The 202,879-nt window shown below is 59.3% G+C and carries 199 protein-coding genes, 3 tRNA genes and 1 pseudogene (1 of these 203 running past the window's edge); 95 read left to right on the forward strand and 108 right to left on the reverse strand.

Features of this window, described 5'->3' with window-relative positions; genetic code table 11:
* From KW403_RS17030 to KW403_RS17080, 11 genes are all read left to right on the forward strand, one after another.
* A protein-coding gene (locus KW403_RS17030; protein ID WP_246637980.1) for an isoprenyl transferase crosses the window boundary here: on the forward strand, nt 1-224 show its 3' portion. Its footprint begins 466 nt before the window's first position; 224 of the gene's 690 nt are visible here — the last part of the coding sequence; the start codon falls outside the window, past its left edge; it ends in the stop codon at nt 222-224.
* Nucleotides 221-1,084, forward strand: a complete 864-nt coding sequence (locus KW403_RS17035) for a phosphatidate cytidylyltransferase (protein ID WP_223020602.1) — start codon at nt 221-223, stop codon at nt 1,082-1,084. The genes KW403_RS17030 and KW403_RS17035 overlap by 4 nt, the downstream gene beginning before the upstream one ends.
* Nucleotides 1,085-1,276: 192 nt before the next feature.
* On the forward strand, nt 1,277-2,416 hold the full coding sequence (gene rseP, locus KW403_RS17040) for an RIP metalloprotease RseP (protein ID WP_223020603.1): 1,140 nt from the start codon (nt 1,277-1,279) through the stop codon (nt 2,414-2,416).
* A gap of 215 nt (nt 2,417-2,631) precedes the next feature.
* Nucleotides 2,632-4,986, forward strand: a complete 2,355-nt coding sequence (gene bamA / locus KW403_RS17045; protein WP_223020604.1) for an outer membrane protein assembly factor BamA — start codon at nt 2,632-2,634, stop codon at nt 4,984-4,986.
* A 65-nt stretch (nt 4,987-5,051) separates the two neighbouring features.
* The gene (gene lpxD, locus KW403_RS17050) at nt 5,052-6,113 is read left to right on the forward strand and encodes a UDP-3-O-(3-hydroxymyristoyl)glucosamine N-acyltransferase (protein WP_223020605.1); all 1,062 of its coding nucleotides are present in this window, start codon (nt 5,052-5,054) and stop codon (nt 6,111-6,113) included.
* Nucleotides 6,106-6,576, forward strand: a complete 471-nt coding sequence (gene fabZ / locus KW403_RS17055) for a 3-hydroxyacyl-ACP dehydratase FabZ (RefSeq protein ID WP_223020606.1) — start codon at nt 6,106-6,108, stop codon at nt 6,574-6,576. The genes lpxD and fabZ overlap by 8 nt, the downstream gene beginning before the upstream one ends.
* A 10-nt stretch (nt 6,577-6,586) precedes the next feature.
* Complete coding sequence (gene lpxA / locus KW403_RS17060; protein WP_223020607.1) at nt 6,587-7,417, forward strand: acyl-ACP--UDP-N-acetylglucosamine O-acyltransferase; 831 nt, start codon at nt 6,587-6,589, stop codon at nt 7,415-7,417.
* The gene (locus KW403_RS17065; protein WP_223020608.1) at nt 7,401-8,300 is read left to right on the forward strand and encodes an LpxI family protein; all 900 of its coding nucleotides are present in this window, start codon (nt 7,401-7,403) and stop codon (nt 8,298-8,300) included. Before lpxA ends, KW403_RS17065 begins: the two co-directional genes overlap by 17 nt.
* Nucleotides 8,290-9,465 (forward strand): lipid-A-disaccharide synthase, encoded by a 1,176-nt coding sequence (lpxB, locus tag KW403_RS17070; RefSeq protein ID WP_223020609.1) that lies wholly within the window; start codon nt 8,290-8,292, stop codon nt 9,463-9,465. Before KW403_RS17065 ends, lpxB begins: the two co-directional genes overlap by 11 nt.
* Before the next feature lie 231 nt (nt 9,466-9,696).
* Nucleotides 9,697-11,088 carry an MATE family efflux transporter gene (locus KW403_RS17075; RefSeq protein ID WP_223020610.1) on the forward strand — a complete coding sequence of 464 codons (1,392 nt, stop codon included), beginning with the start codon at nt 9,697-9,699 and terminating at the stop codon, nt 11,086-11,088.
* Nucleotides 11,085-11,525, forward strand: a complete 441-nt coding sequence (locus KW403_RS17080; RefSeq protein WP_223020611.1) for a glyoxalase superfamily protein — start codon at nt 11,085-11,087, stop codon at nt 11,523-11,525. Before KW403_RS17075 ends, KW403_RS17080 begins: the two co-directional genes overlap by 4 nt.
* Nucleotides 11,526-11,576: 51 nt before the next feature.
* Here the strand turns inward: KW403_RS17080 and gltA are convergent, their stop codons facing one another.
* The gene (gene gltA / locus KW403_RS17085; protein ID WP_223020612.1) at nt 11,577-12,872 is read right to left on the reverse strand and encodes a citrate synthase; all 1,296 of its coding nucleotides are present in this window, start codon (nt 12,870-12,872) and stop codon (nt 11,577-11,579) included.
* Nucleotides 12,873-13,068: 196 nt separating this feature from the next.
* Nucleotides 13,069-14,490 carry a glutamate--tRNA ligase gene (gene gltX / locus KW403_RS17090; protein ID WP_223020613.1) on the reverse strand — a complete coding sequence of 474 codons (1,422 nt, stop codon included), beginning with the start codon at nt 14,488-14,490 and terminating at the stop codon, nt 13,069-13,071.
* A gap of 130 nt (nt 14,491-14,620) precedes the next feature.
* Between gltX and KW403_RS17095 the strand changes: the two genes are divergently transcribed.
* Entirely contained in the window at nt 14,621-17,026 is a 2,406-nt protein-coding gene (locus tag KW403_RS17095; RefSeq protein ID WP_223020614.1) for a ComEC/Rec2 family competence protein, read from the forward strand.
* 113 nt (nt 17,027-17,139) lie between these two features.
* On the opposite strand, the gene KW403_RS17100 is transcribed toward KW403_RS17095, so the two are convergent.
* On the reverse strand, nt 17,140-17,940 hold the full coding sequence (locus tag KW403_RS17100) for a DUF72 domain-containing protein (protein WP_223020615.1): 801 nt from the start codon (nt 17,938-17,940) through the stop codon (nt 17,140-17,142).
* 4 nt (nt 17,941-17,944) lie between these two features.
* Nucleotides 17,945-20,869: an excinuclease ABC subunit UvrA gene (gene uvrA / locus KW403_RS17105; RefSeq protein WP_223020616.1), complete on the reverse strand. Its 2,925-nt coding sequence runs from the start codon at nt 20,867-20,869 to the stop codon at nt 17,945-17,947.
* 951 nt (nt 20,870-21,820) lie between these two features.
* On the opposite strand from uvrA, the gene KW403_RS17110 reads away from it, so the two are divergent.
* Both KW403_RS17110 and KW403_RS17115 read left to right on the forward strand, forming a co-directional pair.
* Nucleotides 21,821-22,315 carry a single-stranded DNA-binding protein gene (locus KW403_RS17110; RefSeq protein WP_223020617.1) on the forward strand — a complete coding sequence of 165 codons (495 nt, stop codon included), beginning with the start codon at nt 21,821-21,823 and terminating at the stop codon, nt 22,313-22,315.
* A gap of 28 nt (nt 22,316-22,343) precedes the next feature.
* The gene (locus KW403_RS17115; protein WP_223020618.1) at nt 22,344-22,757 is read left to right on the forward strand and encodes a hypothetical protein; all 414 of its coding nucleotides are present in this window, start codon (nt 22,344-22,346) and stop codon (nt 22,755-22,757) included.
* Between the two features lie 128 nt (nt 22,758-22,885).
* Here the strand turns inward: KW403_RS17115 and KW403_RS17120 are convergent, their stop codons facing one another.
* From KW403_RS17120 to KW403_RS17140, 5 genes are read right to left on the reverse strand one after another with little or no spacing between them, the layout of a single operon-like run.
* On the reverse strand, nt 22,886-24,094 hold the full coding sequence (locus KW403_RS17120) for a molybdopterin molybdotransferase MoeA (protein ID WP_223020619.1): 1,209 nt from the start codon (nt 24,092-24,094) through the stop codon (nt 22,886-22,888).
* A complete protein-coding gene (gene moaC, locus KW403_RS17125; RefSeq protein ID WP_223020620.1) occupies nt 24,091-24,591 on the reverse strand; it encodes a cyclic pyranopterin monophosphate synthase MoaC in 501 nt (166 codons plus the stop codon). The genes KW403_RS17120 and moaC overlap by 4 nt, the downstream gene beginning before the upstream one ends.
* A gap of 3 nt (nt 24,592-24,594) precedes the next feature.
* A complete protein-coding gene (trpC, locus tag KW403_RS17130; RefSeq protein ID WP_223020621.1) occupies nt 24,595-25,410 on the reverse strand; it encodes an indole-3-glycerol phosphate synthase TrpC in 816 nt (271 codons plus the stop codon).
* Entirely contained in the window at nt 25,407-26,444 is a 1,038-nt protein-coding gene (gene trpD / locus KW403_RS17135; RefSeq protein ID WP_223020622.1) for an anthranilate phosphoribosyltransferase, read from the reverse strand. Before trpD ends, trpC begins: the two co-directional genes overlap by 4 nt.
* Nucleotides 26,445-26,452: 8 nt before the next feature.
* Nucleotides 26,453-28,339 (reverse strand): peptidylprolyl isomerase, encoded by a 1,887-nt coding sequence (locus KW403_RS17140; protein ID WP_223020623.1) that lies wholly within the window; start codon nt 28,337-28,339, stop codon nt 26,453-26,455.
* Nucleotides 28,340-28,512: 173 nt separating this feature from the next.
* Between KW403_RS17140 and tpiA the strand changes: the two genes are divergently transcribed.
* The 16 genes from tpiA to KW403_RS17220 all read left to right on the forward strand — a co-directional run bounded on the left by tpiA (nt 28,513) and on the right by KW403_RS17220 (nt 43,908).
* Complete coding sequence (gene tpiA / locus KW403_RS17145; protein WP_223020624.1) at nt 28,513-29,259, forward strand: triose-phosphate isomerase; 747 nt, start codon at nt 28,513-28,515, stop codon at nt 29,257-29,259.
* A 256-nt stretch (nt 29,260-29,515) separates the two neighbouring features.
* Nucleotides 29,516-29,902, forward strand: coding sequence for a preprotein translocase subunit SecG (gene secG / locus KW403_RS17150; RefSeq protein WP_223020625.1), 387 nt, complete (start codon nt 29,516-29,518; stop codon nt 29,900-29,902).
* Nucleotides 29,903-30,038: 136 nt separating this feature from the next.
* Entirely contained in the window at nt 30,039-31,676 is a 1,638-nt protein-coding gene (pyrG, locus tag KW403_RS17155) for a CTP synthase (RefSeq protein WP_281425611.1), read from the forward strand.
* Between the two features lie 93 nt (nt 31,677-31,769).
* The gene (locus tag KW403_RS17160) at nt 31,770-32,675 is read left to right on the forward strand and encodes a VOC family protein (RefSeq protein ID WP_223020627.1); all 906 of its coding nucleotides are present in this window, start codon (nt 31,770-31,772) and stop codon (nt 32,673-32,675) included.
* Entirely contained in the window at nt 32,672-33,502 is an 831-nt protein-coding gene (gene kdsA, locus KW403_RS17165; RefSeq protein ID WP_223020628.1) for a 3-deoxy-8-phosphooctulonate synthase, read from the forward strand. Before KW403_RS17160 ends, kdsA begins: the two co-directional genes overlap by 4 nt.
* A gap of 140 nt (nt 33,503-33,642) precedes the next feature.
* Nucleotides 33,643-34,917 (forward strand): phosphopyruvate hydratase, encoded by a 1,275-nt coding sequence (gene eno / locus KW403_RS17170; RefSeq protein WP_223020629.1) that lies wholly within the window; start codon nt 33,643-33,645, stop codon nt 34,915-34,917.
* Nucleotides 34,918-34,995: 78 nt separating this feature from the next.
* Nucleotides 34,996-35,313 carry an FtsB family cell division protein gene (locus tag KW403_RS17175; RefSeq protein WP_223020630.1) on the forward strand — a complete coding sequence of 106 codons (318 nt, stop codon included), beginning with the start codon at nt 34,996-34,998 and terminating at the stop codon, nt 35,311-35,313.
* 214 nt (nt 35,314-35,527) lie between these two features.
* Complete coding sequence (pdhA, locus tag KW403_RS17180) at nt 35,528-36,589, forward strand: pyruvate dehydrogenase (acetyl-transferring) E1 component subunit alpha (protein WP_223020631.1); 1,062 nt, start codon at nt 35,528-35,530, stop codon at nt 36,587-36,589.
* Nucleotides 36,590-36,602: 13 nt separating this feature from the next.
* A complete protein-coding gene (locus KW403_RS17185) occupies nt 36,603-38,000 on the forward strand; it encodes a pyruvate dehydrogenase complex E1 component subunit beta (protein WP_223020632.1) in 1,398 nt (465 codons plus the stop codon).
* A 12-nt stretch (nt 38,001-38,012) separates the two neighbouring features.
* Nucleotides 38,013-39,356 (forward strand): pyruvate dehydrogenase complex dihydrolipoamide acetyltransferase, encoded by a 1,344-nt coding sequence (locus KW403_RS17190; RefSeq protein ID WP_223020633.1) that lies wholly within the window; start codon nt 38,013-38,015, stop codon nt 39,354-39,356.
* 33 nt (nt 39,357-39,389) lie between these two features.
* Complete coding sequence (locus KW403_RS17195; RefSeq protein ID WP_223020634.1) at nt 39,390-40,028, forward strand: SGNH/GDSL hydrolase family protein; 639 nt, start codon at nt 39,390-39,392, stop codon at nt 40,026-40,028.
* A gap of 17 nt (nt 40,029-40,045) precedes the next feature.
* Entirely contained in the window at nt 40,046-40,597 is a 552-nt protein-coding gene (locus tag KW403_RS17200; RefSeq protein WP_223020635.1) for an HdeD family acid-resistance protein, read from the forward strand.
* Between the two features lie 65 nt (nt 40,598-40,662).
* Entirely contained in the window at nt 40,663-42,108 is a 1,446-nt protein-coding gene (gene lpdA / locus KW403_RS17205; RefSeq protein WP_223020636.1) for a dihydrolipoyl dehydrogenase, read from the forward strand.
* 75 nt (nt 42,109-42,183) lie between these two features.
* Nucleotides 42,184-42,468, forward strand: a complete 285-nt coding sequence (locus tag KW403_RS17210; protein WP_007007442.1) for a GlsB/YeaQ/YmgE family stress response membrane protein — start codon at nt 42,184-42,186, stop codon at nt 42,466-42,468.
* 7 nt (nt 42,469-42,475) lie between these two features.
* Nucleotides 42,476-43,453 (forward strand): lipoyl synthase, encoded by a 978-nt coding sequence (gene lipA / locus KW403_RS17215; RefSeq protein ID WP_223020637.1) that lies wholly within the window; start codon nt 42,476-42,478, stop codon nt 43,451-43,453.
* Nucleotides 43,453-43,908: a type II toxin-antitoxin system RatA family toxin gene (locus KW403_RS17220; protein ID WP_223020638.1), complete on the forward strand. Its 456-nt coding sequence runs from the start codon at nt 43,453-43,455 to the stop codon at nt 43,906-43,908. Before lipA ends, KW403_RS17220 begins: the two co-directional genes overlap by 1 nt.
* Here KW403_RS17220 and KW403_RS17225 read toward each other — a convergent pair.
* Both KW403_RS17225 and KW403_RS17230 read right to left on the reverse strand, forming a co-directional pair.
* Nucleotides 43,905-44,396 (reverse strand): CinA family protein, encoded by a 492-nt coding sequence (locus tag KW403_RS17225; RefSeq protein ID WP_223020639.1) that lies wholly within the window; start codon nt 44,394-44,396, stop codon nt 43,905-43,907. The two genes, KW403_RS17220 and KW403_RS17225, sit on opposite strands and share 4 nt — an antisense overlap.
* Nucleotides 44,393-45,640 carry a bifunctional 2-C-methyl-D-erythritol 4-phosphate cytidylyltransferase/2-C-methyl-D-erythritol 2,4-cyclodiphosphate synthase gene (locus tag KW403_RS17230; protein WP_223020640.1) on the reverse strand — a complete coding sequence of 416 codons (1,248 nt, stop codon included), beginning with the start codon at nt 45,638-45,640 and terminating at the stop codon, nt 44,393-44,395. Before KW403_RS17230 ends, KW403_RS17225 begins: the two co-directional genes overlap by 4 nt.
* Before the next feature lie 184 nt (nt 45,641-45,824).
* On the opposite strand from KW403_RS17230, the gene dusB reads away from it, so the two are divergent.
* The 9 genes from dusB to hflX all read left to right on the forward strand — a co-directional run bounded on the left by dusB (nt 45,825) and on the right by hflX (nt 57,388).
* Complete coding sequence (gene dusB / locus KW403_RS17235; RefSeq protein ID WP_223020641.1) at nt 45,825-46,784, forward strand: tRNA dihydrouridine synthase DusB; 960 nt, start codon at nt 45,825-45,827, stop codon at nt 46,782-46,784.
* A complete protein-coding gene (locus KW403_RS17240; RefSeq protein ID WP_223020642.1) occupies nt 46,781-47,929 on the forward strand; it encodes a two-component system sensor histidine kinase NtrB in 1,149 nt (382 codons plus the stop codon). Before dusB ends, KW403_RS17240 begins: the two co-directional genes overlap by 4 nt.
* Nucleotides 47,926-49,368 (forward strand): nitrogen regulation protein NR(I), encoded by a 1,443-nt coding sequence (gene ntrC, locus KW403_RS17245; protein WP_223020643.1) that lies wholly within the window; start codon nt 47,926-47,928, stop codon nt 49,366-49,368. Before KW403_RS17240 ends, ntrC begins: the two co-directional genes overlap by 4 nt.
* Before the next feature lie 160 nt (nt 49,369-49,528).
* The gene (locus KW403_RS17250) at nt 49,529-51,781 is read left to right on the forward strand and encodes a sensor histidine kinase NtrY-like (protein ID WP_223020644.1); all 2,253 of its coding nucleotides are present in this window, start codon (nt 49,529-49,531) and stop codon (nt 51,779-51,781) included.
* A 3-nt stretch (nt 51,782-51,784) separates the two neighbouring features.
* Nucleotides 51,785-53,146: a nitrogen assimilation response regulator NtrX gene (gene ntrX / locus KW403_RS17255; protein ID WP_223020645.1), complete on the forward strand. Its 1,362-nt coding sequence runs from the start codon at nt 51,785-51,787 to the stop codon at nt 53,144-53,146.
* Between the two features lie 131 nt (nt 53,147-53,277).
* Nucleotides 53,278-54,654, forward strand: coding sequence for a Trk system potassium transporter TrkA (gene trkA, locus KW403_RS17260; protein ID WP_223020646.1), 1,377 nt, complete (start codon nt 53,278-53,280; stop codon nt 54,652-54,654).
* 96 nt (nt 54,655-54,750) lie between these two features.
* Nucleotides 54,751-55,617 (forward strand): D-amino-acid transaminase, encoded by an 867-nt coding sequence (locus KW403_RS17265; protein ID WP_223020647.1) that lies wholly within the window; start codon nt 54,751-54,753, stop codon nt 55,615-55,617.
* 148 nt (nt 55,618-55,765) lie between these two features.
* The gene (gene hfq / locus KW403_RS17270) at nt 55,766-56,014 is read left to right on the forward strand and encodes an RNA chaperone Hfq (RefSeq protein ID WP_223020648.1); all 249 of its coding nucleotides are present in this window, start codon (nt 55,766-55,768) and stop codon (nt 56,012-56,014) included.
* On the forward strand, nt 56,015-57,388 hold the full coding sequence (gene hflX, locus KW403_RS17275) for a GTPase HflX (protein ID WP_223020649.1): 1,374 nt from the start codon (nt 56,015-56,017) through the stop codon (nt 57,386-57,388).
* Nucleotides 57,389-57,438: 50 nt separating this feature from the next.
* On the opposite strand, the gene mazG is transcribed toward hflX, so the two are convergent.
* Nucleotides 57,439-58,260: a nucleoside triphosphate pyrophosphohydrolase gene (gene mazG, locus KW403_RS17280; protein WP_223020650.1), complete on the reverse strand. Its 822-nt coding sequence runs from the start codon at nt 58,258-58,260 to the stop codon at nt 57,439-57,441.
* Between the two features lie 122 nt (nt 58,261-58,382).
* Nucleotides 58,383-59,429, reverse strand: a complete 1,047-nt coding sequence (locus KW403_RS17285; protein ID WP_223020651.1) for a dipeptidase — start codon at nt 59,427-59,429, stop codon at nt 58,383-58,385.
* 196 nt (nt 59,430-59,625) lie between these two features.
* Here KW403_RS17285 and KW403_RS17290 point away from each other — a divergent pair.
* A tRNA-Ser gene (locus KW403_RS17290) sits at nt 59,626-59,715 on the forward strand.
* A gap of 236 nt (nt 59,716-59,951) precedes the next feature.
* Here KW403_RS17290 and KW403_RS17295 read toward each other — a convergent pair.
* On the reverse strand, nt 59,952-60,878 hold the full coding sequence (locus KW403_RS17295; protein WP_343224039.1) for a LysR family transcriptional regulator: 927 nt from the start codon (nt 60,876-60,878) through the stop codon (nt 59,952-59,954).
* 98 nt (nt 60,879-60,976) lie between these two features.
* Between KW403_RS17295 and KW403_RS17300 the strand changes: the two genes are divergently transcribed.
* Together KW403_RS17300 and KW403_RS17305 are read left to right on the forward strand one after the other, a co-directional pair.
* Complete coding sequence (locus KW403_RS17300; protein WP_223020653.1) at nt 60,977-61,576, forward strand: short chain dehydrogenase; 600 nt, start codon at nt 60,977-60,979, stop codon at nt 61,574-61,576.
* Between the two features lie 73 nt (nt 61,577-61,649).
* Complete coding sequence (locus KW403_RS17305; protein ID WP_223020654.1) at nt 61,650-62,186, forward strand: peroxiredoxin-like family protein; 537 nt, start codon at nt 61,650-61,652, stop codon at nt 62,184-62,186.
* A gap of 77 nt (nt 62,187-62,263) precedes the next feature.
* On the opposite strand, the pseudogene KW403_RS17310 reads toward KW403_RS17305, so the two are convergent.
* Nucleotides 62,264-63,200, reverse strand: a pseudogene (locus tag KW403_RS17310) (IS3 family transposase); the annotation flags it as partial.
* A gap of 246 nt (nt 63,201-63,446) precedes the next feature.
* Between KW403_RS17310 and KW403_RS17315 the strand changes: the two are divergent.
* Complete coding sequence (locus tag KW403_RS17315) at nt 63,447-64,475, forward strand: YHYH protein (RefSeq protein WP_223020655.1); 1,029 nt, start codon at nt 63,447-63,449, stop codon at nt 64,473-64,475.
* A gap of 12 nt (nt 64,476-64,487) precedes the next feature.
* Entirely contained in the window at nt 64,488-65,015 is a 528-nt protein-coding gene (locus KW403_RS17320; RefSeq protein WP_223020656.1) for a hypothetical protein, read from the forward strand.
* A 333-nt stretch (nt 65,016-65,348) separates the two neighbouring features.
* Here KW403_RS17320 and KW403_RS17325 read toward each other — a convergent pair whose 3' ends face one another.
* On the reverse strand, nt 65,349-66,263 hold the full coding sequence (locus KW403_RS17325; RefSeq protein ID WP_223020657.1) for a LysR family transcriptional regulator: 915 nt from the start codon (nt 66,261-66,263) through the stop codon (nt 65,349-65,351).
* Between the two features lie 107 nt (nt 66,264-66,370).
* Between KW403_RS17325 and KW403_RS17330 the strand changes: the two genes are divergently transcribed.
* From KW403_RS17330 to KW403_RS17350, 5 genes are all read left to right on the forward strand, one after another.
* Nucleotides 66,371-67,078, forward strand: coding sequence for an NAD(P)H-dependent oxidoreductase (locus KW403_RS17330; protein ID WP_223020658.1), 708 nt, complete (start codon nt 66,371-66,373; stop codon nt 67,076-67,078).
* A 39-nt stretch (nt 67,079-67,117) separates the two neighbouring features.
* A complete protein-coding gene (locus KW403_RS17335) occupies nt 67,118-67,420 on the forward strand; it encodes a DUF1330 domain-containing protein (protein WP_223020659.1) in 303 nt (100 codons plus the stop codon).
* Nucleotides 67,421-67,565: 145 nt separating this feature from the next.
* Nucleotides 67,566-67,880: a hypothetical protein gene (locus tag KW403_RS17340; protein WP_223020660.1), complete on the forward strand. Its 315-nt coding sequence runs from the start codon at nt 67,566-67,568 to the stop codon at nt 67,878-67,880.
* 18 nt (nt 67,881-67,898) lie between these two features.
* Nucleotides 67,899-68,882: an LLM class oxidoreductase gene (locus tag KW403_RS17345; protein WP_223020661.1), complete on the forward strand. Its 984-nt coding sequence runs from the start codon at nt 67,899-67,901 to the stop codon at nt 68,880-68,882.
* Complete coding sequence (locus tag KW403_RS17350; RefSeq protein ID WP_223020662.1) at nt 68,879-69,661, forward strand: SDR family NAD(P)-dependent oxidoreductase; 783 nt, start codon at nt 68,879-68,881, stop codon at nt 69,659-69,661. The genes KW403_RS17345 and KW403_RS17350 overlap by 4 nt, the downstream gene beginning before the upstream one ends.
* A gap of 5 nt (nt 69,662-69,666) precedes the next feature.
* On the opposite strand, the gene KW403_RS17355 is transcribed toward KW403_RS17350, so the two are convergent.
* Nucleotides 69,667-70,560 carry a LysR family transcriptional regulator gene (locus KW403_RS17355; protein WP_223020663.1) on the reverse strand — a complete coding sequence of 298 codons (894 nt, stop codon included), beginning with the start codon at nt 70,558-70,560 and terminating at the stop codon, nt 69,667-69,669.
* Between the two features lie 94 nt (nt 70,561-70,654).
* Between KW403_RS17355 and KW403_RS17360 the strand changes: the two genes are divergently transcribed.
* The 4 genes from KW403_RS17360 (at nt 70,655) to KW403_RS17375 (ending at nt 73,218) form a co-directional block, all read left to right on the forward strand.
* Entirely contained in the window at nt 70,655-70,963 is a 309-nt protein-coding gene (locus KW403_RS17360) for a DUF2218 domain-containing protein (RefSeq protein WP_223020664.1), read from the forward strand.
* Between the two features lie 31 nt (nt 70,964-70,994).
* Nucleotides 70,995-71,471 (forward strand): ester cyclase, encoded by a 477-nt coding sequence (locus KW403_RS17365; protein WP_246637827.1) that lies wholly within the window; start codon nt 70,995-70,997, stop codon nt 71,469-71,471.
* Nucleotides 71,472-71,540: 69 nt separating this feature from the next.
* The gene (locus KW403_RS17370) at nt 71,541-72,386 is read left to right on the forward strand and encodes an NAD(P)H-binding protein (protein ID WP_223020665.1); all 846 of its coding nucleotides are present in this window, start codon (nt 71,541-71,543) and stop codon (nt 72,384-72,386) included.
* A gap of 217 nt (nt 72,387-72,603) precedes the next feature.
* A complete protein-coding gene (locus tag KW403_RS17375; RefSeq protein WP_223020666.1) occupies nt 72,604-73,218 on the forward strand; it encodes a protein-methionine-sulfoxide reductase heme-binding subunit MsrQ in 615 nt (204 codons plus the stop codon).
* Between the two features lie 420 nt (nt 73,219-73,638).
* Here the strand turns inward: KW403_RS17375 and KW403_RS17380 are convergent, their stop codons facing one another.
* Entirely contained in the window at nt 73,639-74,508 is an 870-nt protein-coding gene (locus tag KW403_RS17380; protein WP_223020667.1) for a DMT family transporter, read from the reverse strand.
* A 157-nt stretch (nt 74,509-74,665) separates the two neighbouring features.
* On the opposite strand from KW403_RS17380, the gene KW403_RS17385 reads away from it, so the two are divergent.
* The 25 genes from KW403_RS17385 (at nt 74,666) to KW403_RS17505 (ending at nt 100,005) form a co-directional block, all read left to right on the forward strand.
* A complete protein-coding gene (locus KW403_RS17385) occupies nt 74,666-76,039 on the forward strand; it encodes an aminotransferase-like domain-containing protein (RefSeq protein WP_223022628.1) in 1,374 nt (457 codons plus the stop codon).
* A gap of 99 nt (nt 76,040-76,138) precedes the next feature.
* A complete protein-coding gene (locus KW403_RS17390; protein ID WP_223020668.1) occupies nt 76,139-77,161 on the forward strand; it encodes a Bug family tripartite tricarboxylate transporter substrate binding protein in 1,023 nt (340 codons plus the stop codon).
* Nucleotides 77,162-77,286: 125 nt separating this feature from the next.
* The gene (locus KW403_RS17395) at nt 77,287-78,801 is read left to right on the forward strand and encodes a tripartite tricarboxylate transporter permease (protein WP_223020669.1); all 1,515 of its coding nucleotides are present in this window, start codon (nt 77,287-77,289) and stop codon (nt 78,799-78,801) included.
* Nucleotides 78,798-79,835: a Gfo/Idh/MocA family protein gene (locus tag KW403_RS17400; RefSeq protein WP_223020670.1), complete on the forward strand. Its 1,038-nt coding sequence runs from the start codon at nt 78,798-78,800 to the stop codon at nt 79,833-79,835. Before KW403_RS17395 ends, KW403_RS17400 begins: the two co-directional genes overlap by 4 nt.
* The gene (locus KW403_RS17405) at nt 79,835-80,344 is read left to right on the forward strand and encodes a tripartite tricarboxylate transporter TctB family protein (RefSeq protein ID WP_223020671.1); all 510 of its coding nucleotides are present in this window, start codon (nt 79,835-79,837) and stop codon (nt 80,342-80,344) included. Before KW403_RS17400 ends, KW403_RS17405 begins: the two co-directional genes overlap by 1 nt.
* A 4-nt stretch (nt 80,345-80,348) precedes the next feature.
* Nucleotides 80,349-81,188, forward strand: coding sequence for a sugar phosphate isomerase/epimerase family protein (locus KW403_RS17410; RefSeq protein ID WP_223020672.1), 840 nt, complete (start codon nt 80,349-80,351; stop codon nt 81,186-81,188).
* Nucleotides 81,185-82,663 (forward strand): enolase-like domain-containing protein, encoded by a 1,479-nt coding sequence (locus KW403_RS17415; protein WP_223020673.1) that lies wholly within the window; start codon nt 81,185-81,187, stop codon nt 82,661-82,663. The genes KW403_RS17410 and KW403_RS17415 overlap by 4 nt, the downstream gene beginning before the upstream one ends.
* Nucleotides 82,664-82,667: 4 nt before the next feature.
* On the forward strand, nt 82,668-83,696 hold the full coding sequence (locus tag KW403_RS17420) for an NAD-dependent epimerase/dehydratase family protein (protein ID WP_223020674.1): 1,029 nt from the start codon (nt 82,668-82,670) through the stop codon (nt 83,694-83,696).
* Nucleotides 83,683-84,405 carry a TetR/AcrR family transcriptional regulator gene (locus KW403_RS17425; RefSeq protein ID WP_223020675.1) on the forward strand — a complete coding sequence of 241 codons (723 nt, stop codon included), beginning with the start codon at nt 83,683-83,685 and terminating at the stop codon, nt 84,403-84,405. Before KW403_RS17420 ends, KW403_RS17425 begins: the two co-directional genes overlap by 14 nt.
* Before the next feature lie 16 nt (nt 84,406-84,421).
* Nucleotides 84,422-85,474, forward strand: a complete 1,053-nt coding sequence (locus tag KW403_RS17430) for a dihydrodipicolinate synthase family protein (protein WP_223020676.1) — start codon at nt 84,422-84,424, stop codon at nt 85,472-85,474.
* 385 nt (nt 85,475-85,859) lie between these two features.
* Nucleotides 85,860-86,603, forward strand: a complete 744-nt coding sequence (locus KW403_RS17435) for a FadR/GntR family transcriptional regulator (protein ID WP_223020677.1) — start codon at nt 85,860-85,862, stop codon at nt 86,601-86,603.
* 26 nt (nt 86,604-86,629) lie between these two features.
* Complete coding sequence (locus KW403_RS17440) at nt 86,630-87,592, forward strand: Bug family tripartite tricarboxylate transporter substrate binding protein (protein ID WP_223020678.1); 963 nt, start codon at nt 86,630-86,632, stop codon at nt 87,590-87,592.
* Between the two features lie 23 nt (nt 87,593-87,615).
* Nucleotides 87,616-88,083 carry a tripartite tricarboxylate transporter TctB family protein gene (locus KW403_RS17445; protein ID WP_223020679.1) on the forward strand — a complete coding sequence of 156 codons (468 nt, stop codon included), beginning with the start codon at nt 87,616-87,618 and terminating at the stop codon, nt 88,081-88,083.
* Entirely contained in the window at nt 88,083-89,591 is a 1,509-nt protein-coding gene (locus tag KW403_RS17450) for a tripartite tricarboxylate transporter permease (RefSeq protein ID WP_223020680.1), read from the forward strand. The genes KW403_RS17445 and KW403_RS17450 overlap by 1 nt, the downstream gene beginning before the upstream one ends.
* 4 nt (nt 89,592-89,595) lie before the next feature.
* Nucleotides 89,596-90,300, forward strand: a complete 705-nt coding sequence (locus KW403_RS17455) for an SDR family NAD(P)-dependent oxidoreductase (RefSeq protein ID WP_223020681.1) — start codon at nt 89,596-89,598, stop codon at nt 90,298-90,300.
* Nucleotides 90,301-90,314: 14 nt separating this feature from the next.
* A complete protein-coding gene (locus KW403_RS17460; protein ID WP_223020682.1) occupies nt 90,315-91,010 on the forward strand; it encodes an RraA family protein in 696 nt (231 codons plus the stop codon).
* Between the two features lie 17 nt (nt 91,011-91,027).
* On the forward strand, nt 91,028-91,549 hold the full coding sequence (locus KW403_RS17465; protein WP_223020683.1) for a 2,4'-dihydroxyacetophenone dioxygenase family protein: 522 nt from the start codon (nt 91,028-91,030) through the stop codon (nt 91,547-91,549).
* A 394-nt stretch (nt 91,550-91,943) separates the two neighbouring features.
* Nucleotides 91,944-93,188, forward strand: a complete 1,245-nt coding sequence (locus KW403_RS17470) for a septal ring lytic transglycosylase RlpA family protein (protein ID WP_223020684.1) — start codon at nt 91,944-91,946, stop codon at nt 93,186-93,188.
* Between the two features lie 87 nt (nt 93,189-93,275).
* Entirely contained in the window at nt 93,276-94,448 is a 1,173-nt protein-coding gene (locus KW403_RS17475; protein ID WP_378596798.1) for a D-alanyl-D-alanine carboxypeptidase family protein, read from the forward strand.
* A 123-nt stretch (nt 94,449-94,571) separates the two neighbouring features.
* Nucleotides 94,572-95,237 (forward strand): dTMP kinase, encoded by a 666-nt coding sequence (gene tmk / locus KW403_RS17480; protein ID WP_223020685.1) that lies wholly within the window; start codon nt 94,572-94,574, stop codon nt 95,235-95,237.
* Complete coding sequence (locus tag KW403_RS17485) at nt 95,237-96,280, forward strand: DNA polymerase III subunit delta' (protein WP_223020686.1); 1,044 nt, start codon at nt 95,237-95,239, stop codon at nt 96,278-96,280. The genes tmk and KW403_RS17485 overlap by 1 nt, the downstream gene beginning before the upstream one ends.
* An 83-nt stretch (nt 96,281-96,363) precedes the next feature.
* Nucleotides 96,364-97,923, forward strand: a complete 1,560-nt coding sequence (gene metG / locus KW403_RS17490) for a methionine--tRNA ligase (protein WP_223020687.1) — start codon at nt 96,364-96,366, stop codon at nt 97,921-97,923.
* Nucleotides 97,924-97,928: 5 nt separating this feature from the next.
* Nucleotides 97,929-98,717, forward strand: coding sequence for a TatD family hydrolase (locus KW403_RS17495; protein WP_223020688.1), 789 nt, complete (start codon nt 97,929-97,931; stop codon nt 98,715-98,717).
* On the forward strand, nt 98,714-99,538 hold the full coding sequence (locus KW403_RS17500; protein WP_223020689.1) for an MBL fold metallo-hydrolase: 825 nt from the start codon (nt 98,714-98,716) through the stop codon (nt 99,536-99,538). Before KW403_RS17495 ends, KW403_RS17500 begins: the two co-directional genes overlap by 4 nt.
* On the forward strand, nt 99,535-100,005 hold the full coding sequence (locus KW403_RS17505; RefSeq protein ID WP_223020690.1) for a YbaK/EbsC family protein: 471 nt from the start codon (nt 99,535-99,537) through the stop codon (nt 100,003-100,005). The genes KW403_RS17500 and KW403_RS17505 overlap by 4 nt, the downstream gene beginning before the upstream one ends.
* Before the next feature lie 213 nt (nt 100,006-100,218).
* Here the strand turns inward: KW403_RS17505 and KW403_RS17510 are convergent, their stop codons facing one another.
* The 6 genes from KW403_RS17510 to KW403_RS17535 form a co-directional block, all read right to left on the reverse strand.
* Nucleotides 100,219-101,097 (reverse strand): aldose 1-epimerase, encoded by an 879-nt coding sequence (locus tag KW403_RS17510; RefSeq protein ID WP_223020691.1) that lies wholly within the window; start codon nt 101,095-101,097, stop codon nt 100,219-100,221.
* Between the two features lie 102 nt (nt 101,098-101,199).
* Nucleotides 101,200-102,519 (reverse strand): HlyD family type I secretion periplasmic adaptor subunit, encoded by a 1,320-nt coding sequence (locus KW403_RS17515; protein ID WP_223020692.1) that lies wholly within the window; start codon nt 102,517-102,519, stop codon nt 101,200-101,202.
* Nucleotides 102,506-104,227 carry a peptidase domain-containing ABC transporter gene (locus tag KW403_RS17520; protein WP_246637828.1) on the reverse strand — a complete coding sequence of 574 codons (1,722 nt, stop codon included), beginning with the start codon at nt 104,225-104,227 and terminating at the stop codon, nt 102,506-102,508. Before KW403_RS17520 ends, KW403_RS17515 begins: the two co-directional genes overlap by 14 nt.
* Before the next feature lie 72 nt (nt 104,228-104,299).
* A complete protein-coding gene (locus KW403_RS17525; RefSeq protein WP_223020693.1) occupies nt 104,300-104,533 on the reverse strand; it encodes a glycine zipper domain-containing protein in 234 nt (77 codons plus the stop codon).
* A gap of 121 nt (nt 104,534-104,654) precedes the next feature.
* Entirely contained in the window at nt 104,655-105,116 is a 462-nt protein-coding gene (locus KW403_RS17530; protein ID WP_223020694.1) for a toxin-activating lysine-acyltransferase, read from the reverse strand.
* On the reverse strand, nt 105,113-106,078 hold the full coding sequence (locus KW403_RS17535; RefSeq protein ID WP_223020695.1) for a hypothetical protein: 966 nt from the start codon (nt 106,076-106,078) through the stop codon (nt 105,113-105,115). The genes KW403_RS17530 and KW403_RS17535 overlap by 4 nt, the downstream gene beginning before the upstream one ends.
* Nucleotides 106,079-106,549: 471 nt before the next feature.
* On the opposite strand from KW403_RS17535, the gene speD reads away from it, so the two are divergent.
* Nucleotides 106,550-107,029: an adenosylmethionine decarboxylase gene (gene speD / locus KW403_RS17540; protein WP_223020696.1), complete on the forward strand. Its 480-nt coding sequence runs from the start codon at nt 106,550-106,552 to the stop codon at nt 107,027-107,029.
* Nucleotides 107,026-107,889, forward strand: coding sequence for a polyamine aminopropyltransferase (gene speE, locus KW403_RS17545; protein ID WP_223020697.1), 864 nt, complete (start codon nt 107,026-107,028; stop codon nt 107,887-107,889). The genes speD and speE overlap by 4 nt, the downstream gene beginning before the upstream one ends.
* 30 nt (nt 107,890-107,919) lie before the next feature.
* Here speE and KW403_RS17550 read toward each other — a convergent pair whose 3' ends face one another.
* From KW403_RS17550 to KW403_RS17585, 8 genes are all read right to left on the reverse strand, one after another.
* Entirely contained in the window at nt 107,920-108,555 is a 636-nt protein-coding gene (locus tag KW403_RS17550; RefSeq protein ID WP_223020698.1) for a glutathione S-transferase family protein, read from the reverse strand.
* A gap of 143 nt (nt 108,556-108,698) precedes the next feature.
* Nucleotides 108,699-109,775 carry a BMP family ABC transporter substrate-binding protein gene (locus KW403_RS17555; protein ID WP_223020699.1) on the reverse strand — a complete coding sequence of 359 codons (1,077 nt, stop codon included), beginning with the start codon at nt 109,773-109,775 and terminating at the stop codon, nt 108,699-108,701.
* A gap of 34 nt (nt 109,776-109,809) precedes the next feature.
* Entirely contained in the window at nt 109,810-110,724 is a 915-nt protein-coding gene (locus KW403_RS17560; protein ID WP_223020700.1) for an ABC transporter permease, read from the reverse strand.
* On the reverse strand, nt 110,717-111,814 hold the full coding sequence (locus tag KW403_RS17565) for an ABC transporter permease (protein WP_223022631.1): 1,098 nt from the start codon (nt 111,812-111,814) through the stop codon (nt 110,717-110,719). Before KW403_RS17565 ends, KW403_RS17560 begins: the two co-directional genes overlap by 8 nt.
* Entirely contained in the window at nt 111,814-113,400 is a 1,587-nt protein-coding gene (locus KW403_RS17570; RefSeq protein WP_378596834.1) for an ABC transporter ATP-binding protein, read from the reverse strand. Before KW403_RS17570 ends, KW403_RS17565 begins: the two co-directional genes overlap by 1 nt.
* Nucleotides 113,401-113,501: 101 nt before the next feature.
* Nucleotides 113,502-114,227: a phosphatidylcholine synthase gene (pcsA, locus tag KW403_RS17575; protein WP_223020702.1), complete on the reverse strand. Its 726-nt coding sequence runs from the start codon at nt 114,225-114,227 to the stop codon at nt 113,502-113,504.
* 9 nt (nt 114,228-114,236) lie between these two features.
* Nucleotides 114,237-114,851 (reverse strand): DUF1326 domain-containing protein, encoded by a 615-nt coding sequence (locus KW403_RS17580; RefSeq protein WP_223020703.1) that lies wholly within the window; start codon nt 114,849-114,851, stop codon nt 114,237-114,239.
* 16 nt (nt 114,852-114,867) lie between these two features.
* A complete protein-coding gene (locus KW403_RS17585; RefSeq protein WP_246637829.1) occupies nt 114,868-115,758 on the reverse strand; it encodes a DUF2182 domain-containing protein in 891 nt (296 codons plus the stop codon).
* Between the two features lie 123 nt (nt 115,759-115,881).
* On the opposite strand from KW403_RS17585, the gene KW403_RS17590 reads away from it, so the two are divergent.
* Complete coding sequence (locus KW403_RS17590) at nt 115,882-117,102, forward strand: UbiH/UbiF family hydroxylase (RefSeq protein WP_223020704.1); 1,221 nt, start codon at nt 115,882-115,884, stop codon at nt 117,100-117,102.
* Here the strand turns inward: KW403_RS17590 and KW403_RS17595 are convergent.
* Nucleotides 117,065-118,027, reverse strand: coding sequence for an AEC family transporter (locus KW403_RS17595; protein WP_223020705.1), 963 nt, complete (start codon nt 118,025-118,027; stop codon nt 117,065-117,067). The genes KW403_RS17590 and KW403_RS17595 overlap by 38 nt on opposite strands.
* A 163-nt stretch (nt 118,028-118,190) precedes the next feature.
* On the opposite strand from KW403_RS17595, the gene hspQ reads away from it, so the two are divergent.
* Nucleotides 118,191-118,523 carry a heat shock protein HspQ gene (gene hspQ / locus KW403_RS17600; RefSeq protein ID WP_007009885.1) on the forward strand — a complete coding sequence of 111 codons (333 nt, stop codon included), beginning with the start codon at nt 118,191-118,193 and terminating at the stop codon, nt 118,521-118,523.
* A gap of 71 nt (nt 118,524-118,594) precedes the next feature.
* Here hspQ and KW403_RS17605 read toward each other — a convergent pair whose 3' ends face one another.
* Nucleotides 118,595-119,221 (reverse strand): invasion associated locus B family protein, encoded by a 627-nt coding sequence (locus KW403_RS17605; protein WP_223020706.1) that lies wholly within the window; start codon nt 119,219-119,221, stop codon nt 118,595-118,597.
* A 273-nt stretch (nt 119,222-119,494) separates the two neighbouring features.
* Between KW403_RS17605 and KW403_RS17610 the strand changes: the two genes are divergently transcribed.
* On the forward strand, nt 119,495-121,327 hold the full coding sequence (locus KW403_RS17610; protein WP_223020707.1) for an extracellular solute-binding protein: 1,833 nt from the start codon (nt 119,495-119,497) through the stop codon (nt 121,325-121,327).
* A 10-nt stretch (nt 121,328-121,337) separates the two neighbouring features.
* On the forward strand, nt 121,338-122,015 hold the full coding sequence (locus tag KW403_RS17615; protein ID WP_223020708.1) for a DsbA family oxidoreductase: 678 nt from the start codon (nt 121,338-121,340) through the stop codon (nt 122,013-122,015).
* 15 nt (nt 122,016-122,030) lie between these two features.
* On the opposite strand, the gene mfd is transcribed toward KW403_RS17615, so the two are convergent.
* Nucleotides 122,031-125,534 (reverse strand): transcription-repair coupling factor, encoded by a 3,504-nt coding sequence (mfd, locus tag KW403_RS17620; protein WP_223020709.1) that lies wholly within the window; start codon nt 125,532-125,534, stop codon nt 122,031-122,033.
* 12 nt (nt 125,535-125,546) lie between these two features.
* Complete coding sequence (locus tag KW403_RS17625) at nt 125,547-125,825, reverse strand: succinate dehydrogenase assembly factor 2 (protein ID WP_223020710.1); 279 nt, start codon at nt 125,823-125,825, stop codon at nt 125,547-125,549.
* Nucleotides 125,826-125,932: 107 nt separating this feature from the next.
* Here KW403_RS17625 and recG point away from each other — a divergent pair, with 107 nt between their 5' ends.
* Nucleotides 125,933-128,041, forward strand: a complete 2,109-nt coding sequence (recG, locus tag KW403_RS17630; RefSeq protein ID WP_223020711.1) for an ATP-dependent DNA helicase RecG — start codon at nt 125,933-125,935, stop codon at nt 128,039-128,041.
* Here recG and KW403_RS17635 read toward each other — a convergent pair.
* From KW403_RS17635 to KW403_RS17700, 14 genes are all read right to left on the reverse strand, one after another.
* Entirely contained in the window at nt 127,993-128,697 is a 705-nt protein-coding gene (locus tag KW403_RS17635; RefSeq protein ID WP_223022633.1) for a DUF502 domain-containing protein, read from the reverse strand. The genes recG and KW403_RS17635 overlap by 49 nt on opposite strands.
* A gap of 122 nt (nt 128,698-128,819) precedes the next feature.
* On the reverse strand, nt 128,820-130,643 hold the full coding sequence (gene glmS / locus KW403_RS17640; protein WP_223020712.1) for a glutamine--fructose-6-phosphate transaminase (isomerizing): 1,824 nt from the start codon (nt 130,641-130,643) through the stop codon (nt 128,820-128,822).
* 140 nt (nt 130,644-130,783) lie between these two features.
* Nucleotides 130,784-132,139, reverse strand: a complete 1,356-nt coding sequence (glmU, locus tag KW403_RS17645; RefSeq protein ID WP_223020713.1) for a bifunctional UDP-N-acetylglucosamine diphosphorylase/glucosamine-1-phosphate N-acetyltransferase GlmU — start codon at nt 132,137-132,139, stop codon at nt 130,784-130,786.
* Nucleotides 132,140-132,209: 70 nt separating this feature from the next.
* Nucleotides 132,210-132,968, reverse strand: coding sequence for a cytochrome c biogenesis CcdA family protein (locus KW403_RS17650; protein ID WP_223020714.1), 759 nt, complete (start codon nt 132,966-132,968; stop codon nt 132,210-132,212).
* 170 nt (nt 132,969-133,138) lie between these two features.
* A tRNA-Lys gene (locus KW403_RS17655) sits at nt 133,139-133,214 on the reverse strand.
* Nucleotides 133,215-133,345: 131 nt separating this feature from the next.
* Complete coding sequence (gene glpK, locus KW403_RS17660; RefSeq protein ID WP_223020715.1) at nt 133,346-134,839, reverse strand: glycerol kinase GlpK; 1,494 nt, start codon at nt 134,837-134,839, stop codon at nt 133,346-133,348.
* Between the two features lie 99 nt (nt 134,840-134,938).
* Nucleotides 134,939-136,669 carry an ABC transporter substrate-binding protein gene (locus KW403_RS17665; RefSeq protein WP_223020716.1) on the reverse strand — a complete coding sequence of 577 codons (1,731 nt, stop codon included), beginning with the start codon at nt 136,667-136,669 and terminating at the stop codon, nt 134,939-134,941.
* Between the two features lie 127 nt (nt 136,670-136,796).
* A complete protein-coding gene (locus KW403_RS17670; RefSeq protein WP_007009573.1) occupies nt 136,797-137,090 on the reverse strand; it encodes a DUF2160 domain-containing protein in 294 nt (97 codons plus the stop codon).
* A gap of 10 nt (nt 137,091-137,100) precedes the next feature.
* Nucleotides 137,101-137,901, reverse strand: coding sequence for a carbohydrate ABC transporter permease (locus tag KW403_RS17675; protein WP_223020717.1), 801 nt, complete (start codon nt 137,899-137,901; stop codon nt 137,101-137,103).
* Nucleotides 137,898-138,761 carry a carbohydrate ABC transporter permease gene (locus KW403_RS17680; protein ID WP_223020718.1) on the reverse strand — a complete coding sequence of 288 codons (864 nt, stop codon included), beginning with the start codon at nt 138,759-138,761 and terminating at the stop codon, nt 137,898-137,900. The genes KW403_RS17675 and KW403_RS17680 overlap by 4 nt, the downstream gene beginning before the upstream one ends.
* Nucleotides 138,758-139,849, reverse strand: coding sequence for an ABC transporter ATP-binding protein (locus KW403_RS17685; protein ID WP_223020719.1), 1,092 nt, complete (start codon nt 139,847-139,849; stop codon nt 138,758-138,760). The genes KW403_RS17680 and KW403_RS17685 overlap by 4 nt, the downstream gene beginning before the upstream one ends.
* 9 nt (nt 139,850-139,858) lie before the next feature.
* Nucleotides 139,859-140,941 carry an ABC transporter ATP-binding protein gene (locus tag KW403_RS17690; RefSeq protein ID WP_223020720.1) on the reverse strand — a complete coding sequence of 361 codons (1,083 nt, stop codon included), beginning with the start codon at nt 140,939-140,941 and terminating at the stop codon, nt 139,859-139,861.
* Entirely contained in the window at nt 140,934-142,493 is a 1,560-nt protein-coding gene (glpD, locus tag KW403_RS17695; RefSeq protein WP_223020721.1) for a glycerol-3-phosphate dehydrogenase, read from the reverse strand. The genes KW403_RS17690 and glpD overlap by 8 nt, the downstream gene beginning before the upstream one ends.
* Before the next feature lie 100 nt (nt 142,494-142,593).
* Nucleotides 142,594-143,367, reverse strand: a complete 774-nt coding sequence (locus KW403_RS17700; protein WP_223020722.1) for a DeoR/GlpR family DNA-binding transcription regulator — start codon at nt 143,365-143,367, stop codon at nt 142,594-142,596.
* Nucleotides 143,368-143,583: 216 nt separating this feature from the next.
* On the opposite strand from KW403_RS17700, the gene KW403_RS17705 reads away from it, so the two are divergent.
* Nucleotides 143,584-144,000: a DUF4864 domain-containing protein gene (locus KW403_RS17705; protein WP_223020723.1), complete on the forward strand. Its 417-nt coding sequence runs from the start codon at nt 143,584-143,586 to the stop codon at nt 143,998-144,000.
* Nucleotides 144,001-144,035: 35 nt separating this feature from the next.
* Here KW403_RS17705 and KW403_RS17710 read toward each other — a convergent pair whose 3' ends face one another.
* The 9 genes from KW403_RS17710 to coaD form a co-directional block, all read right to left on the reverse strand.
* On the reverse strand, nt 144,036-144,764 hold the full coding sequence (locus KW403_RS17710; RefSeq protein ID WP_223020724.1) for a proteasome-type protease: 729 nt from the start codon (nt 144,762-144,764) through the stop codon (nt 144,036-144,038).
* Between the two features lie 35 nt (nt 144,765-144,799).
* Nucleotides 144,800-145,594, reverse strand: a complete 795-nt coding sequence (locus KW403_RS17715) for a transglutaminase family protein (RefSeq protein WP_223020725.1) — start codon at nt 145,592-145,594, stop codon at nt 144,800-144,802.
* 10 nt (nt 145,595-145,604) lie between these two features.
* Nucleotides 145,605-146,546, reverse strand: coding sequence for an alpha-E domain-containing protein (locus KW403_RS17720; protein WP_223020726.1), 942 nt, complete (start codon nt 146,544-146,546; stop codon nt 145,605-145,607).
* A gap of 11 nt (nt 146,547-146,557) precedes the next feature.
* Complete coding sequence (locus KW403_RS17725) at nt 146,558-147,967, reverse strand: circularly permuted type 2 ATP-grasp protein (RefSeq protein WP_223020727.1); 1,410 nt, start codon at nt 147,965-147,967, stop codon at nt 146,558-146,560.
* Nucleotides 147,968-148,118: 151 nt separating this feature from the next.
* On the reverse strand, nt 148,119-149,249 hold the full coding sequence (tgt, locus tag KW403_RS17730; RefSeq protein WP_223020728.1) for a tRNA guanosine(34) transglycosylase Tgt: 1,131 nt from the start codon (nt 149,247-149,249) through the stop codon (nt 148,119-148,121).
* The gene (gene queA, locus KW403_RS17735; RefSeq protein ID WP_223020729.1) at nt 149,246-150,322 is read right to left on the reverse strand and encodes a tRNA preQ1(34) S-adenosylmethionine ribosyltransferase-isomerase QueA; all 1,077 of its coding nucleotides are present in this window, start codon (nt 150,320-150,322) and stop codon (nt 149,246-149,248) included. The genes tgt and queA overlap by 4 nt, the downstream gene beginning before the upstream one ends.
* Nucleotides 150,323-150,379: 57 nt before the next feature.
* The gene (locus tag KW403_RS17740; RefSeq protein ID WP_223020730.1) at nt 150,380-150,856 is read right to left on the reverse strand and encodes a peptidylprolyl isomerase; all 477 of its coding nucleotides are present in this window, start codon (nt 150,854-150,856) and stop codon (nt 150,380-150,382) included.
* 26 nt (nt 150,857-150,882) lie between these two features.
* On the reverse strand, nt 150,883-151,473 hold the full coding sequence (locus KW403_RS17745; protein WP_223020731.1) for a peptidylprolyl isomerase: 591 nt from the start codon (nt 151,471-151,473) through the stop codon (nt 150,883-150,885).
* Between the two features lie 18 nt (nt 151,474-151,491).
* Complete coding sequence (gene coaD / locus KW403_RS17750; protein WP_223020732.1) at nt 151,492-151,992, reverse strand: pantetheine-phosphate adenylyltransferase; 501 nt, start codon at nt 151,990-151,992, stop codon at nt 151,492-151,494.
* Nucleotides 151,993-152,221: 229 nt separating this feature from the next.
* Between coaD and KW403_RS19465 the strand changes: the two genes are divergently transcribed.
* A complete protein-coding gene (locus tag KW403_RS19465; RefSeq protein ID WP_281425614.1) occupies nt 152,222-152,356 on the forward strand; it encodes a hypothetical protein in 135 nt (44 codons plus the stop codon).
* A 44-nt stretch (nt 152,357-152,400) separates the two neighbouring features.
* Here KW403_RS19465 and gyrA read toward each other — a convergent pair whose 3' ends face one another.
* Nucleotides 152,401-155,190 carry a DNA gyrase subunit A gene (gyrA, locus tag KW403_RS17755; RefSeq protein ID WP_223020733.1) on the reverse strand — a complete coding sequence of 930 codons (2,790 nt, stop codon included), beginning with the start codon at nt 155,188-155,190 and terminating at the stop codon, nt 152,401-152,403.
* A gap of 231 nt (nt 155,191-155,421) precedes the next feature.
* Here gyrA and KW403_RS17760 point away from each other — a divergent pair, with 231 nt between their 5' ends.
* On the forward strand, nt 155,422-156,054 hold the full coding sequence (locus tag KW403_RS17760) for a MarC family protein (protein WP_223020734.1): 633 nt from the start codon (nt 155,422-155,424) through the stop codon (nt 156,052-156,054).
* A gap of 98 nt (nt 156,055-156,152) precedes the next feature.
* A complete protein-coding gene (gene lexA / locus KW403_RS17765) occupies nt 156,153-156,872 on the forward strand; it encodes a transcriptional repressor LexA (protein WP_223020735.1) in 720 nt (239 codons plus the stop codon).
* A gap of 75 nt (nt 156,873-156,947) precedes the next feature.
* Here the strand turns inward: lexA and KW403_RS17770 are convergent, their stop codons facing one another.
* Nucleotides 156,948-158,474: an NAD(P)H-hydrate dehydratase gene (locus KW403_RS17770; protein WP_223020736.1), complete on the reverse strand. Its 1,527-nt coding sequence runs from the start codon at nt 158,472-158,474 to the stop codon at nt 156,948-156,950.
* Nucleotides 158,475-158,755: 281 nt separating this feature from the next.
* Between KW403_RS17770 and KW403_RS17775 the strand changes: the two genes are divergently transcribed.
* Together KW403_RS17775 and glnA are read left to right on the forward strand one after the other, a co-directional pair.
* Nucleotides 158,756-159,094 (forward strand): P-II family nitrogen regulator, encoded by a 339-nt coding sequence (locus KW403_RS17775; RefSeq protein WP_007009552.1) that lies wholly within the window; start codon nt 158,756-158,758, stop codon nt 159,092-159,094.
* A gap of 72 nt (nt 159,095-159,166) precedes the next feature.
* Entirely contained in the window at nt 159,167-160,576 is a 1,410-nt protein-coding gene (glnA, locus tag KW403_RS17780) for a type I glutamate--ammonia ligase (RefSeq protein WP_223020737.1), read from the forward strand.
* A gap of 56 nt (nt 160,577-160,632) precedes the next feature.
* Here glnA and KW403_RS17785 read toward each other — a convergent pair whose 3' ends face one another.
* Complete coding sequence (locus KW403_RS17785; RefSeq protein WP_246637830.1) at nt 160,633-161,271, reverse strand: hypothetical protein; 639 nt, start codon at nt 161,269-161,271, stop codon at nt 160,633-160,635.
* Between the two features lie 180 nt (nt 161,272-161,451).
* Here KW403_RS17785 and KW403_RS17790 point away from each other — a divergent pair, with 180 nt between their 5' ends.
* The 3 genes from KW403_RS17790 to KW403_RS17800 all read left to right on the forward strand — a co-directional run bounded on the left by KW403_RS17790 (nt 161,452) and on the right by KW403_RS17800 (nt 163,975).
* Nucleotides 161,452-161,721 carry a DUF4212 domain-containing protein gene (locus KW403_RS17790; protein WP_223020739.1) on the forward strand — a complete coding sequence of 90 codons (270 nt, stop codon included), beginning with the start codon at nt 161,452-161,454 and terminating at the stop codon, nt 161,719-161,721.
* A gap of 12 nt (nt 161,722-161,733) precedes the next feature.
* On the forward strand, nt 161,734-163,545 hold the full coding sequence (locus KW403_RS17795) for a sodium:solute symporter family protein (RefSeq protein WP_223020740.1): 1,812 nt from the start codon (nt 161,734-161,736) through the stop codon (nt 163,543-163,545).
* 67 nt (nt 163,546-163,612) lie between these two features.
* The gene (locus KW403_RS17800) at nt 163,613-163,975 is read left to right on the forward strand and encodes a YggT family protein (RefSeq protein ID WP_223020741.1); all 363 of its coding nucleotides are present in this window, start codon (nt 163,613-163,615) and stop codon (nt 163,973-163,975) included.
* A gap of 30 nt (nt 163,976-164,005) precedes the next feature.
* Here the strand turns inward: KW403_RS17800 and KW403_RS17805 are convergent, their stop codons facing one another.
* The 36 genes from KW403_RS17805 to rpsL all read right to left on the reverse strand — a co-directional run bounded on the left by KW403_RS17805 (nt 164,006) and on the right by rpsL (nt 187,911).
* Nucleotides 164,006-164,797 carry an ATP12 family chaperone protein gene (locus KW403_RS17805; protein ID WP_223020742.1) on the reverse strand — a complete coding sequence of 264 codons (792 nt, stop codon included), beginning with the start codon at nt 164,795-164,797 and terminating at the stop codon, nt 164,006-164,008.
* A gap of 59 nt (nt 164,798-164,856) precedes the next feature.
* The gene (locus KW403_RS17810; protein WP_223020743.1) at nt 164,857-165,846 is read right to left on the reverse strand and encodes an RluA family pseudouridine synthase; all 990 of its coding nucleotides are present in this window, start codon (nt 165,844-165,846) and stop codon (nt 164,857-164,859) included.
* A gap of 26 nt (nt 165,847-165,872) precedes the next feature.
* A complete protein-coding gene (gene crcB, locus KW403_RS17815) occupies nt 165,873-166,250 on the reverse strand; it encodes a fluoride efflux transporter CrcB (RefSeq protein ID WP_223020744.1) in 378 nt (125 codons plus the stop codon).
* 46 nt (nt 166,251-166,296) lie between these two features.
* Nucleotides 166,297-167,610: a replication-associated recombination protein A gene (locus KW403_RS17820; RefSeq protein ID WP_223020745.1), complete on the reverse strand. Its 1,314-nt coding sequence runs from the start codon at nt 167,608-167,610 to the stop codon at nt 166,297-166,299.
* A 23-nt stretch (nt 167,611-167,633) separates the two neighbouring features.
* Nucleotides 167,634-169,127 (reverse strand): DegQ family serine endoprotease, encoded by a 1,494-nt coding sequence (locus tag KW403_RS17825; protein ID WP_223020746.1) that lies wholly within the window; start codon nt 169,125-169,127, stop codon nt 167,634-167,636.
* Between the two features lie 180 nt (nt 169,128-169,307).
* On the reverse strand, nt 169,308-169,739 hold the full coding sequence (gene rplQ / locus KW403_RS17830; protein WP_007009539.1) for a 50S ribosomal protein L17: 432 nt from the start codon (nt 169,737-169,739) through the stop codon (nt 169,308-169,310).
* A 49-nt stretch (nt 169,740-169,788) separates the two neighbouring features.
* On the reverse strand, nt 169,789-170,799 hold the full coding sequence (locus tag KW403_RS17835; RefSeq protein ID WP_223020747.1) for a DNA-directed RNA polymerase subunit alpha: 1,011 nt from the start codon (nt 170,797-170,799) through the stop codon (nt 169,789-169,791).
* 95 nt (nt 170,800-170,894) lie between these two features.
* On the reverse strand, nt 170,895-171,284 hold the full coding sequence (gene rpsK, locus KW403_RS17840) for a 30S ribosomal protein S11 (protein WP_007009537.1): 390 nt from the start codon (nt 171,282-171,284) through the stop codon (nt 170,895-170,897).
* 91 nt (nt 171,285-171,375) lie between these two features.
* The gene (rpsM, locus tag KW403_RS17845; protein ID WP_223020748.1) at nt 171,376-171,744 is read right to left on the reverse strand and encodes a 30S ribosomal protein S13; all 369 of its coding nucleotides are present in this window, start codon (nt 171,742-171,744) and stop codon (nt 171,376-171,378) included.
* A 200-nt stretch (nt 171,745-171,944) separates the two neighbouring features.
* Nucleotides 171,945-172,529 (reverse strand): adenylate kinase, encoded by a 585-nt coding sequence (locus KW403_RS17850; RefSeq protein ID WP_223020749.1) that lies wholly within the window; start codon nt 172,527-172,529, stop codon nt 171,945-171,947.
* A complete protein-coding gene (secY, locus tag KW403_RS17855; RefSeq protein WP_223020750.1) occupies nt 172,526-173,866 on the reverse strand; it encodes a preprotein translocase subunit SecY in 1,341 nt (446 codons plus the stop codon). The genes KW403_RS17850 and secY overlap by 4 nt, the downstream gene beginning before the upstream one ends.
* Nucleotides 173,867-173,998: 132 nt before the next feature.
* Nucleotides 173,999-174,475, reverse strand: coding sequence for a 50S ribosomal protein L15 (gene rplO, locus KW403_RS17860; protein WP_223020751.1), 477 nt, complete (start codon nt 174,473-174,475; stop codon nt 173,999-174,001).
* A 19-nt stretch (nt 174,476-174,494) separates the two neighbouring features.
* A complete protein-coding gene (rpmD, locus tag KW403_RS17865) occupies nt 174,495-174,695 on the reverse strand; it encodes a 50S ribosomal protein L30 (protein ID WP_007009532.1) in 201 nt (66 codons plus the stop codon).
* A 66-nt stretch (nt 174,696-174,761) separates the two neighbouring features.
* A complete protein-coding gene (gene rpsE, locus KW403_RS17870; protein WP_007009531.1) occupies nt 174,762-175,319 on the reverse strand; it encodes a 30S ribosomal protein S5 in 558 nt (185 codons plus the stop codon).
* An 81-nt stretch (nt 175,320-175,400) separates the two neighbouring features.
* Complete coding sequence (gene rplR, locus KW403_RS17875) at nt 175,401-175,760, reverse strand: 50S ribosomal protein L18 (RefSeq protein WP_223020752.1); 360 nt, start codon at nt 175,758-175,760, stop codon at nt 175,401-175,403.
* Between the two features lie 11 nt (nt 175,761-175,771).
* Nucleotides 175,772-176,305: a 50S ribosomal protein L6 gene (rplF, locus tag KW403_RS17880; RefSeq protein ID WP_223020753.1), complete on the reverse strand. Its 534-nt coding sequence runs from the start codon at nt 176,303-176,305 to the stop codon at nt 175,772-175,774.
* A 38-nt stretch (nt 176,306-176,343) separates the two neighbouring features.
* Nucleotides 176,344-176,742, reverse strand: coding sequence for a 30S ribosomal protein S8 (gene rpsH, locus KW403_RS17885; RefSeq protein WP_025030949.1), 399 nt, complete (start codon nt 176,740-176,742; stop codon nt 176,344-176,346).
* A 12-nt stretch (nt 176,743-176,754) separates the two neighbouring features.
* Nucleotides 176,755-177,060, reverse strand: coding sequence for a 30S ribosomal protein S14 (gene rpsN / locus KW403_RS17890; protein ID WP_007009526.1), 306 nt, complete (start codon nt 177,058-177,060; stop codon nt 176,755-176,757).
* 27 nt (nt 177,061-177,087) lie between these two features.
* Complete coding sequence (rplE, locus tag KW403_RS17895) at nt 177,088-177,645, reverse strand: 50S ribosomal protein L5 (RefSeq protein ID WP_065815256.1); 558 nt, start codon at nt 177,643-177,645, stop codon at nt 177,088-177,090.
* The gene (gene rplX / locus KW403_RS17900) at nt 177,638-177,952 is read right to left on the reverse strand and encodes a 50S ribosomal protein L24 (RefSeq protein ID WP_223020754.1); all 315 of its coding nucleotides are present in this window, start codon (nt 177,950-177,952) and stop codon (nt 177,638-177,640) included. Before rplX ends, rplE begins: the two co-directional genes overlap by 8 nt.
* 12 nt (nt 177,953-177,964) lie before the next feature.
* Entirely contained in the window at nt 177,965-178,333 is a 369-nt protein-coding gene (rplN, locus tag KW403_RS17905; RefSeq protein WP_007009523.1) for a 50S ribosomal protein L14, read from the reverse strand.
* A gap of 64 nt (nt 178,334-178,397) precedes the next feature.
* Nucleotides 178,398-178,640: a 30S ribosomal protein S17 gene (gene rpsQ / locus KW403_RS17910; RefSeq protein ID WP_223020755.1), complete on the reverse strand. Its 243-nt coding sequence runs from the start codon at nt 178,638-178,640 to the stop codon at nt 178,398-178,400.
* Between the two features lie 11 nt (nt 178,641-178,651).
* Nucleotides 178,652-178,852 carry a 50S ribosomal protein L29 gene (gene rpmC, locus KW403_RS17915; protein WP_223020756.1) on the reverse strand — a complete coding sequence of 67 codons (201 nt, stop codon included), beginning with the start codon at nt 178,850-178,852 and terminating at the stop codon, nt 178,652-178,654.
* A gap of 14 nt (nt 178,853-178,866) precedes the next feature.
* Nucleotides 178,867-179,280, reverse strand: a complete 414-nt coding sequence (rplP, locus tag KW403_RS17920) for a 50S ribosomal protein L16 (protein ID WP_007009520.1) — start codon at nt 179,278-179,280, stop codon at nt 178,867-178,869.
* Between the two features lie 20 nt (nt 179,281-179,300).
* Nucleotides 179,301-180,008, reverse strand: a complete 708-nt coding sequence (rpsC, locus tag KW403_RS17925; protein WP_223020757.1) for a 30S ribosomal protein S3 — start codon at nt 180,006-180,008, stop codon at nt 179,301-179,303.
* Complete coding sequence (gene rplV / locus KW403_RS17930) at nt 180,008-180,397, reverse strand: 50S ribosomal protein L22 (protein ID WP_223020758.1); 390 nt, start codon at nt 180,395-180,397, stop codon at nt 180,008-180,010. Before rplV ends, rpsC begins: the two co-directional genes overlap by 1 nt.
* Nucleotides 180,398-180,399: 2 nt before the next feature.
* Nucleotides 180,400-180,678 carry a 30S ribosomal protein S19 gene (gene rpsS, locus KW403_RS17935; RefSeq protein ID WP_223020759.1) on the reverse strand — a complete coding sequence of 93 codons (279 nt, stop codon included), beginning with the start codon at nt 180,676-180,678 and terminating at the stop codon, nt 180,400-180,402.
* 16 nt (nt 180,679-180,694) lie between these two features.
* On the reverse strand, nt 180,695-181,531 hold the full coding sequence (rplB, locus tag KW403_RS17940) for a 50S ribosomal protein L2 (RefSeq protein ID WP_223020760.1): 837 nt from the start codon (nt 181,529-181,531) through the stop codon (nt 180,695-180,697).
* A gap of 21 nt (nt 181,532-181,552) precedes the next feature.
* Nucleotides 181,553-181,846 carry a 50S ribosomal protein L23 gene (locus tag KW403_RS17945; protein ID WP_007009515.1) on the reverse strand — a complete coding sequence of 98 codons (294 nt, stop codon included), beginning with the start codon at nt 181,844-181,846 and terminating at the stop codon, nt 181,553-181,555.
* Nucleotides 181,843-182,463, reverse strand: coding sequence for a 50S ribosomal protein L4 (gene rplD, locus KW403_RS17950; protein WP_223020761.1), 621 nt, complete (start codon nt 182,461-182,463; stop codon nt 181,843-181,845). Before rplD ends, KW403_RS17945 begins: the two co-directional genes overlap by 4 nt.
* A complete protein-coding gene (rplC, locus tag KW403_RS17955; protein WP_007009512.1) occupies nt 182,463-183,185 on the reverse strand; it encodes a 50S ribosomal protein L3 in 723 nt (240 codons plus the stop codon). Before rplC ends, rplD begins: the two co-directional genes overlap by 1 nt.
* Before the next feature lie 84 nt (nt 183,186-183,269).
* Nucleotides 183,270-183,578 (reverse strand): 30S ribosomal protein S10, encoded by a 309-nt coding sequence (gene rpsJ / locus KW403_RS17960; protein WP_007009511.1) that lies wholly within the window; start codon nt 183,576-183,578, stop codon nt 183,270-183,272.
* A 61-nt stretch (nt 183,579-183,639) separates the two neighbouring features.
* Nucleotides 183,640-184,815, reverse strand: a complete 1,176-nt coding sequence (gene tuf, locus KW403_RS17965) for an elongation factor Tu (protein ID WP_223020762.1) — start codon at nt 184,813-184,815, stop codon at nt 183,640-183,642.
* A 75-nt stretch (nt 184,816-184,890) separates the two neighbouring features.
* A complete protein-coding gene (gene fusA, locus KW403_RS17970; RefSeq protein ID WP_223020763.1) occupies nt 184,891-186,981 on the reverse strand; it encodes an elongation factor G in 2,091 nt (696 codons plus the stop codon).
* A 27-nt stretch (nt 186,982-187,008) separates the two neighbouring features.
* Nucleotides 187,009-187,479, reverse strand: a complete 471-nt coding sequence (gene rpsG, locus KW403_RS17975) for a 30S ribosomal protein S7 (RefSeq protein ID WP_007010617.1) — start codon at nt 187,477-187,479, stop codon at nt 187,009-187,011.
* 60 nt (nt 187,480-187,539) lie between these two features.
* Nucleotides 187,540-187,911, reverse strand: coding sequence for a 30S ribosomal protein S12 (rpsL, locus tag KW403_RS17980; protein WP_009452848.1), 372 nt, complete (start codon nt 187,909-187,911; stop codon nt 187,540-187,542).
* A gap of 465 nt (nt 187,912-188,376) precedes the next feature.
* Here rpsL and KW403_RS17985 point away from each other — a divergent pair, with 465 nt between their 5' ends.
* Nucleotides 188,377-188,658 (forward strand): transcriptional regulator, encoded by a 282-nt coding sequence (locus tag KW403_RS17985; RefSeq protein WP_223020764.1) that lies wholly within the window; start codon nt 188,377-188,379, stop codon nt 188,656-188,658.
* Between the two features lie 115 nt (nt 188,659-188,773).
* On the opposite strand, the gene rpoC is transcribed toward KW403_RS17985, so the two are convergent.
* The 10 genes from rpoC to tuf (KW403_RS18035) all read right to left on the reverse strand — a co-directional run bounded on the left by rpoC (nt 188,774) and on the right by tuf (KW403_RS18035) (nt 202,879).
* Nucleotides 188,774-192,973, reverse strand: coding sequence for a DNA-directed RNA polymerase subunit beta' (rpoC, locus tag KW403_RS17990; protein ID WP_223020765.1), 4,200 nt, complete (start codon nt 192,971-192,973; stop codon nt 188,774-188,776).
* A 148-nt stretch (nt 192,974-193,121) separates the two neighbouring features.
* Nucleotides 193,122-197,261 (reverse strand): DNA-directed RNA polymerase subunit beta, encoded by a 4,140-nt coding sequence (gene rpoB / locus KW403_RS17995; RefSeq protein ID WP_223020766.1) that lies wholly within the window; start codon nt 197,259-197,261, stop codon nt 193,122-193,124.
* 181 nt (nt 197,262-197,442) lie between these two features.
* Nucleotides 197,443-197,820 carry a 50S ribosomal protein L7/L12 gene (gene rplL / locus KW403_RS18000; protein WP_223020767.1) on the reverse strand — a complete coding sequence of 126 codons (378 nt, stop codon included), beginning with the start codon at nt 197,818-197,820 and terminating at the stop codon, nt 197,443-197,445.
* Between the two features lie 51 nt (nt 197,821-197,871).
* A complete protein-coding gene (gene rplJ / locus KW403_RS18005; RefSeq protein ID WP_223020768.1) occupies nt 197,872-198,390 on the reverse strand; it encodes a 50S ribosomal protein L10 in 519 nt (172 codons plus the stop codon).
* Nucleotides 198,391-198,733: 343 nt separating this feature from the next.
* Entirely contained in the window at nt 198,734-199,438 is a 705-nt protein-coding gene (gene rplA / locus KW403_RS18010; protein WP_223020769.1) for a 50S ribosomal protein L1, read from the reverse strand.
* Nucleotides 199,439-199,442: 4 nt separating this feature from the next.
* Nucleotides 199,443-199,871, reverse strand: a complete 429-nt coding sequence (gene rplK / locus KW403_RS18015; RefSeq protein WP_007010608.1) for a 50S ribosomal protein L11 — start codon at nt 199,869-199,871, stop codon at nt 199,443-199,445.
* 136 nt (nt 199,872-200,007) lie between these two features.
* Nucleotides 200,008-200,535 carry a transcription termination/antitermination protein NusG gene (nusG, locus tag KW403_RS18020; RefSeq protein ID WP_223020770.1) on the reverse strand — a complete coding sequence of 176 codons (528 nt, stop codon included), beginning with the start codon at nt 200,533-200,535 and terminating at the stop codon, nt 200,008-200,010.
* Between the two features lie 29 nt (nt 200,536-200,564).
* Nucleotides 200,565-200,768: a preprotein translocase subunit SecE gene (gene secE / locus KW403_RS18025; protein WP_007010606.1), complete on the reverse strand. Its 204-nt coding sequence runs from the start codon at nt 200,766-200,768 to the stop codon at nt 200,565-200,567.
* Nucleotides 200,769-201,065: 297 nt separating this feature from the next.
* A tRNA-Trp gene (locus KW403_RS18030) sits at nt 201,066-201,141 on the reverse strand.
* 562 nt (nt 201,142-201,703) lie between these two features.
* Nucleotides 201,704-202,879 (reverse strand): elongation factor Tu, encoded by a 1,176-nt coding sequence (tuf, locus tag KW403_RS18035; RefSeq protein WP_223020762.1) that lies wholly within the window; start codon nt 202,877-202,879, stop codon nt 201,704-201,706.

A 202,879-nucleotide genomic window follows, 5' to 3' on the forward strand; every position in this document is an offset into this window, starting at 1 on the left:
ATCTCGATACTGCCGGCATTCCCGATCCGGACCTGATTATTAGAACGAGCGGCGAGCAGCGTCTGTCTAACTTCCTGCTCTGGCAGGCCGCTTATGCGGAATTTGTCTTCCTGCCCTGTCATTGGCCGGATTTCGGTCGCGCCGATCTTGAAACCGCGATCGCTACCTTCAATGCCCGCGAACGACGCTTTGGCGGCGTCGGAGCTCGCGAAGCCGTCCTATGAACGGTCTTGGGGAGGAGGGAAAGCCGGCGTCCGGCCGCCCGCGTAGCAATCTGCAATTGCGCATTGTTTCGGCGATCATTCTGGGCCTCGCCGTTCTCCTGATTACATATTTTGGCGGCTTACCTTTTCGGATCATGTCCGCAGCCATGGCCGGTGCGATTTTTTATGAATGGTGCGCCATGCGCTCGGAGCGAGGTGGAGGCATGCACATCGCGCTCGGTGCTGCATTGCTTGCTGCGATCATGGCTTTGATGATTCTCGGCCAGCCGGCATCGGTTCTGTTTCTTGGCCTGGTGGGAGCTCTTCTCATTCTGGCATTGCACGGCTGGGCAACCGGATCCGGCTTTGGAATTGTTGCAGGGCTTGCATACGCGGCCACGCCCACGCTGGCGCTGGTTCATCTGCGTGTGGATGATACCTCCGGGCTTTTGGCAATCCTGTTTCTGTTCGCAGTTGTATGGACGACGGACATCATGGCCTATTTCACCGGGCGGACGTTTGGCGGAGCAAAGCTCGCGCCCTCCATTTCACCGGGAAAGACGTGGAGTGGCGCGGTCGGCGGAACGGTTTTCGCCGTGCTTGCGGGTGGTGCTTTCACACTGCATGAGAACGCGGTTCACAGCGTGGAGACGATTGCCTTGATCGCGTTCATACTGGCTGTTGTCTCTCAGGTCGGTGATCTATTCGAATCGGCTCTCAAGCGGAAAAACGGCGTTAAGGATTCAAGCAACCTCATCCCCGGTCATGGCGGGGTGATGGACCGGGTTGATGGGCTGCTGGCGGCGGCGCTTGCTCTCTACGTGCTGGCGGCATTTCTGGGTGGAACAGACCACCCGGCTCAAGCTCTTTTCAAGTTCTAGCGGAGCCGGAACCATTTGCCTTGGAACTGCCGGAATGGCATGGAGTGTGGTGAAGTCGGGATTCGGGAGGCTCTTTCAGGGCTGATCGTATTAACCGGCGGCTTATTGGAACAATGCGACAGACCTTCTGAAAGTCTTGACGAGTTTTCCCGATTCAAGCGCTGACGCAAACCGCGATCGAGTGAGACAGACGTGATCGATTTTTTGACTTCGATTTTCAGCACGAATGGCCTTCTGGTCGGAACGATCGTTCCGTTCCTGTTCGTTCTGACCGTGGTCGTTTTCGTTCATGAAATGGGACACTATCTTGTCGGGCGTTGGTGCGGCATCGGGGTGAAGGCATTCTCGATCGGTTTTGGACCTGAGCTGTTCGGGTTTAATGACCGGCACGGCACACGCTGGAAATTGTCGGCGATCCCCCTTGGCGGATATGTGAAATTCACCGGCGACATGTCGGTGACCAGCACGCCTGACCCCGAATCAACCGAACATCTGTCGCCCGAGGAGTTGCGTGTCGCCTTCCATACTCAACCCGTATGGAAACGCGCGGCGACGGTCTTCGCCGGCCCGCTCTTCAACTTTCTTCTGACCATCGCTGTCTTTGCCGTCATGTTTTCTGGCTTCGGACGGTATGTGATGGAACCGATGGTGGCTGACGTGCGGTCGGATTCGCCCGCCGCCATCGCCGGATTTCAGCCTGGCGACAGGTTTGTCTCCATCGATGGTACGCAAGTGCGCACCTTTGGTGATGTTCAACGTATCGTTTCCGGCCGGGCAGGCGATGAGTTGTCGTTCGTCGTCCGCAGGGATGAAGAGGAAGTGACCCTCACGGCGACGCCAGAGCTTCTCGAACAGAAGGATGCTCTGGGCAACACGGTGCGGATCGGCGCAATCGGCGTGATCAACGATCAGGAGATGGGGCAACCCCGCCTGATCGAGTTCGGTCCACTCGAGGCGCTCGGCGAGGCGGTGGGGGAAACCGGTTACGTGATTTACCGCACCGGCCAGTTCCTGAAGCGCTTCGTGGCCGGCCGGGAAGATCGTTGCCAGCTTGGCGGGCCGGTCAAGATCGCGGATATGGCCGGAAAGGCCGCTCAACTCGGGTTCGAGTGGCTGGTTCAACTTGTTGCATTATTGTCAGTCGGGATAGGCGTTCTTAATCTTTTACCCATTCCCCCCCTTGATGGCGGGCATCTGGTGTTCTACGCCATAGAAGCCGTGATGCGCCGTCCTGTGTCCGAGAGGGTCATGGACGCGGTTTACCGCGTTGGTCTGTTCGCCGTTCTCGCATTCATGGGGTTTGTTTTTTGGAACGACCTGTTTGGGTGCTAGGGAGGCTCGGGAAGGCAAAATGTGTAAAAATTGAGACGATATTTACCATGGCTTTGATTTTGGCGTGATGCGAATGCCACTAAGCGGTGGTTCGTAAACGCAAATTAACTAGAAGGCTTGCGTGTAGGGAAAATCTGGCTATTAGGTTAGCTGCTTTGCAAGATTGTTCCTATTTCTCGCTGCGGGGACAAAGAGAATAGAGGTTTTCAGGCCCAATGAAGGCATCTTCGAGCTTTAAGAACGCCGTTTCGGCAGTAGCCCTTTCGGCGGGGTTGGCGATGACGGGGACGGTCGCCGTTGAGCTGGCCACGATGGAGGCGGCGCATGCTGCCACGGTCAGCCGAATCGAGGTGCGTGGAAACCGTCGCGTCGACGCGGAAACCATTCGCAACTATATCAGCATTCGCCCGGGGCGTTCGTTCTCGCAGGATGATGTGAACGATGCCGTCAAGCGGCTCTTCGCAACCGGCCTTTTCGCCGATGTTTCGATCAGCCAGTCCGGCGGGGCGCTGGTCGTCACTGTTGATGAGTACTCGATCGTCAATCAGGTGATTTTCCAGGGCAACAAGAAGATCAAGGACGCGAATCTGGCGCGCGCAGTGCAGTTGCAGCCACGCAAGTCCTTCTCCAATCAGTCGCTTCAGGCCGACGAGGAGACGATCCGTGAAGCCTACCGGCGCATTGGCCGTGACGACGCAACCGTCAGCGGTCGCACGCAGGAGCTGGAAGACGGCCGCGTCAACGTCATCTTCGAGGTTCAGGAAGGCGGCCGCACCAAGATCGCCGCGATCAATTTCGTCGGCAACAATGCATTTCGCAACGGCCGTCTGAAGGATGTGATTTCGACGAAGCAGTCGAATTTCCTTTCCTTCCTGATGCGCAACGACATTTATGACGACAATCGTCTGCGCGCTGACGAGGAAACGCTGCGTCGTTTCTATTACAACCGTGGCTATGCCGATTTCCGTGTCATTTCCTCGTCTGCCGATCTCGACGAGACCGAGAACGCATACACCCTGACCTTCACAGTGGAGGAGGGCGAGCGCTATCGCTTTGGCAATATCGGCATCGAGAGCACGATTTCCGGGATCGATCCGGAGACCCTGCGCTCGCAGATCGAAACCAACCAGGGTAGCGTCTACAGCGCCAAGAACGTCGAAGATTCCATCATCGCCCTGACGGAGCATGTCGCCGGCATGGGCTATGCCTTTGCCCAGGTCACGCCGCGCGGCAACCGTAATTTTGAAACCCGTGAGATCGATGTTGTCTATTCGATCGATGAGGGACCGCGCGCCTATATCCAGCGTATCGAGATCCGCGGCAACCAGCGCACCCGCGATTATGTGATACGCCGCGAGTTCGATCTGAGTGAAGGCGATGCCTTCAACCAGGTGCTGGTACAGCGCGCCAAGCGCCGTCTTGAAGCACTGAACTTCTTCCAGACGGTCAATATCTCCACCGTGCCGGGCTCGCAGCCCGACCAGGTGGTCCTCGTCGTCGATGTGGTCGAGAAATCAACGGGTGAATTCTCCATCGGCGCCGGTTATTCGACCAGCGGCGGTGTCGACAGCAGCGGCGGTTTCTCCGTGGAAGGCTCGGTTACCGAGCGTAACTTCCTGGGTCGCGGCCAGTATGTCCGTATTGCTGCCGGCGGCGGCAAGAACTCGCGCGATTACTCGTTCTCGTTCACCGAGCCGTATTTCCTCGGACGCCGCATCTCGGCTGGTTTCGACGTTTACCGCCGCACGCGCAAGTTCGATGACAAGTATGAGCGCGACACGACAGGTGCGACGGTCCGCTTCGGTTTGCCGATTACCGAGGCGCTGTCCACGCAGCTGGCCTACAACCTCTCTCAGGAGGAATATACGGGCATTGGTGATTGCGAAGATCCGTATTCTGGGGGGTGCGATCTTGCCACCGCTCTTGTTCAGGCCATCGATCAGGAGAAGTGGATCAAGTCGTCCGTCAGCGGTTCGCTGATCTACAACACGATCGATGACATGAAGAACCCGCATTCGGGTCTTTATGCGAACCTGACGCTTGAGGTCGCCGGTCTCGGCGGCGATGCCAAGTTCGTGAAGGCAACCGCGCGCGGCACCTATTACCACACGCTGTCGGAGGAGCTTGACCTGGTCGGCCTCTTCACGGTCGGTGGTGGCCACATTCAGGCGCTTGATGGCGACCTGCGCGTGTTCGACCATTTCTCGAGCAGCGATCGCATCATTCGCGGCTTTGACTACAACGGCATTGGTCCGTATGACACTGCCACCGGCGATCATCTGGGCGGCACGACCTATTTCAATGCCTCCGCGGAAGCGCAGTTCCCGTTCCCGATCCTGCCCGAAAGCTTCGGTCTTCGTGGCGCGGTCTTTGCCGATGCCGCCACGCTTTACGGCAGCGATGTTGCCGGGGCGATCGGAACCGATATGCAGTGGCGCGCCTCGGTCGGCGCCGGCCTGATCTGGGCATCGCCCTTCGGACCGCTGCGCGTTGATTATGCCTACCCGGTCCTGAAAGAAGAATCGGACGAGGTGGAGCATTTCAACTTCGGTATTTCGACACGCTTCTAACGGTTGCGTGTTGCTGAAGCAGTTCCGTTTAGCCCGGGCCCTATGGGTCCGGGCGAAAGGTTTCCATGAAGGACCCTGATTTTTTTCCTCCCGCACGCCGCATTACGGCAGGCGAGATTGCCTCGCTGACGGGAGCCGAACTTGTTCGTCCCGAATTTGCGGGGATCGTGATCGATAGCGTTGCCGCCGCCTCTGACGGCGGCGCTGGCACGCTGGTTTTTATCGAAGGCAAGCGCAATGCCGAGCTCGTGCGAAACACGACGGCCGCCGCCGTTTTGTGCAAGCGCGAGGCGGCAGGCCATTGTCCCGAAACCGTGGCCCTTCTCGTGATCGATAGGCCACAGGCGGCCTTCGCCCAGATAACGCGACTTCTCTTCCCGCAGGCCATGACCCCCGGCACGATGACCGGCGAAACCGGAGTTTCGGAGCGGGCGAGCGTGGCCGCAGACGCCGTTCTCGAAGATGGGGTAATCGTGGAACCGGGCGCCGTTATCGGCACTGGCGTCATGATCGGCCGCGGAACGATTATTGCTCCCAACGCCGTGATCGGCGCCTCCTGCCGGATTGGCCGGGACAGCTATGTGGGCCCCGGCGCTTCCGTGCAATGCGCCATGATCGGGGACCGCGTCATTCTTCACGCGGGCGTGCGAATCGGCCAGGACGGGTTCGGTTATCTGCCGGGAACCAAAGGGCTTGAAAAACTGCCGCAGATCGGTCGTGTGGTCATTCAGGACGATGTGGAGATAGGCGCCAACACCACTGTGGACCGTGGCGCGCTCGTGGACACGATCATCGGACAGGGGACGAAGATCGATAACCTCGTCCAGGTGGCACACAATGTCCGCATTGGCAGAAGTTGCATCATCGCCGGAAATTGCGGCCTTTCAGGATCGGTGACGCTCGGCGATTTCGTCATGTTGGGCGGCCGGGTCGGGATAGCCGACCACATCAACATCGGCACCGGTGCCCAGCTTGCAGCATCCAGCGGCGTCATGAATGACGTGCCGGCGGGCGAGCGTTGGGCCGGGTCTCCCGCCCAGCCGATCCGCGAGGCATTCCGTGAGTTGGCTGCCTTGCGCGGGCTGGTGGACGGAAAGAAAAAGAGAACGAGGGACGGGGATGAGTGACACCGCTTCGACCACGCTTGAAAGCCTGGATATCATGGACCTGATGCGCTTGCTGCCGCATCGTTATCCTTTCCTTCTCGTAGACAAGATCATCGAGATTGACGGTGATCGTTCTGCCATAGGCATCAAGAATGTTACCATTAACGAACCTCATTTTACGGGGCATTTTCCGACACAACCGGTGATGCCGGGCGTTCTGATCGTCGAGGCGATGGCGCAGACCGCTGGTGCGATCTGCATCAACAATGCCGGCGACGAAAGTCCCTCGCTGGTCTATTTCATGACCATCGACAACGCGAAGTTCCGCAAACCGGTCATTCCAGGCGACCGTCTGGAGATCCACGTGACCAAGGTGAAGCAGCGCGGAAGTATCTGGAAGTTCGATTGCGTCGCAAAGGTGGGCGAGGCCAAGGTTGCCGAGGCCGTCATTTCGGCGATGATGTCTGTGGAACAGGCGAGCTGACGGAAAACTCATGGCGCGCGACACTGTTATTCACCCGTCGGCTATCGTCGAATCCGGCGCAGAGCTTGGCCAGGGCGTTCGGGTTGGGCCATTCTGCCATGTGTCGTCGGGCGCCAAGCTACACGATGACGTGGAACTGATCGGCCACGTGACCATCATGGGCGACACGACACTTGGCGAGGCATGCCAGGTCTATCCACAAGCCGTTCTCGGCGCACCTCCGCAAAACTTCAAGCACAAGGGCGGCAAAAGCACGCTTGAGGTCGGATCTCACAACGTTATCCGTGAAGGCGTGACCTTTCATGCCGGGACAGACACCAGCCGTGGCAAGACGACGGTGGGGTCGCATGGCCTCTTCATGGCCTATTCGCACGTCGCGCATGATAGTGATGTGGGCAATCACGTCACCATGGCGAATTACGCCGGTCTTGGCGGGCATGCCGAAATCGGCGATCACGTGATCATTTCGGGTTATGCGGCGGTCCATCAATTTGTGCGGATAGGGCATCACGCGTTTCTGGGCGGATTTGCCGCCGTGGTTGGCGATGTCATTCCCTATGGGATGGCTGTGGGTGACCGGGCGCGCCTGCGCGGCCTCAATCTCGTTGGCCTTAAGCGTTCAGGCATGCCGCGCGACGATATCGCCGCCCTGCGCAAGGCCTACAGAATGCTCTTCGCCGAAGATGGTTCGCTGGACGAGAACGCTCGCGCTGTTGAGCGCGCCTATCCCTCTTCGGAGCTGATTGGTGACATCGTCGCCTTTGTGGGGGGCAGGGACAAGCGTCACTTCACCCTTCCGGCGCGCGGCAGGGGCGCCTCCGAGGATGATGACTCAGGCTGAAAAATATCCGGCTCTGCCGGAGTCTGCTCGCGTCGCCGTTGTCGCCGGCAGCGGAGCCCTGCCGCGGGATGTGGTTCGAACGCTCGTGAAGGGTGGGCACAGGCCGATTGTCATTGCCATTGAAGGTGAAGCGGACTGGCTGGATGGCGCGAATGTCGCCGAATTTGAGCTCTGGCCCGCGCCCGCTGAACGTCTGGCTCTGTTTCTGCCGAAGCTGCAAAGAGCGGGTGTGACGCATCTCGTGCTCGCCGGGGGTGTGAGCCGCCGCCCGCCGATCCTCAAAGTCAGGCTGGGGTGGGACGTGTTTCGCGCTCTTCCCAAGCTCGTGGCGGCTTATGCCAAGGGCGATGACGGGCTCCTGCGTGCGGTGATCGCGCATATCGAGTCCAAAGGCATCCGGGTTCTGGGTGCGCACGAGATTGCCCCGGAGCTTCTCGCACCCGAAGGGATAATGACGCGCACCAAACCAAAAGCGTCCGACAAAAAGGATTTGGAGGCTGCCTACGCGGCAGCGCGAATGATCGGCGCGCTCGACATTGGCCAGGCGGCCATAGCGGTGGGCGGACGCGCGGTGGCGCTTGAGGGGATTGAAGGAACTGCAGGCTTGCTCGACCGGATGCGCGGCCTGCGCGATCACGGCCGCCTTGCTGGCAAATCCCGCGGCGCAATAGTCAAATGCGTCAAACCGGAGCAAGAGGAACGCGCCGACATGCCGACCATCGGCCCTGACACGATAAGGGCGGCACATGCTGCCGGGCTAGCCGGCGTCGGGGTGGAGGCGGGGCGCTCACTGATACTCGATTATGCAACCACGGTTGAGCTGGCAGACAAGCATGGTCTGTTCGTCATCGGGCTTGATCCGGAGGCGAACCATGAACGCTGAGCGCCGCCCTTTGAAAATTGCCGTGATCGCCGGTGAGGAATCCGGAGATTTGCTTGGTGCGGACCTCGTGGAGGCGCTGCGCAAGATGAACGGGTCGGATGTCGAGCTTCTTGGTGTCGGCGGGCGAGGGCTTATCGGGCACGGACTGGAATCGATCTTTGATGCCGAAGACATCGCGCTGATGGGGGTCAGCGCCATTGTGCGCGACCTGCCCAGGCTGATCCGCCGTATTGGCCAGACCGCAACGGCGATTGCGGATGCGAATCCCGACTGCCTGATCACGATCGACAGCCCGGAGTTCAGCCTCCGGGTCGCAAAGAAGGTGCGCGCGCTCGCACCCTCCATCCCGATCATCCATTATGTATGTCCAAGCGTGTGGGCGTGGCGGCCCGGAAGGGCGCCGGCCATGCGTCCGCATGTCGATGAGGTGCTTTGTCTTCTGCCATTCGAACCCGCCGAACTGGAACGGCTCAGCGGCCCGCCCGGCACATTTGTCGGCCATCGTCTGGCAAGTGACGCAGGCATCCTGGCGGCGGCTCAGGCGCATGTATCACGGCCGGCAAAAACATCCGACGAGCAGCGATCCCTGCTTCTTCTGCCTGGATCGCGCCGCGGGGAAGTGTCGAGGCTTCTCCAGCCGTTTGAGGAGACCGTGCGGCATCTTCATGAGGCAGGGCACGACTTCCGCATTCTCATGCCCACGGTTCCGCATGTCTCATCCATGATCGAAGCCGCGGCAAAGCACTGGCCGAAAAGACCCGAAATCATCCTCGATCAAGAGCGTAAATGGCAGGCCTTTGCCGAGGCCGATGCGGCACTGGCGTGTTCTGGAACCGTTTCTCTGGAACTTGCTCTGGCCCGCATACCGACCATTCTTTGCTACAAGACCGATTTTGCAGCCCGCGCCCTCATACCTTTGATCACCGTGTGGTCTGCGGCACTGCCAAACCTGATCGCCGGTTGGCCAGTCGTGCCTGAACATTTCAATCAGTACGTCCGGCCATCTTATCTCGCCCGCCAGATCACAACCTTGTGGGACGACAAGCCGGCGCGTGCCGCGCAGATGGCAGGCTTTCAGGAGATCGCCCACGCACTGGCGACAGAAAGACCATCAGGCGAGATTGCGGCGCAGGTGGTTCTCCGGCATGTTTCAGGCGCGGCTTGAGGTTTTGCAGGCTTTTTCCGGCCACAGGCTTGCACAGCACGCAGATCATTGACGTAGGGGCGGCTTCCGGCTAGAGAGCGGATCGGCTGCAGGCGCCTGCCGTCCGCCGACATCATGTCACGGTGAAGTTCTGCCCCAGACCTTTTCGATCCTCCTCCACGCATGTTCGCGCGGATGGCAATGCGGACCCCGTCCTTTTCAGCGCGGCTCTTGCGACAGGAGAACGGGGATTTGTCTGAAAAACCCATCAACGCTTTCACCGAAGGTCCTCTCGGACCCATCTATGCGCGTACCGCACTTCCGATCATTTTCGTGATGGGCATGAACGGACTGCTTGCTGTCTGCGACGCGCTCTTCCTTGGGCAATTCGTGGGGCCGGATGCTCTGGCCGCCGTCACGCTCATGTTCCCGCTATATATGTTCATCGTCGCACTGGCGACGCTTGTTTCGAGTGGCATGTCGAGCCTTCTGGCACGTCTTCTGGGCGCTGCCGAAACGCAGGCGGCAGGAAAAGTGTTTTCCGGCGCGCACGGCCTAGCGCTTCTTGTCAGCCTTCTTCTGATGCTGCTTTTCCTGCCGTTCGGACCGGCGATCTCCCTGCTTGTTGCTGGCGGCTCGCAGAAACTCGCGGAGATGGGCCTTGTTTATCTGCGGATCACGGTCTTCTCTTCACCCCTTCTGTTCCTGCTTTCCGTCAACTCCGACGCATTGCGCAATGAGGGCCGCATCAACCTCATGGCCGCGATGACCTTTCTGATCTCGATCGCCAATATCGGCTTCAACTACATGCTGGTTGCCGGTCTTGGCATGGGCGTTTCCGGCTCCGCCTATGGAACCGCACTCGCCCAGGTGCTCGCATTCGCAGGCATTCTCGCCTTTCGTCTGTGGGGCCGGACGCAATTGCCTCTTTCAGTCCTTGCGCGCTACGGTCTGCATGGAAGCTGGGGACACATCCTGGCGCTCGGCGCGCCGCAGAGCCTGAATTTTATCGGCATCGCGCTGGGGTCGGCGACGATCCTTACAGCACTTCAGTGGGTGGCGGCGCCGGGCTATGGGACCACCGTTTCGGCATACGGGATCACAACGAGGGTCATGACCTTCGCTTTCCTGCCGCTTCTTGGGTTGAGCCATGCCATGCAGACGATCACGGGCAACAATTTCGGCGCAGACAGGCTGCTGCGCGTGAACAGGAGCCTGCAATTTGCTGTTGTCGCCGCCTTCGCCTACTGCCTTGCGCTTCAGGTTCTGATGGCCTGCTTCGCCTCTGCGATAGGGCGGGTCTTCGTCGGGGATCCAGCGGTCGTGGCCGAAGTGGCGCGCATCCTTCCCGTGATAACAGGCCTGTTCTTCGCCACTGGCCCGCTGATGATGATCGCGATGCATTTTCAGGCAATCGGTGATGCGGGCCGGGCGGCGCTGCTCGGTCTTTCGAAGCCATACCTCTTTGCAATGCCGCTCGCCTTCTCGTTCGCCGCTATTTTCGGCGAGGCCGGTATCTGGGTTGCCGGGCCGTCCGCAGAAGCAATGCTTTTCGTCCTCACCGTCTTCGTGCTTTACCGCACGGCCCGGACAAAAAGGCTGGGTTGGGGGCTTTTCCCGGCGGTGAGTGGAGTGCAGGCATGAAGCCCGCACTGCCCACCATGGCGGAGGCGAAGGCGCTCGCAAAGCGCCTACGCCTGCATCTGAAGGACCGAGGCCGCGTCGTATCGCATGCGCAGGCGCTCGAAACAATCGCGCACCAGCATGGATACCGTGACTGGAACACGCTTTGTGCTGCAATCGGGCAGAATAAACCCGATGCATGGGCTCCCGGCCAGCGCGTGCAGGGGATCTATCTCTCGCGGCCGTTTGAAGGAACCCTGATCGCTTCGCAAAGGCTGCGCCCCGGCTGGTTTCGCGTCGTGATCGACCTCGACGAACCTGTGGACGTTGTCACGTTTGACAGCTTCTCCAGCCACCGCAAACGCATTCGTGGAACCGTCGGTCCGGACGGGCATTCCCGAGAGCGCACATCCAACGGGCTGCCGCATCTGACGCTGGAAGCCAGAGCAGTTCCATAAAGAAAAAGCCCCGCCGAAAAACAGCGGGGCTTTTCTCTGGTCGATAAGACCTCAGCGCTTGGCGATCGGAACGTAATCGCGCTGCGACGCACCTGTGTAGAGCTGGCGGGGGCGACCGATCTTCTGCTTCGGATCCTCGATCATCTCTTTCCACTGGGCGATCCAGCCGACGGTGCGCGCGAGCGCGAAGAGCACCGTGAACATGGTGGTGGGGAAGCCCAGCGCCTTCAGCGTGATACCGGAATAGAAATCGATGTTCGGATAGAGCTTCTTTTCGATAAAGTACTCATCCGTCAGCGCAATGCGCTCGAGCTCCATGGCGATGTCGAGCTGCGGGTCGTCTTTGATGCCCAGTTCGCTTAACACCTCGTGGCAGGTCTTCTGCATGATTTTCGCGCGCGGGTCATAGTTTTTGTAGACCCTGTGGCCGAAGCCCATAAGGCGGAACGGATCGTTCTTGTCCTTCGCACGGTCGATGAATTCGGGAATTCGATCGACCGAACCGATCTCGTCGAGCATGTTGAGCGCCGCCTCGTTTGCGCCACCATGGGCAGGCCCCCAAAGGCAGGCGATGCCGGCAGCGATACAAGCAAATGGATTGGCGCCCGAAGAGCCGGCCAGACGGACAGTCGAAGTGGAAGCATTCTGCTCGTGGTCGGCATGCAGAATGAAGATCCGCTCCATCGCGCGCGCAAGAACCGGGTTTACATTATAGTCCTCGCACGGCACCGAAAAGCACATGTGCAGGAAGTTCGCTGCATAGCCAAGGTCATTCTTCGGATAAACGAAGGGCTGACCCACATGATACTTGTAGGCCATGGCCGCGATGGTCGGCATCTTGGCGATCATGCGAAGGCTGGCCACCATGCGCTGATGCGGATCGGAAATGTCTGTGGAGTCGTGATAGAAGGCCGACATCGCCCCCACCACGCCACACATGACCGCCATTGGATGCGCATCACGGCGGAAACCGGTGAAGAAGCGGTTCATCTGCTCGTGCACCATGGTGTGGTGCGTCACGCGATAGTCGAAATCTTCCTTCTGCGCCTTGGTCGGCAATTCGCCATAAAGCAGCAGATAACAGGTCTCCAGAAAATCGCCATGCTCAGCCAGCTGTTCGATCGGATAGCCGCGGTGGAGGAGGATGCCTTCGTCACCGTCAATATAGGTAATCTTCGATTCGCAGCTCGCCGTGGAGGTGAAACCCGGGTCGTAGGTGAACATCCCGGTGTCTTTGTAAAGCGAGGTGATGTTGACGACATCCGGGCCCACGCTGCCCTTCAAAATCTCGAATTCGTGCCCGTCTTCCTGGCCGCCAATTTCCAGCTTCGCAGTTGGTTTGGTCATCGCAATCACCTCTCACTTCAAGGAACTTGGCGCCAGAAAACTGTCGCCCAAAACAATATGGTCGGCGGTCGAGCGCGCGAAATAGCTAACGCATTTCCCCCGTGGTGCCAAGCGCGTGCAGCATCTGAATATTGCACTGCAGCACGCTCTTGGTCATGAAACCCTGTCCGCAAGCCTAATCCTTTGCGGGACGAAGCTAGGCAGCCTGATCGCGGATACGCGCCAAACTCTCCTCTTGCCCAAGAACGGAAAGAACATCGAAGATGCCTGGCGACGTGGTGCGCCCGACGAGCGCTGCCCTCAAGGGTTGGGCGACTTTGCCAAGCTTGCGTTCGGTCTGTTCCGCAAAAGCGCGGACAGCTGCTTCGATATTCGCAAGGGTCCAATCCTCTACATTTTGCAATACGGGAAGAATTTCCGCAAGCAGTTGACGCGCATTCTCATCCAGAAGCTGATTGGCTTTTTCGTCGACATGAAGCGGTCTTTCCACGAATAGAAATCCGGCACTATCAACGAGTTCCACGAGAGTCTTGGCGCGTTCTTTCAAGCCCGGAAGCGCCTGCAGCAACTGATTTTTCCGCGTCTCGTCCAGGGCGTCGAGGAGTGCCTTGCCTCCAGCCAGATATGGCAGTGTATCGGTCAGGATATCAAGCAGCGTCGCATCTTCCATCTGCCGCATATGCACGCCATTGAGCGCCTCCAGCTTCTGGAAATCGAAACGCGCGGCGCCCTTGTTCACATCGGCAATGTCGAACCAGCGAATCATGTCTTCGTCAGACATGATCTCGTCGTCGCCATGGCTCCAGCCCAACCGTGCCAGATAGTTGCGCAAGGCCGAGGGAAGGTAACCCATCTCCCTGTACGCCTCGACGCCCAGCGCGCCATGCCGTTTGGAGAGTTTCGCGCCGTCTGGCCCATGAATAAGCGGGATATGGGCCATCACCGGCACCTCCCAGCCCATTGCCCTGTAGATCACCGTCTGGCGTGCGGCATTGGTCAGGTGGTCGTCGCCGCGGATGATGTGTGTGACGCCCATATCGTGGTCGTCCACCACCACGGCATGCATGTAGGTGGGGGATCCATCGGAACGTAGGATAATGAAATCATCGAGATCCTTGTTGGGGAAGCGCACCGTGCCCTGCACCTGATCCTCGACAATGGTTTCCCCGTCTTGCGGCGTTTTGATACGGATAACGGGTTTGATTCCCTCGGGAGCCTCCGAAGGATCGCGATCACGCCATGTGCCGTCATAGCGGGGTGGGCGCCCTTGGGATCGCGCTTTCTCGCGCATGGCCTCCAGCTCCTCCTGTGAGCTGTAGCAATAGTAAGCTTCTCCCCTGGCCACCAGCTCCTCCGCAACCGCGCGGTGTCGCTCTGCGCGCGCAAATTGTGAAACAGGCTCGCCATCGCAGTCGAGACCGAGCCAAGCAAGTCCGCTGAGGATGGCTGCGGTCGCTTCGTCCGTTGAGCGCTGTCGGTCAGTGTCTTCGATGCGCAACAACATCTTCCCGCCGGTATGGCGCGCATAGAGCCAGTTGAAGAGCGCCGTGCGCGCGCCGCCGATATGCAAAAAGCCGGTGGGTGAGGGCGCAAAGCGCGTGACGACGGTGCTGCTCATGAATCTATCCCGGGATTTGACGCGATCTCACAGCCTTTTCAAAGGTAAGCGATACCGCAGGTGGTCTTTGGCTGGCTGTCATGTAGCATAGAACGGTTCGGGCGCAAGCATGGTACGGGGAGGCCAGGCGATGGGGGACGAACTGGCAGTGCCTGAGACCGATGAGCGGGCGCAGTTTGCCGTCGGTATGCAAGCGCCGGAAGCGCAAGTCGAAGCAAAAGTTATCGAAATGGGGCAGGCGCGCGCCTCGCATACCCTCATTGCAGCAAGAAAACTCGGTTTGCCCACCCCGCTCTGGCATGCGTGGAACACGAGAACGCGTGCCGCACTTTCGCAGGAAGCAGCCAGAGGCACCCTGTTTCTTTGGCTTCCGGTTCTGCTGGGTGCCGGGGCGCTTGGTTACTTCGCCTTGCCAGTCGAGCCGCCTGCCTATGCTGTTGTCAGCGGCTTGTTCGCCCTCAGTTTTATGGCCTTCCTGGCTTCGGGAAAACCCTTCCTTCGCGTCGCAATTCTTGCCACTCTCATCGTTCTCTTGGGGCTTACATGTGCCAAGATCGAAAGCTGGCGGGCAGCAACACCCATGCTTGGGGCGGAGGTGACAACGCGGCTTACCGGCCGTGTCGCGAGCATTGAGGCGCGAGCGGACGGGCGTTTGCGTTTGACCGTAGACCTGATTTCAACCGAACGCCCACAGTTGCGCTATGCACCGGCGCGCGCGCGCCTATCGGCACGCTCAATTCCAGAGGGTTTGAGACCGGGGGATGGAATTCAGGGGCTGGTGCGCCTTATGCCCCCGTCAGGACCCATCCGGCCCCGCGCTTATGATTTTTCATTCGAGAGCTATTTCGACGGTCTCGGCGCCGTGGGCTTTTTCATGAAGGGTCCGGAGCGGGTGGAAATCGATCAATCATATGGAACATGGCGATCGTCTTTATCCGCACTCCAGAGATTGCGGGAACACCTTGCCGAGAGACTCCGCAGCCGCGTGGGCGGGGCCGAGGGCGAGGTGGCCGCAGCGCTCATCACCGGGATGAGGGGAGGCATCCCAGAAGAGTACAACGAACATCTGCGCCGGGCCGGACTGGCGCATGTTCTCGCCATTTCGGGGCTGCATATGGCGCTTGCTGCTTTTACGATAATCGGTGCCGCGAGGCTCGGATTTGCATTCTTTCCCGGTTTTTCTTCGCGTCATCCGGTTCGCAAATATGCTGCCGCTGTCGCCCTGCTTGTCTGCTTTTTCTATTTGCTGGTCTCAGGGGGCGGTGTGGCGGCTCAGCGCAGCTTTCTCATGCTTGCGATCATGCTCCTTGCCCTGTTGTTTGATCGCGCTGCTTTGACCATGCGTAATCTGGCTTTTGCAGCCTTGATCGTGATTGTGACGGCGCCGCACGAGGTCGTTGGGCCCGGCTTCCAGATGTCGTTTTCAGCAACTGCGGCGCTCATTGCTGGCTATGCGGTTTGGAACGCGCACCGCATCAAACGGCTTTCCCGAAAACCCTATGCGGAGCGGAAAGGTGCTGCAAAGTTCGCCCACCTGATCATCGTGTCCATCTGCGGTATCGCGCTTACATCCCTTATCGCCGGCACTGCGACAACGCTCTATGGTGTGTGGCACTTTCAGCGGGCATCCCCGCTGGCGCTCGGAGCCAATCTGGCGGCCATGCCCGTGGCCTCAGTCGTGGTGATGCCTTCGGCAGTCGCGGCGATCGCCACGATGCCGCTGAACCTCGATGGTTGGCCGTTGGCCCTGATGGGCGGGGGGATATCCGCAGTCATGGGCATCGCTCGGTGGTTTTCCGAGCACAGCCCAATCGATGCCACCGGCGCAATCCCTCTCTCCGCCACCCTCTGTCTGACCGCGGCGCTAGCCATCCTCACCACCACAACCACCAGTTTGCGATTGGCCTCTCTGCCACTTCTCGCGATGGGGCTGCTCCTCATTTCGGCGCGCAATTTGCCTGACATCTTCATTTCCGAGGACGCACGGCTGGTGGCGGTGCGTACATCGGACGGGGCTCTCGCTGTCAACCGCAATCGACCAAATGCATTTGCTCTGGAAAACTGGTTACGAGCCGCCGGAACAGAAACTGTTCTTAAACCAGAAGGGCTGAGCGGCGCGGCAACTGCGGAGGTCTTTGCCCGCGCCACAACGCCTCGGTTTCGATGCAACGAGGCCTTCTGTGTGCTGCGCCATCAGCATGGTGCAATCATTGTGCATGTGATGAAAAGCGAAGCTCCGCCTTCCCGTCGACTTCTTGATGAACTGTGTGGGGCTGCCGATCTCATCATCATCAACGATGCGCGCATCGACGGGCCTTGTGGGCTGGGCCGCGCAAGAACAATCACGGCTCAAGATCTGGCGCGAGGAGGCAGTGCGGAGATAAGCATAGCCAGCACTGCTCAGGAACGGCCCCCGTTTCACATCGCTTTTGCGGTCAGTGAACCTTTTCGGCCATGGCACCAGCAGCGTCAGTATTCACGCGCGGCTCGTGGCCTGGGACCATACAAACGCAGCCCGAAGACTTCAAAAGACTGATAAAACTCCGTAGAAACAGGGGTTTAAATCAAACTTCAAAGACTTTAGATGTCCGGCCCAGTCCGAGCTCACTCTGACCCAAAGGCGTGAAGCACGGCATCACGGAAGATGAGCTAGCCCACGCGCTGCATAAAAGCTCTGGCGGCATGTGGCGCGCGAATCTTTCCTTCATGAATGAAGTAGACGAAGACCTCGCGCGGCTTCATCGCGGGCGTGAAATCCGGGTCCATGAGCGGAAGGTCATCGGGTTGTCCGCCCTGAGCCCACAATTTCGCCCGTTGCGTCCATCCGTCGAGCTCTGCCGGCGGATAGGCTGTCGGAACATCATCCTCGCCGCGCTGCAGACGGGCATAGATGAAATCACCCGTCACGTCGGCGATTTCCGGATAAGTGTTGTGATGCGCGTAGCAGATGGCGGCACCATACTTGCGCACGAGGCGGGGAAACTCCGGCGTGCAGAAGCTTTCGTTACGCACCTCCAGAACATGCCTGAGGGGAACGCCATCGCGCTCGGAGGGCAGCAACTGCAAAAACCCTTCAAAATCTTCCGGATCAAACTTCTTCGTTGGAGCGAACTGCCAGACGAGAGGCCCAAGTTTCTCTCCGATTTCGGAAATACCGGAACCAAGAAATTTCTCAAGAGATTCAGTAGCTTCCGACAGAACCTTGCGGTTTGTCACGAAGCGATTTCCTTTGAGCGCGAAGACAAATCCATCCGGCGCCTCGCTTGCCCATTTGGCATAGGTTGCGGGCTTCTGGCTCCCATAATAGGTGCCGTTCACCTCAATGGTCGGCACCTGCCGCGAGGCGTATTCGAGTTGTCGCTTCTTCGGCAGGTCATCGGGATAGAAGGTGCCTTCCCATGGCTGGAACGTCCAGCCGCCCATGCCAGCGCGAATGGTGCCAGTGGTCATCGGTCTACTCCGCTGCCTGGGCTTTGCCGGCGGGCCGGCGTTCGAGAAGCTCTTTGAGGAATTTGCCGGTGTAGCTGCGCGGCTCGGCCATGATGTCGTCGATGGAGCCTGAGGCGACAAGCTCGCCTCCGCCATCGCCGCCCTCGGGACCCAGATCAAGAATCCAGTCGGCAGTCTTGATGACTTCGAGATTGTGCTCGATCACCACCACCGTGTTTCCCTGATCGACCAGTTCGTGCAGCACTTCGAGAAGTTTGGACACGTCATGGAAGTGAAGCCCCGTGGTCGGCTCATCCAGAATGTAGAGCGTGCGCCCGGTTGCCCGTTTCGAGAGTTCCTTGGCAAGCTTGATGCGCTGCGCCTCGCCACCTGACAGAGTTGTCGCCTGCTGGCCGATATGAATGTAGCCAAGACCGACACGCGCGAGCGTGACCAGCTTGTCGCGTACGGCGGGTACGGCTGAAAAGAACTCAACCCCTTCATCCACGGTCATTTCCAAAACATCGGCGATGGACTTACCCTTGAAGGTCACGTCGAGCGTTTCGCGGTTGTAGCGCTTGCCGTGGCAGACGTCGCAGGTCACATATACATCCGGCAGAAAGTGCATCTCGATCTTGATGACGCCATCACCCTGGCAGGCCTCGCATCGGCCGCCCTTGACGTTGAACGAGAAGCGGCCGGGCTGGTAACCGCGTGCCTTGGCTTCGGGCAGGCCCGCAAACCAGTCACGGATCGGGGTGAAGGCTCCGGTATAGGTGGCAGGGTTTGACCTTGGCGTACGGCCGATGGGGGACTGATCAATGTCGATCACCTTGTCCAGATGTTCGAGCCCCTCGATCCTGTCATGTTCGGCAGGTTGTTCGCGCGATCCCATGATGCGGCGCGAAGCGGCCTTGAACAATGTCTCGATCAGAAGCGTGGACTTGCCGCCGCCGGACACACCGGTGACGCAGGCAAAGGTGCCGAGCGGCACTTCCGCCGTCACGTCCTTCAGGTTGTTGCCGCATGCACCCACAACGCGAATGCGCCGCTTCTTCGGGATTTCACGACGCTGTTCGGGCATCGGGATTGCCATTGCGCCGGTCAGATATTTACCGGTGACGGAGGCCGGGTTGGCCATGATGTCGCGCGGCGAACCTTCGGCGATGATCTGTCCGCCATGAATGCCGGCGGCAGGCCCGATGTCGACCACGTGGTCCGCCGTCAAGATGGCGTCTTCGTCATGCTCGACCACGATCACCGTGTTGCCAAGATCGCGCAAATGCCTGAGCGTTGCCAGAAGCCGGTCATTATCGCGCTGATGCAGGCCGATGGACGGCTCGTCAAGCACATAAAGAACCCCCGTCAGACCCGAGCCAATTTGCGACGCGAGACGGATGCGTTGGCTCTCACCGCCCGACAGGGTGCCCGAATTGCGTGAAAGCGTCAGATAGTCGAGGCCCACATCGTTGAGAAAGCGCAGGCGCTCGCGGATTTCCTTCAGGATTCGGACGGCGATCTCGTTCTGCTTGTCATTAAGGTGGCTCGGCAGCTCTTCGAACCAGGCACCAGCCTTGCGGATCGACATTTCCGTCACCTGGCCGATATGCAGGCCGTCGATCTTCACCGCCAGGGCTTCCGGTTTGAGACGGTGCCCGCCACAGGCCGGGCAGGGATGGGCCGACATGTAGCGCTCGATCTCTTCGCGCATCCAGGCCGATTCAGTCTCTTTCCAGCGGCGCTGGAGATTGACCACCACGCCCTCGAAGGGCTTCGTGGTGCGGTAACTGCGCAGACCATCATCATAGTCGAAGACGATCTTCTTCGAGCCCGTGCCGTTCAGGATGGCATCCTGACCCTCCGCCGGAAGGTCACGCCAGCGGTCGCCGACCTTGAACCCATATTCACGTCCGAGCGCCTCTAGCGTCTGCAGATAATAGGGCGACGTGGATTTCGCCCAGGGCGCAATCGCCCCTTCGCGCAGGATCGCACCGTCGTCAGGCACCACCAGGTTCGGATCGATAGCGCGCTGGCTGCCAAGCCCGTCGCAAGTGGGGCAGGCGCCGGCCGGATTGTTGAACGAAAACAGACGCGGCTCGATCTCCGGGATCGTGAAGCCTGAAACCGGGCAGGCGAATTTTTCTGAAAAGACGATCCGCTCATGCGTCTCGTTCTTGGATTTGTTGGCGCTTCCACCTTTTGCCGTTGCCTCATCGGAGAGAGGTTTATCGGCAAATTCCGCGACCGCCAGTCCCTCGGCAAGCCTTAGACAGGTCTCAAGCGAATCCGCCAACCGTGTGGCGAGATCGTCGCGCACCACGACCCGGTCCACCACGACGTCGATGTCGTGCTTGTATTTCTTGTCGAGTGCGGGAACGTCGGCAATCTCGTAGAACTCGCCATCCACCTTGACGCGTTGAAAGCCCTTTTTCTGGAGCTCGGCCATTTCCTTGCGGTATTCGCCTTTGCGGCCGCGCACGATGGGCGCCAGGATGTAAAGCCGCGTGCCTTCCTCCAGAACCATAACCCGGTCGACCATCTGACTGACCGTTTGGCTTTCGATCGGCAATCCCGTGGCCGGCGAATAGGGAACGCCCACCCGCGCAAAAAGCAAGCGCATATAGTCGTAGATCTCCGTCACCGTTCCGACGGTCGAGCGAGGGTTTTTAGACGTCGTCTTCTGCTCGATGGAAATGGCTGGCGAAAGCCCGTCGATCTGGTCGACATCGGGTTTCTGCATCATTTCCAGAAACTGGCGCGCATAGGCCGAAAGGCTCTCCACATAGCGCCGCTGGCCTTCGGCATAAATAGTGTCGAAGGCGAGCGACGACTTGCCGGAACCCGACAGACCGGTCATGACGATGAGCTTCTCGCGCGGCAGGTCGAGATCGACATTCTTGAGATTGTGCTCGCGCGCGCCGCGAATGGTGATGGACTTGTGTTCTGGCATGCCCCGTCGCTGCCTGTTTTGAGAAACCGGATGGGCCGGCAGCACGCCGGTCTGTGCATCATGTAGGAAGCGGGATGCAAATGTCGACCGCCGGGTCGGAATGACACCGTGCCGACAGCGCTTCGCCGCGAGCGCCCCCGTCTCATCAGTTTGAGACGAAAACGCATATCTCCCTTTAACACGTGCTCCCCGGCGTTCCGCAAGGAAAAAGAACAAAAAACGAACGCTCTCCTGACAATTTTGCCAGACCCGACCATGCGATCGAGAAAATGCGCCAGGTTACAGCTGATCACATTTGCCGGCTTGGCAAGGCATTTTCTTGACCGCTACGCCCCGAAGGCGCAGTATATCTCGGTCAGCGCTCGTGGTTTGAGTGCGCCGTGGAAATGCCTGTGGGCATATCTGCAAGCACGGTCTGCCTGAGCAGGCAAACACCGAGCAATGGCCGAAACGCGAAGAAGGAGCAGGGTATGACTCCACCTGACCGATCCCTAGGGCTTCGCCTGGATTGCGAAGCCACAGCCGGCTGATCGGTTCAAGACACATTCGACGCTTGTCGCGGAAAATGTGTTTCGATACCGATCCATGGTGATTGACGTTTCTGGAGAACGCGATCGCCGGCAGGCATGACAACGCTGGCGGCTGGCTGCCCCCTAAAATCAAAACTCTTTGAAGACAGGGTTGTAAAAAGCCCTGCCTGATGACACCGGTAAACCATTCCCGGTATGGAGGGTCGGAAGACCCGGAGCCCCGTGCGACCAAAAGGCGGCGGGGCTTTTCTCTCACGTTGCGTGCGCGGGAGCGGGTGCATTGACGCTGATCATTGAATGTGAACATAATAAGAACAAATGAGCTGTGGACGAGAGCCGGAGCACCGCAGGCGGAGCGCGCGCGGGAGCGCGGCTTTCGATAAAGTGCGCAGCAGATTTCGGACAAGCGTGGAGAAGCGTTATGGCGGGCAGCGTCAACAAGGTCATTTTGGTGGGAAATCTGGGTGCAGATCCCGAAATTCGCCGGCTAAATTCCGGCGATCCGGTGGTTAATATGCGCATCGCCACCTCTGAAACCTGGCGCGATCGCCAGTCGGGTGAGCGCCGTGAGCGGACCGAGTGGCACAATGTCGTGATTTTCAACGATAATCTTGCCAAGGTGGCCGAGCAATATTTGAAGAAGGGCGCCAAGGTTTATATCGAGGGCCAGCTTCAGACACGCAAATGGACCGACCAGAACGGTCAGGAACGCTACACGACTGAAGTTGTATTGCAAAAATTCCGTGGCGAACTGCAGATGCTCGACACGCGCGGGCAGGGCGGCGACAATCAGGTCGGTTATAGCGGCGGTGGCAATCGCGGTTCCGATTTCGGCCAGTCAGGCCCTGCCGATACCAGCGGTGGCAGTGGCGGAGGCGGCTACTCGCAGAACCTCGACGACGAAATCCCGTTCTGATCGGCATCTGAATCTATGGAGACCCGGCATGATCACTCCGCCCCATGACGGTAGACATGGTTTTCGGGCGGGCGTTGCCGGGTCCGTTATGCTTGCACTCATAATCGCACCATCAGCGCTTGCTGGTGAAGCGGACATTGTGGACGTCAACGTCATTGCCGAATCAGCAGGGACGTACAGTTTTGAGGTCACGGTCGAGCATGCCGATGAAGGTTGGGAGCATTATGCGGACCGGTGGGACGTGCTCGACAATGCCGGCAATGTCCTTGGTTCGCGCAAGCTACTGCACCCGCATGTCAGCGAACAGCCATTTACCCGCAGCCTGTCCGGCGTCACGCTGCCGGATGGTCTTACACATGTCACCATTCGTGCACACGACAGTGTTCACGGCTATGGCGGCAAGGAGATGAAGGTTTCCATCCCCGCACAGACGGGGCAATAGAAGCACGCATCTGCCACTTCGCTCTGAGCCCTTCTTTCCCGTCCGCGAAGGCGGCCGGTCACCGGAGATGGAACAATCCGCGCGCCTTTCTCCCTGGACGCTAGAGGATGGTTGCTCAGAGGTGGGGATCAGCCAAGCATCAGAACGCGGCAGCGGGAACCCGGTTCGGCAGCTGGTGCTCCTGGCTCACGCACAATCAGCGCATTGGCGGCCGCCAGGGTCGTGAGCATGGAGGAATCTTGCAGGGGAAAGGGTGTCGCAATCAGTCCTTCGGGGCCTGCAGCAACCGAAGCCCGAATATAATCGCGGCGCTCGTCATTTTCACGCAGGGGCGTGGCCAGAACCGCTGCCCGCAGATCGGGCGTGTGGTTGCGCTGCCCCAACCGGGCAACAAGCGGTCTCAGAAACAGCTGCGCGCACACCAGACTTGAAACAGGATTGCCGGGCAGGCCGAGAACGCGCATCTCTCCCAGCCTGCCGAACATCAGTGGCTTGCCCGGTCGCATCGCGATCTTCCAGAAGTCGAGTGACATGCCCGCTTCGAGAAGGGCCTGCCGCACGAGATCACGGGCGCCGACGGAAGCTCCGCCAAGGGTGACCAGAACATGCGCCCCTGCATCTGCAGCTTTCCGAACCGCGGCTGAAATTGCAGCGCTATTGTCATTCACGATACCCAAATCGAGAACGCGGGCACCGTCGTTCTTCGCCAGTGCTCCAATCGCAAAACCATTCGATGCAACGATCTGATCGGGACCACATGTTTCTCCTGGCCGCACCAACTCGTCGCCGGTTGCAATGATCGCGACCAGCGGACGTTCGGTTACAGAAAGATGCGCATGGCCCGCAGCAGCGGCCAGACCGATACCGGCTGGTCCAAGCAGACGCCCTTGCTCAAGGACCACATCGCCGTCGTGAAAGTCCAGCCCGGCTTTACGGATGTGACGACCGATCGCCACAGAACTCGTTGCTTCGATAAAGCCATCGTCCAGAGAGGTGGCGTTTTCCTGTATGAGAATGGTGTCGGCGCCTTCCGGCACTGGCGCGCCTGTAAAAATCCGCACAGCCTCGCCGATGCCGACAACGCCATGAAACCGGTTTCCTGCTGCTGATTCTCCAATCACACGCAACCGGAGGCCTCGCGGGGTTTGTACATCCTCCGCCCGCACAGCGTAGCCATCCATCGCGGAGGCATGAAAGGGAGGCTGAGTGCGCATTGCTGAAAGCGGATTGGCCAGAACGCGACCGCCGGCGTCCTCGATGCGCACGCTTTCGCCAGGCAGCGCCTTTACACCGTCGAGAATGCGCTCCAGCGCCTGGTCTACCGGCAGAAGCGTCATAAAGAAGGCTCCCCCGCCCGCCAGTCGCCCGACTTCCCGCCCGTTTTTTCCAGCAAGCGAATATTGCTGATGGTCATGCCCTTATCGAGAGCCTTCGCCATGTCGTAAATTGTCAGACAAGATATGGAGACGGCGGTCAGCGCTTCCATCTCCACGCCTGTCTGGCCGGTGACCCTGACACGCGCACGCACTTTCAAGCCGGGTAGGGCTGTGTCGGGTTCGATTTCGACCACCACTTTCGAAAGGGCGAGGGGGTGGCATAGAGGGATCAGATCCGATGTTTTCTTTGCGCCCATGATGCCGGCGATGCGCGCTGTGGCAAGTACATCGCCTTTCTTCGCGTTGCCTGAAAGAATGGCCTCGAGTGTCTGTCTTTCCATGAGCACGGAGCCTTCGGCAACGGCCTCTCGGCGGCTTTCCTGCTTGTCGCTCACATCTACCATGTGCGCTTCTCCGGAAGCGCCGATATGCGTCAGCTTTCCGGTTGCGCCGCTCATCGGTCAATCAGCCTGATTGGCCGCACCGAGGCCCAACAGAGCCCGCGTTGCCGCTGCTACATCGTCTTGCCGCATCAGGCTTTCGCCAACGAGAAAAGTGTTCATCCCGGCACGCGCGAGACGACGGCAATCTTCATTGGTGAAGATGCCGCTTTCCCCGACCACCAGCCGGCCTTCGGGAACCAGCGGAGCGAGTCGCTCGCTGGTCTCGAGGGTGGTTTCGAAAGTGCGCAGATTCCGGTTGTTTATGCCGATAAGCCGCGAGGACAATTCGAGGGAACGTTCCAGTTCCTGTTCGTCATGCACCTCGATCAGGCAATCCATGCCGAGTTCGAGCGCGGTGTCTTCAAGAGCCTGCGCTTCATCGTCGGATACGCTGGCCATGATGATCAGAATCGCATCGGCCCCCCAGCTGCGCGCCTCGTAAACCTGGTAGGGCTCAAACAGAAAGTCCTTGCGCAACGCCGGCAAGCCACATGCGGAGCGCGCGGCTTCCAGAAAAGCCGGAGCTCCCTGAAAGGATGGGCCGTCGGTCAGCACCGAGAGACAGGCAGCACCGCCTTCCTCATAAGCAGCAGCAAGCCGGGGAGGATCAAAATCGGCTCGGATGAGCCCACGTGAGGGACTTGCCTTCTTGATTTCTGCAATCAAGCCGAATCGTCCTGCCGACTGCTTCTCAAACAGCGTTTCAGCGAAACCGCGTGGCGCTTCCACATCCCGTGTTTTGGCAACAAGCTCGAGTAAGGGCACAACGGTCTTGGCCGCTGCGATTTCCTCGCGCTTGTACGTTTCGATCTTGCGCAGGATATCGGTCGTCATTGCTCGTGGTCCTCCTGAGAGACTCCCCTGTTCGACACATCGATCAGTTGCTTCAAGGTGGCGAGCGCGTGCCCATGATCGAGCGATTCAGCGGCCAGCCGGATCCCGTCCTTCAGTGTCTTGGCGCGTCCGGCGACCACAAGCGCAGCCCCCGAATTCAACAAGCAGATGTCCCGATAGGCGTTTTTCTCGCCTTTCAGAACGGCCCGAAGCGCCTTTGCGTTGTGAGCGGCTTCACCACCCTTGAGGTCGGCCATGGCGACCCGGTTGAGGCCGACATCCTCCGGAGTGATCTCGAAATGACGGATCTCGCCATCCTCAAGAGCAGCAACCTGGGTCGTACCTGCGGTGGTCATTTCGTCGAGGCCCGCGCCATGAACCACCCAGGCGCATTCCGTTCCCAATTGCTTCAGCACATTGGCTATCGGCTCGACCCATTCCGGTGCGAATACGCCCACAAGCTGGCGGCGCACACCGGCAGGGTTGGAAAGCGGTCCGAGCAGGTTGAAGATCGTGCGGGTGCCGAGCTCGACACGCGAGGGCCCCACATGGCGCATGGCCGAATGATGCGCGGGAGCAAACATGAACCCGAGACCGGCCTCATCGATACAATCTGCGATCTCCTGCGGGCTCAGCTCAATATTGATGCCCAGCGCTGCCAGAGTGTCAGCCGCACCCGAGCGGGACGACAGCGCCCTGTTTCCATGTTTGGCCACGGGTACTCCGGCACCGGCAACAATGAAAGCCGAGCAGGTGGACACATTGTAGGACCCGGAAGCATCCCCCCCGGTCCCGACAATGTCCACGGCGTCGTCAGGCGCAGAAACCGGCAGCATCTTGTCGCGCATGGTTGCCACCGCGCCGGAGATCTCCTCCACGGTTTCTCCACGCACCCGCAGAGCCATCAGAAAGCCGCCGATCTGGCTTGGCGTTGCATCGCCCGACATCATGATGTCGAAAGCCTCGCGCGCCTCGTCAAAGCTCAACTGCGCACCGGAGGCGACCTTGGCGATGTAGGACTTGAAAGCGTTCATCGCTTGCCTCAGAAGCTCAGTGCTTCCTGCATGGCAGCCCGGTTTACCGATACCGGATACTTGCCTTGCAAGCGCGCAACCATCTGGTCGAGAAGATCGTCGGCAAGCGCAGATCGCATGGTAGCGCGCTGATTTTCGGGAATGCTTTCCGCTGTCGCACTGGCAGGCTCGAACACCTCCGTGACCTTAAACAGGAACTGACCGTCCCCTGCAGGGTTTGCAAAAACGCCTGTGCCATTGCGCGGAACCGAGAACACTGCAGCCACGCCGGCCTGACCCAGATCGGCGTCATTGGCGTTCCGTTTGAGACCGCGTTTGATCTGCTTTTCCTGACCGATTTCCTCCGCTAGTTCGTCCAGCGAGGCACCTTCATCGAGCCGCTTGGCGAAAGCGGAAGCACTCTCGGCCAGAAGCCGGTCCGTTTCTGCTTTTCGCCAGTCTTCCAGCACCTTTGCGCGTACTTCATCCAGCGAACGGTCGCGTTCCGGAGTGATGCCCTCGACCTCATAGAACACAAATCCGTTACCGCCCATCGAGAGAGGGGCGTTTTCAATACCGGAATCGCTTTCGAAGACTTCACGCAGAAGCTCGGCCGAAACGGGGAGATCGCCCACGATGGACCCGTCTGGACGGCGCGCGCTCGCGTCGATAGCTTCGATCGTCCGCGTCGAGAGATTCAGTCGTTCCGCAGCTTCCGCCATCGAAGCCCCCCCGGCGCGGGCGTCTTCATAAGCATCGTGCACGTCGAGCAAGACACGGGCAGCCTCTTCCAGGGCTAAATCCTGTCGGAGCTCGCTTTCAACTTCGCTGAGTGGCTGCACGACCTCTGGCTGGATTTCCGAGACAAACACGATCACAGGCCCAAAGGCGCCGTCGATGACATCGCTGAACTGGTTCGCCTCCAGAGAGAACGCTGCTTCAGCCACCGCATCATCTGCCACTTCGCTGCGTGCGAGGGTACCGAGGGCGGTGTCGCTGCTGTTCTTGCCGGCGGACGTTGCCACATCCGCGAAACTTTGGCCGTCGAGCAGGTCTTTCAACGCTGCGTCTGCGGCAGCGCGTTCGGCAAACACAATCTGGTCGATCGTGCGTTTTTCAGGCGTCGTATACCGATCACGCAGGTCGTCGTAGGCCTTCTGCACCTGCGCGTCCGAAATGGCTTCGGGGTCGGCGATGTCGGTGGGCTCCAGTTTGACATAACTGAATTTGCGATATTCGGGAGCGGCGTAATCGTCCTTGCGCTCGTCGAACCATGCCTGCAGGGCAGCCTGGTCAGGATCCGCAACAGGCTCGACAAGCGCGCGCGGCACGGCAAGATATTCCACCGTGCGATCCTCTCCCCGATAAAGAGCGAGATTCTTGAACAACTCGTCCGGAACGCTCATGCCGTCCGTGGCAGCTTCAACGATCTGCTGGCGAATGGCAACCTGTTCACGGTTTTTGAGGTAATCCTGCGGGCGCATGCCGATCTGACGCAGCACGAAGTCAAATTGCTGCCGGTCGAAACGGCCATCCGGTCCGCGAAACGCCGGATCGTCCGCCGTCAACTGGGCCAACTTGTCGCCAGAGAGACCGAGGCCGAGCCGGCTTGCCTCTTCGTCCAGAAGCGCGCCGGCGGCAAGCTGCTGCAGCACCTGGTCATCAAGTCCGAAAGCGACAGCCTGCTCGCGTGTCACACGCGTGCCGAGTTGCTGCGACAGCGCGTTGATCTGCCGATCATAGGCGAGGCGGAAATCCAGCATTGAAACGGAGGAAGCTCCGGCTGAAAGAACGTTCCGGGACTGGTCATTCAAAACCTGGCCGGAAATACCCCAGACGGCGAAGCTCACAACAAGAAGGCCCAGGAGCAGCTTGGCGATCCAGGTGGAGGCGGCGTTTCTCAGACTGTCGAGCATGGCTTTTCCGAAGTTCCTTGGTGTGTTCTGGGCGTGTCCCCAACGAAGCGCAATAGCGTCCCAGACGCAAAGTGTCGATAGCGGAGTGGGATTTGGCGCTCCAATTGCTTTTGCATCAGCCCGTGTTTTTGCTAGGGAAGCTCCCGAGTTTGTTTTGTTGAGGACTTTGAACCATGACCCCCGGAATTCGCCCTCTGATCGCTGGCAATTGGAAAATGAACGGCTTGAGCGCCGATATCGGCGAATTGGAGGCGATGGCTGAGGCGGCGTTCGGCGGTGCTGATGCTCTGATCTGTGTTCCGGCTACCTTGATGACACGGGCGCACGTGGCGCTTGAAGGCAAGCTGCAACTGGGCGGGCAGGACTGCCACACGGCCGCGGCCGGCGCGCATACGGGTGATGTTTCGGCCGAAATGCTGGCGGATGCCGGCGCGACCCATGTGCTGGTGGGCCATTCGGAGCGCCGGACCGATCACGGAGAGACCGATGGTATCGTCGCCGACAAGGCCGAGGCTGCCTGGCGCGCCGGTCTAACGGCGGTGATTTGCATTGGCGAGACCAAGGCTGAGCGCGAGGGCGGCAAAACGCTCTCGGTTCTCTCCCGCCAGATTCCCGGTTCCGTTCCCAAAGAAGCTAAAGCCAAAAACACCGTGATCGCCTATGAGCCGGTCTGGGCCATCGGTACCGGCCTGACCCCAACGGTTGAAGATGTCGCAGAAGCGCATGCGCATATTCGAAAGGAGCTCGAAACGCTTCTTGGGGAAGAGGCAGGCAAGATGCGGATACTCTACGGCGGTTCGGTCAAACCCGGCAATGCCACGGAGTTGCTTTCGATCGAGCATGTCGACGGTGCGCTCGTCGGTGGAGCGAGCCTGAAGGCTGTGGATTTTCTTGCGATTGCCGCCGCGTGTCCGGTTTGAGAAAACAGAAAACGCTTGCGTTGTCACCGCAAGCGCCTATGTGAGGGTGGCTTTGACGGAAATCGGGAATTCCGGCTGGTTTGACCGAAAACCGCGTCAAATGCCCTGAAACGGGTGCATTCCGCCCCGTTTGCTGGAAAAAGATGCAGGTGCCAGGATACGGATTTCTGCCGGTCTTGGAAAATCGGCAAAAGCCGTGTAATGAGCCGCGTCCGCATTGAAGCGGACGCTTCGAGCCGGAGAGCCGGAAGGAAACATGCAGACCGTTATCATCGTCATTCATCTGATCGTCGTGGTCGCGCTGGTTGGCGTCGTCCTCATGCAACGCTCCGAGGGTGGCGGGCTTGGCATCGGCGGCGGTTCCGGTTTCATGTCCGCGCGCGGAGCAGCCAATGCGTTGACGCGAACGACGGCCATTTTGGCAGCGGCGTTCTTTGCGACGTCTCTCGCCCTGTCGCTGATCGCACGGTACGGCGCGAGCCCGACCGACATTCTGGATCGGATCCCGGCCGGCAGCGAACAGACCGAAGGTTCTGGCGGTGTTCTTGACCAGCTCGGCGGTTCCGGGGCTTCGGTTCCAACCGAGGACGACGTTCCGGCTGCTGATGTAGATCCTGAGAACCAGATTCCCACGGGGCAGTAAGCTCCGGGCGCGCGGTTGACCGGTCGCGATATGAGCGGCCATTCCTGACAATCGCCCACCTTATTCACCGCGAGGCGCAAAAAGATTTGCGTCTCGTTATTTTTTGCTGGCGGAATCGCCTGTGTCCGGTTAAGCGATGAGTCCCATGGCGCGATATGTTTTCATAACCGGCGGCGTGGTCTCCTCCCTCGGAAAAGGTATTGCAGCAGCGGCCCTTGGCGCGCTGTTACAGGCCCGTGGGTACCGCGTTCGCATCCGTAAACTCGATCCCTACCTGAATGTTGATCCGGGCACGATGTCGCCCTATCAGCATGGTGAGGTTTTCGTCACCGACGACGGTGCCGAGACAGACCTGGACCTTGGCCACTATGAGCGCTTTACCGGGCGTTCGGCCAACAAGCAGGACAACATCACCACAGGTCGGATCTACCAGAACATTCTGGAAAAAGAGCGTCGTGGCGACTATCTGGGCGCCACGGTGCAGGTGATCCCGCACGTTACCGACGAGATCAAACAATTCGTTCTTGAAGGCAATGACGACTACGATTTCGTTCTGTGCGAAATCGGCGGAACCGTCGGCGACATCGAGGCAATGCCGTTCCTCGAAGCGATTCGCCAGCTCGGCAACGAACTGCCGCGCGGCAATGCCGTCTATGTGCATCTGACCTTGATGCCGTGGATACCGGCGGCGGGCGAACTCAAGACCAAGCCGACGCAGCATTCCGTGAAGGAACTGCGCTCCATCGGCATTGCTCCCGACATCCTTCTGGTGCGCGCGGACCGGGAAATCCCGGCGGAAGAACGGCGCAAGCTGTCGCTGTTCTGCAATGTGCGCGAATCGGCCGTCATCCAGGCGCTGGACGTGGCGCATATCTACGACGTGCCGCTTGCCTACCATCGCGAAGGGCTTGATTCGGAAGTGCTGGCCGCTTTCGGTATCGATCCGGCCCCCAAGCCTCGCATGGAACGCTGGGACGAGGTTGCAGACCGGATCCACAATCCCGAAGGTCAGGTCACGATTGCCGTTGTCGGCAAATATACCGGCCTGAAGGACGCCTACAAATCGTTGATCGAGGCGCTGTCGCATGGCGGGATGGCGAACCGGGTGCGGGTGAAGCTCGAATGGATCGAGGCGGAAATCTTCGAGAAGGAAGATCCGGCCCCGTGGCTTGAGAAGGTGCATGGCATTTTGGTGCCCGGCGGCTTCGGAGAGCGTGGTGCGGAAGGCAAGATCCTGGCCGCGAAGTTCGCACGTGAGCGCAAGGTGCCGTATTTCGGAATCTGTTTCGGCATGCAGATGGCCTGCATCGAGGCTGCTCGTTCGCTGGCCGGCATCGAGAATGCATCGTCAACCGAGTTCGGTCCGACAAGCGAGCCGGTCGTTGGTCTGATGACCGAGTGGCTCAAGGGCAACATGCTCGAAAAGCGCACGGCCTCCGGCGATCTTGGCGGGACCATGCGCCTCGGCGCATACGAATCGAAGCTGATCGAAGGCTCCAAGATTGCGGCGATCTATGGTTCGGAAGATATTTCCGAGCGTCACCGCCATCGCTATGAGGTAAACATCGGCTATCGGCAGAAACTCGAAGAGTGTGGTCTCGTGTTCGCGGGGCTTTCGCCCGACGGTGTGCTTCCCGAAACGGTCGAGTATCCCGATCATCCGTGGTTCATCGGCGTTCAGTATCACCCCGAACTCAAGAGCAAACCCTTTGAGCCGCATCCACTGTTCGCTTCCTTCATTGAAGCCGCAGTCGAGCAGTCGCGTCTCGTCTAAGCTCTTCATTTTCGCCCCGTCGCCAAGTCGGGGCGAACCTCCCTTGCCGGCGGAGCACTTGCAAAGCGCCGGGGCTTGAGGCACATGCGGTGCATGGTTTCTGAAGACGACGTGCATTTTCCACGCAAGCTGGACCATTGTGTTTTGCCAACCGCCGATCTGGCGGTTGCGCGCGACCGTCTGGAAGCGCTCGGCTTCACAGTGGCCGCAGATGCCGCACACCCTTTCGGCACCGCAAATTGCTGTGTTTTCTTCGCAGACGGATCGTATCTCGAACCGTTGAGCCGGGTTGCGCCACAGGTGGCGCGCGAGGCGGAAGACGCAGGCAATGTTTTCGTGCAGCGTGACAGCGGGTTTCGCGAAAAATCTGGCGATGAAGGGTTTTCCGCGGTGGCTCTTGGAACCGGCGATGCCGATGAGGATCACAGGCGCTTCGTGAAGGCGGGGATATCGGCCGGCACTCCGCTTTCCTTTTCACGTCCATTTCGCGATTCTTCGGGACAGGAGGCGACCGCATCCTTCCGGCTCGCCTTTGCCGCGCCCGAAGATGCGGACGGCCATTTCTTTTTCACCTGCCAGCGTGTGAACCTGCCGTCGGCGGGACGCGGCGCGCTGGAGACGCATCAAAACGGCGTAACGGGGACGGCGCGGATCATCCTGCTTGCCACCGCACCTGCAGATCAAGCGGGATTCCTGGAAGCGTTCTCGGCCAAGACCCCTGAGACTGTTCGAGAGGACCAACTCGATCTGTCGCTTGGCAATGCCGTTTTGACGGTCATGACACCGGACCGCTACAGGGTTGATCTTGGTCTGGAGCGAGCGGCTTCGCATGGCCGGCTCGATCTCGCTGCGATCGTCTTCCAGTGTCCGGATATTGCCAGATTGCGCGCGCAGCTTTCCATGCAGGAAGTCCTGTTCGCAGAGCAGTTCGGATCCATCATCGTGCCGCCGGCAGCCGGGCAGGGCGCTGTTTTTGTCTTTGAGGAGTCTACCCCATGAAACCCAATCCGCGTGTCACGATTGGCAAGGTCGTGTTCGGCAATGACGCGCCGCTGGCATTGATCGCCGGCCCCTGCCAGATGGAGACGCGCGAGCACGCTTTCGATATGGCGGGCGCGCTGAAGGAAATGACGGACGAACTGGGCATCGGGCTCGTCTACAAGAGCAGTTTCGACAAGGCCAACCGCACGTCGCTTTCCGGCAAACGCGGTGCTGGGCTGGATGCGGCCATGCCGATCTTCGCCGACATCCGCAACGAATTCGACGTCCCGGTGATCACGGACGTTCATACCGAGGAGCAGTGCCGGATCGTGGCTGAAGTGGTCGATGTGCTGCAAATCCCGGCATTCCTGTGCCGCCAAACCGATCTTCTGATCGCCGCAGCAAAAACCGGCAAGGCGGTGAATGTAAAAAAGGGGCAGTTTCTCGCCCCCTGGGACATGGAAAACGTGATCGCCAAGGTGACGGAATCGGGCAATCCCAACGTGATGGCCACGGAGCGGGGAACCTCGTTCGGCTACAACACGCTTGTTTCGGACATGCGCGGTCTGCCGCAGATGGCGGCCATGGGCGCACCGGTCATCTTTGATGCAACCCATTCGGTCGCCCAGCCCGGCGGGCGTGGCGGCTCATCCGGCGGGCAGCGCGAGTTCGTCGAAACGCTGGCGCGCGCTGCCGTAGCGGTAGGCGTGGCCGGCGTCTTCATGGAAACGCATCAGGATCCCGACAACGCACCCTCGGACGGGCCCAATATGGTGCCGCTCGACCAGATGAAGGAGCTTCTCGAGCGGCTGATGGCTTTCGACCGGATCGCAAAGGCTGCCTGAGCTTCAGGCGCGACATTGAGTTTTCACGTGTCTGCGCTAAGAAAAGCGCGGACACTTCCTCTTGGGTTTTTTTGCTTCCCGGAGTTTCCACCTTCCGGGGTTCTTGCCCGAGATCAACCTCCAGATCAGAGAGAGTTAAAATGACTGCCATTCTCGACATTGTCGGACGCGAAATACTGGACAGCCGGGGCAACCCGACCGTCGAAGTCGATGTGGTTCTGGAAGACGGGTCCATGGGGCGCGCGGCCGTTCCCTCGGGCGCATCCACCGGCGCACATGAGGCAGTGGAACTGCGCGACGGCGGCAAGCGCTATCTCGGAAAGGGTGTCGAGCAGGCCGTGGATGCGGTCAATGGCGAAATCTTCGAGACGCTGAGCGGGCTTGAAGCGGAAAACCAGATGCAGATCGACCAGGCGATGATCGACCTCGACGGCACGCCGAACAAGGGCCGCCTTGGTGCGAACGCTATCCTCGGTGTTTCGCTCGCGGTTGCAAAGGCTGCGGCCGAAGCCACGAATCTTCCGCTCTACCGCTATGTGGGCGGCGCGTCCGCACATGTCCTGCCCGTGCCGATGATGAACATCATCAATGGCGGCGCACACGCCGACAACCCGATCGATTTCCAGGAATTCATGGTCATGCCGGTGGGGGCGTCGTCGATCCGCGAGGCCGTGCGCTGGGGTTCTGAAATCTTCCATACGTTGAAGGCGGGACTGAAAGATGCCGGTCACAACACCAATGTGGGTGACGAAGGTGGCTTTGCGCCGAATCTGAAAAGCGCGGAAGCCGCACTCGACTTCGTTCTCGCCTCCATCGAAAAGGCCGGCTACAAGCCGGGCGAGGACGTGGCCATTGCGCTCGATTGTGCCGCCACCGAGTTCTTCAAGGACGGCAAATATGTCTATGAGGGCGAGGGCCAGACCCGCGATGGCAAGGCGCAGGCCGAATATCTCGCCAAGCTTGTCGGAAATTATCCGATCATTTCCATCGAAGACGGTATGTCCGAAGACGATTTCGAAGGCTGGAAGATCCTGACGGATCTGGCCGGCGACAAGGCGCAGCTCGTTGGTGACGATCTGTTCGTGACCAATTCGGCGCGCCTGCGCGACGGCATCAAGATGGGCATCGGCAATTCGATCCTCGTGAAGGTGAACCAGATCGGCACGCTGACGGAAACCCTTGACGCGGTGGAGACGGCGCACAAGGCCGGCTACACGGCAGTGATGTCTCACCGTTCAGGCGAGACCGAGGATTCGACGATCTCCGATCTGGCCGTCGCCACCAATTGCGGGCAGATCAAGACCGGCTCGCTGGCACGTTCGGATCGCACTGCGAAATACAACCAGCTTATCCGGATCGAGGAAGAGCTCGGTCCGCAGGCGCGCTACGCAGGAAAATCGATCCTGCGCGGATAAAGTCTTTAGGTGACCGTGCGGAAATAACGGTCCTTTAAGCAACATATGGTCACATGCGGGAGAAGGGTATTTTTCCGCATGTGGACACGTCATCACAAACGCCGCAACACTGGCCGTCTGATCGTTCCGGCGATCACGGGGCTGTTTCTCGCTTATTTCGGGTTTCACGCCTATCACGGCGATTATGGCATCTATTCAAAATACAGGCTTGAGACGCGGATCGCCGAAGCGCAGGCGCGTCTGGATGTGCTTGTCGCCAAGCGTAAGGAACTCGAGCACAGAGTTGCTTTAGTAAATGACGGCAGTCTTGAGAAGGACATGCTCGACGAGAGGGCGCGCCTTGCGCTCAATCTGGCGCGGAAGAACGAGGTCATCATTCTCATCGGCGCCGATTAGAGAATTAACCGGAATTCACTTAATCAACAATAATGTTTGAAAATCCAAGCCCTTAGCTGCATGGCAGCTATGCGGATTTTGAATGGCCGAATTCTGTTCCACGTGCTAGCTTCATCTACCATAAGCGGGAGATGACGGGAGGCTCATGGCGCAACCAATCGCCAGGTTCCACCGTTGCACAAATTCCCCGGAATGTCAGCTAGGGAGTAGAGGCATGGCGCGAGCCGCAAGCAAGACAAGTGCCGCAAGGTCACGCTCGACCAAGAAAGGGGCGTCTGGGAATGCTGTTCAGGCACCCAAGCCACCCAAGCCGGAAGATTTCGACAAGGAGCAGGAGCTCCATGCCTATCGCGAAATGCTTCTGATCCGCCGTTTCGAGGAAAAGGCCGGACAGCTTTACGGCATGGGTCTTATCGGCGGTTTTTGTCACCTGTACATCGGCCAGGAGGCCGTGGTTGTCGGCATGCAGATGAGCATGAAGGACGGCGACCAGGTGATCACCGGTTATCGCGATCATGGTCACATGCTGGCCACCGGCATGGAAGCGCGCGGCGTGATGGCCGAGCTCACGGGACGCCGCAACGGCTACTCCAAGGGCAAGGGCGGCTCCATGCACATGTTCTCCAAGGAGAAGAAGTTCTATGGCGGCCACGGCATCGTGGGCGCGCAGGTGCCGCTCGGCACCGGCTTGGCTTTTGCCAATCGCTACCGTGAGGATGACAGCGTTTCCATCACCTATTTCGGGGATGGCGCGGCCAATCAGGGCCAGGTCTATGAGAGTTTCAACATGGCCTCGCTGTGGAAGCTCCCGGTGGTCTACATCATCGAGAACAACCGTTATGCCATGGGCACGGCGGTGGCGCGCTCCTCGGCAGAAACCGATTTTTCCCATCGCGGTCTTTCGTTCAAGATCCCCGGTATCCAGGTGGATGGCATGGATGTGCGCGCGGTGAAGGCCGCCGGCGATCTGGCCGTTGAATGGTGCCGCTCCGGCAAGGGGCCGATCATTCTGGAAATGCAGACCTACCGCTATCGCGGCCACTCCATGTCCGATCCTGCCAAATACCGCTCTAAGGACGAAGTGCAGAAAATGCGCTCCGAGCATGATCCCATCGAGCAGGTTAAGCAGCGTCTGGTGGCAAACAAGTGGGCCGATGAAGACGAACTGAAGGCCATCGACAAGGAGGTGCGCGAGATCGTCGGCGATTCGGCCGAATTCGCGCAGACGGATCCGGAACCGGATGTGTCTGAACTCTACACCGACATTCTGCTTTGAGGGGAGGGCCGACATGCCAACCGAAATTCTCATGCCCGCGCTCTCTCCGACCATGGAAGAGGGCAATCTTTCCAAATGGATCAAGAAGGAAGGCGATGCCGTCGCACCCGGTGACGTGATCGCCGAGATCGAAACCGACAAGGCCACGATGGAAGTGGAAGCCGTGGACGAGGGTACGCTCGGCAAGATCCTCGTTTCCGAAGGCACTGAAGGCGTGAAGGTCAACACGGCCATTGCGCTGCTTCTGGCTGAAGGCGAAAGCGAGGCCGATCTCGAGAAGGCGGCATCGAAGCCCAAGGCGGAAGCCTCCGATGAGGCGGTTGATGCTGGCGAACAGGATGAACCGGAAGAAAAGTCCGGTGGTCCCGTTCCGGCGGCGCCCGAGGTGAAGGTGGCGGCCGATCCGGACATTCCCGAGGGCACGGAAATGGTTTCGACCACCGTGCGCGAGGCGCTGCGCGACGCCATGGCCGAGGAAATGCGCCGCGATGGCGACGTTTTCGTCATGGGCGAGGAAGTGGCCGAGTATCAAGGCGCCTATAAGGTGACGCAGGGGCTCTTGCAGGAGTTCGGCGACAAGCGCGTGGTCGACACGCCGATCACCGAGCACGGTTTTGCCGGCGTCGGCGTCGGTGCGGCCTTTGCCGGGCTGAAGCCGATCGTCGAGTTCATGACGTTCAACTTCGCCATGCAGGCGATCGACCAGATCGTCAATTCTGCCGCTAAGACGCTCTATATGGCCGGCGGTCAGATGGGCGCGCCCATCGTGTTCCGCGGACCCAATGGCGCGGCTGCCCGCGTGGCGGCACAGCATTCCCAGTGCTACGCGGCATGGTATGGCCATATCCCAGGCCTGAAAGTGGTGATGCCCTATACGGCAGCGGACGCGAAAGGACTTTTGAAGGCCGCGATCCGCGATCCGAACCCGGTGATCTTCCTCGAAAACGAAATTCTCTACGGCCAGAGCTTTGACGTTCCGAAGATGGATGATTTCGTGCTGCCCATCGGCAAGGCGCGCATTCACAAGGAAGGCAAGGACGCCACCATCGTCTCCTTCGGCATCGGCATGACCTATGCCGTGAAGGCGGCGGAAGAACTGGCGGGCGAGGGCATCGACGTGGAGGTCATCGACCTGCGCACGATCCGCCCGATGGACCTCGATACGGTGATCGCTTCGGTGAAAAAGACCAACCGGCTGGTGACGGTGGAGGAAGGGTATCCGCAGTCTTCCGTGGGTGCGCATATCGCCAGCCAGGTGATGCAGCGGGCGTTCGACTATCTCGATGCGCCGGTGATCACCGTTGCGGGCAAGGATGTGCCCATGCCTTATGCGGCCAACCTTGAAAAGCTCGCGCTGCCAAACGTCGCTGAAGTGGTCGAGGCGGTGAAAGCCGTTTCCTATCGCGGCTAGGGGGAGGAAACCATGCCGATCAAAGTCACCATGCCTGCCCTTTCACCAACGATGGAAGAGGGCAATCTCGCCAAATGGATGGTCAAGGAGGGCGACAGTGTTGCTCCGGGCGACGTGATCGCCGAGATCGAGACCGACAAGGCGACCATGGAAGTGGAGGCGGTCGACGAGGGCACCGTTGCGAAACTGGTCGTGCCGGAAGGCACCGAAGGCGTGAAGGTCAACGCACTGATCGCAGTTCTGGCCGAAGAAGGCGAGGATGCAGGCGAGGCGGCGAAAGCTGCCGAAAGCGGATCCGCCCCCAAGCCAGAGCCCAAGGCCGAGAAGGCTGAGAAGCCGGAAAAGCCTGCGAAGGAAGAAGCGCCGGCTGCCAAATCCAAGGCAAAGCCTGTGGAAGCGAAAGCGGCACCGGCAGGCGATGGCGAGCGCGTGTTCGCCTCCCCGCTTGCCCGCCGTCTGGCGAAGGAAGCCGGGCTCGATCTTTCGGCCATTTCGGGCTCCGGTCCGAAGGGGCGGATCGTCAAGGCGGATGTGGAAGCGGCTGGACAGGATGGTGGCGCGAAAGCCGCCGATGCAGCACCTGCTGCAGCGCCCGCCGCCCCGGCCATGTCCGACGATCAGGTCATGAAACTGTTCGAGGAAGGCTCCTACGAGCTGATCCCGCATGACAGCATGCGCAAGACCATCGCGCGCCGTCTGGTCGAGGCGAAATCCACCGTCCCGCATTTCTACCTGACGCTCGACTGCGAGATCGACGCGCTTCTGGCGTTGCGCAAGCAGTTGAACGAAGCCGCGCCGATGGTGAAGGGTGAGGATGGCGAGAAGCCGGCTTACAAGCTTTCGGTCAACGACATGGTCATCAAGGCCCACGCCAAAGCGCTTGCCATGGTGCCGGAGGCGAATGTCTCCTGGACCGAGAGCGCCATGGTGAAGCACAAAAACGCCGATGTGGGCGTTGCCGTGTCGATCCCCGGCGGCCTGATCACGCCGATCATCCGCCGCGCCGACGAGAAGACGCTGTCTGCCATCTCCAACGAGATGAAGGATCTTGCCGCACGGGCGCGTTCGCGCAAGCTGAAGGCGGAAGAGTATCAGGGCGGCAACACGGCCGTCTCCAATCTCGGCATGTTCGGCATCAAGGACTTTGCCGCCGTCATCAACCCGCCGCATGCGACGATCCTTGCGGTGGGCGCTGGCGAGCAGCGGGCCGTGGTGAAGGATGGCGAGGTGAAGGTGGCAACGGTGATGTCGGTGACGCTGTCGACCGATCACCGCGCGGTGGATGGTGCGCTCGGCGCCGAACTCCTCGCTGCCTTCAAGAAGGTCATCGAGAACCCGCTGACGATGCTGATTTAGAGGCCTTATGGACTGCTATCTCGGGGGCAAACGATGAAGACCATCCTGTGCTTTGGCGATTCGCTGACATGGGGGTATGACCCTGATGGCCCCGGGCGGCATGCGGATAAGGTTCGCTGGCCGAGCGTTCTTGAAGCGGAACTTGGCGGCACGGCACGCGTGATCGCCGAAGGGCTGAATGGCCGCACCACGGTTTTCGACGACTTCGCCTCGGGCGCGGACCGAAATGGCGCACGGGTTCTGCCAACGCTTCTGACCAGCCACGCACCGCTCGATCTGGTCGTCATCATGCTTGGCACCAACGACATGAAGCCCTTCATCTGTGGCCACGCATTCGGAGCGAAACAGGGCATGAGGCGACTGATCGACCTTGTGCGCGGGCATGATTATCCGTTGGGTCAAACTGCGCCAAGGGTGCTGATAATGTCACCGCCTCCAGCCTGTGAAACGCCGGATCCCGACTTTGCGGCCCTGTTTGAAAGCGCGCGTATCGAATCCGCCAAGCTGGCCGGCCTTTACGAATCGCTGGCCAAGGAGACCGGTGCGGGTTTTTTCGATTCCGGTTCTGTGGCAAGCACAAGTCCGCTTGACGGCGTTCATCTGGATGCTGAAAACACGAGCTCCATTGGCCGGGGGCTCGCCCCGGTCGTGAGAGACATGCTTGAGCATTGAAGAAGGAGGGGTGAAGCATGGCAAACGCGATGGAAAATGAAAGTGTACATGCATCTTGGGGCTGGCTGGCTCTGCTAGGAGCGATTTCGCTGATCGGCGGCATTCTGGCCCTGGCAAATCCGTTTGCCGCCACCATGACGGCGGCGATCCTAGCGGCCTGGACATTCGTGCTGTTCGGGGCCGTGCAGATCGTACAGGCTTTTCGGGTTCGCGGCTGGGGCGGATTTCTGTGGGCATTGCTGCTGGGTGTTTTGACCCTCGCGGTCGGTGTGTCGATCATCGCACGGCCGGGGGCCGGAATCATTTCGCTCACGATTCTCGTGGCGGTCATGTTTCTGGTGCTGGGGGCGGTGAAGGTCATGTATTCCTTTTCCTTCCGACCGCTTTCCGGTTGGGGATGGGTGCTGTTTTCCGGTGTCGTCTCGCTCATTCTGGGCGTAATGATCCTTGCCGACATGCCATGGTCGGCAGCAACGATATTGGGAATACTGCTGGCGATTGAGCTGCTTTCGAACGGCGTGTTCCTGTTGTTCATCGCTTTCGGCCTGCGTGGGGCTATGCGGGCCTGAAAATCTCGGGGCGCGGTGTAAAGACCGCGCCCGGACAATGATTCGACTACAAGGAGAAACCAGCTGTGGCTGAAAATTACGACGTTATCATCATAGGATCGGGCCCCGGTGGTTATGTCACCGCCGTCCGGGCTGCACAGCTTGGTTTGAAAACGGCGATCGTGGAGCGCGAGCATCTGGGCGGCATTTGTCTCAACTGGGGCTGTATCCCGACCAAGGCACTGCTGCGCTCGGCAGAAATCAAGCATTATGCCGAAAACGGCAAGGATTACGGCCTGACCATCGACGGCAAGATTTCTGCCGATGTGGATGCCGTCGTCGACCGCTCGCGCAAGGTCTCCCAGCGGCTGAATGGCGGCGTCGGCTTCCTGATGAAAAAGAACAAGATCGACGTGATCTGGGGCGAGGCCAAGCTTTCCAAACCGGGCGAAGTCGTTGTCTCCGAGCCTTCCAAGAAGGCAATGCAGCCGCAGCCACCCATGCCGAAAAACACCAAGGGTGCTGGCACGTACAAGGCAAAGCATATCATCGTAGCAACCGGTGCGCGCCCGCGCGTTCTTCCGGGCATCGAGCCTGATGGTGAGAAAATCTGGACCTATTTCGAGGCGATGGTTCCCAAAACCATGCCGAAATCACTGGTCGTGATGGGTTCCGGCGCCATCGGCATGGAGTTCGCTTCGTTCTACCGCACCATGGGCGCGGATGTAACGGTGGTGGAACTGATGCCACAGATCCTGCCGGTCGAGGATGCGGAAGTCTCCAAATTCGCAAAACGCCAGTTCGAGAAGCAGGGCATACAGTTCAAGCTTGAGGCGAAGGTTGCCAAGGTCGAGAAGACCAAGGACGGGATCACCGCCCATGTGGAGACCAAGGACGGCAAGGTGGAGAAGATTTCAGCAGAAAAGCTGATCTCCGCCGTTGGCGTGCAGGGCAATATCGAAAATCTCGGCCTTGAATCGCTTGGCGTGAAGACGGATCGCGGCTGTGTGGTTGTCGATAGTTATGGGCGCACGAATGTTGAAGGCATCTATGCGATTGGCGATGTGGCCGGGCCGCCCATGCTGGCACACAAGGCCGAGCATGAGGGCGTGATCTGCATCGAAAAGATCGCCGGTGTGCCGGGTGTCCACGCGCTCGACACAGGCCTGATCCCCGGTTGCACCTATTGCCATCCGCAGGTTGCCTCGGTGGGGCTGACGGAAGCCAAAGCCAAGGATGCCGGTCGTGACATCCGGGTCGGACGCTATCAGTTTGCCGCCAATGGCAAGGCGATTGCGCTCGGCGAAGACCAGGGTTTCGTCAAGACGATCTTCGACAAGAAGACGGGCGAGCTTCTCGGCGCGCACATGATCGGCGCGGAGGTTACCGAGCTCATTCAGGGCTTCGTCGTTGCGATGAACCTTGAGACCACGGAAGAAGAGCTGATGCACACGGTCTTCCCGCATCCGACCCTGTCGGAGATGATGAAGGAGAGCGTGCTCGATGCCTATGGGCGTACGCTCAACGCGTAAAATGGGCTGAAGGGCCCTGTTTCCCCCGCACCAACTGGACTATATGCGGGGGAACATCGAACGAGGAACAGGATGATGGAAGAGAGCTACGGTCTTCTGGGAATGCCCGGCGTCGGCTTTTTCGGCCTGCTCGTCATCGGCTTTCTGGCCGGTTACGTGGCCGAGAAAACGATGAACCGCGATCATGGTTTTCTGACCAACATCCTTGTTGGCATCGCCGGTTCCTTCGTCGGCGGAACGCTTGCCGGTCTGGTCGGCATCTCGTTCTACGGTTTTCTGGGCAATCTGGTGATCGCCATTGTTGGCGCGATCCTGATCCTCTGGGTATTCGGACGCTCGTCTTCCAGCCGGGCGCGATAGGACAAACATGGTCACGATTCTCGATACTGTCACCGCCAAGCCGCGCCCGCGGCACCCTGAAAAGGCGCACCGGCCCGATCAGGAGGTGCTGCGCAAGCCCAAATGGATCCGGGTCAAGGCACCGACCTCGCAAGGCTATCTGGAAACCCGCGAGATCGTGAAATCCAACAAGCTCGTGACCGTGTGCGAGGAGGCGGGCTGCCCGAATATCGGCGAGTGCTGGGACAAGAAGCACGCGACCTTCATGATCCTCGGCGAGATCTGCACCCGCGCCTGTGCCTTCTGTAACGTCGCCACGGGCATTCCCGGTCCGGTGGATATCAACGAGCCGGAAAACGTCGCCAAGGCCGTGCGCGAAATGGCGCTGAAGCATGTGGTCATCACTTCGGTCGACCGCGACGACCTGGCCGATGGGGGCGCGCAGCATTTTGCCGATGTGATCGGCGCGATCCGTGCCGCGTCGCCTGAAACGACCATCGAGATCCTGACGCCCGACTTCCTGCGCAAGGATGGCGCACTGGAAATCGTGGTTGCAGCAAAGCCCGATGTCTTCAATCACAACCTGGAGACGGTACCGGGGAATTATCTTAAAGTTCGCCCCGGTGCGCGCTATTTCCATTCGCTGAGGCTGCTCCAGCAGGTGAAGGAGCTGGATCCGACCATGTTCACGAAATCCGGCATCATGGTGGGGCTTGGCGAAGAGCGCAACGAAGTGTTGCAGCTCATGGATGATCTGCGCTCGGCCAATGTTGATTTCATGACCATCGGCCAGTATCTGCAGCCGACGCGCAAGCACCATCCGGTGAAGAAATTCGTGACGCCCGAAGAGTTCAAGTCTTACGAAACCGTGGCTTACACGAAGGGCTTCCTCATGGTGTCGTCGAGCCCGCTCACGCGCTCCTCGCACCATGCGGGCGAGGATTTCGCCAAGCTGAAGGCCGCACGTGATGCGCGCCTGAGCGCTGCGGATTCTGCTGCGAACTGATGCCGAAATTCGAGACCGTGCGCCGGGTGGCGCACACGCCTGAAGACATGTTCGCGCTGGTCGCGGATGTGGAGAAATATCCCGAATTCGTGCCCATGTGCGAAGCGCTTTCCGTGCGCACCCGCAAGGAACGCGACGGGATCACGCTCCTCGTCGCCGACATGACGGTGGGCTACAAGGCGCTGCGGGAAACGTTCACAAGCCAGGTCACGCTAAAGCCGGAAGATGCGGCCATCGATGTGCGTTATGTGGATGGTCCGTTTCGCTTCCTGAAAAACGAGTGGCGTTTCGAGCCCGCCGGCGATCAGCAGTGCGACATCCACTTTTTCATCGAGTATGAATTCAAGAGCAGGATGCTGGGCGCGTTGATGGGGGCAATGTTCGACCGGGCGTTCCGCATGTTTTCCGAAGCCTTCGAGCGCCGCGCGGATGCGGTCTACGGGACAGGCGTTTAAGCGGTTTTCAGGGTCGAAAGCACCATATCCAGTGCCGTTTCGACTGTGGAAGCCCGGACGCCTGCTCGATCCTTGCCCGAGAAGATGTGCGATTGCGCGACGGGTTCGTGTCCTTCAAGCGCCAGACCGAACCAGACGAGGCCGACAGGCTTTTCCGCTGAGCCGCCATCGGGCCCGGCAATGCCGGTGACGGCAACGGCCACGCCAGCGCGTGAACGGGCCAGTGCGCCGGACGCCATTTCGAGCGCCGTCTCCCGCGAAACCGCGCCATGGGCTGCGAGTGTTTCGGCTGACACCCCGAGCATCTCCATCTTGGCTTCGTTGGAATAGGTGACGAAACCACGATCGACGACGGAGGACGAACCGGCGATGTCCGTCAGGGCCGCGGCGATCATGCCGCCGGTGCATGATTCGGCGGTGGCCAGCATGATGCCGCGCGCTTCACAGGCCTTCAGCACTTTGCGGGCGGGCGTCTCGAAACCGCTCATGCAGGAACCTCGCCGGGATAGATTACACTGGCGGTGGCAATGGCCGCGATGCCTTCCTCGCGGCCAATGAACCCCATTTTCTCGTTGGTCGTGGCCTTGATCGAGATGCGGTGTGGCGCGATGCCGAGCATGGCGGAAAGGGCTTTGGTCATTGCTTCCCGGTGGGGACCGACCTTGGGCGCTTCACAGATGATGGTAACGTCCGCATTGGCGATGCGGCCGCCGGCATCACGCACGATGCGGGCGGCGTGTTCGAGGAAAATGTGCGAGGCAGCACCCTTCCACTGAGGATCGGACGGCGGGAAATGCGTGCCGATGTCTCCGGCGCCACAAGTGGCAAGCAGCGCGTCAGTGAGCGCATGCAGGCCGACATCGGCATCCGAATGGCCGGAAAGACGCTTCGTGTGGGGAATGCTGACCCCGCACAGGATGACGGCGTCGCCATTGGTAAAGGTGTGAACATCGTAGCCATTGCCGGTTCGCACATCCGGAAAGGTGGTCGGGCGGTTGAGGCGTTCGTCGGCAAGCGCGATGTCGCGCGCCCAGGTGAGCTTGATGTTGTCCACGGCGCCAGCGACGAGACGGACAGGTATTCTTGCCCATTCGGCAATCGAGGCGTCGTCGGTGAAATCCTCACGGCCAAGCTTGTGCGCGCGCTCATGGGCAGCCGCGATCAGCGCGAAAGGAAAGCCCTGCGGGGTCTGGGCGGCGTGGAGGTCGTGGCGTGGAACGGTCTCGGCGATAAATCCTGCGGGGCCGGCCCGTTTGACCGTGTCTGCGACGGGCAGCGCGGGCAGGGCGCCCTGTCCGTCTTCAACGGTGTTGATGATCCGGTCGATCAGCTCCCGGTCGATGAAGGGGCGCACGCCGTCGTGAATCAGGACGGTCTGAGGTGCGGGATCGTAGAGTGCGAGCAGGGCGAGACGCGTGGAAGCCTGCCTTGAGTGACCGCCATGGATCGCCTGGACACGCGGATCGGAAAGCCCGGCTGTTGTCTCGGCAAAGAGCGCCTCGTCATCAGGATGGATTGCGACCACGATGCGTCCGATGCGGGGATCGGCAAGGAACGTCTCGAGCGTGTGACGCAAAACCGGCTTGCCGCCGATCAGGCGGTATTGCTTCGGCCCCTCGGTGGATTGGCCTGCGCGCTCGCCGCGGCCGGCGGCGACGATGACGGCAGCGACTTCTCCCGCGGAACGAGTTGCCAGGCGATCCGCCGCGGCGAGGGTTTCGGAGTGGTGCATCTGCTTGTCCATAGGGCAGACGCATAATAAGACACGCCGCGAAAGGCCAGCCGAATTTACATGGCACCCATTCCACGCGAATTGTGTGTTGCAGGCGAGGTCTGAAGTGGCTAAATAATAAGCACGAACAAAAGGTGCTTTAAATTTGTGCATCTCACCCGATGAATCTCTTTCGACACCGCTCATGGTTGGGGCTGTCACGATCCGCAACAGAGCGTTTTTGGCACCGATGTCAGGCGTGACCGATCTTGCCTTTCGCGCCCGTGCTCATGCGCACGGGGCGGGGCTTGTGGTTTCGGAGATGGTGGCGAGCGGTGAACTCGCACGTGGCAAGGCGGAATCGGCGCGTCGCATGCGCCGCCCCGAGGTGGACGTGCACATGGTGCAACTCGCCGGCAGGGAAGCGCACTGGATGGCCGAGGGCGCCCGGATTGCCGAGGCGGAAGGCGCCGACATCATTGACATAAACATGGGGTGTCCGGCCAAGAAGGTGACGGGCGGCTATTCCGGCTCGGCCTTGATGCGTGAACCCGACCATGCGCTGAGCCTGATCGAAGCGGTTGTCGCGGCGGTACGGGTGCCCGTTACGGTCAAGATGCGGCTTGGCTGGGACGAAAATGCGCTCAACGCGCCGGAAATCGCCAGCCGCGCAGAGAATGCCGGCGTGGCGATGGTAACGGTGCACGGGCGCACACGTTGCCAGTTCTACAAAGGCAAGGCGGACTGGCAGGCCATTTCGGCGGTAAAGGATGCCGTCGGCATTCCCGTTATTGCCAATGGCGATGTGAACACGGCGGAGGACGCCGCTGGCATTCTTGCGGCGTCCGGCGCGGATGCCGTGATGATCGGACGCGCGCATTACGGTGCGCCATGGACGGCCGGAGCCGTTGCTGCCAATGCTGACTGCCGGCCTGAAAACCTCGCTGACTATGTGATCGATCATTACGAGGCAATGCTCACCCTTTACGGTACGGAGCACGGCACACGTCACGCCCGCAAGCATCTTGGTTGGTACATGGACCGGCATCTTGGCGAGGTCGATCCGGAATGCCGCAAGGCGATCATGACGGGGAGCGATCACCGTGACGTCTCGCGCCTTCTGCGGGGGCTTTTCCGCAGACACCAGGAGCGTCTGGCCGCATGAACACACCGGAGGAGCGCAAACGCATGGAGAATGGCCCGGCCACTCTTCTCCTGAACACGCTCAGGCACCCGATGGTGATGATCGACCGCGATGGTTTCATGGTCGAGGTCAATGCGGAAGCGGAGGATTTCTTTCGCTCCGGCGCCTCCATCCTCGCCCGCAGCCGGCTCGAGGATTTCGTACCCTTTGGCAGCCCCTTGATCGCACTCGTGGAGCAGGTGCGCGAGCAGCGTGTGGCCATCAATGAATATCGTGTGGACATTTCCTCGCCGAGGCTGGGGGCGGAACGCATGGTGGATATTCATGCCGCACCTGTTTCGGAAGTGCCGGGCGCGGTGGCGCTTCTCCTGCAGGAACGTTCCATGGCCGACAAGATCGACCGGCAGATGGTGCATCGAGGGGCGGCGCGTTCGGTGACCGGCCTGGCGGCCATGCTGGCGCATGAGATCAAGAACCCGCTTTCGGGCATTCGCGGCGCCGCACAATTGCTCGAACACGCGGTGACGGACGAGGATCGCGCCCTGACACGTCTCATCACGGAGGAAACGGACCGGATCGTCGCGCTGGTGGATCGTATGGAAGTGTTTTCCGACGAACGTCCTGTGGAGCGCGACCCGATCAACATCCATCTCGTGCTCGACCACGTCAAGGCGGTCGCCAAAAGCGGTTTTGCCCGAAAGGTGAGCATTGTCGAAGACTACGATCCCTCCCTGCCGCCTGTTTGGGCCAACCGTGATCAGTTGATTCAGGTGTTCCTGAACCTGGTGAAGAACGCTGCTGAAGCCATTGGCGACAGAGACGATGGCGAGATCAGGCTGACGACGGCATTCCGGCCGGGCATTCGCTTGTCGGTACCGGGCTCGCCTGATCGGGTGGCACTGCCGCTGGAGTTCTGCGTTCATGACAATGGACCGGGGATTCCGGAGGATCTTCGGCAGATCATCTTCGATCCCTTTGTGACCTCCAAACAGAATGGCTCCGGTCTGGGGCTCGCACTGGTTGCCAAGATTGTCGGTGCGCATGGCGGCGTCATCGAGTGCGAATCCTCCGGTCAGCGCGGCACGGTTTTCCGCATCCTGATGCCTGCCTGGCGCGAAGCGCGCCGGAAGGATGTCCTACTCAACGAAGAGGATACGCCCGCATGACCAGCATTCTCGTCGCCGATGACGACGCAGCCATCCGCACAGTGCTCAATCAGGCACTCTCACGCGCGGGTCACGATGTGCGGGTCACATCGAACGTCGAGACGCTCTGGCGCTGGGTTTCTGCAGGCGAGGGGGATCTGGTGATCACCGATGTGGTGATGCCCGACGGCAATGCATTCGACCTGTTGCCACGAATCCGCAAGGTACGCCCCGACCTGCCGGTCGTGGCCATGAGCGCCCAGAATACGTTCATGACCGCGATCCGGGCCTCTGAAGTTGGTGCCTATGAGTATCTGCCAAAACCTTTCGATCTGACAGAACTCGTCAACATCGTCGGACGCGCGCTTTCGGAGCCGAAATCGAACCAGAAGGAAAGTGCGAGCGCCGATGCGCCGGACGCCCTGCCTCTCATTGGTCGTTCGGCTGCAATGCAGGAAATCTATCGTCTGCTGGCGCGCATGATGCAGACCGATCTTACGGTGATGATCAGCGGCGAATCCGGGACGGGCAAGGAACTCGTGGCGCGAGCGCTCCACGAGTATGGTCGCAGGCGCAAGGGCCCGTTCGTGGCAATCAACATGGCCGCCATCCCGCGCGACCTGATCGAATCCGAGCTCTTCGGACATGAGAAAGGGGCATTTACCGGTGCTCAGGCACGCTCCTTCGGCCGCTTCGAACAGGCTGAGGGCGGAACGCTCTTTCTCGACGAGATCGGCGACATGCCGATGGAGGCGCAGACCCGGCTTCTGCGCGTTCTGCAGCAGGGAGAGTATACGACGGTCGGCGGGCGCACGCCGATCCGCACCGATGTGCGCATCGTGGCTGCCACCAACAAGGATCCCAGAACGCTGATCGACCAGGGCCTTTTCCGTGAAGATCTGTTCTACCGGCTGAACGTGGTCCCGCTGCGCCTGCCCCCCTTGCGGGAGCGGGCCGAGGATATTCCCGATCTGGTACGGCATTTTTTTGCAAGGGCCGAACAGGAAGGTCTTCAGGCCAAACGCATTGGCTCGGATGGGCTCGACCGGCTTAAGAGCTATCGTTGGCCGGGCAATGTGCGCGAGTTGGAAAACCTCGTGCGACGCCTGGCAGCACTCTATCCGCAGGATGAGATTTCCGCCGAGATCATCGAACAGGAGTTGCGTGCCGCCGGAGCTTTGCGTGCAAGTCAGCAGGATGCGCTGCCAGAGGAGACGACACTCACACAGGCGGTCGAACAGCATCTGCAACGCTATTTCGGCCAGTTCGGGGACCAACTTCCGCCAGCCGGCCTTTATCAACGAGTCCTCGCGGATGTCGAACAGCCTCTGCTGATCGCTGCGCTGACGGCAACGGGCGGAAACCAGCTAAAGGCGGCCGATCTCCTCGGGCTCAATCGCAACACGCTGCGCAAGAAGATCCGCGACTACGGAATCAACATCTATCGGGGCGCTGGCTGACCGGGGTCCAAAACCGGCCTGCATGTCCATCTTGGACCTTGCAGATCCCCAATTTGCCCCAGCAATGCCGCAATGTTGAGAAATGCAACTGTTGCCAGCGGGTGACAGTCGTTGCATATGTGCAACATTGGGGCGGTGTTGGAGAGCAGAAGCGGGAGTTATGGTAAGCTTGTCAGAGAGTTCGCCGACGCAGTCTTTTGTCGCGGCTTCGCCTGTGCGGCGTGGTCGTTCAGCCACATTTTATATCGGCGTTTCTGCGGCCCTCGGTGCCCTTCTGACAGCCGCAGTGTCTTTCGCTGTTCTTCTGGGGCTCACGCCTTTTACACCGGATGCGCAGACCACGCTTCTATTGATCGCGGTGAATTTCGCTTTCATCATGCTTTTGTTCGGGCTGATCGTGCTCGAGGGGCTTCGCATCTACAAATCGCGGAAGGGCCAGAGAGCAGCGTCTCGCCTGCACGTGCGCATTATCGCGATGTTCTCGCTGGTGGCGGCGATACCGGCGATCCTTGTCGCCGTGATTGCCTCGGTTACGCTTGAGCTGGGTCTCGACCGGTGGTTCGAATTGAGAACGAAGGTGATTGTCTATTCCTCGCTCTCTATTGCCGATGCCTATGTGCAGCAAAACGCGCGAAGTCTGCAGGGCACGACAGAAAGCATGGGTGTTCGGCTTGATCAGGCCCGCACACTGTACAATCTCGACCGGTATGGGTTTCGCGATTTCATGACGCGTCAAGCCATGCTGCGCGGCCTCGCGGATGCTGAACTTGTCCGGGAAGACGGTTCTGTCATCATGAGCGCGCAGATGACAGAAGATATCCCGCTTCCCCGGCCCGGAAGCAATGCGATGGAGATCGCCAACAGCTCCCAGATCGCCTTCAACGAAATCGGAGGCACCAATCTGGTGACGGCTGTCTACAAACTTCAGGATATCCCCGACGCCTATCTTTATACCGGAGCTCTGCTGGATCCCGAGGTCTTGAAAGCACGGCAAATCGTGCGCACCAACACCGACGAGTACCGGTCACTCGAAGGAAATCGCGGCAACACGCAAATCGCTTTTGCGTTGTTGTATCTCGTCGTGACGCTCGCGATCGTTCTTGCGGCGATCTGGACGGGCATCGCTGTCGCGGACAGGTTGGTGCGTCCGATACGCCAATTGATAGGTGCGGCTGGCGCGGTGTCCACCGGCGATCTCGATGTGACCGTCCCAGTCCGTTCCTCCGACGGCGATGTTGGCCTCCTCGGCGACACGTTCAACAAGATGACACAACAGCTCAAATCACAGCGCGATCAGCTCATCGCGGCCAAGGACGTGATTGACGAGCGGCGGCGCTTTACAGAGGCCGTGCTGTCGGGTGTGAGCGCCGGGGTTATCGGTGTCGAGGCAGACGGTTCGGTTGCCATGGTCAACCGCTCCGCCGAGGCGATGCTCGACATTTCCGCGCATGAAGCGGTGAACCGGAATCTCTCGGCTGTTCTGCCGCATCTCGGGCGCGTGTTCGAGACAGGGCGCAGATCAGGCCGCCCCGTCTACCGCGAACAGGCTACTTTCTTTCGAAGCGGATCGGAACGTACGTTCAATATCCAGATTACAACGGAAGAAGGCGTCAACGAGGACGATGAGCATTCCTACGTGGTAACGGTCGACGACATCACCGATCTGATGCAGGCACAACGGTCGATGGCCTGGGCGGACGTTGCACGGCGCATTGCGCATGAAATCAAAAATCCGCTGACACCGATCCAGTTGTCCGCCGAGCGTATCCGCCGCAGGTTCGGCAAGGTTATCGAACACGACAGGGAGATCTTCGATCAGTGTACCGATACGATCATCCGGCAAGTCGGTGATATCGGGCGAATGGTCGACGAATTCTCGGCCTTTGCGCGGATGCCGAAGCCGGACATTCAGTATCTCGATCTGAGGGAACCGCTGCGCGAGGCTTCATTCCTGGTCGAGGTTGCCCGCAATGAGATCAGCTTTGAGAGGCATATCTCGGATGACCCGTTGATGGGCCGTTTCGACGCGCGCTTGATGGGCCAGGCCTTCGGCAATGTAATCAAAAACGCCGCAGAGGCGATAGACGCTGCAGAGCGGAGCAATGGCCAGCCGGGCGCGATCCGCATCAATGCGGGTATCAGTGGCCGATTTATCCAGATCGAAGTGATCGACAATGGCAAGGGATTGCCGCGGGAAAACCGCCAGCGTCTGCTCGAACCTTACATGACAACGCGAGACAAGGGGACGGGCCTCGGCCTGGCCATCGTTAAGAAGATCATCGAGGACCATGGAGGGCGCCTGGAACTGCACGATGCTCCTGCTGATTTCCATGGCGGCATCGGCGCGATGATCCGCATCATACTTCCCGCTGCCGGAGAAACCGGTGGCACCGCTGAGACGACAAGAAGGTAGAAAATGGCTTCCGACATTCTGATCGTAGACGACGAGGAAGACATCCGTGAACTGGTTGCCGGCATTCTGAGCGACGAAGGTCATGAAACGCGAACCGCCCACGACAGCGATAGTGCGCTCGCCTCGATCTCGGAACGGGTTCCGCGCCTGATCCTGCTCGATATCTGGCTACAGGGATCCAAACTTGACGGGCTGGCACTGCTCGACAAGATCAAGGAAGTGCACCCTCATGTTCCTGTCGTCATGATTTCCGGTCATGGCACCATCGAAACGGCGGTTTCGGCGATCAAGCGCGGTGCCTACGATTTCATCGAAAAGCCGTTCAAGACGGATCGGATGATCCTGATCTGCGAGCGGGCGCTGGAGATCTCCAAGCTCAAGCGCGAGATGAACGATCTGAAGAAGCGGAGCGGCGCTTCCTATGACCTCGTTGGCGAGTCTGCCGCACTCAACCATCTGCGCCAGACGATCGAGCGTGTAGCACCGTCCAACAGCCGGATCATGCTGACCGGTCCGTCGGGGTCGGGCAAGGAACTGGTCGCCCGGGCAATTCATGCTGCATCGCCCCGCAGCAATGGTCCATTCGTGACCCTGAACGCCGCAGCCATCACGCCTGAACGGATGGAAATCGAGTTGTTCGGCACCGAATCCGACGGAGGTGAGAGAAAAGTGGGAGCCCTCGAGGAGGCTCACGGTGGTGTTCTCTATCTCGATGAAGCGGCCGACATGCCGCTCGGCACGCAGAGCAAGATCCTGCGTGTTCTCGTGGATCAGCAATTCGAACGTGTCGGCGGCACACGGCGCGTGAAGGTGGATGTGCGCATCATCTCATCCACGGCACAAAACATCGAATCCCTCATCGCCGACGGCCGCTTCCGCGAAGACTTGTTTCACAGGCTGGCTGTGGTGCCGGTCGTGGTGCCGCCACTGGCGGACCGACGCGAGGATATCCCCTTGCTTGTGGATCATTTCATGCAGCAGATCGGTGAACAGGCCGGCATCAAGCCGCGTCCGCTGGGCAATGACGCGATGGCCGTTCTTCAGGCGCACAATTGGCCAGGCAACGTGCGTCAGCTGCGCAACAATATCGAACGGTTGATGATCCTGACGCGGGGTGACGGGCCAGACACACCGATCACCGCAGACCTTTTGCCGGCGGAAATCGGTGATGTCATGCCGCGCCTGCCGACGCAGTCGGACCAGCACATCATGGCGCTGCCATTGCGCGAGGCGCGCGAGCTTTTCGAAAAGGAATATCTACTTGCCCAGATAAACCGTTTCGGCGGAAACATCTCGCGCACGGCAGAATTCGTCGGCATGGAACGCTCGGCGCTTCATCGAAAGCTCAAATCACTGGGCGTCTAGCTGGTGACATGGTCCGTGCAGGCATGAGAAGCCGGACATCCGGCTTTCCGGTTTTCATGGCGCTGGAAAAGCGCTAGAGCAGGGGCCTTGCAGACCCGATATCCGGTCTTTGATGAGGCAGGGAACAGGCGATGAAAGTCATTATTTGCGGTGCGGGCCAGGTTGGTTTCGGTATCGCGGAACGCTTGGCGGCGGAGCAGAACGACGTGTCCGTGATCGATACGTCGCCAGAACTGATTCGTGCCGTTCGCGATACGCTCGACGTGCGCGGCTTTGTCGGTCATGGCGCACATCCTGATGTGCTCGCCTCAGCCGGCGCGAGCGAAGCCGACATGATCATCGCCGTGACCCTGTTCGACGAGGTGAACATGGTCGCCTGCCAGGTCGCGCATTCCTTGTTCAATGTACCGACCAAGATCGCGCGCATTCGTTCGCAGTCTTATCTGCAATCGCACTATATGGACCTGTTCTCGCGCGATCATCTTCCCATCGACGTGATCATTTCGCCGGAAGTGGAAGTTGGCGAGATGGTGATGCGCCGCATCGCTTTGCCGGGGGCGACGGATGTGGTGAGCTTCGCCGACGACAAGGTGTCGATGGTGGCCATCGAATGTCTCGAAGAATGCCCGGTCATCAACACGCCACTGGCACAGCTGACGGAACTCTTCCCCGATTTGCCATCGACCGTGGTGGGCGTCTCACGTGAGGGGAAGCTGTTCATCCCGCATTCGGGCGACCAGCTCATTGCCGGTGATCTTGCCTATGTGGTGACGACCAAGGATCAGGTGCGGCGCACGCTCGGCCTCTTCGGACACGAGGAGCGCGAGGCCACCCGCATCGTCATCGCCGGGGGCGGCAATATCGGTCTCTATGTGTCCCGCGCGATGGAAAAGAAGCAAAGCCGCACCAAGGTCAAGGTCATCGAGAACACGCGCGAACGCGCGGTGGCTCTCGCAGACAAGCTGCGCCGGACCGTCGTCCTGCATGGCAGCGCGCTCGACCAGAAGCTGCTTCTGGAAGCCGACATCCAGCATGCCGACCTGATGGTGGCACTGACCAATGACGATCAGGTCAACATATTGTCGAGCGTGATCGCCAAGCGTCTCGGCTGCCGGTCCAATCTGGTTCTGATCAACAATCCGACCTATCACGATTTTGCCAAAACGCTGGGGATCGACGCGCATGTGAACCCGCGCTCCGTGACGATATCCAAGGTTCTCCAGCATGTCAGGCGCGGCCGCATTCGTGCCGTCCACAACATTCAGCGTGGGGCGGCCGAGGTTATCGAGGCCGAAGCCCTGGAAACATCGCCGCTTGTGGGCCCACCGCTCAGCGAGGTGGAGTTTCCCGACGGAATGCGTATCGGCGCGGTTTATCGTGACGGTGCGGTCATCAAGCCGAGCGGGTCGCTGAAGATCAAGCCGAAGGACCGGGTGGTGATTTTTGCGCTTGAGAGCGCTGTCCGTCAGGTCGAGCAGATGTTCCGCGTCAGCCTGGAGTTCTTCTGAGCCGCTTGAAAAAGCTCCTGCAGGGCGGCAATACAAACCTTTCTTCCGTGCGGCAACGATTCCAGCCGGCGGAATTCATCAGACGGAGAGTGAGACATGCCACGCATTGCATATGTGAACGGGCGTTATGCGAATCACGGTGACGCGATGGTTCACGTGGAAGATCGTGGTTATCAGCTCGCTGACGGTGTCTACGAGGTGTGCGAGATTTCCCGTGGTTTCATCATCGACATGAAGGGGCATCTCGATCGGCTCGACCGTTCGCTGAGCGAACTGCGCATGGACTGGCCCGTTGAGCGCAAGGCGCTGGAATTCATCATGCGCGAGGTTATCCGCCGCAACCATGTGCGCAATGGCATGGTGTATCTGCAGGTGACGCGCGGCGTGGCCCCGCGTGACCACGCTTTCCCCACCACGCCGGTTCGCTCCGCCCTGGTGGTGACGGCAAAGCGCATGGATCCGAACGCCTCGGCAAGGAAGGCCGAGAAGGGCATGACGGTTATCACTGTGCCGGAAAACCGCTGGGAGCGTGTGGATATCAAGACCATCGGCCTTCTGCCAAATGTTCTGGCACGTCAGGCCGCGGTCGATGCCGGCGCGCAGGAAGCATGGTTTGTCGACCCGGATGGAACGGTCAAGGAAGGCGCATCCACCAATGCCTGGATCGTGACGAAAGACGGCCATCTGGTGACCCGTGCGGCCGATTTCGGCATTCTGCGTGGGATAACCAGAGCAACGGTAATGAAGGTTGCCGCCGATCTCGGGCTGAAGGTCGAGGAGCGCGCTTTTTCTGTTGAGGAGGCGCAAAACGCCCGCGAAGCCTTTGTGACCAGCGCCACGAGCGTTGTCATGCCGGTGGTCACTATCGACGGCAAACCGGTGGCCAATGGACATCCCGGCAACGTAGCCCGGTCCTTGCGGGACGCGTTTTTTGCGATTGCGGAAAAAAGTCCTAGCTGTTAACCAACGCGCATGACGATGCGTCTCGGTGCAACCGATGAACTCTGGCATCACTTGATCATGCAGTCCCTGTCACAGACTTTCTTGACAGGAGCGTGTCATATTTGCGCTACTGGCTGCCCTGAGGCAGCGAATGGGTGAAAGACCAAAAATGGCGGAACGAACTCAAAACCTGCAGGACCTGTTCCTGAATACCGTTCGCAAGAGCAAGAACCCTCTGACGATCTTTCTCATCAACGGTGTCAAGCTGACAGGCATTGTTACTTCATTCGATAATTTCTGCGTGCTTTTGCGCCGCGACGGACATTCGCAGCTCGTCTACAAGCATGCGATCTCGACGATCATGCCGAGCCAGCCTGTTCAGCTTTACGACGCCGAGGAAAGCAATCGGGACGCGTGATTGACTGAAAAACCCAAGTCAGACGAAGCAGCGCGCGGCGGCGATTGGTCGAATACCAGACCCGACACCACGCGAGCCGCGGTCGTCACGCCTGTCCTTCCATCCGAACGCCGCGCCACCGAGAGTGGTGCGGTGTCTTCGCGTGCGTCCGAAGCACGTCATGAGGAGGCGATCGGTCTCACGGAAGCGATTGATCTCGATGTGGTTTTCGCCGAGATCGTGAGTGTACACACACCGCGGCCGGCGACATTGCTCGGCACGGGCAAGCTGGAGGAGATCGCCGCCCGGGTTGAGGAACAGGACGTGGAAGTGGTGATCATCGATCATCCACTGACGCCGGTTCAGCAGCGCAACCTCGAAAAGGCGCTGAAGGCCAAGGTTCTCGACAGAACGGGGCTGATCCTCGAGATTTTCGGACGCCGCGCACGCACCAAGGAAGGACGGCTCCAGGTCGACCTGGCGCATCTGGAATATCAGCGCGGCCGCCTAGTGCGCAGCTGGACCCATCTGGAAAGACAGCGCGGCGGTGGCGGTTTCATGGGCGGCCCGGGTGAGACCCAGATCGAAGCGGACAGGCGCCAGCTTCAGGAGCGCATCATGCGCCTGAAGAAGGATCTGGAACAGGTCCGGCGCACGCGCGATCTGCATCGCGCCAAGCGGCGCAAGGTTCCATTCCCGATCGTGGCGATCGTTGGCTACACCAACGCCGGCAAGTCAACTCTGTTCAATCGACTCACCGGGGCGAGCGTGATGGCGGAGGATATGCTCTTTGCCACGCTGGATCCCACGCTTCGCCGGGTGCAGCTGCCGCATGGCACGACCATTATCCTTTCCGATACGGTCGGCTTCATCTCCGACCTGCCGACCCACCTTGTCGCCGCCTTCCGCGCGACGTTGGAAGAGGTGGTCGAAGCGGATCTGATCGTGCATTTGCGCGACATCGCAGACCCCGATACGGCAGCTCAGGCCGTGGATGTCGAGGCAATTCTCGGCGATCTCGGCGTGGATGCCGCGGACCGGAGACGCGTTTTGGAGGTCTGGAACAAGATTGACAGTCTTGATCCGGAACGACGGCGCACACTTCTGGAGGGAATGCGTACCGACGACGCGCCGCTGGCAATATCCGCGATCACGGGAGAGGGGATCACCGCTCTTCTGGCGTTGATCGAGGAGCATATTTCCGGACAGATTGTCCTTACCTCAATCGAACTTTCCCCGGATAGAATGCCACTCCTCGACTGGATTTATCGCAACGGTGACGTCGTCGAACGCACAAACAACGACGATGGAAGCATCTCATTAAAGGTACGGATGACGGAATCGGCAAAACAGGATTTGCAGGAGCTCCTCGCAGGAAACAAGCCCGCCCGGTGATGGAATCTTGTCCTCTTGGCCCCCTCGTGCCTGCCGGGGTGGGGGACGGTTCACTGCGGTGCAGTCTTCGCGCGTTGCCACAGTGTTTCCATTTCCTGCAGGTCTGCCTCCTCCAGTGAACGGCCCGCCTTCTTGAGTTCTCGTTCCACGAAATCGAACCGCTTGCGGAACTTGTCATTGGTCCGGGCGAGTGCGGCTTCGGCATCATGTCCCAGATGGCGTCCCAGATTGACCACGGCAAACAGAAGATCCCCATATTCCTCAGCGGCGTGAGCGTCGTCCTGCTCTTCCAAAGCTTCCCGCAGTTCTCCGATCTCCTCTTCGATCTTGTCGAGCACGGGACCGCTTTCGCCCCAATCGAAACCGACGCGGGCGGCTCGTTGTTGAAGCTTGTGAGCACGCATGAGAGCGGGCAGGGCGCGAGGAACATCATCCAGATAGGCGGTGGATTCCCCGGGGCTGCCGTTCTGCAAACGTCGGGCAAGGCGCTCGGCCTTCTCCTGTGCCTTGATCTCGTTCCACATGCCTTTCGCCATTCCTCGGCTTCGTGCCTCGGCGTCTCCGAACACGTGCGGATGGCGACGGATCATCTTGCGGGTGATCGCCTCGACCACGTCGCCAAAATCAAAATGACCTTCTTCCTCTGCCATGCGTGCGTGGAACACAACCTGCAACAGGAGGTCACCCAGCTCGTCACGCAAGTCGTCGAGATCTTGGCGTTCGATCGCGTCTGCAACCTCATACGCCTCCTCGATCGTGTAAGGCGCGATGGATGTAAAATCCTGCTCCACGTCCCATGGGCAACCCGTCTGCGGGGTGCGAAGGGCTTTCATGATCTCGAGGAGTCTGGCGATATCCTTTGAGGGCTGCATCATCGCGTTCCTGTGTCTGAAGCGTACACGCTTTTTATTGACGGGCAAAAGCGTTCCCAGCAATTGATTGAATGCGGATCCGGATGAAACCCGGTTCCGGTCCGTTCGGAAAATGCTCCAGCTCAGCCGATCGTGCGCTCGAGCACGCGCAGCCAGTTGCGCCAGGCGATTTTCTCGATCAGCTCTTCTCCATAGCCATGCTCGCGCATGGCCATTATGAGATTCGGCAAGCCGGAAACATCTCCGATGGCACGTGGCACCAGTGCGCCGTCGAAATCGGACCCGAGCGCCACTCCGTCTTCGCCAAGGGCTTCCAACATGGCATCCAGATGCCTCAACAGAATGTCGAGATCCGTGTTGGCATTGGTGGCTCCATCCGGGCGCAAAAAACTGACCGAAAAATTGAGCCCTGCCAGTCCGCCTGTTTCTCGGATCGCATGCATCTGCCATTCAATCAGATTGCGTGATTGGGGGCAGATGGCATGAACGTTTGAATGGCTGGCAACGAGCGGCGCATCGCTGATCGCCTGAACGTCTCGAAAACCCTTCTCGTTGAGGTGAGAGAGATCGACCAGGATGCCCAGGCGATTGCACTTGCGGACGAGCGCCTTGCCTGCCTCGCTCAAACCCTCACCGATGTCGGGTGTCGACGGGAAGCGGAACGGAACGCCATGGCCGAAAATGTTGGAACGGCTCCAGACCGGTCCGAGCGAACGCAATCCGGCAGCATAAAGAATGTCTATCAGGTCCAGATCGGGACCGACGGCTTCCGTGCCCTCGATATGAAACACGGCGGCCAGTGCGTCCGAGGCCATCGCCGTGCGAATCGCCGCCGCACTGCGACAGACGGCAAAACGCCCGTCCGATGCGCGTTCCAGCCGCTGCAGTACTGCTGCCATCGCGATGGTGGAAGCCAGCGCATCAGCTTGTCCAAGCGGTGGGAAAGTCACGTCTTGCGGGCGTTTTCCGTCCACTTTCATGTTTGACAGTGGCGGTGGAAAAATCGCGAAGAGCCCCCCCGCCAGTCCACCTTCGCGGGCCCGAGCTAGGTCGATATGCCCTCGATCCGTACCCTGAAGAAAGAGTTGCTCGGCGTCCGGCCTTCCGCTCTGGTACAGCCTCAGAAGCGCGTCATTGTGACCGTCGAAAACGGGAGTTGTGTCTGCCATGAAGAAGCTGCCTTTCGGCACGAATGCGCCGGGTGAGTCTGGGCATCTTTTTTAAGCAAGGCTGGCACGGGAAGCAAATGGCTCAGCTCTGATCCTTCTGCCTCTTTGGGCAATGTCATGGCACAATTCGCAGAGTCTTGAATGGAACGAGTTGACGCCACGCATGACGCGGCTGTAAAAGCCCTCGACAACGACCGGAGGGATGGCCGAGCGGTTGAAGGCACCGGTCTTGAAAACCGGCAGGCGGGTGACCGTCTCGTGGGTTCGAATCCCACTCCCTCCGCCACAAACCATTCGCGAACCCGAGATGAGGTCCCTAACGGGGCTTTTTTCTTTTTGTTTCAAAGGGGTTTAGCGGGGCCATCCGACTTGCGGAGACTGGCCGGTGGCCCGGAATCGGTCTCTGAACGTCCCGCATCTCGCGGCTGACTGACCATGCAAGAAAACGTCTCCTCAGTACACTTCAATTAGGCGCAGAGTTGGTCGCGAGATTCCCTCGTGTCGCGCATTTTGGTGCATGTTTCAGGTCATCTTTGAATTTGCACGCAGGTCCTTGGCGACAAAGTCAATGAATGCGCGCAGCGTCGGCCGGTTCTGACGACCGGACTGGTAAACGATATTGATCGGAGTTGGCGCGGCAGCATTTTGCGGCAGGACCTCGACGAGCGCACCTGTTTCCAGCTCGTTAGAAACGTAGTAGCGCGGCAGGCGAATGATACCAAGCCCGGCAAGGGAAAGCGTCTTGAGGCAAAGGGATTCATTGGCGCGCATGTCGCCCGTCACTTTCACAAAAACCTCCTTGCCACTCACCAGGAATGGCCAGCGTGCCGCTTGTGAGGATACATCTGCGCTCAGACAATTGTGATTTGTCAGATCTTTGGGCTCCTTGGGAGCCCCATACGTTTGCAGATACTTGGGGCTGGCAACAGTGGATATCTGCACCAGACCAACCTTGCGGCCGATCAGGCTTGAATCCGACAGATTCCCTGCTCGCACGGCCACGTCGAACCCTTCTTCGACGATATCAACCATGCGGTTGATCACGCTGACAGAGACGCCCACCCGTGGGTTGGCCTGTTTGAAACGCGCCAAAGTTTCGGGAAGGATGAATTGCCCCAGCATGATTGGCGTGGTCAGGTTGATGTGACCTGTCAGGCTGCGTTCGGTATCTCCGAGCGATTTCAGGTCCTGCACTTCGGCCGTAATATGGCTGAGTTTTTCGAGATAGATCTGCCCCTCGGGCGTCAGGTGCAAAGACCGCGTCGTTCGGTTGACCAGACGCAGATCAGCCCAATCTTCCAACTCGCTGACCTGTCGACTGACCGCAGAGGGGACGATGCCCAAGGCATCCGCTGCGCGGCTGAAGCTGCCAAGCTCGGCGACTTTCTGGAAAACGATGAAGGAACGAAGAAGATCCATGAACTGCCTCACCTGGTGTAGACAATTCATCAGAATAAATGAAAAGTCATTTCAGATCGAGGTTATTTTTCTTCACAAGTGAGCATCTTAAGTCTTGGGCATCGAAACGCACTCTAAGGAACGAAGCCATGAAAATCCTTCTTATCGGCGCCACTGGCACAATCGGCAAAGCCATCGCAACCGAACTCAAAGATCACGACGTTCTGGCCGTCGGCAACAGCAGCGGCGACTATCAGGTTGACCTGAACGACAACGTTTCGATCGAAGCGCTGTTTGACAAGACCGGCAAGGTTGACGCCGTCATCTCGACCGCGGGTTCCATCGTCTTCGCCCCGGTCAAGGACCTGACCGAAGCACAATACAACGAGGCGGTCGCGGGTAAGCTGACCAACCATCTGAACCTGTTTCGCATTGCCCAGAACTACATCACCGAGGGCGGCAGCTTCACCCTGACATCGGGCGATCTGGCCCAGAACCCGATGCCCGGCGGGGCGGCTGTAAGCATGGTCAACGGCGCGCTGGATTCGTTTGCCAAAGCAGCGGCTCTGGAAACCGGAAAAGCCCTGCGCGTCAACACGGTAAGCCCGCATTTCGTCAAGGAAACCATGGAAATGATGGGCATGGACAGCACTTCTGGCATCTCAGCTGCTGACACTGCCAAGGCCTACCGCCACGCGGTGGAAAGCACCGAAAGCGGCCAGATATTCGACGTTCCGAACTACGTCTAAGCCGATCCCAGGACACGAAACGGACCGGTGCAGGACTTCCGCGCCGGTCTCTATGACCCAAAAGGACGTTCCCATGTCAACGACGACCAAACTTGCTGCTGGCGGGACATTTCCCGACATCACCCTGCCCAAACTGCGCGGTGGCACCCTGCGGCTGACGCAACCTGAGAACGGCCATGACTGGCGCATGGTTGTCGTCTATCGGGGCAAACACTGCCCGATCTGCACACGCTACCTCCGCGAGTTAAACACGCATCTGCCTGCGCTCAATGCCATCGGCATCGACCTTGTCGCCATCTCGGGCGATCCCGAGGAGAAAGCCCTTGATCAGATGGATCTGGCCCATCCGGACTATGACATTGGCTATGGGCTGACCCTCGATCAGATGCGCGCACTGGGGTTGTATATCTCGCACCCGCGCAGCCCGCAGGAGACCGACCGTCCCTTTGCCGAACCTGCCGTTTTCGTGATCAACGCGGATGGCAACTTGCAGGTCACAGAGATTGCCAACGGGCCGTTTGTCCGTCCTGATCTGGAGCTTTTGGTCGGCGGGCTGAAATTCATTCGCAACCCGGACAACGACTACCCGGTGCGCGGCACCCACGTGTAACGCCGCAACCGCCCTGCCGCCCAAGGAAAGACGACAGCCATGACGCAGCATCCGATCATTGATTAGCCCTAAGTTTTCTAGACACCCTCGGTCTTCATTTTCTGCTGCCGTTCGAACCCTACGGGTGACAGGTTCCCGTTCCTGACATGCTTGCGCTTCGGGTTGTAGGACATCTCGACGTAATCGAACGCATCCTGCCGGGCCTCGACGCGGGTCTTTTAGGTTCGACGCAGTATCCGCTCCCGCTTGAGCAGGCTGAAGAAACTCTCGGCGACGGCGTTATCAGGGCAGTTTCCGCGCCGGCTCACAGAGTGTTCCAGCTTGTGAGCCCGGAGGAATGACGCCCAGTCCATGCTGGTGAACTGGGAACCCTGATCCGAGTGGATCAGCACCTTGTGCTTTGGCTTCCTCCTCCACACCGCCATCAACAATGCCTGCAGGACCAGCTCCGTCGTCTGGCGGCTCTGCATCGACCATCCGACGACGCGGCGGGAATAGAGGTCGATCACGACAGTCAGATAGGCAAAGCCTTCCAGTGTCCTGGTATAGGTGATGTCAGTGACCCAGATCCGGCCCGGCGCATCCACATCGAACTGTCGGTCCAGTGAGTTGTCGACGACCAATGCGGCTTCCCACCATAGCTTCCCACCATAACTTCCCGGCCGGCACTTGTAGCCGATCTGAGCCTTGATACCTGCCAAACTGGCGAGACGTGCAACGCGGTTCGGTCTGGCGGACGTCTTCCTTCGCCCGCGTGCGCCGCTCGGATGGATGCGCAGGCACCGGCACATAGTCCGCACCGAAAACAGCGGACGAAGCTCGGCGACGAACGCGTATCTCACCTTGCATCCTTGGCGAAATACGCGGTCGCATTTTCAGGATGTCGCGCTCCTCGATGACCCTCGCCAGTTCGAGCTTCAACCGTCTGATCTCGGCGTCCCTGTCATCGCCGCCAGGTGGCTGAGAGAACTTCCTCTTCCACGCGTAGAGCGAGTGCGGACTGACGCCCAGCCGCCTCGGCTACCGATCGTCGCCGGCTGGCCAGACCGATGAGCCGCATGTCTGGGCTGTCGTTTGTCATTTCGGACGCGGGATCCGCGGCGCTCTGGCTGCTGCGGGACCGCTGTTGGCAGGCGGGAGAGCCTTTTACAGGAGGCGCATGACCGCGGGAAATCACATCATCGCTCTTGGAATGCCGAGAAAACGACCTACCATAAAAGGCGTCGGACGGCCTTAAGTGAAAAGCAGGAGTTATCCCGGATGCCCAACAAAGCCCTTTACGCCACCGCAGCCGCGTCAGTGGTGGCGGCCTTTTCCGTGGTGCAATATGCTGGCACGGACGTGCATGCACAAGGGCCGGTCAATACCTCCGACGCCGTGGAAGCCGCAAACTGGGCAGACAACGTGACCATCACGATCAGCGAAGCACGCGACAGTTTCCGCTTTGAATCCGACGGCATTCCCAGTCACGGTTTTGCCGAGCAATATCTGATACCTTCCAATCCGATGGACCAGCCCTTTTCCAACAAACCGGCCGAGTTCTTCAAAGTGGTCAATTCCGACGAATACTTTCAGGCCACGCCTGTCGACACCACGATCACGACGTTGCCGACCTATGTTCAGGACGTCACCGATACGACCCTTGGCCGCATCGGCGTGGCCATCACCGGGGCACAGATCTTCAACGACTACGAAGACCCGAACCGTAGTGTCGTGGCGAAGGACGATCAGGCCATCCACGACCATGTGGCATTTCTGGATGAATGCAACGGCCATACACTGGTGGATGGCACCAGCTATCACTATCACGGCATACCAGTCTGCATCACTGCCGAGATGGACCAAGAAGGCGCGCATTCGCAGATGATCGGCGTCTTGGCCGATGGCTTTCCGGTCTATGGCAACAATGGCGAAGGCGGCGCTGTCGTCACGAATGCCGATCTCGACGAATGCTCCGGCCACACCGGCGCGACGCCCGAGTTTCCCGACGGCATCTATCACTACCACCTGACCGCCGACGAAGCGCCCTATATGATCAATTGCTATCACGGCGAAGTCCCCGAGGACGTGGTTGCAGCCGGCGGAGGGCAGCCTGATCTCGGTGCGGTGGCAACCCAGTTGGGTGTGACGGAAGAGGCTCTGAGGGACGCACTTGGCACCGCGGTTCCCCCGGATTTCGCCGCTGCTGCCGACGCGCTCGGCGTCAGCGAAGAGGACCTGCGAGGCGCGCTGCCCGGTGGTCCTGGTGGCCCCGATGGCCCCGGCGGGGCGGGCCGGCAAGGCGGCTGAGGCAAGGCACCAATGGAAAAACTGGCATATGCCGTGATCGGGGCGTCGTTTGGCGTCGCCCTGATGGCTATTCTGCCCTTGGTCCAAGGGGGCGACACGCCTCCACTCCAATCCGTCAACGCGATGGAGATGACCTCAGACACAAACAGCCCCGCAACGGCGCGCATGCAAATGAACGCCATGGCGGAGCATAGCCACCCCCCGCGTGAAGTTGCCCCGGACGGGCCGGTGCCCAGTGTCACCCACCTGATGTTTCCTGACGTGATGGATGGCTACAATGTGCAAATCCTGCCGGTCAACTTCGCCTTCACCCCGGCGGACATTAACCGCGAGGTGCAGGACAACGAAGGCCACGCCCACATCTACGTCAATGGCATGAAGATCAGCCGGGTCTATGGGCAATGGTTTCACCTGCCCGCCAAGTTGTTGAAGCCCGGCCTGAACGAGGTAACCGTCACCCTTAACGCCAACGACCACAGCGAATGGGCGCTCGATGGCGTGCCAATATCCTCCACGTTCCAGGTGAAGGTCGCAAACTGAAGGGTTGGTGGTCGAACCGTTGCATCCACGATAGCGTCTGTCGGAAGCCACCCAACGCGGCCCGCTGGCGAGATGCGCGGTTTGGTCCTTCCCGCTCCAGCCGCATTTCGGCGCGAACCGCATCGCCACCTGGGTGCGAGGTTCCCATCCGCGAACACGACGAATGCCTTGACCCTCAAGCATCTCGCCGACCCCAACAGCAGCGACACCGACATTCCGACCGAAGCCTGCTTCTGAGCCCCCGGAACTCCATGAACAATGGCGCTACCGCGGCGGCGGTCGCGAATGATTGTTCAGGGAGGATGTGGAGACGCATCGCTCCAGCGCGAGAAACTAAGGCTTTGTCTGATCGAGCGCGAACCCCCGCCCCAAACGCATGATCAGGAAGTCGATGAAGAGCCGGGTTTTGGGAGTGAGCACGTTCGAGCGCGGATAGACCAACCAAAGCACAGACCGGTCGTTCAGCCGCCACTCGGGGAGGACGTGAACCAATCGGCCGGAGCGGATCTCATGCGCGGCACTCCAAAGCGAGTTTATCGACAAGCCCGCACCCGCGATGGTCGCCTCGCGTTGCGCGTCACCGTCATCCACAATGGTTCGGCAAACCATCTGCGCGGGGTTCAGCTCCGCCAGCGCGCCGTCGCCGTCGATCAGTTCCCTTACGTTCAGATTGCTCCAAGCGATGAACCGGTGCCCCGCCAGCTCAGAAATGGTCCTGGGTGTGCCATTTGTCGCAAGATAGGCCGGCGAGGCGCAAAGTACGCGCGTGTCATCCGCCAGCTTTCGCCCCTTGAGGCTGCTGTCGGCCAAAGGGGCGCTGCGCAGCGCGAGATCGAAGCTGCCTTCAATGGCATCGACCTGCTTGTCGGACAGGCGAAGATCCAGAATGAGGTCGGGATAGAGAGCCTGAAACTCAGGCAAAAGGGGCATGATGTGCAATTGCGCGAAACTGCTGGGCGCGGCAAAGCGCAGGGTACCCTTCGCCGCCGTTTCCGATCCGCCGAGGGCTGCGCGCGCCGCGTCCGCCTGTGCGAGAATTTCGCGCGCATAAGGCAGGAAATCCGTTCCCTCAAGCGACAGGGATACCCTTCGGGTGGTGCGGCGCAACAACTCGACGCCCAGCTCGTTCTCCAGCTTTGCAAGGCGGGCGCTCGCAACCGCCGGTGCAAGACCCAGATCGCGCCCGGCGGCGCTGATGTTGAGCCGTTCGGCGGCCATCACAAACAGGCGCAGACTGGCAGTGTCCATCTAATTATATCCAAAAACCAAAAACTGAACTCCTATTTGAGGCGATTTCATCTGTCATGGCAAGGAATATATGGAGGGTAACAAACACGAAATCCTTGGACCAAGCCATGAACGCAATCACCAAAATCACCCCCGACATCCAGACGCAGATCATCGAAGCCTTCAATTTCCGTCATGCCACCAAGGTTTTCGACGCCGAACGCAAGATCGACGCAGCCGCGTTCCAGACGATCCTGGAAGCCGCGCGCCTGTCACCCACGTCGTTCGGTCACGAGCCCTTCAAGGTTCTGGTCATCCAGACGCCGGAGAAACGTGAGTTGTTCCGCGAATATTCCTGGGGAGCGAATGGCATGATGAGCGGCTCCACCGGCCAATTGGGAACGGCGAGCCATTTCGGCATCATCCTCGCCAGCACCGCCCAGACGATGACGGCCGGGTCGGACTATCTGCAAGATCACTACCGCAACGTCAAAAACCTGCCGGATGAAGTGATCGAGATCTTCAATGGCGCCTATGGCAAGTTCCAGGCGACCGACCACGACATCACCACCGACCGCCAGATCTCCGACTGGGCGGGCAAGCAGGCTTATATCGTTCTCGCCAACATGATGACAGCCGGGGCTCTCATGGGCATAGACAGCTGCCCGATCGAGGGCTTCGACATGGCTCGGACCACGGAGACGTTGAGAGACCATTTCGGCGTCGATACCGCCAGCTGGAAGCCGGCGGTGATGTTCGCCTTCGGCTACCGGGCCAAGGATCCGGAATTCCCGAAGACCCGCCGCACCATGGCGCAAACCGTCAGCTGGTTCTGACGCGCATACTCACTTCCATCCAGAAAACTAGTCTTTCATATGAGCTACTATTCCGTTCTTGACGTCACCCCGACCGCTGACGACTGGATCCCCGGCTACCTGCCCACCGCCAACGCGCGTGTCGCGACACATGGCGGCAGGTATCTGGCACGCACGGCGTCCCACGAACAGGTGGAAGGCGACGAACAGCCGGCCGCACTCCGCATCATCATCGAATGGCCATCGAAGGCAAATGCCGAGGCCTTCATGGCCGACGAGGCCTATGCCCCACACCTGGCGGCACGGACCGACGGCTCGGTCAGCCACCACTACCTGATCGAAGGCAAGGACGACCTTGCCTAAATGAACGGGCCCGCCCGGAGACAATCCGGCCGGGCCCGGGTTCACCAAAAAAAACGCGATGTCGTCCACCGGGACGGGCAGTTGTTAGGTCCGCGAACCGGGGCGGCGAGCGTTCGAGATCGACGCCGGCCGGATCTCCGGCACCGTGCCTTCCGGAACCGATCGCCACGAGGTCATGTTGACGGCTCTCAGGGCGAAAAACACCTCGGGCGGCTTCGAAACCGACACATTCGCCTTTGCCGAGGCACCCTCGAAGGTCACCAGTTTCGGTGCTCGCGGCGATCAGCACGGATTCGATGACGGCGAGTTGACGGGGCCTTGGCGTCAGGCCCTCGGTGCGCAAGAGGTGGTCTTTTCAACATCCACGACAATCTTGGGCGTTCGTCGGTCGCGCATGGTGCCATCCAGCGCGACGATGATCAGCAAGAGCATCGAAAGCCGGGCGCTGGCACAGTTTTGAGGTAGACGGAGAGAAACCATGCTGAACAATTCCGGGACCCGGAGCTTCGAGAGCATGAACCGGGCCTATAACGCGGTGTTCCGCCCCGGGGGGCTGAGCATCGGGCTGGTGGTGCCGCTGGACACGCATGGCCAGGACCCGGTTCCCGACCTGACCCGCCATATCGAGCGGGCCCGATTGGCTGATGCTTTGGGCTTTGCAGCGCTGTGGCTGCGCGATGTGCCATTCAACGTGCCGTCCTTCGGCGATGCGGGGCAGGTCTTTGATCCCTTCGTCTATCTGGCTGCGCTGGCGATGGCTACGCAGGACATTGCACTCGGGGTGGCCAGCGTGGTGCTGCCGCTGCGGCATCCCGCGCATGTGGCCAAGGCCGCCGCCTCGGCCGATGTGCTGTCAGGCGGGCGGTTGCTCCTGGGCGTTGCTTCCGGAGATCGGCCCGAGGAATATCCGGCGCTGAACATGTCCTTTCCAGACCGCGGTGCCCGGTTTCGCGACAGCATGGACTATATTCGCGCAATGGCCGAAGATTATCCGCGCATCGCCACGGCGCAGGGCATTCTGTCGGGAGACATCGACATGCTGCCGAAACCGGTCGCCGGGCGCTTGCCGCTGCTGGTTACCGGCGGCAGCCGCCAATCGCCGGAGTGGGTAGCGCAAAACGGCGACGGCTGGATGACCTATCCGCGCGATGCCGCCGAGCAGGGCAGGGTGGTCGCCAACTATCGTTTGCGCCTCGCCGAGGCCGGGCTGCGGGACAAGCCGGTGATGCAGTCGCTCTATGTGGATCTTGTCGTTCCGCCCAATACCCCGCCACGCCCGATCCACCTGGGTTTCAGATCTGGAACGGATTTCCTGCGGCGCTATCTGAGTGAGCTGCGCGACCTCGGCATCAACCATGTCGCCTTGAATCTGCGCTTCAACGGCGCCGATATAGAAGACACGATGCATCGCCTGGCCGGAGCGCTGCTGCCAGACTTCTCCAATGCAGAGGACGTATCATGACCAAAACCATTCTTTTAACCGGTGCAACCGATGGCATCGGGCTTCTGACGGCCCGGACGCTGGCGGCCGAGGGGCACAAGATCCTTCTGCACGGGCGAAGCGCCGACAAGCTGGCGGTCGCCGCGCGTGAAGTCGGCGGCAGCCCCGAAACATATCTTGCAGATCTGTCAAGGCTGGACGAGGTGCGCGCGCTGGCCGCGGCGATCCGCAAGCGTCACGACAGGCTGGATGTCCTGATCAACAATGCGGGCGTCTTCAAGACATCGCAGACACGAACGGAGCAGGGGCTAGACCTTCGCTTCGTGGTGAACACCCTCGCTCCCTTGTTGCTGACGCAGGCTCTGCTGCCGATCATCCCCGTCGATGGCCGCGTCGTGAACCTGTCTTCAGCAGCCCAGGCGCCGGTTGATCTTCGCGCCCTGCGCGGCGCAGTTGCGCTGGACCACATGGGGGCCTATGCGCAAAGCAAGCTGGCCCTCACCATCTGGACGCAGGACATGGCCCGGCAACACCCGGACGGGCCGGTCTTTGTCGCCGTGAATCCCGGCTCGATGCTGGCCTCGAAGATGGTGAAGGAAGGCTTCGGTGTGGCGGGCAACGACCTGCGGATCGGCGCCGACATCCTGCGCCGGGCCGCCCTGTCGGAGGAGTTTGCCGATGCTTCGGGGCAGTATTTCGACAATGACAGCGGGCGGTTCGCCGTGTCTCACCAGGCGACGGCAGACAAAGGTGCGGTCGCCGAGCTCATGGCCGCACTCGAGGAACTTCTCGCCGCCTGAGCCGATCACGCCATCAACGCGCTGCGGTCAGCGAGGAAATGATCGATCAAACGACGGGTCAGCGCCTTTTGCGGGCCACTGTCCGGCCAGACGGCGTGGATGCCCAGGACCGGAAGAGACCAATCCGGAAGAACCCGGACCAGTTCTCCCGATGCGATCTCGTCCGCGACCTCGCTGAGCGGCAGGGCTCGCAGGCCAAGACCCGCGACGACGGCGGATTTAGCCGAAGCGATCGTGTCCACCTCGAGCCGGACCTTCTCTGGCTCGAAAGTGACGGATTCGTCCTTGCCGATGAGGGTGATGCGGTCGCCGATCGTGGTGACGCCGATAAAATCGAGAGCTGCGAGTTCCGCGACGGCTCCGGGCCATTGCCGCCCGGCCATGTAGTCGCGCGAAGCGACGAGAACCCGACCGAAATCGCCGATGCGCCGGCTCTTCAGGCTGCTGTCCGCCAGCGTCCCCAGCCGGATTGCCAGATCGAACCCATCCCCGATCAGATCGGCCGGCGCGTCGCTGCTGTGCAGGGTGATTGCGACCATCGGGTGCTGCTTGACGAAGCTCCAGAGCGCCTGCCGGAGGCGGGTTCGTTCGCCGAAGGCCGGCAACGCGATCCGAAGGGATCCAACCGGCTCGCCGCTGGTCGCACTGAGCGCATCGAGCGCCTCTTCCCCGGCGGCAACCATGCGGCGGGCGGCGTCGAGCGCCATACGGCCTTCCGGCGTCAGCGACATCGACCGGGTCGAACGGAAGAAGAGAGCGACGCCAAGCCTCGCCTCGAGCCGGGAGAGATGATGACTGACCACAGATGTCGATAGTTTCAGCCGCCGACCTGCGGCACTCAGGCTTCCCGTGTCGGCGATCGCGACGAAGAGAGCCAGGTTGCGGTAGTCGTCGATCATCTTTCCATCTTGTAGAAGAGTAATTCTCGAAAACTCCACCTAATCGAAAGAAGGCGACTGGTCTATCTGTTTTTCAGACCACCGGAGAAAGCCAATGCCCACAACCATCGCGACGATCACCACCGCCCGCGCAAGCATCTACTTGCAGCAACTTTGCAAGCATTTCGGCCACAAGGTGCCCGTGACGTTCACGACCACCGACGGAAGCATCACGTTGCCGTTCGGGACCTGTGACCTGACCGCGAACGGCGATACGCTGACCCTCAGCGTGACCGGCGAAGTCGACGCCCTCGACCGTTTGCAGCACGTGATCGCCGATCACCTCCTCCGATTTGCGTTCCGGGAAAATCCGGAAATCCGGTGGCGTTCAGCGTCCGGAGAAAATCACGCCGCTACCGTCTGAGCCTGACAGAAGCCCTCGTCACGAAAAGGAAATGACCGTGACCCTCAAGACCCTCATCGCGTCCGCCGCGCTGGCCATGGCTGCTACCGGTGCCTTTGCCGACGATACCGCCAGCGTGACTGCGTTTTACGACCTGTTGAGCAATCCGGGCAGCGCGGAGGAGATTGCCGCCTTTCAGGCCGCGACCGCCGACACCTGGGAAAGTGTCGGCGACTATTCCGGCGCAACCAAATCGCGCGATGCCTTCCTGGGCCAGATGGGCGGCTTCGGCCAACTCATTCCCGACCTGAACTGGCAGATCGAGGCGATGCACCAGGATGGCAATTTCGTCACGGTGCGCAGCCGCGCCACCGGCACACCGGTTGCCCAGTTCTTTGGTGTCGACGGGCAAGGCCGCAGCTTTGACATCATGACGATCGACATCCACGAGATGCAGGACGGTGTCATTGCCCGGTCCTGGCACGTCGAGGATTGGGCGGGCGCGCTGCGCCAACTCTCGAGCCGATAAGGCGATCAATCGAAAAGACGCCGGCGCCTTCGGATGCCGGCGCACGATTTCAAGGGAAGGATCAATAAAATGACCATCGCCGTCACTGCCGTTTCCGGACAACTCGGGCGCGAGATCGCCAGGAACCTGATCGCAATGCCCGAGGCCGGGCCGGTTATAGGGCTCGCACGAACGCCCGAACGCTCGCAGGACCTGGGCATCGAGGTCCGCGCCGGGGACTATGACAAGCCCGATGAACTTGCGGCAGCGCTCGCCGGAGTCGACACGGTTCTATTGGTCTCGGGCATGGCCGCGCCGGACGCGCGTATAGGCCAGCACCGCAACGTGATCACCGCCGCGAAAGCCGCAGGAGTGAAAAAGATCGTCTATACCAGCATCCAAGGGATGGAGCAGGGAACCGCCTTTTCGCCCGTCGTGCAAAGCAACCGCCAGACCGAGGCCGACATTCGCGCCAGCGGACTGATCTGGGCCATCGGGCGGAACGGCATCTATATCGAGCCGGATGTCGACTATATCGACATCTACCGCGCAAAGGGCGAGATTGCCAACAGCGCGGGCGATGGCAAATGTGGGTATACGACACGGCCCGAACTCGGCTTTGCCTATGCAAGGCTGCTGACACGTCCGGAATTTGACGGAAAGGTCGTCGACCTGCACGGCACGTCGATCACGCAGATCGAACTGGCCGAGCATCTGAACGCCACTTTCGGCACAAGTCTGACCTATCGCCGCATGACATCCGAAGAATATGTCGCTGACCGGACCGCCGAACTTGGTCCGTTCTTCGGGCCGATCATCGGCGGGATCTACGACGGAATACGTCTCGGCGCCTTTCACAAGCCCGGCGATTTCGAGGCGGTCGCGGGCCGCCCGCATGTGACCTGGAACGACTACTTCTGGTCGCTGAAGGCGTGATCCGCAGCCTGCCCGCCATGAGAAGACCGGAGATCTCCATGACATCTGCCCAACCGTCGTCCAAGTCCCGCTCCAGCGGGCTTGAGCGGGTGTTCCTGGCACTGCTGTTCGTGCCGCGCTTTCGCGACACCTTCTTTCGCTTCAAGAACGCTCGTGACCCCGGCGGAAACGCCGCGTTGCGGTGTAGAGAGCGGACAACCTGAACCGGAGACCTCCCATGAAAGCGCTAACAACGTTTCTGAACCATCCCTACGCATTCTGGGTGTTGCTCAGCCTGCCCGTTATCCCGATGCTGCTCGGCCTGGGTTCGGGCGATCTCGAGGCGGTCAGGAACGTCCTGCACCCGTCTGGAGAATTCGCGGCACGGTTCATGATCATTTCGATGATGATCACGCCACTCATGATGCTGTTCAAGGATTGGCGCTGGCCGCGCTGGCTGATGAAGCGCCGCCGCTATCTGGGGGTTGCCGCCTTCGGCTACGCGGCGCTGCACACCGTTCTCTATCTGGTCGACGAGGGCGTGGTCGCCTTTACTGGCAGCGAATTGTCGAAGCTCTATATCTGGACCGGCTGGCTGGCCTTCCTCATCCTGGTGCCGCTTGCCGTCACGTCGACGGATGGCTGGGTCCGCAAGCTGGGATCGACCTGGAAGTCACTGCAACGGCTTGTCTATGCCGCCGCCGTCCTGACACTGCTCCACTGGGCGGCGCTGCATGACTGGGGCGGCATCGGGCCGGCGCTGGTTCACTTTGGCCCGCTTGCCCTGCTTGAGGCCTATCGTGTCTGGTGGAAGATGAACCGTCGCAGGATGCGCGCCGGGCAGTCTGCCTGAACCAGCGCCGACCTCAGACGCCGTCCAGGCGGCCGTGCCGGATGGGAGACCAAGTCGGACAGGTCAGGTCGGATCCGCGGGCGGTTGGGCCGCAGCGCCCCGGTGACCGGGCCGGTGCGGGCACGTCCGGGTAGCGTCCGGGCAACGTCCGGGCAAGGGCGGACAGCCGACCTACGTTGCGGCCGCTTCCGTTTGCTCGGCGAGCGCATTCTTGTACCACGCCCGCTTCGTGAAACAGACAGCTGTCCGCCGCTTGCGCCAGGTCGTGCTGACGGCGATGCTTCCATGCAAGTTGTGTTCGGCCTGTTTTGGAGACACGCGCTCGCACCCGCTGATGCGCTATCCAACAAGGCGCCTGCATTCAGCTTGACGTCTCAGGGGAGCTCTCTGAAGGGAAAGGGCCCGGGGCTTCCCACCACGTCAGGCAAACCTCTTCGCAAACGCCACGAAAATGACGATCAGCCCGGTGGCGGCGATCATGGTCACTTCGATGGGCTCGTCCAACAGAATGCCCGCGAGACAGAGACCGAAGAACGGTTGGAGCAGTTGCAACTGTCCGACGCCCGCTATGCCGCCCAAGGCAAGCCCGCGATACCAGAACACAAAGCCCACCAGCATGGAAAAGATGGACACGTAGGCGAGGCTCAGCCAAGCAGGTGCCGTAATGCTCTCCCATGAGGAGGGAAGGGTTAAAAGCGACAGCACCAGCATCATGGGAGCCGAGAGAACAAGCGCCCACGAAATAACCTGCCATCCGCCCAGACGACGTGACAGTCTTGCGCCTTCCGCATAGCCAAGACCGCACAGAATGATCGCTGCAATCATCAGAAAATCACCGGTGAGCGATCTTGCCCCGCCATTGGAAAGCGCGAAGACGGCCACTGTTACGCTTCCCATGCAGGAAAACAGCCAGAACATCGGTTTCGGCCGCTCTCCACCACGCAGAACGCCGAATATGGCTGTCGCGAGCGGCAACAATCCGATGAAGACCATCGAGTGCGCAGACGTAACATGCTGAAGCGCGAGCGCTGTCAACAACGGAAACCCGATCACAACCCCAGCCGAAACGACCACAAGAGACAAGACATCTGAAGGCTGCGGCCGCGCCTGCCGCAAACTTGCGAGCAGGGCAGCGCCGAGCAGCGCCGCAATGACTGCTCGCGCTGATGTCAGAAACAGCGGCGAAAAGTCCGCCACCGCGACCCGCGTTGCAGGCAGCGAACCGCTGAAGATGACAATGCCGAAGAAGCCGCTGCCCCAGCCTGCAACCGATGTTTCTGCTTTTTCCATCTTACCTCGCTTTCCGTCACAGCCATAGGCAATTCTCTGTGGTGCCGGCAGCTACAAACCATTACAATTTCTTGAAATCGTATTGATCAAAAGGGCCACACAGTTGAGCGGTAGGCAGCAGAATTTCAGTGCAAAGGGCGCGCGTACTTTGGATGTGATGAAGGCGATCCGGGGAAAAATCGCGAACCGCGCACTCGGCCCAGGGGACAGGCTGCCGTCAATCCGGGCTTTTGCGAAAACCATGCAGGTTTCCCCCTCCACGGTCGTCGAAGCCTATGACCGGCTCGCGGCGGACGGGGATATTCGCGCCAAGCGGGGTTCGGGGTTCTACGTATCCACCACCGCCCTGCCACCACTGACACTGGCGGAGGATCTGCCTCGAACGGAGCGTGCCGTCGATCCTTTCTGGGTGTCTCGCCAGTCGCTTGATGCTGACCCTACGACTGTCAAACCCGGCTGCGGCTGGCTTCCGGCGGATTGGATGCCCCATGAGGACTTGCGTCGCGCATTGAGGAACGTCGCCAGGGGAGAGGGGCCGGTTTTATCGGATTATGGTAGCACCCGCGGCTCGATTGCGCTGCGTCGTCTCCTGATGGGGCGCTTTGCCGACGAAGGTATCGAAGTATTTTCCGAGCAGCTCATGCTGGCAGGATCTGGCACGCAAGCGGTGGATCTCGTGTGTCGCTTCTTTCTTCGGCCCGGCGATACCGTTCTGGTCGATGATCCCTGCTACTTCAACTTTCGAGCCCTGTTGCGCGCGCACCAAGTGAAGGTTGTCAGCGTTCCCTATACCCGCTCGGGACCGGATATTCCTTCCTTTGAGGCAACGCTCGCTGCGGAACGTCCGCGCCTCTATCTCACCAACTCGGCACTTCACAATCCCACGGGGGCGACGCTCTCCGCGAATACGGCACATCGTTTGCTCAATGAAGCTGCTGCCCATGATCTGATTATTGTCGAAGACGACATCTTCGCAGATTTCGAGCCCGAACCTTCAGTGAGATTGGCGGCATTGGACGGGCTCAACCGCGTGATCCGTATAGGCAGTTTTTCCAAGACGCTCTCGGCATCGGCACGCTGCGGCTATATCGCCGCCCGGCCAGACTGGATCGCTGACCTTGTGGACCTGCAGGTAGCGACCAGTTTTGGAGGTCCGAGCCCGGTGGCGGCGCAGTTGATCAGCGGTGTTTTGGCGAGTGGAAGCTATCGCAAGCACATGGAAGGGTTGCGCCGACGCCTTGCGGGCGCAAGGCAGAAAACCGTCGACACGCTGCGCCCCCTCGGCATCGAACCCTGGCTGATGCCACGCGGGGGCTTCTACCTCTGGTGCCGGTTGCCAGACGGTTACGATTCCGCCGACGTGGCGCGCACGAGCCTGGCCAAAGGTGTTGTTCTTGCGCCGGGGAACGTGTTCAGCGCTTCGCAGACTGCGACCAGTTTCATGCGCTTCAACGTTGCCCACTGTGATGACCCGATCGTCGCGGAAATTCTCCAACAATCCCTTCAAAGGTGCGCTCCCAGCAGCCTTTGAAGCACGGGCAGAAGCGTGCCCGACGGCCACAAAAGCCCTTGACAGAAAGTTAAAACACGTCACTAATTATCTAACTGTTTGTTTAATTAGGGGAACAAAATGAAGAGCAAAAAACTTGCCAAAAGCTGGATTTCTGCGGCTTTCGCAGCGTCTGCATTTCTTGCCGTGCCAGCCATTGCCGAGGAGTGGAAGCCGACCGAGCCCGTGACGATCATCGTTCCGTGGTCCGCCGGGGGGTCCACGGACACGGTCACTCGCGTTGTTGCCGGCGAACTCAGCAAGGCCTTCGGCCAGAACTTCGTGATCATCAATCAGCCGGGTGCATCGGGCTCCGTCGGCACCCGTGCGGTCTGGGAGGCCCCGCACGACGGCATGACCATGGCCGCGGGCGCAGCCGCCGATCTCGGCGCCTATCCGGTTTTCGGAACCCTGGATGCGACGCTTGATCAATGGCGGCTTTATCTCCATGTGGCCAATCCGGGCCTCGTGTCGGTGCGCGCCGACAGCGAATGGGAGAACTTTGGCGATCTTCTGGAAGCCATGAAGTCGGCGAGCGAGCCGATCACGGTTTCCTCGGGCGGACTTTCCTCCGCCACCGCCATCTCCATGCAGGCGCTCGAAAAGGCCGCATCAGGCATCAAGTTTCGCCAGATCGTCTATGAGGGCGGCAATCCTGCCGTGATCTCGACGGTGTCGGGTGAAACGCAGTTTACGGCCCAGACGGCAACGGAGCAGGTGGACATGATCCGCGCCGGGCGGCTCAAGCCTCTCGCGGTGATTGCCGATCAGCCGCTCGAGCTTCAGGGCTATGGCACGGTTCCGCCGGTGACCGACTGGTTGCCAGAGGTGGCCAGCGCACCCAACTTCTTCGGTATTTTTATCCCCGCCGATGCACCCAAAGAGGTGCTCGACGCGATGGACAAGGTGTGGAGTGAGGAGATCGCCAACTCCGAGGTGATGAAGAAGCATGCCGCCGAGCGCGGCGCGCTCTTCAAGGCGACCCATGGTGAAGAGGCGGCGAAGACAGCGCTTCCTTTCCTCTCGATCAATGCCTGGCAACAGTTCGACAGCGGCGCTGCGCCGAACGATCCGAGCAAGTTCGGCATTCCGCGCCCCGAATAGGCAGGAATTGTGGCTCCCCTTGCTGAGAGGCGGGGGAGCTCTTAACGCTTCGCCTAAAACCAATCGGAAGGTTTGCGCTGCCAGTTTCCTGGCCGCGCTGACCCCTTCTGTCGACAAGCATGGCCATGGACGGACTAAATCATTTCCTGGGCGCGATCGCCGAGATCGGGTTTTCCGCGCAGATCATCGTTGTTTTCTGGGCCACGCTCCTCGGCATCACCGTGGGCATGATCCCGGGCCTGACGGCGACGTTGGGCGTCGCGCTGGTGACGACGCTGACCTTCACAATGGAGCAAAACACGGCGATTCTCGTCCTGATCTGCGTTTATATCGGCGCGATCTATGGCGGCGGGCGCACGGCCATTTTGCTCAACATCCCCGGGACGCCGGCCAATGCCGCTTCCGCTCTTGAAGGTTTTCCACTGGCCCGGAAAGGGCGGGCAGGCGAGGCGATGGCGGTGGCCACTACGGGTTCGTTTCTGGGCTCGGTCGTCGGCATGGTGGGGCTGGCGCTGGTCGCGCCCTGGCTTGCTGAGTTCGCGCTTGATTTCACCTCCTTCGAATTCTTCTGGCTTGCCGTCTTCGGCATTGTCCTTTGTGGCCAGCTCACGGCCATGGACGACGCGCTGAAAGGCTGGATCGCCGGCTTTTTCGGTCTGCTTGTCGCCATGGTCGGACAGGAGAGCATTCACGCCTATGCCCGCTTTTCCTACGGCATTCGGGACCTTGAAGGCGGGTTTGGCCTTTTGCCGGTGCTTGTCGGCGCATTTGGTTGCACGGAAGTCTTCATCGTCATGCGGCAGGAAGCCACCCGCGCCGTTGCCGGCAAGGTGACGGGAGTTTTCCATTCCGCGCTGTCTTCCTTCGGCCACGCGCGCACCTGGTTGCGGTCCGGCTTTATCGGCACGTTCATGGGCGTGGTTCCAGGTGTCGGCGAGGATATGGGCGCTTGGGTTTCCTACGCTGCCGCAAAACGTGCGTCCAAACGCAAGGAAGAATATGGGCAGGGATCGACCGAGGGGCTGCTCGCCGCAGAGACCGGAAACAACGCCGCCGTGCCCGGCGCGCTGATCCCGGTTCTGACGCTTGCCATCCCCGGGTCCGCGCCGGCGGCAGTTCTTCTGGCAGCCATGATCATCCATGGTCTCCGGCCCGGTCCCCTGATCATGATCACGCAGGCCGACTTCTTCTATTCGGTCGTGGCCATGGTGTTCTGGGCAAGCTGCGCCATGCTGATATTGGGACTGCTTCTCACGCGGCCGCTGTTGCTTATCCTGAAGGTGCGGCGCGAATGGCTGATGGGCATCATCTTCGTCTTGTGCACCGTTGGCGCTTTCGCCATCGCCGGCCGCATTTTTGATGTCTGGGTCATGATCGGCTTCGGTCTGATCGGATTCCTGATGCGTGAGGCGGGCTTCCCGGTCGCTCCCATGATCCTTGGTGTCGTGCTCGGTCCGATCCTCGACAACAATCTGCGCCGCAGCCTCGCATTGACGCAAGGCGATCCGATTCCCTTTGTGACGCGCCCGATAAGCGCGGTGATCGCGACACTGGTTTTCCTCATCATCATTTTCAGCCTGCCGCCGGTACGTCGCCGCGTCGCCAGCTTGCGCACCCGCTTTATGGGAGGTGAGCGATGAGCGTGAAAAATGTACTCCTTTGCGGTTTCGGTGCATTCGGCGCGCAGCATGCAGCTGCCTGGCGGCAGAGCACGACTGCTCCGTGCCTTTATGTCAGCGATCCCGACCCTGCCGCCCGTGACAGGGCGCTTGCTGTCGGCCTCGAGCATGTGGCGGAGGATCCCTCCGTCTATCTGGACCGTGTCGATCTCGTTGACATTGTCACGCCGCCACGCCTGCACCTGCCCGTCGCGCTGACAGCTCTTGGGCGCGGCAAACACGTTTTCATCGAGAAGCCGGCCGTGACATCGCTGGATGAGGGGCGGCGGCTGATGGCTGCGGTGGAGACTTCGGGCTGCGCTGTCCAGATCGGTTTCGTTCTGCGCTGTCATCCGCTCGTCGAAAAGGCGAGGGGGATTCTTGCATCCGGAGACATCGGTCGCCTGCTTGCGGTAGAAGGCCATTTTTCCGGCTGGAAGCGGATGCGTGATGATTCCACCATCCTTGAGAACGACGGTGTGCACTTCCTCGATCTCATGCGCCATCTGGCCGGTGTTCCCGTGCGGTCGGTCGCGGCCCGTGGATCAAGCCTTCTCGGCGCTCCGAAAAACGATGACATCCGCATCGACCTGACTTTCGGAGAAGGCATAAGCGGCAATCTGCGGCTCGGCATTCTTGCCTGCGGTGAGGTGGAAGACGGTTTCATGCCGGGAGCGGTGACCACAAAGCGGCTGCGGCTGATTGGCGATGCCGGCAACATCGTCATCGATTTCAATCGCAACACGCTGATGCAGGCGCAGGTCTCCTATATGCCCAAATCGGGCGGCTGGAATGTGGTTCCCGGCGCGATGACGACCGAACAGGTGATCGGGGTCACTCCCCTATCTCTTCTGGCGAAGAGCTTCGATCAGTTCGTATCCGCGATCGAAAGCGGCGGGCCGACCCTGTGCAGCGCCGATGAGGGGGCTTTGGAGATGGCATCGCTTCTCGAAGCCATCGACCAGGCGCTTCTGCAAAAGCCGCTTCCGCAGATCGCACTAGAGAAGGGAACGTGATGATGCGTACCATGAACAGGACCGATTTCCTTTCCGGCCTCGTTGTGGCGGCGTTGGGCGCGGCGGGACTGGTCGAAGCTCTGCGGATGCCGCGTTTCGAGGCGCGTGGTGCGGATCCCTTCACCGTGCCAGGTCTCACGCCGGGTCTTCTGAGCGCGATTTTATGCGTGCTGGGTGTCGTGCTTGTGCTGCGCGGCATGTCGGGCAGGGTTTTGTCCGAAAGTGCGCGACCCAGCATCACGCAATGGACCCGCGCCAGTGCAATCCGGACGCTCTTCACCATCGTGATGGTGCTTTTGTATGGCACGCTTCTGTTCGGCCGCATGCCCTTCTTCCACGCCACCGCGCTTTTCGTTTTTGTGTTTACTGTCGGGGCAGAGCTGATCGATACCGAACGACGCCTGCCAGCCTGGAAACTTTTGATAGGCGGGCTTTTGCTTGCCTGCAGCGCGGCTTACGCGATCGATTTCGTGTTCACCGATCTCTTTCTCGTTCGGTTGCCGGGGTGACGCAATGAAGCTTTCTCTCTGCAACGAAGTATTGCGTGATCTTTCCTTCGAGGTTCAGTGCCGGCTGGCTGCCGCTCTGCGGTATGACGGGCTCGAGATCGCGCCCTTCACCCTGTCGGACGAGCCTGCCTCCATTTCCGCTGCCGAGCGCCGGCGTCTGCGCACAATAGCCGTCGATCACGGGCTTGAGGTCACGGGTCTGCATTGGCTTTTGACAGCGCCGAAAGGGCTCTCCTTGACAAGCGACGACCCCGCTGTGGCGGCCCGCACGCGCGATCACATGCTGGCCATGATCGAACTGTGCTCCGATCTTGGTGGACGTGTCCTCATCCATGGTTCGCCCGGGCAGCGCCAACTCCAGGACGCTGCTTCGCCGGAGCGAGCGCGCGAGATCGCCACGGCGCATCTCGCTGCCGCAGGAGAGGCGGCGGCACAAGCCGGCGTTCTGTATTGCATCGAACCATTGGCACCCTCCATGGACGATTTCGTCAATACGGTTGCCGACGCGGTGAAGCTGGTCGAAACCATTGGATCGCCCGGCTTTGCGACCATGCTCGACACCTATGCGGCGGTGGGCGGCGAAGCCGAGCCAGCAGAAGCGGTTCTGGACCGATTTCTGCCCGGCGGCCATGTACGCCACATTCATTTCAACGACCGCTCGAAGCGTGGGCCGGGGCTCGGTGATGACCGGTTTGCACCAATCATCGATTGCCTCGTCCGGCATGACTATGACGGCGTGATCGCCGTGGAGCCATTTGACTACCACCCCGATGGGCCAACGGCGGCTGCCTTTGCCGCGGGGTATGTCCGGGGACTTTTTGAAATGCGGAAGGAACGCTCATGAGCACGGCCAGACTCAAGATCATCGGTGGCCGCATCGGCATTGCCAATGCATTTGCGCGCATGCCGTTCCGCTTCGGTGTCGTAACGATGGAAGCTGCAGCCAGCGCCACATTGGAGCTTGAGGTTTTCGTCAATGGTCAGCCTGTTCTCGGCTACGCCTCTGATCTTCTCGCCTACAAATGGTTCGACAAGCGGCCGGAAAAGACACCGGCCGACAATGTCGCAGACCTGCTCTGGGTGATCGAGGAGGCGCTGACCGTTGCGAGTGCCCTGTCGGAGGGTTCTGTCTTCTCGTTGTGGCGGCAGCTCGACGAAGAGGTTGATCGGCGGGCGGTTGCCGCCGGTTTCAACCGGCTCGGCGCGTCCTTCGGTGTTTCCATGGTGGAGCGCGCCGTGATCGATGCGCTGGGACGGGCGACCGGTCAGAGCTTTTTCGACATGGTGCGCAACAATGCTTTTGGTATTGAGGGCGGCGCGGTCTTCCCCGAGCTTGCGGGTCTGCTGCCAGCGTCAATCCTTTCCGAAAAGCCGCTGGAGCGCATCGCGTTACGCCACACGGTTGGTCTGGTCGACCCGATCGAGGCGCAAGATATCGCTTCGGCGGATCGGCTTGATGATGGACTGCCTGAAACGCTCGCCGATTACATCGAACAGGATGATCTCAGCTATCTCAAGATCAAGATTGCGGGCGACCCGGCCTCGGATATGGCGCGGCTTGAGCGCATTGCATCGGTGATGGAACGAACCGGCAGGACATTCGCATTGACGCTCGACGGCAATGAACAATATAGCCGGCTTGAGGATTTCGCGGCGCTGATGGACGCCATCCGCCGCAATCCGGCGCTTGGGCATTTCTATCAATCGATTCTTTTTGTCGAGCAGCCTTTGGAACGCTCGGTCGCGCTTTCGGCCCCTCTCGATCCTCACGCCCTCAAGACAATCGGAAAACCGCTCCTGATCGATGAAGCCGATGGCTGGACGCGCGCCTTTCATGAGGCGATCGCGCTTGGCTATCACGGCGTGAGCCACAAGAATTGCAAGGGCGTAATACGGTCCTTGTTAAACGCGATGATCGCGGCCGAGCGCAATCGCGTGGCAGGGCAGGGCACCTACTTCCAGTCGGCAGAAGATCTGACCTGCCTGCCGGTGGTTTCCCTGCAGGCCGATCTTGCTGTCGTGGCTGCGCTTGGGATCACTCATGTGGAGCGCAATGGCCACCATTATTTCCGAGGCCTGGAGCATCTGCCCGCCAGCGAGGCGGAAGCAGCGCTGGCTGCCCATCCCGACCTCTATCGACGCGAGGGGGCTTCCATTGTCACCGCCATCAATGGCGGCACCCTCGACATCGCCTCATTGCAGGTCCCCGGCATGGGATTTGCCTGCCTTCCGAATCTCAGCCAGCGCACCCGCGCTGCCGACTGGACTTTCGATAGCCTCAACAAAAGCGATGCCGGACATGCCGGCACAGGAGAATGAGACCATGACCCGATCACTGCCAGACGCCATACTGGATGAAGCCCAGCTCGAAGACATGCTGTCGCGGCCTAGCGAGCGTCTTGTATCCGTTCTCTCCCAGCTCGATGGTGACATCACGATCCTGGGCGTAGGTGGCAAGATGGGCCCGACGCTGGCGCGTATGGCCAAGCGTGCCGCGCCTCACAAGAGGGTTATCGGCGTCGCAAGATTCTCGGAACCGGGGCTCAAGGAAAAGCTGGAAGGCTGGGGCATCGAAACCGTTTCCTGCGATCTTCTCGATCGCGAAGCGGTGGAGGGCCTGGAGAAAACCGAAAACGTGATTTTCATGGCGGGTCGCAAATTCGGGTCCAGCGGCAATCAGGGGCTGACCTGGGCCATGAATGTTCATGTGCCCGCAATTGTCGCCGAGGCGTTCAAGGCGTCGCGCATCGTCGCCTTCTCGACGGCCTGCGTTTATCCGTTCGTCAACATCACCGAGCAGGGGGCACGTGAGGATGTGGTGCTCGATCCTCCAGGCGAATATGCCAATTCCTGCGTGGGACGCGAGCGCATGTTCGAGCATTTCGCAAGCGTGCATGGCACGCGCGTGGCGCTCATCCGTCTCTCCTACGCAATCGATCTGCGCTATGGCGTCTTGCATGACGTTGCAAGCGCGGTCCAGCAGGGCGAGCCCGTGCAGATCGACAGCGGCCATTGCAATGTCATCTGGCAGGGGGATGCGAATGACATTGCGTTGCAGTCTCTGGCGCATGCGGATAACCCGCCTTTCGTGCTCAATCTTTCCGGCCCTGAACTGGTGAATGTGCGCAACCTTGCGCGGAAGTTCGGCGAATTCCTCGATAAGGAGCCAGTTCTCGAAGGCTCCGAACAGGAGCGGGCATGGATCGTGGACACCAGTCTGCAGCAAAAACTCTTCGGTTATCCCTCAGTGCCGCTGCCGCGGCTGGTAGAGTGGACGGCAAAATGGATGAAAGAGGGCGGTCGCTCACTTGGCAAACCGACCCATTTCGAGGTTCGCGATGGAAAATACTGATCGGCCATCGGCCGGCGTTGAGGCAGGCAGGAAAGACGCTTCAAAGAAGGGGCAGAAGGCGACGCGCGATGCAGCGGCAACACGCGCCCGGATTCTGAACGCGGCCTCAAAAGAGTTTGCGAAGAAGGGTCTCAAGGGAACGCGCATCGACGCGATCGCCAAACGCGCCCGCTGCAACAAGGCTTTGATCTACCACTATTTCGGGAACAAGGAGGCCCTGTTCAGCACGGTTCTGGAGAGGAACTACGAGGCCATTCGTACGGCTGAGCGGCAACTGGATCTGGCCCACCGCGAACCTGTGGCGGCCATGCGGGAACTCATCGGATTCTCTTTCGACTATGTGAGCGCGCATCCGGAATTCATATCGCTCATCAACGACGAGAACATGCACGGAGGCGTGCATGTGGCGCACTCGGCCAAGGCGCGTGACCTGAACAGCCCGCTCGTCGCGATGATCGATACGATCCTGGAACGAGGACAGGAGGAAGAAAAGTTCCGCTCCGGGGTCGATCCCGTACAGCTCTACATATCAATCGCAAGCATCTGCTACTTCTTCATTGCCAACCGGTCCACATTGTCAGCGATCTTCGGGCTGCCAAAGACACCCGAGGTGCTTGCGCAGCGCCGCGAGCACGTGATCGAGGTCATTCTGGGCTATCTCCGCCCGGACGCCGACGGACAGGACCTGCCTTCCACCCCGAAGGCCTGACGACGAAAGCTTCACCATGAAAATAAGTGATCTTCCCGCAACGCCCCTTGCCGCCCTGCGCAAGGGAGGCGTGATCCCGGCCCACCCTTTGGCGCTCGATGCCAACCGCAGGCTCGATGAACGCCGCCAGCGCGCCCTGTCGCGTTACTATCTCGATGCGGGCTGCATCGGTCTCGCCGTTGCCGTTCACACCACGCAGTTCGAGATCCGCGATCATGGCCTTCTGGAGCCAGTGCTTTCGCTTGCCGTCGAAGAGGCGAGCGCGCATGCGAGCTCGCCTTTCATGGTGGCTGGCGCAGTCGGTCGGACAGATCAGGCCGTGCGCGAGGCCGAGCTTGCGCGATCCATGGGTTACCACGCCGTGCTTCTCAGCCTGGCGGCAATGAAAGAGGCGAGCGTCGACGACCTGATCGACCATTGCCGCGCCGTCGCCGATGTTATTCCGGTGGTGGGTTTCTATCTGCAAACCGCTGTTGGCGGACAGGCTCTGCCCTATGCATTCTGGCGACGCTTTGCCGAGATTGAAAATGTGGTGGCGATCAAGATGGCGCCGTTCAACCGCTACCGAACTCTTGACGTGGTGCGCGCGGTGATCGACGCCCGGGCGGAAGATCGTATTACGCTCTACACCGGTAATGACGATCACATCGTCTCCGACCTGATGACGAAGTTCACATTCAAGCGCGACGGTGCACCGGTTAGCGTGCGGATCAAGGGTGGGCTTCTGGGGCACTGGTCGGTCTGGACACGCAGGGCCGTGGAGCTGATCGAGGAGATCCATGAGCGTCCCGAAAGCAGGAACGCCAGCGAGTGGCTGGAACTCGATGCCCGCACCACCGACGCCAACGGCGTTCTGTTCGATGTGGCAAATGATTTTGCAGGTTGCATCGCCTGTCTGCACGAAGTTCTGCGTCGGCAGGGGCTGCTCGAAGGAACCTGGTGCCTCAATCCGAACGAAACCATGGGGCCTGGGCAAATGGAGGAACTCGACCGCATCTGCCGCGATTACCCCGAACTCAACGATGATGCTTTCGTGGCTGCGAATTTGAAACGTTGGCTGAACGGCTGATTGCGGACCTCTTTTGAGCATCCTGGCCTTTTATGGCCTGCAATCAGCACTCCTGCAGGGTGGCTTAGCTAAGTCTCCATTGCATGAAGGATGTATCGTGCAGAAAATGGGTGGTGGCTTCTCACCGCCCGTTTTTTTAGTCTGTGCGCGCCCTATTTGCAGGCTGCCAAAATCGCGCCAAAGCTGCCCATTGGGCCCCAATTCTGGTCAGGGGCGCACGGTCATCCCCGCGAAACTCCCAAACTTTCCACCCGCTCTAACACTGCTTGTCGTCAGCATTCTGCCGAAAGAAATCCGTCAGCATGCCCGGCTGGCCAGGACAGGGTCTTGACAGAATTTGAAATTCAGGGCTCATTGATCCTACCAATGACGACAGGGAGGAGTCATGACGTCGCGCGTTGGGTCGCAATGGAGGTCGGGAGCCTTCATCACGGCAGAAGCCATCGGCCAGGCAATTGTGGAGGGAGAGTTTTCCGAGGGCGAACGTCTGCCTCTGGAAGCTGAACTCGCATCGCGCTTTGCAGTCTCTCGAAATACGCTTCGAGAGGCGATGAAGCTGCTTGCGGCCAAATCGATGGTGGTCATCGCGCCGCGCCGAGGCACCGTGGTTCTGCCGCGGGCGGAATGGAATGTGCTTGATCCCGATGTGATCGACTGGTTCGGCGCCTTGTTTCGCGCCGATTCCGCATTCATGGAGGAACTGGTCCAGACGCGCCAGACGATCGAACCGGCCGCAGCGTTCGAGGCCGCCCGTTCAGCCGCTCCACACCAGGTCGAGGCCATCGCTGCAGCCTATCGAGAAATGGAGGAGCAGCGCGGCAGCGGCAGCACCGCGGAACAGGTCAGGGTCGACGTCGCCTTCCACCTCTCTGTGGCGGATGCAGCGAACAACCGATTTATCCAGTCCATCATCCGCTCGATCATCCACGCGGTGCGCGCCAATTTCGAGGCGCTTATCGAACACCCGGGCAATTTCGAGGGCAATCTGAAAAACCATCGGCAGGTCTACGAGGCCATTGCAGCACACGATCCAGATCAGGCCCGTGGCGCGATGGAGCGGCTTCTCGAGCAGAGCTTGTCCGACACGAAGGAGCTTTTCGGTTCAACGCGAACCAGCAATCGGCATTGAGGAATGCCATTAACGGAGGAGAAGCAATGAAATACGTAACTTTGACGACGCTGCTTGCAGCGACCGTGGCCTTCGCCGGCCCCGCATTTGCAGAATATCCAGAGCGTCCCATCACGCTGATCGTGCCTTGGTCGGCCGGCGGCGGCACCGATGCTGTAGGGCGAATGCTCGCCAAAGGCTTGCAGGATGAACTCGGTACACCGGTCAATGTGGTCAATCGAACAGGGGCGGGCGGTATCGTCGGACACACGGCGATGATCGATGCCGACCCGGACGGCTACACGCTTGGGCTCGCGACTGCGGAGCTGACCACCTATGCCGCGATCGGCACGTCCGAAGCATCCCCTGCCGATGTGACACCGATTGCATTGGTGAATTTCGACGCGTCAGCATTCAACGTGCGCACCGACAGCGAGTGGGAAGACGCAGGCCAGGCGCTCGAGGCCATAAAAGCCAATCCTGGTAAGTTCAAAGCTTCCGGTTTTCCGGTTGGCGCTGCATACCATCTGGCATTCGCCGCTTTCCTGAATGACAATGGCGTCGACCCCACCGCATTGACCGTTGTGCCCAGTCAGGGCGCCGCTCCCGGCTTTCAGGAACTGGTTTCGGGAGGCGTGGCTGTCGTTCCTTCCTCCCTGCCGGAAGCCGCATCCATGCGCGATGCCGGTCTGGTGAAGACGCTTGCCGTCCTGGCGGAAGAGCGCCTTGCATCCTATCCCGATGTACCGACCGCCAAGGAGGCCGTGGGCACCGCCTCGGTCGGTGGCACCTGGCGCGGCGTTGTCGGGCCAAAGGGTCTGGACGCAGCGGTCGCCGACAAAGTCGAAGCTGCGCTCGACAAGGTGTATCAGAGCGCAGAGTTTCAGGAGTTCATGAGCAGCCGCGGTTTCGGCGTGCGTTGGCTCCCTGCAGGTGAGTTTGGCACGTTCATGGAAAATGCGTCCAAGAGCAATGCCGAAGTCATCGAGAAGCTTGGCTTGAAACAGTAGTTTTGCGTGGGGAGGCCTAGATCATGCGTATGAACGACGCCGTCACGGGATGCGTCTTCGTCCTCCTGTCGGCACTCATCCTGTTTGCCGCTCGCGGTTTCCCCACTCTGCCGGACCAGCCCTATGGGCCCGGCACGTTTCCCACCATCATTGCGGCTGTGATGCTGGTGGGAGGCCTCTCACTGATCTGGAGTGGCGCGCGCAGCCGTGCGCCACTCCTTGTCGTTGCGGACTGGATGCGGGGTTCGGCCACGCTTCATCGGATGGTCTGGGTGCCGGGCTTCGTGATCGCCTATATCTATCTCAGCAAGCCGATCGGGTTCCCGATTCTGGTGCCGGTGTTGCTCGGAGCATTCCTGACCGTGACCACGGGCAGGCCGGTGCGTGCGGCCACCATCGCAGTGCTGGGCACCGCCGCTCTGTGGCTACTGTTTGCCTATATCCTGCGCGTGCCGCTGCCGCTCGGTCTTCTGACAGAGGTGATCTACTGATGGATGCGGTTCTGACAGCCTTTGGTGAGGTCCTGCAGCCGCAGGTCTTCCTTATTATTGTGGCCGCCTCCGCCTACGGGCTGATGATCGGCTCTATCCCCGGGCTCACCGCCACCATGGGCACCGCGCTGCTGGTCCCGATCACCTTTTTTCTGGATCCTATCCCTGCCATCGGCGCTATTGTCGCGTCCACCACCATGGCGATCTTCGCTGGCGATATTCCCGGCGCGCTTCTGCGCATACCCGGTACACCTGCGTCGGCCGCCTATACGGACGAATCCTATCGCATGCGCGAGAAAGGGCAGGTGGAGTTGGCGCTGGGCGTCAACATGCTGTGCTCTACCATTGGCGGCCTTGTCGGTGTTGCAGTCCTTATTCTCGCCGCTCCTCAAATTGCAGCGGTCTCTCTGGGGTTTTCGAGTTACGAGTATTTCTGGTTGGCGCTGCTTGGACTGTCCTGCGCGATCTTCGTTTCCAGCAGTTCACCGGTCAAAGGTGTTCTCTCGTTGTGCCTCGGCCTGATGCTGTCCACGATCGGCATCGATGTGGTGATGGGGGTGAAGCGCTTCACGTTCGGCGATACCGAACTGATCGGGGGCGTGTCCATAATCCCGGTTTTGATCGGCATGTTCGCCATTACCGAGATCCTGCGCAAGGTCGCACGCCCCTCGCGGTTGCCTGCGCCGCCACCGGTGCGGCTCGGCGCCATGATATCGGGTGTCGGAAGCACAATCTGGCGTTTCAAGGGCGGGGTTGCGCGTTCCTCTCTGCTCGGCAGCGTCATCGGCGCCCTGCCGGGGGCGGGCGCCGACATCGCCGCGTGGATTGCCTACGCGCTCTCCAAAAAGTTCTCCCGGACGCCTGAAAAGTTCGGCACCGGCTACCCCGAGGGCATCGTCAGTGCATCCAGCGCCAACAATGCGGCACTGTCTGGAGCTTATGTGCCGAGCCTTGTCTTCGGCATTCCCGGTGACACGATCACGGCAATTCTGATCGGCGTTCTCCTGATGAAGGGTATCACGCCCGGACCGATGGTTTTCGTAATGGACACCGGGCTGGTCAATGCCATTTTCGCGGTTTTCATTATAGCGAACCTTTTGATGCTGCCCTTGGGGCTGGCGGCTGTTTACGGCTCGCGCCGCCTCCTCAGCATCCCGCAGGACATTCTCTTTCCGATCATCCTTCTGTTTTGCGTTATCGGAGCCTTTGCCGCCAACAACACGCTGTTCGATGTCTGGGTCATGCTGGTTGTCGGTCTCATCGCCTTTATCCTTGAAGAGAATGATTTTCCGTTGGCGCCCATGATCCTGGCTCTGATCCTCGGACAACTGGTCGAAGAAAATTTCATGAAATCGATCATCAAGGCGGACGGGCAACTGACCGAGTTTTTCGCGCGTCCCATCGGCGGAACGCTCGGCGTGCTGACACTGGTGATCTGGGTGCTGCTGATCGGGATATCGCTCTACAGGGCAACCAGGTCGCGCCGTGCAGAAACAATTGGAGAGTGAATACATGACGAGAACGATTGTCGTGGTCGGTGGATCGAGCGGCATTGGCCGCGCCATCGCCACGGGATTTGCGGGCGAGGACGGCACACGCGTTGTGGCAACCGGGCACGAAGAAGGCTTCATCGCCGACCTGCCGGAGAACGTGGAGAGCGCGGTGCTAGATGTGCAGGATGCCGATGCCGTGGCCACGTTCTTCGCCGGTTTCAATCGTATCGACGTGCTTGTCAATTGCGCAGGGGTGATCCGGCGCAACGGAGCGGAGTTTCGCCATCAGGATTTCGCAGAGGTGCTGGATATCAACCTCAACGGAACGCAGCGCTGCTGCGAGGCTGCCCATATTGCGCTCCAGGCCGCCGGTGGCTGCATCATCAACACCGCATCCATGCTCACCTACTTCGGCAGCGCCACCTCACCGGCCTATGCCGCTTCCAAAGGGGGTGTGGCACAGCTCACCAAGTCGCTGGCCATTGCCTGGGCTGCCGATGGCATCCGTGTCAACGCGATCGCCCCGGGCTGGATCGTCACCGACCTGACACGGGCGCTGACTGAAGACACTGCGCGCAGCGAACACATCTTGTCGCGCACACCCATGAAACGTTGGGGCAGGCCGGCAGATCTTGCTGGCCCCGCTCGTTTTCTCGCATCTCCCGAAGCTGCCTTCGTCACCGGCGTCATCCTGCCCGTCGATGGCGGTTATTCAGCCTCTTGAAGAAGGATCTCCTGATGAACAAACCTTATGCCACCGACACGGAAATGTTCGCGCTGATGCGTGAGCGGCTGTTCACCGCCGTGCTCGGCGACATTCTTGACGAGATGGGCCTGCAGAATCAGTTTCTGCCGGCCGGCATCGCACCATTGAAACAGAAGATGGTGCTGGTTGGCCGCGCCATGCCGGTTCTCGAAGCCGATGTGTTCGGCAAAGGGGGAGACGAGGCGCGCGGTCCGCTCGCGCACAAGCCCTTCGGGCTCATGCTCGAGGCACTGGACGATCTCAAACCAGGAGAGGTGTACGTCGCCACCGGCGCGTCGCTGCGCTATGCGCTGTGGGGCGAGCTCATGGCGACACGGGCAGGCTTCCTGAAAGCGGCCGGCGCCGTGCTCGATGGTTATGTGCGGGATGCCGATGGCATCGAAACACTCGGCTTCCCGACCTTCTGTCGTGGTGTCTATGCGCAGGATCAGGGACCGCGCGGCAAGGTCATCGATTTCCGTTCTCCGGTTCAGATAGAAGGCATCAAGGTCGAGCCCGGCGCACTCGTCTTCGGTGACCGCGAGGGCGTGCTCATCATCCCGCCCGACGCCGAAGAGGAAGTGGTGCGCCGTTCGCTGGAGAAGGCGGAAACGGAAAACCGGGTCGGCGACGCGATCCGCGCAGGCATGCCCGCCGTCGAGGCGTTCGAAACCTTTGGCGTGATGTAAGCGAGGAAGAAACAGAGATGGCCCAGAGCGAAGACGAAAAGAGAATGCCTTACCAACTGCCAATGCCGCCAGAGGCGAGCAGTGACATCGTTGTTTCCAGCGTTATCCCTGAGGATGACCGGGTGTGGGTTCCGCAGGCCGAGCAGGTCTGGTTTCGACCGCTCTGCCTTAATGCCTCGCAGGGTTACTGGGTGAACCTTCTGAAGGTGCGAAAGGCGGGAGTTCTGGCCCGCCATCGCCACCCGAATCCCGTTCATGGCTATGTGATCAAGGGGCGATGGCATTATCTCGAGCATGACTGGGTGGCCGAAGAGGGGGGCTATGTCTATGAGCCGCCGGGTGAAACCCACACCCTTGTGGTGCCCGAGGACGTCGAGGAAATGATCACGCTGTTTCAGGTGAATGGGGTGATGTATTACGTCGATCCATGGGGCAAACATGAAGGCTTCGAGGACGTCTTCACCAAGATCGAGATGTGCCGCAACCACTATGAAAAGGTAGGATTGGGCCGCGACTTCGTCGATCAATTTATTCGTTAGAAACCACCAAAAAGCTATTGTTATCGCTTGATAACTTGATCCTTGATGCCGCGCGAGGAGCTGACCTGACGAGCTTCTCGCAGGGCGAGGTGGCCTCATGCGGGAGTGATTTGCGAAACACCGGGCGTGCGAGATCTACATTCCCCGCGAATTGCATATCGGGCGCTGCCAAAGTAATCCTTGCCCCTGAAATACCGATCCAGACCACAATTTTGGCGAGTTGCCCCTTTGCTGCCACAAATGATTAACAGCTTGCTAAGATATTTCGGGTCAGGGTGCGGAGGGCATCCTGTACTGTTGAAGACTGGAACGCCTTGATTCCGGTGGTATTTGATGAGTGGGGATATCTCGCGATCATGAACGCGATTTCGATGCCTGGGGGAGATGCGGGCGCATGAGTTTTCCGACTGCCGCTCGCCGTTTATCAGGCCGACGCTTATCTTGCGGAATTGCCATTGCTGCCTGCGCAGCATTGTTGACCGCATGCAACTCGACGACGCCGAAGGTTGCGGTCAGCAAAAGCAAATCCAAGGAATATTTCGCCGAATCCGAATACGGCGTGAAAGCAAGCCCGCGTATTTCCACAAAATCCTCCAACCTCCGCCGGGGCGGGGGACGGTATCAGGTCGGAAAACCCTATCAAATCAAGGGAAGGTGGTATCATCCCAAGGAAGATCCCGACTACGAGAAGGTCGGTGCAGCTTCCTGGTATGGCGACGCGTTTCATGGCCGACTCACAGCCAATGGCGAAATCTACGACATGACGCATCTGACGGCCGCGCATCCGACGATGCCGTTGCCGAGTTATGCGCGTGTGACCAACATGAACAATGGCAGCTCGGTCCTCGTGCGTGTGAACGACCGTGGACCTTTCGCACACAACCGGATCATCGATCTGTCGAAACGTGCCGCGCAACTTCTCGACTACCAGAGCGCCGGCGTGGCTCAGGTGAAGGTCGAATATGTGGGGCCCGCCCCGCTGGAAGGCCGTGATGACGAATATCTGCTGGCCTCTTACAGACCAAGCGGTGTAGCGCCTGATCCTTCCGACGGGCAGGCCACCGGTGTGATGGTGGCCATGAATGGCCCGACACCGACAGCCATGCTCCCTGGCGTAAAGGCGGCCGATGCCTTCGCCAGCCAGCCCGGCCTGACACCACCCACGCCGATTGCGGCATCGTCAGCGTTTGAATTGCCGAGTTCGGGACCGATCGTGCCTGATCGTCCGCGTACGGCACCGCTCGACGCTGTTCCGCAGAATATGGCGGCACTTTCCTATGCAGACCAGCGCATCAATGCTGCGGCGGGCGCCTTTGACAGCGTACTGAGCGCCAACAATGCGCTGCGATCACAAGATGTTTCACGCTGGTGGCAGCAGAAAAACGACACGTTTCGGCCTGATACCCCAAGGGATACCGGCACATTTGTGAGCGTGGGTGTTTGGACGGAGCGTTCGCAAGCAGAGGTGCGGGCGCGGGAACTGGCAACCTATGGCGAGCCGCAGATTGAAACCGTATACGATGAATCGGGCGCCGTTCATTACGCTTTGAAGGTGACGCCCAGCACGCAGTCGCTTGTGGACACGCTTCTGCAGGCAGCCTGGGCAAGTGGGGCGGACGACGCATTCATCGTGCGATAGCCACGATCCGCCACTTCGCCAGCAGTTGATTTTGAGGCCTTCATACCGCTAGTTTCAGGGTCTATTCCTGCGCTAGGGGGCGTTGTCTTGTTTTCCGCGTACAAAAGAACACTGTTTTTTGCCTGCTGCCTTCTGCTGTTTGGAAGCCAGACAGTCTCGGCACAGCTTTTTGAAACCCGTGCTGAACAGGCATTTCTGGTTGAAGCCGAGACCGGCACGGTGCTTTTTTCGAAAAACCCCGACGAGCGTATACCGCCTGCCTCATTGGCCAAACTGATGACGATGGAAGTCGTTTTCAACGCGATAAAAAGCGGGCGGCTCTCGCTGAGCGACGAGTTTTATGTCAGTGAGCATGCCTGGCGGACCGGCGGGGCGGTATCCGGCACCTCGACGATGTTTGCCGAGATCAAGTCTTCCGTTCCGCTAGAAGCCTTGATCCAGGGTGTGATCGTCCAGTCCGCCAACGATGGTTGCATTATCATCGCCGAGGGAATGGCCGGGTCGGAAGAAAACTTTGCCCAGTTGATGACCGAACGGGCGAAAAAGATCGGCCTCAGAGATTCCGTTTTCGTGAACGCGACGGGCCTGCCCGCCGAGGGGCAGCATGTGACAATGCGTGATCTGGTTACGCTGGCGATGCATCTGCAGCGGGAATATCCGCAGTTCTACAAATACTATTCTCAAGATGCCTTCACCTGGAACAAGATCCTCCAGCGAAACCGCAATCCGCTCCTGCGCATGGATATCGGGGCCGAGGGGCTCAAGACCGGTTTCACGGAAGCCTCCGGCTATGCCATCGTTGGCGCGGTGAACCGCAATGGCCGCCGCTTGTTTGCTGCCATGAGCGGGCTGTCGAGCGAAGCCGAACGGGCGGAGGAAGCGCGCAAGCTGCTTGATTGGGGTATTCGCGCCTTCGAGAAGATCGACCTTTTCAACACCGGGGAAACGGTCGGTCAAGTTTCGGTTTTCGGGGGAGAAAAGGCCGAACTGGCGGTCCGTGCCAAGGGGCCGATCGCCATCTTTCGCCCCATCACCAATGCAGACCGTTTGCGCGCGCGCATCGTCTATCAGGGGCCGATCCCGGCTCCCGTGGAAGAGGGCGATGAGGTCGGCACGCTGAAGGTCTGGATCGGCGATACGCTGAGCCAGGAGACGCCTCTTTATGCGGCAGAAAGCGTTGAAAAGGGAGGGCTTCCTGACCGCGCGCTTGATGCTGTGGGTGAGTTGCTGATCGGTTGGCTGCGCAAGTACCGCTCCTGATCGGCACCGGATTCAAACAGCCGTTTACAACACACAACAGCATGGACCTTGGACAAACGAAGGCCTAAGTAGGTTTCTGCCGGCAATGACGCCGCAGGGAATTTGGAAGAGGAACAGGAACTCTTGTCTCGCGGATTCTTCATTACATTCGAGGGAGGCGAGGGGGCCGGAAAATCGACTCAGATCATGCAGCTTGCTGCCAGTCTGCGAGAGCAGGGGCACGATGTGATCATCACGCGTGAGCCCGGCGGTTCTTCGGGGGCGGAAGCGGTTCGGCATGTGCTCCTGTCGGGTGCGGCGGAGCCTTTTGGACCCGCGATGGAGGCCATACTTTTTGCGGCAGCACGCTCCGACCACGTGGAGCAGGTAATCCGCCCGGCGATCAAGCGCGGAGCCATTGTTCTGTGCGACAGGTTCATGGATTCCTCGCGTGTCTACCAGGGTGTGACCGGCAATCTCGATCGCGATTTCATGGAAAGTCTTGAGCGTGTCACCGTCAACGGCATGGTGCCGGACCTGACGCTCATCCTCGATATCGACCCTGAAGAGGGATTGCGCAGGGCCAACGCCAGACGCGGGGCTGAAGCGCCGGACCGCTTCGAAAAGGAAGCGCTTGCAACGCACCGCCGCCGAAGAAAAGCGTTTCTGGAAATCGCCAAGGCCGAGCCTGCACGCTGTGTGGTAATCGATGCATCGATGCCAGCCGACAGGGTCACGACGGCCATCCGGCGCGCTGTTCAGCATACCATGGCACAATTTGAGGCAAGACATGAAAGGAGCGAGGCCTAATGTTCGAACGCACCGCGCCGGAACGCTTTGATACCTTGCCGGAAATCCCCGAGCCTTCGGAGAATCCGCTTTTGGTCGGGCATGAAAGGGTGGCGGACATGCTGGCCGGTGCCTACCGGGCGGGTAAACTGCATCACGGGCTTCTTTTTGCCGGACCTCCCGGCATCGGCAAGGCCACGCTCGCTTTTCACCTTGCCAATCATCTTTTCACCCATCCGCGGGCGGAGGATGCACCAGAGAAACTGTCGGTGCCGGATCCAAAATCACAGGCTTTCCGACTGATCGCTCAGGATGCGCACCCCTCGCTGCTGCACCTGTCGCGGCCCTTTGTGGAGCGGGACAAGAAGTTCAAAACAGTCATCACTGTGGATGAAATCCGCCGCATTCAACGATTTTTGTCGCTGACAACCCATGATGGCGGATACCGGGTCGTGATTGTCGATCCGGCAGACGATCTCAATGTCAGCGCCGCAAACGCACTTTTGAAGAGTCTCGAAGAACCGCCGCCGCGAACGGTCTTCATTCTGATCGCCCACTCGCTCGGGCGGCTTCTTCCCACGATCCGCTCACGCTGCCAGATCGTGCGCTTTCAACCGCTTTCAACGCCGGATCTCGCGGGTTTGTTGCGCGCACTCGATGCGGCAGATGGTGGCAACGATGAAGAGATCGCCGCACGAGCCCAGGGGAGTGTGCGCAACGCGATCCTTCTCTCGCAGTTCGGTGGAGCCGAGATTGCTGATGTTTTGCAGAAACTCGTGACGGCGCGCAGCTTTGATGCCGCCGAATCCTTGCGGCTTGGCGAAGCGGTCAGCGGACGCGAGCGAGACGTCCAGTTTGCGATCTTCAATCGCACGGTGCTGGACCTGATCAATCAGTTCGCCACGACGCGCGCTGAAGCCGGTGACACAAGAGGGGCTGCAGCAGCGGCGGACCTGTGGGACGAGATAAACACAGCCATCCGGGATGCGGAAACGTTCAATCTCGACCGCAAGCAGCATGCCTCCGGCATTGCCGCGAAGCTTAATGCCGCATTCAACGCCTGAAGATGCGGGTTGGGCTGGCATGCGCATGCGCGATGCGCTATCTGGGCGTCACCTAGCAATGTGTTTTCTGGACGTTTTTCCCAATGGCCCGCGATAAGTTTTACATCACCACTCCGATTTTTTATCCCAACGGCAAACCGCATATCGGCCATGCCTATACGGTGATCGCGACAGATGCGATGGCACGCTTCCAGCGGCTTGATGGAAAAGATGTTTTCTTCCTGTCTGGCACGGACGAGCACGGGCTGAAAATGCAGCAGACCGCAGACAAGGAGGGCATCAGCGCACAAGAGCTGGCGGACCGGAACACAGCCGTTTTCCGCGACATGATTGCTGCGCTGGGTGGCTCGAACGACCAGTTCATCCGCACAACGGAGGAACGGCATCATCGTGCCTGCCAGGCGATCTGGCAGAAGATGGCCGACAATGGCGACATCTATCTGGACAGCTATTCGGGCTGGTATTCGGTGCGGCAGGAAGCCTATTTCGATGAGAGCGAAACAACGGTCGGCGAGGATGGCGTGCGCCGCGAACCGTTAGGGTCACCTGTGGAATGGAACGAGGAAGAAACCTATTTCTTCCGTCTTTCCGCCTATCAGGACAAGCTGCTTGCTCACTACGAGGCCAATCCGGACTTCATCGGCCCCGCAGAACGCCGCAACGAGGTTATGAGCTTCGTGCGCTCGGGCCTGAAGGATTTGTCCATTTCGCGCTCGACATTCAACTGGGGCGTTCCGGTGCCGGGTGATGAGAAGCATGTGATGTATGTGTGGGTGGATGCGCTGACCAATTACATCACCGCTGCCGGCTATCCTGATACGAATGCCGAGCGCTGGTCTTACTGGCCAGCGAACGTGCATGTGATCGGCAAGGATATCGTGCGCTTTCACGCCGTCTATTGGCCGGCATTTCTGATGTCGGCCGGCATAGAATTGCCCAAGCGCGTCTATGCGCATGGCTTCTTGTTCAACCGCGGTGAGAAGATGTCGAAATCGGTCGGCAATGTGGTCGACCCGTTCACGCTCATCGAGCACTACGGTCTGGATGCGGTGCGCTATTTCTTCCTCCGCGAAGTGCCGTTCGGACAGGATGGCAGCTACAGCCATGACGCCATCGTCAACCGCACCAACGCGGATCTGGCGAATGATCTGGGCAATCTCGCCCAACGCTCGCTCTCGATGATTGCCAAGAATTGCGATGGTGTCGTTCCCGAGAAGGGCACGCTTGGCGAGGAGGACTTTGCCATTCTGAAGCGCGCTGGCGAGGCGCTGGAGACGGCCCGGACCGCTATGGGCACGCAGGCGCTGCATCAGGCGCTCGGTGCGATCTTTAATGTGGTCGCCGAAGCAAACCGCTATTTTGCGGGGCAGGAGCCCTGGGCGCTGAAGAAAACGGATCCGACGCGTATGCAGTCTGTACTCTACACGACCGCCGAACTGGTGCGTCGTGTGGCCATTCTTTGCCAGCCCTTCATACCGGGGTCGGCCGAGAAGCTGCTCGATCTTCTGGCGGTCGACAAGGGCGCGCGGTCGTTTGCTCATCTGGGAGAGGAAAACGCCCTGGTGTCCGGCTCCGCTCTGCCGGCTCCGCAGCCTGTCTTTCCACGCTATGTCGAACCCAAGACGGACGGTGAGGGAGCCTGACATCGATGCTGGTCGACAGTCATTGCCATCTGGATTTCCCCGATTTCGAGGAGGACCGGGCAGGTTTCATTGAGCGCGCTGGTGAAGCCGGTGTCGGACTTATGGTGACGATATCGACCCGCGTGCGCCAGTTCGACCGCATTCGGGCGATAGCCGAGGCGCATCAGAACGTCTTTTGTTCCGTTGGCACTCATCCGCACAATGCGGATGAGGAGCTGTACGTGACAGCCGACGAACTTGTTCACCTTGCCGGCCATCCCAAGGTGGTCGCCATAGGTGAAGCCGGACTCGACTATTTCTATGACAAAGCTCCGCGCGACGCCCAGGCTCAGGGCTTTCACACGCATATCGAGGCGGCTCGCCAGACAGGTTTGCCGCTCGTCATTCATGCGCGCAATGCCGATGATGACATGATTGCCATTCTAGAAGAAGAAACAGGGAAGGGGGCCTTCCCCTTCATTCTGCACTGTTTTTCTTCCGGCGCTGCCCTTGCCAAAGCAGGCGTCGAGCTGGGTGGATATATCTCATTCTCGGGCATTCTGACGTTCCGCAATTCGCAGGAACTGCGCGACATAGCCAAAACTGTGCCGCATGACCGGCTGCTGGTCGAGACCGATGCGCCATACCTTGCACCTGTACCGAAGCGAGGCAAGCGAAATGAACCGGCTTTTGTTGCGCACACGGCGCATGTCCTGGCCGAAACAATCGGTCTTTCCGACGAAGAAACGGCTCGCCTGACGACGGAAAATTTTTTCCGCCTGTTCACGAAAGTGCCACGGGACGCTGCGCGGTGAGCGATGTTCTGCGCCTGACCATTCTGGGGTGCGGGTCTTCGCCGGGGACGCCACGGATTACCGGAGACTGGGGTGCCTGCGACCCTGAAAACCCTAAAAACCGGCGCCGCCGCTGTGCTGCAATGGTCGAACGCATCTCCAAGAACGGCGGCATCACACGTGTCGTCATCGATACGGGTCCGGATTTTCGGGAACAGATGATTTCTGCCGGCGTCGACCGGTTGGATGCAGCCGTCTACACCCATCCTCACGCTGATCACATACACGGTATCGACGATCTTCGCGGATATGTCCTCAACCAACGTCATCTGATGGATGTCTATGCGGACAAGCCGACGCTGGAACGACTGAACGAAGCGTTTGGCTATTGCTTCGAAACGCCGCCGGGCAGCAATTATCCGCCGATCCTGAACGCCTGTGCGATTAGCCATGAGACGGAATTCTCCATCCAGGGAGCCGGCGGGGAAATCACATTTATTCCGCTTCCTCAGATACATGGCGACATTCTCTCACTTGGATACCGCATTGGCGGATTCGCCTATTGCCCGGATGTCAGCGCCTTTCCGGACGACACACCGGAGCTGATTTCAGGCGCCGACACGCTGATCATCGATGCACTGCAGTATCGTCCACATCCAAGCCATTTTTCACTTGATGAAGCGCTGGGCTGGATTGAGCGTCTCGCACCGAGACGTGCAGTGCTGACTCACATGCACATACCGCTCGACTATGAGACCGTGTTGCGGGAGACGCCGGACCATGTGGAACCGGCCTTTGACGGCATGGTGCTGGAATTGCCCATTGAGGAGAACATGGAATGAGCAAGAGCATCAAACGCGTACAGCAAGCGGCCGACGCGGCCGGCCTGGCAATCGAAATCAAACGCATGGGCGAATCCACGCGGACCGCAGAAGAAGCGGCAAGCCAATGTGGCTGCACCGTTGCGCAGATCGTGAAATCCTTGATCTTTCAAGGCGAACAGAGCCAAAAGCTCTATTTGTTCCTGGTGTCGGGAAGCCGCCAGTTGGACACCACCAAAGCCGCGGCGCTCGTCGGTGAACCTTTGAAGCGCGCAGATCCCCGTCACATCCGAGATGTCACGGGTTTCGCTATTGGTGGCGTGTCACCACTTGGGCAACCCGACGAAGTCGCGCGTTTTGGGGATGAGAGCCTTTTGGGTTTCGATGTGGTGTGGGCGGCGGCAGGAGCGCATGATGCGGTATTCTCCGCTGAGCCAACCGCGCTATTCGAAGCCGCAGGCGTTCAGAAAGCCGATATTGCTTCATGATCAGGCAGCCGGCGCCTGAAATCCTAAATCGCATAGTTCCATAATCTATCTTATGCGATCTTTTGATAGCTCACCGCAAGCTCTTTTTCGATGCGCGAATTCCAACCATGCCAACGGGTTGGAATTCGCAATGAATGCGTAATCAGCGTATCTCCTCACCGCTGCGCAACGCTGCGTGCCAAATATCCATTTGGCAGAGACGGTCCAACTCTCTTACGGAATTTCGTCCACCCTGAGGCGCATTCTGGCTGCCATCGTCTCGCCTTGAGCAAGACGACGAAGGCCGCCGAAATCTGCGTGGTGAAAACCGTTTGCCGTATGACTCATCGGCTCAAAGCAGACGAACTCGAAATCTGGTGGCGGTGAAAAGAGCATGTAGCGCGAAAAGACCGGGTCGGCATCGATGGTGACCCGGAGACCAAGCTCGGGCCAGACCAGCCTGGCACGGCAATCCCATCCTTCAAAACAATGATTGAGCCCGTGATCTGGCAGTAGCCGCGGGGTTGAAAAATCAACAGTTTCAGGCAGCGGCTCGTTCCGGTCGGGGACGTGATACTCGTCTTCGGTCCACCAGGATTGTGCAAACGCCTGCAGGGTCATGCCGGGCGTTCTGGGAAAATATGGGTGTAAGCCGAGACCGAACGGCATAGCGTCCCCGCCCCTGTTCTCGACCTCGATGGATATTGTCAGACAGTTTTGATCGAGCGTAAACCGCTGCGCGGCCCTGTACGTGTATGGTGAGCCTGTATCCCCCACATGCTGCATTTCGAGCGCAGCGGAAATATCAGTCTGCTCCTTGACGGTCCAGTCGCTCTTCCAGCCTTCGCCATGTATGTAGAACGGTGGTGTATCATTGGGTTCGAAAGAGTAGGTTCGACCTTCATAATCGAATGTGTTCCCGCCTACCCGGTTGGAAAAAGGCACCATCGGAAAACACGCCGTATCCGTCGGTCCGAACGCTTCGTTTTCGGCCGCAAACGGCCGCATAAATGGCTGACGATTGCGATGATATCCGTCCAGAACGACACCGAAGCGTGGTGACACCCGAACACGCAAATCGGTGCTTTCCAAAAAAATTATATCGTCAGACATCGTTCCTCCAACCATCGCTGATCCCGCGTGAAGCATTACAACAAGCCCGCCTGAGAAACCATCCGCAGAAGAGTATTGAGGGACTCTGTTTCGCCCAACGTGTCAGCGCTCTCCCAGACTTTGGCTGAACTGGGCGGTGATCGGCGCCAGAAAATAGCTTATGAGTCGACGATCCCCTGTGATGGCATCGACACTACCAGTCATTCCCGGCCGCAGGGCAAGACGGCCTGCAGACGATTGCAGCGCATCATCCTCTGGCCTCAGACGCACAACAAACCCCCAACGGCCGCTGCCGCCCACTTCGATCGAGTCGCTCGCTATGTCGGTGACCGTGGCCATCATCGTACCAAACCGTTCGGCCGGATATGCATCAAGACGGATGCGTGCTTTTTGTCCAGTTCGCAGGAAGCCACTGTCTTCATTTGAAAACAGAGCTTCGAATTCGAGCTGGCTGTCATTTGGCACCACCCGCATCAGATCCTGACCGGCCTGGACAACACCGCCGACGGTGGTGACGGCCAGCTGTTCGACGGTTCCCGACATCGGCGACCGCAACTGTGTTGCCGCGACCCGTTCCTCCAGAGCTCTGCGGTCCTGCCGCAACGCCGCCAAACGTGCATCAATTTTGTCCCGCTTCTGCATTGCCCGGTTGTAATTGGCGCTAAAGAGCCCTGCTCGCTGGGCGTTCAGGACGGATGCTTCGGCCCTTGTCTTTGCAATTTCGCGCGCGACAACCTCTCTTTCGCTTTGAAGATCATCATAGGCAGCACGAACTTTTAGATAGGCTTCACGGGAAGAAATCCCTCGATCCATGAGTTTTTCTGCAGCCTCAAGCCGCTCCTGCTGGACGATGAGGGCGGTATCCGCACGGGCAACCCTGCCCTGCAGAACGTCCAGAGCCTTTCGATTAACATCCAGACGCGCATCGGCCCCGGCCAACCCATCTGCAAAATCCTTGAGTTCGGCTTCGAGAAGGCGCGCCTGCATGGCTTCGTCACCGACTTCTCCCGTCACGATTGGAAGACTTTCCTCTGCGCCGTTGCGAGCGCCTCCCCCATCGCGCAGCTCAACAAGCGCGGACAGGAAAGCCGCGATACGGACGTTGTCGCGCTTCAACCGAGCTTCTTCTTCGACCACCGCAAGAAGTTTGGTTTCGGCGGAGGTGGTGTCGAGGGTCAGCAGCAATTCTCCCTTTCTGACACCGACCCCGTCGCGTACGAGGATACTGGTAATGGAACCGGGATACTCGGCTTGCACCACCTGAACCCTGTCCAGCGGCACGATCCGAACGGAGCCGCGGGCGGTCACCTCGACACGCAGGACGCAGGCCGCAACGAGACTGGTCATGAAGATGGCCGTACTCACCAGAACGGTCAGATGCAATGTCGGGGAAGCTGCACCCGAGGTGTCAAACAGGCGCATGATTGGTTCCTGCAGAAAAATCTATGATCTGATCATGGTGTGCAAAAACATCCGGACGGTGCGTGATCACAACAATCGTCATCTTGTCCCTGAGCCGCATTAACTCCTTCACCATTCGGCGTTGTGACATTTCATCAAGCGCACTGGTCGGCTCGTCGAGTATGAGGATCGACGGTTGCTGAAGCACCGCCCTGGCGATCGCGATGCGTTGCCTCTGTCCGCCGGACAAGGCATTCCCCTGTTCTCCCACCGGCGTGTCGAGCCCAAGAGGCAATCGATCGATGAGGTCATCGGCCGATGCGACCCTCAGCGCATTTCGCAGCATGGCGTCGGGCGCGTTGGCGCATCGCAGCTGCAGATTCTCGCGGAGAGTCCCTGAAAATAGATAGGGATCCTGAGGAACATAAACGATCCGCGAGCGGACACTCTCCGGTTCGAACTCGCTGAGATCCTCGCCACCAATGCAGATGGCGCCTTCCATCGGCTTGTCCAGACCGGCAGCCAGCCGCCCAAATGTCGACTTCCCTGCCCCCGACGGCCCGACCACAAGGGTGCAGGAATGCGGCTCGATTACAAGGTTGTAACTGTTCAGGACGAGTGGCTGATCGAGGCCGTATGAGAAGGAAACCGAACGAAATTCCAGCCGGGGTTCGAGCCTATTCGGGAGCCGTTTTTTCTCGCCGAACGGTTCACGCTCGCTGCTCAAAATGTCTCCCAGACGCTGACGCGAGACACGAAGATTCTGCCAATCCTGCCACAGTTTGGAAAACCCGGCGATCGGCGCGGCAACCTTCTCGGCTATCAGTTGAAACGCTATGAGTTGCCCCAATGTCAGATCGCCGGCAAACACCTGTTGCGCTCCTACATAGATAACGCCAATGAAAACCCCCTTCTCGCAAATCATCGCCAATTGACCGCTCACAGCGTTCATCGTGTAGACGCTGCGAGAAGCCTGAAGGGTCTGGGAAAGCGTCTGACGCAAACGCGACAACATCGCGGTTTCCGCTGTCAGTGCTTTTACGGCTGTCATGCCAGTAAGATTTTCGACCAGCCGCGCCTGATGGCGAGCGCCCGTGTCGAACTGGACACGCAGGCGCTTTCGCAGCACAGGGCCAAAACACAGATACAATGCCGCCTGAAGAGGGAGAGCCACGGCCACGACGAGGGTCAGTTTTCCGGAGATCGAGAGCAGGACCGCGACGTAGAGAAAGGTGAAAAACAGATCCAGTGAAGCGCCAGTTGTCAAACCAACCAAAAAAGCCCGGATGGTGTCCGTCTCTCCAATCCGGGAGAGAGTTTCGCCCACGGGCCATTTCCGAAAATGGCGCAATGGCAATCGGAAGAGATGATCAAACAGTCGTGTTCCCAGTTCCAAGGTCAGACGGTTTGCGACTGAAACGCCCAGAAATGCCGCAAGCAGGTTGAAGCAGAGCTGGAAAACGTTAGCACCGATCATAACGATGACGATGACGATCAGCGATGCTTCGCGCTGAAACGGCAATATCCGATCGATCACCACCTGAAACACGAAAGGTTCCAGAAGCCCTATCAGCCGCACACAGACAGCTAAAAACGTAAGCTCGGCATATAATGGAATATGCTTGCGCAGCGTCGTGAGGAACCACGACAGGGGGACACCCTGTTCTTTTGGTGCGAACGGTATCGTCATAGAGGGACCTGTCGAGCGGGCATCCGCGACCGGGGCCATGTTATTACATGCCCCCGGCCTACTCAGTGCGGATTATTCAGCACCGGTTTCTGTTTGTGGCCTAGCCTGGTTTCAGGCCACAGCGCTCTCGATGGCGTCGCCGATAAGACCACCGACGGTATTTCCAACCGTGCCGCCGAGCTCGGCGCCCGGCACACTTCCGAAGTAACCACCAATGGCACCGCCGACGAGAGAACCGACAGCTGCGCCGACAGTGTGGCCCAGACTCTCGCCTTCCGCGCCGCCGCCGCCAAAGCTCACCGGTGCATCAATTCCAAGGTTATCAATCTGAAAATCATCAAACATTTCCAATATCCCTATTCCAAATTGCTTTTGAGTATGAAGCCGGAAACCGGCTGTTGGACCGGCGAATAATGTTCGCCGGTATGCACGCGACGCACGAGGCATCGGGTGCATTCGTTCAAGCCTAGGGCTGATCAACAGCCTCCTGACTTGGATATTCGACCTGGGCCCTGCTCTTCCAGTGTTTGACACTGCGAAGTGCTCCACTTGCGTGTCTGCGGACGCTGGTCGCGCGACGGCCAGGAAAAATGTTCTTTCGGAGATCGAAAATGATTTCGCGCGCGGTACCATAGGGCGCAAGAAAATCGTTGAAGAACAGTCGGTCGCCGCATCGCCACTCATGGACTCCCAGTGCGCGTCCTGTTTCAAGGACCGTTCGCTCGGTATCCTCGTCCAGAAACGCCCAACTGGCGAAACCCGTGGGTATCCCATCAGGAGTGAGATAGAACCGCGCCTGACCGAGACGCAAGGGCGGCAAAATCTCGACCTCCAAATAGCGCTTTAGCGAAAAATTCCGATGGTTTTCAGAGCGCGCCAGAAGTTCCAGCGCATATCCGACGCCGGAATACAGATCGATCGGCATCATGGCAGAGCCTCTACAGCGATACGCCCGGGCTCGGCACGCCGGAAATCGGCCGCCACCTGTGGGCAGTGGTTTTCAAACGAGGTGAGAAGGTCAGGAAGTCTTTGGATACAGGCGACCCGGTGCTCGAAATGCACAGGTTCGCCTTCCTGGCCCCGCTGCCACAGGACATATCCGAGCGGGGTCTGATGACGATCCAATGCCAAAAAGACACAGCGCCCCCGCATACACTCAAAAAGACAATCATATCGCGAGCCGATGGCTTCATCCGATACCCTCGCCACCGTGTCCTGAAGATCCAGCATCACCAGGCCGCCGATCTGCCGGTAGAGATTGGCGACCGTTCCGCCCGTGTCGTCGAGCGCCGGCAGTACGTATCGCTGTGGCAGGATGCTCGGGCGATCAAGGAAATCCGCCAAGAGCGAGGGCGCCTTTGCACCGCTCTTGAAGAGCGAAGCGATTTTTTTGTCTGTCCATTCCTGGAGAATCGCTTGCGCCAACAGCCGTGCTATCGGGTAGTTCCACCCGTAGTCATAGACCTCGCTACCGCACTCCTGAGCACTCACGAGCGACCGGAGGTCGTTCCCGAAATAGTTGGAATTGTGGGACACCCAAGCGGATTCAATGAGTGGTAATAACGAGGGTTGGTTCTCGCGAAGCCACGACAGGAAAAGCCGCTCCCCTAAAAAAGCGCACAATTCGCGCGCCACAGGTGGCATCGTGCTGCGACCGGAGGCCACAATCTGGAGGGCGTGAGAAAACTCATGCACGACGGTCAGAAGATCCGATGCGGTTTCACGATAGGGACAATTCACGAAGGGTAAGCCCTTACGCCCCCTGTCATACGTAAAGGCGCGACCTTCCCCACCGGTCTGAACCTCGAAATTCTTCGGCACCCGCAGTCGCACGGTTCGAATCGCGCTGGATAACTCGGGAAGCACTGCAGCAAGGGCCTGGGCCGCCATCTCCCAGGCAGCCTCTCCGGTCACTCCGACACATCTATCGCCATTCCTTGCTCCCACACCGATCAAAAAAATCGGAAGCCTGCGGTCGATCAAGTTTCGGCGAAGTGAGGTTGAATCCAGATTGTTTTCACTTAACCATTTAGAATATATATCAGTCATATAAATATATTGTATATATTACATTTTCATATGGGTTATGACGTCAATATACATGATGAATTCTTGTTAGCATCATGAGTTTTGTGAAATAAAGCTTCTAAAGATATTTATAATACCCCGACTGATTGACGATAATCAGCCTATTTCGATGGGGACGATCAGTGACTTGGGAAGGTCCGCATGCCAGGCCCTGAATGAACAGCCCTTGTGAGGAACCTGTAGGATTGTGCTTGCGTCCCTCGTTTCGTTGCATATATACGGGCCGCATTCCTGAATGATCAGGTTGAGCATCTGCTGGTTGGAGAGGACGCCATGTCTCAAGACGCCCTTTTCCAATTGGGGATGGATTCAGTTGTACTGAACACCGCCCAAAAGGAAGAAAGCACCACAGCGCAGCCCGCATCTGCGGTTTGCGACGATAAGGATCACTTTATCGAAAAGGACGGCGTTCTTTGCGCCGGCTCACATCTCATCGTGGATCTGTTTGAGGCCGAACGGCTGGACGATCTGCCCTATATCAAGAAGACGCTGATCGACTGCGTGAACGCAGCCGGTGCTACTCTCTTGCATATCCACTTGCACCCGTTCGAGCCGAATGGCGGGATTAGCGGCGTTGCCGTGCTGGCCGAGAGCCACATCTCGATCCATTCCTGGCCGGAGCGGCAATATGCGGCGCTGGACATTTTCATGTGCGGTGACGCAAAGCCCGAGCGGTGCATCGATGTGTTGAGGGACGCATTCGCTCCCGGCCGCATGGATGTGAACGAGCTGTTGCGGGGACGAAACGCGTGAGCGATCGAAAAACCATATCGGAAACCCTGCATGATGGCATCGGTATGGTTTTCGATGTCGATGAGGTGCTTTACGAGGAAGGAACCGGACACCATCAGCTTTCGCTGATCCGTAACCCAATCTTCGGAAAAGTTCTCGTGCTCGATGGCGCGGTACAGGTGACCAGCCGGGACGAGTTCATCTATCACGAGATGCTGGCGCATGTGCCGCTGGCAGCCCACGGAAACCCCGCCGATGTGCTGATCATCGGCGGCGGTGACTGCGGTGTGGCGGAAGAGGTTCTGAAGCACAAGCGCGTGAGCACCCTCACCCAGGTGGAAATCGATGCCTCGGTGCTCGATTTCTCGCGCGAACATTTCGCCGACTTCAACGCGCCGGTTTTCGAAGATCCCCGTTTCAAGGTGGAGATTGCGGACGGAGCGGTTTTTGCGGCGGAAACGGATAGGCGTTTCGACGTGATTCTCGTCGATTCCACTGATCCCACCGGCCCCGGCGCGGTTTTGTTCACCGTCGACTTTTACAGAAACCTGAAGCGCATTCTGCGTCCGGGTGGCATTGTTGTGTCCCAGAACGGTGTTCCCTTTCTTCAGCCTGACGAGTTTTCAAAGGCGATGAAGGGTCTTTCATCAGTGTTCGAGACAACAAGCTGCTATCTTGTTTCAGTACCCACCTATTTCGGTGGACACATGACGCTGGGCTGGTCGAGCGACGATCCGAAATCATTGTCGGTCAGCGAGGCCGCGCTCACGGAGCGGATGGCAGGAATCGACACCCGCTACTACACGCCGGCCCATCATCGGGCGTCCTTTGCCCTTCCGCGTTTCATCGAAACGCTCCTTGAGAACGCCCTGAAATCGTGAGGAATGGGCCTGTGGGCCCATACTTCTCTCTCAGCTCCCCTGTCCCGAAAAGAACGGCACGCTGGCAGCCAGCTCCATATCCAATTGTTGTGCTTTGCGATAGGCAGGGCGAGACTCCAAGCGTGCGAGATAGTCCTTGAAAACCTGTTTTTCAGGCAGGGCACGCAGGATGTTCATAGTGTAGTTGATCCCGGATCCGAGCTGAGTGTCGGCGGCGGTAAAGCGCTCTCCTGCGGCAAAGGGATGGTTCTCGAGCCGACGTTCGATATAGGCGAGCATATCGGCAAAAGTGCCGAACGGGTATTCGTTGCTCGTGTAATCCAGCCTCTGCACTTGCGCGCAGATCGCCGGGTCAAATACCGCATCACAATAAACGAGTGCTGTTAGATAGGTCGCACGGTCCGGGTCGTTTATCGCGGGCGCCAATCCGGTCTGCGAAAACCGGTCGGCCAGGTAGATGGTTATGGCCGCGCGTTCGGTCACGACCTGCCCGTCATGGACAATGGCGGGAACCTTCTTGCTGGGCTGAATGGTGCGATAGCTCTCGGGCACCCCCGTGCGCGCGCGGATGTCGATCATCTCCAGTTCATAAGGGATCTTCAGCTCCTCAAGGAGCCAGAGAATGCTGGAGGAGCGCGACCAGGGTGCATGATAGAAAGTCAACATCGAGTATCCCTCTTTTTTGTATCGCCCGACCTTATCACCCCCATCCTGACAGCAGACTGTCAGCAGATTGCCTCGTTCAATCGTCCTGATACAAAAAAAAGGCGGCCGAGGCCGCCTTTTCGCTCAAACAGTGGTGGGTTGCCTTAGTTCGGCAGCTTATCGTCGATGCCTTTGACGTAGAAGTTCATGCTCAGGGCTTCGCCATCGGGCGCAACCTTTCCTTCTTCAAGCCACAGCGTTCCGTCCTGCTTGTAAACGGGACCGGTAAAGGGGTTGAAACCCTCATCCTTGATCTTTGCCTCGATCTCCTCTGCAGCCGCCTTAACATCGTCGGGCATGTTGGTGTACGGGGCCATGACGACATGGCCGTCTTTCATGCCGCCCCAGACGTCGATCTGCTCCCACGTGCCGTCCATCACCGCCAGGACACGTTCGATGTAGTATGGGCCCCAGTCATCCACGATGGAGGTGAGCTGGGTTTCCGGAGCGAATTTGATCATGTCGGAAGCCTGACCGAACCCTTTGATGCCGCGCTCTGCTGCCACCTGCAGGGGTGCGGTGGAATCGGTGTGCTGGGTAATGATGTCGACGCCCTGATCGAGCAGCGCCTTGGCGGCATCAGCTTCCTTGCCGGCATCGAACCATGTGTTGGCCCAGACGATCTTGACCTGAAAATCCGGGTTAACCGATTGTGCACCGAGCAGGAAGGCGTTGATGCCCATGACCACCTCGGGAATCGGGAAAGAGGCGATATAGCCGGCCACGCCCTTTTCCGACATCTTTGCAGCGATCACGCCCTGCACATAGCGCCCCTCATGAAAGCGCGAATTGTAGGTTGCCACATTGGGGTGGTCGCGTTTGAAACCGGTCGCATGCTCGAACTTGATGTCCGGGAACTTCGCGGCAACCTTCTGCACCGGGTCCATGAAGCCGAAGGAGGTGGCAAAGATGATGTCGCATCCCGAGCGGGCAAAACGCTCCAGAGCGCGCTCGGCATCCGCCCCTTCCGGAACGCTTTCGAGATAGGCTGTCTCGACCTTGTCACCGAAATGCTCCTCCACATCGAGCAAGCCCTGATGGTGTTGGTAGGAATAGCCGAAATCGCCGATCGGGCCGACATAGATCCAGCAGGCCTTTGTTTTGTCCTGCGCGGCAGCGGGCGCGGCACTGAAGGCGATGGCCGCTGTGCTTGCGGCAAGTGCCAGAACGAGTTTTTTCATTGTTGACGTCCTCTCTGTTGACTGAGTGCAGGGCTTATCTGGCTGGCACAAAGGGCCGGCCGAGGCATGCGGGCGTGTTGACCATCGTCAGGCGCCGGTTACGCGAGATTAGTACAAGAACGGCGACGGTCGCCAGATAGGGTAACGCAGACAGGAACTGTGAGGGCACAGACACTCCGATCACCTGCGCATGCAATTGGCCGATTGAGACGGCGCCGAAGAGATAGGCTCCCGCCAGTACACGCCATGGACGCCAGGAAGCAAACACCACCAGCGCCAGCGCAATCCAGCCGCGCCCGGCCGTCATGTTCTCGATCCATTGCGGCGTGTAGACCAGCGAAAGATATGCGCCGGCAAGCCCGGCACAGGCTCCACCGAAGACGACCGCCGCGTAGCGCACGGCAATCACCTTGATGCCAAGTGCATGCGCGGAATCATGATTGTCCCCCACCGAGCGCAGCGTCAGGCCGGCGCGAGTGTTGAACAGGAAATAGCTGACACCAACCACGAGCAAGATCGAGATGTAGAAGAGTGGTGCCTGCGCGAAGAGAAAGCGTCCGACCACGGGCAAATCGGACAGGACAGGAATGACCAGTGGCGCCATCTTAACGCCCGGAAGCCCAATGAACGCCTCGCCGATCATGCCCGACACTCCGAGCCCTAGCAGCGTCAGCGCCAAGCCTGTCGCCACTTGATTGGTGACAAGCGAAAGCGTCAGGAAACCGAAAAGCAATGCGAAAGCCGCGCCAACCAGAATGGCAGCGAACACACCGAGCCAGGGAGAACCAGTGGTGATTGCCACGCCGAAGCCCGTGACGGCGCCCATCACCATCATGCCTTCCACGCCGAGGTTGAGAACACCTGAGCGCTCCACAACCAGTTCGCCGATGGCGGCGATCAAAAGCGGCGTTGCCGCGGTGGCGATGGTGATCAGAACGGATTCAAGCATTTTTCGTGGCCTCCCCGCCCCGTACCGAGCGCCCGGCCAGCCGAATCTTGTAATGAATCAGCGTGTCGCAGCCGAGCACGAAGAAAAGCAGCATGCCTTGGAATGCGCGGGCGGCCTTGTCTGACAAACCTAGCGAAATCTGCGCGGCCTCACCTCCAAGATAGGAAAGGGCCAGAACAAAGCCTGCCGCAACGATGCCGAGCGGGTTTAGTCGGCCAAGGAATGCGACGATGATGGCGGTAAAGCCATAGCCGGGGGAAATGGAAGGCTGGAGCTGGCCGATGGCACCCGCGACCTCCGAAATGCCAGCGAGGCCGGCAAGCCCGCCGGAGATCAGAAATGCCACCATCACCATCCGCGATGAGCTGAAGCCAGCGAAGCGCCCTGCCCTTGGGCTTTGACCCAAAACCCGAATTTCGAAGCCCTTACGCGTCTTGCGCAGGATGAACCAGAGCACGAGAGCGGCCAGAATGGCAAAAACGATACCCCAATTTGCCCTCCCGGCCGACGGCATAAGCTCCGGCAGGATGGCAAAGGCATGAAAATCGCGCGTTTCGGGAAAGTTCATCCCGCCCGGATCGCGCCATGGCCCGCGCACGATCCAGTCCAGAAAGAGCTGCGCCACATAGACCAGCATGAGACTGGTCAGGATTTCATTGGTGTTGAAGCGCGCTTTCAGGAAGGCAGGCACGGCTGCGTAGGCCGCACCGCCCGCCACCCCCATGACAAGCATCAGCGGAAGAACGAGCCACGTCTGAAAGTCGGGAAACACAACAGGCAGCATACTGCCGGCAACTGCGCCTGCGATGAACTGCCCTTCGGCACCGATGTTCCAATTGTTTGACAGGAAGCAGACCGACAGGCCGACAGCGATCAGGATCAGCGGTGCCGCCTTGATCGTGAGCTCATGGAGGGACCATGTCTCGCGCAGCGGATCGATAAAATAATAATACAGCGCATCGAGCGGATTTTTGCCCAGTATGGAAAACATGATCGCACCGGCAACCATGGTGAGAGCCAGTGCAATCAAGGGAGAGATAGCGCTGAACAAAACGGAGTGCTGCGGGCGCTTGACGAGTTCCAGGCGCATCATGCGGTCTCCGTGTTTTCGGAAAGGCCAGAGCGTTCAGGCTCGGCACCGCCCATCAGCAGGCCGATCTTTTCAAAACTTGCCTCGGCAATCGGCATCGGAGCCGACAGACGCCCATCATGCATGACGGCAATGCTATCGCAGATCTCGAACAGTTCATCGAGGTCCTGAGAAATGACCAGCACCGCCGAGCCCGAACGCGCCAGATCGATCAAGGCCTGCCTGATGCGAGCGGCCGCTCCGGCATCCACGCCCCATGTAGGCTGGTTCACGACGATGACGGCAGGCTGACGATCAAGTTCGCGGCCAATGATGAATTTCTGCAGATTGCCGCCGGACAGCGCCGAAGCCTCGGGATCCTCCCCGCTTTTCCGGACATCCATAGCCTTGACGATACGGGCGGCAGCCTTTGCCAACGCGCTCGACCGTACGGTGCCGAACATGCCGACGAGCGCGCGTTTATCGGTGACGTGGCGCGACAGAAACAGGTTTTCAGAAAGTCGCATCTGCGGTGCAGCGCCATGGCCAAGCCGTTCCTCCGGTACAAAGGCCGCGCCAAGCAAGCGGCGACCGGAAATGCCAAGTCGACCGGCGTCCCTGCCGCGAATGCGAATGGCACCAGCCTTGTCTTGCAAGACCTCGCCGGATAGAGCCTCGAACAATTCCCCCTGCCCGTTGCCAGCGACGCCCGCAATGCCCATAACCGCGCCGGAACGGACTTCGAGACCGACGCCTCGCAGCGGCATCGCGAACGGGTTCGCGGCTGGCCGATTGAGCGCCTGGACTTCCAGAAGCGTCTCACCCTGGTTATCGGCGTGCCCTGTTCGCCGAACTGTATCGACATCGTCCCCGACCATCATTTTGGCGAGTGAGGCGGCGGTTTCCTGTCTGGGGTCGCAATGCGACACCACCTTGCCATGACGCAGTACGGTCGCGCGGTCGCAAAGCCGCTTCACCTCTTCAAGCCGGTGAGAGATGTACAGGATCGACTTGCCCTCATCCCGCAGGGTCTCCAGCGTCTCAAAGAGCCTGTCCGCCTCCTGCGGGGTAAGAACCGAGGTGGGCTCATCGAGAATGATCAGATCGGGTTTTTGCAGCAGGCAGCGGATGATCTCGATACGCTGGCGCTCTCCGACCGAAAGATCGCCCACATGCGCAAAGGGATCGAGCGGCAGGCCATATGCCTTGGAGAGCTCGCGCGCACGCTCCGCCACTTGCAGAATGGGCGTTCTGTCGTCCAGTGACAGCATGATGTTTTCAGCTGCCGTCAGCGCCTCGAACAGCGAGAAATGCTGGAACACCATGCCAATGCCGAGACGTCGCGCCTCACCTGGCGACTGGATGGATACCGGCTTTCCCTTCCAGCGGATTTCACCGGCGGCTGGTTCCAGTGCACCGAACAGCATTTTGACCAGTGTGGATTTGCCGGCACCGTTCTCGCCGAGAAGCGCATGAATTTCGCCTTTGCCGATCGAAAGATCGATCGCATCGCAGGCTCTCAACGCACCGAATATTTTTGTCAGCCCGCGAACTTCGAGAAGCTCGCCGCCCTTGCCTTCGTGTGTTTGATCCACGCCGGCTCCCATTTCGGACATTATTGTTTTGTTCCCAACTCGATCATAGGCAGACGGCTTTGCAGCTTATTAGAGCCGCATTGCTTGAAACAGATTCAAATGCGACTGCCCTATTACCCTTTACGCCCTTTGCCCAGATTCGGCCAAGTCTGCATGATTCCGCCAATGACAAAAAGGTAGACCCCGGTTGCTGCAATACCAATTCGGACGAGCGGATCGGCATCGAGGTTCTGAACCAGTCCGATAATCCCCAAACCGCACCAGGCGAAAAAAACCGAAAGATTGAGTGCGCGCAGGCGCTGCACACGGACAGGATGGAGAAAGAACACCGGCAGGAAGGTCGTGACGGCCGAAATCAGCACCACAGCGAACGCGACATATTCCCCGGGCTCCACCACGAACAGGGTGAAAACCACCATGTTCCAAACAACGGGAAATCCCTTGAAGAAATTTTCCCGCGTCTTCATGCCCGTGTCGGCATAATAGATCGCGCTTGTGACAACGATGATCGCCGCCGACAGGAAGGATAGCCCCTCGCCCATGAAGCCGCTCTGGTACAGCGCGAAGGCTGGAATAAGCACGTAAGTAACGTAATCGATGATGTTGTCGAGCATATCGCCCGACCAGGTGGGCAGAACCTGCTTCACATCGAGCTTGCGCGCGATCGGCCCATCGATCCCGTCGACAAAAAGAGCGAAACCAAGCCACCAGAACATGGCAACCCATCGCTCCTCGCTGGCCGCGACCAGTGAGAGAAACGCTAGAAAAGACCCGGACGCCGTCAAGAGATGAACGGAAAACGCCTTGGCCTGCGGGGCGGTTACTTTTCTGGTTTTCATGCTCTGAGCCTAGGGTCCGCGCCAATCGAGCGGACAGATTTCTGCCGAACGCCCGGCAAAATTCCAGTTGCGACCGAAGGCGCGCATGCGGCTTTTTTCAGAACGCGCAACCGTGATTTCCGGCGCGATCCAATATTGCGAATTGGTTATGACCGTGTCGCTGTCGGCATCCTTGCCGGCGATGGGCGTGATGGCCCCGTCGATGATTTTCGGGATCTGAAAGATGCGGGTCTTTCCATCGGTTTCATAGTGAACCGGCGCACGCTGGATACCCAGAAACTGGCCGACGAGAATGGAAAGGAGGCCGGTTGTTCCGCCTGCCTTGCCGGAAAATATCTTGCCGATCGCCTTTTCCGCATAGATCGAGGCTCGTTCATCCAGGAAAATGCCGGCAGTCCAGTTGCCGCGACTCATATAGCCGGGAATTTCCATCACCAGACCGATATTGATGCCGGAAAGGTCCGTTTCGCCGTAATGCCCCTGATCGATCCGGAAACCGGCCCAGGTCTGGCAATACCCCTCCGTAGGAGGATGATTGCCCAGCGAAAGCACGCAGGGGCAAAACACGGTGCAATTGCAAGACAGCACCAGTTCGCCCTTCAGCGCCCAGTCTTTCTTTCCCATGGCGTCTGCCCCTCTTCTAGAAAGAGATTACAAGAAGCGCGAATGCCCACACAAGCAGAAGCGCGCCCGAAATGCGTGTGAAAACGCGACTATGACCAGTTTTTTCCACCATGGTGAAGACGCCCAGAAGCGCCATCCAGAACACATTCATGATGCCGACGGCGAACATCACGAACATCAACGCCCAGCAACAGCCAAGGCACCACGCCCCCTGTTCAATCCCCAGGCGATAGACTGATATAGGCCGTGTGCTCCAGCGTCCGAACAGTGTGGCAAAGGGATTGCGGCATTTGACGAGGCAGGCCTCTTTCAGGCCGGAGAACTGGTAGAGACCGGCAATGGCCAGCACTGCCGCCCCGGCCGGTCCGGTCCAGGGAGAGAAAAGCATATCGCCAGGCAACATCCGCGAAAATACAAGAGACGCGCCTGCAAAACCGAGTGAGGCGGAAAACCACGCAGAGAGGTACCCTGCCACGAGCACAGCTGGGTGCACCACACGTTCGCCCTTGCGCACCGCCGTATCGGCAATCTCGCAATATGTCCGCAGCAGCGGGCCGGACGACGGCAGCATCATGGCCAGTGCCATCAAAAACCACATAAACGCCAGAAGGATGAAGGCCGACAAATTGCTGCCGGCACCGACCGGAGCAAGGCACAGGGCAAGAAGCGCCTCGAAGGATGCCGGAAGCGCCGTGTCGGGAAATTGTTGAAGCCAGACCGAACCCGGTCCGGCGGCACGTGGATCGACCACGGCGGTCCTCACCCCCATTACCACGAGACAGAGCCATGACATGGCAATCGCCAGAACAAGCGCACCGAGAGAGAGCGGATAGGCCAGGCGCACGGTCTGATACACGGCGCGTCGGGAACCGGTCAGTGCGGTCAGGTCTTGATGTTCGCTGCTCACATCGCCCTCTTGAAACTGACTGGGGTCTTTCGCCGCGTTGAAGCTTGCGCCGACCCACCCCATCATGACAAAGACAGGGACGGTCCTGTCGATCAAGACAGAAACAGAAATGGATGAAAAGCCGTGAACGATCGTGACCGCAAAATTGTCGTTGCTGGAACAGGCCCGGCCGGCCTGATCGCGGCGCTTTTGCTCGCTCATCACGGCCACGCAGTAACGCTGGTCGGCCCGGTTCCGGAGGGACGGGACCGGAGAACCGTCGCACTCATGCGCCCATCGCTCGAGGCGATCAATCCGCTCGGTGTGCTACCAACGCTTCTGCCCGAAACCGCACCGCTGAAAACGATGCGCCTTGTGGATGCAACAGGACGTCTGGTGCGCAGCCCGACGGTGACGTTTCACGCCGGAGAGATCGGTGAAGACTATTTCGGCCTGAACATCCCCAATGCAAGACTGACGGAAGAGCTTGCAAGAGCGGCGAAAGCCGCGCCACTGATCGAATGGCACGAAGGCCTTGTCGAAACTTGGGCCTGCGAAAGCGACCGCATGACCGCCACGCTCGCCAATGGCGTGCGGATCAAAGCAAAAATTGTGGTTGCGGCTGACGGTCGTAATTCGCCGGCGCGCGCGGCTGCCGGTATCTCTGCAAAAACACGCACCCTGCCGCAGGCAGCGCTCGTTTTGAATTTCAAACATGCCCGTGAACACGGCTTCGTTTCAACGGAGCTGCACACCAAGAGCGGCCCGTGCACGCAGGTCCCCCTCCCCGGCATGCGATCCAGTCTTGTCTGGGTGCTTCACCCCGAAGAGGCCGAGCGGATGAACAGCCTCGGCGACGAAGAACTTTCGATGCGGGTCGAGGAGCGGTTCTCATCCATGCTGGGCCGGGTCACGGTGGAACCCGGGCGTCAGATCTATCCGCTCAGCACACTCATGCCGTCGCGTTTCGCGCAGAACCGGGTCGCGCTGGTTGGCGAAGCCGCGCATGTGTTTCCACCCATTTCAGCACAGGGTCTCAATCTGGGCATTCGTGACGTCGAAGACCTCGTTGCCGTTGCCAACGCGTTTGCGGAAGATCCGGGAAGCACGAACGCCGTGAGCCGCTATCACGCTACGCGGCGTCCGGATGTGCTGGCTCGCAGCAACTCAGTCAACCTTCTGAACGCCTCGCTACTTTCGGGCTTTTTTCCCGCACAGATCGCGCGCAGCGCAGGGCTTTCCGTCATAGGTAGCATTCCGCCGCTGCGCGCCCTATTCATGCGCGAAGGCATGCGGCCAGGCAGCGGCTTTTCTGAGCTCTTACCGCTCAGGGGAAAAGGTCCGGCGGCAGAATCCCGTTCGTGATGGCGTAAAGCAACGCGGTGACAGTCCCCACTGACACGAGTGTGGTGATCAAAACGCTCGCTGATGCGCGCTCCATCCAGACTCCGTATTGTTGGCTGATGACGAATACGTTGGTGGCTGTGGGGAGCGAAGCCAACAACACAGCTGAAAACACCCAGCTTTCAGAGAAATTGCCGATCCAGCTCAGCATCACGTAACAGATCGCCGGGTGGAGAATGAGCTTGAGGCCAACGATGGCGCCCACTTCGCGAGGCACGCGTCTCAATGGCCGGAGCGCAAGGCTCACCCCCATGGCAAACAGCGCGCAGGGAGCCGCTGCAGAAGCGAGATAAGCGAGCAGGCGCTCGATGGGCAACGGCGGTACGAACTGGAAAGCTGCCGCAGCGACCCCTGCCGCAGTCGCTACGATGAACGGGTGCAACACGATCTTGCGCACCACTTCCACGGCTAGCCGCCCGGGATTCTCTCCGTTTCCACCCGAGATCGCCATCATCATTGGAGCCACAGCGAAGTGGATCATGTTTTCGAAACAGAAGATGAGCGCGACAGGGACGGCCGCCTCTTCGCCGAAAGCGAGAAGCGCCAAGCCCGGCCCCATATAACCGATATTGCCGTAGCTGGCGGCCAGCCCCTTGATTGTGCTTTCGGCGATCGAGCTGCGGCTGATCAGGAATGAGCCGGCAAACATGATGCCAAAGACAATATAGGTTGAGGCGGCCGCGCCAAAAATATAGCCCCACTCGGTCAAACGCTCGATGGGGGTTTTGGCTAAAAGCTGGAAAAAGAGAGCGGGAAGCGCCACATAGATGACGAAAGTGTTCATCCAGCCGAGCGCATCGGCCGGATGCGGTTTCAGCCGCGCGACGGCGAAACCGATGAAAATCAGTCCGAAAAACGGCAGAACAAGTCCTGCGACACTGGTCATGGCCCATCCCTGTTTGGGCCACCGCCCGGTTCACCGATCCGCGAAAACGGCGGGAAAACGCATCGCCCATGCGTGCCGGCTAGCCCGCAAGCGCCCTGTCCGTCAAGACTGCGGGATTGAATTGTCACCGCTGCTGCGCCACATAGGAAGCCAGAGGTATATTATGCAAACTATTGGAACTGCAAAATTTCGAATTGGCCAGGTCGTCCGCCACCGGGTGTTCGACTTCCGTGGCGTGATTTTCGATGTCGATCCGGAATTCAACAACACCGAAGCCTGGTATCAGGCGATCCCGGAGGAAGTGCGCCCACGCAAGGACCAGCCATTTTACCATCTTCTCGCTGAAAACGAGGAGACGGAGTATGTGGCCTATGTCTCGGAGCAGAACCTGATGCCCGACGAATCCGGTGTGCCGGTGCGGCATCCTCAATTGGCGGAGTTCTTCGTGGAAACCGGTGATGGCCACTACGAGCCACGCGAGCGAATGCACCACTAACCCAGACGTTTCCGCCTCAAACGAAAACAGGGCCTCACGGGCCCTGTTTTTTGTTCAAAGGTGGCGTGAGGCTACTCGGCCTTCTTCGCCTTCTCCTGCGCTTCGCGAAGCTTCTCGGTGAATTCTTCGTTGTTCTTGTTCACGAAGTCCTGAAGCTTCTTCTGCCGATCCTCGATGTCGGACTGCGGCAGCGGGTCACCATCAAAGGCATTGGTGAAGCCGGAGAGCGTCATCTTGATCGGGTTTGGCTGATTCTGGAAATTGACAGACGTAAGCGTCAGTTCCGAGCCCCGCTTGAAGGAAGCTACCAGCTGATCGGTCAACGGTGCTTCTGCAATGCAGCGATCCGGCAGGCAGATTGCATAGTCGATCTTCTGCGTCTGGCCACCGTCAATCTGCAGCCCGATGCCGGGAGGCACCATGCGGCCGGTCGGCACGGTGATCTGGAAAACCTTGCGGTTTACCTTGCCTTTGACCTCGATGAGGCTGACGCCGGTGATCATCTGGCCGGTTTCTGCAACGAGGACGTTCTGCACGTTGCAGATATCCACGTCTTCCTGTTTGGTGCAGGCCTTGAACCAACCCTGCGGCGGCTGCTGCTGTTGCGCGGCGGCGACACCAGCTCCGCTTGCGGCCACGCAGGCGGCGCCGGCAAGGGCGAACAGGGTGCGGATTGCTTTCGCGTTCAGGCTTTTCATATGGCTCAGTTCCTCTAAATGCACAGCGCCAGAATATCGATCCATGCGTCACCTGTTGTGAAAATGCGGCGACAGCATGACCCTTGGCCGCGTGTTACACCGCCATGCGGTACGAATCCAGCCCGTCAAAGCATTTCGCTGGACTTTGTGACAAGGTGCGGCAAACATCACACGATTTGCCGGATGCCCCAGAAAACCTGCACGGTGTGTTACGCTCTCCGACGAATCATGGATCCGAAGGGATCCGCATGAGTTCCCGCCAAAGGTGCGCCGATGTCTGCAGCCCTCAAATCCCTTTGTTTTACGCTTCTTGCCAGCTTTGTCGCTTCCGGTGTGGTTGCAGCGCAGGCAGAACCGGTGCACGGCGTGGCCATGCATGGAACACCGGAGTTGCCGGCGGATTTCCAACACTTCACCTACGTGAATCCTGATGCGCCCAAAGGCGGAGGCGTCACCTATTGCGTTGTCGGATCGTTCGACAACCTGAACCCATTCATCCTCAAGAGTATGCGCACCACGGCACGGGGCGTGATCGACACGATTTTCGGAAACCTGGTGTTTGAGCCGCTGATGATGCGCTCGGCCGACGAGCCGTTCTCGCTCTACGGGCTTCTGGCCGAAAACGTGGAGATGGACGAAGCACGCACTTACGCTGAGTTCAACTTAAATCCTGAAGCCACCTGGTCCGATGGTGAGCCCGTCACGCCCGAGGACGTGCTCTTTACCTACAAGGCTTATACGGAAAAAGGACGGCCGCCCTATTCCAGCCGCATGGCCAAGATCGAGAAGATTGAGAAAACCGGCGATCACAGCGTGCGCTTCACCTTCAATGACAAAGCCGATCGCGAGTTTCCGTTGATCGTTGCGATGACGCCGATCATACCGAAACACGCCTTCGATATCGATACTTTCGATCAGACGACGCTGAAACCGGTTGTCGGCAGCGGCGCCTATCGCATTTCAGAGGTCGAACCCGGCCGGCGGATCGTTTTCTCCCGGAACGCGGATTACTGGGGAGAAGACATCCCTTCTAAGCGTGGCTTCGATAATTTCGATAAGGTCACGATCGAATATTTCCTGAACGCCAACTCGATGATCGAGGCGTTCAAGAAGGGCATCTGCTCGGTTTATGCCGAATCCGATCCCGTGCGCCGGCAGCATGGCATTGATTTTCCGGCGGCCCGCGAAGGCAAGGTCGTCAGCGAAACCTTCTCCAACGGCGTGCCACCAGCCGTCACGGGCTTTTTCTTCAACACACGGCGCGAAAAATTCTCCGATCCCAAAGTGCGACGCGCGCTCGCCAAGCTCTATGACTTTGGCTGGGTTAACACCAACGTGCTGCGCGGCGAATATGAACGCACGCTCAGCTATTGGCAGGGCTCTCACCTTTCGGCGCTTGGAAAATCTGCGGATGATCGCGAGCGCGCCCTTCTTGAACCCTATGCCGACCGCGTGACACCGGATGTCATGGATGGCTCCTACGGGAAAGCCGAAATGGCGGGCTCTCCAATCGGACGCAATGAAATGCGTGAAGCGCTGAAGATGCTTCAGGAGGCGGGGTATAGTCTCGAAGGCAACGCGCTGGTGAATGCCGAGGGCGAGGCCCTCACCTTCGAAATTCTCGTCACATCCGAGGAAGGTGAGAAGCTGGCCGCCGTTTTCCAGCGCGCTTTGAGGAAGATCGGCATCGGTGTTTCGATCCGCTTGCTGGACGATTCACAGGCACAGCAGCGCAAGCAGCGTTATGATTTCGACGTCATCATCGCGTCGGTGGGCTTTTCCGGCTCTCTCTCGCCAGGCATTGAACAAATCAACCGCTGGGGATCTGCGGCAGCGGAAGCAGAAGGCAGCTTCAACCTCTCGGGTGCTTCCGACCCAGCGATCGATTCCATGATCGACGCGATGCTGAATGCCCGAAACATGGATGATTACGCTGCAGCCGTACGCGCGCTTGACCGACTGTTGATGTCGGGCGCCTATGTCGTGCCGATGCAGCACGACAGCGACGAGTGGGTGGCCTACTGGAACGATCTGGCACACCCCGATAAAACACCGCTCTACGGATATCAACTGCAGACCTGGTGGCACAAACCAGACGCTGATTAAGGCCAAGAACATGTCCCTTCCAGTGACCATTGACGTCATATCCGACGTTGTTTGCCCGTGGTGTTATGTGGGGCGTGCGCGCCTGCAGAAAGCGCTGGAGGTCGCGCCGGAACTGGCGGTCGATATCCGCTGGCGGCCCTTTCAACTCGACCCGACGATACCGCCCGAAGGCAAGAGCCGTCAGGCATATCTGGCGGGAAAATTCGGGGACGAAGAACGCATCCGGCAAATGCATGAGCAACTCAGCACAGCCGGGGAGGCAGACGGGATAGACTTCAATTTCGAAGCCATCGAGATCTCGCCGAACACGCTCAACGCACACCGCGTCATCCGATGGGCTGCGACCGCCGAACCAGGTGTTCAGGATCTCCTGGTCGGCCGTCTGTTCGCGCTCTATTTCGAAGAAGGTGCGAATATCGGTGACCCGACCGTGCTCATCCAGGCTGCGAGGGATGCCGGTATGGATGCTGCCGTAGTCGAAACACTACTGGCGACCGATGCCGACAGGGCTGAGGTGGAGCAGGAGATCGCCACGGCACAGCAGATGGGGGTGACCGGAGTACCCTGCTTCCTGCTGGAAGGCCGCTATGCGGTGGTCGGAGCCCAAGAACCGGCCTCGCTTGCCGACGCGATCCGCCAGGTCGCCCAAGCCAAGGCGGACGGCAAGCTCGAGCAAGGCCAGAACTGAGGCGGCCCCCGCCTTTTAGGCTGCCTTTTTCTCCACCAGCCGCACGAGCTGCGTCATGATGACGGCAGAGCCGGCAAGACGTTTTTCCGGCGTCGGCCAGTCACGAATGAAAACGATGCTGTGATCGGGCCGGATTTTTGCCAGCGAACCCTGCTCGCCGATGAAGCGCACGAGCCCGACGGGTTCGGGAAATTCCTGATTGCGGAAATGAACCACCACGCCCTTGGGGCCAGCGTCGAGCTTTTCCACATTGGCCTTGCGGCACAGCGCCTTGATGAAAACGATCTTCAAGAGGTGTTCAACTTCCTGCGGAAGCGGCCCGAAACGGTCTATGAGTTCCGCGCCAAAGGCGTCGATCTCTTCGGGTGTCTCCAGCTCTGCTATGCGGCGGTAGAGGCTGAGCCGCAACTGGAGATCCGAAACATAGGATTCCGGGATCATGACGGCGGTACCGACCGTGATCTGCGGCGACCAGCCCGTATCGACCGCCTCATCCGATCCCTTCAGTTCGGCAACCGCCTCTTCCAGCATCTGCTGGTAGAGCTCGTAGCCCACCTCTTTCACGTGACCGGACTGTTCTTCGCCCAGGATGTTGCCGGCACCGCGAATGTCGAGATCATGACTTGCAAGCTGGAAGCCCGCGCCCAGCGTGTCGAGCGACTGGAGCACCTTGAGCCGCCGTTCGGCGGTGAATGTGAGCGTCCGGTTGGGCGGCAGCGTGAAGAGCGCATAGGCCCGCACCTTTGACCGCCCCACGCGCCCGCGCAGCTGATAGAGCTGCGAGAGACCGAAGATATCAGCGCGGTGCACGATCAGCGTGTTGGCTGTGGGGATATCGAGTCCCGATTCCACGATTGTCGTGGACAGGAGAACATCATACTGCCCGTCGTAGAAGGCGTTCATGATGTCGTCGAGTTCACCGGGCGGCAACTGCCCGTGGGCGGTGGCTACTTTCAGTTCCGGCACATGCTCTTCGAGAAATGCGCGCACCTCCGCCAGGTCAGAAATGCGCGGCACGACATAAAAGCTCTGGCCGCCGCGATAACGCTCGCGCAGAAGGGTCTCGCGAATGAGGAGTGGATCGACGGGAGATATGAAGCTGCGCACTGCCATGCGGTCCACGGGCGCCGTAGTGATGAGCGAGAGTTCACGCACCCCAGTCAACGCCAATTGCAACGTGCGCGGGATCGGTGTGGCCGACAAGGTCAAGACATGGATGTCGGACTTCAGATCCTTCAGCCGTTCCTTGTGCTTGACGCCGAAATGCTGCTCCTCGTCGATAATGAGGAGGCCAAGGTTTTTGAACGAAATCGCGCTGCCCAGAAGAGCGTGGGTGCCCACAACAATGTCGACCGTACCGTCGGCGATGCCTTTCTTGGTTTCGGAAAGCTCTTTCGAACCGACGAGGCGCGAAGCCTGGCGCACGCGCAGAGGCAGTCCGGCAAAACGGTCCCGGAACGTCTTGAAATGCTGGCGGGCAAGCAGTGTCGTTGGCACGACGACGGCCACCTGCAGGCCCTCCATGGCGGCGACGAATGCCGCGCGCAGCGCGACTTCCGTTTTACCAAAGCCCACATCGCCGCAGATAAGGCGATCCATGGGGCGGCCCGAACCCAGATCGTCGATGACGGCGTCGATGGCCGCCTGCTGATCATCCGTCTCCTCATAGGGAAAACGCGCGGCGAACTCGCCGTAAAGGCCTTCTGGCGGAGCAAGCCTTACGCCAGGGCGCATCTCGCGCTCGGCGGCGATGCGGATCAGATGCCCCGCCATCTCCAAAAGCTTCTTCTTGAGCTTCGCCTTCCGCGACTGCCAGGCCACGCCGCCCAGCTTGTCGAGCATGGTGTCGGGGCCATCAGAACCGTAACGCGAAAGAAGTTCGATGTTTTCGACAGGCAGGAACAGCCGGTCATCGCCGGCATAGCGCAGCTCCAGACAATCATGCGGCGCGCCCATCGCTTCAATGGTCTTGAGACCGACGAAACGGCCAATACCGTGGTCGGCATGAACCACGATGTCGCCTGCTGAAAGCGTCGCCACCTCCGAGATGAAATCAGAAGCCTTCTTGCGTTTCTTGGCGCGGCGCACCAGCCGGTCGCCCAGAATGTCTTGTTCGCCGATGACGGCGAGCTCCGCGGTTTCGAAACCAGCCTCGAGCGGCAGGACGCCGATAGCTGCCTTTTCGGACGGAAGTTTCTCCAATTCCGCCAAAGTATCGACGCAGACGACATTGCCGAGTTTGTGTTCGGAAAGAATTTGGGAAAGCCGTTCGGCAGAACCGTCACTCCATCCCGCAATCAGCACGCGTTTGCCATTGGCACGCAGCGTTCCGATGTGCTTGACCGCGTGATCGAACACATTGGCATTTGGGTCGGCACGCTCCTCTGCAAAATTGCGCCCGGCCACGGCACCAGCATGATATATGCGCGCCTTGCTGGTCTCGGGCGTTGCAAAAGGCGTAAAGTGGATTACGCGCCTATCTGCGCCGGCCGCCTTGATTTCCTTCGGGTCGAGATAGAGGGTATCGGGCGGGACCGGCTTGTATGGCACGGCGCCTCCGAGTTCCGTGCCTTCCATCTGCGTGCGGCGCGCCTCGTAGTGATCCACAATCAGCGCATGCCGTTCGCCGAGCGCTTCTTCGGCAAGATGGTCGAAAACCATGGGTGCTTCGGGCAGATAGTCGAGCACGCTGTCAAGGCGCTCGTGAAACAGCGGAAGCCAGTGTTCCATTCCAGCAAAACGCCGCCCCTCGCTGACCGCGCTGTAAAGCGCATCGTCCCGCGAGGGGGCTCCGAAGGTTTCGATGTAGTTGCGCCGAAACCGGCTGATGACCTCGGGCGAAAGCGTGATCTCGCTCATGGCCTGGAGCGAGACTTCCTTGCGCTGACCGGTGGTGCGCTGAGTGGCGATGTCGAAGGCGCGAATTGATTCGAGCGTATCGCCAAAGAAATCGAGACGCAGGGCCTCGTCCCAGCCGGGCGCGAAAAGGTCGAAAATGCCGCCACGAACTGCATATTCACCCACGTCGCGCACCGTGGACACACGTTCGAATCCGCTGGTTTCAAGCCGGGTCGTCAACGCTGTCATATCGACCTGGTTGCCGGGGCGGGCGAAAAAGCCCTGCGTTCCGATCTGTTCTGCCGGTGGCATGCGCTGCAGCAGCGCATTGGCGCTGACGATGACCACGGCACGATGAGGTTTCGTACGGAGTTCCGCCATCGCGCTGAGGGCGGCAAGCCTGCGCGCTGAGGCGTCGGCACCGGGCGAAACACGGTCATAGGGCAGACAGTCCCATGCCGGCAGATCAAGCACGGGAAGTCCCGGATCAACGAAGCGGAGCGTATCGATGAGCGCGGGCAAACGCTGTCCGTCACGAAGGACAAAGATGATCGGACCGTTCGGAGTCACCTCTCGCGCGGCTGCAGCCAGGGCGAAGGCTTCAAACCCGTCGGCAACGCCATCCACTGTGACGGCACCAGCACCTGCATCCGGCAGTTTCAAAGCATTGGTGAGTTTCATCGACGTCCCACCTCAGCGTCCCTGCGATGCGATGATGCGGCCCCACAAGGGTGTGTCATAATCAGGCGGCACAGGAAGTTCGCCCGTGACCCATTTGAAAAGGTTGGTATCCGGCACGTTCAAAATGGCTTCGAACTGATCCAATTCATCGTCGCTGAGCCGATCGATCTCGGCATCGGCAAAGCCACCCAGCACAAGGTCCATCTCGCGCATGCCCCGGCGCCAGGAGCGCACGAGCGCACGTCGGCGGCGCGGGTCGAGGTCGTGGCTGGAACGGGTGGTGCCTGTCATGGTTTCGCTTTCATGCTCTGCGGCGGTCGGTCGCCCGGGCGGATATAGCGTGTGCATGAGCGTCTGTCAGCCTTGCGTCGGCGAATTTGGGCTTTAATCATGACAGGATGCGCCCTTCACTGCTCGATCCCCTTTTTGCTCCCGTAACCGCGCTTGACGGCGTGGGAGCGAAACTTGCCGATCTCCTGGCAAACATCGTTCCCAGTGACGTGGCCGGACGAGACCTTCGCGTTGGCGATCTTCTATTCGTGCTGCCGCATTCGCTCATCGATCGACGCAACCGCCCCGGCATTGCCAACGCACCGGAAGGATCAATCGTCACACTCGATTTGACGGTGGGGCGCCACCACCCCTCTCCGCCCGGCCGCAAAAATGTTCCCTACCGGGTCTTCGCATTCGACGAGACTGGCGAAATCGCCCTCACCTTCTTCCATGCCCGCGCTCCATGGATCGAGAAGATTCTCCCCGAAGGCGAAAAGGTTCTGGTGAGCGGCCGAATGGAATGGTTCAATGGCCGCGCTTCCATGGTGCATCCCGATTTCGTCGTGCCGGAAACAGAAGCCCACACGCTGCCAATGCTGGAGCCGGTCTATCCGCTCACTGCCGGGCTTTCGGCGAAAGTGCTGCGTCGGGCGATCACACAAGCGCTGGAGCGCCTGCCCGCTCTACCGGAATGGCAGGATGCGAGCTTCCTCACACGAAACCGGATGCCGGCATTCGCAGACGCGTTGAAATCGCTTCACGACCCGCAGGCCCCAAAAGACCTGGAGCCTGAAAGCCCCGCATGGCGGCGTGTCGCCTATGACGAATTTCTCGCTGGTCAGCTTTCGCTCGCGTTGGTGCGGGCAAAGGTTAAGCGCCTCTCCGGCCGGCCGCTCAAGGGCGATGGGCGGTTTGAAACGAAGATCCGTCAGGCTCTGCCCTATTCCCTGACGGGAGCGCAGGAAGACGCCGTGCGCGATATCCTTCAGGATCTTGCCAGCGACGACCGCATGGTGCGTCTATTGCAGGGGGATGTGGGTGCCGGCAAGACCGTTGTGGCGCTGCTTGCCATGGCGCGAGCGGCCGAGGCGGGTGGCCAGTCGGCGCTTATGGCCCCCACCGAAATTCTCGCCCGCCAACATGCCGCGACCATCACTCCGCTGGCGGAAGCGGCTGGTCTGAGCGTTGCGGTTTTGACAGGGCGTGAAAAGGGGCGGGAGCGCCAGCGCATTCTCGAAGAAATCGCCTCCGGCGCCGTCAGCTTCGTGATCGGCACCCATGCGCTCTTTCAGGAGACGGTTGAGTTCCGCGATCTGGCACTCGCGGTCGTCGACGAGCAACACCGTTTCGGTGTGCATCAGCGTCTCGCCATGACGGCCAAGGGCAATGCGCCCGACATGCTTGTCATGACGGCAACGCCGATCCCGCGCACGCTCGTGCTTTCCGCTTTCGGTGACATGGACGTTTCGCGCCTGACGGAAAAACCCGCCGACCGCCAACCGATCCGTACTGTCACACTGCCGGTTGAGCGCCTGCCGCAACTGGTAGACCGGATCACAAAAGCACTGTCGGAAGGTCAGAAGGTCTATTGGATATGTCCGCTCGTGGAAGAATCGGAAGAACTCGAGCTAATGTCGGCAGAAGACCGTCACGCGTCGCTGCAAAAGGTCTTTGGAGACCAGGTCGGTCTTATTCATGGACGCATGAAGGGCGCGGACAAGGACGAGGCGATGCGTGCGTTCAAGGAAGGGCGAACGCGCATTCTTGTCGGCACCACGGTTGTTGAGGTGGGCGTGGATGTACCCGATGCGACAATCATCGTCATCGAACACGCAGAACGCTTTGGTCTGGCACAATTGCATCAATTGCGCGGACGTGTTGGGCGCGGTGCGCTCGCCTCCTCCTGCGTACTCGTCTACAAAGGACCGCTCGGCGAGACCGCGACCCGAAGGCTGGAAGTCATGCGCGACACGGAAGACGGTTTCGTGATCGCTGAGGAAGACCTCAAACTGCGCGGTGAAGGCGACCTTCTGGGAACCAAACAGTCCGGGACACCGGGCTTCCGCGTCGCCCGGATCGAGTCCCATGTCGATCTTTTGCAGGCGGCGCGCGACGATGCACGACTGATCCTGTCACGCGATCCAGAGTTGCAATCCCCGCGTGGCGAAGCGCTGAGGCTTCTTCTCTATTTGTTCGGGCGCGATGAGGCTATCCGCTTGCTGCGGGCAGGCTGACCGGTCTTCGCCTTGGCTTCGGTGGCGAGCGCCTCTGTCTTTGCCTGAAATTCCGGCGCCACAAGGCCTGCCGAAATGACAAGCTTGGCTCCCTCCTCCACCGTCATCTTCAGCTCAATGACATCCTTTTTTGGCACGAACAAAAGGTAACCGGAGGTCGGATTGGGGGTCGTCGGCAGGAAGACAGCGATTGTCTGACCCATGTCGTCATCGATCTTTGCCTGGACCTCCCCGCGCGTTTCGGTGGCAATGAAGACCAGCGCCCACAGCCCCTCCCGCGGATATTCGATCAAACCCACTTTCTTGAAGGTGTCGGAGCGCTCTGACAGCACGGTTTCGAGTATCTGCTTCAGGCCGCGATAGACGCTGCGCACGAGCGGCATGCGCCCGAGAATGTTCTCGCCCGTGGCGATGATGGTCCGTCCGATGAAATTGGCGGTCAGAAAGCCGATCAGGGTGATCAGCACCAGCGCGACGATCAATCCGAACCCAGGAAGAGCAAAGGGAAGGTAATTGTCAGGATTGTAGCGGAAGGGAATGTAGGGTTTGACCCAGGAATCCACCCAACCGATCATCGACCAGGCAAGGTAGGCGGTGATGGCTAGCGGTGCCGTGACAATGAAACCCGTGAGAAAATAGTTGCGCAGGCGAGTCATCATGATGCGGGAACGGGCCTTGAAATTGAGTGAATTCACCAAGAGGAGCCCGGCGGAAACCAAGCCACCAGGCCAATATATAGAACAGAAATTCGGGCTGCTCTATGACAGCCCTCCTGTCGTTATTCGACTGTAACGGATTTCGCCAGATTGCGCGGCTGATCTGCATCCGTTCCCATCAAGACGGCAGTATGATAGGCGAGCATCTGGATCGGTAAGGCATAGACGATAGGCGCGACGAATTCGGGAACATCGGGCAGCACGATCGTTTCCAGAGTGTCGAGTGTCGCGTTTTTCGCGCCCTTCTCATCCGTGATAAGCACAATGCGGCCGCCGCGCGCGGCAACCTCCTGCATGTTGGAAACGGTCTTTTCAAAGATACGGTCATGTGGAGCGATGACGATCACCGGCATCTGCTCGTCTATGAGCGCAATGGGACCGTGCTTCAACTCACCGGCAGCGTATCCTTCGGCATGGATATAGGACAACTCCTTGAGCTTCAGCGCACCTTCCAGCGCCAGCGGGTAGTTGGTATCGCGCCCGAGATAGAGCACGTGCCTGACATGGGAGAGCTCGCGGGCAACCTTTTCGATGCCGTCGCTCAGTTTCAAGGCCTGCGAGACATATCGCGGCGCTTCGGCGAGTTGGCGCACAAACGCCTTCTCCTCATCCGGTGTAATCGTGCCGCGTGCCCTGGCCGCCTTCAGTGTGAGTGCAGCAAGGACGCTCAACTGGCAGGTGAACGCCTTGGTGGAGGCCACCCCGATCTCGGGTCCGGCCAGGGTGGGAAAAATGCCGTCGCTCTCGCGCGCCATGGTGGATTCGCGGACATTGACAATGGCGGCAATCGGAATGCCCTCGCCGCGGCAGTAGCGCAAGGAAGCGAGCGTATCGGCGGTCTCACCCGACTGTGAGATGAAAAGCGCCGCGCTGTTTTCCGGCAATGGCATCTCACGATATCGAAATTCCGACGCGATATCGATATCGACGGGAAGCCGCGCGTAGCGCTCAAGCCAGTATTTGCCGATCAAACCGGCGAGATAGGCCGTACCGCAAGCTGAAATCGCCAGACGCTCGATCTTCGCGAAATCGAAAGGCAGATCGAAATTCGCCACGGTGCCTTGCGCAAAATCCAGATAGCGGGCCAGCGTGTGGGAAATCACCTCCGGTTGTTCATGGATCTCCTTCTCCATGAAATGACGGTAATTGCCCTTGTCGACCATCTGGCTCGCGCCGGACGATTGCTGACGAACCCGTTCCACCGGTTGGCCCGACATGTCGAAGATCTCCATGCCGGAGCGGCGCAGCACAACCCAGTCACCGTCTTCGAGATAGGTGATGGAATCGGTAAAGGGCGCAAGAGCAATTGCATCAGAGCCCAGATACATCTCGCCATCACCATGGCCGACAGCCAGGGGAGGTCCGTTGCGGGCGCCGATGATCAGATTTTCGTCACCGCGGAACATGATGGCCAACGCAAATGCCCCGCGAAGCTGCTTCAGGGTCGCAAATGACGCTTCCTGCGGCGAGGCGCCGTTTTTCAATGCGCGCGCAATCAGATGTGCAACGACTTCGGTGTCGGTCTGGGATGCGAAATCGGCACCTTCGACACGCAACTGATCGCGAAGTTCTGCGAAATTTTCGATAATGCCGTTGTGGACGACAGCCACATCGCCGGCAAAATGCGGATGCGCATTGGCCTCATTGGGAACACCATGCGTCGCCCAGCGCGTGTGGCCGATGCCGATCAAACCGCCAAGCGGCTCTTCGCCGAGCCGTTTCTCCAGATTGACCAGCTTGCCTTCTGCACGACGGCGATCAAGCGTTCCGTTATCAAGCGTCGCCACCCCGGCGGAATCATATCCGCGATATTCAAGCCGCTTCAAAGCGTCGACGATAAGCGGCGCCACCGGCGCCTGCCCGACAATGCCTACAATTCCGCACATATGGCTGTCTCAGCCTCCCACCAATCCGCTGCCCCGATTCATGCGATTGTTCTATGCCGGGGGACAAGCGTGTGTAAATCAACAAGTCTTTCAGTTCGTATCAGGCGAAGAATTCGGTATCGCGACGGAAGAAGCGGGGGTCAGCCTCTTTTCGCCTTAAGCGCTGCAAGGCGATCGCGCAGCCGCTTGCCCAGACCTTCCCTGTTGGACTGGCGCGCACGGCCGAAGGCAAGCGCATCGGCCGGCACGGATTCCGTCACCACGCTGCCAGAAGCCACATAGGCCCCTGCCCCGATCCTGATGGGAGCGACGAGAGACGTGTTCGACCCAACAAATGCGCCGGGTTCGACATCCGTGAAATGTTTTGAGAACCCGTCATAATTGCAGGTGATGGTACCGGCACCCAGATTGGCATTGGCCCCGATGCGGGCGTCGCCCACATAGGAGAGATGCGGGATCTTGGCACCGGGCTCCACACGCGCCTTCTTGATCTCAACAAAGTTTCCGACCTTGGCGCCATCCATGATCTCGGCTCCAGGGCGCAGCCGGGCAAAGGGGCCGACGGATGCACCCGCATCGACACGCGCTTCCTCCAGATGAGAATTCGCCCTGATGGTGACGTTCTCTCCCACCGTCACGCCGGGGCCGAAGAAGACGTTTGGCTCGATCACAGTGTCGCGGCCAATGACGGTGTCATGAGAGAAATACACGGTTTCCGGCGCGACCAGGGTCACGCCATCGAGCATCACCGCGTTGCGGCGACGCTGTTGCCAGATGCTTTCCGCGGCGGCGAGCTCGGCGCGATTGTTGATGCCGAGCGCGCTTTCATAGTCGGCCTCGATCGCGCGGACCTTCAGCCCTTTTGCGGTAGCGATCTCGACGATGTCGGTGAGATAATACTCGCCCTTGGCGTTGTCATTGCCGATTGAATCGAGCAGTTCCAGCACCCGGCTGCCACCGATGGCCATTGCACCGCCATTACAGAAGGTGATGCGACGCTCCTCATCGGTACAGTCTTTTTCTTCGCGGATTGCGATCAGGGCTTTGCCATTTTCGATCAGCCGCCCATAGCCGGTGGGCCGCTCGGTGCGAAATCCCATGACGACAACGTCTGCGCCTTCGGAAAGCCCCGCCCGGAGCCCCTGAAGAGCCTCGAGCGAGATAAGCGGTGTGTCGCCAAAGGTGACAAGAATATCGTCATAGCCACGGGCGATTGCAGCGCGTGCTGCCGACACCGCGTGTCCCGTACCCAGCCGCTCCGACTGAATGAATGTCTCTGCGCCGGGCGCGAAGGCTTCGGCTGCACGCGACACGGCCTCGGCTCCATGCCCCACAACCAGCGCCTTATCGCCGGCACCTGCGGCATCAAGCGCCCGGGTGACGTGGCCCAGCATCTCCAGCCCGGCAATCTTGTGCAGCACTTTCGGCGTGGCGCTCTTCATGCGCGTGCCCTCCCCGGCTGCGAGAATAACCGAAAGGCAGGTGCGTTCGCTCATGGATGATGCCCGTAATGCTCTTTGACGATTCGTCTTTCTAGCATCCTGCCCTAACGGCACCAATCGTCTCTCAACCGAGTTTGCCGAGGGCCGGAAAGGTCTCAAGAAGCCAGAAGGCCATGGATTGCATGCCGCCGGTTAAGAAAAGGACACCGGCCAGAACGAGCAGCGCGCCCATCACCTTTTCCACGCGCCCCAGATGCATGCGGAATCGCGAAAGAAAGCGCATGAAGCTACCGGAGAAAAGCGCTGCGAGAAGAAAAGGTACACCAAGGCCCAGCGAATAGACAGCCAGAAGCAACGCGCCATCGAGAACGGTCTCGCGTCCGCCGGCCAATGTCAGAATTGGGCCCAGCACCGGCCCGATACAGGGGGTCCATCCGAAAGCAAAGGCCAATCCCATTACATAGGCGCCAATCCTTGTGGCCGGCTTTCCGCCCGCCTGAATGCGCGCCTCACGCGACAGAAAGGGAATGCGCACCACACCGAGAAAATTAAGCCCCATGACGATGATGACAATGCCGGCAGCGATGGCGAGTTCCTGTTGCCATGTCCGCAGGACCGCACCGATGGTCGAGGCCCCGGCCCCCAAAAGCACGAAGACGGTGGTGAAGCCGAGAACAAACGCAAGGGAGGCGGAGAAGAGCGCGAAGCGCGTGGCAGTCGTAGCCGGGGAAACGGCCTCACCTGCCTTCTCCCCCTGAAACTGTTCCACCGAAACGCCGGCCATGTAGCACAGATAAGGCGGGACTAGCGGCAACACGCAGGGTGAGAGAAATGACAGCGCTCCGGCACCCGCCGCGCTCAAATATCCAACGTCAATCGCCATGCTTCATCTCAAAACAGGAATAAAGAAAATGCCAGCCACAGCGGGCGTGACATCGTATATTCAGACGGAGCGCCACAAGCCAATCACCTTTGCGTGGCATACCGTCGCGACGAAGGCCATAGCCGGAACGCGATCAACCAAATGCACATTCGCGATTGTGAGAAAATCGGTGGTGAGCGCGCAGGGGCTCGAACCCTGGACCTACTGATTAAAAGTCAGTTGCTCTACCAACTGAGCTACGCGCTCCCTTCGGGTTCGGAAGAACCCTGGAAATTGCGGCGGAACATAGAGAGGGGCTTATCTGCGGTCAACCGGAAAAAAGCGTCTTTCGCCCGACTTTTTTGTTCGCTTGCCGAAGTGCCTTTCGTACACGGCTTTCACGTCGCACTGAGGGTGCGGCGAACGGCGTCGCGCCAGCCTTCAAGCTTCCTGTCGCGAACGTCTGCATCAATCGCAGGACAGAACTGACTGTCCAGTTTCCAGCCGGCAGCGAATTCCTCGGTATCAGGCCAGACGCCGGCGCGCGATCCCGCGAGCCATGCAGCACCAAGAGCCGTTGTTTCGAGCTGAGTCGGCCTGTCGACGGGCGCGTCCAGCATGTCTGCCAGGAATTGCAACATCCAGTCGCTGGCAACCATGCCGCCATCGACGCGGAGTACGGTTTCGGTTTCCCCATCCTGCCAATCCTTGCGCATGGCATCGAGAAGGTCACGTGTCTGATAAGCGACCGATTCGAGCGTGGCGCGGGCGAACTCGGCCGGGCCCGAATTTCGTGTTAGGCCGTAGATTGCTCCACGCGCATCCGCATCCCAGTGCGGGGCCCCGAGACCGACAAATGCGGGAACGAGATAAAGCTGCTGCGTGGGATCGGCTTTTGCAGCCAGAGCGCCCGAATCGGCAGCCTTGCCGATGATCTTCAACCCGTCGCGCAGCCATTGAACTGCAGCGCCAGCAACGAAAATCGACCCTTCGAGCGCGTAGGTTGTCACACCATCCAGCCGGTAGGCGATCGTGGTGAGAAGACGATTTTTTGAAGAAACCATCGCCTGGCCGGTGTTGAGCATGGCAAAACATCCCGTGCCATAGGTGGCCTTGAGCATTCCCGGTTGGAAACAAGCCTGGCCGATGACGGCTGCCTGCTGGTCGCCGGCAACACCGAGTATAGGGATTGCCGCTCCGAAAAGTTTTTTATTGGTGACGCCGAAATCGGCGGCGCTGTCCTTCACCTCGGGGAGCAACGCTTTGGGAACCCTGAGAGTCTTCAGGAGTTCGTCATCCCATTCATTCGTCTTGATGTTGTAAAGAAGCGTGCGTGAGGCATTCGTGGCGTCCGTGACATGCGCCTTGCCGCCGGTCAGCCGCCAGATCAGAAACGTGTCGATGGTGCCGGCAAGGAGCTCCCCCTTCTCCGCCCGCTCGCGTGCACCCTTCACCTCATCGAGAATCCAGGCGAGTTTCGTTCCAGAAAAATACGGATCGAGAAGAAGGCCGGTTTTTGCGGTAAAAGTTTCTTCCAATCCCTCCGTCTTCAGCTTTTCGCACATGGGGGCGGTGCGGCGGTCTTGCCAGACTATGGCATTGTGGATGGGCTTGCCGCTATCGCGCTCCCAAACAACGATCGTCTCGCGCTGATTGGTGATGCCGATGGCTGCTACATCAGCCGCTTCCAGCTTCGCTTTGCGCAGAGCGCTGCGCGCGGTCGACACAACACCCTTCCAGATCTCTTCGGGATCGTGTTCCACCCAGCCCGACTTCGGATAATGCTGTTGGAATTCCTTCTGTCCGGTCGCTACCGGCTGCATTGAAGCGTCGAACACGATGGCCCTGCTGGATGTCGTGCCCTGGTCTATCGCCAATACATAACCGCTCATTGGTCCTCCGGATCGGTCTGAAGCTTTTTGCCAAATGGGGAGCCGGACTTGCCGGCTCCCCATCCATTTTGATGCCATTCAGGCATGTTGCAACCGGCCTCACTGCCAGCGCTTGACGATTTCCTCGTAAACGATGGTCTCACCCTGAGGCTTTTCGTTTTCGAGTTTGGCTTTTGCGCCCCCTTTGCCGATCCATTCGGATGGATCCTTTTCCTCGTTCAAGCGCGGACCGCAACCGCCATAGACATTGGCGCTTTCATCCGCGGCCTGCATGCGGGCCATGGTGATATCCATTTCACCGGCCAGACGATCCATCGCCTCCTGCGGGGTAAACGCGCCGGAGTTCACGTCGCCGATCTGTTGCCACCAGATCTGTGCCAGCTTGGGATAATCCGGCACATTGACGCCCGTGTCTGTCCACAGAACCCGGTCCGGCGAGCGATAGAATTCGACGAGGCCGCCGAGCTTCGGAGAACGTTCAGTGAAGGATTCATGATTCACGGTGGAATCGCGAATGATCGTGAGACCGACATGGCTCTTCTTCACGTCGACCGTTTTCGAGGTGACGAACTGGGCGTAGAGCCAGGCCGCCTTGCGGCGATCCACAGGTGTGGATTTGAACAGCGTCCAGGAGCCCACATCCTGATAGCCGAGCTTCATGCCCTCTTCCCAGTAGGGGCCGTGTGGTGAAGGCGCCATCTTCCAGAGCAGATTGCCTTCGTCATCGACGGTGTTGTTGCCCTCGCTCTTCGGCTTGACCATGTCGGCGGTGAAGGCGGTGTACCAGAATATCTGCTGGGCGACATTGCCCTGGCTGAGCGCCGGCAGCGACTGATAGAAGTCGAGATCGGCGGCACCTGGAGGCGCATACTGGCGCAGCCACTCATCCCATTTGCGGATGGCGTAGACGGCGGCAGGTCCATTGGCAGCACCACCCCGAGTGACGGAAGCGCCGGCAGGGTTGCACGACCCCTCCTCCATGCGGATGCCCCATTCATCGATCGGGCGGCCATTGGGCAGCCCCTTGGAGCCTGCACCGGCCATGGAGAGCCAGGCGTCCGTCATGCGCCAGCCGAGATCCGGTGCGCGCTTGCCGTAGTCCATATGACCATAGACGCGAACACCATCGATCTCCTTCACATCATTGGTGAAGAAGTCAGCGATATCCTCATAGGCCGACCAGTTGACTGGAACGCCAAGCTCGTAACCGTATTTCTCCTTGAATTTCTCTTTGATTTCAGGGCGATCAAACCAGTCCTTTCGGAACCAGTAGAGGTTGGCAAACTGCTGGTCCGGCAATTGCCAGAGCTTGCCGTCCGGTCCGGTAGCAGAGGCGACGCCGATGAAATCCTCAAGATCGAGGGTCGGAGACGTGACGTCTGCACCTTCGCCTTCCATCCAGTCGGTAAGGTTGACTGCACTTTGCAGGCGCGAATGCGTACCCACCAGATCGGCATCGTTGACGTAGGCATCATAGAGATTGCGGTTGGTCTGCATCTGGGTCTGTACCGCCTGCACCACCTCGCCTTCGCCCAGAAGCTGGTGGTTGACCTTGATGCCGGTGATCTCTTCGAACGCCTTGGTCAGAGTTTCAGACTCGTAGGAATGTGTCGGAATGGTTTCGGAAAGGACGTTGATCTCCATTCCCTGAAATGGTTCCGCTGCCTTGATAAACCATTCCATTTCGGCCAGCTGATCCTCACGGCTGAGAGAGGAAGGCTGGAATTCACTGTCGATCCACTTTTCCGCAGCAGCCATATCTGCCATGGCCTGACCGGGCAGCCAGAGCAAGGCAAGCGCTGCGACAGAAGTCTTAAAATGCGCTTTCATTTCAAACTCCTCCTCCTGTTTCCACATTCATTCGATGAATGTGGTTTGACGCTCAATGAGCCCATTTGGGAGCTCTTGACCGCCGGTTTGCGGGACGCTTTGCATCCCGCTTTGCTTTGTCCGGAACCTACACCCAGCGGAACACCGCATAGGCATAGATCAAAGACAAAATCGTGCCGCCCCAAAGCGGCATATCAGTCAGGCCCAGCCACCCCAGATGGATAAAGGCGCTGCCGAGCAACGAGATGAAAAGACGGTCTCCCCGCGTGGTATCGAGACCGAGAATCCCGTGCCGCGGCCCTCCACCGGGGCTCGCCCATTCCCAGACGGTCATGGCGCACAGAAGCGCGAAGATGACGAGGAAGAATGTGGCCGTCTGCCACGTCCAGGCCATCCATGTGAGATCGAGCCAGTGCGGCATGATTTCCTCCTTACACGCGCCCTAGGGCAAAGCCCTTGGCGATGTAATTGCGTACAAACCAGATCACGATTGCACCCGGGATGATTGTCAGAACACCGGCGGCCGCCAGAAGACCAAGCTCGTAACCGGAGGTGCTCGCCGTGCGAGTCATGACGGCGGCAATGGGTTTGGCAGCCACGGAGGTCAGCGTCTTGGCCAGAAGCAGTTCCACCCACGAAAACATGAAGCAGAAAAAGGCCGTGACACCGATCCCCGACGCTATAAGCGGCATGAAGATCTTCACGAAGAAGCGTGGAAACGAATAGCCGTCAATATAAGCCGTTTCATCGATCTCCTTCGGCACACCCGACATGAAGCCTTCGAGAATCCAGACCGCGAGCGGAATGTTGAACAGGCAGTGGGCCAGTGCCACAGCCCACGGTGTGTCGAACAGGCCAACGGCGGAGTAGAGCTGGTAGAAGGGCAAGGCGAAAACCGCCGGCGGCGCCATGCGGTTGGTGAGCAGCCAGAAGAACAGGTGCTTGTCTCCAAGGAAACGATAGCGCGAGAACGCATAGGCGGCAGGCAACGCAAAGGCGACCGAAATTACAGTATTTATAAGGACATAATTGATGGAGCTGATGTAACCGTTATACCAGACCGGATTGGTCAAAATCTCCACATAGCTGTCGATGGTAAAGTTTTTGGGCCACGGGCTGAAGCCGCCGAGGATCTCGTTGGTCGTCTTGAAGGACATGTTCACGAGCCAGTAGATCGGCAGGAGCAGGAAGATGATGTAGAGCGTGGGAACGAGCCAGCGGGTCACTCTCATTGGTCCTCTCCCCGTGTCATCAGCGTGTAGAAGATCCAGCTCACCAGCAGTGTCATCAGAAAGTAGACGATGCTCATAGCGGCAGCGATACCGAGATTGAATTCCCCCAGAGCCGCCTTCACCAGATCGATGGACAGGAAGGTCGTGGCATTGCCCGGACCGCCGCCGGTGAGCACAAAGGGCTCGGTGTAAATCATGAAAGAATCCATGAACCGCAGGAGAATTGCGATGGTGAGAACGCGGTTCATCTTGGGCAATTGGATGTAGCGGAAGACCGACCAGCGCGATGCGCCGTCGATCTTGGCGGCCTGGTAATAGGCCTCGGGGATCGAACGCAAGCCGGCATATGCAAGCAGCACCACGAGAGATGTCCAGTGCCAGACATCCATCAACACCACGGTGAACCAGGCGGAGACAGGTTGGCGGGTGAAATTGTAAGGTATGCCGAGTGCATTCAATCCGTAGCCCAGAAGGCCGATATCAGGCAGGGCCATGATGTTCCACATCGCACCTACCACGTTCCACGGTATCAGCAGCGGCAGCGCCATCAGAACGAGGCAGACCGACACAAATGGGCCCGAGCGGGGCATGGTCAGGGCAATGGCGACACCCAACGGCACTTCGATCAACAGGATGATGCCGGTGAAGAGGAACTGCCGGAGCAGCGAGGCATGGAAGCGCTCCGAAGTGAGCACGTCCTCATACCATTTGACGCCTTCGAAGAAGAACAGATTGTTGCCGAAGGTCTCCTGAACCGAATAGTTCACCACCGTCATGAGCGGAATGATGGCGTTGAAGGCCACCAGCAGCAGGACCGGCAGGACGAGAAACCAGGCGCGGTTGTTCCATGTCTTGATCATGCCACCCCTCCCCGACGCGCGGAGACGGGCTCAACGCGCCATGAATCCGCATAGAGATTGATGCCTGCCGGATCGAAACTGATGTGGGGATCGCTTGGCAGGGCAGCACCTTCGGCGACAATTACCGCCACGGGCTGTCCCTCGATTGTCGCATGAACGATCTTTCGGCGACCGGTGTCTTCCACACGCACGATCTGCGCAGGGATGCCTTCTTCGCCGATGCGCACATATTCGGGCCGCACACCCAGCTCCATCTTCGCATCCCGCGTTTGCGGGATCTGCCCTTCGAGAGCGATAGCGTGGGGGCCGATATGGGCACCCTGCCCGTCGATCCGGACGGGAAGGACATTCATCCCCGGAGAACCAATGAAATAGCCGACAAAGGTGTGGTTGGGACGCTCGAAAAGCGCCTCGGGCGTGCCGATCTGAACGATCTCACCCTCGTTCATCACCACGACCTGATCGGCGAAGGTGAGCGCTTCGGTCTGATCATGGGTGACATAGACCATGGTGAAGGCAAAACGCCGGTGGAGCTCCTTCAACTGCGAGCGCAGCACCCATTTCATGTGCGGGTCGATCACAGTCAGCGGCTCATCAAAGAGAATGGCACTCACATCGGAGCGCACCAACCCGCGGCCGAGCGCGATCTTCTGCTTGTCATCGGCGGTGAGGCCCTTGGCCTTCTGGTCGGCACGGTCCGCCAGACCGATCATGGTGAGCGTTTCACGCACGCGCCGCTCGATCTCCTCGACGGCAACGCCGCGATTGCGCAGCGGAAAGGCGAGGTTTTGGTAGACCGTCATCGTGTCGTAGACGACCGGAAACTGAAACACCTGAGCGATGTTGCGATCTTCAGTGGAGAGGTCCGTCACAGTTCGACCATCGAACAGGATTTCACCCTCCGTGGGACGCAGAAGACCTGAAATGATGTTCAGAAGAGTGGTCTTGCCGCATCCCGATGGACCAAGCAGCGCATAGGCACCGCCGTCGTCGAAGGTGTGCTGAACCTTCTTCAGGGCATAATCATCATCACTTGCTGGATCTGGCAGGTAGGCGTGGCGGATGTTGTTGAGATCAATTCGCGCCATCGCCGCCTCCTATGCCGCCTGGCTCTCTTGTGATTCCACACAACCGCCTGCCGGATCGAATATCAGCATGTGGCGGGTGTCGATGAACACGTCGACGATCTGGTCAACCTCCAGACGGTGGATACCTTCCTCGAGCATCACCCAGCGATGACCAGCGAATTCCAAATGAACAAAACTCTCAGAACCGGTTATCTCAGTGACCGAGACCGAGGCCTTGACGGAAACCGCGCCGGGTTCCCTCGGCGTCAGAGAAAGGTGGTGGGGCTGGAAACCAAGCGTATAATTCCCATCGGGGGCCCGCATCCGGGATTCGGGAACCGGCACCTGGACATTCGCATCGAGGACGAACACCTCTCCGGCTTTGACTGCAGCCACGGTGTTCAGTGGCGGATCGGAGAAGGTCTGAGCTGTCACAAGGTCGACCGGTCGTCGAAAGACGTCGATCGTCGGACCGAACTGCGTCAGCCGCCCTTTGCTCAAGGTGGCCGTGTTGCCGCCAAGCAGCAAGGCTTCGCTCGGCTCCGTGGTCGCGTAGACAAAGATCGCACCGGAGGCGGCAAAGATCCTGGGCAGTTCCGCGCGCAATTCTTCGCGGAGCTTGTAATCAAGATTGGCAAGCGGCTCATCGAGCAAAACAAGCCTCGCTTCCTTGACCATGGCACGGGCGAGCGCAGTGCGCTGTTGTTGCCCACCGGAAAGCTCCAAAGGTGTGCGCTTGAGGTGGGGAGTCAGATACAGCAGTTCGGCTGCCCCGTGCACTTTCTCGTCGATCGTGTTTTTGTCGAAGCCCGCAACACGCAGCGGCGAGGCAATGTTTTCAAAGACAGTCATCGCCGGATAATTGATAAACTGCTGGTAGACCATGGCGACGCTTCGCTTCTGGACGGGGACGCCGGTCACATCCGCACCGTCCATCCAGACGCTGCCGCCGGTCGATCGGTCGAGCCCCGCCATGAGGCGCATCAAGGTGGTCTTGCCGGCGAGCGTGGGACCAAGCAACACGTTCAGCGTGCCGGGCTCAAGCTTCAGCGACACATCGTCGATATGCGTCAGGCCTGAATCGACCTTCGATACATTGCGCAGTTCAAGCATGTCCTCCCCCAGCGTTGGCCGCCTGGTCTTGCATTCCCGAAATGTTACGCATGTAATTGTCGACTTCTGCCGCCTCCTGCGACGTCAGCCACAATCCGCGCTTGGTCCTGCGCCAAAGCACGTCCTCACCGCTGACCGCCCATTCACGAGCTGCCAGATACCGAAGTTCGACCTCATAGAGATCAAGGCCGAAATGCCGCCCGAGATCATCGATCGACCGGGCCCCTCCCAAAAGATCGCGTGCACCCAGACCATACAATCTGATCAGTCGTGCCGCGCAGCTTCGCTCAAGGAAGGCATAGTCGCGCAAAAGCGCGTCAACCTGTTGTTCATAGCCATTGGCGGGAAAATCACCACCGGGCAGCACACCCGTCTCCGTCCACGGTTCTCCTTTTTTTCCGATCGCTTCGCCAATCTTCTCCAGCGCCGATTCTGCCAGTTTCCGGTAGGTGGTAATCTTGCCGCCGAACACATGCAGCATGGGCGCGCCCTCGCGCGCCGTCTCGGATTTCAGTACGTAGTCCCGCGTCGCCTCCTGAGCCTTCGAGGCACCGTCGTCAAACAGCGGACGAACACCGGAATACGTCCAAACGATATCGTCGCGCGTCACGGGCTCGGCAAAATACTCGCTTGCGGCAGCGCATAGATAATCGGTCTCGCGGTCACTGATGGCGACTTCCCTGGGATCACCATCATAGTCCTCATCCGTGGTGCCGATCAGCGTGAAATCTTCTTCATAGGGAATGGCGAAGATGATCCGGCCATCGGCATTCTGGAAAAAATAGGCGCGTGGATCGGAAAATTTTTGCCTGACAACGATGTGACTGCCCTTGACCAGCCGAACATTGTGAACGTCGTTCTGGCCCAGCACGCCTGAAATGACGTGATCGACCCAGGGACCGGCAGCATTGACGAGGTATCGCGCCCGCACCGTTTCCATTTCGCCCGTCAGAAGGTTCTGAATACGGATGTTCCAGATCCCGTTCTCGTCTTCAGCCGAAACGACCCGGGTGCGTATCCGAACGTCCGCTCCCCTATCAGCAGCATCGCGTGCATTGAGAACAACGAAGCGCGCATCATTGACCCAGCAATCGGAATACTCGAATGCCCGGCGGTAGGAAGCTTTCAGCGGCTTGCCGGCCGGATCGGTGCGCATGTCGAGCGTGCGAGTCTTCGGAAGCAGTTTCCGCCCGCCGATATGATCGTAGATGAAGAGCCCGAGACGCACGAGCCAAGCCGGGCGCAACCCCTTGTGCAAAGGCAATACAAAACGCATGGGCCAGATGATATGCGGCGCATTGCGCCACAGGATCTCGCGTTCCATGAGCGCCTCACGAACGAGACGAAACTCGTAATATTCCAGGTAGCGCAGCCCACCGTGAATGAGCTTGGTGGAGCCTGACGAGGTACCGCTCGCCAGGTCGTTCATTTCCGCCAGAAAGACGGAATAGCCGCGCCCCACCGCGTCTCGCGCGATCCCGCACCCATTGATTCCGCCGCCAATGACGAACACGTCAAAAATGTCAGAACGGACGGACTTGGAACCGGGCACACGTTTCTCCCTGCCTCGTGTTTGACAGGGATAGCCCTGCCCTGGAGACAAAAGAATTATTTCGAAAGAAAAGTGAATGTCAAACGAAAACCAATCTGCGTTAACATTCGGTCTCAATCAGCCGCACACCCGCATCCTCGCACAAGCCACGCATCGCAGGCAGTGGGCAACGATCTGTGATGAAGGTGTCGACCTGGGACAAGTGCCCGATACGGACCGGCGCGCCGCGTTCGAACTTGGTGGAGTCCGACACCAGAATCACATGCCGCGCATTTGCGATGATGGCCTGCGCCACCTTCACCTCGCGAAAGTCGAAGTCATAGAGCGCGCCATCCGGGTCAATCGACGAAACGCCGATGACCGCATAATCGACCTTGAACTGGCGGATAAAATCCACCGCCGCCTCCCCGACGACCCCGCCGTCAGACCCGCGCACCACGCCACCGGCGATGATGACCTCAAATGAGGGAAACACCCTCATCCTATTGGCAACGTTGATGTTATTTGTGATGACCATGAGCCCCTCATGATCTAGTAAAGCATCACTTACGGCCTCAGTCGTTGTGCCGATATTCACAAAAAGGGACGCTCTGTCAGGAATGATGCGCGCTGCGGCCTGACCGATTGCGCGTTTTTCTTCCGAGGCGATTTTGCGCCGCGCTTCATACTCCATGTTTTCTATACCGGAAGGCAGCAGGGCTCCCCCGTGGATCCGGGTCAGGAGGCGTCGATCACAAAGTTCATTGAGATCACGCCGTATCGTCTGCGGGGTAACACCGAAATGCTCGGCCAGATCGTCGACCAAAACCCGACCATGCTCCTTGGCCTGCTCGAGGATTTCAGACAACCGGGGCGTCAGGAAGGAAAGGTTCATCGCATTCTCAATTTTCGTTTTGAGGCATTTAAATCCAAAAACGAAAATCGAACAAGCTTTCCGCGACCGCAAACGCTCGGGAAACTCACTGTCGGCATCGGAGGTGCCATCACGCGTGAAACCATTTCCGCATGCATATCGTAACTTCAAGCTGAACTGAAAGGCGGGACTATCTCAGAAAAAAGCCGGACATACGCAGAAAAGGGAGACGGAGAAATGAAGAATTTCTTGCCAACACTCACGCTGACACTGCTTTCGCCTGCGTTCGTTTTCGCGGGCGAAGCAGAAATCCGCGCGACGCAATCCTCCATCAGAAGCCAGATCGAGGCGCTTCAGGCCGGTGAATATGGGCTGGCCTACAGCTATGCCGCGCCAAACATCAGGGAGCTGTTTCCCACGGTCGAACAGTTCACCGACACGGTCACTCGTGGCTATCAACCGGTCTATCGTCCCCGCAGCTTCGCTTTTGGGAGGGCGATCGAACCGGATGCGACAACCGTTGTTCAGCGCGTGCTAGCGACGGGTCCGAACGGCAATAGTTATGAGGCAGTGTACACATTGCAACGACAGCCCGACGGCATCTATCGGATCTCAGCTGTCAGGTTGAGAGAGGCAAGAGACCTGGCGATCTGACGCGCGCAACAATATGAGCCGTATCGGCAGCGACCTTAGCGCTTGAAATCAGGGAGGCTTTTGAAAGCCCTTTTCAATGCGTCGGACCAGCCTTCCGAGATTTCCCGCAGATACGGATTGTCGGCTTCAATGCGCTTTTCGTAGCCGATTCGGAACGTATCGTTCTCGTAGTACAGAAGATCGATAGGCAGGCCGACGGACAGATTGGACTTCAGCGTGGAATCGAAGGAGACAAGCAGGAGCTTCACCGTTTCCTCCAGGCTCATGGTCGGGTCGAATGCGCGCACCAGAATGGGTTTGCCATACTTCGTCTCACCGATCTGGAAGAACGGCGTGTCGGCGCCTACCTCGATGAAGTTCCCCTCCGGATAGATGAGGAAGAGACGCGGTTCCATGCCACGGATCTGACCACCCAGAATGAAGGAAGCGCCGAACGCATCGGCACTCTGACCGGCCGGAGCCGACTGCCGAATGACCTCTTTGACGGTATCCCCTACCAGACGAGCTGCCTGATACATGGACGGGGTTTCGATCATGGAGGGCGTTCGCTCGTCGGGTGCCTTGGTGCGCTCATCTAGCAGGCTGATCACGGCTTGCGTGGTTGCCAGATTGCCTGCCGAAAGCAACACCAGGACGCGATCATCCGGCTTTTGCCAGCAATGCATCTTGCGGAAGATGGAGATGTTGTCGACGCCGGCATTCGTCCGCGTGTCGGACATGAACACCAGGCCGTGATGCGTTTTCAGCCCGACGCAATAGGTCATCTGGACCGTGCCTCATTCAGATTCGTTCAGTAAGACTACTGCTCCACCGTGATCTGAACCGCAAGCTCTTCCTGAGCCTGACCGACCCTGATCCCCATCACCGGCATCGCATCGCGGTAATCACGCCCCGTTGCCACACGCACATAGCGGTGGTCTGCCGAAATACCGTTGGAGCAGTCAAAGGCGACCCATCCCAGACCGTCAAGATAGGCTTCGGCCCAGGCATGGCTCGCTGCCTGTTCGTCGCTGTCATCCATACGCAGATATCCGCTTATGTACCGCGCGGGAAAACCCATCAATCGGGCGGTCGTCAGAAAAATATGCGTGTGATCCTGACAGACCCCCTCGCCGTTTGCGAGGGCCTCCTCCGCCGTCGTGGCCGCATCCGTGGCGCCGATCCGATAGGCAACGCGCTCGCGCACTTCGTTCATCAGTGCATGCAACCTTTCCACATCGGTGCCGCCGGCAATGTCGCGCACCAGCGCTGATATTCCGCGCCCGACCGTGCATAGCGGGGTTTGCTGACCAAAGAGCCATAATGGAGCGAGCCCCTGATGCTTGCCCGTGACCCCCGCAGTATCACGGGTTTCCACAACACCCGACGCTTCAAGAACGATCGTGTGCTGCCCGCCTTCTATGCTTACGAGCCGGGTATCATTCCCGAACCCGTCGATGAATTGCGCTTCCTGTGTGGCGCCCTCGATATTGAGCGACCACTCGAGAACATCCTGGGTCGGACCACTTTGAGGACACAGCCGAAGGCGCTGCAACGCGTAGGAGAGAGGCGCGTCATAGCGGTATTCCGTGCGGTGCGTAATTTTAAGACGCATCGGACTACCCTTAATAGAAGCGAAAATCTGCCGCGATCTGATTGCCCAAAGCGGCATTGTCGCGGATGAAATCGCTCAAAAACTCATGCAAGCCCTCATCGAATATATCCGAAACTGCGGCCATTTTCAGTTTCTCGAATTTGGCGTCGGCCATCTCATTACACCGTTGCCGCACACCATATTCATCCGCCATATAGTCCAGAGAATCGCAGATCTGCCGGTAACAGAATGCCAGGGAACGCGGCATACGCCGGTTCAATATGAGATAATCGGCGATGTTCGCAGGGTTGAAATCCCCTTCATGGGTCCAGCGGTATGACCGCAAGGCGGAGACCGAACGCAAGATCGTTTGCCACTGGATATTGTCGAGCGAGGAACCGACCCAAGTGGCCGATGGCAAAAGCACATAATATTTGACATCGAGTATGCGGGAGGTGTTGTCGGCGCGCTCAATCATCGTACCCATTTGCGCAAAATCGAAGATCTCGTTGCGCAACATGGTGCCCTGAAACGCACCGCGAATGAGTGCGGTTTCGCGTTTGACCGCATCAAGAACGGCAGGCAGATCCTGCTCGTCCACGCGTCGCTTGAGCATACGATGCATGGCCATCCACGCTTCATTCACACTCTCCCAAGTCTCCCGCGTGAGCGCTGTTCTCACCATCCGCGCATTCATCCGCGCCGTATCGATGGACGAGAGAACACTCGACGGATTGCCGGTGTCCCGGAGCAGGAAGTTTGTGACCGTGGCCGTATCGAACGTATCGTTGTCCTGTTCAAACACATCACGCACACCGGCGCTCGTGAGAACCGAGGCCCATTCGTCGGATGAGGCGCTTGTCTCTGTCAACGCCAGCCTCAGCCCGGTGTCGACCAGACGCGCCATATTCTCCGCCCGCTCGATGTAACGGGCCATCCAGTAAAGACCGTTGGCTGAACGTCCAAGAAGCATGTCAACGCGCCCTAATCATCGAGAACCCAGGTATCCTTTGTCCCTCCTCCTTGTGAGGAGTTGACCACGAGGGATCCCTTCTTCAACGCCACCCTTGTAAGCCCACCCGGCACGATCCGAATGCGATCCGACACGAGAACGAAAGGACGCAGATCCACATGGCGTGGAGCCAGGCCCTTGCTGGTAAGGATCGGACAGGTGGAAAGCGATAGCGTCGGCTGGGCGATATAGTTTTTCGGGCGGGCCTTCAGTTTCTTTGCAAAGGCCGCCCTCTCCTTCTTCGAAGCGGCAGGCCCCACAAGCATCCCATATCCGCCTGATCCATGGACTTCCTTGACGACCAGTTCGTCCAGATGCTCCAGAACATAGGCGAGGCTGTCCGGCTCCGAGCAGCGCCAGGTGGGGACATTGGGCAAAATTGCCTTGCGACCCGTATAGAACTCCACAATCTCCGGCATATAGGAATAGATCGCCTTGTCGTCGCAAATCCCGGTCCCTGGAGCGTTCGCGATTGTGATCTTGCCGGCCCGATAGACATCCATGATGCCCGGCACTCCGAGGACAGAGTCCGGCCGGAAGGTCAACGGATCGAGATAGTCGTCGTCAATCCTGCGATAGAGAACATCAATACGCCGGTAGCCCTGTGTGGTTCGCATGGCCACATGGCCATCCACCACACGGAGATCCGATCCCTCCACGAGCTCCACACCCATCTGGTCCGCCAGGAACGCGTGCTCGAAATAGGCTGAATTGAAGCTTCCGGGTGTCAGGACGGCGATGGTCGGTTTTCCCTCGCAAAGCTCCGGCTTCACGCGAGCCAGAGAATCGCGAAGGAGCTGCGGGTAGTTCTCGACGGGCCGCACCTTCACCTGTTGAAACAGCTCCGGAAAGAGCTGCATCATCGTTTCCCGGTTTTCCAACATATAGGAGACCCCGGAGGGGGTGCGGGCATTGTCTTCCAGAACGAAGAAGTCATCTTCCCCGGTCCGAACAATGTCGACGCCGGTGATGTGGGTATACACCCCTCCAGGTGGTTTCACGCCGATCATTTCCGGCAAGAACGCCTCATTTCCAGAGATGATCTCGCGGGGTATGCGCCCTGCGCGCAGAATTTCCTGTCGATGATAGATGTCTTCCAAAAACGCATTGAGCGCCTGAACACGCTGCTCTATCCCCTGGACGAGTCGGCGCCATTCCTTGCCCGAAATGATGCGTGGAACGATGTCGAATGGGATCAGTCGCTCCGCCGCCTCCTGATCGCCATAAACCGCAAAGGTGATCCCCGTTCTTCGGAAAACCCGTTCCGCGTCGCCCGCCTTCTGCTTAAGGCGTTTGGCGTCCTGCCGGTCAAACCAGCTCTGGTAATCTTCGTAGGGATTTCGGGCCTGGCCCCCCAGGCGCATCTCGTCAAATGCCGTCAAGAAATGCTCCTTTCTGAGGCATTTCAACGGGGAAGCCGGAAAAAAGCAAGGTGTTTCTAAATGTTACGGCGGTTCGAGCAGAGAAAGGAGGGCGATGCCCAATTCCTACGCTCCAGATCGGCGGCCTTGCACACTCTTTGAGCAAAATTACTCAATGTGGCGGGATATCGCCCTCTTCCCAAGCAGCCCGGATCTCCGCTGAGCGTTTGGCAAAGCGTCCGGCTTCGATGGCATTCCGGATGTCTTGCATCAACGACTGGTAATAAGCGAGATTGTTCCAGGTCAGCAACATGCCGGCGAGTGACTCTCCCGCTTTGACCAGATGATGAAGATAGGCACGCGAATAATCCCGCGCAGCCGGGCAATCGCTTTCTTCATCCAACGGACGCATATCCTCGGCGTGGCGGGCATTCTTGAGGTTGATCTTGCCGCGCCGCGTGTAGGCGAGCCCGTGCCGGCCGGCTCGGGTGGGCATCACGCAATCGAACATGTCGATCCCGCGCGCGACTGATTGCAGGATATCGTCCGGAGTGCCGACGCCCATCAGATAGCGGGGCTTTCCGACCGGCAGCACCGGACAGGTGGCCTCGAGCATCTCGAGCATGACTGCTTGCGGCTCACCGACAGCGAGGCCGCCGACGGCATAGCCTTTCAGATCCATAGCAGCGAGAGCCTGCGCGGAACGCTCTCGCAAATGCGGTTTGTCTCCGCCCTGGACGATGCCAAACATCGCTTTTCCCGGTTGATCGCCAAACGCCGACTTGCAACGTTCCGCCCAGCGCAGGGACAACTCCATCGCACGTTCGATTTCGGCATCTTCCGCCGGCAATGCAATGCACTCATCAAGCTGCATCTGGATGTCCGAGCCCAGTAGCCCCTGTATCTCGATCGACCGCTCGGGCGACATCTCGAACACCTGGCCATCCACATGGGAGCGAAAAGTGACGCCTTTTTCGGTGATCTTGCGCAGGTCCGCCAGCGACATGACCTGAAATCCGCCGGAGTCTGTCAGGATCGGGTATGGCCAGCGCGCGAATGCGTGCAATCCGCCAAGCCGCGCCATCCGTTCGGCCCCCGGGCGCAGCATGAGGTGATAGGTGTTGCCGAGAATAATGTCCGCCCCCAGGTCGCGGACCTGATCCATGTACATCGCCTTGACGGTGGCTGCCGTCCCCACCGGCATGAAGGCCGGCGTGCGTATTGTGCCACGTGGCATGGAGATTTCACCACGCCGGGCATCACCGTCGGTCGCCAGAAGGCGGAAGATGAACTGGTCACTCACGACTGGTCGTCCCTGAAGAGCACGCTGGCATCACCATAGGAATAAAAACGGTATTCATTCCTGATTGCATGATCGTAGGCACGCTTCATGGTCTGCGTTCCACAGAAGGCTGAAACGAGCATGAAAAGCGTCGAGCGCGGAAGGTGAAAATTCGTCATCAACACATCGACGGTGCGAAAACGGTATCCAGGCGTTATGAAGATGTCGGTCGCGCCAGCCCATGCCTCCAGCTTGCCGGTGCGCTGTGATGCGCTTTCGAGAAGCCGCAAGGAAGTGGTGCCGACAGAAACGATGCGCCCGCCCCGCTCCCGAACCGCATTCAAGGCTTTCGCCGTGTCGGCCTCCACCTCACCCCATTCGGAGTGCATCTTGTGGTCATCGGTATCGTCAACCTTGACCGGGAGAAAGGTGCCTGCCCCCACATGAAGTGTTACAAAATACCGCTCGATGCCGGCCGCATCCAGCGCCTGCATCAGTTCAGGCGTGAAATGAAGGCCCGCCGTGGGCGCCGCAACCGCCCCCTCCTCTCGGGCATAAATCGTCTGGTAATCGACTTCGTCACGCTCATCTTCAGCACGTTTGCCGGCGATATAGGGCGGCAGCGGCATATGGCCGGCAGATGCGATAGCCTCGTCCAGAACCGGGCCCGAGAAATCAAACACCAGAAGTGCCTCGCCGCCCTCACCCTTTTCCGCCACCGTCGCCTCGAGCGTACCGAGGAAACAGCTTTCACCATCATGACCGAACTGAATCCGCTCGCCCACATTCACGCGCTTCGCCGGCTTCAGGAAAGCCCGCCAGCGGTCCGGACCTTCCCGCATGTGCAGCGTTGCCTCGATGCGGGCCTGAGCTTCGCCGCGCCGGCGCATGCCGCCAAGTCGGGCGGGAATGACTTTGGTGTCGTTGAAGACCAGGGCGTCCCCCGGCCGAAGTATTTCGGGAAGCTCACGGACCAAGTGATCGCCCAGGACACGGCCCTCAACCTTCAGAAGACGCGCAGCATCACGCGGATTGGCCGGTCTTAGCGCAATCCGTTCCTCCGGCAGATTAAAATCAAAGATGTCTACACGCATTACAAACCGGCCGGCCAACAGGATCGGGCGACGCTCCCGCCGCCCGGTCTCAACATTTTAGGCAACGTCTGCCGCGACACGCATGGAGAGGATGGAGTCGGGCTCCGAGACCGGCTCGCCACGCTTGATCTTGTCGATGCTGTCCATGCCTTCGGTCACCTGGCCCCATACAGAATATTGCCGATCCAGCCAAGGAGCCTTGTCGAAACAAATGAAGAACTGGGAGTTGGCCGAGTTTGGGTTCTGTGAACGAGCCATCGAACAGGTGCCGCGTTCATGGGCCATGTTCGAGAATTCGGCTTTAAGATCGGGCTTGTCGGACCCGCCCATGCCCGTTCCGGTTGGGTCTCCGGTCTGCGCCATGAAGCCATCGATAACGCGATGGAACACGATCCCGTCATAAAACTTGTCGCGGGTGAGTTCCTTGACGCGCTTCACATGTTCGGGGGCGACGTCCGGGAAGAGCTGGATCACGACCTTTCCTTTGGTCGTCTCCATAACGATGGTGTTTTCCGGATCCTTGATTTCAGCCATTCTTGTACCTTTCTTTGTCGACGCGGTTAATTCGAGCCGTCACTTGCCATGCGTGCGCTCAGGATCTTGTCTGGGTTCTGCACCATACCGTTCTGTGCCGCATCACCCTTCTTGATCGCATCGACCAGGTCCATGCCCGATTCGACCTCGCCGATCACCGTGTATTGTCCGTTGAGGTGCTCAGCTGGAGCAAACATTATGAAGAACTGCGAATTCGCAGAATTTGGATCCTGAGAGCGGGCCATTCCGACGGCACCACGTGCGAATGCAGCATTCGAGAATTCCGCCGGCAGGTTGGGTTTGTCTGAACCGCCGGTTCCGACCAGACGCGCATCGAAGCCATCCTCGACATCGCCATATTGTACATCGCCGGTCTGGGCCATGAACCCGTCAATGACGCGATGAAAAGCCACGTTGTCGTAAGCACCTTCCTCGACAAGCGCCTTGACCTGCTCCACATGCTTCGGCGCGAGATCAGGCCGCAACCCGATGGTCACCTCACCGCTTTTGAGCTTTAGAATCATCGTGTTTTCCGGCTCTGCGGCCGTAGCAGTTCCGAGCCCGGCAATAAGGCTACAAACCACGAGCGCAGACGAAGCAAGCTTGCGAAGCTGCATAAAACTCTCCTTTTGGTTTCAGGCGGGGAACTTGGCCTTAAGCGCAGCCAGTACAACGGACGGCACGAATGGCGCGATATCTCCGCCCATGGAAGCGATTTGACGGACAAGTGTGGCAGTAATGGTGCGCACGGACGGGCTGGCCGGCAAAAAAACCGTCTGCAGGTCCGGCGCCATGGTCTCGTTCATGCCGGCCATCTGCATCTCATAATCCAGGTCGGTACCGTCGCGCAGACCGCGGATCATGATCGAGGCACCGTGTTTGCGCGCAGCGTCGATCACCAGCTTGTCAAACGCCACGACTTCAATTCGTCCCGCGTCTTCGCCCAATTCGACCACCGCGGAACGCTCGATCAAGGAAACGCGCTCCTCATAGGTGAAAAGCGGCTTTTTCCCCGGATGAACGCCGATCCCGACGACCACTTTGTCGGCCACGGTCAACGCACCCTTGAGCACGTCGAGATGGCCGTTTGTCAGAGGATCAAAGGATCCTGCATAGAAAGCTTTTCGCTCGGTCATGCCGTGCTTTTATCCGTCTTGTCAGGCAATGGCAATTCGCCAATCGCCCCTTATGAGCACGGGACGGAACCGTTCCCGCAGAGAAAAATGAACCCCAACTGAACGCGTTGTTCAACAGCGGTTTGAACCAGATCGGCTAACCAAGACACCAATGGCTACGGGAGCGCCGAGCCGGAGAATGAAACCAAATGGCGGCTCTCTACGTTACTAAGCCAAAAGGAGACAAGCCATGCTGATCTTTACGCTCGCTGCCGCCATGACCGTCGCGATGCTCATTGCAACAATCGTTGGCCTTCATGAAGAGGCCAGCCGCATCAAGCTGGAAAACCGCGTTCGCAGTTCCGCCAACCGCCGCTTCCACTAAACCGGAACCGGAGCGGCAACAGAGTCGACGACACCGCGAGGGGGTCACTCTGCAGCGCCATCTCCCTGTTCCGCACCCGCTTCACCGACCACATCGTCATCGGTTAGAGGACCTTCTTCCTCGTCAGTCTGTGTTTCCGATATGCGCTCCACAGAAACCACCTTCTCGCCCTTCGCGGTATTGAAGATGGTTACCCCCTTGGTCGCACGACTGGCGATACGAATTCCATCGACTGGCACGCGAATGACCTGCCCGGCATTGGATACGAGCATGATCTGATCGTCCTGCTCGACCGGAAACGCGGCAATCAGAGGCCCGATTTCATCAGTCTTTGCGACATCGGTGGCCCGAATGCCCTTGCCGCCACGTCCCGTCACACGGAAATCATAGCTGGATGAACGCTTGCCATAGCCCAGTTCGCTAACGGTGAGGACCATCTGCTCACGCGCCTTGAGCTCTTCGAACCGCTCGGTAGACAGGCTTTCCTCTTCACCGACGTCTTCGTTGGTGAGAGCCACCTCTTCGTCTTCGTCGGACACCTGACGCCGCTCTGCAGCGGCCTGTTTCAGATAGGCTGCCCGCTCGGCAGGGCTTGCATCCACGTGAGCGAGGATGGCCATGGATATGACCCGGTCGCCTTCAGAAAGATTGATGCCACGCACGCCGATGGAGTTTCGACCGGCAAAGACACGGACATCGGTTACGCAGAAGCGAATGCACTGCCCCGATGCTGCCGTTAGAAGCACGTCGTCATCTTCCGTACATGTGAAAACGCCAAGAATTTCGTCGTTGGGATCGTCCAGCTTCATGGCAATCTTGCCATTGCGGTTGACCTGCACGAAATCCGAAAGCTTGTTGCGGCGCACCGTTCCACGGGTCGTCGCGAACATCACGTCCAGCGCACCCCAGCTGTCCTCGTCCTCGGGAAGCGGCATGATCGTGGTGATGCTTTCGCCCTCTTCGAGCGGCAGCATGTTGCGCAGGAACTTGCCCACCGACTGCGGTGTTCCAATTGGCAGGCGCCAGACCTTTTCCTTGTAGACGATGCCGCGCGAGGAGAAGAACAGGATGGGCGTGTGCGTGTTGGCCACGAACAGACGCGTGACAAAATCCTCGTCCTTGGTGGACATGCCCGAGCGGCCCTTGCCGCCGCGCGCCTGTGCCCGATAGATCGAAAGGGGCACACGCTTGATATACCCCTTGCGCGTGACCGTGACGACCATTTCCTCGCGCTGGATCAGGTCCTCATCGTCAAGGTCAGCGCCACCTTCCGTGATCTCTGTCCGGCGAGGTGTGCCAAATTCGTCACGGACGGCAATGAGCTCATCCTTGACGATTTGCTGGATCCGAGCGCGCGATGCCAGGATTTCCAGGTAATCGCTGATTTCCGCGCCAATCTGATTCAACTCGTCGGCGATTTCATCGCGACCGAGTGCCGTCAGGCGCTGCAGACGCAGTTCGAGAATTGCGCGAGCCTGCTCTTCGGAAAGATTGTAGGTGCCGTCATCGTTGATCCGATGCCGCGGATCGTCGATCAGAAGGATCAGCGCTTCCACGTCAGCCGCTGGCCAGCGACGCTCCATCAATTGCTCACGCGCTGTCTGCGGATCCGGCGCATGGCGGATAAGCTTGATCACTTCATCGATATTCGCAACGGCAATGGCCAGGCCAACCAACACATGGGCGCGGTCTCGCGCCTTGCGCAGAAGATATTTCGTACGCCGACTGACGACATCCTCGCGGAAATATACAAAGGCCTTGAGCAGATCGAGCAGGTTCATCTGCTCCGGTTTGCCGCCATTGAGCGCGACCATGTTGGCACCGAACGAGGTCTGCAGGGGCGTAAACCGGTAAAGTTGGTTCAAGACCACGTCGGCAACCGCATCGCGCTTCAGTTCCACCACAACACGGTAGCCCTGGCGGTCACTTTCGTCTCGAATGTCAGAGATGCCCTCAATGCGTTTGTCGCGCACCAGTTCGGCCATCTTTTCGATCATCGAGGCCTTGTTCACCTGATAGGGAATCTCGGTGATCACGATGGCTTCGCGATCGTTGCGCGCCGGCTCGATCGCGACCTTGCCGCGCATCATGATGGAACCGCGACCGGTCTCATAGGCGCTGCGGATGCCGGATCGTCCGAGGATCAGGCCTCCGGTGGGGAAATCGGGGCCCGGAATCAGCTCCTGCAGCTCAGGCAGGCTGATGGCCGGATTGTCGATCATGGCCACGCAGCCATTGATGACTTCCGACAGGTTGTGTGGAGGAATGTTGGTCGCCATGCCGACGGCAATGCCGCCCGAGCCATTGACCAGGAGATTGGGATAGCGCGCCGGTAGAACCTTGGGTTCGCTGCCGGAGCCATCATACGTGTCCTGGAAATCGACCGTTTCCTTGTCGATATCCTCGAGAAGCTCGTGAGCCCCCTTCGTCAATCGCGACTCGGTATAGCGCATCGCAGCAGGCGGATCGCCATCGATGGAACCGAAATTGCCCTGTCCGTCGATCAGCGGCAGGCGCATGGACCAATGCTGAGCCATGCGCACGAGCGCATCGTAGATCGCCGCATCGCCATGGGGGTGATACTTACCCATCACATCGGCGACAGGACGTGCCGATTTCACATATTTGCGGTTCCAGTGATAACCGCTTTCGTGAGAGGCGTAGAGAATGCGCCGATGCACCGGCTTCAAACCGTCGCGCGCATCCGGGAGAGCGCGGCTCACGATAACGCTCATCGCGTAATCGAGATAGGAGCGCTGCATCTCCTCGATGATGGAAATCGGCTCGATATCGTCGGGCTCGCCCGGTCCGGTCGGCGTTGTCTGGTCAGTCAAATCGGATCACACACAAAATAAGGAATCACTGACTTCTTATATATGAAGCGCCATTGATTCTCCAATCGGAGCAGAGATTGGCGCCGAGGAAATCCAACGCAATTTCAGACGCATATGGGTGGTCTGTGAATGGCGTCGATGACAAATTGCCGCAGCATCCACACACACGCTGATAATCAGAGCTTTTCTGAAGCCTCCCAACTGGGTTAGACAGTCTCAAGGGAGGCCCCGATGGCAGGTTACGAGACCTTATTCAACGCGTTCGTCACACTGCTGGTCACCGTGGACCCACCGGGCCTGGCACCGCTCTTTCTCGCGCTGACGGTCGGGATGAATCGATCTGAGCGCAATCAGGTCGCCGTCCGGGCCGCAACTATCGGCTTTGCGGTCCTAGCCCTCTTTGGCGTGGCCGGCAGCGCCATACTTTCCGTGTTTGGTATCACGCTCCCGGCGTTCCGCGTCGCCGGCGGACTGCTCCTCTTCTTCATCGCTTTCGAAATGATCTTCGAACGTCGCCAGGAGCGGCATGAAAAGAGTGCTGAACGCGCAATCACCCGAGACATGATCCGAAACATCGCCGCATTTCCGCTGGCAATTCCCCTGATTGCCGGTCCAGGCGCGATCTCTGCCACCGTGCTTCTTTCCGGATCCTTCAGCGGCCTCGTCGGCACCGCAGCATTGCTGGGAATTCTTCTGACGACCATCGCCATTACCTATGCGGTGTTCACACTTGCAGACCGCGTCGACCATTTCCTCGGCGAGACAGGACGATCGATACTGACGAGACTTCTCGGTGTGATCCTTGCAGCTCTTGCCGTGCAGTTCGTAGCCGATGGCGCAAAGGCTCTGTTCAGCGCGCCGTGACGGCAGACGTCGAACGACAACACCGGGAGTTGCGGAACACAACTGGAACATATAGAGTATGTTCTGGTTTTGTTTTTAACTGATTCTCGGTGGCGCCCATGCTGACCCGCAAGCAGCACGAACTTCTCCTGTTCATCCAGGAGCGGCTGAAGGAGACTGGAATCCCGCCTTCATTCGATGAAATGAAGGAGGCGCTGGACCTTGCGTCGAAGTCGGGTATTCACCGGTTGATCACCGCTCTTGAGGAGCGCGGCTTTATCCGCCGGCTCCCCAACCGGGCTCGTGCCCTGGAGGTGTTGCGCCTGCCCGATTCGATTGCACCGGGCCTGAATGCCGGCGCACGCAAGTTTTCGCCCAGCGTCATTGAGGGCAGTCTCGGCAAAGCGCCTCCTGCCCCGCCCAAGCCGGCAGCAAGCAACGATGACGCCATTGCCGGTGTCGTGTCTGTGCCGGTCATGGGGCGCATTGCTGCGGGCGTTCCTATTGATGCCATTCAGCACCAGACCCATTCCATCGCCGTGCCTCCGGACATGCTGAGTGGGGGCGATCACTATGCGTTGGAGGTCAAGGGCGACTCGATGATCGAGGCCGGCATCTTCGATGGCGACACGGTGATTATCCGCGAAACCCAGACCGCCAATCCCGGCGAGATCGTCGTCGCCCTGGTCGATCAGGAAGAAGCGACCCTGAAACGTTTCCGTCGCAAGGGAGCGTCCATCGCCCTCGAAGCCGCCAATCCGGCTTATGAGACACGGATATTCGGTCCCGATAGGGTAAAGGTTCAGGGACGGCTGGTTGGCTTGATGCGGCGTTATTGAACCTGCTGGCGGAGGGGCGTCTGTTTTGCCTACCCCGCCTGGTTCCCTGTTTCATGAATGCGGCCAGGAGTTCGCTCAGGATCTCGCTTGGGCTGACGGGGTCACCTTCTTATAAAACAATCTTTGCAACACCTCTGGCAGCAGATCCGGCAGGTCTTCGGCGACCAATCCATACCCGAATGTTCGACCGCTTTCTGCATGAACCCACACCCCCGCACACGCCGCTTCAAAAGCCGGCATCCCTTGAGCCATCAGGCTTGCGATAATTCCCGACAGCACATCGCCAGATCCAGCGGTCGCCAAATGCGGGGTGGCATTCACATTGATTGCGGCCCGCCCGTCGGGTGCCGCCACGATCGTATCAAATCCCTTGAGCACAAGGGTTGCGCCCGATCGCTCGGCCGCTTCCTGGGCGCGCTGCACTTTGGAAACGCCTGTTCCGTCTTGAAGTTCGGGAAAAAGTCGGGCGAACTCGCCTTCATGCGGCGTGAGAACCACCTTGCCGGCGGAAGCCCTGATCATTCCAAAAAACACATCCGCCCGGTCACGAAAAGCAGTGATCGCGTCTGCATCGAAGACCAGCCCGCTCGCTTCAGTCGCCTGATCGAGAAGCGCGCGTGCGAAACTGCGCGTTCGCCCACCTGTGCCGGCACCTGGTCCCAGGAGGGCCCCGGAGGGTTTGCGGTCAACAAGAAATGCCTGCAACTCGCTCACCGTATCTGCTTTGCGCAACATGATCGACGTCAGATGCATAGCGTTGATCGAAAGCGCGTTGGCGGGCGAAAGCACTGTCACGGCACCTGCCCCCGCACGCGCCGCTGCGAGCGCTGAAAGTCTCGCTGCCCCGGTCGTGATGGCCCCACCGGATACCACCGCCACATGACCACGCGAATATTTGTGGGTGCCTGCGGTGATTTTCGGCCAGATTGGCCGCCACAACGGAGGCTGGTTTTCCCAAACCTTGCAGCCGACAGCATGAAGCGCACTGTCGGCAATGCCGATATCCGCTACGACAAGATCACCGCAAATTTGCCTCCCCGGCACGAGGAGATGTCCGCGCTTTTTACGAAAGAACGTGACAGTCAGGTCCGCTGAAAAGGCTGACCCGAGCGGCTTTCCGGTCAACCCGCATAAGCCGGTTGGCAGATCGATGGCAACCACAGCAAGCCCGCTATTGCTCACCTCTGCAATGATGGCGGCTTCCCCTCCTTCCACGGGGCGCTTCAGACCCGCACCGAACAATGCGTCAACCACGAGCCAAGCCCGTCTGGGTTGGAAGGCCGACAATGGCTCCGGCTTTACCGGGCAGTCGCCAAGCGCGAGCGCGGCATCGCTGCCCGTGGCCGGTCCGGCATCGGCGAAAACGCGAACCTCCAGACCTCGTTCAGCCAGGAGGCGCGCAACGACATAGCCGTCACCGCCATTGTTGCCGGGGCCGCACAAGACGAAGAAGCCTTCTGCCTCTGCATAGCGAGCGAGGATTTCGCCTGCCACCGCCGCGCCCGCATTCCTCATCAGACCATACCCGGCGTGCGGTCCGGGGGCGATGGCGGCACGGTCCACTCTGCCCATCTCTTCAGGCGTGACTACCTCCAAATGCATCACATTCTGCCGCTTTCTTCAGCGCATTGCATATTTTTTAAGCAGACTACACACTGTGTTGAGCACCGTGTCTGTTCATTGATGCTTCCCGGAGCGCCGCGCGCAACAAGTCACAGCCTGAAAACCCGTGTGATTATGCCTTTCGGGTGGCACAATGCAGCGATTGGCATGCTTCATGCAAGGCTCTAATCAGAGTTGGCATGTTTCGTGCTTTATTCGAACCGGAACAACAAGGGGGCGCGGGCTCACCGTTCCTGAACTCATTTGGAGGCCACCGAGGCATGAAAAAGGTCGAAGCGATCATCAAACCCTTCAAGCTCGACGAAGTGAAGGAAGCCCTTCAGGAAATCGGCCTTCAGGGCATCACCGTGATCGAGGCGAAGGGATTTGGGCGCCAGAAGGGGCACACCGAGCTCTATCGCGGGGCAGAATATGTCGTCGACTTTCTTCCGAAAGTGAAGATCGAAGTCGTTCTGCCCGACGAAACCGTGGATGCGGCGATCGAGGCGATCCGCAAGGCCGCCCAAACAGGCCGCATCGGCGACGGCAAGATTTTCGTGACGAATGTCGAGGAAGTCATCCGCATCCGCACCGGCGAAACCGGTGCCGACGCCGTTTGATCGGCATCCATTCTCTTTCCCGGAAAACCTTCGGGATCATCAGGCAAGACCATCGCAAATAGGAAGGCGAATATGACCACTGCACAAGACATCATGAAGCAGATCAAAGAAAACGACGTGAAGTTTGTCGATCTGCGCTTCACGGATCCCAAAGGCAAGCTGCAGCACGTCACCATGGATGTCTCCGCCGTGGACGAGGACATGTTCGCGGACGGCGTAATGTTCGACGGCTCGTCGATCGCCGGCTGGAAAGCCATCAACGAATCCGACATGGTTCTGATGCCGGAGACCGATACGGCTCACATGGATCCGTTCTTCGCCCAGTCGACCATGGCGATCTTCTGCGACATTCTCGATCCGATCTCTGGCGAGGCTTACAATCGCGACCCGCGCGGCACGGCAAAGAAGGCGGAAGCCTTTCTGAAGGCCGAAGGCATTGGCGACACCGTCTATGTCGGCCCGGAGCCGGAGTTCTTCATCTTCGACGACGTGAAGTATAAGGCCGACCCCTACAACACGGGTTTCAAACTCGATTCCAGCGAATTGCCGTCCAATGACGATGCGGAATATGAAACCGGAAACCTCGGTCACCGCCCGCGCGTAAAGGGTGGTTATTTCCCGGTTCCGCCGATCGATTCGGCACAGGACATGCGCTCGGAAATGCTGACGGTTCTCACCGAGATGGGCGTCATCGTCGAGAAGCATCACCACGAGGTTGGGGCGGCGCAGCACGAGCTGGGTATCAAGTTCGAAACGTTGCTGAAGAGCGCCGACAGCGTTCAGAAGTTCAAATACGGCGTCCATCAGGTTGCCAATGCCTATGGCAAGACAGCCACCTTCATGCCGAAGCCGATCTATGGCGACAACGGCTCTGGCATGCATGTGCACCAGTCGATCTGGAAGGACGGCAAGCCGACCTTCGCGGGCAATGAATATGCAGGCCTTTCGGAAAACTGCCTGTTCTATATCGGCGGTATCATCAAGCACGCCAAGGCGATCAACGCATTCACCAACCCGATCACCAACTCCTACAAGCGTCTGGTGCCGGGCTTCGAGGCTCCGGTGCTGCTTGCCTACTCGGCACGCAACCGCTCCGCGTCCTGCCGTATTCCTTTCGGTTCCTCGCCGAAAGCCAAGCGCGTCGAGGTCCGCTTTCCCGATCCGGGCGCAAACCCGTACCTCGCCTTTGCCGCTATGCTGATGGCAGGCCTTGACGGCATCAAGAACAAGATCCACCCGGGCCAGGCAATGGACAAGGACCTCTATGACCTGCCGCCGAAGGAGCTCAAGAAAGTGCCGACCGTCTGTGGCTCGCTCCGTGAAGCGTTGATGAGCCTCGACAAGGACCGCGGCTTCCTGAAAGCGGGCGGCGTGTTCGACGATGACCAGATCGACGCCTATATCGAGCTGAAGATGGCGGAAGTGCTGCGCTACGAAATGACGCCGCATCCCGTCGAGTTCGAGATGTACTACTCAGTCTAAATCGCTCCTCCCAAGGCGATTGCGGGGCCCCGTCCACGGACGGGGCCCTTTCTTGTTCAGCTTCCGGTGGGCTGATTTCGCCAAGCCTTCGCCAGTGCTGTCAGATCCGCGCGTTCACGAAACGCCCGCGTGACCTCTGAGAAAGCGAACCGGATCGAATTTTCGACAATCTCCCTGTCGTGACGCTTCAACTGGTCGGCGATGGGCGCCCATTTGAAGAGCGCTTTTGGGCTTTGGGAAAACGTGTCCCCGTCGACCGCGGCATTGTTCCAATGAACCTCGGCGATGCGCGCTTCGAAGGCGTCGCGCCATTGGTTCACGGTCTCAGGTTCAGGCAAAGCCTGATGGTGATGATCAAGCCCAAATTCGTGGCAATGGCGTGCAAGCGCCCTCGCCTCGTCCGTTTCGAAACCAGCTGCCGCTGCCACTTTCGACACCGTATGGATGACGAGGTCGGAAAGACATGCGGCAAAGACATGGACTTTCGCCACGTTGATGGACTGGATGAAGACTTCATCCTCGAACATGGAGGGGTAACGCGTGCCCATGCGTGCCTTCAGGTATCCGTAAAGCTTTTTCTGAGCGACGAACGAGGAGCGCGTGGCGTTGAAAGTGCAAAGCGCCTCCACCGTATTGATTGGCGCGTTGTCACGCCTGAAGGTGAGCCTAGCCGCGGCTTCTCGCAGATAGGCCATCCCCCTGGTCCAGGCAATTCCCATAAGACACATCCTCCTGTCATACGACCAATGTCTCGATTTTCATTGCTCAGAAGATGCCCAATGCTTGAGACATGCCATTGTGATTCCTAATCCACAGAACCGCAATGGCGGCAGTTAACGACTTTCGTCGCTGACGTTTTTAGGGAGGAGGACACCATGTCCGCTAATGACGCAGGTGATGTGAGGGATCGTTACTGGGCCAAAACCAGGAACCTGACAATCGTGGTTCTGGCCCTGTGGGCTTTCTTCTCACTTGTCGTTCCAGCAATGGTTTCGACACTCAATCAATTCACGTTTCTTGGCTTCCCCTTCGGCTTTTACATGATCGCCCAAGGTTCGCTGATCGCTTTTGTTGTCATCATCTGGGTGCAGAACTGGCGCCAAGATGCCATCGACGACGAGTTCGGCTTTGGCGAAGAAGAATAGGGAGGAACCGGTATGGCTTTGATTCAAGGACGGTTCATCGACAATATCGGCCGGGTATACGCGATATACACCGGTGGGTTCCTTGCCTTCATCCTGCTGATGGCGGTTCTGGAGCAATTAGGTGTGGGGGCCGACACGATCGGAATCCTGTTCGTCGCCTTCACCATCGCGATCTACGCCCTTATCGGCTGGCTTTCGCGCACCATGGAAGTGGACGCCTATTATGTAGCCGGGCGGCAGGTTCCTGCCGTTTACAACGGCATGGCGACCGCAGCCGACTGGATGTCCGGCGCATCGTTTGTCGCGCTTGCCGGTGGCGTCTATTTCGGCGGTTATGGCTATATGGCCTTCATCGTCGGCTGGACCGGCGGCTATGTGCTCGTCAACTCTCTGATGGCGCCATATCTGCGCAAGTTCGGCTGTTACACTGTGCCCGACTTCATCGGCACCCGGTACGGCGGCAATCTCGCCCGCCTCTGCGCCGTGATCGTCCTGGTCGTGGCGTCGTTCACCTATGTGACAGCGCAGATCAACGCCACAGGCACCATCGCAGCACGCGCGCTTCACATCCCGTTCTCCTATGGTGTCTGGTTCGGCCTTCTGGGCATCCTGCTATGTTCCATGCTGGGTGGCATGCGGGCCGTCACATGGACACAGGTGGCACAATACATCGTGCTGATCATCGCCTATCTCGTTCCCGTGATATGGATGTCGAATGCTCAGGGCTTTGGGATAATCCCGCACTTCACCTATGGCGAAGCGGCTGCAAACATGGCGAATTTCGAGGCTCAGTACGGTCTGAACCCGCCAGCCGAAGCCATTCCAGGTTTATCGGTGCTGACCACACCGCATACGGGTCCGGTGGGTGATTATGCGGAATGGAAATTCATCACGCTTGCCCTTTGCATGATGTGCGGCACGGCTTCCCTGCCCCACATTCTCATGCGTTACTTCACCACACCGACCGTTCGGTCGGCGCGCAAATCCGTGGCCTGGTCGCTGCTGTTCATCTTCCTTCTGTATTTTACGGCACCGGCTCTGGCGACACTCACAAAGCTGCAGCTTCTTGATCCGAATCTGCCCACCGCCATTATCGGCAAGCCTTTCGAGGAAGTGGCGTCGCTGGCATGGATCCAGAACTGGTCAAGCGTCGGCTTTCTTGCGATTGCCGACCAGAACGCCGATGGCATATTGCAACTGAACGAGTTCTTCATGCGGCCTGACATCGTCGTTCTGGCAACCCCGGAGATCGCTGGACTTCCCTATGTGATTTCCGGACTGGTTGCCGCCGGCGGAATGGCCGCGGCCATGTCGACTGCGGACGGTCTGCTCCTGGCAATAGCCAACGCACTCAGCCACGATCTATACTACAAGATCATCGATCCGAAGGCTGATACGGCGGTTCGACTCATCGTGGCCCGCATTCTGCTTCTGGGCATCGGCGCTCTCGGGGCGTTGATTGCTTCCCTGCAGCTTACGGGCATTTTGGGCGCGGTTGCCTGGGCCTTCTGCTTCGCCTGTTCGGGTCTTTTCTTCCCGCTCGCCCTCGGCGTGTGGTGGAAACGGGCAAACAGGCCGGGGGCAATCGCCGGCATGGCGGCAGGCTTCACGGCCGGCAGCCTCTATCTCTACTACGTCTACACTGGTGGCACGCCATGGTTCGGCCTTGACCATCTGCGCTTCGGCATTGTGGGAATGGCTGTCAGCCTGGTCTCGATGGTGGTCGTCACACTGCTGACGCCAGCTCCGGACGAGGAGATCCAGCGCATGGTAGAGGAGACTCGTGTGCCAACCGGTCCCGCCATTCTTTCAGACAAGCACTGATCACGCTAAGATCTGAGAAATGGGGGCGGGGCAACCCGCCCCCTCATCATGTCGGGAGAAAAACTACATGCAGGGAACGATGGCTGCATTTCCAATCTGGGTTCTGGCGCTCGACTACATTCTCGGCGTTATCATGTGGACGCTGATCGGACGCGCGGCCATGAGCATATTCCTGCCGGAGGATTCCAGTTTCTTCTTCATGCGCTTTTTCGTACGCGTCACGAACCCGATCCTGAAACTCTTCCGCCCCGTCACGCCAGGCTTTCTGCTTGAGCCGCTGGTGCCGGTCTATGTCGCCTGGTTCTTCTTCATGATCCGCTTCTACCTGATGCCCTGGCTGCTCGGTTATTCGGTCATGGGCATGCTGTCGTTTCCGCTGGAAAGCGAGATCGCCGGCGTCCTCTATCAGATGCTGGGTGGCCGCAATTGAGACCACAGCAGGGAGCGGCCTTGCCGCAATTCAATCAAGTGCTGCCAGCAGAGCGGCAGCCGCCATCATGTCACGTTCGCGGAACGCGCGCCGCGTTGCAGCCTCGCTGTCCTCGCCCCAGAGTGATATATTCCAGTCCTCATCCACATGCGCTGCCTTCCATGCCGCCGCAGGGACAAGTGCCTTCGCCTCGACGGCCAATGCCAGCAGGGTCGACCCCATCAATGTTGTCATGACATGCAAGGCAGCCAGGCGGTAGGGCTCGTTCTTCTGGCGTAGATACATGTTCACCGCGGCAATGGCTTCACGCGGCTGCTCCACATGAATCACGCCCTCGGCAAGAACAAAATGCGCGCCGATGTGCTGTTGCGCCCAATCCAGAACCGGGTCCCAAGCTTCGGCCTGCAACGCCACGAGGCGTTCGGGAGACGGCGCGCGGTAACAGACCAAGTCGCCTGTCGCATAGCGCAGCACATCTTCCAGCACCGCCTGGGAATGAACGGCAACACCGTCAACCGCCGTATTGACGAGCCGCGTCACCGGCATGGTTGCCGGGTCGATATACTCGCCCTGCGCATCATACTCACCGGCAACAAGAAGAGCCGCTGCCTCATTGGGAAGAACAACGGGACTTGCTCCCGGCGTGCGAACAGGCTTTCCGTCCAGATGAACGCTAAAACCGCCCTCCTCGCCTGAGGCTACAGTCACGTCGTTGTAAAAACGCTTCGGCAAGGGCTTTTTGATGGCGCTTTGCGCGCGTCGAACGGGATCAAGCTCCGCCGGGGTCTTTCCGTTTTCCAGATCGTTCAAAAGGTCACGCATGGGACTACATATGGTTCAAGATTTCGATTTTGCGATACTGCGCCGCCGGCACGGCTCCATTATCCCGAGATGGGCTCTGCTGAGGCCTCGTCGAACCCGAGCAGGTTCCAGCTTTGCCGCATATGGGGTGGCAATGGCGCGGTTACATCGATCTTTCCGCCATTGGGATGCGGGATCACGATGCGGCGCGCATGCAGATGCAGGCGTTTTTGAATCCCGCCTGGAAACTCCCAGTTCTGATCAGCTTCGAAATATTTCGGGTCGCCGATAATCGGACAACCGATATAGGCGGCGTGCACACGAAGCTGGTGGGTGCGCCCGGTATAGGGTTCCATTTCGAGCCAGGACAGCGCGGAACCGGCCCGTTCCACAATCCGGTAGTTCGAGACGGCATGATCGGAATCCGGCTCGCCATGTTTGACCACCCGCATGCGGTCTCCATCAGGTGTCTGTTCCTTGGCCAACCAGGTGGAGATGCGCGCCTCGTCCCTGTTGGGCACACCCTTCACGAGTGCCCAATAGGTCTTTTTCGTGTCGCGGGCGCGAAAGGCTTCGGCGAGCCGCATAGCCGCCTGGCGGGTGCGTGCCACCACGAGGACGCCCGATGTGTCGCGGTCGAGTCGATGGACCAGGCGCGGCTTTTCGCCCTTCTTGTTGCGCAGCGCTTCCAGCATGCCGTCCACGTGACGATTCACGCCCGACCCACCCTGCACGGCAAGGCCGGCCGGCTTGTTGAAGACGAAAACTTTCGGGTCTTCGTAAAGCAGCATCTGCGACAGCGCCTCACCATCGCCCGTGTTGCGCAGGCTGTGTGCCGTGGCCTGACCGTCGCCCTTGCGATCAACGTCAAGCGGTGGCACGCGCACCACCTGCCCAGGCTCAAGGCGCGTATCGGCCTTGGCTCGACTGCCGCTCACGCGGATCTGACCGGAGCGTAGAAGCTTTTGCAGATGACCAAAGCCCAAGCCCGGAAAATGTGCCTTGAACCAACGGTCGAGCCGCATTCCGCTCTCGTCCTTGTCCACTTCGATCTGCTGTACGCCAGCCATTTCAACTATCCATTAATTTCATCGGCTCAGGCGAAATGCCGAACCAGGTAGAGGCCGGCGAAAAGCGCGGCAATGGCGCCGCAGACGCTGACAAACACATAAGACGCGGCCAGAAAGCCTTCACCCCGCTCCCACAAGACCGCGACGTCAAGCGAGAAGGCCGAAAACGTCGTGAACCCGCCAAGCAGTCCAGTCGCCATGAACAACCGCAATTCAGAGGAAGCCCCTGCACGCCGTGCAAGCCATTCAACAAACGCGCCCATCACGAACGAGCCCACCAAATTGACTGTCAGCGTTCCCCAAGGAAAGGCAAGCCCAAGCAGCCGCATGGCGGCCAGCCCGGTCAGATGTCTCAGGCTTGCGCCGATTGCCCCGCCGGCAGCAACGATCAGCAGATGGTTCATGGCGCTCTTTTCGCAGAAGCTGCGCAAAAATCAACAAGCGTTGACACTATGGTTCCCCCCGCTCCTTGCGCAGCCGTGACCAATAGTCGAGCCGTTTGCGGATCTCACGCTCGAAACCGCGCTCTGGCGGGTCGTAATAGCGCTTGCGCCCCATCTCTTCAGGAAAGTAGTTTTGCCCGGAGAACGCATCCGGCTGGTCGTGATCATAGGCATAACCGGCACCGTACCCCGTTTCCTTCATGAGCTTGGTTGGGGCGTTGAGGATATGCTTGGGCGGAAGAAGTGAACCGTTGGCCTTCGCGTCGGCGAAAGCCTTCTTGAACGCTGTGTAGACACCATTCGATTTCGGTGCCGTCGCCAGATAGACACATGCCTGCGCCAAAGCAAGCTCACCTTCTGGCGATCCGAGATACTCATAGGCGTCCTTTGCAGCATTGGCGATGACAAGAGCCTGCGGATCGGCAAGACCAATGTCTTCCACCGCCATACGCACAAGTCTGCGGCCGATATAAAGCGGAGTTTCTCCCGCATCGAACATGCGGCAGAGATAATAGAGCGCCGCGTCCGGATCGGAGCCACGCACAGACTTGTGCAGGGCCGAAATCAGGTTGTAGTGCCCGTCCTGCCCCTTGTCGTAGACGGGAGCACGGCGCTGGGCGACACGTTGCAGCGCCTCTGCATCGAACACCTCGCCTTCACGCGCCGCACGCCAGACCTCTTCGGCAAGGGTAAGCGAAGCGCGTCCATCGCCATCGGCCATGCGCACCAGAACCGCACGCGCCTCTTCGTCAAGCGGAAGAGGCTTTTCTTCGAGCGCCTCGGCGCGTTCGAGCAGGCGCGAAAGGCTCTCCGGCCCAAGCGTATTGAAATTCAGCACACGGGCGCGAGACAAAAGAGCAGCATTGAGTTCGAATGACGGGTTTTCGGTTGTCGCCCCGACAAGCACGACAGTGCCATCCTCCATCACGGGGAGAAAGGAATCCTGCTGCGAGCGGTTGAAGCGATGGATTTCGTCGACGAATAGAAGCGTCTGCCGCCCTTGGTTGCGCCTGAGACGGGCCGTCTCAAAGACTTTCTTCAAGTCGGAAACGCCTGAAAAAATTGCCGAAATCTGCTCGAATGCAAGGTCCGTTTCGCCGGCAAGAAGCCTGGCGACCGTGGTCTTGCCCGTACCCGGCGGGCCCCAGAAAATGAGTGACCCCAACGAACGGCTCGCGATCATTCTGGTGAGAACACCGTCAGGGCCGGTCAAATGCTCTTGCCCTACCACCGCTTCGAGCTTTTGCGGGCGCAGACGATCAGCCAAGGGTCGGCTGACGCGCGCGCCACCTTCATCGGGACTAGAAAAGAGATCACTCATCGGTCATTCATCGAACAGGCACGTCAAAAGCGCAGGCGCTGGCGCAATATGCGCCCATCCCGCTCGATGGCAAAGTCCCAGCGGCTGCTTGTGTCACCTGCCAGCACCTGCATCGTTTCCACATCCTCAATCTCGATACCGTTGACCTCGCGGATGATGTCGCCAGGACGCAGACCGACACTGGCAGCGAGCGCACGCCGGTCGACCTCCAGTACGACGACACCCTTCTTGTTCAGGGGCAGTTTCAGGCGCTGGGCAAGGCGCGGTTCGAGGGTGGCAATTGCAGCCCCGGCAAAGGGCCCTCGCCCTTCGAGCGTGACAGGCGACGGGTTGGCTCCGTCGGACAGGCGTTCCAGCGCGAAGCTCAATTCCAGCGTTTTCCCGTCGCGCAACACACCGATGATTCCTTCATCATCGAGCGGGTGCGTCACGAGACGATATTCAAGCGCATCAGGGTGCTGAATGTCAGCACCATCCATTGCAACGACCACATCACCGGGACGCAGGCCCGCACGCTCGGCGGGGCTGTCAGGCGCCACTTCACGCACCAATGCTCCAACGGGGCGCTCCATGCCAAGCGCCTCGGCAATCTGCGCCGTGACCGGATCGAATGACACACCGAAAAAGGGCCGCTCAAAGGTCTTGGCGCCCGAAAGCGCGGCATTCACTACAGCGCGCACCATATTGGCAGGAATAGCAAATCCGATACCGATGGAACCGCCGCTGCGGCTGACAATGGCGGTGTTGATGCCGATGACCTGCCCACGCATGTCGATCAACGCGCCGCCGGAATTGCCCGGATTGATGGCCGCATCGGTCTGGATAAAGAACCCGAAATCAGACACGCCCACATGGCTGCGTGCGAGCGCGGATACGATGCCGCTGGTTGTTGTCTGTCCGACACCGAATGGATTGCCGATGGCCAGCACGAGGTCACCCACCTCGAGATTGTCGGAGTTGCCCAGTCCAACAGCCGGAAAGGTTTCATCGCCGGAGATCTTCAGGACCGCGAGATCGAGCGCCTTATCCTTCAGCAGGATTTCGCTCTCAAACTCCCGCCCGTCGGCAAGCGCGACCTTGACCTCGTCCGCATCGCTGATGACGTGATTGTTGGTCACGATGACGCCGCTCGGGTCGACCAACACGCCAGAACCGAGGGAAGAACGCACGCGCGGCGGCATTTGCGGCCGGCCGAAGAACTGTTCGAAAAAGGGGTCGCCCATGAAAGGCGATCGCACCTGAACGGTGGACGATGCGTAGACGTTCACCACTGCAGGCGATGTTTCCTTGACCAATGGCGCAAAAGACAACTGGATATCGGACTGCCCAAACGGAACACGCCTTTCCGCGGCTCCCGTTTTCGGAACTGCCAGCGCCTTGCCTTCATCCCCGCTCAGCAGATCGGACAGAAATCCGCGCAGGGTCCTGTCTTCACCCTGCTGCGCCTGGACCGAACCCGTGAAAACGGTTCCGGCAAAAGACGCTAAAAGAACGACGCTTAGGAAAACAAAACGCATTGGCATATGCCTGGCCTCTATCCCGTCTCTGGAGAATGCAAATGATCGTGCAGCAACGCAAATCGCTTTTCTCAGAGCATTGTGCACATTGAAAGGCCCTACCCTCGCAAGAACAGAATTTGCGCAACAAAAAAAGGGGCCGCGAAGCCCCTTTTCCATAAATTCCAAGGCAAGCCGGTATTACGCGGCTTCCGCCTCTTCATTGCCGCCTTCGGCTTCGAGACGCGCACGGTCGGCAGCGCCCTTGGCTTCCACGTCACGGTCGACAAACTCGATGACTGCCATCGGCGCATTGTCGCCATGGCGGAAGCCTGCCTTCATGATGCGGGTGTAACCGCCATTGCGCTCAGCATAACGCGGAGCGAGCGTGTCGAACAGACGCTTGACCAGGCTCTCGTCGCGAATGGCCGAGATGGCCTGACGACGGGCGTGCAGATCGCCGCGCTTGCCCAGCGTCACCAGCTTCTCCACGATGGGACGAAGTTCCTTCGCCTTGGGCAGAGTGGTGACGATCTGTTCGTGTTCGATCAGCGAAGCTGCCATGTTGGCAAAGAGCGCCTTGCGGTGGCTTGCCGTCCTGTTCAGCTTGCGGCCGGATTTTCCGTGACGCATGGCCTTTCTCCTTCAATCCCCGTCGCCCGTCATGGCGGGCTCTACGGGCCTAGTATTGGTCTTCGTAGCGCTTGGCGAGTTCTTCGATGTTTTCCGGCGGCCAGTCCTCGACATCCATGCCGAGGTGGAGGCCCATCGAAGCCAGCACTTCCTTGATTTCGTTGAGCGACTTGCGGCCGAAATTCGGCGTGCGCAGCATCTCGGCTTCGGTCTTCTGGATCAGATCGCCGATATACACGATGTTGTCGTTCTTCAGGCAGTTTGCAGAGCGAACCGAGAGCTCCAGCTCGTCCACCTTCTTGAGAAGCGCCGGGTTGAAAGCGAGCTCGGCCACCTGTTCGGCGGGCTGCTCCTTCTGCGGCTCTTCGAAGTTGACGAACAGTGCAAGCTGGTCCTGCAGGATGCGTGCGGCGAAAGCCACGGCATCCTCGCCCGTGACCGAACCGTTGGTCTCGATGGTCATGGTCAGCTTGTCATAGTCAAGAACCTGGCCCTCACGGGTGTTCTCAACCTTGTAGGAGACCTTCTTGACCGGCGAGTAAAGGCTGTCGACCGGGATCAGACCGATCGGGGCATCTTCTGCACGGTTTCGATCGGCGGGCACATAGCCCTTGCCGTTGTCGACAGTGAACTCCATGCGGATCTCCGCACCCTCATCGAGCGTGCAAAGCACGTGATCGGGATTCAGAACTTCCACATCGCCCACGGTCTGAATGTCACCTGCCGTTACGGCGCCTGGTCCCTGCTTGCGCACAACCATGCGCTTGGGGCCCTCGCCTTCCATGGAGAGCGCGATTTCCTTGATGTTGAGGACGATGTCCGTCACATCTTCGCGCACACCGGGGATTGACGAGAATTCATGCAACACACCATCGATCTGCACGGCGGTCACAGCTGCACCGCGAAGCGAGGAAAGCAGCACGCGACGCAGCGCATTGCCGAGCGTCAGACCAAAGCCACGTTCCAAAGGCTCAGCCACCAGTGTGGTGACGGTGCGGCCCTTGGACGAAAACTCGACCTTGTTCGGCTTGATTAGCTCTTGCCAGTTCTTCTGGATCATTCCGGGTTCCTTCCGTTACCCCGCCACCATCCAATCGTGACGGGCGCTCTGGAAACCGCAGAGGAGCGCAGACACGCTCGTGCAGCAAAACTCAACTATACGCGGCGCTTCTTGCGCGGGCGGCAACCATTGTGCGGGATCGGCGTCACATCGCGAATGGACGTGATGGTGAAGCCGGCAGCCTGCAGCGCGCGAAGCGCGGACTCACGGCCCGAACCAGGGCCGGAAACCTCGACCTCGAGCGTGCGCATGCCGTGTTCGGCAGCCTTGCGGGCACAATCCTCGGCAGCGACCTGTGCGGCAAACGGCGTCGACTTGCGCGAGCCCTTGAAGCCCTGAGCGCCTGCGGAAGACCAGGCAATTGCATTGCCCTGTGCATCCGTAATGGTGATCATCGTGTTGTTGAAGCTCGAATTGACGTGAGCAACACCCGACGAGATATTCTTACGTTCGCGACGACGAACGCGTGCGGCTTCCTTGGCCATAATCTTCCTTTCAGTCGATCTCTACACCGCCGTAACGCCAGCGGCTCCACCTGAGAAAAGCCGCGCTTTATGAAAGCGCGGCCAACCCAAATTACTTCTTCTTGCCGGCAATTGCCTTGGCAGGGCCCTTCCGGGTGCGTGCATTGGTGTGCGTACGCTGTCCGCGGACCGGAAGCGAACGACGGTGACGCAGACCGCGGTAACAGCCCAGATCCATCAAACGCTTGATGTTCATTGAAACTTCGCGGCGAAGATCACCCTCGACGCGCAGGTCACGGTCGATCGTCTCGCGGATCGCAAGAATCTCCGCATCGGTCAGCTCGCTAACGCGACGCTCCAGCGGAATGTTAACCTGCTTGACGATTTCCCCGGCGGTCTTGGGACCGATGCCGTGGATGTACTGAAGCGCGATCACCACGCGCTTGTTGGTCGGAATATTGACGCCTGCAATACGGGCCATCTTCTTCTCCATGTGAGCCGGTTCCCCGGCGCTTCGTTTACCCGCGTCCGGTGGAGGCCGGCCCTTGCGGGAGATGAGTGTTCCTACAAACAAGAAGGCCGAGCCTGACGGCCCGACCAACGAACCGTTCGATCAGGAGACCGGCTGGCATTAATGGATAAACGCCAGATAGTCAAGCACGGGATCGAGCCCTTGCCGGTTCAGAGCGAAGCGAGAACCTGCTCGATCTCGCCCGTGACCTCGTCAATGGACTTCATGCCGTCGACCCGGCGCAAGAATCCCTTGGCGTGATAATAGCCAATGAGGGCCGCAGTCTTCTTGTAATACTCGCGCAACCGTTCGTCGAAGACCTCGGCGTTGTCATCCTTGCGCGGCGTCTGACCGGCAGCGATGGCATCTTGCGCGCGCTTTTCAATTCGACCAACAAGTGCGGCATCATCGACAACAAGTTCTATCGTCGCATCAAGCTTGACCTCGCGATCAGCGAGCATCGCCTCAACAGCATCGGCCTGGGCAAGCGTACGCGGGTAACCATCAAGAATGAAACCGTTCGCACAGTCAGGCTGATCAATACGTTCGGCCACGATGGCATTCACGATTTCATCGGACACCAGTTCACCGGCGTCCATCACTGCCTTGGCACGCTTTCCAACTTCGGTTCCAGCAGCGACAGCTGCCCGCAACATGTCACCCGTGGAGAGTTGCGGAACGCCGTGCTTCTCGACCAGCCGCTGGGCCTGCGTGCCCTTCCCCGCTCCCGGCGGTCCAAGAAGTATAAGCCTCATCGTCCCCTCTTACCCCCACGCAACTTAGATTTCTTGATCAGGCCCTCATACTGATGGGCAATGAGATGCCCCTGCATCTGCGCAACCGTATCCAGCGTGACGCTTACAACGATCAGCAGAGAGGTGCCGCCAAGATAGAAAGGCACACCGGTCGCGGAAATAAGGAACTCCGGCAGAAGGCAGATCAAGACAAGATAGATGGCGCCGATCACAGTGATGCGCGTCAAGACATAGTCGATATACTCGGCAGTGCGCTCACCAGGGCGGTATCCCGGGATAAAGCCGGAATGCTTCTTCAGCTGGTCAGCCGTCTCTTTCGGGTTGAAGACGATTGCCGTGTAAAAGAAGGCGAAGAAAGCAATAAGCGCCGCATAAAGGAACATGAAGAGGGGCTGGCCGTGACCGAGCGAGGCCAGCATCGTGGACGCCCAGGCAGGCAATTGCGTGGTATCGGAGAAACCGGCAACTGTCGCAGGCAGAAGCAGCAACGATGACGCGAAAATCGGCGGGATCACCCCGGCGGTGTTCAGCTTGAGCGGCAGGTGCGAAGTATCACCCTGGAACATGCGGTTGCCGACCTGTCGCTTCGGATACTGGATCAGCAGGCGGCGCTGGGCGCGCTCAAAGAACACGATTACGGCGATGACCGCCACGACCAACACGATGATCCCAAGGATCAACCCCGTCGAAAGCGCGCCAGTCCGGCCGAGCTCAAGCGTTCCGCCGATGGCGGAGGGCAAACCAGCAACAATGCCGGAGAAGATGATCAGCGAAATACCGTTGCCTATGCCCCGAGCGGTGATCTGCTCGCCAAGCCACATCAGGAACATGGTGCCGCCAACCAGCGTGATGACCGCGGAAATGCGGAAGAACCAACCCGGATCCGCGACGATGTTCGCGCCACCCTCCAGTCCCACAGCGATGCCATAGGCCTGAACGGTCGCGAGTATCACCGTGCCATAACGGGTATACTGGTTGATGACCTTGCGGCCCTGTTCTCCTTCCTTCTTCAGCTGCTCAAGCGACGGGACAACCGACGTCATGAGCTGCATGATGATGGACGCAGAAATGTAAGGCATGATGCCGAGGGCGAAAATCGCCATGCGCTCCACGGCGCCGCCAGCAAACATGTTGAACATGCCCAGAACGCCGCCAGACTGCTGCTGGAAGGCCTGGGCAAATGCTTCGGGATTGATGCCGGGCATCGGGATGTAAGTGCCAAGGCGGTAAACCAACAACGCTCCGAGCGTGAACCAGATGCGCTTTTTGAGATCCTCAGCCTTCGCGAAGGCCGCGAAATTGAGATTGGACGCAAGCTGTTCCGCTGCCGATGCCATGAAGAATTCTCCGCTTCGTCATGCCCCGCAGATTTTCGAATCGATACGGGCACACGTTGTCGAAAACCCGAAATAGGGTCTGACAGGCATAGATGCAAGCGGCGGACAATCGCCCGCCGCTTGTGGATCAGATTACTCGGCCTTAGCCGCTGCTTCGAGCAGTTTAACCGTTCCGCCGGCCTTCTCGATTTTCTCGATGGCAGCCTTGGACGCACCAGCGACTTCGAGGGAGACCTTCGTCTTCAATTCACCATCGCTGAGAACGCGAACACCGTCCTTCGCACGGCGCAGAACACCGGCAGAAACGAGCGCTGCCACATCGATGACGGCCTTGCCGTCAAGCTTCTTGGCGTCGATCGCGGCCTGGATACGGCCCAGCGAGACTTCGTTGAAGTCGTTGCTGAAAATGTTCTTGAAGCCGCGCTTGGGCAGACGGCGATAGAGCGGCATCTGGCCACCCTCGAAGCCGTTGATCGACACACCGGAGCGTGACTTCTGGCCCTTGACGCCGCGACCACCGGTCTTGCCGGTACCGGAGCCGATGCCACGGCCAACGCGCTTGCGCGACTTGGTGGCGCCTTCTTTATCCCTGAGTTCATTCAGTTTCATAATATCGCTCCTGGGATCTTCAGGCCTCGTCCACGACGCGGACGAGATGCTGCACCGACGCGATCATGCCGCGTACGGACGGCGTGTCCTCAAGCGTGGAACGGCGGTGCATCTTGTTCAAACCAAGGCCGATCAGCGTCTGACGCTGGCTGGCCGGGCGGCGGATCGGGCTGCCGATCTGTTCGACGGTGACCGTCTTGCCCTTCTTCTTCTCTGCCATCTTCATCAATCCTTGCAAACCTGGCGATCTAAGCCCGTGTAAACACGGGCTGATCTGCCGTGATCCTTATTCCTCACCACCAGCGGCAGCGCCACGGCGCGCCTGGAGCGTGGAATATTTAATGCCGCGCTGAGCAGCAACGTCCTTGGGATGCAACTGATGCTTCAGGGCATCGAAAGTGGCACGAACCATGTTGTAAGGGTTCGAGGAGCCGAGCGACTTGGCAACGACGTCCTGAACGCCGAGCGTCTCGAACACGGCGCGCATCGGACCACCGGCAATGATGCCGGTACCGGGCTTGGCGGCACGCAGGAGAACACGGCCGGCACCATGACGGCCCGAAACATCGTGGTGAAGCGTACGACCGCCACGCAGCGGGACGAAGACCATGTCGCGCTTGGCACTCTCAGTTGCCTTGCGGATGGCTTCCGGCACTTCGCGTGCCTTGCCATGACCGAAACCAACGCGGCCCTTCTGATCGCCGACCACGACGAGTGCGGCGAAACCGAAACGACGGCCGCCCTTCACCACCTTGGCGACGCGATTGATATGTACAAGCTTGTCGACGAACTCGCTGTCGCGCTCTTCGCGCTCGCGGCGATCGTCCCTACGTCCTTGTGCCATTGCCCTTTTCCTTGTTCTTTTCCGGAAGCACGGGGTTGAAAATGATAATCCGGGCGCTCCCTTGAGAAGCGCCCGAACGGTTTAGAACTTCAGGCCACCTTCGCGGGCAGCATCGGCCAGAGCCTTGACGCGACCGTGAAAGAGGTAAGGACCGCGGTCGAAAACCACTTCCTCTACGCCTGCCTTCTTGGCCCGCTCTGCCACCAGCTTGCCAACGGCTGCGGCAGCAGCGGCGTCGGCGCCGGTCTTGATCTGGCCCTTGATATCCTTGTCGAGGGTCGATGCAGCCGCGAGCGTGTGGCCCTTGGCGTCGTCGATAACCTGGACATAGATGTTCTTCGAGGAACGGTAAACCGAAAGACGAGGCTGGCCATTGGAGACCGCCTTGATCTTCCGGCGAACACGTCCCGCACGCCGCTTGACGGAGACTTTCGAGACCATGGTTCGAGTTCCTACTTCTTCTTACCTTCTTTGCGAACGATCGTCTCGTCCGCATATTTGACGCCCTTGCCCTTATACGGCTCGGGGCCACGCTTCTTGCGAATCTCGGCCGCAACCTGACCGACAACCTGCTTGTCGATGCCGGCGATCACGATTTCGGTCGGCTTCGGACAGCTGATGCTGATTCCTTCCGGAGCCTCGTAAATCACTTCGTGGCTGTAGCCAAGCGAAAGCTGCAGGTTTTTTCCCTGCATCGCCGCACGGTAACCAACGCCGTTGATCTCAAGCCGCTTTTCGAACCCGTCCTTCACCCCCTGGAGGATGTTGGAGATCTGCGTGCGCGACATGCCCCATTTGGAGCGTGCGTCCTTCGACTGGTCACGCGGATCGACGGCAATCGCGTCATTTTCAAGCTTAACCAGAACCTCGTCGTTGACGACGAACTTCAGTTCACCTTTCGGCCCCTTGGCCGTCACGGTCTGGCCCTCGACCTGGGCGGTGACGCCCTGCGGAACCGGTACCGGCTTTTTGCCAATGCGAGACATTTGTCTGCCCTCGTTATTTGCGTGCGCTATCTGCCCGATCAGAAGATCTGGCAGAGCACCTCGCCGCCCACATTCTGTTCGCGCGCCTCATGATCGGCCATCACGCCCTTCGGCGTCGAAAGGATGGCGATACCGAGACCATTGGCGACCTGCGGGATGGATTTCACCGACACGTAAACGCGACGGCCCGGCTTCGAAACACGCGCGATCTCACGGATCACAGAGCCGCCTTCAGCATATTTCAGTTCGATTTCGATCTCGGACTTGCCGTTGTCGTAGTCGATCTGGCTGTAATCGCGGATATAGCCCTCGGACTTCAGCACGTCGAGCACACGGGCACGAAGACGCGAAGCCGGGGTGGACACCTTCGGCTTGTTACGGCCGATGGCATTGCGGATACGGGTCAGCATATCGCCGAGCGGATCATTCACAGACATCGTTCTTACCCCTTACCAGCTCGACTTGACCAGGCCGGGGATCAACCCGTTATTGCCCAGTTCACGCAATGCAACGCGCGACATCTTCAGCTTGCGGTAATACGCACGCGGACGCCCGGTCACATCGCACCGGTTGCGGATACGCGTCTTAGACGAGTTGCGCGGGAGAGCAGCAAGCTTGAGCTGCGCCTGGAAACGCTCCTCAATCGGCTTAGACTGGTCCTTGACGATCGCCTTCAGCTCTGCGCGCTTGGCAGCGTAGCGATCGACCATTTTACGCCGACGCTTGTTCTTTTCGACTGCGCTGACTTTTGCCATTTAAATTGTCCTTCTTCTCGCCTGCCGTTACTGCCGGAACGGGAAGTTGAAGGCCTTGAGCAAGGCCCGCGCTTCGTCGTCGGTTTTTGCAGTCGTACAAACGATGATGTCCATTCCCCAGATCTGATCGACCTGATCGTAATTGATCTCGGGGAACACGATATGCTCTTTCAGACCCATGGCGAAGTTGCCACGGCCGTCAAAGCTCTTCGGGTTCAGACCGCGGAAGTCGCGGACGCGCGGCAGCGCGATCGTCACGAGACGGTCCAGAAATTCATACATGCGGTCCTTGCGCAGGGTCACCTTGGCGCCGAGCGGCATGCCCTCACGAACCTTGAACCCAGCAATCGACTTAGATGCACGCGTGATGACCGGCTTCTGACCGGCGATCTTGGCGAGATCCTCTGCAGCCGAGGTCGGCTTCTTCGAATCGCCCGTCGCCTCACCAACCCCCATGTTGATGACGATCTTGTCGATGCGCGGCACCTGCATCTCATTGTCATACTTGAAGGTATCGAGAAGTTCCTTGCGGATCACCTCGTCATACTTCTTCTTCCAGCGCGGCTGGTACTGAGCATTAGCCATCGATCAATTCTCCAGAGCGCTTCGCCACGCGCACCTTCTTGCCATCTTCCTGGACCTTGAAGCCAACACGGGTTGGCTTGCCGTCCTTCGGATCGGCCAGCGCCAGGTTCGACAGGTGGATTGGCGCTTCCTTCGTAATGATGCCGCCATCTGCCTGAGCGGACTGCTTCTGATGGCGGCGAACCAGGTTGACACCGCGCACAAGCGCCTTGTCTTCCTTCGGCATCACCTTCACCACTTCACCGGTACGGCCCTTGTCCTTGCCGGCGAGAACGACGACGTTGTCGCCTTTTTTGATCTTCTGCATATCCCCGGCCTCCTAGAGCACTTCCGGCGCGAGTGAAATGATTTTCATATGGTTCTTGGCGCGGAGTTCGCGCGGAACCGGTCCGAAAATACGCGTGCCAACGGGCTCTTTCTTGTTGTCGACGAGAACAGCTGCGTTCTTGTCGAAACGGATGACGCTGCCGTCTGCGCGGCGAATGTCCTTCGCCGTGCGCACAACAACCGCCTTCATCACGTCGCCCTTCTTCACGCGGCCGCGCGGGATCGCCTCTTTCACGGAGACGACAATGATGTCGCCCACGGAGGCATACTTCCGCTTCGAACCGCCAAGCACCTTGATGCACATGACACGACGGGCGCCGGAATTGTCCGCCACATCGAGGTTTGTTTGCATCTGAATCATGACTGGCCGCCTTCTCGTTCAATGGAAAGCGGTTCAGATATTCCGCTTTCCGGCAATTTCAATGTTATTGTGCCTGGGCGTCTTTAAGGACGACCCAATTCTTGTCCTTCGAAATCGGCGCGGTCTCCTGAATCATGACCACATCACCGACCTTGCACGCATTCTCTTCGTCATGCGCCTTGTACTTCTTGGACATACGCACCGTCTTTTTCATCATCGGATGGGTAAAGCGACGCTCGACACGGACGACAACAGTCTTGTCGTTCTTGTCGCTCACCACGGTGCCCTGCAAAACGCGCTTTGGCATATTCGCTGTCCTCAGGCCTTGCTGTCGGCCGACTTCTCGGCCGCGATTGTCTTGATGCGCGCAATATCCCTACGGATTTCTTTCACGCGCGCGGTTTTTTCGAGCTGTCCGGTCGCTTTCTGGAAGCGAAGGTTAAACTGCTCTTTCTTGAGTTTTGTCAGCTCATCGGTGAGCTGGTCCGGCGTCATCGCCCTGACATCAACAGCCTTCATAGCGTTCGCCTTTCCTACTCTGCAATACGCTGCACGAAGCGCGTCTTGACCGGCAGCTTTGCAGCGCCCAGACGCAACGCTTCACGCGCAATGTCTGCACCCACGCCATCGATCTCAAACATGACGCGGCCGGGCTTAACACGGCAGGCCCAATAGTCAACGGAGCCCTTGCCCTTACCCATACGAACTTCGGTCGGCTTTGAGGTGACCGGTAGGTCCGGGAAGATACGGATCCATACGCGACCCTGACGCTTCATATAGCGGGTGATCGCGCGGCGGGCCGCTTCAATCTGGCGCGCGGTAACGCGCTCCGGCTCGAGAGCCTTCAGACCGAAGGACCCGAAGTTGAGTTCCGTGCCGCCCTTGGCAGCGCCGTGAATACGGCCCTTGAACTGCTTGCGGAACTTTGTGCGCTTTGGTTGCAGCATCGTTCTCTACTCCAAAATTCCTAAGCGTTCTCGCGACGCCGGTTGCTGCTACCGCCCTGGTCACCCTCGGTGGCACGGCGTTCGGAAGCCATTGGATCATGCTCAAGGATCTCGCCCTTGAAGACCCACACCTTCACGCCGCAAATGCCATAAGCGGTCTTTGCTTCGGCGGTGCCGTAATCGACATCGGCGCGCAGCGTGTGCAGCGGAACACGACCCTCGCGGTACCATTCCATGCGAGCGATTTCCGCACCGCCGAGACGACCCGCACAGTTGATGCGGATGCCCTCGGCACCAAGACGCATGGCCGACTGTACGGCACGCTTCATGGCACGGCGGAAAGCCACACGGCGCTCGAGCTGCTGAGCGATCGACTGAGCGATCAGAGTGGCATCGATCTCCGGCTTGCGGACTTCGACGATGTTCAAATGCGTTTCAGCATTCGTCATCTGCGAAACCTTGCGGCGCAGCTTCTCGATATCTGCACCCTTCTTGCCGATGATCAGACCCGGACGGGCAGAGTGAATGGTAACGCGGCACTTCTTGTGCGGGCGCTCGATCACGACTTTCGAGATGGCAGCCTGCTTCAGCTCCTTCTCGATATAGTTGCGGATCTTGAAATCCTCGTGCAACAAGTCGCCGTACTCGCCATCATTGGCGTACCAACGAGAGTCCCACGTGCGGTTGATACCGAGACGGAACCCGATCGGATTGATTTTCTGACCCATCAGGCGGCCTCCACTTTCTCTTCCACTTCGCGCACGACAATCGTCAGATGCGAAAATGGCTTCTCGATGCGGCTGGCGCGGCCACGACCACGCGCATGGAACCGCTTCATGACAATCGACTTACCGACATGGGCTTCGGCCACGACCAGCGCATCCACGTCCAGGTCGTGATTGTTTTCCGCATTCGCGATCGCCGATTCCAGCGTCTTCTTGACGGTATCGGCGATCCGCTTCCGCGAAAACTCCAGGTCGGCGAGCGCGGTCGCCACCTTCTTGCCACGGATCATCGCAGCAACGAGGTTCAGCTTCTGCGGGCTGACGCGGATCGTGCGCAATACGGCACGGGCCTCATTGTCAGCAAGCCTGCGCGGCGCTTTGGCCTTGCCCATCGTTATTTCCTCTTTGCCTTCTTGTCCGCCCCATGGCCGTAATAGGTGCGGGACGGAGCAAATTCACCAAACTTGTGACCGACCATCTCCTCGGAGACGGAAACGGGAATGTGTTTCTGGCCGTTGTAAACACCGAAGGTCAAACCCACGAACTGGGGCAGAATGGTGGAGCGACGGCTCCACATCTTGATGACCTCGTTACGGCCGCTATCGCGCACCTTCTCGGCCTTCTTCAGAAGATAGCCGTCGACGAAGGGGCCTTTCCAGACTGAACGGGACACTTGCCGCTACCTTTCCTTAGCTCTTGCGCTTGTGGCGCGAGCGCATGATGAACTTGTCGGTCGACTTGTTCGACCGGGTCTTCATGCCCTTTGTGGGTTTGCCCCAGGGCGACACAGGGTGACGGCCACCGGAGGTACGGCCTTCACCACCACCATGGGGGTGATCGACCGGGTTCATGACAACACCGCGGTTGTGCGGACGCTTGCCCATCCAGCGCTTGCGGCCTGCCTTGCCCAGGCTGACATTGCCGTGGTCAGGGTTGGAAACCGCACCCACCGTCGCGAAACAACGGCCCGAAACCAGGCGCTGCTCACCGGAATTGAGACGCAGGATCGCCATGCCCTGGTCACGACCGACCAGCTGAACATATGCACCGGCCGAACGCGCGATCTGGCCGCCCTTTTCAGGCTTCATCTCGACGTTGTGAACGATCGTACCGATAGGCATTGCCGCGAGCGGCATTGCATTGCCCGGCTTCACGTCGACCGCCTTTTCACTGGCGATGACCTTGTCGCCTGCAGCCAGACGCTGCGGCGCCAAGATGTAGGACAGCTCACCATCTTCATAGCGAACCAGCGCGATGAACGCCGTGCGGTTCGGATCGTACTCAATACGCTCAACCGTTGCCGACACGTCGAGCTTGCGACGCTTAAAATCGATCAGACGGTAGGTGCGCTTGTGACCACCGCCCTGGAAGCGCGCGGTGATGCGACCCGTGTTGTTGCGGCCGCCCTTGCCCGTCAAACCCTGGGTCAGACCCTTAACGGGCTTGCCCTTGTGAAGGCCGGAGCGGTCAACGATGACCAGCTGACGCTGGCCTGGGGTTACCGGTTTAAACTTCTTCAGTGCCATTGTCTCTTCCTCGCCGCCCGATTAGAGGCCAGTCGCGATATCGATGGAATGACCTTCGGCCAGCGTGACGATCGCTTTCTTCACGTCGCTCTGGCGGCCAATCGTTCCGCGAAAACGCTTCACCTTGCCCTTGCGAACAAGCGTATTGACACCGGTCACCTTGACGCCGAAGAGCGCCTCGACAGCAGCCTTGATTTCCGGCTTCGTCGCCTTGCGGTCCACATTGAAGACCACCTGGTTGTTCTCCGACGCCATGGTCGATTTCTCGGTGATCGCCGGGCTGACGATCACGTCATAGTGGCGAAGCTCCGTCATTTGAAACGCTCCTCAAGGGCCTCGACGGCGGCCTTGGAAAGGACCAGCGTGCCGCGGCGCAGAATGTCGTACACATTGATGCCCTGCACTGGCAGAACGTCGATGTTGGCGATGTTTTGAGCGGCACGCTTGAAGCCGGCGTCGACCTCCGCACCGCCAATCAGAAGAGCGTTGCTCAGACCAAGCTTGGCAAAGCTTTCAACGAGAGACTTCGTCTTGCCGTCTGCAAGAGCCAGATCATCGATGATGATGAGGCTGGAGTCTTTCGCCTTGGCCGACAAAGCGTGCTTCAGACCGAGCGCACGGACCTTCTTGGGAAGATCGTGGCTGTGGTCGCGAACGACCGGGCCATGAGCTCGGCCACCACCACGGAACTGCGGCACGCGGGCAGATGAGTGACGGGCACGGCCCGTACCCTTCTGACGGTACATCTTGGCACCGGTGCGCGCGATTTCCGAGCGTCCCTTGGTCTTGTGCGTGCCCTGCTGCTTTTTTGCAAGCTGCCAGCGCACAACGCGATGAAGGATGTCTTCGCGGGGGTCCAGACCGAAAATCTCATCAGAGACCTTCAGCTTCCCGGCATCCTTGCCTGCGAGGGTCGTAACTTTAATGTCCATTATTCAGCCCCCTCGGTGGCGGCAGCTTCTTCAGCCTTAGCAGCACCATTGCTACGGATAGCGGCCGGCATCGGCACATTGTCTGGCAGCGGAGCCTTAACGGCGTCACGCACTGTGATCCAAGCACCCTTGGACCCAGGAACAGCACCACGAACCAGAATAAGGCCACGTTCAGTGTCGGTCGAAACGATTTCCAGATTCTGCGTGGTCACGCGATGCGCGCCCATGTGCCCGGCCATCTTCTTGCCCTTGAACACCTTGCCGGGGTCCTGACGCTGACCGGTCGAACCATGCGAACGGTGCGAGACCGAGTTACCATGGGTTGCACGACCGCCGCCAAAATTATGACGCTTCATGACACCCTGGAAGCCCTTACCGATCGAGGTGCCCGTCACATCGACCTTCTGGCCGGGGACGAAATGCTCGACCGTGATCTCTGCGCCGACATCAAGAAGATTGTCGGGAGACACACGGAACTCGGCCACCTTGGCCTTCGGCTCGACGGAAGCGGTCGCGAAATGGCCGCGCAACGCCTTCGACGTGTTTTTCACCTTGGCAAGTCCAACGCCAAGCTGAACCGCCGTGTAGCCGTTCTTCTCCTCGGTACGCTGCGCAACGACCTGACAGTTCTCCATGCGCAGAACCGTCACGGGCACATGCTCGCCCGCTTCGTTGTAGACGCGTGTCATACCGATCTTTTGTGCGATAACACCTGAACGCATCGGTTCGATTTCCTTTCGGGGTTCCCAGCTCCTCGCCCGTTGTCACAGGCAAAGGCTCGGGTTCCTGACTTTTTGTCTTGCGCCCTAGAGCTTGATCTCGACATCCACACCGGCAGCGAGGTCGAGCTTCATCAGCGCGTCGACCGTCTGCGGCGTCGGATCGACGATGTCGAGCAGCCGCTTGTGGGTGCGCATCTCGAACTGTTCGCGGCTCTTCTTGTCGATGTGAGGAGACCGGTTCACAGTAAATTTCTCGATGCGCGTGGGCAGCGGCACTGGGCCGCGCACGTTCGCGCCCGTGCGTTTCGCCGTAGACACGATTTCCCGCGTCGAGGCATCAAGAACGCGATGATCAAACGCCTTGAGGCGGATACGGATATTCTGTCCGTTCATGTGTCACTTCCTTGTTCCGCTGCGACGCGGTTAACCGCGCCGCGTCGGAGGGTTGCCGTTCTTACTCAGTGATCGATGCGACGATGCCGGCACCGACGGTGCGGCCGCCTTCACGGATAGCGAAGCGCAGCTTCTCTTCCATGGCGATCGGCACGATCAGCTCGACGTCGACCGTCACATTGTCGCCCGGCATCACCATTTCCGTGCCTTCGGGAAGCGAAACAACGCCCGTCACATCCGTCGTGCGGAAGTAGAACTGCGGACGGTAGTTCGTGAAGAACGGCGTATGACGGCCGCCCTCTTCCTTCGTCAGGATGTAGGCTTCTGCCTTGAACTTCGTGTGCGGCGTCACCGAACCCGGCTTGCAAAGAACCTGGCCGCGCTCAACGCCCTCACGGTCAACGCCGCGGATCAGCGCACCGATGTTGTCGCCAGCCTGGCCCTGATCGAGCAGCTTGCGGAACATCTCCACGCCGGTAACCGTCGTCTTCGTCGTGTCCTTGATGCCGACGATCTCGACTTCCTCACCGACCTTGATGATGCCGCGCTCAACGCGACCCGTCACAACCGTACCGCGGCCCGAAATCGAGAACACATCCTCGATCGGCATCAGGAACGGCTGGTCAACCGGACGCTCCGGCGTCGGGATGTAGGCGTCAACCTCGGCCATCAGCTTGCGGATCGCGTCTTCACCGATCTCCTTGTTGGAGTCTTCAAGAGCTGCGAGTGCAGAACCCTTGACGATCGGAATGTCGTCGCCCGGGAAGTCGTAGGACGACAGAAGCTCGCGAACCTCAAGCTCGACCAGCTCAAGAAGCTCTTCGTCGTCGACCTGGTCCACCTTGTTCAGGAACACCACGATCGCCGGAACGCCAACCTGACGGGCAAGCAGAATGTGCTCGCGCGTCTGAGGCATCGGGCCGTCAGCGGCCGAGCAAACCAGGATCGCGCCGTCCATCTGAGCAGCGCCCGTGATCATGTTCTTCACATAGTCGGCGTGGCCGGGGCAGTCGACGTGAGCATAGTGACGCGCATCCGTCTCATACTCGACATGCGCCGTCGAAATGGTGATGCCGCGCGCCTTCTCTTCAGGAGCGCCATCAATCTGGTCATAGGCGCGGAACTCGCCGAAATACTTCGTGATCGCTGCCGTCAATGACGTCTTGCCGTGGTCAACGTGACCAATCGTGCCGATGTTCACATGCGGCTTCGTACGCTCAAATTTACCTTTGGCCATGTGAGCTCTCCATTCCTTGTGCCCGTTCGGGCTCTTTCAACTGTCGATAATCCGTAACGAACGTGTCTGAGCGGATTACGCGTATTTCTTCTGGATCTCCTGCGCCACCGCGCTGGGAACCGGCTCATAGTGATCGAACTGCATCGTGTACTGGGCACGCCCCTGAGACATCGAACGCAACGTGTCGACGTATTTGAACATGTTGGCCAGAGGCACCATGGCATTGATCACCGTGGCGATACCGCGAGGCTCCTGCCCCTGGATCTGACCACGACGGCCGTTTAGGTCGCCGATAATGCTGCCCACATATTCTTCCGGCGTCACAACCTCGACCTTCATGATCGGCTCGAGAAGCTGAGCACCAGCTTTCTGGGCGCCTTCACGGAACGCTGCGCGAGCAGCGATCTCGAAGGCCAGAACCGATGAGTCGACGTCGTGGTAGGCACCGTCGATCAGCGTGGCTTTCACGCCGAGCATCGGGAAGCCAGCAACCGGACCGGAGGAAAGAACGCTCTCAATGCCCTTCTGAACACCGGGAATGTATTCCTTCGGAACCGAACCGCCAACGATCTTGGATTCGAACTCGAACTCTTCGCTCTCGGTATTCGGCGCAAAAACGATCTTGACGCGGGCGAACTGACCCGAACCACCGGACTGCTTCTTGTGGGTGTAGTCGATCTCCGCTTCACGGGTGATCGTCTCACGATAAGCAACCTGCGGCGCGCCAACATTGGCCTCGACCTTAAACTCACGCTTCAAGCGATCGACGATGATGTCGAGGTGAAGCTCGCCCATGCCGGCGATGATGGTCTGACCGGATTCTTCGTCCGACTTGACGCGGAAGGAAGGATCTTCAGCCGCCAGACGATTGAGCGCGAGGCCCATCTTTTCCTGGTCGCCCTTGGTCTTCGGCTCGATGGCGATCTGGATCACCGGATCCGGGAACTCCATGCGCTCCAGAATGACCGGTTTGGTCGGATCACAAAGCGTATCGCCCGTGGTGGTCTCCTTGAGGCCTGCAAGGGCGACAATATCGCCGGCGTAAGCCACTTCAAGGTCCGAGCGGGAGTTGGAGTGCATCTGCAGCATGCGGCCGATACGCTCACGCTTGTCCTTCACCGTATTGGCAAGCGACGCGCCCTTGTTCAACACACCCGAATAGATGCGGCAGAAGGTAAGCGAGCCGACGAAGGGGTCGTTCATGATCTTGAACGCAAGCATGGAGACCGGCTCTTCGTCAGACGACTTGCGCGCTATCTCTGCCTCAGTCTTGGGATCGATGCCCTTGATCGACGGAACGTCCATCGGAGAAGGCAGGAAGTCGACGACGGCGTCGAGCAAAGGCTGAACACCTTTGTTCTTGAAGGCAGAGCCGCAGAACATCGGGAAGAACTTGACTTCGATCGTGCCCTTGCGGATCAGCTTGCGGATCTCGTCATTCGAAGGCATCTCGCCCTCGAGGTAACGTTCCATCGCAGCTTCGTCCATCTCGACAGCAGCCTCGATGAGCATCTCGCGATACTCTTCCGCCTTCTCCTGGAGATCGGCAGGAATATCAACAATGTCCCATGCAGCACCGAGATTCTCGGACTGCCAGACGAGAGCCTTCATCTCGATAAGGTCGACCACGCCCGCAAAGTCATTCTCAGCGCCGATCGGCAGCTGCATAACGACAGCCTGAGCACCGAGACGGGTCTTGACCATCTCTGCAGAGCGATAGAAGTCGGCGCCGATCTTATCCATCTTGTTGCAGAAGATCATGCGCGGAACTTTATACTTGTCCGCCTGGCGCCAGACGGTTTCCGTCTGCGGCTCCACACCGGCATTCGCGTCGAGCAGCGCAACAGCACCATCGAGAACACGAAGCGAACGCTCGACTTCAATGGTGAAGTCCACGTGTCCGGGCGTGTCGATGATGTTGAAGCGACGCTTCTTGCCATCACGGCCTTCCCAGAAAGTGGTCGTCGCAGCAGACGTGATCGTGATGCCGCGCTCCTGCTCCTGCTCCATCCAGTCCATCGTCGCGGCACCGTCGTGCACTTCGCCGATCTTGTGGGACTTGCCGGTATAGAAAAGAATGCGCTCGGTCGTCGTCGTCTTGCCGGCGTCGATATGCGCCATGATACCGAAGTTGCGGTAGTCTTCGAGCTTATATTCGCGGGACATCGTCGTGTACCTCTTCGATCCGTAAGGCTACCAGCGGTAGTGCGAGAACGCGCGGTTGGCTTCAGCCATCTTGTGCGTGTCTTCGCGCTTCTTGACGGCAGTGCCGCGGTTGTTGGCCGCATCCAGCAGCTCACCGGACAAACGATCGACCATAGTCGTCTCGTTGCGCTTGCGTGCTGCAGAAATCAACCAGCGAATGGCCAAAGCCTGACGACGCTCGGGACGAACATCGACGGGCACCTGGTAGGTCGCACCACCAACACGGCGGGAACGAACCTCCACATGCGGAGCGACATTCTCAAGCGCCTGATGGAACACTCCAACAGGCTCCTGCTTCAACTTGTCTTCGACCTGCTCAAAGGCACCGTAAACGATGCGCTCTGCAGCGGACTTTTTGCCATCAAGCATGATGGCATTCATGAATTTCGTTACAACCGTGTCACCGAATTTCGGATCGGGGTTGATCTCTCGCTTTTCTGCGCGATGGCGTCGGGACATGTTTTTCGTCTCTTACCTTCGAAGGCCCGGCTCAAAAACAAAGCGCCGAAGCCGGGAAACCTACTTCGGACGCTTGGCGCCGTATTTGGAACGACGCTGCTTGCGGTTCTTCACACCCTGCGTGTCGAGCACACCACGGATAATGTGGTAGCGCACACCCGGAAGGTCCTTCACGCGACCGCCGCGGATCATCACCACGGAGTGCTCCTGAAGATTATGCCCTTCACCCGGGATATAACCGATGACCTCGAAGCCATTGGCAAGGCGGATCTTGGCCACCTTACGCATAGCCGAGTTCGGCTTTTTCGGCGTCGTGGTATAGACGCGCGTACAAACGCCCCGCTTCTGCGGGTTGGCCTGCATGGCCGGAACCTTATTGCGCTTAACCGGCGCAGTGCGCGGCTTGCGGATCAACTGGTTAACGGTAGGCATCAAACCTTCCCTTGTTACAATTCCGTGTCTCAAGCCCGAGGGCCGCTTCAAGAACAGCTTGCGTACATGCATAAAACCGGGCCAACAAACCGCTTTCGCGGTCTTGCCCGGACATACAGCAGAGGAAGCGTTTCCGCTTCGTGCGCCGCAAATTCTGTCACTCGCAAAAACGAACCCTGTTTGAGACCTGATCCAGGGCGTGTCGCCCCGAAAGAAAAAGCCTCACATCGGCTCGGACGAAGCGGGTATTACTCGTATGTCGGTTAACCGTCAACCCCAGATGCGCAATTATCTGCCGGGAAACGCCCTATCGAGGCGCCTGGAGACGACGACGACAGATTATTGCTTGTCTGGGCGGGTTTTCGACCTGAATCCACGCTTCGGCTCTGTCAATTTCCAAGTCATCATGCGAGAAAAAGGCCCTGAAAGCGGGCCCTGGCAGCCCGGAAAGAATCAGGGAAGACCATGACCGAATCCGAAGAGCGCGCCGTCACCATCATTACCGGACGAGTCTGGCGTGAAAAGGGCGATGACAGTGAGGGCGTGCATATCATGCTGCTTGCTCCGGACGACGACACGGCGGTGCGGCTCGCACTCGAAGCACTTGCACGCGAAGGCTATGCGGAAGCCGAACTGGATCGCATTGGCGACATGGAAGGCGAACCCGATGAGGAGCCGCATCTCTCCGCATGGCAAGGTGCGCTTGAAGGCGAGATCGCGATCGTCACCTTCGACGAACCGATCTGACGCCAATCGCCGGGCAACCGGACCAACCTCGAATTTCCAGCGACAATATTGTGACGCATAGAAAAAGGCCGCCGGATCGCTCCGGCGGCCTTTTGTCTCGTGTCCAGTGCGAGCCTTACTCGGCGGGGCTCGTCGTCATGTCAGCGATCATTGGATCAGCCACTTCGGCGCCCGAGCTTTTGCGGCGCTCGTCCAGGATCAGATCATCGCGTGAACGCGCGATGCGGCGAACCTGGCTCATGGCGCCACCCGTACCGGCCGGGATAAGACGACCGACGATGACGTTTTCCTTCAGGCCCTGCAGCGTATCGATCTTGCCAGCAACGGCTGCCTCGGTCAGCACACGCGTGGTCTCCTGGAAGGAGGCCGCAGAGATGAAGGACGGTGTTTGCAACGAGGCCTTGGTGATGCCGAGCAGAACAGGCTGACCTTCGGCCGGCTTCTTGCCCTCTTCCACCAGACGATCGTTGATCTCCTCGAACTCAACCGAGTCCACATGGTCGCCCGGAATGTAGGTCGAGTCGCCCTGCGCCGTGATCTCGATCTTCTGCAGCATCTGGCGAACGATCACCTCAATGTGCTTGTCGTTGATCAACACGCCCTGCAACCGGTAGACTTCCTGAATTTCATTGACGAGGTACGAAGCCAAAGCCTCCACCCCCTTAATCGCCAGGATGTCATGCGGTGCAGGATTGCCATCGAGAATGAAGTCGCCCTTCTCGATCTGGTCGCCGTCCTGAAGGTGGAACGGCTTGCCCTTGGGAATGAGATACTCCGCGGGTTCCAGTGTCGAGTCATGCGGCTCGATGACGATGCGACGCTTGTTCTTGTAATCGCGACCGAAACGAATCGTACCATCGATTTCCGCAATGATGGCGTGATCCTTCGGCCGACGGGCCTCGAACAATTCTGCCACGCGCGGCAGACCACCGGTGATGTCCTTGGTACGCGCGCTCTCGGTCGGAATACGGGCAATCACGTCGCCCGGCTTGACCTTGGAGCCCGGCTCCACGGACAGAACCGTTTCCACCGACAGAAGGAAGCGTGCGTCACCGCCACGGGAAAGCTTGGAAACCTTCCCCTTGGCATCGAGAACCGTCATTGCCGGCTTCAGGTCGGCACCGCGTGGCGTCGAACGCCAGTCGATGACCTCACGTTTGGTAATGCCGGTGGATTCGTCAGCCGTTTCCTGAACCGACACACCGTCGACCAGATCTTCGAACGCGATAGTGCCTTCCACCTCGGTCAGCATCGGGCGTGTATAGGGATCCCACTCGGCAATACGCTGGCCACGCTTGACCTTGTCACCCTCGTCGATGAAGAGGCGTGAACCGTAAGTCAGACGGTGGCTTGCGCGTTCCTCACCGTTCTCATCCATGATCAGAACCGCCATGTTGCGGCCCATGACGATGAGATCGCCCTCGGAGTTGCGCACCACATTGCGGTTGCGGATCTTGACGGTACCCTCGAACGAAGCCTCAAGGAACGACTGATCGACCACCTGCGCGGTACCGCCCATGTGGAAGGTACGCATGGTCAACTGAGTGCCCGGTTCACCGATCGACTGAGCCGCAATGACGCCGACAGCCTCGCCGATGTTGACAGGCGTGCCGCGCGCAAGGTCACGACCGTAGCAAACGGCGCAAACACCATTGCGCACTTCACAGGTCAGTGCCGAACGAATGCGAACGGTCTGGATACCAGCCTTCTCGATTGCCTCGACATCACGCTCATCGATCAAGCGCCCGGCCGAAACGATAACCTCGTCCGTGGCCGGATTGACGATGTCGTCGAGAGCCGTCCGTCCAAGAACGCGCTGCCCAATGGAGGCAACCACCTGTCCTGCGTCCACGATGGGCTGCATGGTCAGGCCATTCTCGGTGCCGCAATCGGGCACCGTGACAATGCAATCCTGAGCAACGTCAACCAGGCGCCGGGTCAGGTAACCCGAGTTTGCCGTCTTCAAGGCGGTATCGGCCAGACCTTTACGGGCACCGTGGGTGGAGTTGAAGTACTCCATCACGGTCAGGCCTTCCTTAAAGTTCGAGATGATCGGCGTCTCGATGATGGAGCCATCCGGACGAGCCATGAGGCCACGCATGCCGGCAAGCTGACGCATCTGCGCCGGCGAGCCACGGGCACCGGAATGCGACATCATATAAACCGAATTCATCGGCTTCTGGCGGCCATCCTCGTTGAATTCAACCGCCTTGATGCGCTTCATCATCTCGTCGGCGACCTTCTCGGAGCACTTGGCCCAGGCATCAACGACCTTGTTGTACTTTTCGCCCTGCGTGATCAGACCGTCATTGTACTGCTGCTCATATTCCTTGGCGAGCGCTTCGGTCTCGGCAACCAGTTTTTCCTTGGTGTCCGGAATGACCATGTCGTCCTTGCCGAAGGAAATGCCGGCGCGGCAGGCATGGCCAAAGCCGAGCTGCATGACGCGGTCACAGAAGATGACCGTCTCTTTCTGGCCGCAGTGACGATAGACCGTGTCGATCATCTTGGAGATGTTCTTCTTGGTCAGTTCCTGATTGCAGATGTCGAACGGCACATTGTGGTTCTTCGGCAGAAGTTCGCCGACGATCATACGGCCAGGCGTCGTCTCGTGGATCTGGGAAACGGGGTTTCCTTCAGCATCAACGGTCTTGAACCGGCCCTTGATCTTGGTGTGCAGGGTCACGACACCGGTCTCAAGCGCATGATGGAGTTCGCCCATGTCTGCGAAAACCATCCCCTCACCCGGTTCGTTCTGGTTCATGATGGACAGGTAATACAGTCCGAGAACCATATCCTGCGACGGCACGATGATCGGTGCGCCGGAGGCCGGGTGCAGAATGTTGTTGGTCGACATCATGAGCACGCGCGCTTCAAGCTGGGCTTCCAGCGAAAGCGGAACGTGAACGGCCATCTGGTCGCCGTCGAAGTCAGCGTTGAACGCGGTACAGACCAGCGGATGAAGCTGGATCGCCTTGCCTTCGATCAGAACGGGTTCGAACGCCTGGATACCCAGACGGTGCAGCGTCGGCGCGCGGTTCAGAAGAACCGGGTGCTCACGAATAACCTCATCGAGGATATCCCAGACTTCCGGCTTTTCCTTCTCGACCAGCTTCTTCGCTTGCTTGACGGTGGACGAATAGCCCTTCGCGTCGAGTCGCGCATAGATGAACGGCTTGAACAGCTCGAGCGCCATCTTCTTCGGCAGGCCGCACTGGTGCAGCTTGAGCTCGGGACCGGTCACGATAACCGAACGGCCGGAATAGTCGACGCGCTTGCCGAGCAGGTTCTGACGGAAGCGGCCCTGCTTGCCCTTCAGCATGTCTGAGAGCGACTTCAGCGGACGCTTGTTGGCACCGGTGATCACGCGACCGCGGCGGCCATTGTCGAACAGAGCGTCGACGGCCTCCTGAAGCATGCGCTTCTCGTTGCGGATAATGATGCCCGGCGCGCGCAGCTCGATGAGGCGCTTCAAACGGTTGTTACGGTTGATCACACGACGGTAAAGGTCGTTGAGATCGGAGGTCGCGAAACGACCGCCATCCAGCGGCACCAGCGGGCGCAGATCCGGCGGGATCACCGGAACGATCTTCATGATCATCCACTCGGGACGATTGCCGGATTCGAGAAAGTTCTCGACCACCTTGAGGCGCTTCAAGAGCTTCTTCTGCTTCAGTTCCGACGTGGTGGAAGCGAGTTCCGAGCGCAGATCGCCAGCAATCTTGTCGAGATCCATCGATTCCAGAAGGTGATGGATGGCCTCGGCGCCGATCATGGCGGTGAACTGGTCTTCGCCATATTCATCGACCGCGATCAGATATTCTTCTTCAGAAAGAAGCTGGTTCTCCTTGAGCGCCGTCAAACCGGGCTCGGTCACGATGTAGTTCTCGAAATAAAGAACCCGCTCGATGTCCTTCAAGGTCATGTCGAGCAACGTGCCGATGCGCGAGGGCAGCGACTTCAGGAACCAGATATGGGCAACCGGTGCTGCGAGCTCGATATGGCCCATGCGCTCACGACGCACCCGCGACAACGTGACTTCAACGCCGCACTTTTCGCAGATGACGCCCTTGTACTTCATGCGCTTGTATTTGCCGCAGAGGCACTCATAGTCCTTGATAGGACCGAAAATACGCGCGCAGAAGAGACCGTCACGCTCAGGCTTAAACGTACGGTAATTGATGGTCTCGGGCTTTTTGATCTCGCCAAACGACCAGGACAGGATCTTCTCGGGGCTAGCGAGCGAAATCCTGATCGAGTCGAAAGTCTGTGCCGGCGCCTGAGGGTTGAAAAGATTCATGACCTCTTGGTTCATGCCGATCTCCTTTTCGGGACGCTTCGTCCCTTTTAAACTTCGGTGAAAACTGCCGCCGCGCGTTCCACCGGTTCAAATGCTTGGCCGCTACGCTGCCTTGCCAACGAGAATTGCGTGCCGCGGGCAAAGCCGCGGCACGCCAAAACGCTTACTCCGCAGCGTCCGGCAGCTGGTCGGTGTCAGCCGCGTCGATACGGGAGTTTTCAAGCTCCACGTTGAGACCGAGAGAACGCATTTCCTTGACGAGAACGTTGAAGCTCTCCGGAATGCCTGCCTCGAACGTATCGTCGCCGCGCACGATGGCTTCGTAGACCTTGGTGCGCCCCGCCACGTCATCCGACTTCACGGTCAGCATCTCCTGCAGCGTGTAAGCCGCGCCGTAAGCTTCCAGCGCCCAGACCTCCATCTCGCCGAAGCGCTGACCGCCGAACTGCGCCTTGCCGCCCAACGGCTGCTGGGTCACGAGCGAGTACGGACCGATCGAACGGGCGTGGATCTTGTCGTCCACAAGATGGTGCAGCTTCAGCATGTAGATGTAGCCGACGGTCACCTGACGATCGAACGGTTCACCCGTACGTCCATCATAAAGCGTGACCTGACCACTGGTCTGCATCCCGGCCTGTTCCAACATGATGTTGACATCGGCCTCATGGGCACCGTCGAAGACCGGGGTCGCAATCGACACGCCCCGGCGCATCTGTTCGCCGAGGCGAATGATGCTGTCATCGTCATACTGGCGTACCGGCTCGTTGCGATCATTGTCCGGGATCACAGCTTCAATTGTCTGGCGCAGCGGCTTGATATCGCCGCTCTCCTTGTAGCTGTCGATCAGGTCGCCGATCTGCTGTCCCATGCCTGCACACGCCCAGCCCAGATGCGTCTCCAGAATCTGGCCGACATTCATGCGGCTGGGCACGCCCAGCGGGTTGAGCACGATGTCCACATGCTGGCCGTCTTCAAGGAACGGCATATCCTCGACGGGCACGATGCGTGACACGACACCCTTGTTGCCGTGGCGGCCGGCCATCTTGTCGCCGGGCTGCATCTTGCGCTTCACCGCAACGAAGACCTTGACCATCTTCATCACGCCGGGGGGCATCTCGTCGCCGCGCTGAACCTTCTCGACCTTGTCCATGAAGCGCTGTTCCAGCGCCTTCTTGGACTCGTCATACTGGCCACGCATGGCTTCGAGCGCTTCCTGAAGCTTCTCGTCCTCTACGGCAAACTGCCACCACTGCGAACGCGGATACTCGTCGAGCACATCGGCAGAAAGGGTCGTGCCCTTCTTGAAGCCCTTAGGGCCGGCAATGGCCGATTTGCCCTCGAGCATCTCTGCAAGACGTGCATAAACGTTGCGATCGAGAATCGACTGCTCGTCATCACGGTCCTTTGCGAGGCGTTCGATTTCCTCACGCTCGATCGCCATGGCGCGCTCGTCCTTCTCGACGCCGTGACGGTTGAAGACGCGCACTTCCACGACCGTTCCATACGTGCCGGGCGGCATGCGCATGGACGTGTCACGAACGTCGGAGGCCTTCTCGCCAAAGATCGCGCGCAGAAGCTTTTCTTCCGGCGTCATCGGGCTTTCGCCCTTAGGCGTGATCTTGCCGACCAGAATGTCACCTGGCTGCACTTCGGCACCGATATATGTGATGCCCGCCTCATCGAGATTTTTCAGCGCCTCTTCCGAAACGTTCGGAATGTCACGCGTGATCTCTTCCGGTCCAAGCTTCGTGTCACGCGCCATCACCTCGAATTCCTCGATGTGAATGGAGGTGAAAACGTCATCGCGAACGATGCGCTCGGAGAGAAGGATGGAGTCCTCGTAGTTGTAGCCGTTCCAGGGCATGAACGCGACGAGCACGTTGCGTCCGAGCGCCAGATCGCCGAGATCCGTCGACGGACCGTCAGCAATGATGTCGCCCTTGTTGATCAGGTCGCCGACGCGCACCAGCGGACGCTGGTTGACGCAGGTGTTCTGATTGGAACGCTGGAACTTCATCAGACGGTAAATGTCGACGCCGGAGCGCGATGCATCCACATCCTCGGTGGCGCGGATAACGATACGCGTCGCATCCACCTGGTCGACGATACCCGTGCGGCGGGCCGCGATGGCAGCGCCGGAGTCGCGCGCCACGATCGGCTCCATGCCGGTGCCGACGAACGGCGCCTCGGCCCGCACCAGCGGCACAGCCTGACGCTGCATGTTCGAGCCCATGAGTGCGCGGTTGGCGTCATCGTTCTCGAGGAACGGAATGAGCGCCGCCGCGACCGACACGAGCTGCTTGGGCGACACATCCATCAGATCGACGTTCTCGCGCGGAGCCATCATCACCTCGCCGGCGTGGCGGCAGATGACGAATTCATCCGTGAACGCACCATCTTCACCGATCACGGCATTGGCCTGTGCAACGTAGTGCTTGGCCTCTTCCATGGCGGAGAGATAGACGACGTCCTGCGTCACCTTGCCGTCCACGATCTTGCGGTACGGGCTCTCGATGAAGCCGTACTTGTTGACGCGGGCGAAGGTGGCAAGCGAGTTGATCAGACCGATATTCGGGCCTTCCGGCGTTTCGATCGGGCAGATGCGACCATAGTGGGTCGGGTGCACGTCGCGCACCTCGAAGCCCGCACGCTCACGCGTCAGACCACCTGGTCCAAGCGCCGAAAGACGACGCTTGTGGGTGATCTCTGACAGCGGATTGGTCTGGTCCATGAACTGCGAGAGCTGCGAGGAACCAAAGAACTCGCGCACGGCGGCAGCCGCCGGCTTCGCGTTGATCAGGTCCTGCGGCATGACCGTGTCGATCTCGATCGAGGACATGCGTTCCTTGATCGCGCGCTCCATGCGCAACAGGCCGACGCGGTACTGGTTTTCCATCAGCTCGCCGACAGAACGCACACGACGGTTGCCGAGATTGTCGATGTCGTCGATCTCGCCCTTGCCGTCACGCAGCTCGACCAGTGTCTTCACCACGGCAACGATGTCTTCCTTGCGCAGAACACGCACGGTGTCTTCCGCGTCCAGTTCGAGACGCATGTTCATCTTGACGCGACCCACGGCCGAAAGGTCGTAGCGCTCGGCATCAAAGAACAGCGAATGGAACATCGCTTCCGCCGTCTCAAGCGTCGGCGGCTCGCCCGGACGCATAACACGGTAGATGTCGAACAGCGCATCCTGACGCGACTCGTTCTTGTCGGCAGCCAGCGTGTTGCGGATATAGCCACCCACATTGACATGATCGATGTCGAGGAAATGCACTTCGGTCGCACCCGTCTCGAGCAGAACCTTCAGCGTCTTCTCGTCGATCTCGTCACCGGCTTCGAGGAAGATCTCGCCCGTTTCCGGGTTGACGATGTCCTCGGCAAGATAGTTGCCCAGCAGATCGTCTTCGGTTGCGCGGATGGCCTTCAGGCCCTTCTCGGCAAGCTGCTTCGCCTGACGTGCCGTGATCTTCTTGCCTGTCTCGACAACAACTTCACCGCTGTCAGCGTCGATGAGGTCGGTCGTCGCCTTCAGCCCCTTGAAGCGCTCGACCGTGTAAGGCACACGCCAGTTTTCACCGTCGCGCACATAGGTGAGCTGATCGTAGAAGGTGGACAGGATCTCCTCGGCATCCATGCCGAGCGCCATCAAAAGCGACGTCGCAGGCAGTTTGCGGCGGCGGTCGATGCGCGCATGGACAATGTCCTTGGCATCGAACTCGATGTCGAGCCAAGAGCCGCGATAAGGGATGACGCGTGCGGCAAACAGGAGCTTGCCGGAGGAATGCGACTTGCCCTTGTCGTGATCGAAAAAGACGCCCGGCGAACGGTGCATCTGCGAAACGATGACACGCTCGGTTCCGTTGACGATAAAGGTGCCGTTGGACGTCATGAGCGGCATGTCGCCCATATAGACGTCCTGCTCCTTGATGTCCTTGATCGACTTGGCGCCGGTGTCCTCATCGACGTCAAAGACGATCAGGCGCAGCGTGACCTTGAGCGGCGCAGCGAAGGTCAGATCGCGCTGCCGGCACTCGTCCACGTCAAATTTCGGATCCTCGAACTCGTATTTCACGAATTCCAGCATCGCCGTCCCGGCGAAGTCCGAAATCGGAAACACCGATTTGAACACCGCCTGCAGTCCCTCGTCAGGACGCCCGCCCTGGGGCTCCTCGACCATCAGGAACTGGTCATAGGATGCCTTCTGAACCTCGATGAGGTTCGGCATCTCCGCAACTTCCGGAATCTTTCCGAAGAACTTGCGTACCCGCCTGCGACCATTAAACGTTTGGGTCTCGGCCATCGTCGCTCCTTGCCCTGCCTGGCTTGCATGCACCACGTGAACCGCCATCCCGGCGGTCAATCCAAACGGATAAAAACCCGTTTCCTGAAAGCCGCTTGCGGCCCACAGGAAAGAGGTTTGGATTCCGTCTTCAGTGTTCCGGCCCGCGCAGATCGAATATCCACGCGGGCCGGACGCCGAATTACTTCAGCTCAACCTTGGCGCCTGCGCCTTCGAGCTGCTCTTTGATCTTCTCGGCTTCGTCCTTGGACACGCCTTCCTTGATCGCCTTCGGAGCGGACTCAACGAGGTCCTTGGCTTCCTTCAGGCCGAGACCCGTGATGCCGCGAACTTCCTTGATGACGTTGATCTTCTGGGCGCCTGCGTCGGTGAGAACGACGTCAAATTCGGTCTTCTCTTCAGCAGCTTCGCCACCGGCAGCACCGCCTGCAGCAGCGGCAACAGCCACCGGAGCAGCAGCGGAGACGCCCCACTTCTCTTCAAGCATCTTCGAAAGCTCAGCCGCCTCAAGGACGGTCAGGTTCGAAAGGTCTTCAACGATCTTAGCAAGATCAGCCATTGTACATTTCCTTTAGTGTTCGAACTGTGTTGTTGGTCTTGAGGACCGGCATCACGCCGCCTCGTCCTTCTTGGAATAGGCGCCGAAGACGCGCGCGAGCTGACCCGCGGGCGCGTTGACAACCTGTGCAATCCGGGTAGCCGGCGTCGAAATCATGCCGACCAGCTTCGCCCTGAGCTCGTCCAGCGACGGCAGCGAGGCGAGTGCCTTCACACCGTCGGCGTCGAGCGCGGTCTCACCCATGGCACCGCCGAGAATGACAAGCTTGTCATTGCCCTTGGCGAAGTCATTGGCGACCTTGGGAGCGACAACCGGATCGTCCGAGTAGGCAATCAGGGTCTGGCCTTCGAAAAGGGCCTGAATGCTTTCGGACGGGGTTCCCTGAAGGGCGATTTTGGCGAGACGGTTTTTCGCAACCTTGACTGTGCCACCTGCGCCGCGCATTTTCGAACGAAGATCGTTCATCTGTGCGACGGTCAGACCGGCATAGTGGGCCACGACGACCGAACCGGTGTTGCTGAACACCTGATTCAGATCCGCGACGAATTCGCGTTTTTCCGCTCTGTCCACTGCCTTCTCCATTTGACGGAAAGTCCCGAGAGACACATCCGCCGGTTTGCCTTTTGCCGCAGGGCATCCGCAAACTCGGATCACCCAAGCGACGCTCGAGGATCCTGTCCCCTTTCGCCAACCGGAATTCCGGCATCGGACAAAAGGCCAACACGGTTCGAACCTTCAAACGGGGCAAGCCCCGGTCTCCGGTCCCACCCGTCTCATGCAGACCCCGAAAAGGGATTAAGGCGAACCGCCTGCAATCTCGGACAGGATGTTCCGGAAGTTTCCTTCCGGCTTCCACACCCAAGGGTGCGGAAAGTCGTGAGGGAGGCGCCAAAGCGCCTCCCCAATTCAAAAATCAGGACGCAGCCGAGAGGCTCGCCAAGTCGATACGCAGGCCAGGCCCCATGGTCGAGGTGATGGCAACCTTCTTGAGGTAGTTACCCTTGGCACCAGCCGGCTTTGCCTTGATCACGGCATCCGCAAATGCGCGCACATTCTCGGCGATCGCCTTGGCGTCGAAGGACGCCTTGCCAACGCCAGCATGCACGATACCGGCCTTCTCGACGCGGAACTCGACAGCGCCGCCCTTGGAAGCCTTGACCGCAGCGGTCACGTCAGCGGTCACCGTACCGACCTTCGGGTTCGGCATCAGACCACGGGGGCCCAAAACTTTACCGAGACGGCCGACCAGCGGCATCATGTCAGGCGTCGCAATGCAGCGATCAAAATCGATCTCGCCCTTCTGGACGGTCTCGACCAGATCCTCGGCACCCACGATATCTGCACCCGCAGCCTTCGCCTCGTCAGCCTTGTCGCCCTTGGCGAACACGGCTACGCGGACCGTACGGCCCGTGCCATTCGGCAGGTTGACAACGCCACGAACCATCTGGTCCGCATGGCGCGGATCGACGCCCAGATTCATCGCGATCTCGATGGTCTCATCGAACTTGGCAGTCGCGCGGTCCTTCAGGAGCGCTACGGCCTCATCGAGAGCGTATTCCTTGTCGCGGTCAATGCCTTCACGCGCCTTTGCAATGCGCTTGGAAAGTTTCGTCGCCATCTCGTCAGCCCTCCACTTCCAGGCCCATGGACCGCGCGGAACCCTCGACCATCCGCATCGCTGCGTCGACGTCGGTCGCGTTCAGGTCCTTCATCTTGGCTTCAGCGATCTCACGCACCTTGTCGCGCGAAATCTTGCCTGCAACCACCTTACCGGGCTCCTTGGAGCCGGACTTCAGGTTGATCGCCTTCTTGAGGAAGTAGCTCACCGGCGGCGTCTTCATCGTGAAGGTGAAAGACTTGTCCTGGTAGTAGGTCACGACGACCGGGATCGGCGAACCCTTCTCCATCTCCTGGGTCTGCGCATTAAATGCCTTGCAGAACTCCATGATGTTGATGCCACGCTGACCAAGCGCAGGACCGATCGGGGGTGACGGTGTCGCCGAACCCGCGGGAACCTGAAGCTTGAGCAGGCCTGCAACTTTCTTAGCCATATCTCATCTGCCTTGTCGTTTACACCGGACACCCGAAAACGGGCGCGCCGGCACTGCAGTTTGGTGGTCCGGAAAACAGCAGCCGGCTAAGCCGCCCTTCCCTTCCACCGACGAAGCCCATTCAAGGGCAACACGGTCAGCCCTTTTCGACCTGACCGAATTCCAGATCGACGGGCACGGCCCGTCCGAAAATCGAAACCTCGACCTTGAGTCGCGAACGCTCTTCATCCACTTCCTGAACGGAGCCGTTGAAGGAAGCGAACGGCCCGTCTGCAACGCGCACCTGCTCACCGATCTCGAAGGTAACCGAAGGCTTGGGACGCTCAACACCTTCCTGAACCTGGGTCAAGATGCGATCGGCCTCAGCCTCGGTGATCGGCACAGGCTTGGAGTCGCCCAGGAAACCGGTGACCTTCGGCGTATTCTTGATCATTGAGAAGACGGCATCGGTCAGCTGCGCCTTGACGAGAACATAGCCGGGGAAGAACTTGCGCTCGGCGTCTACCTTGCGGCCACGGCGCACTTCCACCACTTTCTCAGTCGGGACCACGACCTGCTCGATCTTGCCGGTCAACCCTTTCTGGCGCGCCTGCTCCTCAATGGATTCGGCAACCTTCTTCTCAAAATTCGAATAGGCGTGGACGATGTACCAACGCGCAGTCATTTCAATCGCACTCCGTCAATCGTCCAGGATCAGGCGCCAATGCCAAGAATGAGCTCAATGCCATAAGCCATGAGCTGATCGGCGGCAAAAAAGAAAATCGCCGCCAGCGTGGCGAACGCGATGACCATGACCGTAGAGATCAATGTCTCACGCCGCGAGGGCCACGTCACTTTCGCGGTTTCGGAACGAACCTGCTGAAGAAACGTGAAAGGATTCGTGGTTTTCGACGCCATATGCCGCTCTTGGTTCTGAAGCCTGGCAAGCCAGGTTATTTATTGTTCCCGATCAGATCGGGAGAGATGCTCGAAACAGAAATCCCCGCCCCGAGCCTATGGACAAACATGGAAATCGAATCGATTCTCATGCTCTACCCATACGACAAAGGCGCGTAAAGCCGCTTTCCCGGCTCCACGCACCGCGTGTCTGTTCAATCTACATAGAACCGAAGTCCGATTCTTGCAAGCCCCCACGCGAGATTGTGGCTGCAATCTGCCGGTAGGCACTCTGATCCGGATCCTGATACTATGTTCTGGCAGGGGCAGAGGGGCTCGAACCCCCGACCTGCGGTTTTGGAGACCGCCGCTCTACCAACTGAGCTATACCCCTATCGGCGCCCTTATTGCCCAAACGCATTTTCAGTTCAAGAAGTAGTTTGCCTTCATTCGCCGAAAACCTCACTTTTTTCGCGGACTTTTCAACGCGCAGCTTTTGTTTGCTCCCGTGCCTGGGGCGTTTTCAAAGATACAGCGTTTTTCAGGCGGCGTGCCGCATTTGCGGTGGAGGTTTTTGAAACTGACGCACTTCCCATCCGGCGCGCGATATCCGGGACCGCCCTTGCAGCCGCACCCTTTGCACGGCGGACGTTCGGGACAGTTTCGCGCCACCGAGGCCTGAGGCATCCCCGCAATCACGAAAACGATCAACAGGCCAAGAAGCACTCTCGCCATTGTCCCTCACCCTTCAGTCCCCTCACCCTTCAGGCACAAAAAACGGGGCGCTGTATCCAGCGCCCCGCCTGAAAATCATAGGTGTCGCCATCGTCATTTGTGACAATGGCTTCTGCCTGATCACTCCGTGATCGATGCGACGATGCCGGCACCGGGCCAAAACGCGCTCGCGCCCGTTTTGGTATTGGCTGCGTCGGTCGCTTTCGGCAACGCCGCTTCGATCACTCAGTGATCGATGCGACGATGCCGGCACCGACGGTGCGGCCGCCTTCACGGATAGCGAAGCGCAGCTTCTCTTCCATGGCGATCGGCACGATCAGCTCGACGTCGACCGTCACATTGTCGCCCGGCATCACCATTTCCGTGCCTTCGGGAAGCGAAACAACGCCCGTCACATCCGTCGTGCGGAAGTAGAACTGCGGACGGTAGTTCGTGAAGAACGGCGTATGACGGCCGCCCTCTTCCTTCGTCAGGATGTAGGCTTCTGCCTTGAACTTCGTGTGCGGCGTCACCGAACCCGGCTTGCAAAGAACCTGGCCGCGCTCAACGCCCTCACGGTCAACGCCGCGGATCAGCGCACCGATGTTGTCGCCAGCCTGGCCCTGATCGAGCAGCTTGCGGAACATCTCCACGCCGGTAACCGTCGTCTTCGTCGTGTCCTTGATGCCGACGATCTCGACTTCCTCACCGACCTTGATGATGCCGCGCTCAACGCGACCCGTCACAACCGTACCGCGGCCCGAAATCGAGAACACATCCTCGATCGGCATCAGGAACGGCTGGTCAACCGGACGCTCCGGCGTCGGGATGTAGGCGTCAACCTCGGCCATCAGCTTGCGGATCGCGTCTTCACCGATCTCCTTGTTGGAGTCTTCAAGAGCTGCGAGTGCAGAACCCTTGACGATCGGAATGTCGTCGCCCGGGAAGTCGTAGGACGACAGAAGCTCGCGAACCTCAAGCTCGACCAGCTCAAGAAGCTCTTCGTCGTCGACCTGGTCCACCTTGTTCAGGAACACCACGATCGCCGGAACGCCAACCTGACGGGCAAGCAGAATGTGCTCGCGCGTCTGAGGCATCGGGCCGTCAGCGGCCGAGCAAACCAGGATCGCGCCGTCCATCTGAGCAGCGCCCGTGATCATGTTCTTCACATAGTCGGCGTGGCCGGGGCAGTCGACGTGAGCATAGTGACGCGCATCCGTCTCATACTCGACATGCGCCGTCGAAATGGTGATGCCGCGCGCCTTCTCTTCAGGAGCGCCATCAATCTGGTCATAGGCGCGGAACTCGCCGAAATACTTCGTGATCGCTGCCGTCAATGACGTCTTGCCGTGGTCAACGTGACCAATCGTGCCGATGTTCACATGCGGCTTCGTACGCTCAAATTTACCTTTGGCCAT

Origin of the sequence: Nitratireductor kimnyeongensis (assembly GCF_019891395.1) — a bacterium.
Classification (GTDB): domain Bacteria; phylum Pseudomonadota; class Alphaproteobacteria; order Rhizobiales; family Rhizobiaceae; genus Nitratireductor; species Nitratireductor kimnyeongensis.

Excerpts from the sequence above, each read along its gene's own strand:
- KW403_RS17035 (WP_223020602.1), top strand. The coding sequence starts at position 221 with ATGAACGGTCTTGGGGAGGAGGGAAAGCCGGCGTCCGGCCGCCCGCGT.
- bamA (WP_223020604.1), top strand. The coding sequence starts at position 2,632 with ATGAAGGCATCTTCGAGCTTTAAGAACGCCGTTTCGGCAGTAGCCCTT.
- lpxD (WP_223020605.1), top strand. The coding sequence starts at position 5,052 with ATGAAGGACCCTGATTTTTTTCCTCCCGCACGCCGCATTACGGCAGGC.
- fabZ (WP_223020606.1), top strand. The coding sequence starts at position 6,106 with ATGAGTGACACCGCTTCGACCACGCTTGAAAGCCTGGATATCATGGAC.
- lpxA (WP_223020607.1), top strand. The coding sequence starts at position 6,587 with ATGGCGCGCGACACTGTTATTCACCCGTCGGCTATCGTCGAATCCGGC.
- KW403_RS17065 (WP_223020608.1), top strand. The coding sequence starts at position 7,401 with ATGATGACTCAGGCTGAAAAATATCCGGCTCTGCCGGAGTCTGCTCGC.
- lpxB (WP_223020609.1), top strand. The coding sequence starts at position 8,290 with ATGAACGCTGAGCGCCGCCCTTTGAAAATTGCCGTGATCGCCGGTGAG.
- KW403_RS17080 (WP_223020611.1), top strand. The coding sequence starts at position 11,085 with ATGAAGCCCGCACTGCCCACCATGGCGGAGGCGAAGGCGCTCGCAAAG.
- gltA (WP_223020612.1), bottom strand. The coding sequence starts at position 12,872 with ATGACCAAACCAACTGCGAAGCTGGAAATTGGCGGCCAGGAAGACGGG.
- gltX (WP_223020613.1), bottom strand. The coding sequence starts at position 14,490 with ATGAGCAGCACCGTCGTCACGCGCTTTGCGCCCTCACCCACCGGCTTT.
- KW403_RS17095 (WP_223020614.1), top strand. The coding sequence starts at position 14,621 with ATGGGGGACGAACTGGCAGTGCCTGAGACCGATGAGCGGGCGCAGTTT.
- KW403_RS17100 (WP_223020615.1), bottom strand. The coding sequence starts at position 17,940 with ATGACCACTGGCACCATTCGCGCTGGCATGGGCGGCTGGACGTTCCAG.
- uvrA (WP_223020616.1), bottom strand. The coding sequence starts at position 20,869 with ATGCCAGAACACAAGTCCATCACCATTCGCGGCGCGCGCGAGCACAAT.
- KW403_RS17110 (WP_223020617.1), top strand. The coding sequence starts at position 21,821 with ATGGCGGGCAGCGTCAACAAGGTCATTTTGGTGGGAAATCTGGGTGCA.
- KW403_RS17115 (WP_223020618.1), top strand. The coding sequence starts at position 22,344 with ATGATCACTCCGCCCCATGACGGTAGACATGGTTTTCGGGCGGGCGTT.
- KW403_RS17120 (WP_223020619.1), bottom strand. The coding sequence starts at position 24,094 with ATGACGCTTCTGCCGGTAGACCAGGCGCTGGAGCGCATTCTCGACGGT.
- moaC (WP_223020620.1), bottom strand. The coding sequence starts at position 24,591 with ATGAGCGGCGCAACCGGAAAGCTGACGCATATCGGCGCTTCCGGAGAA.
- trpC (WP_223020621.1), bottom strand. The coding sequence starts at position 25,410 with ATGACGACCGATATCCTGCGCAAGATCGAAACGTACAAGCGCGAGGAA.
- trpD (WP_223020622.1), bottom strand. The coding sequence starts at position 26,444 with ATGAACGCTTTCAAGTCCTACATCGCCAAGGTCGCCTCCGGTGCGCAG.
- KW403_RS17140 (WP_223020623.1), bottom strand. The coding sequence starts at position 28,339 with ATGCTCGACAGTCTGAGAAACGCCGCCTCCACCTGGATCGCCAAGCTG.
- tpiA (WP_223020624.1), top strand. The coding sequence starts at position 28,513 with ATGACCCCCGGAATTCGCCCTCTGATCGCTGGCAATTGGAAAATGAAC.
- secG (WP_223020625.1), top strand. The coding sequence starts at position 29,516 with ATGCAGACCGTTATCATCGTCATTCATCTGATCGTCGTGGTCGCGCTG.
- pyrG (WP_281425611.1), top strand. The coding sequence starts at position 30,039 with ATGAGTCCCATGGCGCGATATGTTTTCATAACCGGCGGCGTGGTCTCC.
- KW403_RS17160 (WP_223020627.1), top strand. The coding sequence starts at position 31,770 with ATGGTTTCTGAAGACGACGTGCATTTTCCACGCAAGCTGGACCATTGT.
- kdsA (WP_223020628.1), top strand. The coding sequence starts at position 32,672 with ATGAAACCCAATCCGCGTGTCACGATTGGCAAGGTCGTGTTCGGCAAT.
- eno (WP_223020629.1), top strand. The coding sequence starts at position 33,643 with ATGACTGCCATTCTCGACATTGTCGGACGCGAAATACTGGACAGCCGG.
- KW403_RS17175 (WP_223020630.1), top strand. The coding sequence starts at position 34,996 with ATGTGGACACGTCATCACAAACGCCGCAACACTGGCCGTCTGATCGTT.
- pdhA (WP_223020631.1), top strand. The coding sequence starts at position 35,528 with ATGGCGCGAGCCGCAAGCAAGACAAGTGCCGCAAGGTCACGCTCGACC.
- KW403_RS17185 (WP_223020632.1), top strand. The coding sequence starts at position 36,603 with ATGCCAACCGAAATTCTCATGCCCGCGCTCTCTCCGACCATGGAAGAG.
- KW403_RS17190 (WP_223020633.1), top strand. The coding sequence starts at position 38,013 with ATGCCGATCAAAGTCACCATGCCTGCCCTTTCACCAACGATGGAAGAG.
- KW403_RS17195 (WP_223020634.1), top strand. The coding sequence starts at position 39,390 with ATGAAGACCATCCTGTGCTTTGGCGATTCGCTGACATGGGGGTATGAC.
- KW403_RS17200 (WP_223020635.1), top strand. The coding sequence starts at position 40,046 with ATGGCAAACGCGATGGAAAATGAAAGTGTACATGCATCTTGGGGCTGG.
- KW403_RS17210 (WP_007007442.1), top strand. The coding sequence starts at position 42,184 with ATGGAAGAGAGCTACGGTCTTCTGGGAATGCCCGGCGTCGGCTTTTTC.
- lipA (WP_223020637.1), top strand. The coding sequence starts at position 42,476 with ATGGTCACGATTCTCGATACTGTCACCGCCAAGCCGCGCCCGCGGCAC.
- KW403_RS17220 (WP_223020638.1), top strand. The coding sequence starts at position 43,453 with ATGCCGAAATTCGAGACCGTGCGCCGGGTGGCGCACACGCCTGAAGAC.
- KW403_RS17225 (WP_223020639.1), bottom strand. The coding sequence starts at position 44,396 with ATGAGCGGTTTCGAGACGCCCGCCCGCAAAGTGCTGAAGGCCTGTGAA.
- KW403_RS17230 (WP_223020640.1), bottom strand. The coding sequence starts at position 45,640 with ATGCACCACTCCGAAACCCTCGCCGCGGCGGATCGCCTGGCAACTCGT.
- dusB (WP_223020641.1), top strand. The coding sequence starts at position 45,825 with ATGGTTGGGGCTGTCACGATCCGCAACAGAGCGTTTTTGGCACCGATG.
- KW403_RS17240 (WP_223020642.1), top strand. The coding sequence starts at position 46,781 with ATGAACACACCGGAGGAGCGCAAACGCATGGAGAATGGCCCGGCCACT.
- ntrC (WP_223020643.1), top strand. The coding sequence starts at position 47,926 with ATGACCAGCATTCTCGTCGCCGATGACGACGCAGCCATCCGCACAGTG.
- KW403_RS17250 (WP_223020644.1), top strand. The coding sequence starts at position 49,529 with ATGGTAAGCTTGTCAGAGAGTTCGCCGACGCAGTCTTTTGTCGCGGCT.
- ntrX (WP_223020645.1), top strand. The coding sequence starts at position 51,785 with ATGGCTTCCGACATTCTGATCGTAGACGACGAGGAAGACATCCGTGAA.
- trkA (WP_223020646.1), top strand. The coding sequence starts at position 53,278 with ATGAAAGTCATTATTTGCGGTGCGGGCCAGGTTGGTTTCGGTATCGCG.
- KW403_RS17265 (WP_223020647.1), top strand. The coding sequence starts at position 54,751 with ATGCCACGCATTGCATATGTGAACGGGCGTTATGCGAATCACGGTGAC.
- hfq (WP_223020648.1), top strand. The coding sequence starts at position 55,766 with ATGGCGGAACGAACTCAAAACCTGCAGGACCTGTTCCTGAATACCGTT.
- mazG (WP_223020650.1), bottom strand. The coding sequence starts at position 58,260 with ATGCAGCCCTCAAAGGATATCGCCAGACTCCTCGAGATCATGAAAGCC.
- KW403_RS17285 (WP_223020651.1), bottom strand. The coding sequence starts at position 59,429 with ATGGCAGACACAACTCCCGTTTTCGACGGTCACAATGACGCGCTTCTG.
- KW403_RS17295 (WP_343224039.1), bottom strand. The coding sequence starts at position 60,878 with ATGAATTGTCTACACCAGGTGAGGCAGTTCATGGATCTTCTTCGTTCC.
- KW403_RS17300 (WP_223020653.1), top strand. The coding sequence starts at position 60,977 with ATGAAAATCCTTCTTATCGGCGCCACTGGCACAATCGGCAAAGCCATC.
- KW403_RS17305 (WP_223020654.1), top strand. The coding sequence starts at position 61,650 with ATGTCAACGACGACCAAACTTGCTGCTGGCGGGACATTTCCCGACATC.
- KW403_RS17315 (WP_223020655.1), top strand. The coding sequence starts at position 63,447 with ATGCCCAACAAAGCCCTTTACGCCACCGCAGCCGCGTCAGTGGTGGCG.
- KW403_RS17320 (WP_223020656.1), top strand. The coding sequence starts at position 64,488 with ATGGAAAAACTGGCATATGCCGTGATCGGGGCGTCGTTTGGCGTCGCC.
- KW403_RS17325 (WP_223020657.1), bottom strand. The coding sequence starts at position 66,263 with ATGGACACTGCCAGTCTGCGCCTGTTTGTGATGGCCGCCGAACGGCTC.
- KW403_RS17330 (WP_223020658.1), top strand. The coding sequence starts at position 66,371 with ATGAACGCAATCACCAAAATCACCCCCGACATCCAGACGCAGATCATC.
- KW403_RS17335 (WP_223020659.1), top strand. The coding sequence starts at position 67,118 with ATGAGCTACTATTCCGTTCTTGACGTCACCCCGACCGCTGACGACTGG.
- KW403_RS17345 (WP_223020661.1), top strand. The coding sequence starts at position 67,899 with ATGCTGAACAATTCCGGGACCCGGAGCTTCGAGAGCATGAACCGGGCC.
- KW403_RS17350 (WP_223020662.1), top strand. The coding sequence starts at position 68,879 with ATGACCAAAACCATTCTTTTAACCGGTGCAACCGATGGCATCGGGCTT.
- KW403_RS17355 (WP_223020663.1), bottom strand. The coding sequence starts at position 70,560 with ATGATCGACGACTACCGCAACCTGGCTCTCTTCGTCGCGATCGCCGAC.
- KW403_RS17360 (WP_223020664.1), top strand. The coding sequence starts at position 70,655 with ATGCCCACAACCATCGCGACGATCACCACCGCCCGCGCAAGCATCTAC.
- KW403_RS17365 (WP_246637827.1), top strand. The coding sequence starts at position 70,995 with ATGACCGTGACCCTCAAGACCCTCATCGCGTCCGCCGCGCTGGCCATG.
- KW403_RS17370 (WP_223020665.1), top strand. The coding sequence starts at position 71,541 with ATGACCATCGCCGTCACTGCCGTTTCCGGACAACTCGGGCGCGAGATC.
- KW403_RS17375 (WP_223020666.1), top strand. The coding sequence starts at position 72,604 with ATGAAAGCGCTAACAACGTTTCTGAACCATCCCTACGCATTCTGGGTG.
- KW403_RS17380 (WP_223020667.1), bottom strand. The coding sequence starts at position 74,508 with ATGGAAAAAGCAGAAACATCGGTTGCAGGCTGGGGCAGCGGCTTCTTC.
- KW403_RS17385 (WP_223022628.1), top strand. The coding sequence starts at position 74,666 with ATGAAGGCGATCCGGGGAAAAATCGCGAACCGCGCACTCGGCCCAGGG.
- KW403_RS17390 (WP_223020668.1), top strand. The coding sequence starts at position 76,139 with ATGAAGAGCAAAAAACTTGCCAAAAGCTGGATTTCTGCGGCTTTCGCA.
- KW403_RS17395 (WP_223020669.1), top strand. The coding sequence starts at position 77,287 with ATGGACGGACTAAATCATTTCCTGGGCGCGATCGCCGAGATCGGGTTT.
- KW403_RS17400 (WP_223020670.1), top strand. The coding sequence starts at position 78,798 with ATGAGCGTGAAAAATGTACTCCTTTGCGGTTTCGGTGCATTCGGCGCG.
- KW403_RS17405 (WP_223020671.1), top strand. The coding sequence starts at position 79,835 with ATGATGCGTACCATGAACAGGACCGATTTCCTTTCCGGCCTCGTTGTG.
- KW403_RS17410 (WP_223020672.1), top strand. The coding sequence starts at position 80,349 with ATGAAGCTTTCTCTCTGCAACGAAGTATTGCGTGATCTTTCCTTCGAG.
- KW403_RS17415 (WP_223020673.1), top strand. The coding sequence starts at position 81,185 with ATGAGCACGGCCAGACTCAAGATCATCGGTGGCCGCATCGGCATTGCC.
- KW403_RS17420 (WP_223020674.1), top strand. The coding sequence starts at position 82,668 with ATGACCCGATCACTGCCAGACGCCATACTGGATGAAGCCCAGCTCGAA.
- KW403_RS17425 (WP_223020675.1), top strand. The coding sequence starts at position 83,683 with ATGGAAAATACTGATCGGCCATCGGCCGGCGTTGAGGCAGGCAGGAAA.
- KW403_RS17430 (WP_223020676.1), top strand. The coding sequence starts at position 84,422 with ATGAAAATAAGTGATCTTCCCGCAACGCCCCTTGCCGCCCTGCGCAAG.
- KW403_RS17435 (WP_223020677.1), top strand. The coding sequence starts at position 85,860 with ATGACGTCGCGCGTTGGGTCGCAATGGAGGTCGGGAGCCTTCATCACG.
- KW403_RS17440 (WP_223020678.1), top strand. The coding sequence starts at position 86,630 with ATGAAATACGTAACTTTGACGACGCTGCTTGCAGCGACCGTGGCCTTC.
- KW403_RS17445 (WP_223020679.1), top strand. The coding sequence starts at position 87,616 with ATGCGTATGAACGACGCCGTCACGGGATGCGTCTTCGTCCTCCTGTCG.
- KW403_RS17450 (WP_223020680.1), top strand. The coding sequence starts at position 88,083 with ATGGATGCGGTTCTGACAGCCTTTGGTGAGGTCCTGCAGCCGCAGGTC.
- KW403_RS17455 (WP_223020681.1), top strand. The coding sequence starts at position 89,596 with ATGACGAGAACGATTGTCGTGGTCGGTGGATCGAGCGGCATTGGCCGC.
- KW403_RS17460 (WP_223020682.1), top strand. The coding sequence starts at position 90,315 with ATGAACAAACCTTATGCCACCGACACGGAAATGTTCGCGCTGATGCGT.
- KW403_RS17465 (WP_223020683.1), top strand. The coding sequence starts at position 91,028 with ATGGCCCAGAGCGAAGACGAAAAGAGAATGCCTTACCAACTGCCAATG.
- KW403_RS17470 (WP_223020684.1), top strand. The coding sequence starts at position 91,944 with ATGAGTTTTCCGACTGCCGCTCGCCGTTTATCAGGCCGACGCTTATCT.
- KW403_RS17485 (WP_223020686.1), top strand. The coding sequence starts at position 95,237 with ATGTTCGAACGCACCGCGCCGGAACGCTTTGATACCTTGCCGGAAATC.
- metG (WP_223020687.1), top strand. The coding sequence starts at position 96,364 with ATGGCCCGCGATAAGTTTTACATCACCACTCCGATTTTTTATCCCAAC.
- KW403_RS17495 (WP_223020688.1), top strand. The coding sequence starts at position 97,929 with ATGCTGGTCGACAGTCATTGCCATCTGGATTTCCCCGATTTCGAGGAG.
- KW403_RS17505 (WP_223020690.1), top strand. The coding sequence starts at position 99,535 with ATGAGCAAGAGCATCAAACGCGTACAGCAAGCGGCCGACGCGGCCGGC.
- KW403_RS17510 (WP_223020691.1), bottom strand. The coding sequence starts at position 101,097 with ATGTCTGACGATATAATTTTTTTGGAAAGCACCGATTTGCGTGTTCGG.
- KW403_RS17515 (WP_223020692.1), bottom strand. The coding sequence starts at position 102,519 with ATGCGCCTGTTTGACACCTCGGGTGCAGCTTCCCCGACATTGCATCTG.
- KW403_RS17520 (WP_246637828.1), bottom strand. The coding sequence starts at position 104,227 with ATGGCCCCGGTCGCGGATGCCCGCTCGACAGGTCCCTCTATGACGATA.
- KW403_RS17525 (WP_223020693.1), bottom strand. The coding sequence starts at position 104,533 with ATGTTTGATGATTTTCAGATTGATAACCTTGGAATTGATGCACCGGTG.
- KW403_RS17530 (WP_223020694.1), bottom strand. The coding sequence starts at position 105,116 with ATGATGCCGATCGATCTGTATTCCGGCGTCGGATATGCGCTGGAACTT.
- KW403_RS17535 (WP_223020695.1), bottom strand. The coding sequence starts at position 106,078 with ATGGCGGCCCAGGCCCTTGCTGCAGTGCTTCCCGAGTTATCCAGCGCG.
- speD (WP_223020696.1), top strand. The coding sequence starts at position 106,550 with ATGTCTCAAGACGCCCTTTTCCAATTGGGGATGGATTCAGTTGTACTG.
- KW403_RS17550 (WP_223020698.1), bottom strand. The coding sequence starts at position 108,555 with ATGTTGACTTTCTATCATGCACCCTGGTCGCGCTCCTCCAGCATTCTC.
- KW403_RS17555 (WP_223020699.1), bottom strand. The coding sequence starts at position 109,775 with ATGAAAAAACTCGTTCTGGCACTTGCCGCAAGCACAGCGGCCATCGCC.
- KW403_RS17560 (WP_223020700.1), bottom strand. The coding sequence starts at position 110,724 with ATGCTTGAATCCGTTCTGATCACCATCGCCACCGCGGCAACGCCGCTT.
- KW403_RS17565 (WP_223022631.1), bottom strand. The coding sequence starts at position 111,814 with ATGCGCCTGGAACTCGTCAAGCGCCCGCAGCACTCCGTTTTGTTCAGC.
- KW403_RS17570 (WP_378596834.1), bottom strand. The coding sequence starts at position 113,400 with ATGGGAGCCGGCGTGGATCAAACACACGAAGGCAAGGGCGGCGAGCTT.
- pcsA (WP_223020702.1), bottom strand. The coding sequence starts at position 114,227 with ATGAAAACCAGAAAAGTAACCGCCCCGCAGGCCAAGGCGTTTTCCGTT.
- KW403_RS17580 (WP_223020703.1), bottom strand. The coding sequence starts at position 114,851 with ATGGGAAAGAAAGACTGGGCGCTGAAGGGCGAACTGGTGCTGTCTTGC.
- KW403_RS17595 (WP_223020705.1), bottom strand. The coding sequence starts at position 118,027 with ATGACCAGTGTCGCAGGACTTGTTCTGCCGTTTTTCGGACTGATTTTC.
- hspQ (WP_007009885.1), top strand. The coding sequence starts at position 118,191 with ATGCAAACTATTGGAACTGCAAAATTTCGAATTGGCCAGGTCGTCCGC.
- KW403_RS17605 (WP_223020706.1), bottom strand. The coding sequence starts at position 119,221 with ATGAAAAGCCTGAACGCGAAAGCAATCCGCACCCTGTTCGCCCTTGCC.
- KW403_RS17610 (WP_223020707.1), top strand. The coding sequence starts at position 119,495 with ATGTCTGCAGCCCTCAAATCCCTTTGTTTTACGCTTCTTGCCAGCTTT.
- KW403_RS17615 (WP_223020708.1), top strand. The coding sequence starts at position 121,338 with ATGTCCCTTCCAGTGACCATTGACGTCATATCCGACGTTGTTTGCCCG.
- mfd (WP_223020709.1), bottom strand. The coding sequence starts at position 125,534 with ATGAAACTCACCAATGCTTTGAAACTGCCGGATGCAGGTGCTGGTGCC.
- KW403_RS17625 (WP_223020710.1), bottom strand. The coding sequence starts at position 125,825 with ATGACAGGCACCACCCGTTCCAGCCACGACCTCGACCCGCGCCGCCGA.
- recG (WP_223020711.1), top strand. The coding sequence starts at position 125,933 with ATGCGCCCTTCACTGCTCGATCCCCTTTTTGCTCCCGTAACCGCGCTT.
- KW403_RS17635 (WP_223022633.1), bottom strand. The coding sequence starts at position 128,697 with ATGACTCGCCTGCGCAACTATTTTCTCACGGGTTTCATTGTCACGGCA.
- glmS (WP_223020712.1), bottom strand. The coding sequence starts at position 130,643 with ATGTGCGGAATTGTAGGCATTGTCGGGCAGGCGCCGGTGGCGCCGCTT.
- glmU (WP_223020713.1), bottom strand. The coding sequence starts at position 132,139 with ATGAGCGAACGCACCTGCCTTTCGGTTATTCTCGCAGCCGGGGAGGGC.
- KW403_RS17650 (WP_223020714.1), bottom strand. The coding sequence starts at position 132,968 with ATGGCGATTGACGTTGGATATTTGAGCGCGGCGGGTGCCGGAGCGCTG.
- glpK (WP_223020715.1), bottom strand. The coding sequence starts at position 134,839 with ATGAGCGGTTATGTATTGGCGATAGACCAGGGCACGACATCCAGCAGG.
- KW403_RS17665 (WP_223020716.1), bottom strand. The coding sequence starts at position 136,669 with ATGAAAGCGCATTTTAAGACTTCTGTCGCAGCGCTTGCCTTGCTCTGG.
- KW403_RS17670 (WP_007009573.1), bottom strand. The coding sequence starts at position 137,090 with ATGCCGCACTGGCTCGATCTCACATGGATGGCCTGGACGTGGCAGACG.
- KW403_RS17675 (WP_223020717.1), bottom strand. The coding sequence starts at position 137,901 with ATGAGAGTGACCCGCTGGCTCGTTCCCACGCTCTACATCATCTTCCTG.
- KW403_RS17680 (WP_223020718.1), bottom strand. The coding sequence starts at position 138,761 with ATGATCAAGACATGGAACAACCGCGCCTGGTTTCTCGTCCTGCCGGTC.
- KW403_RS17685 (WP_223020719.1), bottom strand. The coding sequence starts at position 139,849 with ATGGCGCGAATTGATCTCAACAACATCCGCCACGCCTACCTGCCAGAT.
- KW403_RS17690 (WP_223020720.1), bottom strand. The coding sequence starts at position 140,941 with ATGCTTGAACTGCGCAATGTATCGAAGGTCGATTCAGGCCTGACGCAT.
- KW403_RS17700 (WP_223020722.1), bottom strand. The coding sequence starts at position 143,367 with ATGAACCTTTCCTTCCTGACGCCCCGGTTGTCTGAAATCCTCGAGCAG.
- KW403_RS17705 (WP_223020723.1), top strand. The coding sequence starts at position 143,584 with ATGAAGAATTTCTTGCCAACACTCACGCTGACACTGCTTTCGCCTGCG.
- KW403_RS17710 (WP_223020724.1), bottom strand. The coding sequence starts at position 144,764 with ATGACCTATTGCGTCGGGCTGAAAACGCATCACGGCCTGGTGTTCATG.
- KW403_RS17715 (WP_223020725.1), bottom strand. The coding sequence starts at position 145,594 with ATGCGTCTTAAAATTACGCACCGCACGGAATACCGCTATGACGCGCCT.
- KW403_RS17720 (WP_223020726.1), bottom strand. The coding sequence starts at position 146,546 with ATGCTTCTTGGACGTTCAGCCAACGGTCTTTACTGGATGGCCCGTTAC.
- queA (WP_223020729.1), bottom strand. The coding sequence starts at position 150,322 with ATGCGTGTAGACATCTTTGATTTTAATCTGCCGGAGGAACGGATTGCG.
- KW403_RS17740 (WP_223020730.1), bottom strand. The coding sequence starts at position 150,856 with ATGGCTGAAATCAAGGATCCGGAAAACACCATCGTTATGGAGACGACC.
- KW403_RS17745 (WP_223020731.1), bottom strand. The coding sequence starts at position 151,473 with ATGCAGCTTCGCAAGCTTGCTTCGTCTGCGCTCGTGGTTTGTAGCCTT.
- coaD (WP_223020732.1), bottom strand. The coding sequence starts at position 151,992 with ATGACCGAGCGAAAAGCTTTCTATGCAGGATCCTTTGATCCTCTGACA.
- KW403_RS19465 (WP_281425614.1), top strand. The coding sequence starts at position 152,222 with ATGCTGATCTTTACGCTCGCTGCCGCCATGACCGTCGCGATGCTCATT.
- KW403_RS17760 (WP_223020734.1), top strand. The coding sequence starts at position 155,422 with ATGGCAGGTTACGAGACCTTATTCAACGCGTTCGTCACACTGCTGGTC.
- lexA (WP_223020735.1), top strand. The coding sequence starts at position 156,153 with ATGCTGACCCGCAAGCAGCACGAACTTCTCCTGTTCATCCAGGAGCGG.
- KW403_RS17770 (WP_223020736.1), bottom strand. The coding sequence starts at position 158,474 with ATGCATTTGGAGGTAGTCACGCCTGAAGAGATGGGCAGAGTGGACCGT.
- KW403_RS17775 (WP_007009552.1), top strand. The coding sequence starts at position 158,756 with ATGAAAAAGGTCGAAGCGATCATCAAACCCTTCAAGCTCGACGAAGTG.
- glnA (WP_223020737.1), top strand. The coding sequence starts at position 159,167 with ATGACCACTGCACAAGACATCATGAAGCAGATCAAAGAAAACGACGTG.
- KW403_RS17785 (WP_246637830.1), bottom strand. The coding sequence starts at position 161,271 with ATGGCCTATCTGCGAGAAGCCGCGGCTAGGCTCACCTTCAGGCGTGAC.
- KW403_RS17790 (WP_223020739.1), top strand. The coding sequence starts at position 161,452 with ATGTCCGCTAATGACGCAGGTGATGTGAGGGATCGTTACTGGGCCAAA.
- KW403_RS17795 (WP_223020740.1), top strand. The coding sequence starts at position 161,734 with ATGGCTTTGATTCAAGGACGGTTCATCGACAATATCGGCCGGGTATAC.
- KW403_RS17800 (WP_223020741.1), top strand. The coding sequence starts at position 163,613 with ATGCAGGGAACGATGGCTGCATTTCCAATCTGGGTTCTGGCGCTCGAC.
- KW403_RS17805 (WP_223020742.1), bottom strand. The coding sequence starts at position 164,797 with ATGCGTGACCTTTTGAACGATCTGGAAAACGGAAAGACCCCGGCGGAG.
- KW403_RS17810 (WP_223020743.1), bottom strand. The coding sequence starts at position 165,846 with ATGGCTGGCGTACAGCAGATCGAAGTGGACAAGGACGAGAGCGGAATG.
- crcB (WP_223020744.1), bottom strand. The coding sequence starts at position 166,250 with ATGAACCATCTGCTGATCGTTGCTGCCGGCGGGGCAATCGGCGCAAGC.
- KW403_RS17820 (WP_223020745.1), bottom strand. The coding sequence starts at position 167,610 with ATGAGTGATCTCTTTTCTAGTCCCGATGAAGGTGGCGCGCGCGTCAGC.
- KW403_RS17825 (WP_223020746.1), bottom strand. The coding sequence starts at position 169,127 with ATGCGTTTTGTTTTCCTAAGCGTCGTTCTTTTAGCGTCTTTTGCCGGA.
- rplQ (WP_007009539.1), bottom strand. The coding sequence starts at position 169,739 with ATGCGTCACGGAAAATCCGGCCGCAAGCTGAACAGGACGGCAAGCCAC.
- KW403_RS17835 (WP_223020747.1), bottom strand. The coding sequence starts at position 170,799 with ATGATCCAGAAGAACTGGCAAGAGCTAATCAAGCCGAACAAGGTCGAG.
- rpsK (WP_007009537.1), bottom strand. The coding sequence starts at position 171,284 with ATGGCCAAGGAAGCCGCACGCGTTCGTCGTCGCGAACGTAAGAATATC.
- rpsM (WP_223020748.1), bottom strand. The coding sequence starts at position 171,744 with ATGGCCCGTATTGCAGGCGTCAATATTCCGACCAACAAGCGCGTGGTG.
- KW403_RS17850 (WP_223020749.1), bottom strand. The coding sequence starts at position 172,529 with ATGAGGCTTATACTTCTTGGACCGCCGGGAGCGGGGAAGGGCACGCAG.
- secY (WP_223020750.1), bottom strand. The coding sequence starts at position 173,866 with ATGGCATCGGCAGCGGAACAGCTTGCGTCCAATCTCAATTTCGCGGCC.
- rplO (WP_223020751.1), bottom strand. The coding sequence starts at position 174,475 with ATGAAACTGAATGAACTCAGGGATAAAGAAGGCGCCACCAAGTCGCGC.
- rpmD (WP_007009532.1), bottom strand. The coding sequence starts at position 174,695 with ATGGCAGAGAAGAAGAAGGGCAAGACGGTCACCGTCGAACAGATCGGC.
- rpsE (WP_007009531.1), bottom strand. The coding sequence starts at position 175,319 with ATGGCACAAGGACGTAGGGACGATCGCCGCGAGCGCGAAGAGCGCGAC.
- rplR (WP_223020752.1), bottom strand. The coding sequence starts at position 175,760 with ATGGTCTCGAAAGTCTCCGTCAAGCGGCGTGCGGGACGTGTTCGCCGG.
- rplF (WP_223020753.1), bottom strand. The coding sequence starts at position 176,305 with ATGTCTCGCATTGGCAAAAAGCCGGTACCGGTTCCGCAGGGCGTCACC.
- rpsH (WP_025030949.1), bottom strand. The coding sequence starts at position 176,742 with ATGTCTGTGAATGATCCGCTCGGCGATATGCTGACCCGTATCCGCAAT.
- rpsN (WP_007009526.1), bottom strand. The coding sequence starts at position 177,060 with ATGGCAAAAGTCAGCGCAGTCGAAAAGAACAAGCGTCGGCGTAAAATG.
- rplE (WP_065815256.1), bottom strand. The coding sequence starts at position 177,645 with ATGGCTAATGCTCAGTACCAGCCGCGCTGGAAGAAGAAGTATGACGAG.
- rplX (WP_223020754.1), bottom strand. The coding sequence starts at position 177,952 with ATGCAGAAGATCAAAAAAGGCGACAACGTCGTCGTTCTCGCCGGCAAG.
- rplN (WP_007009523.1), bottom strand. The coding sequence starts at position 178,333 with ATGATTCAGATGCAAACAAACCTCGATGTGGCGGACAATTCCGGCGCC.
- rpsQ (WP_223020755.1), bottom strand. The coding sequence starts at position 178,640 with ATGCCAAAGCGCGTTTTGCAGGGCACCGTGGTGAGCGACAAGAACGAC.
- rpmC (WP_223020756.1), bottom strand. The coding sequence starts at position 178,852 with ATGAAGGCTGTTGATGTCAGGGCGATGACGCCGGACCAGCTCACCGAT.
- rplP (WP_007009520.1), bottom strand. The coding sequence starts at position 179,280 with ATGCTGCAACCAAAGCGCACAAAGTTCCGCAAGCAGTTCAAGGGCCGT.
- rpsC (WP_223020757.1), bottom strand. The coding sequence starts at position 180,008 with ATGGGTCAGAAAATCAATCCGATCGGGTTCCGTCTCGGTATCAACCGC.
- rplV (WP_223020758.1), bottom strand. The coding sequence starts at position 180,397 with ATGGGCAAGGCCAAAGCGCCGCGCAGGCTTGCTGACAATGAGGCCCGT.
- rplB (WP_223020760.1), bottom strand. The coding sequence starts at position 181,531 with ATGGCACTGAAGAAGTTTAAACCGGTAACCCCAGGCCAGCGTCAGCTG.
- KW403_RS17945 (WP_007009515.1), bottom strand. The coding sequence starts at position 181,846 with ATGACGGAGCTTCGCCACTATGACGTGATCGTCAGCCCGGCGATCACC.
- rplD (WP_223020761.1), bottom strand. The coding sequence starts at position 182,463 with ATGGACATTAAAGTTACGACCCTCGCAGGCAAGGATGCCGGGAAGCTG.
- rplC (WP_007009512.1), bottom strand. The coding sequence starts at position 183,185 with ATGCGTTCAGGTGTTATCGCACAAAAGATCGGTATGACACGCGTCTAC.
- rpsJ (WP_007009511.1), bottom strand. The coding sequence starts at position 183,578 with ATGAACGGACAGAATATCCGTATCCGCCTCAAGGCGTTTGATCATCGC.
- tuf (WP_223020762.1), bottom strand. The coding sequence starts at position 184,815 with ATGGCCAAAGGTAAATTTGAGCGTACGAAGCCGCATGTGAACATCGGC.
- fusA (WP_223020763.1), bottom strand. The coding sequence starts at position 186,981 with ATGTCCCGCGAATATAAGCTCGAAGACTACCGCAACTTCGGTATCATG.
- rpsG (WP_007010617.1), bottom strand. The coding sequence starts at position 187,479 with ATGTCCCGACGCCATCGCGCAGAAAAGCGAGAGATCAACCCCGATCCG.
- rpsL (WP_009452848.1), bottom strand. The coding sequence starts at position 187,911 with ATGCCTACCGTTAACCAGTTGATCCGCAAGCCGCGCACTGCGCCGGTT.
- KW403_RS17985 (WP_223020764.1), top strand. The coding sequence starts at position 188,377 with ATGACCGAATCCGAAGAGCGCGCCGTCACCATCATTACCGGACGAGTC.
- rpoC (WP_223020765.1), bottom strand. The coding sequence starts at position 192,973 with ATGAACCAAGAGGTCATGAATCTTTTCAACCCTCAGGCGCCGGCACAG.
- rpoB (WP_223020766.1), bottom strand. The coding sequence starts at position 197,261 with ATGGCCGAGACCCAAACGTTTAATGGTCGCAGGCGGGTACGCAAGTTC.
- rplL (WP_223020767.1), bottom strand. The coding sequence starts at position 197,820 with ATGGCTGATCTTGCTAAGATCGTTGAAGACCTTTCGAACCTGACCGTC.
- rplA (WP_223020769.1), bottom strand. The coding sequence starts at position 199,438 with ATGGCGACGAAACTTTCCAAGCGCATTGCAAAGGCGCGTGAAGGCATT.
- rplK (WP_007010608.1), bottom strand. The coding sequence starts at position 199,871 with ATGGCTAAGAAAGTTGCAGGCCTGCTCAAGCTTCAGGTTCCCGCGGGT.
- nusG (WP_223020770.1), bottom strand. The coding sequence starts at position 200,535 with ATGACTGCGCGTTGGTACATCGTCCACGCCTATTCGAATTTTGAGAAG.
- secE (WP_007010606.1), bottom strand. The coding sequence starts at position 200,768 with ATGGCGTCGAAAACCACGAATCCTTTCACGTTTCTTCAGCAGGTTCGT.
- tuf (WP_223020762.1), bottom strand. The coding sequence starts at position 202,879 with ATGGCCAAAGGTAAATTTGAGCGTACGAAGCCGCATGTGAACATCGGC.